Here is a 225,166-nt window from a genome sequence, read left to right on the forward strand (position 1 = left end):
CGGGACTCAACTCAGACCATGACCACTAGTGATGAAAACCTGACGCTTGGTACCCGGCGCAGAAGGCGGCTCCAACCGGTCGTTCAGCGCCCCATGCGAGCACGAAATTCGGCAGTCGAATTGGTGCGGGGAAAGGGTTCCGAAGGCAATTGTACACCGAGAAAGGCACAAAGCGGCCCCCACCCTTCGGAGACCTGATAAGTAAGAAGGCGCTCGGGCGGCAGCGTTGCTCTCACCGTAGCGTTATGTCCTTCATAGACGGCGATTGCATGATGACGGTCATTAAAGCGACCTCCAAAGACACCATTGCCAACTACTGCCACACCAAAGGACTGTGGGTCATTGCTGGCAGCGTCCATCGAAAGTCCTATTGTTTGCGCCACGCTGTCATACCAGGCTTCGGGGTCACGAACTGTGAGAACAACTTTTGCATCAGGGTAGTGATCGCTCACTTCGCGCCAGAAATGCGCCGTTGGCCAATCGACAGCGGAACGATAGCCGGCATATGCCAGATCCCAGTTCGGGAGTTGTCCCTGGCCAGCGGCGCGCCACAGCTTTTTCTGTTCGGGGTTGGCATTCACGTCTGCCATATGATGGCAAGGCCCGAACCCAAGATGCTCCAATGCCAGTTTCAGCGAATACGTGCCGGTGCGACCCATGCCCGCGCCAATGACATCTAGAGACATCAGCATCCTCCAAGGTGACTTCAATCGCTCAAAATACCGCCCTTCCTTCTATTTCGCTACATGAAGGTCTCCGGGTCGATTCCTGCCATACCCTGCGGGTACCGAGCGTCAGGTTTTCACCACTAGTGTGCTCATTCCGATGGCTCCGAAGAGATGAAGCGGGTCAGAACTGACAACCTTGGGACCGGCCACAGAGGCAAGCCGCACGCTGGCACCGTGGACGATGAATCGAAACATTTCATCTACTGCCCGGTCTGCGGACAGACTTTCGACGCGCGCGATTTCGGGCAGGTGTTTCATCATGCCCAGCCGGAACACCAGCCGCTTCCGGTAGAACAATGAAAGCGCTGATGATCCCTTACCAGAAAGACGAAAGATGAGTTTTGACGGCATCGTAAGATGAGAAAGCTCTTAGCGCTAGCTCTCCTGATCGTTTTGCCGCCGCTCGCTTTTTACGGCTGGTTCGAAGTGAGCGTCCGCCGGATCGTGACTGAGCAAGGCCTTGACGGGAGCTATCGCAACGCCCTCAAGCATGCTTCGGCGTCTTCCTATCTCTATTCCGGACTGAGGCTTCTCGGGCTTTCGGAGGCAATAGCCGAAGAGATGGTCGTCCGGTGTGGAANCCTATCTCTATTCCGGACTGAGGCTTCTCGGGCTTTCGGAGGCAATAGCCGAAGAGATGGTCGTCCGGTGTGGAATGGTCAATGAATTTGCTGAACTCTATGTGAAACGCGGAAAGCCTGACACGACTTTGGAAATCATGAAGGACCTACAGAACAATATGGTCGGTATCGGGGTCGCCAAATGGCTTGAGAACAATTCCGCCGAAACACGTGTCACTCTTTTCGTTGTATTGGGGCAGCAAGGTATCCTTGCCTTGTCCCAAAATACGCTAGGTTTTTCAGAGCCCAGGGAATCGGCGGCTGACTATCCAGGCGCTAAGAATTGGTTCATGGCGCGGCGGGAGCAGATCGACCGGGATGTGCAATCCGCATTGGACATAGTCGCTCGGCGCAAAGCAAACATCATTCGTCGCTGAAACCCAGCAGTGACGCGTGGCGTATGTGGGCGTGGTCGCCGCGAAGATGTTTGACACGCAGCTTTATGCCGGCTTGACCCACTCCGCCTCCGGCTTCTCCTTCATCACCTCCGGCCTCGGCCCAGCATGATCCTGGACACGCTTCCAAAGCCGATCGAACAGGTGCATGAGATCCGCCGCATCATCCTTCGCGCTCCGAATCCTGCAAGCTTGGTTAAGACTCCTGCCGGCTCACCACCAGCAAACCTTCCCGTCACCCTCCGGGACGCGGACCGGGCCGAATGAGCCCCGATATCGAAGCTCCTCAGGAAAACCGGCCACTGAGCTCCAGGGTGGAGGCGCTGGCCGGCTTCGGGCTTAGCACGGCCGACATCGCCTGCGTGCTCGCCACAGACGAGCAGGACCTCAAGGCGACCTACGCCCATGAGCTCGAGAGCGGCGCCATCAAGGCCAACGCACGGGTCGCCGAAAGCCTCTACCGCAAGGCGNCCGCAAGGCGACCGGTGAAGGTCGGGAGGCCGTCACTGCAGCAATTTTCTGGCTGAAGACCAGGGCGCGCTGGAAGGAGACCTCCATCCATGAGCTAGAGGGAAAACTGGACACGTCAGTGACCTTCGTGACCACCTACGAAGATATGAAGCTCCTGTAGGTGGCACGCCCGGCTCGTCGGACGGCTGGTCAGCTCATTTCCCAGCTCGGATCATTTTTCGTCGGCGAGGGTATTCTCAATGGCAGCGATATTGAGCTCAAGCATGGCCACTCGTTGAATCGTGCTGGCGCTCGGTAATGTGTTCTGCTCGGCGGCGGCGAGAAGTAGATCGCGCTGCTCGTCCTTGAGACGTTTTGAGAGTGTTGTCAGTTTTTCGTTCATGGTAAAATCCCAATGACCCAGAGTGGCCTATAGGACACCGGCTAACCATGCTCAAGACCGCGCGTCAGCAGACCTGAACGGAGCGCAGGTTATTCCCCGGTAGGCCACACATGAGTTGCTGATGTGCGCCGCCTACCAGGCACCCGATGCCGATGACGACGAAGACGATCAGGATACCTTGCTCACTAAGGCCTGAACTTCAAGAAACCACTCCAAGCCCTCTTCAGTGTAAGGTGGTCGTCGCACATTCCAAAGTAGCGTCAGTTGAGACGATCGATTTCCCAGTTCAATGCTGCCGCGAAGCTGACCCACAACAGGTAAGGCCAAAGTAGCATCGAGGCCGTCGGATCGATCTGCCAGAACGCCAGGATGGTCAGGACGATCGCAAGCCAGAGAAGCGTGATGACCACGAGGCCACCTCGCGGGCTGTGGAATGAAAAGAACACCCACGACCAGGCCGCGTTGAGCGTGATCTGAATTAGAAAGATCGCCACCGCAAAGCTGATCCAGTCGGCGTTAGCTTTCAGCACGCGATAGAAAGCATAGGCCATCATCAGGTACAGCGTCGTCCACACCGGGGCAAATACCCAATTCGGTGGGTTGAAAGAGGGTTTGATCAGGTGGGCGTACCATGTCGGTACGTTGGGAATGGTAGCGAGATTGCCGGCAATTGCCGCCGCCGCGACCGGCACGATAGCCGCCAGAATGAGAAGAAGCGTGCTCGTCCCCGGATTGATCATGATGCCTCTTGTGTTGAACAGAGACGCAGTAACGCTGGAGGGGTCGGCGAAGTTTCACCGCCGCAGTCGCAAACCCATATGTTGCGCGGCGACAAAGCCTACCCGGCTAAGACCAGAAAGAACTTGCCTAGATGGGGCCGGCGAGCACACTGCAAACGGTGGTTTGCAGTTTGAACACCCCGGGGATTAGCAACATGCCGCGCGCGGTCGCCTACTATCGAGTCTCGACACAGCGGCAAGGACGTTCTGGGTTGGGCATCGAGGCCCAGCGCGTCGCGGTCGCCCGCTTTGCCGAGGCCGAGGGAATGATCATCCTCCAGGAGTTCACCGAGATCGAAACCGGAAAGGGCGCGGATGCACTTGATCGACGTCCGCAACTGACCGCTGCCCTCGCCCTTGCCCGGCAGGTCAAATGCCCAGTCGTTGTGGCGAAGCTTGACCGCCTGTCGCGCGATGTTGCCTTCATTGCCGGCCTGATGGTTCAGCGGGTCCCGTTTATCGTCGCCGAACTTGGCGCCGACGCCGATCCATTCATGCTGCACCTTTACGCCGCGTTGGCAGAGAAAGAACGGCGGTTGATCTCGGAACGGACCAAGGCCGCCCTCGCCTCTCGCAAGACCACTGGAATGAAGCTCGGCAATCCGACCAACACAGCGGAAGCTGCAGCGAGAGGTCGGAAGATCTCGATCCGGGAGGCTGACAGATTTGCCCAAACCGTGCTGCCGATCATCGCCTCCATCCAGCAGTCCGGCATCACTAGCCTACGTGGACTGGCAATCGCTCTAAACAACCGCGGCGTTCGCACAGCGCGCAATGGCCAATGGCAGGTGTCGAACGTGCGCAACGTTCTCGCGCGGCAAGCCCCTACTCTTTTATAAGCGGGAAATACCCACCGGCGCGGCCGGAACAAACGGGATCGACGCCGGTTAAATACTATCGAAGGGACCGCAACCGCAAAGGACGCGGGAAAAATGTTTGAATTTTATCGCCTCGAAGTGGCCAAGGCCAGACAGGGTGTAAAACCAGCCGAGAACTCTCTGAAGCGCGCGAATGAGTTGCTGGACGAGGACGGTGGCGTCGCCCTGAATCTCGCGTTGTGCGGCCGAATAAGGGCCGAGCAAAGGCGCGTGATCGATGCCAGAGAGCGACTGACGAAGATCGATCCGAACAGCACGGATAACGTGGGCTGAGCCTTTCGGCCCGTTGGGAAGGCATGATCCCCGTCGGCGCACTATCCCGATTTCTACAATGGGGCGATGACGGCGAAGAATTGCCCGGCGGTGTCCGGCGCTATAATCAGCGATCGCTAAATTGGGACGGAGCAGTCGTAAAGCAGAAAAGCGTCCGTTTTTGGGCCGGGGCCAACCATGGGAGGCCAACATGCTCCCTGTTCTGATAAGGCTGGTCGAGGTAAGTCGGCGTAACCCTTGCCGCAGTTCGCCTGCCGAAAGGGACTTTGTCCGGGGCGGTGAGAGTCATGTCAAACCGTGCCGCGTGGGTATGAGGCGGTCTGCAAAGACTGGGTGAACCACCCCGGAACGGCCACCAAACCAGCCCGCAATCGCGCCAAGCACAAGGGAAGCGAATGCTAGGAGTGCGCCGGACGATACGACCGAAGCAGCGATATCTGCGGCTTCCGCCGCTTGTTGCTTCGCCCGCTCGACGGCTTGGTGATATTGTTGTTCCATCTGCGTCACCTGCTGCGTGGCTTGTTCGAGAGGGATGCCGCGCGCCGTCGCCAGTGCTTGTGCCGCGTTTTGACGCGCTGCGTTCGCATCCGCCTCGTTGCCCATGATGAGAGCGCGCATCGCGTTAATGGCCGCATTGTTAAGGGCTTCTGGATCTGTTCCGGTCGAGCGCACCTGAGCTTCAATAGCTTCGAGAGGATTGGCCTCTGCGACGATCGGGGCCGCAGTCTGCGCAACAGTCTCGCTCAAGCCGCCGACGGCACGTGCGATGCCATTGAAAGCTCCGCCAACAATCATGCCGACGGTGCTGGTGAGGAAATATAAGACCAGCAAGGTTGTGAGTGCCCACGTTGTCAGACCATGGAAGGCGCCCGTGGTCGGGAGCGTCTTGCCGGACATCCGAGCAGCGATGTAGCCGCCAACAAACGCAGCAACAATGCCGGACAGGACATACCAGATACCGGCTACAATCGAGAAGGTCGATGCTTCGGGATTGTCACCGGTCCCGGGATCGAGCGTGGCGATGCCGATACCCGCACCCAGCAAAGTCAGCAGGACTTGGACCACGAGAGCGACGACCACCCCGGCGAAAATGGCGCCCCAGCTAACTTTGTTCAGCAAGATCGTGTGAGCGTCATCACTGGCGGTCGTGTAAGCCAAGTTTTCGTCCTGGCGGGAGTGGGGAAATGCGTCGCTCATCAGTTTTATCCTTAATTATTGCGGCGAGTTACTGGGGGACCAGCGCTGCGAATGATTTGCCTCGGCTTGCTGGTGACTGCATCGAAAGGGTCACTCCTAAACGCGCGCCTCGTCGAACTGGAGGGCGGCGGCGGAGATGGCCGAGGTGGTTACGGCATCGCCCGAACCCTTTTCGCCAAACGTTCCTAGGAGCCGGTGGCGCGCGCGGCTCAAGCGGCTCTTGATCGTTCCGATGGCGCAGCCGCATATGCTTGCCGCATCGTCGTAACTGGTCCCGAGAACGCCTATCAAAACAACAACCTGGCGCTGATCGTCGGGCAAAGCTTCGATGGCCCGCGCCATCTCCTGGCTGCGTAGCGACCATTCCTGGCTCGCCGCGATCGCGGGCCGGCTCGAAGCGCAATCGAGCAGACCGGGTCCCTCGCGATTCGCCATTTTGATGCGCGTATAGAAAGTGTTGCGCATTATGGTGAAAAGCCAGGATTTCATATTGGTCCCGGGCTGGAAGCGGTTGATGTTTGCGATACCTTTCATCAGCGTCTCCTGGACCAGGTCGTCGGCATCGTAGGCATCCCTAGAGAGCGTGCGGGCGAAGGCCCGCAAGGCAGGGATGAGGGTCACAAACTCGCTCCGCTCTGTTGGCATGTTTATCTCCGAGTTCGAATAAGCTTGGTCGGTCTGATAAGCCCACGCTAACCCGTCGAAAGAAGGTCGGTTCCACATTGGCGTCGCGGTTTTGGAATTACTTACGTGCAGACTAACAAATGCTAATTTTCCGGCATCGTGCGGGTCGGGACGACAGCTTCGAATCTTATTGGCGGTCGTCTTCGCGAGCGAGACGACACGCCCTCATCAAGCATTTAGCTGTCCGTGAGGGTTACCTCCGTTCCGCACATTCGGACCTGATGGGCGCGGCGCGTGGGACGAAACGGAGCCCCGGACCGACAAAGGGGATTGGCCAGCAAACCGCAATCGCTTAAAAAGGGGTTGGTCTGATCATCGGTGTTTCCTCGCCCGATGAGCGACCATAAGCACCAGAAGGAGAAGGCTGTGCCACAACGCGACCAACCACCTCCCTGGGGCGTCGGTGCCCCCGGCATATTATGACTGGCACTTTCACAGCGCTGATCCTGGCTCTCGAGCGCCGAGACCACATCAGCGAGGAAGAGAAGAGGTTATTGGAGCAGCTGCCGTTCCGAATCCGGACGTTTGCTGCTGGCGAGAAACTTGTGGTGGATAGCTCCCGTCCAACCGAAAGCTGTCTTGTCCTGAACGGCTTTGCGGCCCGCCAGCAATACGTCTCCGAGGGCAAGCGCCAACTTACGGCAGTTCATATAGCGGGCGACTTCGTTGACCTGCACTCGATGCTGCTAACGGTCATGGACCACAGCGTCGTGTCGCTTGGGGATTGCATCGCTGCGTTCGTGCCCCATACCAGTCTCCAAGCCATAATCGCTGCGTCGCCACATCTCGGTCGTCTGCTGTGGCTCTCTACTGTGATAGATGCCGCCATAGAGCGGAACTGGGTCACCTGCCTTGGCCGCCGGCCGTCCAATACTCACCTTGCTCACTTGATCTGCGAGCTCTACGCACGTCTGGAAACTGTGGGGCTTGTCCGTGGCCAAAGCTTCCAACTACCCGTTACGCAGTCCGATATTGCCGATATCGTTGGTTTATCAGTCGTACACGTTAACCGGATGATCCAGGAGTTGCGCGCATCTGGGCTGATCAGATGGGATCGCAAAATGGTGACCGTTCTCGATATCGATCGCCTTCACGAGTTGGCGGATTTTGACCCGACTTACTTGAACTTGATACGAGAGCCTCGGTAATGGTGAGTGCAGTTTTCGCCACGACCACTAGATCGATTGCTTTTAGCTTCGCATAGCTGAACATGATCTATGAGCGGCTTCCGCAACATGTGACCAGGCGCTGCCGATCGCCGAGAAGCCGATGGGCCGACGCACCGCAGTGGTTGCGGACACACGCTTGGGAGACCCCGGAGGAACTGTAGTCCGGCGTTGCGCCTACAAACGTTCTCGCCGCCGCTCTGCGATTCTTGTTGTGGATGGCGGTGGCGGCGATGGCCGCGTGCCCCACGGCCACGGTAATCTGATTTAGTTCGTCAACAATGTCGCCCGCTGAATAAAGGCCGGGCGCCGTGGTTTCCTGATGCGCATCGACGAGGAGGCAGTCGGCCATGTTGACTTCGGCCCCCAGTGCCACGGCAAGTCCGGCCCTGGGCGTAGAACCCATGGCCAGGTAGATCCCTTCGAAGCGCCGCGTCCGGCCATCCGTCTGGACTAGGGCAATTCCGTCCTCGCGCTCCTCTAGTCGCACTACCGGAATTTCGAGGGTTTCGACGCCGGCGGCAGCGAGGCGCTCTCGATCGGATGCGCCTATATTTCCCGAGGCCACCAGAACGGTGATCGCATCGCAATAGGTGCGCAGGAACAGGGCCTCCTTCACGGAACGCTCGCCCTCACCCCAAACTGCTATTCGCCGGCCATAGAACTCGAACGCGTCGCAGACCGGACAAAGCCTGATCTTGTCGCGGACGATCAACTCTACGCTGAAGCCGGGCACATCAGGCAGATTGTCCTCGACGCCGGCGGCGATGAGAAGGGTGGCCGCCCTGAACATCCGGTCGCTGGCCGTGACCAGAAAGCCGTCTTCTGAACGCTCGATGGCCGAAACAGTCCCGCTCTCGATCCTGGCGCCGAAACGCTTTGCCTGAGCGTGCATATCGCCAAGCAATTGGAGGCCGGAGATGCCGCCGGGAAAACCGGGATAGTTGCGTATGGAACTGATCCAGTTGGCGCGGCTGCGGCCTGCGTCAATCACCAGCGCCCTGCGCCGAAACCTGGCCAGATAGGTCGCGGCCGCCAGGCCCGCAGGTCCGCCTCCAATGATCAGGCAGTCCAACTGCAAGTTGTTCATGTTGCGTCGATCATGAAGCGCCGACGAGATGACTACACTGGGGCCGCAGAAACCACATCGGCCTTAGCAATTTTCCGGCTTTAGCGACCGAACCATCCGCGTGACCACGGGATCGTAGTCAAGCTTTTGTTCCTTGCTGTAGTCCAAAAGGAAGACCGCGGCACGGTGCGCACCCTCTGCCTCTTGCAATTGTGCCAAGCCATGAGCGCTCCATCAACACACCTGTTGTCATAGATCGTCGTGCCATTGTCGAGCAGGCGACGTCTATGTTGCCATGGTGGCTGAAGCAGCCGCCATGCTCGCCGCTTCTCAAGGAGGACCGGCATCTGTCGATCCCGTCGATGGCTCGAAGATGTGGCGCATGACGCCTCTGCCGTGCTCTCGATAAAGCAAAGCTGACCTCTCTGCCAGCCCAGCCGCATAGATGGCCAAGCAAAGGATTAGCGAGCCGAATGCCAGCTCACGAATTGTCTCAGCCGCCGCGTCCACCAACGCTCAGACACCGCAAGATGACCGTCGCCACGATGATCGGCCGGCTTTTGTTCCTCCTCGTCGTGGTGCGCCCCAGCTACATCCGCTGCGGAGCACGATACTCAAATCAGCGAGTACACCCCTTGAAGTGAACGCTGAGCGAGTTACCGAAGCTGACATATCAGGCGGGCGCCCGTGGACACCCCACTACTCCGGCAATCCCGGATCGAAATGCACAATGGCATTAACGATGGTGCGGTAGAGACTGTCGACTTCCTCGTCGATCTCTTCACGCCTGATGCCCACTGACTTTGCGTCGGCAAAGAGCTTGTGCGTCAGCTCACCGATCGAAATCACATCCGGCCGAGCCGTTTCAGGAACGTTGTTCGCAATCCACTTGTGCAGAAAGGTGATGCCGCGTGCGCTCATCTGGGCATAAGCTGCCGAACGGACATTAGTTCCAGCTTGAACACGAACAACAGAGCGGATGAACGAATTTCGGAACAAAGAGGAATAAGGCGCTATGTCGCAAGTTGGGTTCCGTAGTGGGAAGGAACATCTCACCATGGGCGAAGATAGAAAAAGTGAACCCGAGCGGCAAAAAGAACTCCAGGCGCAGGCGCTCGCACGTGAAACCGGGATCACCCGGGATCAGGCTCTCACGCTCATAGAATTGCTAGGAACGGATCGATCATCACTGCTGCGCGAGGCCAACATACTGAAGAATCGAAAGCCCAGCAGTGCACCATGAGGAACCACAAGACGGGCAGCTATCACTGCCACTGACTATGCGGCCCTCTGAATGACCCGCCTATCTGAAAGCGCCGCCGACCGCATCGCCGATATGTCGCGCGCGGATCTCCGGGTCGTCCTGCGTCGCGCTGCATTGATGCTTAGAAACGTCTCCGGCGTGCCGCTGGAGCCAGTCACCGCAGACACGCTCGATTCCATCGCTGCCGAGATGGGAATCGGCCGATCCGAGCTCATCCAGATCGTGTTGCGCGAATGGCTGGAAACCAACGCCTATCTGCCGGTCCGGGCGATCGACGAGGAAAGCGAGACGGACGGCAGCGCGTAGGCGGGGCGCGACCCGTATGCAGAAGACCCGCCGCTACATTTGCGAAGCGACGGGCCTCCACCCCACCCCACCCCATACCTGACCATGCAAGTACGGTGCCAGACTTATTGACTCATTGCGGGGCACCTTAGGGCTTCTACACAGCGGAATTACCGATTCATGCATCCAGTCATCGCCTTGGGGCGGCTTGGCGACCAAGGTAGGCATCATTGGCGGAATGAACTCAAGCCGGCCGAGTCCGGCACGCACTGGTTTACGCACGGGGCCACAATCACAGAGCCAGGCTGTCACCCCTTACGCCCTGCTCCGCAATTTCAAAATGACCCACTACCGCAGCTTCTGGACTCTCGCCCGGAATGGCGTCATTCTCTCTTCGGGGAGAGCGGGCGTGGGCAAAGGCCTCCGCAGGGCGGGTGGCGCGGCTTCGCAAAGCGCACATGATTTCGTCACGAGAGATGCCGATGTCGCCAAGGACGCCATCGGGTAAACGGCTCAACTGGTCCGTTGCCGATAACAGAGCCTTTCGCTCGGCGTGCGTGCCCGCACGGCGGGCGGTGGCTGGCCCCGGGCCACGCATATAATAAAGCTCCGGCCGGTAGCGCCGCGCGGCGAATTTGCGAAACGCCGCAGCAAGTTTTGTGAAGGGAGCCAAGAATTTCATGACCGTTCCCTTTCCCTTCGCCTGCTTGAACACGAGCCGGCGGGCCTGGATGTTGCAAACAAGGATATGCCAGTCGGACCAGGCTCGGCTGTGGGAATTCCCACACCGGGAAAACATTGGAAAAATCCGCTCCCAGTTTTGCTTTCCGGAAAGCGGGGCCTGCGGCCATCAAATTTCCTTGGATAGGGAGTAAGACATCTGATTGAACCTGATTGAACAAGAGACTGTTGTGACAGGCTCTCCGGCCTTCATCTCAAGACTTTGCGATGCCGACCTCGCCGCGCTGACCAAACGGTGGCTCGAGCGCANAATCCGCTCCCAGTTTTGCTTTCCGGAAAGCGGGGCCTGCGGCCATCAAATTTCCTTGGATAGGGAGTAAGATGAAGTACACCTGATTGAACAAGAGACTCAAGAGACTGTTGTGACAGGCTCTCCGGCCTTCATCTCACGACTTTGCGATGCCGACCTCGCCGCGCTGACCAAACGGTGGCGCGAGCGCAGCTATCGACACAACGAGCTGATCATTTCCCACGGCGACACTGGTCGCGAAGTCTTCTTCCTGCTGGAAGGACGGGCTCGCGTGACACTGGTTTCAGCGGACGGCAAAGAGATAGCGTATCGCGATGTCGAACCGGGTGACATTTTCGGGGAGCTCGGAGGCATTGACGGGATTGCACGCTCTGCCAGCGTAGTCGCGCTGGAGGCAACCCGCGCTGCACGGCTGTCCGGCACAGCATTCCGGGATATCGTGATGACCCACCCGACTTTTGCCTGGATGCTGCTTGAGCATCTGTCTGCCCAGCTCCGGCGCATGACCGAGCGGGTATTCGAATACAGCACTCTGNGCCTGGATGCTGCTTGAGCATCTGTCTGCCCAGCTCCGGCGCATGACCGAGCGGGTATTCGAATACAGCACTCTGGTCGTGCGAAAACGGCTGATCGTCGAACTCCTGCATCGGGCGGAGAAAGCCGCACCCGTGGACGGCGAGGTGTCCATAAGCCCGGCACCGACGCATTCCGAGCTGGCGGCAACGATGAGCACGCACAGGGAAGCGGTCTCGCGCGAAATCAGCGACCTCGCCAAGAGAGGCCTGATCGAAAAGCGCGGCAGCAGGTTATTGCTGCATGACGTCTCGGCACTACGGGCGCTGGTCGACAAGAAGGAATAGCGAAGGCTGTCGCTGCGGCGGGGGGCACCGCACGTTTCATACTCCTCGGCCGCAAGTAATTATTCCTTCCGGCAAACCGGGCAACCTAGCGTGCCAGCGCGCAGGTCGGGCTTTGATCGCTTCACCCCTTGCAAGAATCATGACTGGGCTTCTTGATGCGGGCACGGAACGTTATCCCCAGCCTGCTTGCAGACTTACAAGGGCGGATCGAAGGGTGAAGCCGCATGGACGTTAAATACCAAATCTTCGTCAGCTCGACCTACGCCGATTTGGTGGACGAAAAACGGTCGGTCATCGAGGCCGTTCTTAACCTCGGGCATATTCCTGTGGGGATGGCGGCATTCCAAGCCAGCGACGACACTCAATGGGATTACATTAAGCGGCGCATCGATGACAGCGACCCTTCGAGCCCGCCCAGTTAAAGGTGCAGTTCTCGATCCCGAAGCGGTCCTTGGATCGGGAGGCGGGGCCACATCACCATTCGTTCGTGCAGTCGACCTCTGTCGCAGATCTCTCAGAGGCTCTGGCGGAGCGTCTCGCTTTTCCCTACAACCCCAGGGTGGGCGGCCCGATGATAAATCCATAGATCCTACCGCGGGCGGTTTGTGCCAGTAATGGCGATTCCGGTCGAGCCGGCTCCATGATCTATTCAGCCGGCGATCGCAGCCGACCGATTGAAGATGATGGTCACCTTGGTTCCTTCACCGACGGCCGAGGTGACGTCGAACTGCGCCTTGGCATTTTCGGTCAGCGACCGCGCGATGAGGGCTCCGAGTTTACCGGGTGCAGGCCATGTCACACCCTCAGGCAGACCGATACCGTCGTCAGCGACCACGACCCGGCAACCATTGCCGTCCACTATGCTCCGCAGCGTGATTGTCCCTCCCTCCCGACCTCTGAAGGCATGCTTCAGCGCGTTTGTAAGAAGCTCGTTCACAACCAGTCCCGTCGGCATGGCGACATTTATCGAAACCGGATAGGTGTCGACCTTCATGTCGAGGCGGATACCCTCCACCGCGTGAGAGGTCATCACGGCGGAGGCTATCTGGCTCAGATAGACGCCCAAATCGATCTCGTCCTTGTCATCCTCACCAGACAGCGCTTGATACAGGATCGCGAGTGCGTCAACGCGCCCAGCCAGCCGCTCAAATCGCTTCTTGTCTGGCTCGACTGCGTTCCGAGTTTCCATTCGGATGAGCGCAGTGATCATTTGCAGGTTGTTCTTGACCCTGTGCTGCAGCTCGCGGAGGAGCGTATCTTTCTCCCGGATCCGCTCCTCAATGGACAGTTTGTCCGCATCGCTATGGGCAGACACATCCACCAGGGCGACAAGCCGAAAGCAGAGCTTGCCGTCGTCGTCCTCGATGACATTCGAATAGACGTCTACGATCGCTGAACCTGAGCCTTTGCGCTCGAGGCGGAAGGTTCCAATGAAGTCCGTTTGTGTGACAATCGCTTCATCGATCCGCTGATCGAAGGGCGCTTTCACCGCACTCCCCGAAAGCCCCTTCCAATTCTCCTGCTCAAGGCGAGCGGCGGCAAGCCCGGAAAGCTTCTCGAATTCTGGATTGGCGTAGACCACCGTCTCGCCATCCCTCAGATCCGATACCGCAATGGCGATAGGAACTTGGTCGAGGAACTTCTTGAACTGTTCACTTTCGAGCGCAGTCGCAAGTTCGGGAGTGTCGAGCAATTGTTCGACAGGCTCGTGCCTATTATCGTCGGATGTCATCCGTTGAGCCCGCTCCTTTTCGCCGTGTAGCAACAGCCATACCCGTGAAGTTAGCTATACGCCTGACATCAGATCAAGGCTACAACACCTAGGCTGTGGTTTGGTGCTGAACGCATTTGATCGTTTCACGATTGTTGGTGAAACCGCGAACGGTATCGTCAACGATGACGCGAGTGCTCCTAGGTCCGGATGAGCCCACTCGGCTGGTATCCAACGCATCTTTATAAGTCGTCGCCAGAGATCGGTACGGGAGGAGGTGTGATTTCCTCGCCGTCTCCGGACGAAGCGTGCCGAGGCCTCACGTAATCGCGGTCGATCTTGCCTTCCTCAGCCTTGTAGAAATACTGGCTCGCGATGAGCCAACCTTTGAGAGGCCGAAGCGGGGGGATGCAAGTGATGAGCATGAAGGGCAGCGTGGTCAGCAGATGGACCCAGTATGGTGTGTCAAAAGCGACCTGCTGCCATACGCCAAGAAGAACGCTCGGCACACATGCAAAGCAGATTACGAAGAACGCGGGACCATCAGCGGGATCTGCAAACGAGTAGAGATCGCACACTTCGCATTTAGGCTTAAGCGTCAGGAACCCGTTGAAAAGATGCCCTTTCCCACAACGGGGGCACAAACCGCGTACACCAGTGAGAACCGGTTGAAGTGGAGGCCATTCGTCAGTCATAATTGGTCCTCAAGATTGCCGTATTGAACGAGCATGGGCGTCGGCCTGAATCGTGCTCGATCACCAGTGATTGTCCCTTCACAGGTTTGCCCGGAAAGACTGGCCAGAACCACTTCCCCGTTGGATGTTTCACGCGCCGTTGGCGAGCAGGGATCTCTTTGACGTCGCGCGCCGTGCCTTCGCGTCTTCCTCCTGCTGCCGGGGAAAAATGCGATCATCGCGTCCGGTGGTAGGCGCGAGCTCGGTCGACAGCCGTGCCTTGGCATCGAGCTTGAAGCCTGCCATGGCGGTAACCTCCTTGATCCGGGTCTCGCTTAAAAGCCGAAGTCGCTCAAGCCTGGGTGATCGTCCGGTCGGCGGCCGAGCGGCCAGCGGAACTTGCGGTCCGCTTCCGTGATCGGATGCTCGTTGATGCTGGCATGGCGCGCGCGCATTAGCCCGTCTTCGGCGAACTCCCAGTTCTCGTTGCCATAGGCACGAAACCACTGACCGCTGTCGTCGTGGTATTCATAGGCATAGCGAACGGCAATGCGGTTACCCTGAAAGGCCCAAAGCTCTTTGATCAGGCGATAATCGAGCTCGCGGTTCCATTTGCGCGTCAGGAAGGCCTCAGCCTAGGCACGGTTGGTTACGAACTCGGCGCGATTGCGCCAGCGCGTGTCGACTGTATAGGCAAGCGCCACTTTGGCGGCATCGCGGCTGTTCCAGCCATCTTCGGCAAGGCGGACCTTCTCGATGGCGGACTGTTCATTGAAAGGGGGAAGCGGCGGACGGGACATTGATAAGTTCCTTGGTTGTGTAGCGCTGAAAGGATGGGAGGGTGGGTGCAGGAAACGACCACCCTTCATTGGTCATGCGGCAAGGCGATCGATACGTGGAAAATCGATCTCGGTGCCCAGAGCTTCGTTGACGTAGTTGGTGAAGGTGTTCAGCGCGACATGCGCGATGATCTCGAGAATTTCGGCATCGCCGTAACCGGCGGCGCGGACCTTTTCGATTTCGTCCGGCGCCACCGAGCCGGGCGCGTCGACAAGGGCGCGGGCGAATTCGACAGCGGCGGCGGCCATTGGATCTTTCGAGGTGCCGCGGCGGATCGCTTCGATTTCGCTCTCGTCCAGCCTGGCGAATTTTGCGCCAGTATAGGTATACGCGGACAGGCAGTAATCGCAACCATTGACCTCGGCCATGGTCAGGGCGATCCGCTCGCGGGTGGCCGGAGCCAGCTGTCCCTTGCCGAGAGCGCCCTGCAGCGCCGTCAGACCGTTCAGAGCGGCCGGGCTGTTCGACACCAGGCGAAAGATGTTCGGCACGGGGCCGATCTGCTTCTGGACGGCTTCAAGCACAGGGCGGGACGCTTTCGGTGCATCGTTGATTGTGGCGGGCGTGGGAATGCGGGACATGTCTATCTCCTTGATTTGGTTTTGAAAGGCTGTCCCTTTCGTCCCGGATAAGATGCTCCGGCTCTGGACGATGATGAACGTCGAAAAGGCGGAAGATACTCTTGCGTCAGACGCATCAATGACGAGTATCAGAGTTCGAGTTGGATCTGGTTTCCCCCGTCGGTTTCTTGGGCGGGGACTGCGCAGCACAGCAGCACTTCGCACCTTTGGTGAGCTTGGTGCGGCATGGTTTGCTCCAAGGCAGGCGGTCGGGCTCATTCCTGATGAGCCCACTCGGCTGGTATCCAACGCATCTTTCCGCCGTCGGCCACGATTCGTCCCAAGCCTGGGAAAGGCATGTGGGTGGCTGCGACCAGGGCTTTTTCCTCGGCCGCACGCGGAAAAAATCGTTCGCGCATGATCTGCGCGGCCGGTCGGTCCTGCTCGAACAGGAAGCCGACCTCCGGATTCGAGGGATGGACAACTGGGAAGAGCATGTCCGAAACCATCAGCAGACTTTGTCCGCCATCCTCGATGCGGACTCCGATGTGCCCGGGCGTGTGGCCGGTCAGGTCGATGATCGAGACGCCCGGTGTGATCTGACGTTCGCCATCCATTGCCTGCAGGTTTGGATAGAGGCGGACCAGTTCCAAAGATGCATCGAAGCTGGGTTTCAGGAACTCCGGAGCTGAAATTCTCTTCGCGGGATCAGTCCAGTACGCGACGTCACGGCGATCGACGTACACGTCAGAATTCGGGAAGTTCCGGCTTCCACCGGCCACCAGGCCGCCGAGGTGATCGACATGCATATGCGTGACGATGACCGCCCCGATATCTTCTCTCGTGATTCCCATTGTTTTGAGCGCACCAGGGAGCTGTCCCGTTTTGCCCATCGCGCCGGCGGGGCCGGTGTCGATCAGGATCAGGCGCTCGCCGTCATCGACGAGATACTGGTTAAATACGAAGCGGATGCCTCCGGGCTTGGCCGCCGATATCGCCTGCGCTCGTTCCTCAACTTGTTCGGGCGTGCTCCCGGGGAAATAGCCGAAGGGCATATCCGCAAACCCGTCCACTAGCGCGGTTACGGTGAAGCGGCCGATCCTGATTTGTGCTGAGGGCACGAGCGCTTTGGGATCGCCAGTCCGCGCTTTCGCGGTATTCACGCTGGCGGCCAAAGCGGAGCCTAGTGCAACTGGGACCGCAGGGATTGCGAAGGCAAAGGCTCTGCGCGAAAGATTTGTCATGAGTTTCTCCTGCTGAACGAAAGTTCTCTTCGGCACTGGGTATCGGGGTTGATTTTGGCGTGCGGGCGCATCAACCCGGCGCTTACGCTCTCCAGACGCGCTGGACAGATAGACTTTCACCGGCGCGTCGTCGGTGGCCACCCATAGATGCCCAATTACTATCTGGGTTCTTGAGCAGAATATCTGGCTGCTCGCAGCACAAAGTCGGGCTTTAGGTCATTCCATTACCTTGTGTAGTACCAGTTAAAATAATAGCCGGGCCCGCATCTTGGACGCTCATACTTGCGCCATACCGCCGTCGACAAAGAATTCGACGCCATTTACAAAGCTGCTTTCTTCCGACGCCAAGAAAAGCGCCGCTGCTGCGATTTCGTCCGGACGTCCCATGCGTCCCAGAGGAGTCTGGGCGATTAAAAACTCCGTCATCTGACGACCTTGTTCGAGATCAGGCGTTAAGCCGTGCAAACCCGGCGTCGAAGTCGCGCCCGGCGACAGGACGTTCACCCGGATCCCGGAACCTTTCAGATCGAGAATCCAGCTCCGGGCGAAGCTGCGAATCGCTGCTTTGCTCGCGCCGTAGACGCTGAAAGCAGGGGATCCGTGGCTTCCAGTAGTGGAACCGGTCAAAATAATTGAGCCATCGCCCTGCATCAGCGGCAATGCCTTCTGGACGGTAAACAGCGTGCCTTTAACGTTGACGCCGAAGGTTGTGTCGAAATGCGTCTCCGTAATCTCGCCCAGCGGCATGAACTCGCCAAGCCCGGCATTTGCGAAGAGGATGTCGATGCGGCCCTTCTGGGCCGTGATGGTCTCATACAGTCGGTCGAGGTCCTGAGCACTAGAAACATCGCTGCGAACGCCAGTGACGTTGTCACCTAACGACGCGACGGCTTTATCCAGCTCGGGCTGGCGCCGTCCCGTTATGAACACGTACGCGCCCTCCGCCATAAAGCGCTTTGCACTTGCTAGGCCGATACCGCTATTTCCGCCGGTAACGAGAGCGATTTTTCCGTCTAATTTTCCCATGATCGGTTCCAGTGCGCATGGCTGCAGAGGCAGCGGTTTAAAGTCTTAACTGAAAAGCTGCAGTGATTCTCAGCCGGCTGGTCATACACCCGCGTAAGCGAGCCTGGTGAAGAAGGCGGGATTCATGATGAACTGTCTCGGCGCCAGCCAACCTCCCGCCTCGGCGAAAATAGCCGAGGCTAGGCAGCACAGGCAGAAGCCGCGGCGAGACAAATTGATTGTAGCGCATTGGGCATCGTGCTCTCCTACGCCATGTAGTGTCAGGCTAGAGGGCCTCGCCGGGAGCCTCACCCTTTGATGAAATCCAGGATGTCCTGGTTCAGCCGGTCCTTGTGGGTCGTCGGTTCCAAGGTCGAAGAGTATCATGTCCTTCTCGGTCCGGATCAGCGGAACGTTGCATTTCGCATCGATGGCGCCGCTGCTCCCGCCAAGCCGTTTCTCGATGTCGACCCATTCGGCAGGCATCGCGTCCGGTGCGACGACCTCCGCCGGCAGCATAAAATGGCCGTCGCTCAGCACCGTGATGTTGAAGGAGCCGTGGCGGAAGCGGTGGGGCGAGCGCCATGGCCGCACTGACGAGCAGCCGACAAACCCGGCGGCGCCGGCAAGGAAGGTGCGTCGATCAAGTCTCATGGCCCAATCTCCTGATCTCGAATTGTCTGGTGGCTGCAGCCAACAGCGCAGCGACGGCGGCAGACGGCGGCCAGGCCCCGTCGCCGAGGATGAGCAGGCCATCTCCCGCGCCCTTGGGGAGGATATCCAGCAGGCTCGGTAGAAGGGCGATCGGCTTGCCTGCCTGCAGGAACTGAGCGATCAGCGCCGCGGCCGAGTTGCGATCAGCGTCGCGCCAGAGCGCGCCCGGCTCGCCGACGCAGAAACCTCCGTGAAAATCCTCCTCGAACAGCTCGCCGAATCTGAGCGTGTTGGCGAGATCGTCGCGGGCGCGGCGGTCGGCCTGGAACCGCCTTGCAAGCTCGTCGGCTTCCGCTCCCAGTCGCGTGAAACGCGTGGGCCAGGGGTAGCCGCCGCACATCGACGCTACAAGCACCTCGGCGCCCGCATCCTGAAGCGCGTAGTAGACCCCCAGGAACTGCTCGAGCCCGACGTTGCCGGCTTCCGAGGACCGACTGAGCATGACGGCTATGCGAAGCGGCGCGCCCGTGGACGTCATCTCGGCCCCCTGACAATCACTCGACTCCGGCCAATGCCAACCGCACCGGCACGCGCGCGGCGATCCATCGCAGCACGTGGGCGATCACCTCCTTGCGGCCGAGATCGTTGAGCAGGTCGTGGAAGTGGCCCGGGTAGAGCTTCAGCGTCTTGTCGGCGGAGCCGGCGGTGTCGAAGAACAGCTGGCTGCCGGCAGGCTTGGTTGCCTTGTCTGCCGTGCCGTGCAAGATCAAGACCGGCAGCGTGATCAGCGGAAAGTCGCGCTTCAGCCGCTCGTTTGCGCGAATCAGTGCTGCGACTGTGCTCGTCGGCTGGACCTCCTTATCGATCAACGGATCGTCGTTCATCGATGTCACAATCGCCGGATCGCGCGAAAAATCCTCGTTGTTCAGCCGCAGGACGTGAAAATGCGGCGCGACGTGGCTGAGCCCCTTGACGACCACGAGAGCGAAATCCGGCGCGTACACCTGGAACGCAAAGCTCTCGCATATGAATCCGGCGAGCTCGGCCTGATGGTCCAGCGCACAGGTGGTCGAGACCACGCCGCCTGCACTGTGGCCCAGCAGGAAGACAGGCAATCCGGGCTCCCGCTGCTTGGCGAGCTGGATCAGCATCGATAGATCGTCGACATACTCAGTGACGTTCTCGACGAAAAACCGCTCGCCGTCGGGCTTCCCGCGACCGCGCAAGTCGAGGGCGTAGACGGCGTGGCCGGCGGCGGCCATCTGCTCGGCGGCCCAGAAGTACTGGCCGCTATGTGAGTTAACGCCGTGGCAAATCGCCACGACCGCGCTCGGTCTGGACGCAGGGTGCCAAGAGCGCACGAAGATCCTTGGGCCGTCCGCGCGCTCCAGGTATTCCTCCGCCATAGCGGTCGTGGTCGAGGTCAAGGCAAGTCTCCTCTTTCGCTTGCGGTCAGCTCTTGATGAAGGCGAGCAGGTCCGCGTTGACGATGTCGGGATGCGTCGTGCACAGGCCATGCGGAAGACCGGCATAGGTCTTCAGCGTTCCGTTCCTGAGAAGCTTGGCGGACAGCGGAGCGGAGTCGGCGTACGGCACGATCTGATCGTCGTCGCCGTGCATGACGAGCACCGGAACATCGATCTTCTCCAGGTCGTCGGTGAAGTCGGTTTCCGAGAACGCCTTGATGCAATCGTAGTGCGCTTTGGCGCCGCCCATCATGCCCTGCCGCCACCAATTGTCGATGATGCCCTGCGAAACCTTCGCGCCCGGCCGGTTGAAACCGTAGAAGGGACCGGAGGGCACGTCGTAGTAGAATTGCGCCCGGTTCGCGACCAGCGCCGCGCGAAACCCGTCGAACACCTCGATCGGCAGGCCGCCCGGGTTCTTGGCGGATTTCACCATGATCGGCGGCACTGCGCCTATCAGCACCGCTTTGGCGACGCGACCCGGTTTTGCGCGAGCTACGTAATGCGCGACCTCGCCGCCGCCGGTCGAATGGCCGATATGGACGGCATTCTTCAGGTCGAGCGCCTCGGCCAGTTCGGCAACGTCGGCCGCGTAGGTGTCCATCTCGTTGCCGGTGTCGGACTGTGTTGAGCGGCCGTGGCCGCGGCGATCATGCGCGATGACCCGGTAGCCGTTGTGCAGGAAGAACAGCATCTGGTTGTCCCAGTCGTCGGCGCTGAGCGGCCAGCCGTGATGGAAGACGATCGGCTGTGCGTCCTTCGAACCCCAGTCCTTATAGAAAATCTCGGTGCCGTCCTTCGTGGTGATGAAGCCCATGTTCTGTCGTCCTTCGCTGGGTTGAGTGGTGGATTCAGCGGAAATCGCCTGCGTAGCGTATGCCGGCAGAAGGGTCGCCGCTCCGGCGGTGATGCCTGCTGCGAGCATCTCGCGGCGGGTGAGTTGGATCGGATGCAGGGTGGCGCTCACGGCTGTGACTCCTCGCCGAGGAAGCGAATGACCTCGTCGCCGAACTCGCGCGGGTACTGGAACAGGAAGGCGTGGCCGGAGTCCGGGTAGACGATCAGCCGCGCGTTCGGGATCGCCTGCGCCAGGGCGTAAGACTGGAGCGTCGGGATCATGACGTCTTCGTTCCCGTTCGCCACCAGCACCGGCTGGCGGATCGCCCCGACACGATTGAGAAGCGATGTTTCCGGCGTCCCTAGATCCCCTGCGGCGGCAAGCATCGCCTTCCAGGTTTTTTCGCTCACTAGCCTCGCAAATGAATCCTTGCGCTCCCGTAGCCGAGCGAGGTGCGCACGTCCGGCCGCCTGGCTGGTTTGCGTGTCCTTGAAAAAGAGGAAGAGGAAGTCGTCGTCTGTGTTTGTCGGCTTGGTGGCGACCTCAATCGCCATGGGATTCAGGTTTGCGCCCTCGACATAGCCCGCGCCGCTACCGGCGATGACCAGCCTGCGCACGAGGCCGGGCCGCTGGAGCGTCAGTTCCTGCGCGACGAGGCCGCCGAAGGAGAAGCCCAGCAGATCGACCTGCTTGAAACCCAGGCCGTCGATGAAGGCGCCGGCGTTCCTCGCCCAATCGGCCATGCGGAGAGGGGCCTCGCCGCCGGAGCGGGCCACGCCGATATTGTCGAATATGACGACGTATCGGCTTGCCGCGACATGATCGAGGAATGCCGGGTCCCATTCGTCCATCGTCCCGCGAAAGCGGTTGAGGAGAACCAGAGGCGTTCCGGACGGCGTCCCGAGCGTCCGGTAGGCGTAGGCGACGCCGTCGACATCGAACGTTTTCGTCTCCACGCAGGCGGCGTCGCAGAACCCAGTCTGGCTGGGTTCTGCCGAGGTGGTCGGGTTGGCCGTGGTCGAGGTGATCAGGACGGCGAGCAGTGCAGTACCGGCCAGACCGGCGACGACCGCTTGACGTAAGGATGTACTGCGGGTTGAAGTCATCGCTCTTTCCCTCTGCGCGCTTCGTTCGATGACGAGACAGTTGCGCAGTGGAGCGGCGTGAACCAGTTAATCGTTGCTAAACGGCGCTAACCAGCTTGTTTAGCGTTACCAGACTGGCCACCGAACGCGCCTCCAGGGCCAACGCGCCTTGATCTCGCGCCATTTCGATCGCGCGCTGGAGGAGCAGCCGGGCCTCAGTCGGGCGCGAGGCCTGTTCGGCAAGTATCTTGCCTTTCTGGTGCAGCAGTTCCGGGCAGTACCAAGCCTCGCCACTCGACCTGCAGCGCGCCAGAGCGTCGTCGAGCAGCGCCACGGCTTCCAGCTCCTGGCCAATCCTCGCCAGCCCGGAGGCGAGTATCGATTGGAAGACAGTGTGGTAAAGATAGAATCCCGCACGATCCAGCCGGTCGAGAGCTTCGCCGACGAGTGTGACGCCCGTTGCGGCGTCTCCGGTTCGAATCAGGATATCGCCCTCGAAACATTCGGCATAGGCATGCCAAACGTCGAGCGCGTGGTCGTGCGTGCGCCGATGCAGCATGTCCGTATAGCGCTCGGCGCGTGCGAGGTCACCGGCCATCAGCGACACCGGACAGGCGGCGTCCGACAGGGCGTGGCACAATGTGAGATTGTGGCCCGCGGCAAGAGCGGCGCTGACCATATCGTCGATCTCACGCAGGGCCTCTTCAGCTTTGCCGCGCAGCCACAGCACGCGCGCCAGCGTGATCCGCGCGGTGATGCGCTGATCATATTGAAAGCGCGCCAGATCCGATCCGTTCGACGGCGGGCGATAGGCATCCAGCATGCGCCGCACATGTCTTTCCGCGGCTGGCTGATCGCCAAGCAGATGCAGCGCCCTTGCCTTCATCCTCTCGCCGATCAGCCGGTCCGAGTCGTCGGCCGAACGCTCAGACAGCGCGCAGAAGGCCTCGGCCTTCTCGAGCGCGCCACGCGGTTCGCCACCATTCGTCCGATCTACCCACAGCGCCCAAAGCGCGCGCAGCTGGAAGTCGACATCATCGACCTTCTGGGCGATCTCGAACGAACGTGTCCAAGCTTCCGCGCCACCTGGACGGCCCGAAATCGCGCGCATGTGCGGAAAGCCAAGCGCCGCATGAAGCCGCATCAGGCTTTGCTGATCGGCGTCGGGCTGTTGTTCGAGCCAACCCAGCGCCTGCCTCACCCGCAGCAGGCATTCGTCGACCAGCGAAAGATGGTACCACAACGGAATTGCCGCGACTGTCATCGCGACGCCGGCCGCCGCGTCACCGCCCGGCGAGAAGCACCAGTCGACTGCGGCCCGCAGATTGCTGATGTCGCGACCGCAGGCGTCCAGCCAGTCGGCGTCCTGCTCATGCGGCGCGCCGCATTCCACTATTGTCCGATAGTGGACAGCGTGGCGGCGCGAAGCGTCTTCCCGCGACACGGCGACCGAAAATTTCTCGGCTGCGTAGGCGCGAGTCATGTCAAGCAGGCGATAGCGCACCGGATAGGCATTGCGATCAACGACCACGAGCGACTTCGCAGCAAGGTCGATGATGCACTCTTCGACGTCGCCGCCACTTTCACCCGACACCACTGCGCGCGCCGCCGCCAGCGTAAAATCCTGATTGAACACCGAAAGCTGCGCGAGAGCGGCCTGCTGTACCGGCGAAAGCAGGGAAAAGCTCCACTCCATCGTCGCGCGAAGCGTCTGGTGGCGTGGCAGAGCCGTGCGTCGTCCACGCGTCAGGATGTCGAAATTAGACCGCAGCGATTCCGCAACGCCGGCAATGCCGAACGTATCAACGCGCCCCGCAGCCAGTTCGATAGCGAGCACGATGCCATCGAGGCGGCGGCAGATATCGGCCACCACCGGGGCGTCGGCGTCGCTCAAAGAATAACCTCCAAGGCTTGCCGAAGCGCGCTCGACGAACAGCTGGACCGCAGCAAAATCCAGTGCCCTTGCCGCATCCAGCTTCTCGTCCGGTCCCGGGAAGTCCAGCGGCGGCAAGCGCAGAACCCATTCGGGCGCGACCCGAAGCGGCTCCCTGCTGGTCGCCAGGATCGTCACGTGCCGCGTCCTGGTGATCAGTTCCTCGGCGATCGCCGCGACTTCGTCGATGAGGTGCTCGCAGCAGTCGAGGACGAGGAGCATCGAGCGATGACTAAGCTTGTTCGCCAGCTCAGCGAGCGGATCGGTCGAGGCGAGCACTAAGCCCGCTGCGGTGGCGATCAGCTCGGTGATCAGCGCTCCATTGGCAATCCCGGAGAAATCGACGAACGCCGTGCCGTCCGAATAACCATCATCCACGCGTTGAGCAAGGGCGAGCGCTACTGTCGTCTTTCCAATGCCTCCCGGATCGACGAGGGTGAGCAGCCTTTGCTCGGGCAGCTGCCCCTCGAGCTGATCGAGAACCGCCTCTCTCCCGATGATGCGGTTAGCCAGCCGGGGTAGCGGCAGTCGGGCTATCGTGGGTTGCTGGCCATCGGCCCGCGTCGGCGACTCCTTGCGCGTGACCGGCGCCACGAAGCTGTAGCCGCGATTTGGAATGTTCGAGATATATTGCTGCGCCTCGGGGCCCTCGCCGAGAATCTTGCGCAGCGACGTGATGTGGACGCGCAGGTTGTTTTCCTCGACGAACATGTTTCGCCAGACCTGGGAGACGAGCTCGTCTTTGGAAACGATATCTCCGGCGCGCGACACCAGGACGATGAGGATATCCAAAGCGCGGCTGCCAATCCTCAGCCTTTCGTCGCCCCGCATAAGCAGGCGCTCGGCCGGCACCAGCGTAAACGAACCAAAGGAGAGTGCGGCGCCCGGTGTCACATTCCAAACCTAGTGGGTGCAACGAAGTTTCAGATTTCCACGAGAAGCAGGTCTGTGTGAAGCTATACCTTGGATTCATGACTTGCACGCCTCGGTTCCAACGTTCGCTTCGGCCCCGACTCTGACGGTCGGCAACGCGCCTGATTCCCGCCATTTGCCCACTTGTGGCGGCTTCCTGAAAGCGGACGTTCAAATTAGTTCACGGCTACGTCTAAATCCCTCCGTCCTCGCGGCAGAACGCGACAGTTGGGGCGCATGTCGATCCCCTACACGACCCTTTTCGGTCGAATTCTAGGGGAGCTGCGCGTCCATGAGGTTCAGGCGGTCGAAGAAGACGCGGTTGCGACGCTTGGCATCGGCAAGAAGCCGGCCGTAGTCGATGACCTCGAATAGATCCCGAAGGTCCAGTGATAGCCGTAATAGGAGCGCTGGTCCAGCGTTGGCATCGCGTCCGACATCTTCAGCTCGGCGTGCATGCTCGGCGTGATGTCGCAGACGACGTAAGCGAAAGCGGGTATCTTGTCCCCCGCAACCGACAACTCGTGAGATGTGCCTTAAGTTAACTGTGTCGGCGCCAGGACGAATAGAACGAAAGCGCCGAGTTGGAACACAGCGGACATGATGGTTTCCGCTGAACGGTTTGCATGACCGGGCCCTGCTCGAAGCGTGCCGACACAATTAGGCCGAGGCCCATGAGCACGACGACGCGCGCCGTTTACGTGGAACCCTTCTTTGCGAGGCGGCAGCGGCTCGACGTCTATGAGCACCTTCGTGTTCGCTCGTTGGGCGGGAACGATATGGCCGCTTGCCAAGTTCGCCGAGACCAGCCCGGCCTAGGTTTGACCTTGCCGCATGCGCGCGCCGAGACCTTTCTCGCTAGCATTTTTGTCGGGGGCTGGAGCGACGGCGATCTTTGGTGCGATGAGCGGCATTTGATACGGACAAGCACACCGTCGGGTGGTTTGGGGATTTTTGATCTAAGGCAATCGTGGGTGGCTGATCTCGCAGAGCCGTTTGCGGCGCTGCACGTTTATATGCCAATGCGAGCCCTCAATGAACTCACCGACGAACTTCGCGTGCCGGCCATCGAGCAGCTAGTCTGTACGTTACAGCCTCCGCCGCGCGACGAGGTACTGCTTCATTTGGTCAGTGCTCTGCTACCCGCAATTTCAAAACCCTGGGAAGCGAATGCCCTGTTCGCAGATTACGTCTTCGTTGCGATCCGGATGCATCTCGCTCGAACCTATGGCGGCCTGAAAACGCCTTCAGAGAAGGCTACCAGAGGTTTAGCTCCATGGCGGGAAGGCGAACAAAGGAACTACTCTTGGACAGCATCCAGTCCGATCGGTCTCTGGCGGATTTGGCCGATGCATGCGGTTTGCCAGCAAGGCATTTTACGCGGGCGTTCAAGGCAACAACTGGGCAACCGCCCCATCGTTGGTTGTTGAAACGGCGCGTGGAGCTCGCCAAGGATCTTCAACGGATGAGAGTATCGCAATGATCGGACTTGCCTGCGGGTTCGCTGACCAGAGCCATCTGACCCGTGTTTTTCGAGCGAATGTAGGAACCACCCCGAGTGCCTGGCGACGTAAACGCCGGCACTAAACAGGGTGATTTTGTCCGCCACCACGACTCAGCGAGGTGGACTACTAGCTGTCGTTGCTATGGAGGCTGTCGGTCCGAGGTGGATGAGAGATTGTGTTGGGACATACCAACCCTTCTCCAGTAGTGGCGGATGCCTTCGGATGCAGCGGTCAACGATCACGGTCATTGCCATTGAAAGGGCGAAATTCGGCCTGTCGCATAAATTCTGTCCACACTTTGTGACTTGGAAGCCGGCAAAGGTCACCTGCGATAGTAAAAAAGCGGGGGTAAGCCGTGCAACTTTTGCCGATGCTGGGATTGGCTCTGCTTGGCGCCGGAGCAGGGTTAGCGTGGTTGTTCAGCAAGTTCTTGTCGCAAGTCTCAGGGCCAGCCTGGGATCGGCGCCATGAGCAGCACTGATCAGCTATGTCGGCGGAACGCTGACGATGATCCTCGTCATCTTACTGATGCAAGAGCCTTGGACATTGACAAGCGGCGTCGCGAAAAGCTCGTGGCCTCGTTGGCGCCGGCGTGTTCGGGGTCATCTACATCGTTCTGGCGATTATCCTGATACCGAAGCTAGGGCCGCGACCGTTGTGGCGCTGATCGTCGCCGGACAGTTGCTGGCGTACTTGGCATCGTTTGCCTGTTCGCTAACCCAGTGTCCGGTTTCGGGGGGAGCGTCACCGCTCTGGACGACCGACATGGAGCGAGCGCAAAGCTGCCATCCCCAACGCCGGTAATGAAGGTCTCGAATGGGTCAGTTCACGTCGATGCATGGGGGGCGCCTGAATGTCCGCTTCTCACATTCCAGGCCTCGAAGCCGCAAGTCCGCTTCCGGCCCCATCGTGTTCTCACCGAGCCACTGGCGCTGGTAGCGAGCCGCGAATGAAGGTATAGTTCAGGTATTGGATTACGGGTGGGCGGTAACCTGGACAATGGCTGGATTGCGTGAACAGATTGCGCGTGAGCAACGCACCATGGGACCGCTCCTGGTTGCGGCAGTGGTCGTCGGCCTTATAGGTCTGCCCGTCGCAGCCTGGCTCGACCTCCGAGATCTGTCGGAACGCATGCTGCGCACGCAAGCCAGCGAAATCAGCCGGATCATCGACGACATGCGCGGATTCTACGGCAGCGACGTCGTGGGACGGGTCCTGAAAGCAGACGGCGCCGTAACCGCGACGCACAATTACAGGGACGTGCCAGGTGCGATCCCTATCCCAGCAACCCTCTCAATCGAACTCGGCAAGCGCATCAGCGCTCACGACGGGTCCGTCAAATATCGCTTCGTCTCGGACCTACCTTTCAAAGGCCGCGAGCCCCACCAGCTAGACACATTCGAGCGCAACGCAATCTCTGCCTTTCGCGCCAATCCAAGTGAGCCCATCATCGAAGCCTCGGGTTCGCTGCTTGACCGGCACGTTCGCGCGGCGGCTCCCGTAGTAATGGGACAAGTCTGCGTCAACTGCCATAACTCGCACCCGGACAGCCCCAAGACAGACTGGAAGGTGGGGGATGTCCGAGGTATCCAGGAGATATCGGTCGCCCAGCCGATCGGGGCCAACGTCCTCTCTTTCAAGTATCTGCTTCTGTATTTCGGCTTCGCAGCTGCGGCGGGTCTAACGTTCATTTTCCTGCAGCGTCGGCAGTCCGCCTTGGTTCACGGCATGAACACGGAACTCGCCGAGGCAAACGACTTTCTCGCCGCAATTTCATTGAAGATCGCCAAATATCTCTCGCCTCAAATTTATAAAAGCATCTTCAGCGGCCAAAAGGACGTGACTATCGCGACCGAGCGCAAGAAGCTCACAATCTTTTTCTCAGATATCAAAGATTTCACCGCGATCGCGGAACGGCTCCAGCCTGAGGACCTCACGGCACTCCTCAACGAGTACTTCACCGAGATGTCAATGATCGCGCTCAAGCACGAGGCTACGGTCGACAAGTTCATCGGCGACGCACTTCTTGTGTTCTTCGGAGACCCCGAGACAAAGGGTGTCGAGGAGGACGCGAGGGCCTGCTTGCGCATGGCTGTCGACATGCAGCGCCGGCTAGAGCAGCTGAACAGGTTGTGGCGTGATCGAGGAATTGAGCAGCCGTTCCGAGCTCGCATGGGCATCAACACGGGCTATTGCAATGTCGGCAACTTCGGCTCCGATGATCGCATGGACTACACGATCATCGGGGCCGAAGCCAACCTAGCGGCCCGCCTGCAATCGATTGCCGAACCTGGCGGCATCTGCCTTAGCTATGAGACCTATGCGCTCGTGCGCGACCTTGTCCGAGCGCGTCCGTTGGCGCCGATCGCCATGAAGGGGATCAGTCGGGAGGTTGTCCCCTATGAAGTCGAGGGCCTCCTTGGTGAACTGGCACAGCGCCCTCAGGTCATCAGCGAGCACGCGACTGGCCTCGACCTGTTCCTCGATGTCGAAGCGATCGACGAGAACGGGGTCGAACGGGCAAAGAAACGTCTTTCGGAGGCGCTCCTGGCCTTAACCGCCCGAAGCAAGCCCGCTACTTTTTAGCAGGGTCCTTGAACGTCCGGTTCTGCCGCTACAGAGCCGTTTCGGAAACGCACCCTCGACCCGAAGCAGACTCCCGTAGTGGAGCCATGGATGACCGCTTCGCGCCTAATTTCGGCCGTAGAGTGCGACTTTGCCACTGCCCATAAGCAGACATCGGCGGGGAACACGCTGCAGGCCGCGGTTGCGCCAATTGGCGGCGTTTTGCGGGGTTCTCACCGAATGTCAGGCCTTCGACACACGAACTCGCGTGTTATCGCGATGCCTTTGTGATATGTTTCCTGCCCCACCGAAGCGAGGCCAAATGGCTGCGGAGGGAGCCCAATGAATATCGCAGTTTGGCTCAGAGGTTTAGGCCTGGAGCAGTACATTTTGGCTTTCGACGAAAACGCGATTGATGCCGAAATACTGCCGCGCCTCACCGCCGAGGACTTGAAAGAAATCGGGGTTGCCGCGCTTGCCCACCGCAAGCGCATCCTGGAGGCAATTGCCGCGATGCAAGGAGAGCCGGCGTTAGAGCCGGCGAAACCAGCTTCAGCCTCACCAATCCGAACGTCGGCTTCGGTTGACCGCTCCGGCGAACCTGGACGGCCTCGCGAGGCAGAACGGCGTCAATTGACGGTCATGTTCGTGGATCTCGTCGGTTCTACCGCGCTTGCGACGCGGCTTGACCCTGAGGAGATGCGCGACCTCTTAAGGAAGTTTCAGAATACTGTCGCTGGCGAAGTCGTTCGCTACGAGGGGCACGTCGCCAAGCTTATGGGCGACGGAGTATTGGCCTATTTCGGTTGGCCGCAGGCACACGAGGACGAGGCCGAGCGCGCTGTTCGCGCGGCGCTTGCGGTGGTCGCTGCCGTAGCCGACTTGTCTTTGGATGACGGGCAGCAACTTTCGGTCCGGGTCGGCATTGCAACTGGCGTCGTAGTCGTGGGCGACCTGATTGGTGTAGGTGCCGCGCAAGAGAATGCAGTCGTGGGCGAGACCCCTAATCTTGCAGCTCGGCTCCAAACTTTGGCCGAGCCGGGAACGGTAGTCATCTCGGAGCTTACCTATAGACTTATCGGAAAGCTGTTCGAGGTGACCAGAATCCGGCCGCAGCGGTTGCCAGGCTTCGACGCGCCCATAAACGCATTCAAGGTGATTGGAGAGGGACGCGCCGAGAGTCGTTTCGAAGCACTTCACGCAGCCGAAGCTGCGCCGCTTACAGGGCGGGAACATGACATCGCCCTGCTCCTCGATCGGTGGCGGCTTGCCGCTTCCGGGGAAGGCCAAGTTGTCGAGCTATTCGGCGAGGCTGGCATAGGCAAGTCCCGCATTCTGCAAGAACTGCTGGAGCGCCTAAAAGACGAGGCACACACGCGACTGCGGTATTACTGCTCGCCTTATCACCTCGAAACCGCCCTCTATCCTGTGACGGATCAGTTGCTCCGGGCCGGGAACATCAAGCGGACGGACCCGCCCGAGCGTCAGCTTGATTTTCTTGAGCAACTGCTCGCCGGTTCGACAAAGAACCCCAATGAGGCGATACCACTAATCGCGGCATTGCTGTCGATCCCGACCGAGGGACACTATCCCAAGCTCGACCTGATGGCGCAAAAACAGAAGTCTCGCACATTCGAGGTGCTGATCGAGCAGGTGGAGGCACTGGCCCGCAGCAAGCCGGTCCTGATGCAGCTTGAGGATGCGCATTATCTTGATCCGATGTCCGCCGAGCTCTTCGACCAAATCGCGGGCCGGATTCAACACTTGCCTATAATGCTGATTGCAACTTCGCGACCGGAAGGCGCAGTGCGCTGGGCTGGTCTTCCGCACGCGACTTTTTTGACCCTGAATCGGCTCAGCCGTTCCCAAGCGGCCTCTATCATTGCAGCGATGACGGGGGGCAAGCAGTTGCCAGCAACAGTGCTGGATCAGGTTCTGTCGAAGACCGAGGGCGTGCCGCTTTTCGTGGAAGAGTTGACGAAGGTGGTGCTTGAATCGGGCCTGCTTGAAGAGCGTGACGGCGAACTCGTGCTGGCGGGCCCACTGCCTCCGTTTGCCGTCCCGGCCACTCTGCACGACTCGCTGATGGCCCGGCTCGATCGGTTGGCTTCGGTCCGGGAGGTCGCGCAGATCGGGGCAGTGATCGGTCGCGAGTTCAAGCACGAGTTGCTTGCCGCAGCCGCTGGACTTCCTGATTTTGAGCTTGAGCGGGCAACGAACGAGCTAGTAGCGGCCGGCCTTGTTTTCCGCCGCGGCAGTAACAGCCAAGTAACTTACGTCTTCAAGCATGCGCTCGTGCGGGATGCGGCCTACAGCAGCCTCCTGCACAGCCGCCGCCAGCAGCTTCATGCCCGGATTGCGTCCATTCTCGAGGAACGCTTCCCCGAAATCGTAACCACAGAGCCCGAACTGCTTGCCCACCACTTTGGTCAGGCGGGCCTTGTGAAAAAGGCTGTCGAGTACAATGAACTCGCTGGTCGTCGGGCGCTTTCTCGCTCTGTCCTGACTGAGGCGCTCGCCAGATTCGACAACGCCCTAACCGGGCTTTCGGCGATGCCACCATCCGAAGAGCGTTCGCGGCGCGAACTTGCAACTCAGTTGGCGCTCGGCAGTACCCACGTTGCTGCGCACGGCTTCGCCGCACCTTCGACAGCGACCGCTTATGGTCGCGCGCGAGAGCTCTGTGAAGAGCTGAGCGATACACGTCAGCTCTTTCCGGTTCTTTACGGTCTATGTCTTTACCACCTCTATGCTGCCGAGTTGGCGGAGGCCCGCAGCGCAGCGGACCGCCTGCTTGAATTGGCGGAAGCGAGCAAAGACTGTGGACTGTCGTTCTTTGCTCATCGGGCAGCTGGAGTCAGCGCGCTGCCTGCCGGCGAATTCGCCCGCGCCCGGGCACATCTCGAGCAGGCCTTGGCTCTCTACGATCCCCAGGAGCACAGATCGCCGGCGTTTGTTTACGCCTTCGACCCACGGGTCGTGTGCCTGGACTATCTCGCCCGCACATTGCTGCCGCTTGGGTTTCCTGATCAGGCTCTGGCGGCCAACAACGAGGCGGTTGCTGAAGCGCATCGTGTGGGTCATCGCAACAGCCTTGCTCTGCCATTATTCTTCGGCGGCGTCATTCGCCAGATCCTTGGCGATCGCGAAAGTGTCCGGGAATGCTGCGCAGAGTTGACCCGCATTGCCAGCGAAGCTGGATTCCGCTTTTGGCTTGCCGGCGCCACAATCTTGAGTGCTTGGACACTCGCTGAGGCGGGCGATGCCGATCGGGGTCGCCTGGAACTCCAACGAGGCCTTGTTGAGTGGCGTGCGACCGGCGCGGAATTCATGGTTCCTTATTTCATCGCTCTTCAGGCGCAGATCGAGGTCAGAGCCGGCGACCACAATGTTGCACTCCGTTTGCTTGAAGAAGCACATGCCAGGATCGAACGCACCGATGAACGATGGTTTGCAGCCGAGGTGCTACGCCTACAGGGCGAGGTGCTCCTGCAATCGGGGGAAGACGGAGTTGCACTCGCCGAAAATCGCCTTTCTGACGCGTTGGCGATTGCCCAGGCCCAGGGCGCGCGATTCTGGGAGCTGCGTGCTGCACTGAGCCTCGCGCGGGCCGACTGTCCCATTTCTGGTGCTCGCGAGCGGCTCGCACTCATCATTTCCGGGTTTACCGAGGGACAAACGTTGCCTGACCTGCAAGCCGCACGAGCACTCGCAACACCGGCTGAAAACCTTCGGGCGGCCAATTAATAGAAATTGGCGACAGACAACGGAGGAACGCCATGGCACAACCGACCGAGAATATCCGCGACGTGCTTCAGAAGGCGAATGATGGCTGGAATTCGGCCTTCAATAGCGGCAATGCTGACGCAGTCGCCGCTCATTACACACCCGACGCGGTTGTATTGCCGTCCACCCTTGCCTTCATAAGGGGGACGAGCGCTATCAAAGACTTCTGGAAGGAATTGATCTCGGCTGGTGTGGGGAACCATGGCATCGAACTGGTAGATGCAGTGGCCGCCGGTGACATTGCCTACGCGACCGGGAAATGGTCGGCCGAAGGCGGCGAAACGCAGCGCTACGAAGGATCCATAGTCACAATCTTCCGACGCGAAACTGATGGATCGTGGAGAGTATGCCTCCACACTTGGAACTGATGCGCCGCTTCCTGGGGTTTACGAATGGACGATCTCGCCGACCGAGGCGGCAAGGATCCGTGGCATATTCACCTGCCGGACCACCAGCCGTTCTCGTTCGCCGGCCTCTGAGCGCATAACAAGAAACTCGGCATCACCAACTGCACGATCATCACGGCGCCGGCAGTCGAACCGGTGAGCCAGATTCACTTGCACAGGAGCGCCCGCGATACCCATCAACGCTCCGTCTTTCTGCAACTTAGCGTCGTGCGCGTGGGCTGCATCTCGAACGGCCACTGCGGGTCGTATCCCTCACGGTCTCCATATCCAATCGTCACGAATTTTTGCACAGTCGTTCCCTTCAGGTTCTTGGTGAACCGCGGAGCCTTGCTCGCAAGGCATGCATCTTGGTGGCATGAAGCGCAACTCAGATCGGCACTCTCCGGGCGGCCTTCACTTGGCCCTGAGAGAGCTGCCACCCGTCTTTGCAGCTTGCGACGACGCGTTTGAAACAGAGTTACCAATTGGGTTTCAGCAGCGTCCGCGGTAGCGAATGGCCGATTCTCCCATCCTCGATCTGAAACCGGACCGACTGGATTCGGCCCCCAAGCTGCCGGCCGGCAAACGGCCCAAGCGAGCCGTAGAGTAGTCGGACTGCATCGCGCCCGAAATCGGACATTGAGATCAGCATTGCCCCTTCCTGAAAGCCGACATCCCAAGAAGGGTCGTGGTTGCGCCACTACCGGTCATTCGCAGCGCGCCTCGTTAGCTGACCTTCAGCCACCGGCCGGAGTCGACCCCCTTTTGCGGACACTGGTTGTCATCCGGACGGACATCACCGCGTCCATCTTGCCCACCTGGACCGGGGCCTGAGCTTGGCGGCATGGCGGAGTTGCTCCCAATTGATCGCATTTTCGACTATCCGGCCATCTTGGCATTCCGTCGAACGCGTTCATCGACGCACCCATTTTCCTTCGTTCACGCGTGAGATGTGCGATCGATTTCATTTCGGAGCCGGCCATGCTTATTTTCCTTGGCTACTGGAACTTTCAGTGAGAGCGCATGTTGGTTTCCCAGCTATGGGAGAGAAACCATGAACAAGGATGAAGTGAAGCGCTCTGCGAAAAGCGGCGAAGTGAAGGCAAAGCCTGGCAAACCGGCTGGTGACAAGAAAATGAGTGCCGGCGGAACTGCCGGCAAGCTTGACGAAAGCACCAAGAAGGGCCTTGGGAAGACCGAGGACAAGATCAAGGATCGTCTCAAGGGTTGATCAGACGTCAGGGCCGCAACCGTATCGCGGCCCTGCTGCCTAGACCGTTACATTCGGATCGTTGACGGTCACCGACCGCAGCACCTACACAGCCTGTTCTCACCCGCATCAGTGACTTCAGGCTTGTCGGTCATTTGCCGCTTGCCAAGTTCACGGAACTCGCGACCTTGTTCGGCGGCGATGCCGGTTTCCCGCACCAAGCCTTGGATATGCATTAAGGTCGGACTTAGAGCGCTAAACAACTCTGCCGGTTGGGACGTCAACGGCCGATTCTGCACAACCGATCTGTCTGAAACTGCCGTTTAGAACTTCACCTGGCGGCATCGATTTCGCGACCTCTTCCGGTCGCGACGTGCAACTCTACCAACCTCCGGCGACAGTGAAAATCGTCTCCTGTGCGGCTACTGAAGAGGCGATTCTTCAAAACGGAACATCCCTACATTGTCGCAGTTTACATTAGTGTAAGGTAAACAAGAGAACCGGGCCATGGGGCCGAACCCTGCTGGTTTTCTCTCCTTCAGGCGGGGGCGCAGGAATGGCAGCAGTTCGGCATCGAAAGGTTTGGGTTTGTTTTCGACGTGCCGCCCGAGTTCGAACTGTTGCATCGTTCAAAGGACGGCGATGGCGCGGCCTTCCAATCCCCCGACGGAGCCCTCCTCGCCGTCTGGGGCACCGACGTCGCCGAAAGCGATTTCCTGCCTCAGGTCAAGAAACAGATCAGTCAGGACGAAAAAGAAGGCTGGAAATTCATCTATCGGCGGCTGACGCGTGAATGGGCAAGTTACTCGGGGATCAAAGACGACCAGATCCGATATGTCAGAGGCATAACGGTTGCGGCGATCGCGCCGCCATGTTTCTGATGGACTACAGCATGGAGCAAAAAGTTGCCTACGATCCGGTCGTCACCCGGATGGTTCGCTCGCTCAAGCCAGAAGATTGCTGACGGCTGGTCCGCACAATCCTTGGAACTTCGAGGGCACGGACCCGTTTTTGCTCCATACCGACGGGAAGGAGCAAATCATGACAAACCAGGACCCCGACATTCGTGAGACCCACGATCTTATCGCCAGCGACATGGTCGTCGGCACCAACGTCTATGACATCCAGGGAAATCACATCGGGCAGGTCGAAAGGCTGATCCTCGAGAAGAGGGGCGGCAGGGTATCCTATGCCGTTCTCAGCTTTGGTGGTTTTCTTGGAATTGGCGACGACTACTATCCGCTGCCGTGGCAGAAGCTCGACTATGACGAGAGCCTTGCAGGCTTCCGCATTGACATCACGAAGGAGCAAGTTGAAGGCGCTCCGCGCTATGCTCGCGACCAGGATTTCGACTGGAATGCCGAGAGTGGCCGCCGCGTTTACGACTACTACGGCGTCCGACCGTATTGGGTGTAGCGAAGCCTCTATGGCGCGTTCGTGCCGGCAAGGCGAGTTGGACCGACGGGCCCTTCGCAGAGACCAAGGAGCATCTGGGTGGCTTCCTGCTCATCGAGCGAAGAACGTTGCGGAGGCGATGGAGATCGCGGAGCGGGACTCGCTCGCTCCGATGGGGGCGATCGAGGTGCGCGAGACCGCCGGTTTTTTAGCTTCGAAATGCCCCGGCTACTTCCACCAGCCGCAAACGTCCGCTTCCGTGACGCCAATAGGCGGCCGGAATGGCCGATTCGGGTCATGCGCGCTGGTTGGGCCCGAATGTCCGGTTTCTGAAAGTAAAATCGGTCCCGGAAGGTCCGGTCAGGGTCAGGTCACGACGATGCCCACACCAACCTGAATGTCCGATCTTGAATATTCGCAGCCCAAAGCTGCCGGTCTGCTCTCGGCCCATAGCAGTCGGTCCGCAATGCGCCTCATGTCGGCCGTTGAGGTGATCTCTACTGTTGCCCAATAGCAGACGTTGCCGGAGACTATCCTGGAAATCGTGCTTGCGGACATTCCGGCCGTTCAGCTTCAGTCGACGGCCAAAGGAGGCTTTTCCCGACGGCGGAATGACAATGCGCGCGGCCATACGGCCGCGCGCTTCAGTTGTCGGGGGTCCGACTGATCAGATCGCCTGACCACCCGAAACCTCGATCCGCTGTGCCGTAACCCAACGGTTATCCTCGCCCAGAAGGCTTGCCACCATTGGCCCGATGTCATCGGGCAGCCCTACGCGGCCAAGCGCGGTCATCCCTGCGAACTGCGCGTTGACTTCGGCATTGTCGCGCACCAGCCCGCCACCGAAATCGGTCTCGATCGCTCCGGGCGCGACCGTGTTCACTGTGATCCCGCGTGCACCCAACTCTTTCGCCATATAGACGGTCAAGATTTCGACCGCCCCCTTGGCGGCCGCATAGGCCGAGAAGCCCGGATAGGACACGCGGGTCAGGCCCGAAGAAAAGTTCACGGTCCGCCCGCCATCTGCGATGAGCGGCAGAAGCGCCTGAACGAGGAAGAAGACGCCCTTCACATGGACGTCGAACAGACCGTCGAACTGCGCCTCGGTCGTATCGCCGATCATGGCGAATTCGCCGTGGCCGGCATTGTTGATCAGGTAATCGAAGCGGTCGCGGCCCCAGGTCTCTTTCAGCGCCGCGCGCAGGGTCTCGGCAAAGGCCGCGAAGCTGGCGACCACGCCGAGATCGAGCTGCAGAGCAACCGCCTTACGGCCCAGGGCTTCAATCTCGGCCACAACCTCGCGGGCCTGAGATGCGTTGCCGCGATAGGTGACGATAACGTCGCGGCCATGCCGCGCGATGCTGACAGCGATGTTGCGGCCGAGGCCGCGGTTGGCGCCGGTGACGAGTGCGATCTTGGTCATGCGGGAAGTCCTTTCATCCGAAGTGATGGGGACAACATGCGGCAAGAGCGTCTCCAGTTGTTGCCGATTCCTCGCGTAGTCTTGCCTGTTCCTGCAAATCTGGATCGGCCTTGCCATACAGGGTTTGCCAGAATGTTCGGATTTCTTGCCTGATCCTTCTTCAGGTCTTGCCTGAAGCGCCACCACCCTTCATCTTGCTCATATGAGCCGAACGCTTCTCGACCTTGTGCGCAGCTTTGCCGACACTCATGCCGACCGTTTCGGGGCAGCGTCGACGCCTATTCCCGGCCTGACCGCGATCCGCGCCACGGAGCCCGGCGAATTGCAGGTAGCTGTCAATCGGCCGCTGGTGGCCATGCTGTTACAAGGTGCCAAGCGGGTCACGATAGGGGCCGAGACATTGGAATTCGGTCCGGGCGAGTCGCTGCTGATCTCGGCCGATGTGCCCACGGTCAGCCAGATCACGCAGGCAACCCTCGGCACGCCCTACTATTCGCTGGCGCTGGAACTCGACCCCGTCCTTATGCGGGAACTCGCGGTCGAGATAGCGGCGGTCCCGGGCGATCCGCGCAAGCCTGTCCGAGTGGAGCCGACCGACGCAGATGTCGCCGATGTGGCGCGGCGTCTGATGCGGCTTCTGGACCGTCCCTTTGCCCTCCCGGTCCTGCAAGGGCCGTTGCTGCGCGAGATTCATTTCTGGCTTCTGGCGGGACAGCACGGATCGGCCCTCCGCAGCCTCGGCGGGGCCGATGGCCATGCACAACGCATCGCCCGTGCGGTCGCCATGATCCGCGAAAGCTATGCACGGCCGATCCGCATCGAGGAACTGGCCGAGGCCGCGGGGATGAGCACCTCGTCCTTCCACCAGCATTTCCGCCAGACCACCACGCTGTCTCCCTTGCAATTCCAGAAGCAGTTGCGCCTGATCGAGGCTCGGCGCCAGATGCTGGCCGATGGCACGAGCGTGAGTTCGGCGGCATATGCGGTGGGCTATGAGAGCGTGCCTCAGTTCACCCGCGAATATGGCCGTCTGTTCGGCAAACCACCGGCCCGCGACATACGGCGGGCACAGATGGCTGCGTAGTCTGACTCTGCTTCAGAAGAAAGCGAGAGTCCGCTGTGGGTCACATCCAGACCACCCTTTGAGCGCTGCGTACGTCCGCTTCTGCACCTCGATGGCCGAAAACTGACAGTCCGCAGTCGGCCCCCAAGCCCTTTCTTGGATACCCGTTTCCCTCTCGGCCGATGATAGCCGGAAGGAGATACACGATTGGACATTCTCAATATGATCCTGTGCTGCAGGAGCGACGGGCTTGGAATGCTGGGAGCGCTGAAGCCTCGGCAGATATGGACGATCCGGTTTTTCTTGGATCGGGAGGCCCGATTGCGCGATCGAGCGTTGTTCGACCTCGCGATCGACAGCAAGTTGCGCGGCTGCGATCTCGTGAAAATCAAGATCGGCACCCTAGTGGTCGGTCACGAGATTCGGACGCGTGCGATGGTGATGGCTGACGCGCGGTCGAGCCTGCTTGCTTGGCTGGAAAGGCGAGGCGGAAGCGTCGACGATTATGCCTTCCCGAGCAGAATTGACCATTCGGCCCACATCAGTAGGAGGCAGTATGCCCGTCTGGTCGATGAATGGGTCGGAGCGATCGGTCTGCGTCCCGAGGAATACGGCACGCATTCGCTTCGCCGCACCAAGGCATCGATCATCTACAAGGCTACCGGCAATCTCCGAGCGGTGCAGATACTCCTTGGTCACACCAAGATCGAAAACACCGTAAGATATCTTGGAGTGGACATGGAAGACGCGCTCGCTCTTGCAGAGGGAACTGAGATCTGACCGCAGGACGGCGGCCACTGGCTCTGCTACCGGGCTGCCGCTCGTAATCTTGGCAGCAACTTGTCACCCCAACGTCGCCTTGCCGCTCACGCCAAATTCTGTCGAGCGGCAGGGCGACGATGTCGGACATTGAGATCAGCATTGCCGCTTCCTGAAAGCCGACATCCCAAGAACCTCGCTGAGGGTCGTGGTTGCGCCATTTCTTGACATTCCGAGCGCTTCTGCGAACCGGACCTTCGCGCCAAGCCCCGGAATCGATCCCTTGCGGATTTTCCCTCGAAGAAGCCGAAAGGCAAGCACTCGTCGCAAGTCAGCGGGGGAAAGAACAGTTCCTAATCCGACATTTTCGCCACCTCAACCAATATTGGCAATTTGCAGCGCATCGACACGGAGAGTCTTGCTGCGTCGTGTAAAATGGCTGCGTTGCTTCCGCTGCTTCGTGGGGACGGGGGCGCCCGGTTCCGTTGACCGGCCTGCGATTGGTCTGCAGCGCGATCAACTTGGCAATCGCGCCCAGCGCTCCGTGATCCGTATCATCGAACCGGAGGTGGTGCAGATGACACGGTTTGTCCCTAATTTTCAGGACACGAAGCGCCCGCGATCGGCAGTGGTACCAATGACGTATTCGGGCTATGCTTAACGCTGTGTCTGGGACCATTCCGATGAAGGAACTGGGTGTGCCGGGCTCGCTCATCGAGCTCGAGCAGAAGGTTGCGCTCCTCACCCAGGAGTTGGACGAGACTCGCGAGCAACAGGCAGCCGCTGCCGACGTCCTGAGGGTGATCAGCCGTTCGGCTTTTGACCTCGACGCGGTGCTCACTGCTTTGACGCAGACGGCCATCCGCCTGTGTGAGGCATCGCGCGGCGTCATATGGCTGAGCCGCAACGGGCAGCTATTCTTAGCAGCGCACGTCAATTATCCGGACGAATGGGTCGCCTATGTGCGAGCCAATCCGATCACGCCCGCAGCGGACGCAGTTACCACCTCGGGCCGTGCCGCGTTTGCTGGCGAGGTGTTCAACATTGAGGATGTGCAGAGCGACTCGCGCTGCAGCTCGCTTGCTGGCCATAAGCTCGCCGACTATGGTGCCGCGCTCGCAGTCCCGCTGAAGCGAGATGGCGAGGTGGTCGGTGTGATTTCGCTGTCGCGAACCGAAGCGCGACTCTTCAGCGACCGCCAGATTGCGGTCGTGCAGACATTCGCCGACCAGGCCGTTATCGCTATGGAGAACGTACGTCTCGTCACCAGCCTCGACGCCAGGAACCGCGAGGCGGCCGAAGCGTTCAGACAGCAGACCGCCACCGCCGATGTGCTCAGGGTCATCAGCCGGTCAGCATTCGACCTCCAGACCGTTCTCGATACCTTGACAGAGTCTGCAGCCCGTCTCTGTCAAGCGGACATGTCCGGCATCTGCCGTAGCGAAGGCCCCGGCTTCTACTATGCCAGCAGCTTCGGATTTCCGCCCGACTGGCTCGTCTACAACAAGGACCGTCGGCTCGACACGGGGCGTGGCTCGATTGTCGGCCGTGTGCTCCTCGACGGGGCCCTGGTGCAGGTCGCCGACGTACTCGCCGATCCGGATTATACCTATTTCGAACCGCAGGCGAAGGCCGGCTACCGAACACTGCTCGGCGTCCCCTTGATGCGCGAAGGCAAGGCGATCGGCGTGCTGGTGCTCGCCCGCCGGACGGTAGCGCCCTTCACCGACAAGCAGATCGAGCTCCTCGGAACCTTCGCAGACCAGGCCGTCATCGCCATCGAAAATGTGCGCCTGTTCGAAGAGGTCGAGGCACGCACGCGCGATCTCGGCGAAGCGCTTGAGCAGCAGACTGCGACCAGCGAGGTGCTGGGCGTCATCGCCGCTTCACCCACCGACATCCAACCCGTCCTGAAGACGGTCGTGGAAAACGCAGCAAGGCTCTGCGCGGCCTATGACGCCGCGGTTCTGCTGAAGGAGCAGGATTCGCTGGTCATCGCCGCGCATTTCGGCCCGATCCCGATCGACTTTACGAAATTTCCACTCAGACGCGATTGGGTGGCCGGTCGGTCGGTTGTCGATGCCAGGACTATCCAGGTGCCCGATCTCATGTCGGCAGGCGACGAGTTCGCGGCGGGGCGCGCGATGGCTGAGCGGCTCGGCCATCGCACCATACTGGGGACTCCCCTTCTGCGCGACGGAGAGGCCATCGGAACGATCCTGCTGCGCCGGACCGAGGTCGCACCCTTTACTGCGAAGCAGGTCAACCTGGTCGAAACCTTCGCCGACCAGGCTGTCATTGCTATCCAGAACGTCAGGCTATTCGAAGAGGTGCAGGCGCGGAACCGTGCGCTAACAGCGTCGCTGGAGCAGCAGACGGCGACCAACGACATTCTCAGCGTCATCTCGAGTTCGCCGACCGACGTACAACCAGTGTTCGACATGATCGCCGAGGCGTCGGCGCGGCTGTGCGAGGCGGAGTTTTCAGCAGTCTTTAGATACGACGGCGCGCTCATCCATTTCGTGGCTCAACATGGGCTCTCTCCGGCTGGTTATCAGGCGATGAGCGGCGCCTATCCCCTTTCGCCTGGCCGCTCTGGGGCTACGGCCCGCGCGGTACTGAGTGGCAATGTCGAGCAGATACCCGACGTGTATGAGGATCCCGACTACGCGCTTGGCGATGTGGTGACGGCTGTCACCGCTCGCAGCATCGCCGCAGTGCCTATGTTGAAGAACGGCCAAGCGATCGGCGCGATTGCGGTTGCGGGATCGGAGCCAGGACTCTTTCCGGCCCAGCAGATTGCGCTCCTGCAAACCTTCGCAGATCAGGCGGTCATCGCTGTCGAAAACGTGCGCCTGTTTGACGAGGTGCAGGCGCGCACCGCCGAGCTCGGCGAAACCCTGCGGCAGCAGACCGCAATCGCCGACGTGCTGAAGGTCATCAGTCGCTCGACCTTTGACCTCCAGGCGGTGCTTGGCGCTCTTGCCGCGACGGCTACGCGCGTATGCGAAGCCGATATGGGCTCTATCATGCGCCGCGATGGCGAAACCTATCAATTTGCCGCGAATGCAGGATTCCCGCAGGAACTGGTGGACTATGCGAAAGAAAACCCTCTGACGATCGGCCAAGGCAGCGCCACTTCGCGTGCGGTGCTGGACCGGCACACCGTGCACCTGCCGGACGTGCTCGCCGACCCCAGCTACACCTTGACCGACTTTCAGAGCCTCGGCGGCTACCGCTCGTTGCTCGCCGTGCCGCTGGTCCGTGAGGGATCGGCAGTAGGCGTCTTCATCCTGACCCGCTCGACTGTGCGGCCGTTCACTGAAAAGCAGATCGAACTCGTTGAAACGTTTGCCGATCAGGCCGTTATCGCTATCGAGAACGTGCGCCTGTTCGAGGAAGTGCAGAAGCGCACCAGCGAATTGTCGAGCTCCCTGGAGGAACTTCGGGCCGCTCAGGATCGGCTTATCCAAACCGAGAAGCTCGCTTCGCTTGGCCAGCTCACCGCGGGCATCGCGCATGAGATCAAGAACCCGCTCAACTTCGTCAACAATTTCTCTGCCGTCTCCCTGGAACTTGTCGAAGAGCTGCGGCAAGCGCTGGACAGTGCCCCTTTGGACGGACCAATTCGCAAAGAGGTCGACGAACTGACTGGACTGCTCAAGGGCGACCTCGAAAAGATCGTGCAGCACGGCAGGCGAGCCGACTCGATCGTCAAGAACATGCTGCTCCATTCGCGACAAGGATCCGGAGAGCACCGGCCGACCAGCATCAACGCCATCGTCGAGGAGAGCCTCAATCTCGCTTATCATGGGGCCCGCGCCGAACGGAGGGATTTCAACATCACAGTCGAGAAGTCCCTCGATCCCGACGCCGGCGATGTCGACTTGTATCCTCAGGAGATCACGCGCGTGCTGCTCAACCTGATCTCCAATAGCTTTCATGCGACAACGCATCGCGGCCAGGGCGATGGCAACGCCTATTCGCCGGTGCTGTGCGCCTCGACGAAGAGCCTTGGCGACAAGGTCGAGATCAGGCTGCGCGACAACGGCACTGGCATCCCGCCGGAGGTGGTCGAGAAGATGTTCAACCCGTTCTTTACCACGAAACCAGCTGGCGAAGGGACTGGGCTCGGCCTGTCGCTCAGCCACGACATCATCGTGAAACAGCACGCGGGCACGCTCGAAGTGGACACAAAGCCGGGCGAGTTCACCGAGTTCCGCATCCTGTTGCCACGCGGCGCTGCATCGGTCGGCAAGAAGGCAGCCGCCCAATGAACCCGCTCATACTGGTGGTCGACGACGAACCAGACGTCGAGGTCCTGTTCCGCCAGCGATTCCGCCGGGACCTGCGTTCTGGCCGCTTCGCTATGGAATTCGCGCTCTCTGCACACGCGGCTCTTCGCGTGATCGGGGAGGTGGAGGGCACGACGTTGATCCTTATTCTCTCCGACATCAACATGCCTGGCATGAGCGGGCTCGAATTCTTACCGAAGGCGAGAGAGGCCCGTCCCGATGTACCGGTGATCATGATCACCGCCTATGGCGACTCCGAGACCAGGCGTACTGCGATGGAGGAAGGCGCCGCGGCGTTTCTGACCAAGCCGATCGACTTCTCCGCTTTGCGAGCGGAAATCGAAACCAGGCTACGGTGGGTCGCGTGACTGCGCACATCCTGGTGGTCGACGACGAGCCGGACCTGGAGGATCTGGTCAGGCAGAAATTCCGCTGTCATATCCGCGACGGCGCGATCAGCTTCATGTTCGCCCGCGATGGTGTGGAGGCCCTGGCGATACTCGATGGAAACCACGACATAGACATGGTGGTGAGCGACATCAACATGCCGCGCATGGACGGCCTTTCGCTCCTGCAACGGCTGCAAGAGGCCGAGGCTCAGCTGTCGACCATCATCGTCTCGGCGTACGGCGACATGACCAACATCCGCACGGCGATGAACCGCGGCGCCTTCGACTTTCTCACCAAACCGATCGACTTTCCCGACCTTGAGGCTACGATCGCCAAGACGCTGCGCCACATCGAGATCCTGCGCGAAGCGCGGCGCCGTCAGGCCGCCGCCGAGCGGGCGCATGCGGCTTTGTCGCGCTACTTCTCTCCTAACCTTGCGGAGCGGCTCGCGGGCGCCCAAGACAGCATCGATCTCGCTGGGCAGCGGCGCGATGTGGCGGCGCTGTTCACCGACATTGCCGACTTCACGATGCTGGCCGAAACGATCGAGCCGAGCGTGCTCGGTGACCTGCTCAACGACTATCTCGCTGGCATGAGCGACATTGTCTTTGGGCATGAGGGGACGTTAGCCAAGATCGTCGGTGACGCGCTTCACGTATTGTTCGGTGCGCCCGGCGACCAGCCGGATCATGCGGTACGCGCGATCGCGTGCGCGCTCGACCTCGACGCCTTCTCTCAAGCCTTCCGGGAGACCTGGCACCAACGCGGCATCGCGCTCGGCGTGACACGCATCGGCGTCAATGCAGGGCCTGCAATCGTCGGCAATTTCGGCCGCGGACGTTTCTTCGACTACACCGCCTACGGCGACTCCATCAACATAGCGGCGCGGCTGGAGGCGGCAAACAAGCAGCTCGGCACGCGCATCTGCGTCAGCGAGGCTGCCGCCAAGCAAGTGCCCGATTTTCGCGGCTTGCCGGTCGGAGACCTGGTGCTGAGGGGTAGGTCCGAACCGCTGCGCGCCTTCGAGCCACTCAGGCGGGAGCAATACGACGAGCCAGCAACGGCCGCCTATCTACAGGCATTTGCGAAGCTGGAAACTGGCGATCCGGGCGCGCTTGCCGCGTTCGCCGCTGAAGTCGGACAGTGGCCTGAAGATCATTTGGCCAGTTTCCATCTCAGACGCCTCTTGAACGGCGCGGTGGGCGCCAGGATTTCGATCGATTGAGGCGCCCCGCTTGAAGGTTGGGGGAAGGAAAGGCGGACCCCAACATGCTCCCACGTGATCACCTACATCTTCGTGCGGCGACGCTATCGTTACGGAGACGTCCGAACGCGTCCTATCGGGCTCGCGGGACGCTATCAGCCGAATCAACGACGACTGCTCGTTGATCTCAGAGCCGATCATAAGAATCTCCGTTTCTGGTCATGGGCGCTGCTTGCGGTGAAAGTCGGCTTTCGCGCGACGAAGTCGGCCGATGAAGGGCAGCTCAGGGTCAGGTCACGACGATGCCCACACCAACTTGAATGTCCGCTGTTGAATATTCGCCGCCCGAAGCTGCCAGTCCGCTGCCCGCCCCGCCCCAGTCATCAGCGTGCCGCACAGCGGTCGTGCTGTTCCTTCGAAGCAGTGGCTGCAGGAGGTTCAATACCGGACCTCGCCCGGTCAGGTGCTCATACGAGGCCGGCTTTGCGAAGGCCATCCACGATCCGCTCGAAATCGTTGGGATCCTTGTAGGGCAATACTTTGCGGCGATGTTCCAGTGAATATTGGGGGTTGACGCGAAACACTTCCTGCCACTCGCGACGGGCTTCTTCGAACCGACCCAGATGGCCGTAGCTCGCCGCCAGGAGCACGCGTGAGACGTCGGTGGAAGGGTTACGAACAAGTCGCCGCCTCAGGATCCCAATTGCCTCTTCGTACCTGCGCAACTGGAACATCGCTTGCGCCTGGAAGTGAAGGTACACGTCCGGATAATACGGGTTCAAGGCCATTGCCCTGTCGAAACACCGGAGTGCGTCCTCAGGCTTGCCGGAATAATGCAGTGCGTAACCGAGATTTTCGTGCCCCTCGGCAAGATTTGGCGCAAGAGCGATCAAGCGTTTAGCCGAGCAGATGGCCGCCTCATGCCGTCGCGAATACAATTCGACGATGCCCAGCGCCCAATGTGCGTAAGGATATCGATCGTCGAGCGCCACTGCCCGTGCCGCGAACATTTCCGCTTGTGCCATTGCGTTCGACCACGACGAGCTCCACTGGTTTGCATAGTCCAGTATGTTTGCGAACGCGAGGAACGCGTAGGCGGGAGCGAATTTCGGGTCGAATTCGACGGCGCGCTGCAACAGCTCCCGGCCCTTGATGTTTTCCGCTTTCGTGAACCGCCATAGCTGCTCTCGGCCATGAAGAAAGCAGTCATATGCGTCCAGGTTGCCGGTTTGCTCGGTCGCGAGCCGCTGCTGGTCGCCCTTTGTCAGGTTGAGCGCCAGCGCGTCGACAATTTGCTGCGTAACTTCGTCCTGTACGGCAAAGATATCGGTCAGGTTGCGATCGAAGCGCTCCGCCCACAGATGTCCGCCTGTGGTCGCGTCAATAAGCTGCGCGGTGATACGTACCCTGTTGCCGGATTTGCGGACGCTGCCCTCCAGCACGTAATGCACGCCGAGGTTCCGGCCCACCTTCTGAACGTTCACGTTCCTGCCCTTGAAAGTGAAGGACGAATTGCGAGCGATCACAAACAGCTGCGACAGCTTTGAGAGAGCTGTGATGATGTCTTCGGAGATTCCGTCGGCGAAATATTCCTGCTCGGCATCACCGCTCATGTTGGCGAAGGGCAGCACGGCAATCGATAACTGAGGCGGTGCCGCTGTGGAAAGCAGAGCTTCCGAAAGTTCGTGGGTCACAGGCGCCTTTGCGTGAGCCGCGGTGCCGACTCGGAGTGAATAAACCCGGATCGGTTCGGCAATATTCTTGAGCTGGGTGTCGCCGAGATCACTGACCGAAACGTCTAGTCTCGTCTTGACTTGCCGATAGGCGTCTTCGGACAGGCAGATGGTGCCCGGGGCCGCGACACCCTCCAGACGCGAGGCGATGTTGACGCCGTCGCCCATCAGGTCGCCGTCGCTTTCTTCGACCACGTCGCCCAAATGTATCCCAATCCGAAACTCGATGCGGCGGTCCTCGGGCACGCCGGCGTTGCGCTCGACCATGCCATTCTGCACTTCTATGGCGCAGCGCACGGCGTCTACCACACTGCGGAATTCGACCAACGCACCATCGCCTGTGCGCTTGACCATACGACCGTTGTACACGGCGATGGTCGGGTCGATCAGGTCGCTTCGAAGTGCCCGCAACCGGGCCAACGTACGATCTTCATCCGTGCTCGCCAGCCGGCTGTACCCGACCACATCAGCGGCAAGGATCGCGGCTAGCTTGCGGCTCTCGCTCACGGGCCAATCTCCTCGTATCCACAATAACACGAAGAGGCAGGGAAACATGAAAGTTCGCTGTCCCCAGAGCGGTATCCTGCACTCGCTAGAATTCTACACCCTACGCCGAAGTAAGGGGTCATCCGGCGCGGCTGCCTGGCAAGGGACGGCCATCAACGCCCCACTCAATGCCTCTTGAAATACTGCACCTCGCGTTCGTGCTTCTGCGCAGCCTCGCGGCTGTCAAACGTCCCGAGATTGCGGCGCTTGCCGGTCTTTTCGTCGTTCTTGCGCGAATAGAGGCGGTATTTTCCGTCTTTGAGTTTTCTGATCATCTGCCACTCCCCAGCCGCTGCTTCCCCTTGAGGTTGCGCGCGGCTTGTTCGATCGCCGCCCGGTCGTTGCCCAGCCTGTCGATCAGTTCCTGCGCCTGTTCGCCCGATATGCCGGTGCGCACAGCCAGGGCCTCCACCGTCAAGACGTCGGAGCTCGCGACCTCGCGGGTTTCCGGCAGGGCATCGCCTGCGGTCAGCGGCAGGGCTGCCTCCCTGTCGATCTCGGCCTCGGCCCGGTGCCAGTGCCGCTCGGGATCGCCGTGGATCCCGCCTTCGCGTTCCCAGATCTGGTATGCGCGCTCACGGATCTTGTCTTCCCGGTCGTCGCTCATGCTGATTCCTCCTGTGGGTATTCGGATGAACGCCGCGCCAACACGAACGATCCAAGAAATCTGCGTGATCGGCGGTCGCACAGGCGCCATGCACTGCGGCCGCCAGTTCGCCGCTCAGCACCCACCTACTCGCACTGCCGGCGCGGGCCGCCGGAATAGGGCTGGTAGGTGTTGTCTTCCGCCCGATAGGAGCGGTAGCGGCTGAAGCAATATTGCACGTGGTCGGGCGGAAGCCAGGCGCCGCCGGTTTCATCCGCCGGAACATCGCCATCCATCGACCACGTGTCGGTCGCCTCGACATAGCTGGCGCCATCGTCGGCAGGCTGTGCGGCGCGGTCGGCCGCACCGGCATCGAGATAGGGCGAGATGCAGGGACGCTGCTCCCCGCTGTAGGAGATGTAGTGGTCGTCGCTTGGCCTGTAGGAGCGGTAGCGGCTCGCGCACCATTCCACATGGGCGGCGGGCATGGCCTGCTGCTCGTCGGTTGCCGGCGTTGCCGGCTTGATGGAGGCGGTGGTGTCGGGCGCCGAAGCTGCGGCATCGGCAGGTTTCGCGGTGCGATCAACTGGGGCCTGATCAAATGGGGCCTGATCAGCCGGGACTTCTGCAACCTCTGGGACCGCTGGGAGCTCTGCGACTTCTGCGACCTCTGGAACCGCGCGGGCGGGAAGGCGCTCAAGCTGCTGCGAAGCGGGGTTGACCTTCCGCGGCTCCCTCGGCCACAGTTCGGCAACGCTGGAAGTCGGAGCGACCGGCCGCACCGGCTCGGCGGAGAGAATCCACAGGGCGAAAGCCAATCCGCTGGCGAAAACCGCCAGCGTCAGCACGAAGCCGCCAAGTACCGCCGATAAAGCTTTCACCTTGCGCTCCTTTGCCCCGTCATCTGTTAAAATGCGAGGCATTGGATCCGGTTCCAACTAGCGCGGCAGCATGAACTTCCGTGCGCAAAGGAAGCCCCCTCCCCGTCTCGGCTTCGCCGAGCCACCTCCCCGCTTCGCTGGGCGAGGAACCAAGCTTTCAAGGGTCGCCGACAAGCTCCGTATAGGTCCTCAGCTCACCATCCTGCCCACGAATCCGCCACGTCTCCCCGTCCCGCGCCTCGACATGGCACGGGCCGAGCGGCACTTTGCCGCCGCCATCGGGCAGATCTAGCACGTAGACGGGGTTGCAGATGCCCGACAGGCGCGCCCGCAAGGCGCTGACCAGCGCCCGTCCCTCGGCAATCGTGGTGCGCCGATGCGCCATGCCGCGCGCGAGGTCGCCGTGGTGCAGGTAATAGGGTTTTATGCCGAGGCGGTACATCAGCTCGCGGCACAGTTCCTCCAGCACCTCGACGGTGTCGTTGACGCCTTTCAGCAGGACGCTCTGATTGAGCAGCACGAAGCCGCCCTGCCGCAACGCGCGGCAGGCTTCTTCGGTGGCCGGCGTGATCTCCCGCGCGTGGTTGAAATGGGTGACGACTGTGACCATCAGCCGGCCCTGCAGCGAGCGAACCAGCCCTGACGTGACGCGCGAGGGCAGCGCTACGGGCACGCGGGTGTGGATGCGCAAGAGCCGCACATGCGCAACCGCCTCGATGCGGGCGCGGATTTCTGCCAGCGCCTTGTCCGGCAGCGACAGCGGGTCGCCGCCGGTCAGGATCACCTCGCGGATTTCGGGGTGGGCCTCGATATAGGCGAAGGCCGGCTCCAGCGCCTCGCGCGAAAAACCCCGGCCGATCGAGGTCAGCGACTCCTTGCGAAAGCAGAACCGGCAATAGACCGCGCACTGGTAGGTCGCAAACAGCAGAACCCGGTCGGCATGGCGATGCGTCAATCGCGGCACCGGGCTGAAGGCGTGGTCGGCGATCGGATCGTCGAGCTCGCCTTCCTGCTCGGCCAGCTCTTCGGGCGACGGGATGACCTGAAGCCGGATCGGATCGGCGGGGTCGCTCCAGTCGATCAGCTCGAGATAGGCTTTTGGGATGCGAACCTTGTGGCGCGTGGCCGCGGCTTGAGCCGCCGCGCGCTCGGCTGGCGACAGCGGCAGGGAGTCGAGATCGCGCACCTGCCGCACGCCGGCGCGAACATCGTCCTGCCACGCGGCGTCGTAGGCGTGCTCGTCGTCGGCCGCCATGCTGCTGGCGTCGGGGATGTCGAGGTGTGAGGTCATCGCAGGCTCCTTGAATTCGGGCTGGATACAGCATTGGAGCCGAGGTGCGAACCCTTGCCGGATGCACTCGCGAACGCGCTCGGCGCCGAAGCTGCCAATCTCCCCCCTCGTGGGGGAGATGCCCGGCAGGGCAGAGGGGGGCGCGAAGGATCGCCAACCTTGTTCGTTCTGAACGCGCAAAGGACGTTCTAAGCGAATGCGCGTGAGAGCGGATCGGTGAGAGAAGTCGGCGGGACAGCGCCCCCCTCTGTCCTGCCGGACATCTCCCCCACAAGGGGGGAGATTGGCAGCTTCAGCGCCCGCCTGGTTTCTCAGCACGCCCGTCCGGCTTCATGATGATCTCGCGATGCGGATAGGGGATGTCTATGCCGTTTTCCCTAAAAGTGTCCCACAGCGCCAGCAGCACCCTGCCGCGCACATTGGTCAGGCCTTGCTGAGGGTCGTGGATCCAGAAGCGCAGGACGAAGTTGAGCGAGGATTCGCCGAAGTCGGTGAGCCAGCAGACCGGCCGTCGGTCCGCTTCGACCCGGCCGACGCTCATGGCGGCCTTGATCGCCAGTTCACTGACCTTGTGCGGGTCGGCGTCGTAAGAGACCCCGAAATTCACGTCGAGTCGCACGAGGTTGTCGCTGAACGACCAGTTGATGACCCTTTGGGTGATGAAGTCCTCGTTCGGGATCAGGTACTCGCGGCCGTCGCGCGTTACCACCGAGACAAACCGCGCCCGCAATTCGCGTACCCAGCCAAAAGTGCCTTCGAGCGAAATGGTGTCGCCCGGCTTGATCGACTTGTCGAGCAGGATGATCATGCCGGAGACGAAATTTGAAACGACCTTTTGCAGCCCGAAAGCCAGGCCGACGCCGACGGCACCGGAGAATATCGTCAGAGCGGTCAGGTCGAGACCGACGGAAGACAGGGCGATGGCACCCGCCACCAGCACAAGGCCGACCTTTGCGACCTTGCCGACGAGGACGCGGATCGAGGGTGTCAGCTCTTCGGAGATGCGGACGCGCTCGTCGATATACTTGCCGACGACCACCGCAAGCCAAACCGTGGCGATCAGCAGCAGCGCCGCTTTCAGCACCATGAGCGCCGAAAGGCGCACCGCGCCCAAAGGTATTGCGAGGCCTTCCATGAAAGTCGCGGCGTCGTCATCGATGCCCAGGATGATGAGGGCCGCATAGATCCAGGTCAGCCAGGAGAGAGCCCGCGCGACAAAGCGATTGCGGACGATGCGCGACAGCACCGACGCAAACAGCCACGCAAGCGATAGCGAGAGCGCGATATAGATGAAATGGGTCCGGCTTGGCCAGGTGACGGCGCGCATGAGAACGAGCGCTGCAAGCAGGAAGACCGTGAACAGAATCCAGTCGGTGCGCCGCAACAGGGCAACGACGACCCTCAACAGTCCGGGATGCCCCTTGATCTGGCGTGCCCGGTTCTCCATGAGCGGTTCGATGCGCTGCGCTGCGAGCTTCGCGACGAGGAAGAGCACGACGATGATGGCAGCCTGATAGAAAAACCACGGCGTGACGGCGTAGTCGAACCATCGGCTGGCCCAGGCCAGCGATTCATCGATGGCGTTACGAAAATCCATTCCCACACGACCGTTATGGACTGGCGACCAGCACAATGTCGCCGGCCTGGTGCAGGGTCAAGCCGGCGCTCTGCGCTTCAGCCCCGCCCCCGGCGCCTCTTGGCCGGTGCGCTCAACATGCCAGGTATAGCCGCCGCCATAGGAGTGACGCGCGCGGCCAGGAAGCGGCCGCCAGAAACAACAACTGATTGGAGACAACCGCTGGAGAATCGCCAACGCGCAACATTGAATCACTGTTACATTAGCTTGCTCTTAAATTAGATTTAGCGTATGTATGCAGGTGGCCGGTGATCTACCCCCCAACCGGTTAGGCTCGGCGCCAGTCCCGCCCCCCTCAGGCCAACGACGCCGGGCCGCTCGGGGTCTATTTCCGCTTTAAGTATCCCCTACTGTTCCTGTCGCGCAGTTGAGAAGTCGACCGATCGTCGGCCTCTTCGATAATCGATCAAGGGGCGTTCACCACCGGCGGTGAAAACATCGACGACGTCCGCGATCCCCTCAGGTGTCGGCCTTCCCGTCGCCAGCCATGGTCGCTAATCTCGGCTCACGGAAAGAGCTGGAGAAGCGGAATGGCGAACAACTTGTCGCCAAGGCTTTTGGCGATCGTCGATGCGCTGCCTTTGCGGCACGGCATGCGGGTTCTGGAGATCGGCTGCGGACCGGGTGCTGCGGCGCGCGAGATCGCGCGCCGGATTGGCGACGGCCACGTGCTGGCGATCGACCGCTCGGCCAAGGCCATCACGCAGGCCAGGGCCGCCTCGCGCGCCGAGATTGCAGCGGGCCGGCTGAGCCTGCGTCAGGTCGCCATCGAGGATTTCCAGTTGGAGGCGGACGAGAAGCATTTCGACATTGCCGTTGCGGTGCGCGTCGGCGCGTTGGACGGGCGTCATCCCGAGGCAAGGAAAATCGCCCTGCAACGGCTCAAGGCCGCGTTGACGGCGCAAGGCCGACTGTTCATCGACGGCGGCGATCCGCTGCGCGAAATTGTGATACACGGCTGAGCAGCCCGTGCTTCCTTCCGGAATCGAGCGTTTGGGTCATGGTGAGCGGCAACGCCGCTCTGCGCCTCAGCTCCGCAGCCCCGGCGCCTCCTGCCCCGTTCGCTCGACATACTCCGTATAGCCCCCGCCGTAGGTATGAATCCCCTCGGGCGTCAGTTCCAGGACCCGGTTCGACAGTGCCGCCAGAAAATGCCGATCATGCGAGACGAACAGCATGGTGCCCTCATACTGCGAAAGCGCCGTGATCAGCATCTCTTTGGTGGCGATGTCGAGGTGGTTGGTCGGCTCGTCCAGCACCAGCAGGTTGGGCGGGTCGAACAGCATCAGCGCCATCACCAGCCGCGCCTTCTCGCCGCCCGACAGCACCCGGCATTTCTTGTCGATCTCGTCGCCGGAAAAGCCGAAGCAGCCGGCCAGCGCGCGCAATGGCGCCTGGCCGGCGTGCGGAAAGGCGCCCTCAAGCGTCTGGAACACGGTGCGTTCGCCCTCCAGAACTTCCATGGCGTGCTGGGCGAAATAGCCCATCTTGACGCTGGGCCCGCGTGCCACCGTGCCATTGTCCGGCGCGGAAGCGCCGGCGACCAGCTTCAGCAGCGTCGACTTGCCGGCGCCGTTGATGCCCATCACGCACCAGCGCTCGCGGCGGCGCACCTGGAAATCCAGCCCCTGATAGATCGGGCGGCTGCCATAGCCCTTGTGGACGTTCTTCAGCGTCACCACGTCCTCGCCGCAGCGCGGCGCCGGCTGGAAATCGAACGACACTTTCTGGCGGCGTTTTGGCGGCTCGACGCGGTCGATCTTCTCCAGCTTCTTCACCCGGCTCTGCACCTGGGCAGCGTGCGAGGCGCGCGCCTTGAAGCGCTCGATGAAGGCGATCTCCTTGGCCAGCATCGCCTGCTGGCGTTCGAACTGCGCCAGCTGCTGCCGGTCGGCGATCGCCCGCTGCTGCTGGTAGAATTCATAGTTGCCGGAGTAAGCGGTCAGCGAGCCGCCATCGATCTCGACCACCTTGTCGACGATGCGGTTCATGAACTCGCGGTCGTGCGAGGTCATCAGCAGCGCGCCGTCATAATTCTTCAGGAACTGTTCCAGCCAGATCAGGCTTTCCAGGTCGAGATGGTTGCTCGGCTCGTCGAGCAGCATGGCGTCGGGCCGCATCAGCAGGATCCTGGCCAGCGCCACGCGCATCTTCCAGCCGCCGGAAAGTTTTCCGACGTCGCCGTCCATCATCTCCTGGCTGAAGCCGAGGCCGTCCAGCACCTCGCGGGCGCGGCCATCCAGCGCACGTCGAGCTCCTCGAAACGCGCCTGCAGGTCGCCGTAGCGGGCGATGATGGCGTCCATCTCGTCGGCGCGATCGGGATCGCCCATGGCCGCTTCGAGCGCGCCCATCTCGGCCGCCACTTCGCTCACCGGCCCGGCGCCGTCCATCACTTCGGCAACCGCGCTGCGGCCCGCCATGTCGCCGACTTCCTGGCTGAAATAGCCGATGGTGACGCCGCGATCGACCGAGACCTGGCCCTCGTCGGGCTGCTCCTCGCCGTTGATCATGCGAAACAGCGTCGTCTTGCCGGCGCCGTTCGGGCCGACCAGGCCGACCTTCTCGCCCTTCTGCAAGGAGGCGGAGGCCTCGATGAAGACGATCTGCCGGCCGTTCTGCTTGCTGATGCTTTCCAGTCGAATCATGCTTTTCACGCGCGCCCAAGGGAGTTTCCCCGCGCCAATACGCGATAGGCGGCGCCTGCGGAAGCCCGCAAATCAATCGGAATACGACGCCACATTCGAAGTTCGAACTGAATTGGCGGAACCTCAGATAGGGCCGGCAGTTTAGAAAGATGACCTCAAACAGCGAAGGAGGACGAGATGAAGACCCTAACCGCTATTTTGCTCGCCACCTCAATGATCGGGCTGACGGCCGGCACGGCAAGCGCTACCTGCCACGACACGACCGCATCGATCGAAGCTCAATCAGGCGTTGCAAAAGACGCAACGCGCGCGCCCCTCGAAACCGACGCGAATACCGGTAACAGGGTAAAGGGCGGCCCGGCCAACAAGACCGGCAACACCATGCCGCTTGCCAACCAGGAAGCCGGCGGCGATAAAAACCTTGCCACCTCGCAGCAGGATGTCGAGGCGCAGCAGGAGGGCGAGAAGACAGCAGCGGCCAAGGCCGACCCCTGCAAGCCGGACTGACGCGAATTGAAAAGCCGTTTGCAGACGGCGCGCCGCAGCACAAGGCGAAGCGCGATGGTCACCCGATCCCGCCGGTCACCATATAGGCGCCGGCGGCGCGTCCGTCTTCAAGATGCACGACAGCGGTGACGATGGAGCCGTACGAGCCGCGCCAGACGCTGTGAATTCTCTCATGCTCTTTGGCCGGTACGACTGCACGCCCGGTGAAGCGCGCGCCGGTCCGTTGCATGCGAATGGGCTCGCCGTTGACATCGGACTTTCACGCTGGTCTCGATTCCCGTTCCGGCCACATCTAGCGTGACTGTTATCTCGTCCTGATCACCGGCATGGCGCGTCTCGGCGGCAAGCGCCACGGTCAGCGGCGGTGTCTCGCCGCGCATGCTCGCGTTGTGTCGGGCGAAAAAAACATCGTCGGGAAGTTCCGGCGTGCGCGGCGGGCGGCTGCGGCGCTGGCCAAAACGCTCGAAGTCGCCGGCCAGCCGCAGCAGCCGGGTGTCGTCATAGGCCTTGCCAGCGAAGGTTAGGCCGACCGGCATGCCGATATCGGCCATCGCGCCCATCGGCACGGTGACGGTCGGAATGCCGAGATGGCGCGGCACCAGATTGCCATTGGCGACCCAGGTGCCGTTGCGCCAGGCCAGTGCTGCGGAGGCCTCGTTGACATCCGCATCGGCCGGCCCGACATCGGCGACGGCGGGAAACACCACCGCGTCGAGCCGTTGCGCGGCGAGCCAATCCTCGAAATCGATGCGCCGCGTCGCCTCCAGGCCTTTCAGGCCGGCCTGCAACTCGGGAATGGCCAGGAATGGCGTGACGCCGCGCTTGGCCCGCTCGACATATTCCGCCACATCAAAACTGTCCTCATAACGGTCCGGCAGCGTGCCCGGCGGCTGCGGAAAGATCTTTGGGCCGTCGACCGACGCGAGATCGGCGATGGCAGGGTCGGCATTGGCGCGCAGGAAATCGTCCCAGGCGAAGACGCACAGGTCCCAGATCTCGCGCTCGGCGAATCCTTTGGGAATCAGCCCGCGATCGACCATGTTTTTTGCTCCCGGCCGGTCGCGCTCGTAGTTGGAGACGACGGGAAAATCGACCTCGACCACATCAGCGCCGAGCCGCCGCAGATCGGCCGCCGCCTGCTGCCACAGCTCCAGCACCGAGGCGCGGGTCTGGATCGCAACGTCCGTATCGCGGCCGATATACATGCGGGGCACGCCGAGCCGCATGCCTCGGAGCGCTCCCTCCAGCTCGAGGCCGGTGTAGCTTGGCGGCCGTACATCCGAGCTCTTCGGCAGCGCCACCCAGGGCTGCGCACGCCAGAAATCGCCCCTTGTGTTCGGATCGTCGGCGACGATCACGTCGAGCAGTTCGAGCATGTCGGGCACGCTGCGCGTATGCCGCACCACCACGTCCATCGTCGGCACCAGCGGCCAGTTGCCGCGCACGGAAATGACGCCGCGCGACGGCGTGTAGGCGACCAGCGCGTTGTTCGACGCCGGCGCGCGGCCCGACGACCATGTCTCCTCGCCAAGCCCGAAGGCGGCGAAGCTGGCGGCGGTCGCGGTGCCGGAGCCACTCGACGAGCCCGACGCGAAGGCGGCGGTCAGGTAATCGGCATTGTAGGGGCTTTCCGCCCGGCCGTAGACGCCGCGCTGCATGCCGCCATTGGCCATTGGCGGCATATTGGTCAGTCCGATCAGCACCGCGCCGCCGGCCCGCAGCCGCCCGATGGTGAAGGCGTCCTCGTTGGCGATGAGATGCTCGAAGGCCGGCGAGCCGGCGGCGACTGTCAGGCCTGATACCTTGTAGCTGTCCTTGGCGGTGTAGGGGATGCCGTCCAGCGGCCCGAGCGCAGCACCATTCCTGCGGCGCCAGTCGGACGCGGCCGCCTCCTCGAACATTTTGGGATTGAGCAAGGGAACGGCATTGAGGGCGATGCCATGGCGGTCGTAATGCGCAATCCTGCGCAGGCAGGCGCCGACCAGCTCGACGCTGGTGACAGTGCCGGCCTCCAGCGCCTGCCGCAGCTCTGCGATCGACGCTTCGACGATGTGGAGATCGGTCACTTTGGGAAAGCCAAACGTCTGTTATCCGCAACAAGGTCAAATATGATCTTCGCCTACAATGTCTTGGTGTCCAACAGACCTTCCTCCTTCATCATATCCAGATAAATCTGGACACCGGGATGGCCATGGGAAGAAGCCTTGAGCAACCATTTAGCGGCTTCCTTGTAGTCCGGTTGTCCATCGATACCGCGATAATACAGCATCCCAAGACTGGCTTCGGCATCGACATTTCCCGTTTTCGCGGCAGCCAGCCACCAGAACTCAGCAGATTTGTGGTCTCTGGCGATGCCTTCACCATTGGCATAGGCGTATGCCACGAGGAGCTGGGCCTGGGTATCTCCCTGCTTTGCGGCCTTGAGCCACCACGAAACCGCGTCCGCCTTGCTTTGGCTAACACCGGCGCCTTTCGAATAGGCGACCCCCAGGTTCAGTTGCGAACTGACGTCTCCCTGATTGGCCGCCTTGAGCCACCAAGACGCTGCGTCCGCATCGCTTTGGGTAACACCGTTGCCGATTGAATATGCATAGCCAAGCGCGGCTTGTGCCTGGGCGTTGGCGTGTTCGGACGCTTTACGCCACCAGACGGCAGCCTGAGCATGATCATGTTGAACCCCCCAACCCTGTGAATAGGCTTGGCCAACAGCGAATTGAGCGTTGGGATATCCCTGATCGGCCGCCTTACTGAACCAGGAAAATGCCTTTGCGTCATCCTTGCCCACGCCTTTTCCCAACGCATATGCAGTTCCAACGGCATATTGCGCATCGGCGAGGCCACTGGCCGCGGCTTTCATCCACCATTCGAACGCCCTGCGGTCATCCTTCGCCACCGCCCGGCCTTCTGAATAGAGAACGCCAAGGAAGTGTTGACCATTTGCGTGCCCATTGTCCGCAGCCTTCCGCGCCCACATTAAGGCCAACTGATCGTCTTTTCCGATACCTCTGCCATCATAATAAGCTTGGCTGAGGCCGGACGCACCATCTAGGTTTCCTGCCTCGGCGGTCTTGCGCCAAAAGTTCACTGCCATCGCGTCATTCCGAGCAACGCCCTGACCTGACCAATACATCAAACCAATATTGTTCTGCGCATCGGGGTTGCCGGCGTCGGCCACTATCTTCCACTGGCGGAATGCCTCGGCGTAGTCCTTGGCGAGGAATGCCGCTTGCGCCTTCTGGATGGCCGACCACTGAGCGTAATAATTGCGAGCTGGCCAAAACAGCACGACAGCAGCCAACATAAGCAAGACGATGGGAAAGATTCTTCGGCGATGTGGCACGGGCAAAATGGACACAGTTGTGTTCGCCTCAAGCGGCCAGTCTTCACTGCTCACGTTCGCCAATCCATTTGTCGATAGCGGTAATCATTAGCGCACGCCGCCTCTTTCCGAAATATTCGCACCTTGAAAATCTAATCAATCTGGCGCTCCGGCGAAAAGCACCACCCCGTCTCCGCCGCCTGCCGGCCAGTCCCGGATGGTGCGGTCGTAGCCGCCGGTCAGCACTGTGCCGTCAGCGGCGAACGCCACGGCGTAGATCGGTCCGGACCGGCTGTCGAACAGCGCGGTCTCGCTGCCGGTTTCCATGTCCCACAGCCGTGCCGTGCCGTCGAGCGAACCGGACAGCAGCCGCTTGCCGTCGGTCGACAGCGCCAGCGCATAGACCGTGCCCGAATGGCCCTCGAGGCGGCGGACTTCGCGGCCGCTGTCGAGATCCCAGAGCTTGATCGTGTAATCGCCGCTGCCGGTGATCAGATGGCGCCCGTCGGCCGTGAACACCACGCCATAGGGGCCGCGCTCATGCCCGTGCCAGCTGCGCAGCTGCTTGCCGGTGCCGATGTCCCATAGTTTTAGCGTGCCCTCGATGCTGCCGCTGATCGCACGCGTGCCGTCGGGCGAGACGGCGACCGCGCTGATCGACCAGTCGTGCCCCGGCATCACATGCAGCACCGAGCCTTTCTCGATATCCCAGACAATGACCCTGCCGGTGTCGTGCCCGCTGACGGCACGTTTGCCGTCGGGGCTGATCGCCAGCTTGTTGACGCCGCCGTTCTGGCCTGACGAGAAGACGTGCAGCACCGCGCCATCGGCGAGCTGGCGCAGCACGATCTCGCCGTCGTCGCCCGCCGTCAGCGCCCGCCTCCCATCGGGCAGGAAAAGCGCGGTACGCGCCATGTCCTTGTGGACGCCAAGCGTGTGGATCAGGCGCTTGCCGTCGATATCCCAGAGCTTGATCGTGCGGTCTGTGCTGGCGCTCATGATCGAGTGACCGTCGGCGCCACCGCCAGCCAGACCACGGGCTCGCGGTGGCCGTCGGGCTGCGTCGGCTGCGGCGGCGGAGCCTGTGGCAGCGGCGCGACGGTCTGCGGTGGCGCAGCCGGGGCTGGAGCAGGCTCCGGCGGTGAAACAGGTGGAGCCAGCGCGACCTCGGATGGCGAGGCAGGAGCCGCTTCCGGTTCCGGGGCCGGCGCGCCGGTGACCTCTTGGCCTTCCGGCGCGCTCGGCGCGGGTTGCTCGGCGGTCAGGCTTTTGCCGGCGTCCTGTGGGTGCCGCGACCAGGGGCCGAGTTGGTCGGCCATCAGAGCGAGCACGGCGAGGAACGGAACGACGGCAAAGAGCCGCCGCAGGCGTGGTCGTCCGCCGGGTTGCGTTTCCGCACCCCTGCCGAACAGCGGCACCTTCGGATCGTGCGTTGACCGGCCCGGCAACAGGCCGGCCCAGAACAGCAGGGCTGCAAGGGCTGAGACAACGCCCGTCGCTGCGAAAAAAGCAAGGCGCGCGGACGCGAAGCCTTCGCCGGCGCCCCCCAGCGCGAAATACACGCGTGTGAAGCAGAGCATGCCGATCGCCAGCAGCAGCGCCGCGAGCAGCCTGTCGACAAACCTGTTCATCGGGGCTCCCCTCGCGCCGCTGTTCGCTTCGTCCGCAATGATGCAGGTCGGCGCCGGGCTTGTCGATGCCCGGTCAATTCCGAAGAGCGAAACAGCGAGCGCAAAACGCTCGCCTGCGCCAAAGCGCTCGATATGGCCTGGCGACACTCTTGGTCGCCGCAATGTTGCCCGGTCGCGCGCTAGAATCGCCTGCTAGGGGCCAAGTGATGGACGATTGGAAACTACCCTGGGACGGCGGCTGCCTGTGCGGTGGGATACGCTTTCGCATAAGTGCGCCGCCCTTGCTGACCATGGCCTGTCATTGCACCGGCTGTCAGAAACTGAGCGCGAGTGCGTATTCCCTGACCATGGCGGTGCCAAGCAGCGGCTTCAGCGTTACGCAAGGCGAGCCGGTGGTCGGCGGTATGCATGGGCCGCACCGGCAACTCTACTGCCCGCATTGCAAGAACTGGATGTTCACCCATCCGCACGGCCTGGACTTCTTCGTCAATGTTCGCGCGACCATGCTGGACGAGCATCATTGGTATGTGCCCTTCGTCGAGGTTTTCACGTCGGAAAGGCTGCCCTGGGCCACGACCGCCGCCAGCCACAGCTTCGCCACCCAACCCGACCCTGAGGGGTATACGCCATTGATCGAGGCCTTCGCCCGCGAAGGCGCGCGACCGGGCTGACCGGTTGCGCATGAAGGATTAAGATTGGCGAAACCGCCAATGACGGCCAATCTCCGCCCTCACCGCAACTCCACCCACACCGGGGCGTGGTCGCTGGCGCCGGGCTCGCCGCGGACGAAGCGGTCGATGCCTGCCCCGGCCAGCCGGCGCGTCAGTTTCTTGGACAGCAAGATATGGTCGAGCCGCAGGCCGGCGTTGCGCGGCCAGCGATTGCGGCGATAATCCCAGAATGTGTAGAGCGTCTCCTTCGGGTGTTTTTTGCGCAGCGCATCGGTCCAGCCCTGGTCGAGCAGCGCTGCGAAGGATTCCCGGCTTTCCGGCTGCACCAGCGCATTGTCGTCATAGGAGCGGGTCGGATAGATGTCGCGCGGCTCGGGCACGATGTTGTAGTCGCCGGCCAGCACCACCGGCAGGCCGGTGTCGAACAGTTCTTCCGCATGCGCGTTCAGGCGCTGGTGCCATGCCAGCTTGTAGGTGAATTTCGGGCCGGGCTGCGGGTTGCCGTTCGGCGCATAGAGGCAGGCGACGACGATGCCGCTGACCGCCGCCTCGATGTAGCGGGCCTGGTTATCGCTGTCGTCGCCGGGCAGCGCCTCGCGGGTCAGAACGGGTTCTGAACCCCGCGCCAGTATGGCGACGCCGTTCCAGGTCGGCTGTCCCACCCAAACCGCGCCATAGCCGGCCGCGGCGAGTGCTGTGCGCGGAAACTGCGTCTGCCTTGCCTTCAGCTCCTGCAGGCAGACGATGTCGGGCTTGGCGACAGTCAGCCAGGCGAGCAGGTTCTGCAGCCGGCCGTTGATGTTGTTGACGTTGAAGGTGGCGATCTTCATTGGCCTGCTTCAGCGCACGATGCGCTCGGTCCACGCCTTCACCGCATCGGCTAGTGTCTTCAGATGATCGGCGGCCGAAAAACCGGAGATGCTCTTGCGCGGCTTCAAATCGTGGTCTCCATCTTCCAGCCACCGCATTTCGATGGTGTCGGAAAGGTCATAGGTCGCGACCTCGTCCCTGGTCCCGAATTCGTCGCGTGTGCCCTGAAAAATCAATGTCGGCGTCTTGAGACCGGCGAGGTGTTTTGTCCGAAGCTGCGTCGGTTTCCCCGGCGGATGGAAGGGATAGCCGAGGCAAAGCAGCCCTGAAATGTCGCCCTTCGAAAACACCTCGTCGGCGATCATCGAAGCGACGCGGCCGCCCATCGACTTGCCGCCGATGATGAGCGGCCCGTTCACGCCCTTCACCCTGAGGTCGGCGATCGCCTTGATGTATTCCGGGTTCACCGTCTCGGCGCGCGGCGGCGGCTTGCGGTGGCCGTAGCGGCGGGCCGCCATGTAGTGGAATTCAAAGCGCGCAACGCGGAACCCGGCTTCGGCCAGCGCTTTTGCCGTGGCATTCATCGAGGCAGAATCCATCGGCGCGCCGGCGCCATGGGCGAGCAGGATGGTGATGGGAGCGGTGTCTGGGCCGTCGTAGAGGAAGGTGGTCATGGGGCGGCCCACTTATCCCACTTATAGAGGCCGCGTTCCGTCCCACCCCCCTCTGGCCTGCCGGCCATCTCCCCCTCAAGGGGGGAGATTAGCAGCTTCGTCTCCCCGCCCACTCCCCAACGGTGGTAGTTGGCGAAACCGTCGGTGACAGCCAATCTCCCCCCTTGAGGGGGAGATGTCCGGCAGGACAGAGGGGGGTGTTCAAGCGCGACCAAACGAGCCCTCACCCCGCCGATTTGTGCGCCAGCTGCAAATCGATGAACTGAATACCCTTGGCCGCCATCCGCGCCCATTCGGAGCCGGCGTCGAGCTCGAGATAGCGCGCCCAGTTCCGCCGCGCCTCGGCGAGGTTGCCGGCGTCGAACTCCAGCCTTGCCAGGTTGAACACCGCATCGGCATAGTTTTGGTCGAGCGCTATCGCCTTCTGCAGATGCCGGCGCGCCGAGGCCTCGCGACCCTCATCGCTCATCAGCCCGGCCAGATTGAACCAGGCCTCGACAAAGCCGGGGTCACACTTGATGGCGCGGGCATAGTCGTGCGCCGCCTCGGGCGCGCGTCCAGCGGCGCGCAGGCAGTTGGCGCGGTTGAAGGCGGCGATCGCATCGCCCGGATCGATGGAAAGGCAGCGCTGGTAGAGTGCAGCCGCCTGTTCGTGGTCTTCAGCCTCTTCCGCGGCTTCAGCATCGGCGAACAGTTCTTCCAGCGTGTCATCGTCAGGCGTTCCCAGATCGAACAGCAGCTGGCCGTCGAGTTCGCTCTGGCCGCCCTCGAGATAGATCTGATCGGCGCGCCCGTGCTGCGAGCCGACATTCAGCGACTTGGCGGTCAGCGAAGCGACCGGACCGCAGCGGTGCACCGAGCGCGCGATCGCCCCCCACGAGGCGCCGCCGGCGACCAGCCCGGCATATTTGCGGGCCAGGATCAAATCGCGAAACGAATAGGGTTCGCAATCATGCTCAAAGGCATCGAAAAGCGACAACAGGTCGAGGTCGGATGCGGCCAATCGCGATTGATCGAGAAGCGACTGCCGCGACAACGCCGAGGCCTCTGGCGCCTTGATCAGCCCGAGCAGGCGCAAAAAACCGTTTTCGCTGATCAGCTTGCGCCCGGCCGCACGCTCGGCGGCGACGCGGCGCTCGATCTCGGCATCCCCGGCCTTGGCCAGAAGTTTGCGGCCGAACACGACATGGCTGGTGCGCCTGTTGACGCCGCGTCGCAACTGGCCCTGCCGGCGCTCGACTTCACGCGCCGCCAGCCTCAGCGGGAACGCCGCCAGCGCGCCGATCGCGCCGAAGACGCTGCCGGAAATCATACCGGTGGGCGCTGTCACCCTTTGCTCTTGCCGACGGCCTTGAGCAGATTGGCCTTGAGCGGATTTTCCTTGGCCGCGCCGGCGCCGCCCCTGGCGGATTTCGTTGCCGGTTTCGCCGCTTCATCGGCCTTGCTCTTGCTCTTGGCCGGCGGCTTGGCCGATTGCGACAGGCTGGCCTTCAGCGCATCCATCAGGTTGATCACGTTGCCGCGCTCGGGCGCGGCCGCAATGATCGGCTTGTGACCCTTGAGCTTCTCGCGGATCATCGCCATCAGCGCGATCTCATAGCGATCCTCATAGTTCTTCGGATCGAAGGTGGTTTCCTTCTGCTTGATCAGCGCTTCGGCAAGCTGCAGCATTTCCGGGTCGGGCTTGCCGGCCGGGATATTGCCGAAATATTCAGCCGTGCCGCGCACTTCGTTCGGGTTCCTCAAGGTGCAGACGAACATGCCGTTCTCGCGCGCCCCGATCGTCACCACGCGCTCGCGGCTGGACAGCACCAGCCGTGCGATCGCCAGCTTGCCGGATTTGCGCATGGCTTCGCGCAGCACCGCGAAAGTTTCCTCGGCCATCGCGCCATCCGGCGCCAGATAGTAGGGGGCGTCCTGGTAGATGACGTCGACCGAATGCTCGTCGACAAAAGCCTCGATGTTCATCGTGTGGTTGGATTCGATGCGCACCGCCTCGAGGTCGGCATCTTCGATGATAATATACTGCTTGTCCTCGTATTCGTAGCCCTTGACCAGATCCGAGCGCTCGACCAGTCCGAGCTCGGGGTCGACCGGCTTCATGTTGATGCGGTTGTGGGTGTCCTTGTGCAGCTGGTTGAAACTGATGCGCTCACTGGCACTCGTCGCCGGATACAGCCGGACCGGACAGCTGACGAGACTGAGCTTGAGGTAACCTTTCCAACTTGCCCTGGGCGCCATGAAACTCTCCTACGCGGCCGTGCACTGTCGAACTGTTCGCAGCGCTTCGTCCAAAGGACGAACGACGCTGCGCAAAACCTACATCGCCCTCACAATACCGGCAAATCCCTAGCGAAATCTTCCATGTCGGCCCAGGGGTCGCCGGAGGTGGCCAGAAGGCCCGGCAGTGAAGAATAATTCAAATCTTCCGGAGCGTCGATGGATTCCAGATCGGACCAGCTCACCGGCGTCGAGGCCGGCAGGTTTGTGCGGGCGCGCAGCGAGTAAGGTGCCGCCGATGTGTGGCCGCGCGCGTTGCGATGAAAGTCGATGAAGATGCGCCGCTTGCGGTTGTCCTTGCCCATCGTGGTGGTGAAGGTGTCGGGCGCCGTGGCGGCCAATGCCGAGGAGATGGCGCTGGTCGCCTGGTGCAGCTTTTTCCAGTTCTGTTTTTGCGTCACCGGCACTGAGATGTGGATGCCCTTGCCGCCCGAGGTTTTGGCAAACGGCACCAGCCCCATCGCCTCCAGTTCGGCGCGGATATGCACCGCCGCCTCGACCACCTCGCGCCAGCTAACCCCCTCGCCGGGATCGAGGTCGAAGACGATCAGGTCGGGTTTGTCGAGCCGAGTGCGATGGGTGCCCCAGGTGTGGAACTCGACGACGCCGAACTGCGCCAGCGCCAGATAGCCCTTGGCGTCCTCGACCGACAGGTAGGATTTGGTCTCGCCCTCGGAATTGGTCGCCTCGAAAGTCGCCACCGATTTCGGCATGCCGGTGAAGGCATGGCGCTGGAAGAAACAGTCCTGCGGCTTGCCGGTCGGGCAGCGCACCAGCGACACCGGGCGGCCCAAAATATGCGGCAGCATGAAGTCGCCGACCAGCGCGTAATAGACGGCGATATCGAGCTTGGTCGGTCCGGTTCTGCCGAACAGCCGCCGCGTCGGGTTGGTCACCCATATCGTGGCGAGGTCGGCCTCGGCGATCAGCCGCTTGCGCCTGGCCGATACAGGCGTCGACAGGCCGACGTCGCGCAGTCCGCGGAACACGGCATGGCGCAGCGCATTGTCGGTGGTCCGGTTGGCATAGTGGATATGGGCCGAAAGCAGCGGCCGCACCCAGTTCATCTCGCGCATGATCTCGCGTGGAACGCCTTCGGGTGCAGACGCGCCGGCGCGCAGCGGCTCCAGCCGGGCCAGCAACGCGGTGGCGGTGGCGGCGTCGAAGCCGGTGCCGACCTTGCCGCGATAGTGCAGCTCGCCATCCTCGAATTCGCCGAGCCCGAGTGCGGCCAGCCCCTCGGCTGCAGCGGAGGTGGTGTAGCCGGCGATGACGAAATCGCCGGTCTTCAGCGCCTTGGTCTTGGTCCACGTCTTGGTGCGGCCGCTCTGGTAGATCGCCGTGGCGCGCTTGGAGACGATGCCTTCCAGCCCCATCTCGGAGGCCTGGTCGTAGAGCGCCTGGCCATCGCCTTCGACATGGTCCGAGAACTGGATGGCGGAGTTGGCGCCCAGGCCGGACAGCAATTGCGACAGCAGCGCCTTGCGCCGGCCGAGCGGCGCTTTTGTCAGGTCCCAGCCGTCGAGATACAACAGGTCGAAGGCATAGAAGTGGAGCTTGTTGCCGGCGCCTTGCGCCAATGCCTCCTGCAGCAGCGCGAAGCGGCTGACGCCCCTGGCGTCGAGCGCAACGACCTCGCCGTCGATGATTGCATCGCGGCAGGGCAGCCTGGCAAAGGCGAGCGGCAGGTCGCCATAGCGCCTGGTCCAGTCGAGGCCGGCGCGGGTGATCAATTTGACCGCGCCGTCGGCCAGATGTGCCATGGTGCGGTAGCCGTCGAATTTTATTTCGTGCAGCCAGATTTCGCGCGTTTTTTCGGCAGGGCTTTCGCCGCCCGGCGGCTTCGGAACCTGCGTGGCCAGCTGCGGCTCGATCCGGGAAGGCAGCGGCGCCTTGACCGCACCCGGCAGCGCACCGGGTTTCAATGCCACCGGTTTCGCAGGCCTTGCGGCAGGCTTTGCCACCAACTCCTCGATGCGACGGCCGGATTTGACGCTTTCCGGCCGGGCTTCCAGTATGTCGAGCCTGGCGTCGGCGGCGAGGTCGCGCTCCTTGAACAGCAGCCAGTTCTTTTTGCCCTCATCCTCGCCGGGCTTCGGTTTCAGCCTGGTCAGCATCCAGCCGCCATTCAGCTTCTCGCCGGCGAGACGAAATTTGAACGAGCCGGTGCGCAAGCTCTTTTCGACATCGTCCATCGGCGCCCAGACACCGGTGTCCCAGACGATCATCGGCCCGCCGCCATATTCGCCCTCGGGAATGACGCCTTCGAAGTCGATATATTCAAGCGGATGGTCCTCGGTCTCGACCGCCAGCCGCTTGTCGGCCGGATTGAGCGACGGGCCGCGAGGCACCGCCCAGCTCTTCAGCACATCGCCGACCTGCAGGCGAAGATCGTAATGGTCGGCAGTAGCATGATGCTTGTGGACGACGAAGCGATTGCCTTCTGCGGCAACCGGCCCGCCGGCGGGCTCCGGCGTCTTGCTGAATTCGCGCTTGGCGCGATAGGCCTTGAGTTTTGAAGGAGCTGGCATGTCAAAGATCGAAGCGCGCGGCAGTCAGCAACCAGCGTCTCATTCCTTCGCGCCCCCCTCTGTCCTGCCGGACATCTCCCCCACGAGGGGGGAGATTGGATGTCACGAATGCTTTCGCCAATCTCCGACGTCGCAAAGAGGGCGCCAACAGTGACGCTGCCGATCTCCCCCCGTGTGGGGGAGATGTCCGGCAGGACAGAGGGGGGCGCTGTCCCGCCAGCATCAAAATTCCACCGCAGCGGCGCTCACGCAGCTCAATCGTCGGTGGCCGGCGTCAATTCGAGCTCGGCAGGCGACAGACCCTGCTGGAGCTGGCTCAGCCGGAATTCGTCGACCCAATAAGCCTCGCCGTCGACGAGGACACGCGCCTTGTAGGCGCCGGCGGAAAAGCTCTGTGCGGTGATGTAGACCTTGTGGCGGCCGAGCGCCCTGCGCACTGCAGCGCGCTTGGAATTCTGGCTGGTGACGGAACTGGCCATGGACTGCTCATACACACGCCGCCGCAGGAGAAGACGGCTGGCATAAGGATGGCCGAGACAGACGGTTGTGTCAATTTTTCAACTTGCCTACGGCAGCTTCGCCAGNAAGACGGCTGGCATAAGGATGGCCGAGACAGACGGTTGTGTCAATTTTTCAACTTGCCTACGGCAGCTTCGCCAGCTCGGCAGCGTGGCGGATGGCAAGCAAGGCGTCCCGGTTGGCCACCGGATAGCCTGCGATGAAGCGTTCGACCGAAAAGCCTGGAAATTCGGCTCTCAAGCGGGCCGCGGCGCGCGCCGCCTCGCCGGTCTCGCCCATGGCCGCATGCGAAAGCGCCAGGAACATCAGCACGTCCGGCGACTCCGGCGAACTCCTGCGGAGCGCCGCGACAGCTTCCCGATGCCTGCCGGCGGCAAACAGGATGCGGCCTTGCATGCCGAAATACCAGGGCGGGGCCAATGGATTGAGGCGCATGGCACGCTCGATGAGCGGGATCGCCTCGGCTGGATCACCGGCGACAAGAGCTTTGCTGCCGGCCAGCAGCGCCAGTATGCCGGCGTGGTTGGAGCCGTATTCGAGAGCGCGCCGGTGCGCGCGCTCCGCTCCTTCGAGATCGCCAAGGCATGCCCTGACATTGCCAAGGCATGCGTGAGCGCAGCTGTCCGTCGGGTCGAGACGCAAGGCGTTTTCGGCCGTGATCCACCCGTTCTCGATCGACGTCAGCACGTCGTCGCCAAAGCCGTTACAGGCCTCGATCGAATAGGCGTAGGCGAGTTCGGCCCAGCAGTTTGCGAAGGTAGGATCAAGCTCCAGCGCGCGGGAAAACAAGCGGATCGCCTCGGCATTGCTGGCGCGGCTGAACATGGTGTGCTGTTCGAGGGCAAGCAGATAAAAATCGTAGGCCCGCAAGCTGGCCAGCGGCTTGCGGCGAACCGCGTTGCGGCCGACCGTGGCCAGCGTTCCATAACTGCCGGCGAACACATTGATGATGCTTTCGGTCAGGCTGTCCTGCAGCGCGAAAATGTCCTCGGCCGGGCGATCGTAGCGCTCCCTCCACAGGTCGACGCCGCTACGGGCATCGGCAAGCTCTATCGTCAAGCGAATCCTCTGGTCGTCCGCACGCAACTGGCCCGATACGAAATAGGTGGCGCCGAGCGCCTTGCCGTCCGCCGCGAAATCGGCCGGCTTGCTGCCCAGCGATTTCATCGTGTGGAAGGCGATGACAGGCAGGCCCGCGTATCGCGCCAGGTTGATGGTGATGTCTGACGACAGGCCGTCGGCAAAGCGGTTCCAGCGCTCTTCGGAATTCAGGCATTCAATCGGAAATATGGCGAGCACCGGCGGAGCGTCCGACGGGGGTGACTGCCCGCCCGGCCGAGCGCCGGAAGCGCCGGCAAAATACGCCGCGAGTCCGATCTTGGTGCGCACGCCAAGTTTTTCGTAGATGGCCGCAAGGTGGGTGCGAACAGTGGTCGGGGCAATGAAAAGTGCATTGCCGATTTCGCGATAGGTCATGCCGGTTGCGAATTTTTCCGCGACCGCGCGCTCGCGACCCGACAAGGCATCGAGCGTCTGCGCTTTCGAAGCGTCATTGACCGTCATGGTGGAACCCGTCCCAGGACAGAATACTACAAATGCAGGAGGCCGAATACTGCATCTGCCCGATCCCGTCGCAGGCGCACAAATTGCAAGGTCGTTTGCCGCAAAAAGCGGCAATCCGGGGGAGGTTTCCATGCGTCCTGTTTCGATAATGCTGGCATGCACGATCTTGAGTTTTTCCGCCGCCCAGTCGCCGTCGTTCGCAAGAGGATGCAGGCAGGTGCTGGAATCGGATGTGAAAATCACGAGCATGCGCCTCTATGCCGACATCCTGGCCAATGCCGCCCGCAACGGCTGGGACTACACGCCTGAATCGATCGTCAGCGGCTCAAAGCGGCATTTCGAGGAGATGAAGCTCCAGTTGAATGACGCCGGCTATGAGATCATGCCCGTCGGCGTCCGCCTGTATTGCAAGCGGTGGGACAAGCTCGCCGCCCGCTAGCAACCAGCGATCCGCCCTTTGCGGCGCAAGCTTTGCCGAGACATCGATATGTCGAAGGTGCAGGCCAACTGTCTGCTTCTGCTTGCCGCTGCCTTTTGGGGCTTCGGCAATGTTGCGCAGAAGACTGTGCTGGATCATCTCGATCCGCTCAGCGCCGTGGGCATGCGCTGCCTGATCGCGGGGCTCATGGTCGCGCCGCTGACGGGGCTCGAATGGGGAACGAAATCCGGGCCAGGCTACTGGATCAGCCTCGCCAAAGTCAGCGCTCTGTTCTCGATATCCATCATCATCCAGCAGGTCTCCTATCTCGACACGTCGGTTACCAATGCGAGTTTCCTGGTGAGCACCGCAACGGTGATGACACCGCTTGCGGCCTGGTTGCTGATTGGCGAGCGCCCGACTGCTGTCGGCGGGCTTGCGGCTGCCATGACATTGGCCGGTGTCCTGCTGCTGTCCGGAGGCTTGATCACCAGCTTCAGCCAGGGCGATCTCGCTGCGACACTTTCGGCCGCGTGCTACGCGCTGTGGATGGTGGAGCTTGGTCGCCACATGCAGACCCACGGCGCGCCGATCGCAGCGGCTGCCGCGCAATTTCTCGGCGCCGCCGTGATCACGCTGCCGCTCGGCGCCCTTTTGGGTAATCTGTCGCTGGCCGCCATCAGCGATGCCGCCCCGGAACTCGCCGTGCTCGGCATCTTCTCGACAGGGGCCGCCTTCGGCATGCAGACGATCGCTCAACGCTTCACCTCGGCCAGCCATGCCGCGGTGATCGTCAGCGCAGAGAGCGTGTTCGGAGCGGTTGGCGCCGCCATATTTCTGGGCGAGCGTCTGTCGCCGACCGGAGCAGCCGGTGCTGCGGTCATATTTGGATCAATCACGTTGCTGTCGCTGACAACCGATAAAATCAGCAAGCCGGCGGTGGCAGACTGAGAGATTGTGAGACCAGGCGCTGCGGCTCCATTCGATTTCAGCACAATATCAGCATCCGTTCAGGACGCGGATGCCTTGTCGCGGCGATGCTCCCGGGAGACAAACCCGATGAGCGACCATGACAATCGCCCTGACAGAAGACCTCCTCGCCAGGATCGATCGCAAGATCGAAGACGCCGGCCCGGCGCCTGGACTGCGCAATCTGGAGGATCGCGACTATGTCGGCATTCGCAAGCAACTGCTTGCGGGACGCCCGCGTGACGTCTGGGTTTTCGCCTACGGCTCCCTGCTGTGGAACCCTTGCTTCGAATTCGTCGAGGAGCGACCGGCAACCGTGCATGGCTGGCATCGGCGATTTTCGCTGTGGCTGACCCGCTGGCGCGGCACGCGCGAGCGGCCCGGGCTGATGCTTGCGCTCGACCGCGGCGGCAGCTGCCGCGGTGTCGTCTATCGTCTCCCCGACCTTGATATCGACGCGGCAATCGACCGGCTGCTGCGCCGGGAGATGAGCGCCAACCCGCCGACCAACATTCCGCGCTGGGTTTCGGTTCGAGGCGCGGCTGGGAATTTGCGGGCCATCGCCTTCGTCGCCGACCGGAGTGGCCCCGCCTATGCAGCAGACCTGCCCGAGCAGACCACAGTGGAAATCCTGTCGCTCGCCGCGGGCCACATCGGAAGTTGCGCCGACTATCTGCGCCGGACCGTCGTTCAGCTTGAAGCCCGCAACATCCGCGACGCCACGCTATGGCGGCTGCAAGGCAAGGTCGCCGCCTACCTCGGATCATTGCAATCCGGCACGCCCTTGCCGGCACCAACCGTGGAGATCGATTATGCATGCGAAGGCTGAAGGACCATTCTCCCCGTCGGTTCTGGCACGGGAAGCCGTGCACCGGATCCTGTCGACGGGCAACGTTGAATTCTGTGGCGGCGAAACGGCCCAGATGCTGCACTATCTCGACCGACTGATGCCGAGTGAGACAGCCAGGATTCCTGCCGAAACGATTCCTGCTGAAACGAGGCCGCGCCTGTGGCAGCGCCTTTCCCGCATCTTTCGGGCTTGACCTTACCGGCTTATGCGGCTCCGATGATCGTTGCGCAATCAGGCGCAGCGGTGGTGCAGGAGCTTGGCACACCAGGTCGGCAGCTCGGTTCTCGATCTCGACCGCGGCACATTGCGGCGTGACGGCGAGATCGTGCCGGTGCGGCCAAAGACCTTCGAGCTGCTGGCCTTCCTGGTGCGCAATCCCGGCCGTGTGCTGAGCAAGGACGAACTGTTCCAAGCGGTCTGGCCCAACACCATCGTGACAGAGGATTCGCTCACGCAATGCATTCGCGATGTGCGCAAATGCATAGGCGACGAGACGCAGTCGCTGGTTCGCACCGTGCCCCGGCGCGGCTACATGTTCCAGGCTGCCGACGATCTGTCCGCTTCGCTGCCGCCGGCCAGCGCTGCGGTTCAGATTGAACGAGCGCCCGAGCCGATGGTCGCCATCCTGCCGTTTCGCGTTAACATTGACGATGCGACGGCAAAGCCGCTCTTCGACGGCGCGGTCGAGGAGATTATCAACGCGCTTTCCTACTTCAAGACCATCGCGGTGCTGGCGCGCCATTCGGCCTTCGCGCTTGCCGAACATTCCGACCAGGACATCTGGGCGACTGCTGAGCGTCTCGGCGCCGACTATGTTGCGGAAGGCAGCGTCGAGAGCGCTGAGGATGGTTACAGCACGCATGTCGTGCTGTCCGAGACATCGTCCGGCCGGCGCATCTGGGCGCAGGCATTTTCGTTCAGGACCAGCGATATCTTCGTCTTTCAAAGGATGGTGGCGCAACGGATCGCGACCGCGCTGGTTGCCAACATCGAGAGCGCGGCGATGCGGCGCATGTCCCCCGCGCCCGCCGCCAACATTGAGGCCTACGTCCATATCCTGCGCGGCATGGCACTGCTGCGCAGCTATGGCGAGGGTGTCAACCAGCAGGCCCGCGAACATTTGCTGAAGGCGCTCGAACGCGATCCGGATTCGGGGCTCGCTCACGCCTATCTCGCCTTGGCGGACACAATCATAGGCGGCTATGGCGGTGCGCCCCGCGCCTTGCTCGATCAGGCTCGGGACCGGGCCTTGCACGCCACTGCACTCAGCCCGGACGAGGCACGCTGCCATCGCATCCTGGCGTTGATCCTCCTCTACCTGGCCGAATTCGACGCCGCCGCACGCCATTTCGCGCGCGCGTTGGATCTGAACCCCTATGATGCCGACACGTTGGCCCAGACGGGCTTCTTCGAGGTCATACGCGGCCATGGCGAGGCCGGCCTGGTGCTGCTGGACCAGGCGATCCAACTCAATCCGATGCATCCCGCCTGGTATTATTACGACCGGGGTGAGGCCCTGCTTGTCGTTGGCCGCTACCCGGAAGCGGCCGCGTCTTTTTCCTGCCTTCCGCGAAAAAGTGCCTGGCAATGGTCGCGGCTGGCGGCTTGTCACGCGCTTGACGGCAATATCGACAAGGCAAGGGCCTGCACCAGGGAGGGCCGTCGCCTAAACCCCGGGCTGACCGTGCAGGAAATCATGGCGGACCTTCATATGATGCGCTCGGAAGATCGGGAGCGGATACGATCCGGTCTCGAGTTGGCCGGATGGGATGAAGCGCAATTGCCGACAACACCATGAGCAGCATCGGAGCGTTGGGCGCGTGACGCGGCCCTGTGTCGGATCCGCGCGTTCTTGCGCAAATCTCCGGCCTTGGCTAGCATCCGCCCGCCGGCGCCGAGCGGAGGAGAACGTCGCGGTGGACCGGCTGGAGCGCCGTTGCGTCCCCTTGGGCGCTCAAAGGACACTCCATTTCTGGATCGACGCAGGAATTTTCGGAAAACCGGAACCGGTTTTCGGGTTCATGCGCTCATGTGGGAGGAGACTAAATTGATCAACAGACGTGAATTCCTGCTGTCGTCCGTGGCGATGGGCACGATGGCGCTGGCCGCTCCGCAACTGGCTTTCGCCCAGGACAAGCTGACCATCCTTGGTTCGGTGCCGAGCCTCGGCTTTCCGTTCTTCGTGCACATGCTGAACCAGATCAAGGCGGAAGCGCAGGCGCAGGGCGTCAATCTTGTCGAAAGCGACGGCCAGAACTCGGCGCCCAAGCAGACCGCCGATATCGAGGCAGCGCTCGTGCAGAAGGTCAACGCCATCGTCATCTCGCCACTCGACGTCAACGCGCTGGCCCCGGCCATCGAGCAAGCGATCCAGGCCGGCGTCCCCGTCGTCACCATCGACCGCCGCGTCGACGGGGTCGAAGGCATCCTCGCCCATGTCGGCGCCGACAACGTCAAGGGCGGCGAGGCCGAAGCGCAGGCCATGGTGGCGGCTTTCCCGAACGGCGCCAAGATCTTCCATCTGCAGGGCCAGCCCGGTGCCGGGCCGGCGATCGACCGCAACAAGGGCGTGCACAACGTCCTCGATCCGATGAAGGACAAGTACCAGATCATCTTCGAGCAGACCGCCAATTTCGCCCGCGCCGAGGCGCTCTCGGTCACCGAGGCCGGCCTTGCCGCCAACGGCAAGCCCGACGCGATCATCTGCGCCAATGACGACATGGCGCTGGGCGCGGTTGAAGCCTGCGCGGCGCGCAACTTCACCGACGTCAAGATCTACGGCTTCGATGCACTTCCCGAAGCGCTGGTCGCCGTGCGCGACGGCAAGCTGGCCGGCACGGTCGAACAGTTCCCCGGCGAGCAGTCGCGCACCGCGGTGCAGATCGCCGTCGCCTATGCCAGGGACAAGACCGAGCCGAAGGAAAAGCTCGTGCTGCTGACGCCGATCGTCATCGGCAAGGACAATCTCGACAAGGCGGAAAGGCTGGGCGAGACGAAGTAGGCCAATTGGCGAGGCCGGTGGGACAGCACCCCCCCTCTGGCCGGCAGGACAGAGGGGGGTGTTCAAGCGCGGCGTGAACAACTGCATCGAGGGAAAAGCTTTGCCAGCCGAAGCCACTGCGTCGCCCAATACCCCCCTCCTCGCCGTCGAGGGCGTGACCAAGCGCTTTGCCGGCGTCACCGCGCTGAGCGATGTCTCGCTCGAGGTTCGGCCCGGCGAAATCCTCGGCCTGCTCGGCGAGAACGGCGCCGGCAAGTCGACGCTGCTCAAGATCCTGTCCGGCGTGATGCCGCCGTCCAGCGGCCGCATCGTCTTCGACGGCGTCGAATTCAATCCGCACAATCCGCAGGATGCCAAGCGCCTCGGCATCGTCACCATCTACCAGGAACTGAGCCTGATCCCGACGCTGACCGTGGCGGAGAATATTTTTATCGGCCGCGCGCCGCTCGGGCGCTTCGGCCTGGTCAGCTGGCGGAAGATGGAGGTAGACTCGCGCGCGATCATCGCCCGCGTCGGCCTCGACCTCGACCCGGCGACGCCGGTGTCGGCGCTGTCGGTGGCGGAGCAGCAGCTGGTCGAGATCGCCCGCGCGCTGTCGCTGAAGAGCCGGCTCATCATCATGGACGAGCCGACCTCGGCGCTGACCGAAACCGAAGTGCAAAAACTGATGTCGATCATGGGCCGGCTGCGCAAGGACGGCGTCGCCATCATGTTCGTCACCCACAGGCTGGAAGAGGCCTCTGCGATCTGCGACCGCATGACGGTGCTGCGCGACGGCAGGCTGGCCGGCCATCTCGACCGCGATGGCGGGCCGATCAAGCTGCCGAAAATCATCGAAAAAATGGTCGGCCGCGCCGCGTCCGAGCTTTATGCCAGGCCGACGCTGCGCGACGTCGCCGGCGACGTCAGGCTTTCCGTGCGCGGCCTGCGCACGGTGCGCGATCCGCAGGCGCCGCACGCCATCGTGCTCGAAGGTATCGATCTCGACCTCAAGGCGGGCGAGATCCTCGGCGTCGCCGGCCTCGTCGGCTCCGGCCGCACCGAGCTTGCCCGCGCCATCTTCGGCGCCGACCGCATCGCCGCCGGCACCATCACCCTCGACGGCAAGACGATCGCGCCTGAAACACCCGCCGACGCCATCGCCCTCGGCATCGGCCTGGTGCCGGAAGACCGCAAGCATCAGGCGATCTTCGCCGCGCTCGGCATCCTCACCAACTTTTCCGTCGCAGCGCTCGGCCGCTACTCCAACGCTCTCGGCTTCATGGCCGAGCGCCGCGAGCGCCAGGCGCTGGCGAGCTACAGAAAAACGTTGTCGATCCGCATGGCCTCGCCCGAGCAGCCCATCGAAGGGCTGTCCGGCGGCAACCAGCAGAAGGTCATCCTCGCCCGCTGGCTGGCGCGCGACCCCAAGGTGCTGATCGTCGACGAGCCGACGCGCGGCGTCGATGTCGGCGCCAAGGCCGAGGTGCACCAGATCCTGGTGCAGCTCGCCGGGCGCGGCATCGCCATCATGATGATCTCGTCGGAATTGCCCGAAGTGCTTGCGGTGTCGGACAGGATCGTCACCATGCGGCGCGGCCGCATCACCGGCGAGATGCCAGGCATCGAGGCGACCGAGGAAAAACTGATGGAACTGATGGCGCTCGATCAAACGCAGGAAGCGACGCAATGACCAGCACGACCGAACAGAGCCAGCGCGGCGGCATCAATGTCGCGCGCCTGCTGATGAGCTTCGGCCCGCTGATGTTCCTGGCGCTGCTGATCGTCGTCTTCACCGTGCTGAAGCCGAGCTTCATCGACCCGATCAACATCTTCAACATCATGCGGCAGATCTCGATCACCGGGCTGATCGCGCTCGGCATGACCTTCGTCATCCTCACCGCCGGCATTGACCTGTCGGTCGGCTCGCTGCTGGCTTTCTGCGGCATGGTCGCGGCGGTGGTGGCCAAGGGCGGCACCGCCAACACGCTGTCGCTGTCGACGTCCGGCGCACAAGGCTATGGCTGGTTCGCAGCCCTTCTGGCCGCCGTCGTCGTCGGCGCCCTGGCCGGCGGCGTCCAGGGCTTTGCCATCACCCGGCTGAAAGTGCCACCCTTCGTCGTTACGCTCGGCGGCCTCACCGTGTTTCGCGGCCTGACGCTGACGATCTCCAATGGCGGCCCGATCTCCGGCTTCGACGCTTCGATGCGCTGGTTCGGCACCGGGCTAATCGGCCCGGTGCCGGTGCCGGCGATCATTTTCGCTGCGGCGGCCATCCTCTGCCACATTGTCCTGCGCTACACGCGCTACGGCCGCGCCGTCTACGCCGTCGGTGGCAATGCCGAGGCGGCGCGGCTGTCCGGCCTGCGCGTCGACCGCATCCTGATCTCGGTCTACATCATCGTCGGCTTCTTCGCCGGCCTTGCCGCCTTCGTGCTGTCGGCCAGGCTCAATTCCTCGGAAGCCGTCGCCGGCATCGGCTACGAGCTGACCGTGATCTCGGCGGTGGTCATCGGCGGCACCTCGCTGTTCGGCGGCATTGGCTCGGTCGGCGGCACGGTGGTGGGTGCAGCACTGATCGGCGTGCTGCAGAACGGGCTGCAGTTCAACAACGTCTCGTCCTACACGCAAAGCATCGTCATCGGCCTGATCCTGATCCTCGCCGTGGCCTTTGACCGCTGGCTGAAATCACGGGTAAGGCGGTAGTCCGAGGGGCAATACAGACCTAGGTAGGTGGGACAGTACCCCCTCTGTCCTACCGGACATTTCCCCCCTCAAGGGGGGAGATTGGATGTCGCTTCGCCTTTCGCCAATCTCAGAAGAAGCGCTACCGGCGAAGCTGCCAATCTCCCCCTTTGAGGGGGAGATGTCCGGCAGGACAGAGGGGGGTGTTCAAGCGCGGCGCATAGGGATAGGCAAGTTTCGCGCGGAGGGAATAGAAGCAGTGAACCACTATCACGTACCTCCGAACAACCGCGGCAATGCGCGCAAGATGCGCAAGACCATGACGGACGCCGAGCTGAAGCTCTGGAACGAGATCAGGGCGCACCGTCTCATGGGATTGGCGTTTCGGCGACAGATGCCGATAGCCGGCTACATTGTCGATTTTGCCTGTCCGGACAAAAAGCTGATCGTCGAACTCGACGGCTCCCAGCACGCTCAGGCCGAAGCCTCGGCATCGGATGCTTACAGAAGCTCGAGGTTGGAGGCGACTGGCTGGACCATCCTGCGTTTCTGGAACGACGACGTCATTCGCGACATCGACAATGTCTGCCAGCACATCGTGATCGTGGCCGGCCTGGCAGGCGCAGAGATGCGTTGAGTGTTGCTCGCGGAGCTGATCGCGCAACGCTGGCGGGGCAGTACCCCCTCAAGGGGGAGATTGGATGTCGCTTCGGCTTTCGCCAATGTCAGAAGAAGCGCTACCGGCGAAGCTGCCAATCTCCCCCCTTGAGGGGGAGATGTCCGGCAGGACAGAGGGGGGTCCTCGACCGTAGGGCGGAGAGATCAAAGGCAGCGCACCACTATCCGTACCTCCCCGTAACCGCGGCACATGCGCCAGATGCGCGAGGTCGTGATCGTAGCCGGCTTGGCAGGCGCGGAGATGCGCAACGTTGGCGCGAGGCACCCCCCTCTGTCCTGCCGGACATCTCCCCCTCAAGGGGGGAGATTGGATGTTGCTGCGGCTTTCGCCATTCTCCAACTTGGGGAAAAGCCGCGTTCATGCCGGTGCGTTNGGGGGGAGATTGGATGTTGCTGCGGCTTTCGCCATTCTCCAACTTGGGGAAAAGCCGCGTTCATGCCGGTGCGTTGAGACGCTGCGAACGCGTTGCCCAATCGATGACTGTCCCGCCGGCAACGGTAGGACTCGTCAGCGGCGCGAGAAGATCGTTGCGGCGGGCGAACGCCACGAAGGTCGCCCGCGCCGTCTCGGCGTCGATCTCTCCGTCCATCGCCGCCCGGCAGGCTTTGGCGGCGATGTCATGCGCGGCCGGCCGGCTCGCCCGCGGCCAGTCGGCAAGCAGCGCATGGGCCTCAGCCGCGCTTTCTATCCTGGTCGGCGTGCCGAGGCCGGTAAGGATGGTGACCGGCTTTTCAAAAGAAGAACGGTCCATGACACTCTCCTTTCCGGTTCAACTGTCTCCATTCCAACGCAACAGGCGCAGGCATGCGCGCGGCAATCATTTATGCTCCTCCTGGCCGGCCCCGACGCGTTGGGCCGACAGGAACATCAGCGTATAGGCCGCCTTGCGGCGATCCCAGCCGGCCTGCTCGGCCATGTCCAGCAAGCCGTCGACCAGGGGCGCCAGCGCCGCCCTGCAATCGGTTTCGTAGTTGAAATCGTTCTTCGGGCGGGTCGGCGCCGCGATCTTTCCAAAACTGTCCATCACATCCATCGCAACACCTGCTCCGCATTAATCCCGGACCGGCAAAACCGTGCCCGCTTTGGCGGACACGGTCCATCTGCCGTTCAGAAGCCTCGCTTTGGAGGCCTGACCTTAGTAGTCCATGCCGCCACCGCCGGGCATTGCCGGTGCGGCAGCTTCCTTCTTCGGCTTCTCGGCCACCATCGCCTCGGTGGTTACCAGCAGGCCGGCGACCGACGCGGCGTCCTGCAGAGCGGCGCGCACCACCTTGGCCGGGTCGATCACGCCCTGCGCGTAGAGATCGCCGAACTCATTGGTCTGGGCGTTCCAGCCATAGCCGAATTCGGTCTTCTCGCGCAGCTTGCCGACGATGATCGAGCCTTCCGCACCGGCATTCTCGGCGATCTGGCGCACCGGCTGCTCGATGGCCCGACGCACGATCTCGACGCCGGTCCTCTGGTCGGGGTTGTCGACGGCGACATTGTCGAGCGCCTTCGCTGCCCTGAGCAGCGCCACGCCGCCGCCAGGCAGTATGCCTTCCTCGACCGCAGCGCGGGTGGCGTGCATGGCGTCGTCGACGCGGTCCTTGCGCTCCTTGACCTCGACCTCGGTCGAGCCGCCGACGCGGATGACGGCGACGCCGCCGGCGAGCTTGGCCAGCCGCTCCTGCAGCTTCTCGCGGTCATAGTCGGAGGTGGTCTCCTCGATCTGCGCCTTGATCTGGCTGATGCGCGCCTGGATCTCGTCCTTGCGGCCGGCACCGTCGACGATCGTGGTGTTCTCCTTCTCGATCAGCACCTTCTTGGCGCGGCCGAGCATCTCCAGCGTGACGTTTTCGAGCTTGATGCCGAGATCCTCGCTGATGGCCGTGCCGCCGGTCAGGATGGCAATGTCTTCCAGCATCGCCTTGCGGCGGTCACCAAAACCCGGCGCCTTGACGGCGGCAACCTTCAGGCCGCCGCGCAGCTTGTTGACGACCAGCGTCGCCAGCGCCTCGCCTTCGACATCCTCGGCGATGATCAGCAGCGGCTTGCTCGATTGCACTGCGGCTTCGAGCACCGGCAGCATGGCCTGCAGGTTGGACAGCTTCTTCTCGTGGATCAGCACATAGGGCTCTTCGAGCTCGACGCGCATCTTGTCCTGGTTGGTGATGAAATAAGGGCTGAGATAGCCGCGATCGAATTGCATGCCCTCGACCACTTCGAGTTCAGTCTCGGCGGTCTTGGCCTCCTCGACCGTGATGACGCCCTCATTGCCGACCTTTTCCATCGCTTCGGCGAGGAAGCGGCCAATCTCGGCATCGCCATTGGCCGAGATGGCGCCGACCTGGGCGATTTCGTCGTTCCTTGTCACCTTGCGGGCATTGGCCTTGAGTTCAGCGACGATGGCGTCGACCGCCTTGTCGATGCCGCGCTTCAGGTCCATCGGGTTCATGCCGGCGGCAACCGCCTTGGCGCCTTCCTGGACGATCGACTGCGCCAGAACGGTCGCGGTCGTGGTGCCGTCGCCGGCGACGTCGCTGGTCTTCGAGGCGACCTCGCGCACCATCTGCGCGCCCATGTTCTCGAACTTGTCCTCAAGCTCGATTTCCTTGGCGACGGTAACGCCGTCCTTGGTGATGCGCGGGGCGCCGAATGACTTGTCGAGGATGACATTGCGGCCCTTGGGACCGAGCGTCACCTTCACCGCGTCGGCGAGGATGTTGACACCGCGCAACATCTTCTCGCGGGCTTCGGTATGGAATTTCACATCCTTGGCAGCCATTGGATAACTCCTTCAAATAGGCAGCTTACGTTGACTGATGGCTTGTTCAGGCCCCGCTCAGGCGGCCTTCTTTTTTATCTGGTCGGTCATTTCAATCACGCCCAGCACATCGCTTTCCTTCATGATGAGCAGGTCCTCGCCATTGAGCTTGATCTCGGTGCCCGACCATTTGCCGAACAGGATGCGGTCGCCGACCTTGACGTCCAGCGGCTGCAACTGTCCGCTATCGTCGCGCGCGCCGGGGCCGGCGGCGATGACCTCGCCTTCCTGCGGCTTCTCCTTGGCTGTGTCAGGAATGATGATGCCGCCCGCGGTCTTCTCGTCGACCTCGATGCGGCGGACCAGGATACGGTCATGCAATGGACGGAACGCCATGTCGTTCTCCTCATAGGACAAACAGATTTTCTTGGACCTCCCTTCGCAGCCGACCAGTGGGTCGGTGCGACGGTGCGCGACCCCTGCTCAGGCATCACGCGCCTATCGAATTAGTCTGCCTATCCAGCCTTTCAAGAGGACGCCGAAAAAATTTTAGCACTCGCCGTTGTCGAGTGCCAACACACCGTAATAACGCACTGTAATAATAGCGCTATTCCAGGATTTGAAACGACGGATGCGGCTTGAAATCGGGGCGCAACCTTCCGACATCATCGTCGATCCCGGCACCGTCTGCCGGCGGCCGGAACCGATGAGGAAGTGGAAGCGTTTTCCTCCGCGGAGGATGGACGCCTGATCGTTCGGAAAGGAGACGGGCATGGTCGGTAATGAGTTCCAGGTCAGCAACGAGTTCCGGCTCCAGATGCAGGGTTTTGGCCTGACGACGGCAGAGATCCATTCTCGTCTTCCCGACTATCGGGACCTGCTCCAGCTCTTCATCTGGCAGCAATACGACATCGCCCCGGATTTCCCGACGCTGAAGCATTTCCTCGAATTTTGGGAACGTGAGATCGAGGGCCCGCTGCATTCTGTGCGCGTCGCCCATCACCGTCTGATTCAGCCCTCCGAATGGCGGGCGGTGGACGGCGTCATTACGCTGCAGTGAAATAGAAAAAAGGCGGCGCTTTTCATAAAAGGCGTCGCCTCTGCAGCACGGCGCTTCCGCCCCGGCTTCAGTTTCATTGGCGTTCAGGTGGATTGATATTCAGGTGGATTAACGTCCCGTGACCAGCAGTCCGGCGGTGCGCGCCGCCTTGACGAAGGCGGTGCGCGCCTCGCGGGCGGTGCGCCAACCGTCGAGCGCGTCGCGGCAGGCGCGATAGGCTGCGCGCCAGTTGCGGCCGCGCGCCCGGTCCGGCCATTGCTGCATGCATTCGATGGCTTCCCAGCTGCTGGCGACCTTGCGCTCTCCGACGGATTGGAGCTTCAGCGTGATCGGCCCGGAAAATGAGACGTCGTTCATCACTTCCTCCTTTTCTTTTTGAGAATAACCAGGAAGGCAGCCCGATCGGCGCCCGACTGACGAGATGGTTCGTATGGCTGCACGCTTCAAGACCTCCCCCATCTCCCAGTCTGCTTGCCAAAACCCGGCGCTATATGTCGTCGTCCGGCGGTTCGAGAAGTCCGATCAGCGTCGCCACCCTTGCCGACGGCAGCGGGCGGCCCTCGTTGACCAGCGCCTCATCGGCGCCGACCCAGGCAAAGGCCTCGCGCAACTCTTCGATCGTCGCGCCGGTCGAGGCGATGTCGGCGATCACGGCGTCGTCGACCGGGCCCAGCACCGAAATGATGTCGTCGCGTGTCATGGTCATGATGTCCTCCATGCGGCGTGCCGGCGCGACCCTCAAACGACGGTTGAAACCGGCATTGCCAGCACAATCGGGGCCAGTACAATCCGGCAACAAAAATTCTGGCAGCGGGACAGAATCTGGGTCTTGATTTCGGCCTGACAATAACCAAATGAAAATTGCCGGTTGCCGAATGGGACCGGCAGAACCCAGGGAGCGCCAAGCTCTTTGGCGTCCCTCGTACTATGTTGCTCCATAGAGGATGTAGCTATGAGAACCGCATTCGACTTTTCCCCGCTCTATCGGTCGAGCATCGGTTTCGACCGCATCTTCAACCTGCTGGAAAACGCGCCGCAGGCAGTCGAAACCTGGCCGCCCTATGACATCGAGCGAAGCGACGAGAACACCTATCGGGTGAGGATCGCCGTCGCCGGCTTTTCCGAGAACGATCTCGACATCAGCCACGAGCCGAACCTTCTCATCGTCTCTGGCGAGCGCAAGGAACACGACGAGGTGGAATATCTCCATCGCGGCCTTCCGGTGCGACCGTTCGCACGGCGCTTCGAGCTTGCCGATCACATGACGGTCACCGGCGCCTCGCTCAACAACGGCCTGCTGACGATCGACCTCGTGCGCCAAGTGCCCGAAGAGATGAAGCCGCGTCGCATCACGATCGCCAAGCAAGACGCCGCGCCGAAGGCCGGACAGGTCGAGAAGCCGAAGCAGGCCGCCTGAGCGAAGGCGATCTCTGGCGTTCGCCTTTGACACAACCAGTCGAGAAAGGAGAACAGCAATGGCTATTCGTGATCTCATTCCCTGGGGCCGGGAGAACAGTCCGGTTCCCAGCTTCTATCGTGACGAGGACCGCGACCCGTTCATGGCGTTGCATCGCGAGATGAACCGCCTGATCGACGACGCCTTCCGCGGCTTCGAAACGCGCATGCCGATGCTCAGCGGATTTTCGTCGGCGCGCGGCAGCTGGCCGAGCGTCGAAATCGCCGACGGCGAGAAGGAGATCCGCGTGACCGCGGAAATTCCCGGCATGGACGAAAAGGACGTCGAGGTGATGCTCGATGACGGCGTGCTGACGCTGCGTGGCGAGAAGCGCTCCGAGACCGAAGACAAGGACAGGCAGTTCTCCGAGCGGTTCTACGGCCGCTTCGAGCGCCGCATCCCGCTCGGCTACGAGGTCGAGGAGGACAAGGTGAACGCCGCCTTCCATAACGGCGTGCTCACCGTGACGCTGCCCAAGACGGAGCGCGCACGGACGAAAGCCAAGCGCATCGCCATCAGTGGCAGTGCCGCCAGCCCCGGCAAGAGCAAGCACTGACGACATCGGCAGCCGGACGCGCCAGCCGCGCCCGGCTGCAGATCGGGCTGCATCCCGATCGGCCCGCGCGCTCCGCCCAAAGGCACGGGCTTCATTTGTTCGGCCGATGCGCCTGACGGTGCGAAGGCCGCATAGTGAGTATCTACGGAGCATTGAGTAGCAGCGTCGCTACCGTGGCGTTCCTGGCGCACAGGCTACGGAGCCCGTCATCCCTTGGGGTGGCGGGCTTTCGTATTAATTGTCGGCTTTATCGGCCTGTGAAAAGTCCTCGCCATCCGCTTCGTGTCACGATCGCGGGCGGAGGCAGCCACCCGTCTCAGATCGCCTCGCGCTGCCGTTCCGGCGTGGCGACCAGCAAGGCCGCGGCGGCGTTGGCGGCAGCAAGTGCGGCCTCGACCCGATGCCCGCGGGCAAGGCCTGCCGCGAACGCGCCGACGAACTCGTCGCCGGCGCCATGGGTGCTGACCACCTTCACCGGAAGGGCGGCCCGCGCGAACGCCTGGCCGTCGCGGCCGCAATAGGCAACGCCCTCCCCGCCTGCCGTGACGATCGCGGCCGGGTAGAAATCGACCAGCATGCGTGCCGCCTCGGCAGCACCCTCGAGCGTATCGACGACCGCAACGCCGGCCAAGAATTCCGCCTCGATGGCGTTGACGATGACGATATCGGTGAGTGCGATCAATTCGCCGGACAGTTTTCGCGCGGGGGCGGCGTTGAGCACGACGCGGCCGCCATGCGCCTTCACCGCCCGCGCTGCGGCAATGTTGGCGGCTTCCGGCACCTCGTTCTGCAGCAGCAGCACCGCCGTTTGCGCAACCATCTCGGTCGCGGCCACGATGTCCTTCTCGCCCAAGGTGAGATTGCTGCCCGAGACGATCACCGCGCCATAATCGCCGCCGGCGTCGAAGATCGCCACGCTCATGCCCGAGCCGGCGCCAGGTGCGACCCGCACGAAGCGGCTGTCGACGCCGCGGCGCGCGAGATTGCCGACAAGCGCGCGGCCGAAATCGTCATCGCCGACGGCGCCGATCATTGCCGAGCGCACGCCGGCCCGCGCCGCCGAGACCGCCTGGTTGCCGCCCTTGCCGCCGCATTTCGGCTGCCAGGCATGGCCGGTTACGGTTTCGCCCTTGCGCGGGCGGTCAGGCGCTTCGACCATGATGTCGTAATGCAGGCTGCCGAACACGGTGACCAGCGGAGCCGTCATGTGCCCCGATCTTTCATGAGCCGCCCCAATCTTTCATGAACCGCCCTTGTCCCGGCGTTTCGACGTCACCGCCGACATCGTGCGGCCGAGATTGCGCTCCGCCGCCTGGTAGTCGCGCTGCGCCACCGCGACGAACAGCGCGTCGAGAATGTTGAGCTGGGCGATGCGCGCCGCCGCGTTCTCGCCCATCAATGGCGAGCCCTGCGCGGTCGAGCACAGCACGATGTCGGCGACGGCGGCCAGCGGCGAGTTGTCGTAGTTGGTGATCGCCAGCGTCCGCGCGCCGCTCTTGCGGGCGAGATGGATGGCATCGATGACGGCGCTGGTGTTGCCGGAATGCGAGAAGCCGACGGCGACGTCGTCGGCGCCGAGCAGCGAGGCCGACATCAGCATCATGTGCGAATCGTCGTAGACGGATGCCCGGATGCCGATGCGCAGGAATTTGTGCGAGACGTCGCGCGCGATCTGCGCCGAACCGCCGACGCCATAGAAATCGCGGTTCCTGGCGCGGTACAGAAGATCGGCGGCGCGGTCGAAATCGTCCATGTCGAGGATCGCCAGCGTCTCCTCCAGCGCCTGGATCGAGGTGCGGAAGACTTTTTGGACGATCTCGGCCGAACTGTCGTCGACCGACAGCTCCTGGTGCATTTCTGCGGTCGGCAGGCGGCTGTATTCATAGACTGCGGTGCGGAAGTCGCGATAGCCGGAAAAGCCCAGTTTCTTGGCGATTTTGACCACCATCGCTTCCGACACGCCGGCCTCCTCGGCGATCTGCTTGAGCGGAATGGTCTCGTCGAAGCCGCGCCGTCCGAACACGGTTTCCACCACCTTCGCCTCAAGCGGTGTCAAATGCGGCATCATCATGCGGATCCGCGGTCCTACTGCTTTCAGATCCAGGCTGGTCAAGGTCATCCACGTCCCCTCGTCACGCGATCGATGAGCATCGCGGCGAGGATTATAAGGCCAGTTGCCAGCAGCTGATAGAAGGACTGGACATTCATCAGCGTCAGGCCGTTGCGCATGGTGCCGAGGATGACGGCGCCCAGAATGGTGCCGACGACGCTGCCCTTGCCGCCCATCAGCGAGGCGCCGCCGATGGCCGCCGCGGCAATCGCATCGAGCTCCCAGAGATTGCCGAGAATAGGCTCGGCGGCACCCAGCCGGCCGATCAGGATCTGCGCGGCAAGGGCCGCCAGCAGGCCCGAGATCATGTAGGCGGCGATCTTGGTGCGGGCGATCGGCACGCCGGCTATGTAGGCCGCCTCCTCATTGCCGCCGACGGCGAGCAGATATTCGCCGAAAGGCGTTTTCTTGAGGATGATCCAGGCGATCAGCGCGACCACGGCCACGATGATGACCGCCAATGGCAATCCGAACAGCGAGCCGTTGAAGATGGCGCGGAAGCCGGCTGGCAGGCCGAGCACCGGATTGCCGCCTGTATAGATCAGCGCCAGCGCCCGGTAGGTGCTGAGCGTTCCCAGCGTGACGATGAAAGGCTGCAGCCCGACATAGGCGACCAGCACGCCGTTGAGCAGGCCGCAGACGAGGCCGATAGCGAAGCCGGCGGCGATGGCCAGCGGAAACGGCACGCCGGCAACCAGCATCGAGGCCGAGATGACGGCCGAAAGGGCTGCCGTCGGCCCGACCGACAGATCGATGCCGCCCGAGATGATCACCAGCGTCATGCCCAACGCCAGGCAGGCGTTGATGCTCGACTGCTGCAGGATGTTGATCAAATTGCGCTCGGCAAAGAAGCCCGGGACCAGCGCGCCGAAGACGGCGAGGATCACCACCAGGCCGATCAGCGTGCCGGCGTCGCGCAGCGAAAACCGGTGCAGGAATTCAGCCCGTGGGCGCGCTGCTGTGTGTTCGGTTACATCAGTCATCCGCTCCTCCTGTCCGTTATGCACCGGCCGATGGCCCTGCGCCTTGCCGGCCTTGCGTCTCCGATTGGGGTATGGCGTGCGCCGCGATCGCCTGTTCGCTGAGATCAGCCCGGTCGAGTTCGGCGGCGACCGTGCCGTCGCGCATGACCAGCACGCGGTCGGCGAGCCGGATCACCTCGGGAAGCTCGGACGACACGACGACGACCGAATGACCTTCGGCGGCGAGCTCCTCGATCAAATGGTAGATCTCCGCCTTGGCGCCGACATCGATGCCGCGCGTCGGCTCGTCGAACAAAAGGATGCGCGTTCCCGCCGCCAGCCAGCGGCCGATGATCGCCTTTTGCTGGTTGCCGCCGCTGAACAGCCGGATCGGCCGGTCGAGCAGGAACGGGCGCAAATTGACCCGCTTCATCTTCTCGGCCGCGACCCGTTTCAGCCTGGTGTGATCGATGACGCCGCGCGGTGCGAACACGCCCATCGACGCCAACGCCATATTGCTGGAGATCGACCGCAGCGGCACGATGCCTTCGCGCTTGCGCTCCTCCGGCACCAGGCCGATGCCAGCGGCGATGGCGTCGCGCGGACTGGAAAGTTTTATCGCCTTGCCGTCGATCTCGACCCTGCCCGACGAGGCGCGGTCGGCGCCGGCCAGCAGCCGCAGCAGTTCGGTGCGGCCCGAGCCGACCAGGCCGGCAACGCCCAGCACCTCGCCGCGATGCAGGTCGAACGAGACGTCACGGACCTTGGTCGCCGAGGCGAGGCCACGCACGCTCAGCCTGACCTCGCTCGAGGTGTGGGAGCGGTGCTGTTCCTGGGCGAGCTCGCGGCCGACCATCATCGAAACGACGGCTTTTTCCGACACTTGCGCCAGATCAATGGTTTCGACCACGACGCCGTCGCGCATGATGGTGGCGCGCTGGCAGATGCCGAACACCTCGTCCAGCTTGTGCGAGACATAGACGACCGCGACGCCGTCGCGCGCCAGTCCGGCAATGACTTCGGCCAGCCGCTCGAACTCGCTCGGCGTCAGGCTCGATGTCGGCTCGTCCATCGCCACGATGCGCGCCCGATCGAGAAGCGCCCGGGCGATCTCGACGATCTGCCGCTGCGCGACCTTCAGGCTGCCGAGCGGGACTGCCGGATCGATCGTCGGATCGAGGGCGGCGAGGGCTTCGGCAGCGCGACGCTCCTGCTCGCGGCGGGCGACGAAGATGCCGCCGCGCGTCAGCGGATGGCCGAGGAACATGTTCTGGGCGACGCTGAGATGCGGCACCTGCTGCAATTCCTGATGGATCATGGCGACGCCCGCGGCGCGCGCCGCGACCGGATTGTTCAGCGCCACCGGTCTGCCGTCGATCAGCACGCTTCCGGCGGTCGGCCTGTAGACCCCCGACAGGATGCGCAGCAGCGTCGATTTGCCGGCGCCGTTCTCACCGAGCAGGCCATGGATTTCGCCGGCGCCGACGGAAAAGGACACATCGCTCAGCGCTCGCACCGCCGGAAACACCTTGGAAATGCCCTCGAATTGCAGCCGCGGGACAGACATTGGTTCTATTCTCCAGGCAAAGGGCGCCAGCCCGGCCGGCACCCGCAGTCCTGCCCTTAATTGCCCGCTGCCGCGTCCTCGAGCAGCGCCTTGCGCACGGCGTCGCCGGCGCCGGAATAGCGGTCGGCATTGTCCTTGGTGATAAGCGCCTGCGGCGTGGCGACGACGCGCGGCAGCTTCTGCCCGGCCACCAGCCGCAGCGCCGATTCCAGCGCCACCTCGCCGGTCAGCACCGGGAAGCTGTCGACGGTGCCGGTCAGTTCGCCGGCGCGGATCGAGGCATAGGCGTCGGAGATGCCGTCGGTGCCGAAGACGGCGACCTTGTCCTGCAGGCCGGCGGCCTTGACCGCCTCGACGATGCCCAGCGCCATGCCGTCATTGTTGGCATAGAAGCCGATCAGGTCGGGGTGCTGCTGCAGGATGTTGCTGGCCGCGTCGAAGGAGGTCTGGCGGTCCCAGTTGCCAGGCACGCTGGCGACGACCTCGAACTTGCCGGCTTCGGTGATCGTGGTCTTGAAGCCATCGGTGCGCTGGACGGCGGCATAGACGCCGGCCTGGCCTTCGACGATGGCGACCTTGCCGCCATCCGGCCGGTTCTTGATGAACCATTTGGCGACGCGCACCCCATTGTCGCGCTGGACATTGCCGACATAGTGCTCGGCCTGCGGGATGACCGCGTCGTTGACGTTGACCACCGGCACGTTGGCGGCCCTGGCCTGTTCCATGATCGGCTGCAGGTTGGAGTCGGTCTGCGGCGAGACCAGCAGCACGTTGTAGCCCTGCGTGACCAGGCCTTCGGCGATTGTCAGCTGGCCGAGCTGGTCGCCCTCGCTCTGCGCCGCCTGGTAGACGACCGGCACGCCGACGCGATCGCCGAACGACTTGTAGCCCTCACCCAGCGAGCGCCAGTATTCGTTGGTCAGCGTCTTGGAGACGGCGCCCGCCCTGGTGCCGTCGGGCAGCTTGGGCAACGCGCCGAACTTGGCCTCGAGCTGCGACCAGTCGATGCGGTCCTTCTCGGTATCGGAATTGAGCGGCGCGAGGTCCGCGGAAAAGGCCGAGCCGATGGACAGCGCCATCAGCGCAGCGGTGGCGGTGGCAAGCAGAAATTTCATGGTCTTTCCTCCCTTGTTGAAAACGGCGCCGGCCTCAGTTCTCCGGCCCGAGCATGGCTTCCTGGATGATGGCTTGCGACGCGACCGCGTCCTGGCGGTCGATGGCGGTGGACAGGCGATTGTCCTTCTCCAGCCGGTCGACGACGCGCAGCATGCGCTTGACGGTGGCGATGTTGACTTCGCATTCGTGGACCGGATCGAGGCCGGTCATGTCGGGGAAGGTGTCGAAGTAGATGGCGCCGGCGTAGCCGTCGCGGCGGATCTGGCGGAGCAGCTCGATCGTCTGCAGCGTGTGCACTGCGCCGACCATCAGGCCGTCGTCGCGCTTAGCATAGCCGTCGTTGAGATGCACGCCCAAGAGTTTGCTGTGGCGCGCCACAAGTGCTGCGGCAAAGGCCGGCTGCTCGTCGGCATAGAGCACATGGGCGAAATCGAGCGTCACGCCGAGATTGGGCAGGCCGATCTCGCGGATCGCCAGCAATGTCGTCGCCGCGTCGGGCATCAGGCTGTAGGAACGCGGCTCGTTGGGCTTGTACTCCAGGCTGATCAGGCAGTCGGGATCATGCGCTGCCACTTCACGAATACCATCAATTTCGTGTTGCCATAGCGTCGCGTAATCGGCCTGGAAGGCATAGTCGAAGCCATCCTGGCCGAGCCACAGCGTCATCAGATTGGCGCCCGCCTCACGCACGGCGTCGATGCCGGCCTTGGTCAGGTCAATGGCTTCGCGGCGAACTGCCGGATCCGGATTGGTGAAGGCGCCGAGCTTGAAGGCGGGATTGGAGTAGTAGCGCATGGCAAAACCATTGATGGAAAGCCCGAGATCGCCGAGTTTTTGTGCCATTTCCGCAGGTTTTTCATCGACATGATCGGGAAAGTTGAGGTCGAGGTCGGTCAGCCCCGCAACCTTCGCCGCTCGCGCCGCCATCTGCAGCATGGACGGCTTGCCGACAAGATCCGGCCATTCGGCCTGCGGCCGCGAGGCAAAGGAATTGAGGCGTGTGGCGAAACGACTGGCTGTCATGGATGACCCTTTTGGTGGACATAACTTCACATATTTTTGAGTATTTGTAAAGTTCTCATTTGAGGGCTCTAGGGAATTCGACCTTGAGGCGGCGCCGCCAAACCGTAAGGCCTGCGCATGGTAAGGTTCCGGGCGGGCGCTGCTGATCGTAACCCTGTACAACCGCTCGTCGCCCTTGCGTCTTGCGCGCCAATTGATCATTTTCGCCGCAGTTGCACCGCGGCCGGGGGGTTCGCACATGCCGACGCTTTATGCGCTGAAACCGGCCTTCCAGGCCAGACTGCGGCCGCTCGCCGACCGGCTGGCCGGGGCCTGCGTCACCGCCAACCAGATCACGCTGCTGGCTGCCGCCCTGTCGGTTGCCACCGGCGTTGTGGTCGCGGCCCTTGCCGGCCATCGCGCGGTCTTCCTGCTGATGCCGGTGGTGCTGTTTGCGCGCATGGCGCTCAACGCCATCGACGGCATGCTTGCGCGCGAACATGGCCAGGCCTCAAAACTCGGCATGTATCTCAACGAGCTCTGCGACGCCGTCTCCGACCTGGCGCTGATCCTGGCCTTTGCCGCTCTCTTCCCTGCCTGGGGCGTCGTCGCCTTTGCCGTCACAGCAGTGCTTGTGGAGTTCGCCGGCGTGCTTGGCATCGCGGCAGGCAGCGGGCGCAATTATGCCGGGCCGTTCGGCAAGAGCGATCGGGCGCTGGCGCTCGGCATCGTCGCCGTCCTCGTCGCCTGCGGCCTGTGGGTGGACGCGATCACGCCGTTCGTGTTTCCGGCAATGGCTACACTCTCGCTGGTGACCGCCATCAACCGGATACGCAGCGGCCTTAACGGGAGCGGCGACTGAAATTCCGGACGCATCCGCCTGGGGAAAAACATGCTTCATGAACCGACGATTGCTGCTTCCGCAGTTGAGCAGCGGGTGGCGCAGGAGCGCACCTTCCGCAGCCATGACGGCACCGAGATCTTCTACCGCTACTGGCCGGCGGTCGGGCAACCCGCCAAGGGCGCGGTTGTGCTGTTCCACCGCGGCCACGAGCACGGCGGCCGCATGGCTCATCTGGTCGACGAACTCGATATGCCCGGCCATGCCTTCTACGCCTGGGACGCGCGCGGCAATGGCCGCTCGGCCGGCGAGCGCGGCTATGCGCCGTCTTTTGCCGCACTTGTGCGCGACATCGATTGTTTGGTGCGCGAGATTGGCAGAGACGGTTTTTCCCAGCGCGACATCGCGCTGATCGCGCAATCTTTCGGCGCGGTGCTCGCGGCCGCCTGGGTGCATGATTATGCACCGCAGATTCGCGCCTTGGTACTGGCCTCGCCGGCCTTCTCGGTCAAGCTCTACGTGCCTTTCGCCAAGCAAGGCATTGCGCTGTGGCAGAAGATCAAGGGCCGCTTCTTCGTCAATTCCTACGTCAAGGCCAAGTTCCTGACGCATGACCCCGAGCGCATCGCCTCCTTCGAGGCCGATCCGCTGATCACGCGGCCGATCTCTTCCAACATCCTGGTCGAGCTCTACGACCACGCCGCCCGCATCGTCTCGGATGCCCGCGCCATCACCGTGCCGACGCAATTGCTGATCTCCGGCAGCGACTGGGTTGTGCGGCATGGACCGCAGCACGAATTCTTCGTCAATCTCGCCAGCCCGGCCAAGCAGCGGCATGTGCTGCCCGGCTTCTTCCACGACACGCTGGGCGAACGCGACCGCCGCAAGGCACTCGACCTGATCAAGCCGTTCCTCGAAAGGCAGTTCTCGACGCCACAGAAGTCCGTCGACCTGACCGCGGCCGACCGCGTTGGCTACACACGCGACGAGGCCGACTGGCTGGCCTCGCCGCTCGCTTTGCTGTCACCGAAAGGCCTCTATTGGGCAATGAGCCGCGCCTCGATCCGCGCGGGCGCCTGGCTGTCGTCAGGCATGAAGACCGGGATCGCCACCGGCTTCGATTCCGGCTCGACCCTCGACTACGTCTATGAGAACCAGGCGCGGGGCGCCGGTCCGCTCGGCCGCATGATCGACCGCACCTTTCTCGACGCCATCGGCTGGCGCGGCATCCGCCAGCGCAAGCTGCATCTCGAAGAGCTGATCGGCAGCGCCACTCGCACGCTGAAGGCCGCCGGCCGCACGGTCCATATCGTCGATATCGCTGCCGGCCACGGCCGCTACGTGCTCGACGCCGTCGCCAAATGCACCGAGCCGCCGGCCAGCGTTCGGTTGCAGGATTTTTCCGAGCTCAACGTTTCGCTCGGCTGCAAGCTGATCGCCGAGCGGCCCCTGCCGACCGATGTCTCGTTCCACCAGGCCGACGCCTTCGACGCCGAGATGCTTGCCGGGCTCGATCCGGCGCCGGACCTGGCCATCGTCTCCGGGCTTTACGAATTGTTTGCCGACAACGCCATGATCATCCGCTCGCTCGGCGGGCTGGCCAGGGCGATGCAGCCCGGCAGCCTGCTTGTCTACACCAACCAGCCCTGGCATCCGCAGCTCGAAATGATCGCCCGCAGCCTGACCTCGCATCGCGGCGGCCAGGCCTGGGTGATGCGCCGGCGCACGCAAGGCGAGATGGACCAGCTGGTGGCGGCGGCCGGCTTCGAGAAGCTCGACCAGCGCATCGACCAGTGGGGGATCTTCACCGTATCGGTCGCGCGGCGCGTCTGAGCATGGTCTTGCCTGTCCTTGGCCCTGCCGCCCCTTCTGCCCCTGCGCGCGAGCCGTACGCTGGAATCGCGCTGCGGGCGGCGCTGTGGCTGGTCTTTCTGGCGCCGTTCTTCTACGCGAGCTACGGCTTCGCCAACTGGCTGGCGTCGCAGCGCGACGATGTCGGCAGCATCGTCTTCGCCTGGGAGCACAACATCCCGTTCATCGCCTGGACGATCGTGCCCTACTGGTCGATCAATCTGTTCTACGGCCTGTCGCTGCTGCTCAACGATACCAAGCGCGGCGTCGATCGGCTTGCCGGCCGCTATCTGACGGCGCAGATCGTCGCCGTCGCCTGTTTCATCCTGTTCCCGCTGACGGCGACCTTCGTGCGGCCGCAGACATCGGGCCTGCCAGGCTTCATGTTCGCGGTCCTCGGCGGCTTCGACAAGCCGTTCAACCAGGCGCCGTCGCTGCACATCGCGCTGCTGGTCATCATCTGGGATCATTGGCGCTATCGGCTGAAAGGCATGGCCGGCGTCGTCTGGCATGCCTGGTGTTTGCTGATCGGCGCCTCGGTGCTGACGACGTGGCAGCACCATGTCATCGATATCCCGACCGGCGCTTTGCTCGGCTTCTTCGCCCTGTGGCTGTTTCCGCGCCACGGCGAATTGCCGTTCGCCGGCTTCCGGCTGACCGCTGATGCCGGCGCGCGGCGGCTGGCGCTGTTCTACGCGCTGGTTGCAGCGCTGGCGCTTGCCGGCGCCGCTGCCGGCGCCTTCGTTTTGGCGCTGTGGCTCATCTTGCTGTGGCCGGCGCTGGCGCTGGCCATCGTTGCCTTCGCCTATGCCGGAGCCGGCGCCAAAGTGTTCCAGAAAACGGCCGACGGCAGCGTCTCGCTGGCCAGCCGTGTCTTGCTGCTGCCCCACCGGCTTGGCGCCACGATCAATGCATGGATATGGACGCGCAAGCTGCCGCCGCATGTCGCCATTGCCGACGGTGTCTTCCTCGGCCGCTTTCCCACCGTCGCCGAGGCTGGCGCATTCGGCACGGTGATCGACCTTGCCGGCGAGTTGGAGCGGCCGCGCGGCGTCGCCTGCCGCTGGACGGCTGTCGCCATGGTCGATCTTTTGCCGCCCTCGCCCGAGGCGCAGGCGCAAGCGGTGGCGGCGATCGAGGACGCGCGCAGCTACGGCACGGTGCTTGTCTGCTGCGCGCTCGGCTTCCAGCGCAGCGCCGGCGCCGTCGCCGCCTGGCTGGTTGCCACCGGCCGCGCCGACACGCTGGCGCAAGCGCGAACCAAGCTCGCAGCATCGGGCCGGCCGGTGCATCTTCGGATCGCGATGGACGAGCCGGCATGAACAGTTCGAGCAATAGACGAAGCCACTTGCCAAAGTCGGCGCTGCCCCTCACCTGCCTGCCGGCATCCTCTCCCCGCATAGTGACGGGGAGAGGGGCGCCGTCATCAGCGGTTTCGCCAATCACCAGCGTTTTAGAAATGGCGCCGACACCGCGGCCAGCCTCTTCTCCCCGTCACTATACGGGGAGAAGTGCCCGGCAGGGCGATGAGGGGCGGCGCAGGCGCTTGGAAAAGGGCGGCACCAAACCTGAAGCGATTATTCCGGCATGAGTGCCCATCGAGACCAAGCCGAAGCGTTCGCCGCCGGGCTGATGACGCAGGCGGTGTGGCCGCTGTTTTTGGTGCTGGCCGCTTTGGCGGCCGCGCCTGTCATTGCCGTGGCAGCGCAGCCACAGGCGACCACGCTGGCGGCAGCGGCCTGGCTGGTCGCGGCAGCGAGCGGCGTCGTCACTCTCGCCGTCTCGGCCCTGCTTGTCTTCGACGCGTTGCTGTTCCGGCTGATGGCGAGCCACATCAGCGAGGCCGCCGGCGGTGCCTCGGTCGACGACGTGCTGGCGCGCATGCGCGTCAAACCGGCCGCTGCCGGCATCCGCTCGCTCGACCGGCGCATCGCGGGCACGCAACGTCTGCTGATGAAGCAGCGCATCGCGGTCGGCCTGGTCGTGGCGGCGTCCCTCATCGCCGTGTCTTTCTGAGCCCGACGATGAGCAAGCTCGGCACAAGCACCTTCACCCTGCTGCAGACCGTGACCTCGGTCGGCCTGTCGGCGCTGGCCTGGGCGGTGACCGGCGTCCGGCCGATCTGGAACGGCAGCCAGCCGTCGGACCGGCAGCGCATCTACTTCGCCAATCATGCCAGCCACGGCGATTTCATCCTGCTGTCGGCCTGCCTCAGCGAGAAGCAGCGCGCCCGCACCCATGCGGTCGCTGCCGCCGACTATTGGGGAAAATCGCGGCTGCGCCGGTTCATCGCGCAGGACATGCTGTCCTCCGTGCTGATCCACCGGCAGTGGACCGATGAGGCGCAGAACCCGATCTCGGTCATGCTGTCGGTGCTCGATGAGGGCCATTCGCTGATCATCTTCCCCGAGGGCACGCGCAACATGACCGACCAGCCGCTGCTGCCGTTCCGCTCCGGCCTCTACAATCTGTCGATGGCGCGGCCCGACGTCGAACTCATCCCGTGCTGGATCGAAAACATGTCGCGGGTGCTGCCCAAGGGCCAGTTCGTGCCGGTGCCACTGCTCTGCCGGGTGGTCTTCGGCGCGCCGATCGCCATTGCGCCCGGCGAGGAACGCCGAACCTTTCTCGAGCGCGCCCGCCAAGCACTGCTGGCGCTGAACCCCCGCCCGCCAACGCATGATGCGGAAAAGTGGAATCCGGTTTACCGAAAAACATCATGCGACCAAAACAGCGTCGAGCCCAAAGAGCGTAGAGCCCAAAGAGCTGGAGATCGTGCCGGATCCGGTATCCGGCACGATGCTCCCGGACACGATCCTCCAATACACGATGCTCCCAGACACGATGTTCCAAGAGACGACTAGAACAACATGCCAATGCACGAGACGCTTATCATGGTTGTCGGCCTCACTGCGGTGCTGACCACGGCAAGCCTGGTCGCCGGCATCCTGTCGTGGCGCGCGCCGAAGCCGCTGTCCTCGACGCTGGTCAATCTCAACCAGCGCATCAACGCCTGGTGGGTGATGGTGGTGGCGATCACCGTCGCCTTCTTTTTCGGCCGCGCCGGCATGACCATCCTGTTCGCGCTGATCTCGTTTGCCGCCTTGCGCGAATTCGTGACGCTGACGCACAGCCGCCGCAGCGACCATTGGGTGCTGCTCGGCATGTTCGGCATCATCATCCCGTTCCAGTACTGGCTGGTGTGGACCGCCTGGTACGGCCTCTTCACCATCTTTATCCCGGTCTACTGCTTCCTGCTGATGCCGGCGATCACCGCGCTGCACGGCGACACCGAGCGCTTTCTCGAGCGCGTCTCGGCGCAGCAATGGGCGGTCATGATCTCGGTCTATTGCGTCAGCCACGTGCCGGCGCTGCTGACGCTCGATGTGCCCGGCTTCGAAGGCCGCAACTTGTTGCTGGTCGCTTTCCTGATCATCACCGTGCAAGGCAGCGACGTTCTGCAATACATCTTCGGCAAGCTGTTCGGCAGGCATCTGATGTCGCCGAAGGTTTCGCCGTCGAAGACCTGGGAAGGGCTGGTCGGCGGGCTGGCGACGTCGAGCCTGCTTGGCGCGCTGCTGTCGTTCCTGACGCCGTTTTCGCCGCTGCAGGCGGCGGGCGTCGCCTTCATCGCCTGCCTGATGGGCTTCCTCGGCGGGCTGGNGTTTTCGCCGCTGCAGGCGGCGGGCGTCGCCTTCATCGCCTGCCTGATGGGCTTCCTCGGCGGGCTGGTCGCCTCCGCCATCAAGCGCGACCAGGGGGTGAAGGACTGGGGCCATCTGATCGAGGGCCATGGCGGCATGATGGACCGCGCCGACAGCCTGGTCTTCGCCGCCCCGGTTTTCTTTCACACGGTGCGCTATTTCTGGACGTGAGGGCGAGCTACGACCTCAGAGGCTGTTTCGAAAGTCGCTCCGGCGAATCATATGGTGGTGGTTTCGAGAACCGGAGCGCAGCGGACATTTGGGTCCGTGAGCACCGGAAGCGCAGAAAACNATCATATGGTGGTGGTTTCGAGAACCGGAGCGCAGCGGACATTTGGGTCCGTGAGCACCGGAAGCGCAGAAAACGCCATCAGATGGCCGCCGGAGTAGAGTTTCCAAACAGTCTCTTACTTTGCAGCCGCAAGCGGCGCCTTCCTGGCCGGGCGCGGCCGGCGGCGGATGCGGCGCTTGGCAGCGACCTTCAGCGCAACCGGCGGATCGCTCGACAATGCGCCCAGAACGGCTTCGACCATGCCAAACGCCACAAAATCGGCGTTGATGTCATTGGTCCATTCGACTTCTGTCTTTTTGTCGTCGCCGTCCTTCGACCAGAACACGATCCCTACCCGCAGCGCCGACCTGGCACGTTTCAGCCGACGAACAAGAAAACGGGCGTGCTTGACCGAGTCGCGGTTCAGGAATCCGACCACAACGGTGTCGACAGCGTCGAGCTCGAGCCGGCGAATGCCAGTCGGATCCATATCGGCAAAGCTCGCCTTCGAGACCGTCGCCCCCTGGACTTCGAGCACCTGCGCCAGCATGGCGGCGGCGGCATCGTCGAGTTCGCCGCGGCCGCCGGCACACAGCACCGACATCTCCGTGCCATCCGGCAGCTCAGTGTCGTCCTCGCCCTCCGCTTGAGCCTGCTTGTCCTTGTCCGCCGGCGCAGGTTCGGCTGTGGCCGGATCATCGTCCTCCTCCGCTTCCTCCCGTGCGCTGTCGTCGAGGTTCGCCACCAGCATCTGCGCGCTGGCCGCCACCCGCCGTCTTTGCTCATCGCCCATGACGCCGCGCACCCGATCCTGCTCGCCGAGCAGCAGTGCGGCAATGGCGACCTTGTCATAGAATTCGAACAGATATTTTTCCTCCAGCATCTCCTCGGCGTGATCCGTGGCTTCCTCTGGATCGCCGGCCAGCAGCCGTTGGTAGAGCCGGGCGTGGGGTTCGAGCACCGGTTCGTTGCCGAACAGGACGTCGAGGAATTCGAATTGCGGCACGTGCCTGCCGAGCACGACGAGGCAGACCGTGAGCGGCGTCGACAGGACCAGGCCCAGCGGGCCCCAGAGCCAGGTCCAGAAGATCGCCGCAACGATGATGGCCAATGGCGAAAGCCCCGTTCGTGAACCGTAGAGCCACGGTTCGACGACATTGCCGGTGATCATTTCCATGACCACGAACAGACCGGCGGTCCACAGCACGAGCGACCAGCCAGGCGCCACGGCAAGCGCCAGGAACAGCGGCAGCAGCGCACCAATGATCGGGCCGATATAGGGAACAAAGCGCAGCGCCAGCGCCAGCAAGCCCCACAGCAGCGCATTGGGTATCCCCAGAATCCAAAGCCCTGCTGTAACCGGTATGGCATAGACGATATTCACGACCAACTGCATGAGCAGATACCGGCCGACCCGCTTGCCGGCATCCTGGAGCGCCTCGGTAGTTCGATGAAGGTCGCCGTAGCCGACGAGGCGTATGAAACGGTCGCGCAGGTCCTCGCGCTCAAGCAGCATGAATATGACGACGACGACGATCAGGCCTGCCGACGCCAGCGGGCTGATCAGCGGGCCGATCAGGTTCTGCAGAACCTGCAGCGGCCTTTCGCGTGCGATGATCTCGACAGGCACCGGATCGCGCCGTGGCTGATCCGCAGCGGGCGGTGAGGTTTCCTGCCTGTCGAGTTCCTGGCCAACGCGTTCGATCGCCTCGCTCAGCCTGGCGATGACGCCGCCGCCGACGCCGGTCTCCTTCAGGGATCGGACTTTGGTCAGGATATTTGACTGGTAAAGCGGGATGTTCTGCGCCAGTTCGCTGACCTGCGTGGCGACAATGAAGGAGAACAGCGCAAGGACGGTGAATGCGCCTAGCACACTGGCGATGACCGCAGGAAGACGGGGAATGCCGACCCGTTTGAGTGCCGAAACCAAGGGTGCAAGCGCAAAGGTCAGCAGCAGCGCGATTGCGATCGGCAGGAAAACCTCGCGCCCGAAATACAGGGCCGCAACCGCCGCCACGACGGTCGCGACGGTGGGCAGCGACATGCGCGGCAGGGCCATGGCAGCCGAAACAACGCCCACCAGCCCGGGCTCCGACGGATGCATGCCGTTTCGCCGATTGGCCGCCACTTGATGCCTCCACCCTGCCATGACCATGATCGGGCATATTGAGCCGGCATGCAACGTCCCCACCTTGGTGCCAGCGAGCCCCGCGCGAGCGACAAGCGGTCTTCGTCTCTCGCTCAGCCCGGGGTCAGACGGCCCGGTGTCAGGCGGAATGGCTCAGCCAATGACGGTCGAACACGTCGACGATGGCGCGGAACTCGGCCGGCGGGATCTGGCTGGCGCCGCCGTCGCTGTCTCCGACGAGGAATTGCGCCAGCTGCCGGTCAACCGCTTCCGTCTGCTCGACGGACAGGCCAAGCGATGCCAGATCGGCGGCGATCGATCCGTCGGGCGGCAGATATCCGCCCCATGCCTGGGGCGCCGGATTGCGCAAGCGGACCATCAGGATCCGGGTCAGCGACGGCTGCGGCTCCGGGCCGATGATGGTGGTGCCGCACAAATAGCCGCCAAGCACGCTTCCCGGCCGCGAGTGCGGAAACAGGCACAAGAAGAATTGCGCTTCGCCGCTGGCTTCCTTCAGATGCGCATAAAGCCCGCGTTTTGCCGACGTCATCTGCCCACCGAGCAGCAGCTGCCCGGTCGGCAAGGCCTCGCGATAGGCGGCGGTCAGGCCGTTCGCCCCCGGCCCGACCTCAATCGACAGGCTGCCCCTGATCAGCTGGCCGCGATAGTAGGGCGACAAGGCGCTCGAATAACAGGCGTAGGTTCCGGCAAGGGCCAATCCAGGGCTCCGCTCCTCATGCCCGGCAGCGGTTTCGAAATGCGCATTGGCGCGGCGCTCCAGTTCGGCCCTGTCGATGCCGTGGCGGGCACAGATCGCCGCGGTAAAACCTGGCAGGTCGCTCTCGGCGATCCAGGCGCCGGGCTGCTCCAGCTTGAGCAGCTTCGTCCAGTCGTCGTAGACGCTGAGCTCGCGTGGCTGGGAGCGCCCCTGCAGCCATTTATCGGCGCGGCCGAGGTCGAACGCCGTCTTCGGGTTGACGCCCCGGAACGCCGCCGCAAGGTCCTTGCGGGTGACGGTCCCCAGCACGGCCGCGGTCAGCCGCAATTTCTGCGCGATATGCTGTGCCATCCTACCCGCCCCTTTATGCCGCCGCGAGGATAGCACGCGCCGGCTATACTTTTCCACAAGCTAATATTCCAGAAATTCCGGAGAATTCCACGCCCCTCCACTCGCCTGCGCTTTTCGCCCCGCCGGGCCGCGCTAAGGTCGCGCAGGGCAGGGGCAAGTTATGAAACTCACGCTATTTAGGCCTGAATACCAACACCCTTCCTCAGTCATTTGAACGACGGCGAAGCCGAGCTCTCGGCACCGGCACAAACCAGCGTAGATGCCGCCTCAACAAGGAAGGAATAATTCGATGTCCTGGATTGCCTCCCCCAAAATCCCTTTCACCGCGGTTGCGGCTGGATCCGCTGCACTGCTGCTGCTGACCTTCGGGCCGGATGGACCGTCGCGTGCCGCTGCCGGCTCGCGCGCGGCAGCGACATATGGCAAGGCGGCTCCTGCGGCGCCGGTCATCGATCCGACGCGCATCGAAGTCGACGGCGGCGCGCACGTGATACGCTTTTTCATCGACGGCAAGCAGGTCGCCCTGCTCGACTCGAACGGCTTCAGGGATTGATCTTAACACCAGCGTTGGCCGCGACATTGAGCGGCCAAGCGCAAACTGGATGTCTGGGTTCTGTCGCGGCCGCTCCAAGCTTCGGCCTGATGCGGCTGCAAGCCTACACGTGCCGGCAACTGCTCACATTGTACTTTTCCACAAGCTAATATTCCAGAAATTCCGGAGAATTCCACGTCTTCCACACAGCGGCCGTGTCCGGGCCGGCGGCCGCGGTTAACCTTACGTTAACCATGGAGGGACCTCGTCATGAAACTTGCCCTGTCTGCACTTCTCACCGTGCTCGCACTTTCGCAAGCCGTGGAGGCCAAGACGAAAGCCGTTGCCACCGATGCCAAAGCGTCCTCAGCCGAGAAAAACCGGCCGCCGCTCGACAACAAGTCCACCAGCGGGATCACGTCGTCTGATGCGACGGCGGCGCCAGCCGACAACAATAGATCCAGTCTGTATCCGCCGGCGATCTATTTCAATTTCTAGAGTCCCTCCATCCGTTGTGGGGCTCAATCTTTAACCGCCGTACGCCGCTTGCGGTGTCCGCGATCGACGGGTCCGCATTTCGACAGGTCACCTGTTCGACAAGTCATTTGTTCGACAGGCCACTTGATCGACAGGCTTAGCCGGCGGCGCGCCAGGCTGTGATCCTCCACCTTCCGGTGAAATCGGCTTCAACCACGAGGCATCGCCGACTTCGACGGGCGATACGGCCTCCTGACATGAGCAACAAGGGTGCCCTGCCCGCTTCACGCGCCAGCGATGGCACAGTTGCCACCACGCTTGACCTTGCCGCCGTCCGCCGGATAATCCGCTATCCCCTTCGATGAAAGACCCTGATATGACAGACGCGATCGCAAGAGACAGCAACGGCGCCCAGTTGAACGAGGGCGATTCCGTCACCCTGATCAAGGATTTGAAGGTCAAGGGCACGTCGGAGACGATCAAGCGCGGCACGCTGGTGAAGAACATCCGCCTCACCGCCAATCCCGGCGAGATCGAGTGCAGCACCAAGCAGGTCAAGGGCCTGGTGCTGAAGACCGAGTTCCTGAAAAAGGCGTGATCGCGCCCGGCACTCAGGTGCGTAACCGGCCGCCCCCGGCGCCACTCCTTGAAAGCGCGCGAAACTGCGATATATCAATGACTAAGCGTGCGTTGCACGCGACGTAGTGCTTTGGTCAAGCTTCATCTGTGGAGGTTGTCATGGCAAACGATCTGATGGAAGGAAAGAAGGCCCAGGATTGGATCAACCTGATCCTTGCGGCATGCCTGTTCATCTCACCCTGGGTTATCGGCTTCGCTGCTGAAACCGCTGCTGCCTGGAACGCCTGGATTGCCGCGGTCGTGCTCGGCGCCTTGGCGCTCGCGGCGCTTTCAGTATTCGCCGAATGGGAAGAGTGGGTGAACCTTGTCGTCGGGCTCTGGCTGATCGCGTCGCCCTGGCTGCTCGGCTTCGTGGCAAACGCCAACGCAATGGCGACCCACGTTGTCCTCGGCGTGCTGGTGGTTGCGGCATCGGCCTGGGCAGTCTGGGACTCCCGTCATCATCCGCCAGCGCATGCGTGATCGGTGACGACTGATGCTTGTCGCCCAAAACCATGCCCTCGGGCCTAACCCGAGGGGGCGCAGCGGTTTTGGGGGTAACGACAGGCACAGAAACAAAGACTTAAAGCGCGTCGATTTCCTTTCGAACGCGAGGCGCTTTAAGGGAGGAGCGCGGCGCGCGAGCGGCGGGCTCCTTCTAAAGCCTGAGATCGGGCCCGCTAGAGTGTTTTTGCAGCCAGGAGGAATCTGGCGTTGCAGAAATGCGGCTAAAACGAACAGATAGAGCGGACGCCAGTCAAATTCGCACGCCTCCCGCCCGCCGTATCCCGGCCAAATTGTCTTTTTGTGCTCCAAAATCCCGCCGCCCAAAGTCCGCCGCCGCGGATGCGGATGGCAGCGCTGGCGCGGCGTTCGCTGAGGACGCGCCGACGAGCATGCCGCACTGCACCCGGCAAACTTCCACTTATGTTGCACTGCGTTAGATTTGTTGCATTGCAATATCAATGCATTGCGTCGAGTCTTCGCACGGGTGGCTTTTCAACGACTTCGCGAGGTTTTGCCGTGTCAGCATCGTTTCGGCCTGATATCGAAGGGCTGCGTGCGTTGGCGGTGTCCGGCGTCGTCGCGTTCCATTTTGGTCTGTCGGACCTGCCTGGCGGCTTCACCGGCGTCGACATCTTCTTCGTCATCTCCGGCTACCTGATCACCGGCCAGCTGCTGCGGGAAATCGCCGAGGACGGCAGGCTGGACCTGTGGCGATTCTATGCAAGGCGCGCCCGGCGCCTGCTGCCGGCCTCGCTGTTCGTCATCTTCGCCACGCTGGTCGCCGGCTACTTCATCCTGTCGCCGGACGAACAGTCGCTCTATTCGAAAGGCGCCATGTTCGCCTCGGCCTATGCGATCAATTTCTGGCTGATACGCTGGTCGTTCGACTATTTCGCCCCCGACGCGGCGAACAACCCCTTCATCCACTTCTGGTCGCTCTCTGTCGAGGAGCAGTTCTATTTCGTATGGCCGGGGCTGCTTCTGCTGGCGGCATGGCTGCGCCCGGGCAAGCGCACGGCGATCCTGGTGATCGGCCTCACCGGCGCGGTGTCGTTCGCCGTCTGCGCCTGGCTCACCACCGTGGCGCAGCCCTGGGCCTTCTATTTCTCGCCGCTCAGGGCCTGGGAGTTCGCCGCCGGCGGCCTGGCGACGATGGCGCCGGCAAAATTCTGGCGAGAGCGCCCGCAACTGGGCGCAGCACTGGCATGGCTTGGCCTGGCGCTGATCGCCGGTGCCTATCTGACCTTCAGCGAGCAGGACACCCCCTTCCCCGGCTTCGCGGCGGTGGTGCCGGTGGCCGGCACCGTGCTCCTTTTGCTCAGCGGCTCCGGCAATGTCCAAAGAGGGCCGAGCGCCATGCTGGCGCTGCCGCCCATGCAATGGGTGGGGAAACTTTCCTACTCGCTCTATCTCTGGCACTGGCCGGTCATCGTCTATGCGACGATGATGGTGCCCGACCTGTCCTGGCCCGGGCGGCTTGCCTGCGCGGCATTGACGCTGGCGCTGTCGCTCTTCACCTACAATTTCATCGAAAACCCGATCCGTCGCAATGGCTGGCTGATGGCGAACGCGGCGCGCGCACTAATCCCCGCCGCAATGCTGACCGGCGCCGGCGTCGTGGCGACTTACGCCAATGCGCGCCTTGCCGTGGACGGCCTCGACCCCTCGCAACGCATCATTGCCGAAACTGCCGCGCAGCCCTCCACCGCGCGCGCCAAGGTAGGCTGCGTTGTCGACTACGAGACCGTGACGCCGAAGGCCTGCGAGTTCGGCGCCAAGAATGCCGAGCGCTCGATCGCGCTGTTCGGCGATTCGCATGCCGATCACTGGTCGACGCCGCTGATCGAGGCGGCGAAGAGAAACGACTACAAGGTCGTCACCTGGCTCAAAGCCGCCTGCCGGGCGTCGCGGCTGACGGTCTGGAGCTCGAAGCTGAAGCGCGACTACACCGAGTGCGATCAATGGCGCGAGCAATCGATCAAGGAGATCATCGCCCTGCGCCCGAGCTTGGTGGTGATCTCGGAGATCTCGCTGACCAGTTCGCGCAAACTGTCGCCCGACGCCCGGCAATCCGAAAGCCTCGATCAGGACTGGCGGGGCGGCCTGCGCGCAACGCTGGAGGCGTTCAGCCAGGCCGGGCTGAAAGTCGCCTTCATCCGCGATGTGCCGTTCAACACCCTTTTTGTCGACACCTGCGTGGCCCGCGCGCTGTGGCGTGGACAGACGCCATCGGTATGTGACGCGCCGCGAACCGACGCCGCCAACGACGCCATGGCCGCGGTGGAGCGTGACATCGTGCGCTCCGTCCCCAACGCGACCTACATCGACATGACCGACCGGTTCTGCGACGCCAAGATCTGCCATGTCTTCATCGACGGCAAGCTGGCCTATCGCGACCGCCACCACATGGCGACGCCCTTTGCGCAAACGCTGGAGCCGACGGTCGAGCGCGCGCTGTTCTCGACCGGGGCGGCCGGGAAGTAAGGCGGGAGGCAACCGCCGACGTCAGGTCTTGCTCCGGCCCCATGCAGTTCGATCAGCCTCGCTCGTTCTCCAGCGCTTCGTCGGCGGTCACGCGTTGATGATCGCATCCAGACTGGTGTAGTGGCTTTGCAGCCGATATTCGCGCTCGTCCGAGTGATTGCGAATTCGCCAGCATTGCCATCGCCCCGGAGGATTCGCATGAAAACAGCCGTTCTGACCTACCTGCTCCTGGCCATTTTGCTGGCGTCGCCGGCGCAGGCGGGCTGGAAGCCGGTCGAGAAGGTTGAGACCTACGCCGTTTCAGGGCAGACCGGTCCCCAGCTCCATGCCTCGATGGGCGAACGCGGGCCGACGATCGGCAAAAGCAGGGTCCGCGCCATGGCCTATACCAATTTCAAGCTGACCTGGGTCAGGGACTATCAGCGGCAAGGCAATGCCTGTGTGCTGGTGTCGGCGCGCCCAAAACTCATCATAACCTATACCTTGCCCAAAGCGTCCGGGCCGGTGCCGGCCGCCGTGCAGAAGAGCTGGGACGTTTTCGCCGCTGGCCTCGCCGCCCACGAAAAGGTGCATGGCGACATCATCGTCGACATGGTCCGCAAGATCGAGACGGCGACCATCGGCCTGTCCGTCGCCGACGATCCCGGCTGCAAAAAGATCAGGACCGAAATGACCACGCGGCTTGCCGAACTCTCCCAGGCGCAGCGGCAGGCAAGCCGCGATTTCGACCGGGTAGAATTCGCCCCGCGCGGCAATCTGCAGCGGCTGATCGTCGCTTTGCTGATGGGGCGGTAGTATTGTGACGCCTGAGCGAGGCACCCCCCTCTGCCCTGCCGGGCATCTCCCCCTCAAGGGGGGAGATTGCGCCTTCGCGTCGCTCCGGCCTCAATCGCCGATGTTGAAGGACGAGGTGCGGCGTTGCGGTCAGCCAATCTCCCCCTTTGAGGGGAAGATGCCCGGCAGGACAGAGGGGGCGCCGTAGAGTGCAGGCCTCGCCTCACCCCGTCACCGGCGTCCACATCACATCCTCGACCCGCATCGCCCCCGTCGCCAGCATCACCAGCCGGTCGAAGCCGAGTGCGGCGCCGCTTGCCTGCGGCATGATGGCCAGTGCGGCGAGGAAATCCTCGTCGATCGGATAGCGTTCGCCGTAGATGCGCTGCTTCTCGTCCATTTCGAGGATGAAGCGCCGGCGCTGCTCGTCGGCGTCGGTCAGCTCGCCGAACGCATTGGCCAGCTCGACGCCGCAGCAATAGAGCTCGAAGCGCTCGGCGGTCCTCGGGTCATCGGCGCTCGGCCGGGCAAGGGCGGCCTCCGAGATCGGATAGCCGTAAAGAATGGTGGCGCGCCCCTGCCCCAGCGCCGGCTCGATCTTTTCCACCAGCACCCGACTGAACAGATCGGCCCAATTGTCGTCGGGCGCGGTGCGCAAGCCCGCCTGGACCAGAGCCGCATGCAGCGCCTCGCGATCGGTGCTGCCGTCGGCGGCGACCGTGACCAACAGATCGATACCGGCATAGCGGATAAAAGCCTCGGCGACGTTCAACCGTTCCGGCTCGGCGAACGGATCGGCCTCGCGGCCGCGAAAGGCGAAGCTTTTCGTGCCGGCGCGCTCGGCGGCCAGCGCGACAAGCCCGGCGCAATCCTGCATCAGGCTGTCGTAGGTCTCATCGGCCCGGTACCATTCGAGCATGGTGAAGGACGGATGGTGCAATGGGCCGCGCTCGCGGTTGCGATAGACGGCACTCAGGCTGAAGATGCGTTTCTCGCCGGCGGCGAGCAGCTTCTTGCAGGCGAATTCCGGCGAGGTGTGCAAATAGAGCGGCTGGTGCCGCCCATCTGGGCCGAGCGCCTCGGTGGCGAAGGCCGACAGATGCGCCTCGTTGCCGGGCGAGACCTGCAGCGCCGCGGTCTCGACTTCGACGAAGTCGCGGCGGGCAAACCAGTCGCGCACGGCCGCGGTGATGGCGTTGCGCAGGATCAACCGCGGCCGCCGGTCCGCGTGAACATCAGGCGTCCACCAGGGCGAGGCGGCGGTCATGGCGACAGGATTTGCATCGAGGACTGGCGATTGCCGCCAAGATGCGCTAGGCCGCACCGAACGGCTCCCGCAGCCGATTTGCGCCATTCGGCGCTCCCAGGCCAGTCAACGCTGTTAGGAATAAAGCCCGTGAAGGTCATCGCCAGTTCCCTACGCAAAGGCAATGTCGTCGAAAAGGACGGCAAGCTCTATGTGATCCTCTTTGCCGAAAACATCCATCCGGGCAAGGGCACGCCGGTGACCCAGCTCGACATGCGCCGCATCTCCGACGGGGTGAAGGTTTCGGAGCGCTACCGCACCACCGAGCAGGTCGAGCGCGCCTATGTCGAGGAGCGCGAGCATACCTTCCTCTACCACGACGCCGAAGGCTATCATTTCATGAACCCGGAAAGCTATGACCAGGTCGCGGTGCCGGAAAGCGTGGTCGGCGAGATGGCGCCCTATCTCAAGGAAGGCATGGCGGTGCAGATTTCACAGTACAACGGCATCGCCATCTCGCTGGTGCTGCCGCAGCGCGCCACCTTCGAGGTGGTCGAGACCGAGCCGGTGACCAAGGGCCAGACGGCGTCCTCATCCTACAAGCCGGCGACGCTGTCCAACGGCGTGCGCACGCTGGTTCCGCCGCACATCACCGCCGGCACCCGCGTGGTGGTGATGACGGCTGATGCCGCCTATGTGGAGCGCGCCAAGGACTGAGAGGCAGGATCATTTTTGTCGTCGCTGAAGGTCTCGCGCGCGATGAATGCCAGGGCGCAACTCACGCCGGTGCCGCCATGCGTGCCGTCTCCTTCACTGAACAGTGCAGATTCAGCCAAGGATGAAACCCGCCACCAGAACCGTAAGGATCATCGACAGCGGGACGGCAAGCAGGCAGCAGGCCTCCAAGGTGTTGATTTGCCAAGAGTTCATCGGGCGCTTCCCAGTTGGTTTCCTGTCTAAACGGTCAGACCGGGATGGCAGTTCCACGAAAAATCTCCCGCGTCATTCCGTGCCACGATCATGCCGATCGACACGAACCTCGGTCATCCAGCGGGCACGCGCCAGATGCGTCGCCCAGGCGCGGAATGCCCGTTCTGGCTCCTGCTCCGGGTCAATGTGCAGGACGGTGTGGGCGACCTCACGCCAATCGGCGCTGTCCGCCGAAGCATCGAGCAGCCGGATGTAAGTCAGCATGCAGTGCTCGTCATACGCGGTCAGCGCCGAAGACGTCGGCGCCGTATCTGCGAAATGAGCGTTTTGCGGCATCTTTGGCATTGTGATTTACCAGCAATGGCGCAGCGTAACAGGCCGTCGGGAAACCCGCGCCCTTCAATTGGAGGACGCTGGCCAAAACGCATTGCCAAACGCCCCGTTTGCCCCTTCACCGCGGCCGCCGCATCAGCATCATGCCGTAATGCACCGCCAGCAAGTCCAGCCCGATTTTGAGCAGTTTCGACAGCACATCCCGCGGCTCGCCGGTCTGTTCGGCCAGGCTCTTCACCGTTTCGCCGGCGCAGCAGACTTTTTGCACCACGACCGACACCTCCCAATGCGCAAGCGCCCTGGTGGCGTCGGCATAGGCGCGGCCGGCGGACAGGATGCGGTCGGCAACGCCGCCGCCGATGGGTCCGCCGTCGACGCGCTCGATCAGCGCCATCGGCTTGACGCCGTCCTGTGCCGAGACGCGAAAATCCTCGCGGTAGCGCATGCCCGCCTCGCGCTGCTGGCGCGACAGCGAGGTGATGCCGGTCAGCGGGTCGACATTGCGCACCCGCACAATCCCGCCGGTCGCGGTGTGGCCGTTATTGGACACCTCATAGACGCGCCTCGCCTCCAGCGTGCCGGTCGCCAGCCGCTTGCGACCAAAGGCATCGTCCTTCAGCGCGAAATCATGACCGACCTGCTTGCGGATGCGCACCTGCTCGGCCTCGCCCGTGGGTAATTTGGGCGGTTTGGCCTTTTGGGCGGTCTTCTTGCTCATCTGTGGCTCCTCGTTTCATTGCTGTCTTCGCAGAACCTGGGCTCCTCCGCGCAGCGGGGGCGAGGAACCGGGCCGCCGTGCTTGGCGAGAAGACTCTCGACCGATGCCGCTCACGCTGCGTCCGCGAGAGCCGTACGGCGATGGTCGCAGAACCGCGCCGCGTGATAGGCGCAGTAGCTTTTCAGCGGCCGCGTGCGCAAGCCGCAGCACAGCATCGCCAGTGCCGGCCGGCTGCCGGGCGCGTCGTTTTCGGGATTTTGCTCGAGCGTCAGGTCGAGCGGTGCGCGGCAGCGGTTGAACAGGCAGTCGATGAAGCGCATGGCCGCGACATGCGGCTGGCGCCCGACGGCGGCAGCGGGGCGCGGCGACGGCAGCTTGAGGGCCTCGCCGTCGGGCCCTTGGATCTCGCGCACCAACGGGCGCTGCGGCAGCCAGACCGGCGGCGCCAGCCTGGCCGGCGTGCGGGCGATGCTTTGCAATTTTGTGTCGGTATAGGCGGGCATGATGTTCTTCCATCGAGATCGAAAGGGTTGCGTAGATGCCGAAGCGGCATCCTCTCCCCGTTCACGGGGAGAGGATGCCGGCAGGCAGGTGAGGGGCGGCGCGGCGTCGCCGATTACCTCTCCCAGGGGAAACCGCCCTGCCCGTGCGCCGGGCGAAGACGATGACCGTGCCGTCCTCGGTGCGGCTGCACGAAAGGCCCGCATTGCACGCGCCGAAATTCGGGGCCGGAGCCGTGAGGGGACGGCTCCGGCCGTTCCGGTCGCCGCCGCTGACGGCAGGGCCACCGGATCCGAGGCGCGAGCCTCGGGCTTCGTCCCGGCCGGGGAGGAGGACAGCCGGGACGGATGGGAAAGCGAGATGGAGCGTGGCTTGTGCATGGCTATATACAAGCATAACTCAAAAAATTATGCAAGCCATTCTTTCATGGACGAAACCGATTCTTATGTTTCAGATGGCGCCATGGCGAAAACCTCATTGTCGATCAAGGTCGGGGCGGCGATCCGCAAGGCGCGCAAGCAGCGCGGCCTGGTGATGCGCCATATTGCCGAGCACAACGACACCGACGTCGCCGCTGTCGGCAATTGGGAAACCGGCCGCAACCTGCCGAAAACCGAGAACCTTTTGAAGACCGCCGCCTTCCTGCGCGTCGACCCGGTGGCGCTCGGCAAGGGCGAGGTCGTCTTCCTCGACGACGCCGACAATGTCGCCGACGCCGAGATCGTCACCGACGCCGCCCCCCTGCCCGCCGGCCCGATGGACATCGAGCTTCTGGGTGCCGCGGTCGGCGGCGACGACGGTGACTTCACCTTCAACGGCGAGGTCGCCGGCTATGTCCAGCGCCCGCCCGGCATCGCCCATCTGCGCAAGGTGTTCGCGCTGCACGTGCTCTCCGACTCGATGGTGCCGCGCTACGAGCCCGGCGAGATGCTCTATTGCGGCGGCCGCGACGCTGTGCCCGGCGACCACGTGGTGATCGAGATGTTTCCCGAGGAAAACGAGCGCAACGGCAAGGCCTTCATCAAAAAGCTTGTCAAGCGGACCGCCGCCGAGTTGGTCGTCGAGCAGTACAATCCGCCGAAGTCGCTGACCTTCAACCGCTACGCGATAAAACACGTCTGGCGCGTCATCCCGCTCAAGGAACTGCTGGGGTACTAGGGCGGCGGCGGAGCGCGCCCTTCTCCCCTTGTGGGAGAAGGTGGATCGGCGCGTAGCGCCGAGNACACCCCTCATCCGACCTCGCTTCGCGAGGCCACCTTTTCCCACAAGGGGAGAAGGAATCGCCACTCCCCATCAAGCCCGCCTGGATCTCTCCAGCGGAACCTCGCGCTCGCCAAGCATCCGCGCCTCGGCGCGGCGCTGCTGCCGCTCGTCGATGAACGCCGCCTGGATCGAGACGGCCGCGCCCGGCAGGCCATCGGCGCGACAGGCCGAGCAGCGAAGCCGCCCCGACAGCGCCGCCAGCGGCGTCTGCGCGGTCACCCCGAATCGCCTCAGCTCCGCCGGCTTCCACCATCTGTTTCGACCGCAATCGATACACTCGACCGCGATCGAGACGACCTCGGCGATCGTTGCTTCCTTGCCCGGCAATGCCATCGTCCCTGATGCCTCAGTTCCTGTTTTGTTCACAACATTAGGGGTTTTTCCCGAAGAGTCGAGTCGGTTCCGCTCAACCCATGCAAAAGTTTAACTTGTTCCATTTTTTGAGTTATGCTTCCATGTGATATCCCAGATGAATGGGCGACGGGACCGGGTCTCCGTCGCGCCGCCGCCAGCCAAGGAGACGAAGATGGACGCCCTCTCCGCCCAGTTCGCCCGCGATTGCGGCTATACCAGCGACAGCCCGGCCATGCTCGCCGCCCTCGCGGCTATCCGCCTCGACGGCATAGGCCGGGCGCGCCTCGGCCATGGCCATCGCAAGGCGCTGGTCGACCGGCTGAAGCTCGGCGAGGCCTTGTTCCTGGCGGCGATCCGCCCGGCGCAGTCGGCTGAAGAGGCGCTCGAGGACGCCGCCCGCTTCATTGCCTGTTATCGCAACATGCCACGCTGGCGCCAGGAAAGGCGCGGCGCCGATCTCGCCCGCGCCAGGCAGCAGCTTCTGCTGGCGCGCTTCTTCCGCCGCTACGGCCACCGCCTCTGGTCACGGCAGGCGGCGTAAGCTGGAGGTCCGCGAGGCCATCAACCGCGAATGCCTGGCGCCGGTCGCCCAACGCGACGCGCCTGTCGCGCATGGCTGGACCGCACTTGCCGTCGCCAACACGTCTCCCCTCGATGAGCGAACTCGAGTTCCGTCGCGCACAAGCGCCCGATCTGCCGGCAATTGTCGCACTGCTCGCCGACGATGCGCTCGGCGCGAGCCGGGAGGACCCGTCGACGCCGCTTGCGCCGTCCTATTTCGATGCCTTCCGGGCAATCGATGCCGATCCCAACCAACTGCTGGCCGTGGCCGTGGAAGCCGGACAGGTGGTCGGAACCCTGCAGCTCAGCTTCATTCCAGGTATTTCCAGGAAAGGCGCCTGGCGCGGGCAGATCGAAAGCGTTCGCATCGCGCGGCAATGGCGGTCTCGCGGCATCGGCAAGCTGATGATCGAATGGGCGGTTGAAGAATGCCGTTCGCGCAACTGCAGCTTCGTTCAGCTCACGACCGACAAGAGCCGACGGAAGGCGCACGCTTTCTACGAGGGCCTCGGTTTCACCGCCAGCCATCTCGGCTACAAGATGGCGCTGTGGCGCTCGATCGGCTGATTGCCGAAGTCGGCGCCGCCCCTCATCCTCCTGCCGGCACCTTCTTCCCGCATAGTGACGGGGCGAAGGGGCTGGCCGCAACCTCGGCACCTTTTCTGCATCGCTGGAGGTTGGCGAAACCCTTTACGAAGACTGTCCTTCTCCCCGTCCCTATACGTCCCTATACGGGGAGAAGTGCCCGGCAGGGCGATGAGGGGCAGCGCAAACCTGAAGCGACTACCCTCCACCTCCTTGACAATCCGCCCTGTTTGTTCTCTTTATGTTCCACAAAAACCCACCCTCAAGGCAATGCGGCGTTCGAACCGCCGCGGGCGGACGGGCCGGATGGAAGCCAACATCCTCCACGCTGATCTGGACGCTTTCTATGCCTCGGTCGAACAGTTGCTCGACCCCGCCCTGCGCGGCAAGCCGATCGCCGTCGGCGGCGGCGTCGTCTTGGCCGCGTCCTACGAGGCCAGGGCTTTTGGCGTGCGTGGCGGCATGCCGGGGCGGCGCGCGCGTGAGCTCTGCCCCGGGCTGATTTTCGTCGGCGGCCATTTCAAGGATTATCAGCGGCTCGGCGATGCGGCTATTCAAGTGCTCGGCGATTTCACGCCGGTGGTCGAGCGGATTTCCATCGACGAGGCCTTTGCCGACGTAGCCGGCTGCACCCATCTGTTCGGCCCGCCGACCGAGATCGCGACAACCATCCGCCGCCGCGTGCGGGCTGAGCTTGGCTTGCCGATCTCGGTCGGCGTGGCGCGCACCAAGCATCTGGCCAAGATCGCTTCGCAGGTGGCCAAGCCCGACGGGCTGGTGGTGGTCGATCCGCGCCACGAGATGGAGTTTCTTCACGAGTTGCCGGTCGAGCTGATGTGGGGCGTCGGTCCGGTCGCCAGGGAGCGGCTGGCCGGCATTGGCGTGCGCACCATAGGCGAGTTGGCGAAGTTTAACGCCAAATCGCTGGAGCGCCTGCTCGGGCCGGCGGCGGGCGAAAAGCTCAACGCGCTGGCCTGGAACCGCGATCCACGAAAACTCGAGACGCAGCGTCGGGCACGATCGGCTGGCGCGCAATCGGCGCTCGGCAGGAAACCGGCCGAGGCAAAAATCTTCGTGCCCACCCTGCTGCATCTGGCCGACAGGGTCGCCACCAGGCTGCGGGCGAAATCCCGGCCCGGCCGCACGGTGACGGTCCGCGTCCGCTTTGCCGATCTGCGCTCGGTGACGCGTTCGATCACGCTCGACCAGCCGATTTCGGCAACCGCGATGCTGGCCGAGATCGCCGAGACGCTGGTGCGCAAGGTGCTTGTCGACCATCCGCACGAAAAGACCATTTCGCTGCTGGCGATCGCCGTGTCGCATCTGGAGAAGCAACCGGCCCTGCAGTTGGAACTGCCGCTCGGCCTCGATGACGACAGCCGCCGCCCCGGCACCAGCAAGGGCGCGGCGCGCTGGATCGCCGACCGCGCCGTCGACAAGATCCGCGACCGTTTTGGCTGGGAGGCGGTCGGCTACGCCTCGGTCACGCTCGGGCAGTCGCGATCGGTTCCTGACGCGTTTCGCGAGTTGGCCGAGAAGGAACTGTAGGGGAGTAGGGGAATAGGGGAATAGGGGAATGGCCCTTGGAATGGCCCCTTCTTGCCCACTGCCCACTGCCCACTGCCCACTGCCCACTGCCCACTGCCCACTGCCCACTGCCCACTGCCCACTGCCCACTGCCCACTGCCCGCTGCCCGCTGCCCACTGCCCTACTCCCCTACCCCCTACTCCCTACTCCCCTACTCCCCTCCCAGTGGCGCCACGGCCGGTCCGTTCAAGGCCGTGCCATCGATAGCAAAATGCGAGCCGTGGCAGGGGCAGTCCCAGCAGCGCTCGAGCGAGTTCCAGTGGACATGGCAGCCGATATGCGTGCATGCGGCCGAGCGCTTGTAGAGCGTGCCGTCGTCATCGCGAAACGCGGCGATCTTGCTGAACCCTTCGCGGACGATGGCACCTTCTCCCGGTCGCAGCTTGTCGACGGAATCGATCTCGCCGGGCGCGATATATTCGGCAAAGCTCTTGATCGCCGTCGCATTCTCCGACAGGTAATCGCCGATCGCGCCTGCCGTCTTGCGCGACGGCTCGTAGAGTTCGCGCCAGGGACTTTCCTCCTTCAGAATCAGGTCCGAAATCAACAGGCCGGCGACGACGCCATGGGTAATGCCCTGGCCGGAATCCCCGGTCGCCACAAAGACGCGGCTGTCGCCAGGATTGCGGCCGATGAACCCCGCATAATCGACGGGCTCCATCACCTGCCCCGACCACCGGTTGGTCTCCACGCCGACATCGGGCACCAGCCTTTTGGTCCAGGCCGCCAGGGCCGCGAAACGGTCGCCGGCATCGTCGGCCTGCCCTGTCTTGTGGTCCTCACCTCCGACGATCAGGAAGTCGGTCCGACCTTCGCCAGGCTGAAGCCGAACGTAGTGATAAGGGTCTTCAGTATCCCAATACAGCGCATCCGGAATGGTGTCGCCCGCGATCTCGAACGACATCGCGTAGGTTCGATACGGCGCTTGCTTGGTGTGGAGCGCGACCCGATCGTTGATCGGCGAGTTGGTGGCGACAACGGCCGATCTGGCAGACACGGTAAAGCCTGAAACCGTGGTTACACGCACGCCGCCATCAGTCTCCTCGACCTTTTCGACGATGGTATCAGCATAAAGCACACCGCCGCGCGCGCGGATGGCCGCGGCTAGCCCGCGGAGATATTTGAGCGGGTGGAAGGTCGCCTGATTGGCGTATCGAAGGACCTGCGCATCCGAAAAGCCTGCAAACGGCACGCCCTTGATCTTCTCGACGTCGACCCCGATTTTCAGAGCGGCGTCCAGTTCGCGCGTGATATCGGATTCCTGGCTGCCGGAAGCCGGAAAGAGAAAGCCGTCGAGGCGCCGGAAATCGCAGGCGATACGTTCCGTCTCCTGGATGGATTGGATACGGTCGATAGCGGCCGATTGGCTTTGGTAAAAGATCTGCGCCAGGTCCTCGCCGCGCAATTTGGTCAGCTCCGAAAAATAGTCATCGCAGATGGATGAAAGGTGCGCAGTGGTGCGAGCCGTTATACCGCTTCCGATCCGGCCGCGATCGAGGACAGCCACCTTCCGGCCGGCGACGGCCAGTTCGTAGGCCACCGACAGTCCGGCAATCCCAGAGCCGACGACCACGGCATCGACCTGTTCGCTTTGCCCGAGCGGCACCGCATCGGGCACGACTTCGGTCGCCGCCCAGAGCGATACAGTCCTTTCGTCGCTGACATTCATCGGCGGAACCTCCCATCCACGATATTCGGTAACGGATGCGAGAATTCAAAGTTCCTCGACGCTTTGAATGCCGACAGAGGCGGCCCTGGTCGTCAGACCAAAAGCGTTGCGCCGCCCCATGCGATCAGGGCGATGCCAGCTGCCCGGCCAACCCACGGGCCGGCAGGAAACGCCTTTTCAACCAGCACCAGAATGGCGAGCGCGGCAATCCACACCAGGTTCATGATGCCACCCACGAACAACAGCGCCATCAGCATCCAGCAGCATCCGACACAAAACGCTCCGTGCAATGCGCCGAGACGCAGCGCGCCAAGGGCGTGGGGACGCCAGTGGCGGGCAAGGAACGCCGTCGGTGCCCGGCAATGCGACAGGCAGGCGTTCTTGAAGGGCGAGAGCTGATAGATCCCCGCGCCGATCAGGACGATGGCTGAAAGCCAGCGGCTCTGCGAACTCATCATCGTCGCGGAAACGAAGGCTTCGCGTTCGAGCAGCCAATGCAATGCGGTTGCCGCGACGGAGAACCCCAGCCAGGCCAGGAGGTAGCCTGCCATGAACACGCCGGTCGGCGCGAGCTTGTCCTGGATCTCACCCTGAGCCAGCGCATGGCGATGCACGCGCGCATAGAGCAGGATGGTCGGCGCCGCACTCGGCGACATCATGGCGATCATCATGACCCACCACATGGCGATCATCAGCGCCCAGTTCGCGGCCTCCCAGGCCCGCGGCTCCGTCGCCATCGCGCTCATGTCCATGCCGGACATGTCCATGCCAGACATGTCCATGCCGGGCATGTCAGAAGACATATCGGAGGTGACGTCGGTTTGCAGGTGGGGAAATAGCGCGAGCCTCGACATCTCCCACGCATTCATGCCGATCCCTGCGCCGGCGGCGATGTAAAGCCAGGCCAGCAGGCACAGCGCCACCACGCCCGCAATCGTGATGACGCGGTCGCGCCTGAGCAGCCGTTCCAGTGGCGACGCGCCGTTCATGCGCCGCGTCAGGCTCGCACCACCCCGTGATTGTTGAGATGCAGCCGCGCGAACTGGCCGTAACTGTCCTTGGTGGTCACCTGAACCGGCCCGCTGGTTGTGCTCGAAGCGCTGCCGATCTCGGCGACCGCATATTCGAAGCCGTTCGGCAACACGATCTGGGCGCGCGAGTCCGCGCCCGTCACCTTGTTGCGGATTGGTTCGCCGACCGTTTCGATGTAGTCCTTGACGAAGATGCGGCCCCTGCGGCCGTCGACATCGAGGTCGAGATCGATCCTGGTGAAGACCGGCTCATTCATTTTTATCACGGTCGAGGCGTAGACGGCGAACATCGTCGCGAACGGATCGGTGTCCTGGCCGGTCATGATGCGCAGCAGCGCGTCACGCTGCTGGTCGGTTGCCTTCTCGTCGACGAAAGCGATGGCTTCGCCGTTGCCCTCGTGGATCGCCCCGGGCCATTTGAAGATCGCGGCGATGCGCAGGCCGTCGAGAACGGTCTCGCCATGATGACCTTCGTCGATCTGGATACCGGCCACGGCATGGCAATGGCCCTTGTCGGGCAGCGCATTGAATTGACAGTTGCAGCCATATTCGCAGGTGCAATTGACGAGTTCGCGTCCCTTGATTTCCCAAGACGTCATGCTGTCCCCCTGATCCAGAAATATTAGACGATCATCATACACCTGGACTCTTCCCTCTCAAAGGCGCACCCTTAAAACGGCGAAACCCAAGCGAGAGTTTCGTCCAAGGCTTCACATGTTTGAGATGCGCCGCTGATTTCTTGACCTGTCCGGATAATCTTCGGGTGGGGCAAACGCTCATTGCGCCTATCCGTGTTCAGGCTGCGGCCCAAGGCACGTGCAGCCTGTTTCGGGATCAACTGGGAGGAAACAACATGCCTGATATTCAACGCAGAGAACTTCTCGTTCAGGGAAGTGCTGCCCTTGCCGCAATTGCTGCTCTCTATACCTCGCGTCGGGCTTACGCTTTTCCAACACGGGCGAGCGAGGAGGTTATTCGGTGGCTGGACCAGCCGACCGAAAATCCCGATCCGGTCGGCATCCAGAAGCAGCTTGTCTGGGAGGATCTGGATAGCTGGATAACGCCAAACGACAAGTTCTTCAGCATCTCGCATTTCAATCGACCAACGATCGACGAGAAGACATGGTCGATGGAGATCGGCGGCCTGGTCAAGAAGCCCTTGAAACTGACTCTCGCCGACATCAAGGCGCGGCCGCGCCAGGAGGTCGTTTTCACAGTGGAATGCTCGGGCAACCACGGTTTTCCGTTTTTCACCGGCGGCATCGGCAATGCCCGCTGGGCAGGGACGCCGCTCGCCCCGATCCTCGAGGAAGCCGGCGTTCTGGAAGATGGGATAGAGGTCGTCTTTTTCGGCACTGACACCGGCGAGGTCGCCATCCGCGACGTCAAGATGCAGCAGAACTTCGCGCGCAGCATGTCGCTTGCCGAAGCGACGAACCCAGACAATCTGCTCTGCTACGAAATGAACGGAGCCGCCTTGCCGGCGGCCAATGGTTTTCCGCTGCGGCTGATTGCTCCGGGCTGGTATGGCATCGCCAACGTCAAGTGGCTGGAGCGCATCGAGGTGCGCGACACCCGCTTCATGAGCCTTCTGATGGCGCGTGACTATGTCACCATCCGGGAGGAAGAGCGCAATGGCGAGACCGTGTGGACCGAGGACTCAGTCGGACGAGCGCTGATAAAGTCCGCGCCCGCGAAGGTCACCCGCAAGGACTCGGACTACCGCATCGTTGGGGCAGCCTGGGGGGCACCGATCGATCGGGTCGAAGTGCAAATCGATCAAGCGCCATGGGCACCGGCGACCATCGACCGCAGCGAGGAGGCCGAACACGCCTGGAAGATCTGGTCCCTGGATTGGCCAAATCCGTCGCCTGGAGAACACACGGTGACCTCGCGCGCGGTCAGCACCACGGGACAGGTTCAACCGGCAATGGACGATCCCTTGATTGCCAAGAAACACACATACTGGGAAAGCAATGGCCAGGTGACGCGCCGCGTGCGTGTCGTTTGATAGACTTTGCGGGAAGGTGAAGCAGGCAGCGCCTGATCGCAGACTGGTTGCCAGCGTCAGTCCTTGGATGCCGTGATGACGAGCGCCGGCATGTCGAAAGCGACGGCGCCGGCTGCTGTCACGTAAGGCATAAGTGCCCGCTCGGCCTCCTCCAGGAGCCGCTTGAACTGCTCGTTGTCCAAAAGCCCGCCCAACGTCCAGATGCAGGCTCTTTCAGTCGAGATCAGCGACTCGATCGAGGCAAAACGGACCGTTCCGCGGTGACGCTTCACCTCGGCACGCTCTATGCCTGCCTTCGCGCAGAGCGAGCGCAGTAACTCCGCATTGCCGAGCACAAAGGGCGCGCGGAACGCGTTCGCAACGTCGGCTCCAAACAGCCGTTCAAGCATATCCGCCACTGCGGCATAGCCGGGCGACTGGTCGAGCGGTCCGCAGACCGCGACGGCGAGCCGGCCGCCGGACTTAAGCACGCGCATCATTTCCCGCAGTCCGGCTGCTCGATCGTCGAAGAACATCAGGCCGAACTGGCTGACCGCGGCGTCGAAGCTTTCATCCGGGAAAGGGATCTGCTCGGCGCGCCCTTCTCGCCAATCGATGCGAGTGCTTTTGCGGCGGGCAACGCAAAGCGTATCGGGATTGGGATCAAGCCCGACCACCTTGCCCTCCGCGCCAACGCGGTCGAGGGCCGCGAGCGCCAGCACACCCGTACCGCAGGCAATGTCGATCACGCAGTCGCCCCTCCCTATTCGCGCCTCGGCGGCGACGATAGGCCCCCATTGTCGGAACAGCGCTGGAACGAACAGTGAGTCGTAGATTTCAGCCGGAGTTTTCGATATCTTGCCCCGGCGGGTCTGGGCCGCCGCTTGCTCCGGTCCCTGCGTTGCACCTTCAAGGAACACTGCGTTGGATCGGGTTCCGGCGACGCGTAGCGCCTTCAGCGGCTCGTATTCGGGCGATGAATACCAGCGCCGGGCATGCTCGCCATCGGCAAATTCGACGATGACCGGATAGACCGGCTGCCAGTCTCCTTCGACAAGGTCGGATTTCCCGCCCAGCACCAGATAGCGCCCTCCATACTGTTCAACCGTTGCAAAGACCCCTGCCAGATACTGCTCGACCTTGGCCTGGTCGGTGATTTCACGCACGTCGAAGAAGCAATAGGTAGACATGGCCGACCTCCGTTGATCGCATGGACTCCACGGGATGCGCGGTGGATATACTGTTCGGCGCATAGTAGACTTGGCCATGGGCACGCTCCATGACCCAGCGTCTCGATCGCTTGCTGCAGCGTCCGTTCTGGCGCGATCGCCTGGGCGGCCACCGGAAGAGGTCGTTGCCGATGCCGCACCTTCGGCCGCGCCGGACAAGGATGTGCTTTCGGATGTGCTGCGCGTGGTAAAGCTCACCGGCGCGCTTTTCTTCTGGGTCGATGCCTCTTCGCCCTGGAGCGTGGAAGTGCCGCGGGCGGGTTCATTTGCCCATCTTATCCTGCCGCGCGCCCAACATGTGATTTCCTACCACATCATCACCCAAGGATCGGGCTCGGTCAGCATCGGTGACGATCCGCCGATGGAGTTTGCCGAAGGCGACATACTTGTGATCCCGCATGAGGATTCGTACGCGATGTGCAGTGCGCCCGGAGTGCGGTCAGGTTTGAGCCAGGAAGATTCGCTCGACTTCTTTCGCGCCATGGCGGCCGGACAACTGCCCTTCGTGGTCAACGAAGGCGGCGACGGCCCCCTTCTGGCTAGATATGTCTGCGGTTTCCTTGGCTGCGATGCACGGCCGTTCAATCCTCTGCTTGGGGCCCTGCCTCCGCTGATACGCATCCGGCGCGCGGCCGGCACACCGAGCGATCTGCTCGACCGGCTGATCGAGCTAACGCTGGCAGAGGTGTCCGTTCAACGGCCAGGCGCTGAATGCATCCGCCTGCGTCTCAGCGAGCTGATGTTCGTTGAGGTCGTTCGCCGCTATCTTGAGGCACTGCCGCCGGAGCAGACCGGCTGGCTGGCCGGCTTGCGCGACCCCGCCGTCGGCCGGGCTGTTGCGCTTGTCCACGAGAATCCGGCGCGTGGCTGGACAATTGAAGAACTCGCACGCGAAACCGGCGTCTCGCGGTCCGTCCTCGCGGCCCGCTTCACGCGTCTCGTCGGCTGCCCACCGATGCAGTATCTCACGCGATGGCGCGTACAACTGGCCGCACGACTGCTCACTGATGGGCTGGCCAAAGTCTCGGCGGTCGGGCGTGATGTCGGCTACGAGTCCGAAGCGGCCTTCAGCCGGAGCTTCAAGAAGCTCGCGGGCGTCTCGCCGGCTGGCTGGCGCGACGGCCGGCGCGGATAGCGGGCGGCCGGAGGCCGACCCTCCCCTACCCCTCCATCGTGCTGATCTCGGCATCGATCAGGCACCAGGGCGCATAACGAAAATCGCGGATCTGGACGACCCGCTCCTCCCGCCATTCGACCAGCATGAAGCCGCGCACCGCGCCGTCCGGCTCCTGCGGGTTGCGGATCAGGATCGCCGGCCGGCCGTCGACAAAACCCAGCGACAGCGCCCAGTCGCTGATGCGCTCGTAATTGCCGAAATAGGTCGACACTTCAGCCTTGCCGCGCATGCGGAGCCGGCTGACCAATTCGAGCTGGACATCCTCGGCGATCAGCGCCCTGACCGCGTCGAAGTCGCGCGCGTTGAACAGATCGACATAGCGGCGCAGCCGCCGCTCGTCATCGGCGTCGAGCCTGGGCGCGACGACGTGCTCAGGCTGCGACGCCAGCAGGCGCAACTGCGCCCGCCCGCGATGCGGCGCCGCCTTGGTGGCGGCCAGCGTCGCGCCGGTCACCTCGCAGGTCTCATGCAGCGAAAGGCCGAGCACGTCGACCAGGATCACGGCGCTGCGCTGCGCCACCGAGAGCTGCATGAAGCTGCGCAGGCCGGCCGCCGCGGCGAGCCTTGAGTCGGCGCTGCCGGAAGGATCCTCGATCGTGGTCATGTCGGTCTCGGTCATGCGCGACCTTTCCCGATGGCGCCGGCGCAGATGGTCCTGCGCGGCATTATGGGCGATGCGAAACAGCCATTGCTCGGGCCGCTCGACGGTCATGCTGCCGTCGACCGCCTGCAGCGCCTTGATCAGCGTCTCCTGCACGATGTCTTCGCCGTCGATCACCGAGCCGGCCATGCGGGCGCAGTAGCGGTGCAGCTTTGGGCGGAACCCGGAGAGCATCGACTCCAGCGCAGGCCGATCGAATTTCGGTTGGATCACGGCGTCCATTCTATCCGGCCTTGCTCTCCTCAAGCACACGGTAGTTGCCGATAATTTTGGCAGGCGACCGCTTGACCGGCGTCGAGCGCCGTTCCGCATGGTTTTGCGTGAACGCCTCGAAGGCCGCAAGCCCGGTCAGCGCGGATGTGTCATTTCCCTCGCCGACGACATGGACGAACTCGCCGTCGTCGAGTTCGAGCACGAGATAGCGCACGCTCTGCGGCGCCGTTTCATCCAGCGTCTCGAACACTTTTGCCACCAGCGCGCGGTTCTCTTCCAGCCCGGTGTCTTTCACGCTGTAGCGAATGAGTTTGTAGCCCATGGTTCGTCTCCTGAATGGTTGGTCTGAGCAGAAGACGTTTCGCGTTCCCGAAAAGATTCTCGCACGCTATAAATTTTTTCGGCCGCCCGGATCGACTTCCACCTGCGGACGGCTAGGCGGCAGCCATCGAGGAGCAGGAGCGACGACCATGCACATCCAGTTTGCCGAACTGCCGGTATTCGACCAGGACCGCGCCAAGGCGTTCTACACCAGGCATTTCGCCTGCAAGGTGACGGCCGACGAGAAGATGGGCGATAGCGGCTGGCGCTGGATCGAGCTGAAATTTCCCGACGCCGTGACGAACCTGCATTTCGTGAGGCGCGCCGACGACACGCCAGGCGCGGAGCCGGTGCTGGTGCTGGTCGACGACGATGTCGAGGCGACGATCGCGGCGTTGAAGGCGGGCGGCGTCGAGATCATCACCGAACCGCAGGAGGCGCCCTGGCAGCCAGGCCGCACGGTGGCGGAATTTCGCGACAGAGAGGGCAACCGCATGGTGATCGGCAGCCAATGAGCGGGTGCAGCCGGAAAACGGCCACTTAAGCAGCCCCGGCTTTGTGCGCCAAAGCATGCCTCGGCTGGTAAAGGCCAAGCGAGCCGCCACTGGGAAGCGAGACATGCGTGAGCAGGCCCCAGCCTTCATCGGTGACCGAAGTGCATTCAACATCGTGCGATTTCAGCTCTTGGATTGTGGCATTGATGTCTTCGCACATGAGATAGACTTCGTGGCTGTCGACTTCGGCGGCCGGGTGAACGGCAATCTCGGCCGGCGGCAATGCGAAGATCAACCAGCCTTCGCCAGCATCGACTGCTGGAAAACGTAGGACATTGCGAAAAAATGCGCGGTCTGCCTCGGCATCCGTGCTGTAGATGATCATGTGTGCGCCGGAAATCATGGCTCCTTATCTCCCTGAAAGTGATGCGAACAAACAAGCTATTGCCGTTGCAAACGACGTTTCCGCCGTCGACACAGCCGCTCGATATCGGCCAGCTTCAGTTGGATATAGGTCGGCCGGCCGTGATTGCAGGTGCCGGAACCCGGCGTTGCTTCAAAGACCGACGCCTGCCAGACCTCACGCTATCAGCGGAAGAAGCTGGAGATGCTGTTGGCGCAGCTGCCGCCATTACCCGGCCATCGGCTTTGGGTCGACCTGGCGCGCGTTTTGGCTCTGGTCGGCGACGGGGGCGGCTGGGGCATCGATCCGGCTCAGAATGTGATCCGAGATGCCGCGCGCGATCTCCCGCTCGCCCATGATGATCAGGTCGGCGCCGAACTTCTTCAGGTAATCCACTTCGGCATCGGAATGCGCACGGGCGATGATCTCGAGCCTTGGATTGATGGCATGGGCTTGCTCGATGAGATTGCCGCTCTCGAACGGATTGGGAATGGCGCTGATCAACCACCGGGCCGAGGCAACGTTGGCCGCCTCAAGCAGGCCCGGCTGGGCGGCATTTCCCGCAATGACATCAACGCCGCGGGCGCGCAGCTGTTCTACTATCACTTGCCGTTCCTCGATCACCAGGTAAGGCTGCCTTGCCTTTTGCAACGTCTCCGCGACCAGGCTTCCGACCCGTCCATGGCCGACAAGCACCGCGTGGTCTGTCAGGCTGGTAGCCGCGAGTTCGGGCGGTTCGGATTTGCCTTCTTGCGTGGCGATGGTTCGCTCTCGTGCTTTCAGCCACGGCGTCAGCCGATCCAACGCCGCAAACAGCAGCGGGTTGACGAGGATCGAAAGGATGGCTCCGGCAAGCACCAGGTCACGTCCAGCCTCTGGAAGAAGCGCGAGGTCGACACCCAGTCCCGCCAGGATGAAGGAGAACTCGCCGATTTGCGCCAGGCTTAGGCCGAGTGTCAGGGCCACGTGGGACGGATAGCCGAACATCAATGCGATGGCCGATGCGGCCGTGGCATTGCCGATGACGATGATCAAAAATGTCACGCCGACGAGCAGCGGCTGCTCGACCAGGATCATCGGGTTGAACAGCATGCCGACGGAGACGAAGAAAAGCACGGCGAATGCGTCGCGCAGCGGCAGCGTTTCCTGAGCGGCCCTTTGGCTCAACTGGGATTCGGCAAGGATCATTCCTGCGAAAAACGCCCCAAGAGCGAACGAGACGCCGAACAGCTCGGCTGCCCCGAAAGCGACACCAAGGGCGATCGCCAGCACGGCCAAACGGAAAAGCTCTCGCGAGCCAGTGTGAGCAACGTAGTGAAGGATCGGCGGAATGACACGTCGCCCGACGACAACCATGATCGCGAAGAAAGCCGCCAATTTGCCCAGCGTCAGCCCGAGCGCGCTCCAGATGGTCTGCGGCTCAAACAATGTGAACAGGTCATTGCCGTTAAGGTTTGGCCCGTTGAAATTGCCACCGAGCACACCGGCGAAGGCCGGCAACAGCACGAGCGCGAGGATCATGGCGAGGTCCTCTACGACCAGCCAGCCGACTGCGATGCGTCCGCCATCGGTTTCGAGCTGCCTCATTTCCTGCAGCGCCCGTAGGACCACGACTGTGCTTGCAACCGACAGGGCCAGCCCAAACACCACTCCGGCTCCGATCGGCCAGCCGATCGCCTGCGTCACGAGGAGCCCGAGCATGGTCACCAGAGCCATTTGACCGATAGCGCCGGGAATCGCGATCTTTCTTGCCGACAGCAGATCGTTCAGCGAAAAATGCAGCCCTATGCCAAACATCAGCAGGATCACGCCGAGCTCGGCGAGTTGGCGCGCCAGCGCCTGGTCGGCAACGAAGCCGGGCGTGAACGGGCCAATCAAGACACCAGCCACGAGGTAGCCGACCAGTGGCGACAGGCGAAGTCGGTTCGCCAACGTGCCGAGGATGAAGGCGAGTCCGAGGCCGGCGACAAGGGTTGCGATAAGTGGCGCCTGAGGCATCTTCTCAATCCGGTTTCCGGCCACGTTTGGCGCTCGGGTCAAGCCTTGCACGAGCCAGAGATAATGGACCCGGGGATAATGGACTAAGACGCGGCGGTCTCAACATCTTTCGCGCGGCGAACGGAAACGCGCCGGTCGGAGCGACCGTTAGTGGCTGTCGTGCTCGCCGTGGGGATGTCCATGGCGATGATCGGCAACCGCGTTCGCCAATCTAATATTCGCCGCCGCAAGCGCCGGCATGTGCTCGAACAGCTGGTGCTCCAGCGCTGCAATGATCGTCTTCGCTTCGCAGACGGGCAGGCTTTCTTCCACGGCGATGGCAATGTCGGCGTGCAGCCTGTGACCGATCCACCGCGCCTTGGCCTCGACAATGCGCGCTGCCGGCACATGCGCGGCGGCATGGTGGATGTCGCCGATGACATCAGGATCTATACCGTCGAGCATGCGGGTCAGCACCGAGCGCGCCGACTGCCAGACGATGCCGAAGATCGCAAGCGTGATGAGCAGGCCGACGATCGGGTCGGCCAGCGCAAAACCGAGCCAGACGCCGAACGCTCCGAGGACCACGGCAAGGCTGGTCAGGCCGTCGGTGCGAGCGTGGTAGCCGTCGGCAATGAGTGCGGCGCTGTTGATTTCGCGGCCGACGCGGATGCGGAACACCGCGACGGCCTCGTTGCCGAGAAAGCCGACAATGCCCGCCGCCGCCAGCCAGCCCAGATGCGTCACCACGCGTGGATTGATCAAACGGTCGATGGCCTGGTAACCGGCGACGATGGCGCTGAACAGGATGATCGCGACGATGATGATCCCAGCCAGGTCCTCGACCCGGCCCAGGCCGTAGGTGAAGGTCGGCGACGGCTTGCGCCGGGCCAGCAGGAAGGCGATCCACAGTGGAATGGCGGTGGTGGCATCGCCGATGTTGTGGACCGTGTCGGCCAGCAGCGCCACGCTGCCCGACAGCGCGACCACGACCATCTGCATCGCCGCGGTGATTGCCAGGATGACGAACGACCATTTTATCGCCCAAATGCCTCGGTCGGTCGTCGCAATGGTCGCATCGATGACCCCGTGGCTATGCGACCCGCTCACATGATCGTGATGGCCATGACCATGCGCGGCGTGATCGCGCGGCCCGAACCCGAACCAGTCGAGGATGCGCGCGCCGAGCACAGGCATTTGACGGCTCACAAATATTTCGCCAGTTGCTTGAGTTCCGCCAGCGAGTTGCCGCCCGCTTCCGCGGTGTCCGCCAGGCAATGCTCGATATGATCGTGGATCAGTTCGCGCTTTGCGCTGCTGATGGCGCTCTCCACGGCGTGGAGTTGTTGCGCCAGATCAACGCAAGGACGATGCGCCTCGAACATCGACAGCACCGCCGCAAGGTGGCCCTGCGCGCGCTTCAGGCGCTTCACGATAGCCGGATGCGAACGATGGATGCCTTCGGACATGCCTGTTTTGTATCCTCCCCGGGAGGATCCAGTCAAATCTTCTTTTGAGCTCACCTTGCCGGCGAGTCCGTCACAAATCGAAGAATGACGGCTAGCCATCTCCTGCGGGTAACCCGCCGGCGGCGGCGGCCCGTATTATTTCGTGACCATGTTGCGCCGGAACCTTCCCCTCGCACCAGCGTTCGGGGCGCTGTATTCGCGATGCCTTATTTTTGGGCAAACATGATAGGCGACGGGCGAATAGCGGTGGGGAGGCAAAAAGCATGGGTCGGGGAGGAGCATGTTGTCATGTCGAACCGTGAAATTGGAACGTCCCACACATTGGGGCTGCGCATCGCTGATCTCAAAGCCAGGATGCGGAGCGCCCGGATTACCGAGCACGAGATGAAAATTTTTCAGAAGGTAGCCGCTGTCATGGGAGCAGGTGAAGGCTCCCTGCGGATCGATGCCGACGACCTGATTGCCGCATCTTTCGTTGTCGAGGACGAGCCCAGGGCAAACTGACGATCGTGGCGCCCCCGGCGATCAGCGTCGGGGCGCGTGCGAGGCTCGAAATGTTGGCGCTCTACGGCGCCCCCTCTGTCCTGCCGGACATCTCCCCCACAAGGAGGGAGATCGGCAGCTTTGCCAACCGCGCCTCTTTTTCAAAGTTGGGCGATTGGCGGAACCAGTGATAACGGCCGATCTCCCCCCTTGTGGGGGAGATGTCCGGCAGGACAGAGGGGGGCGCTGTCCCGCCAACTTTGCCATGATGTCCGGAGGCGACCTGTCGCAACGGAGGGCCGCAGCTCACACGTCCGGATACTCCTATCGAGAAATCCAGATATCCACCCCGGCGGCTTTCTGTTAGCAAATATTCACCTCAGGTGGCGGGGAAGACCTGACTTGCCGGAACGATCACGCAAAACTATGGCGCCACGGCCGAACGCCGGCTGGCCACGCCCCTCGCCTAGCGCCGGAGCCAGTCCGCCAGGCGTCAGCCTTTGCCGTGCGCTGTCAAAGCTCGGCCTGTGCTCGCGCAAGCAGGCGGAAATTCTGGTCGCCGAAGGGCGCGTCCGGGTCGCCGGCAAAATCGTGCGCAACGGCTCGCTGCGCGTCGATCCCGGCCGCGACCGCATCGAGGTCGACGGCAGCCGCGTCGTCGCCGAGCGCAAGGTCTATCTGATGATCAACAAGCCGCGCGGCCTGGTCACCACCCGCAACGACCCGCAGGACCGCGGCACCGTCTACGACTGCCTGGCAGAGCTCGACCTGCCCTTCGTGTCGCCGGTCGGCCGCCTCGACAAGGCCAGCGAGGGCCTGCTCTTGATGACCAACGACACGCGTTTCGCCCAGCGCCTGCTCGACCCCGCCTCGCACGTCGCCAAGATCTATCACGTCCAGATCGGCGCCCTGCCCGACGCGGCCCTGCTGGCGCGGTTGCGCGCCGGCGCCACGGTCGATGGCGAAGATTTGACGGCGCGGTCGATCGACATCCTGCGCAGCGGCGCCAGCACCGCCTGGCTGGAAATCACACTCGACGAGGGCCGCAACCGCCACATCCGCCGGCTGCTCGGCGCGCATGAGGTCGAGGTGCTTCGCCTGGTGCGGGTGGCGATCGGCCGCTTGCAGCTCGGCGACCTCGCCAGGGGCAAGGCCCGCCACCTCACGGCCGAAGAACTGGCGCTGTTTCAAGGCTGAGCGAAGGCGCCGAAGCGACCCGGCAAAGCGGAACGGCACCCCATCGCTTCAGGTTGGCGCTGCCCCTCACCTGCCTGCCGGCATCCTCTCCCCGTATAGTGACGGGGAGAGGGCACTCTCTTCGCCGGTTTCGCCAATCACCAGCGTTGCAGAATATTCACCTAGGTCGCCGCCAGCCACTTCTCCCCGTCACTATACGGGGAGAAGTGCCCGGCAGGGCGATGAGGGGCGGCGCCGACTTCGATAATTCGTCGCCTCTAATGCGAACGCGCTATGTCCCGCCCCGCTACTCGGCCGGGACCGGGCTGAGGCCGGGATCGCCCATCGCGTGCGGCCTGGTTTCCTTGCGTGCCGACGCCCGGGCGAGCACGCTTTGCCGGTTGACCGATTTGCGCTCGGCATCGATGCGTTGGATCAGGATTTCCGCGCGTTCGATCGACCCGAGCAGGGCCAGGATCGTGCCGCGTTCGGCGGCGCCTGCATTGGGTCCGAGCGCCAGCGTGCGGGCACGCAGTTCCTCGACCTCCGGCAGATTGACATGTCCGGCCGGCACCTTCGGGTCGGAGATGCCGTAAGTCGGCAAGATCTGTCGCAGCGAGGCATCGAGCTTGCTCAGCCCGACGTCGACGATGGCCTGCGCCGGACCGCTGAACTTCTCGCGCCTGACGCGGCGCGCCACCTGATGCATCGATTCCGTCAGGGCGGCGGTGAAGTCGGCTTCCTCGATCAGGCTGGCGATCAGGTCGAGCTGGTCGTAGGGCAGGTCTTCCTTCATCAATTCGGCGGTGTAGGCGCGGATGTCGCGGCTGAGGATATCGGTTGCGAGGTAGTGCTCGCCCGGATCCGACGGCGCCTTCTTCGACGAGCGGGCGATGTCGAGGAACATGGCGCCGGCTTGCAGATGGCGGGCCGTCTCCTGCTGGACAGCGGGAACGGCCTTGGCGAAATCGCCGGCCAGCTTGCGGTCGAGGAATCGCGGCGTCGAGAAATCTTCCGTGTCCTCGGCATCGGTGTGACCGACACGCGACAGGACCCGCTCGAACACCCCGATGAACGGAAACAGCAACAACGTGTTGAAGACGTTGAAGAAGGTCGAGTAGAGGCCGACCGCGACCGGCACCAGGGGAAAGGTCTCCTTGCCGTCGACGATCACCGGAATGGCGGGATCGCCGCCGAAGAACTGCATGGCCCATTCCAGGACCTGCATGGAGACGAAGAACAGCGGGATGGTGATGCACACGCCGATGATGTTGAAGGAGATGTGGGCGTAAGCGGTGCGCTTGGCGTTTTTCGAAAGATTGAGCGAAGCCATCCACGAGGTGATCGTGGTGCCGAGATCGGCGCCGAGCGAGAAGGCGACGGCCGTCGTCCAGTCGAGAATGCCGGCGGCGCCAAGGCCCATGACAATGCCGATCGTCGCCGAGGACGAATGGATCATGGCGGTCACGCCGGCGGCGATGAACACGCATTTGAGCAGGTTGAGGTAGGAGTCGGCCGTCAGCGTTTGCAGCAGGGCCATGACTTCGGGCAGGTTGCGCAACGGGCGCAGGCCGCCGGTCATCAGGTTGAGGCCATAGAAGATCAGCGCGAAGCCCATGCCGGCAAGCGCTATGTTCTTGACCTTCTCGCTTTTGGCAAAGCAGTAGATCAGCGAGAACACGCCGGCCAGGATCAGCCCGAGCGGACCGAGCGGCAGGGCGATGAGCCCGTTGCCGAGCGTGGTGCCGATATTGGCGCCCATGATCACGCTGATCGCCGGTCGAAGCGCGATGACGCCGGCATTGACCAGGCCGACGACCATGACGCTCATCGCCGTCGACGACTGGATGACGCCGGTGATCAGCGTTCCCGCCAGCACGCCCTTGATCGGCGTTCCGGCGGCCTTGGCGAGAAAGGCGCGCATCCGGTTGACCGACAGCGCCTGGATGCCGTTGGCCATGAAGTCGAGGCCGAGCATAAAAATGCCCAACCCGCCGATCACCGGCACGAGGATGTCCTTGAAGATATCGATGTCCATGTCACGCAGTCCCCAACAAGCCGCCATCACGGCGCGATATGAATTTCAGTTCAGGCGCTGCGCGAAGCAGCGGCCTGGCTCTTCCGCTCAGTTTCCGACCGGCTCCAGCCTTGCCCAGTATTGCTCGATCCGGGCGACGAGCGCCTTCGGCAGCGGCACGTAGCCGAGCGCGGCGGCGTCATCAGCGCCGTGGGCGAAGGCGAGCCGGAAAAGGTCGTGCACGCGGCGATAGCGATGTTCCGAACGGCCCGAGACCTGAACGACCGCGAACACCGCCGTGCTGATCGGATAGGCGGCATCGCCGTCTCGATCGGTCAGCGAGGCGAAGAAGTCGGTCGTTTGCGCCCAGTCGATGGATGTCGCGGCAGCTTGCACGCCCTGCGGCTCCGGCTTGACGAACTTGCCGGCTCTGTTCTGGATCAGCGCGTAGGCAAGGCTGGCGCGCTGGGCCTGGCCGGATTCGGCATAGGCGATCGCGCCCTTCGTGTCGTGCACGGCTTGGATGAGGTTCTGTGTGCCTTCCGCGTCAGTGCCGAGCGGCCACGAGATCAGTGTATTTGCGCCGTATTTGGCCTTCCATTCATCGCTGACCGCCGACAGATACTGCGTGAAGACAAAGGTCGAGCCGGAGCCATCCTTGCGGTGAACGACGCTGATCCTGAGATCGGGCAGCGTCACATCCGGATTCACCGCCTTGATCGCGGGATCGGACCATGACTGGATCTTGCCCAGATAGATGTCGGCCAGCAGCGGCCCGGTCAGGCGAAGGCTTCCCGGGCCGATGCCGTCGAGATTGACGACGACGGCGATGGCGCCCATCACGATCGGAAACTGCTGTCGGCCGGCCTTCTTGAGTTCGGCGCCATTGATCGGCGCATCCGTCACGGCAAAGTCGATATCCGGCTGATCGAGACGCAGGACGCCGGCGAGCGAGCCGACGATTTCATAGTCCACCTTCCAATCGGGCGAGACATAGTCGCCGCCGTCGGCGCGGGCGTTCTCGTAGGCCGTTGCCCATTTGCCGATGATCGGGGCGGCCAGTGTCGATCCGGCGCCGCGGATAGGCTCGGCCTGTGCAGCGGCCCCGATCATCAAGGCAACAGCCAGCGTGATGGCGCCGCTTAACTTCGCCGATTTGCGCCGTAGTGACGCAAAGCTTGCTGGAAACATCATGGCGATCCCCGACGCGCGAACAAATAGCTAGTTTTCAGTCTTGGCAGATATCAACAGTCATCCGCCCGGCGAACGAACGCCGGCAGAGAAACAACCCGCTCACCGTATGAACCTTGGTTAACGATTGGATGACAAAGATCTTTGCGGGTGAGATTTTTATTTTTCCGCGATTGCCGCGGTTGCCTGAAGAATTGTTCGGCAGCCAATCGCTTCAGCTTTGCGCTGCCCCTCACCTGCCTGCCGGCACCCTCTCCCCGTATAGTGACGGGGAGAGGGGCGCTCTCATCGATGGTTTCGCCAATCACCAGCGTTGCAGAATATCCGCCACGGTGCGACCAGTCCCTTCTCCCCGTCACACGGGGAGAAGTGCCCGGCAGGGCGATGAGGGGCGGCGCCGACTCCGACAACAGATCCCCTTGGCACGAAGTTGCTGGTCGCCTCCACGCAGGGACAGCCCTATTTCGCGTCGTGGAAGATAATGCCGACGGTATGGCGCATGCCGGAGCGAAGCCGGCTGACGCCGTGCCTGAGATTGACGCGGTAGCTGCCTTTGCTGCCCTGCACCGGACGATTGTGGACCGCGAAGGCGACTGCATCGCCCTGGCGCAGCGGCACCACCTCGGCGCGGCTCTGCATGCGCGGACGCTGTTCCGTCAGCACGAACTCGCCGCCGGTGAAGTCCTTGTCCGGTTCCGACAGCAGGATTGCCACCTGCAGCGGGAAGGCAAGCTCGCCGTAGAGATCCTGATGCAGGCAGTTGAAGTCGCCGGGACCATATTGCAGCAGGAGCGGCGTCGGCCGCGTCTGGCCCTGCTCGTGGCATTGCTTGAGGAACGCGGCGTGTTCGTCCGGGTAGCGCTGCGCGACGCCCATGCGTTCGTTCCAGTCGTTGGCGACGGCGGCAAGGCGCGGATAGAGCGCGGTGCGCAAGCCGCCGATCAGCTCGGGCAAGGGATAGCGGAAATAGTGGTACTCGCCCTTGCCGAAGCCGTGCCGCGCCATGTGGACATGGCTGCGGAAATGGCTTTCGTCGGGATACAGCCCGGCGATCTCCCGGCATTCTTCTGGTGTCAGCAGCTTTTCCATCACCGCGCAGCCATAGAAGCTCATCTCCTCGGCCAGTGCCTGCCAGTCATATCCGGCGACGCGCGCTTCCGCCGATCGGACCGCTGCTGCTGGAACCGTGTGCATGGTCATAGCTCTGCTCCTCTGGCTTCATCGGCTTCTGCCATCAGATGGGTGAAGCAGCGCACACAAACCACCCGTTTCCTGCCAACCGGTTTAGGCACAACGCAAGGTTGCCATGGATCAGCTTCACCGCCGCGACGCAGCATGGATTTTAGCAAAATCGAGCCCATATCCCTGATAGGGAGCTTTGAGCGTGAAACTCGCGCGTGTAGCCCTGATTGCCGCGGCTTTTGTAGCCGCTGTGGCTGTTTGTTCTTCTTCCGCAGCAACAGGAGAAGCAAACGGCCAGGGGAGGACTGCGCTGCGCATCGAGATAGACGGCGCCATCGGTCCGGCGAGCGCCATGCAGTTCGAGGAAGCGCTGGCGGTGGCCGCAGAACGGAACGCCGAGGTTTTCATCTTGCAGATGAACACGCCGGGCGGGTTGGTCACCAGCATGCGTGAGATCATCGCCGACATCCTCGCCTCCCCGGTTCCCGTCATCGGCTATGTCGCGCCCGCCGGCGGGCATGCGGCGAGCGCCGGAACCTACATCCTCTACGCAACCCATGTGGCGGCGATGGCGCCCGGCACCAATCTGGGCGCGGCAACGCCCATCGAGATGGGCGGGCCGATGCCATCCTTTCCCGGCGACGACAAGAACAATGGCCCGGAAGCCGGCAAGGACCCGAAGAATCCACCGGCGGGCAATGCGATGATCGCCAAGGCGACGAACGACGCGGTTGCCTTGATCCGCAGCCTGGCCGAACTGCGCGGGCGCAATGCCGATTGGGGTGAAAAGGCGGTGCGCGAGGCGGCCAGCCTGTCGGCCAGCGCCGCACTGCAGGAAAATGTGATCGACTTTGTCGCCCGCGACACGACCGAACTGCTTCAGCTGGCCGACGGCCGGACGGTCGAGATCGCCGGCAGGAAAAAGGTGCTGGCGACCAAAAGGCTGCCGGTTGAAACGCTCGAGCCTGGCTGGCTCATCCGGCTTCTCGCCGTCATCACCGACCCGAACATCGCCGTCATCCTGATGCTGATCGGCGTTTATGGCCTCGTCTTCGAGTTCACCAGCCCGGGCGCGGTCGCGCCAGGCGTGATCGGCACGATCTGCCTGCTGCTCGGGCTCTATGCGCTCAATCTCCTGCCGATCAGCTATGCCGGCCTTGCCCTGATGCTGCTTGGCATCATCTTCCTCGTCGTCGAGGTCTTTAATCCCACAGTGGTGCTTGGGCTGGGAGGCGTGGCTGCGTTTCTGCTGGGCGCTGCCATGCTGCTCAGGATCGAAGGTCCCGGCTTCGAGATGTCGTGGGCCGTCATCGGCACCGCCGCCATCCTGACGCTCGGCCTGGCGCTGCTGACCGGCAGCTATCTGTGGGCGGCCCGCAAGAACGTTCCGCGTGTTGGCGCCCAGGCCATGCAAGGGCTGCCGGCCAAGGTCCTCGACTGGCAGGGCAGCGAGGGACACGTGCTGGCCCGGGGTGAGCGCTGGCGGGCGAAAGCCGACGAACCCATTGCGGTGGGCGACAGCGTCGAGGTGGCTGATGTCAGGGGTCTCGTGCTGACGATACGGCGCCGCAATGTGCGAAGCGATGGAGCAAGGCAATGATGCTCGGATATGTGGCCTATCTGGTGGCAGCGCTCGTCGTGGTCATGTTCCTGTCCGCGGCCATTCGCATCCTGAGGGAATATCAGCGCGGCGTGGTCTTCACGCTCGGCCGCTTCACCGGGGTCAAGGGGCCCGGCCTGATCATCCTCATCCCCTTCGTGCAGCAGATGGTGAAGGTCGACCTGAGGGTGGTGGTCCAGGACGTGCCGCCGCAGGACGTGATCTCGCGCGACAACGTCTCGGTGAAGGTCAACGCAGTGCTGTATTTTCGTATCGTCGACGCCGAGCGGGCGGTGATCCAGGTCGAGGACTTCATGACCGCCACCAACCAGCTGGCACAGACCACGTTGCGCTCGGTGCTCGGCAAGCATGAACTCGATGAAATGCTGGCCGAACGCGACAAGCTCAACAGCGACATCCAGGAGATCCTCGATCAGCGGACCGATGCCTGGGGCATCAAGGTCTCCGATGTCGAGATCAAGCATGTCGACCTCAACGAGAACATGGTCCGCGCCATCGCCAAGCAGGCCGAGGCCGAACGGCTGCGGCGTGCGAAAGTGATCAATGCCGACGGCGAACAGCAGGCGGCGGCAAAACTCGTCGAGGCCGGCAAGATGCTGTCCGAGACCCCCCAGGCCATGCAGCTGCGCTATTTCGAGGCGCTCCATGACATCGCCGGTGAACGCTCGTCGACGGTGGTGTTTCCGGTGCCGATGGATTTGCTCGGCCATTTCATCAGGCCGACCGGCGAGAAGACGTGAGCTCGAAGGCCGGCGATCCTTCAACCCCCTCTGCCCTGGCAGGCATCTCGCCCCACAACAATGGACCACTTCGTGGGGGCGAGGAACCCAAGCTGGAATGAGGCCGCGATCCTTCATGCCGGCCATCTCCGCCACGAGCGGGGAGATCGGCAGTTTCGCCGTTGCGCGTCTCTTCCCGGCCGAACAGGGCTAACGGAAAAATCAGACATTCATGGCAATGTTAAACCCGCCTGCCCGAATGAAGGTCAGGCGACGGCTGGGTGCTGGCCCATCGAGAAGAAAAGGATTGCGCATGTCATCCTTGCTCAACACAGGACGTTCATCGCTCAAGCGCAGTCTGATCATGCTGGCAGTCCTGGCCTTTTGCATCTTGCCGGCCGGGGCGTTGGAGCCCGTTGATCTCCCGGAATCGCCAGACACTGTGGCCTTCAATGTTCAGAACAACGGCAAGTCGGTCCCAGTCACGTTGCGACAGCTGGAAAAGCTCGGTCTCTACCGGGTCACCACCGCAAGTCCATTTGAAAAGGGGCAGCTTACATTTGAAGGCGTCCTGTTCCGCGATGTGCTCAAGCTCGTTGGATTGGAAGGCGAGGATTCCGTTGTTCTGCGGGCGGTGGACGAATATGTGCAGATAATTCCGCGCCAAGATTGGACGGAAGGTCCTCTCCTGCTTGCCACCCGCCAGAACGGAAAATTGCTGACCCGGCGCACGCAAGGTCCGACCCGGCTGGTCTATCCGCTCAACGACCACCCGGCCTTCGATACGCCAATCCACAAACCACGGTGGGTCTGGCTGATCAAGACGCTCGAGCCTGGCGGCTGATCGAGCTCCGGCGTGGCTCGAATGGCACGCTTTGAAGGCTGGCGCGTTCCCGTCACCTACGGGACCGCCATCGCGGCTGCAGCAGCCAGCTCTGCGGTCCTGATCACCGTACTGTTTCTCAGCCTCAGCAAGATCGAATATTCGCTGCCGCGGTTCGGCTTTTTCGCCATCCGCGAATTCCATATTGCAATACGCGATGTAACTCACCTCAAGGACATGACATCGCTCGCCAAGGCCGCCCCCGGCTCTGCAGACAGCCTTGAGCAGTTATCAGCGGCGAACGACCTGGTCTACATCCGCTTCAAGCGGATCGACGGCACCGGGACGGCAAGCGAGATTCCCGCCTACGCAAGTATCGTTCCGCGTATCGTTGACGCGGTGACACGGCTTGATGCCATGATTGCGGCCGGGCTGCCTCTCGACGAAAAGATTTTGAAGGAAATGGGGTTGGAGCTCGAGCATCTCGTAGCGAGGATGAACGACGAATATTACAAATATGGAGATGAGATCAACGTGGATCTCTATTCGGCGGAAAAAAGCCTGAAGAGATTCAACTACCAGATTGCATTCGCTCTGGCGGTCTTGTCGCTGCTGGCGATCGGAACTGCCGTATTGCTTATCGGCCGTCGGGAAACGATAAGGAAACTGGAGTTTCTGGCCTGGCGCGACGCGACGACGGAACTGAAGAACCGTGCCTGGATGTCAGCCAACAGGGACGTGATGCTGGACCGGGCAAGGCTGGCCGGCAAGCAACTCCGGCTTTTCCTGATAGATTTGGATCATTTCAAGAGCGTGAACGATACGTTCGGTCATCACATCGGTGATCTCTTGCTGAAAGCCGTCGCCGAAATCCTGCAATCGGTCGAACGGCCCGACGAAGTTACCGCCATCCGTCTGGGCGGTGACGAGTTCGCCGTCATGGCGATCGGGGACCGGCACGCGGCAGCCGATGCTCTCGGAAATCGGCTTCGCGAGCAATTGAACCGGTTTGCCGAACTCGCGGGCCACCACGTGCGGATGGGAGCCAGTATCGGCATGGCGTGTTTCCCCGAACATGGTTCGGATATTTCCACCCTGTTGCGCAACGCGGACAGCGCTCTTTATGTCGCCAAAGCCGAAGGACGCTCTGGCTTCGTGACGTTCTCGCCTGCAATCCTCAATCAGTTCGATATGCAGCTCGGCCAAGAAGCTGGGATTAAGCGTGCGCTTAACTGCGACGAGTTCTTTCTGGTTTGGCAACCGCAGTTCGAGCTGGCAACCGGCCGCATGATCGGCGCCGAGGCGCTGGTGCGCTGGCGCGATCCCGCTTCGGGCGCGATTCGTCTGCCGATGTCATTCATTCCAATTGCCGAACGAAGCGACCTGATACTGGAAGTCGACAAGGTCGTGCTGAGCAAGGCTTGCCTGCAGGCAGCTCGATGGGCGCCTGTTTCTGCCGATGATTTCGTTTGCTCGGTCAATCTGTCGGGCAAAAGCCTTCAGAACGATGCGTACTTTGTCCACCTTGTTCTGGTGCTGCAACAAACAGGACTGCCGCCGTCGCGCCTGCAACTGGAAATAACGGAAGGGGTGCTTATCCAGAACAGCCGAAACGCCTTGAACATGCTGACGGAAATTCGAAATATCGGCGTCGGTCTGGCACTCGACGATTTTGGCTCCGGCTATTCAAGTTTCGGCTACCTTGCCGACTTCAACCTCGATCGGCTGAAGATCGACCGATCGTTCTTGAGCGGTCTGGAAGCGTCGAAGAAAAAACAGAACGTCGTTCGAGGCATTATAGCGCTGGCCAATTCGCTCGGCTTGACCGTTCTGGCAGAGGGGGTGGAAAACGAAGCGCAGCTCGATTTCCTGATCGCCGAGCATTGTCACAGCGCTCAAGGGTTTTTCCTGTCACAGCCGATCGAAGAAAATCTGCTGACGAACCACCTGGCCGCGAGGCAAGGCAGGATGAGAGATACGGACAAGTTCAGGCTGGGTATTTCTGCGTAAGGGTCGCTGCCGACCCAACCCAGAATGGTTCGAGCTTTTTCGCGGAACGGGGTGGTAGCGTTCGGGTCTGGGGCGTAGCATTCTTCGGCTGAGGTAACGGCATGGATCCCAGGGTCTGCGCCGCGCCGCTTCGCTCCTTGCTTCGCCTAGGATGACGAAGTGGAGGGGTGTTTCGGCCAATCTCCAACGTTTGCGATCTGCCAGTGAGATTTGCCACCGACGGTTCGCAGCAGATGGCAGACTTGCGGCTCGAAGGACATGAGAAGGTAGGCCGCAGCGACTGACGAGATCGACGTGCGCAACGAAATGTCGAACGAGCAACACCGCCCTGAAGTGCGTCAGCTGCGAAGTCCTATGCGAACAGGCCGACTGCTCGATCGTAAAAATGGTCGAGGGCGCAGCGCCTGGCGGCAATCCGGGCGGCTTCAAGCAATTCCTCGCGGCCCGAGGCGCCGTCCTTGTAGGTTGCGATGACCACACGCGCGATCCTTTCGGCGTCCTCGTTGTCGAGCTCCGCTTCGCCGGACCGCAAAGTTTCCCGCACCACACCCCTCAAAAGATCCAGTTCAATGGTTGAAAAGACGCCCATATAGGGCGCGGATTTGCACTCCACGGCCATCTGAATTCCTCCCACTGTCACGATATCAAACACGCGGCAGATTACAACTAAAGTATTAGGCGAGCGCACGCTTTTGGGGGCGCCCGTAGGCGTTGAAACGGAATGGGATTAGTCTGCGCGGTCTCGGGCTTCAGGACGCGGCAAAAGAATGGATTTCAGTTCAGGGCAAGGCTATTTCCTCATCGGCGGCCTCATCCTGGTCGGTGCCGGGCTGCTGATCCTTTCGCTGATCGTCAATGCTCGTGTGGCGCACAGCGTGCGCCACGACATGCGCCATCGTGAAAAGCTGCTGGAGTATTATCGCAACATCTTTTCCCAACTCGGCGTGATCCTGATCGGAATTGGCGTTTCCCTGTTCATCTTCTTTTTTCAGCAGAATTATCAGGAGCAGCGCAAACGCGAAACCGAGCTCCAGCTGGTTCTCGCCAAACTGGCCGCGCGCATTGCTCGCGGGGCGGCCGTCGTCGAATACCTCAGCGAATTCGATGCGCTGCTGGATGATGGCGGACCCTATATCAGTCCGGAACTCGGTGGAACCAACGCCGCGATCAGCGCGCACGGGGCGGAAGTCGGCAAGCAGGTCGCCGAGATCCTTTTGGTTGAGCGCGATGTTGAGGTTCAAGGGTTCGAGATCCTGAACCTATCGCGCGACTTCGAGGCATCGTTCGTCGTCAACGAGCTCGATCCCGCGCTGTGGTTCAACATCGTCCGGGATGAGAGCGAGATCAAATATGCCACCACTCAGCTCGCCCTCGACTACAAGGACCTGCAGGATGCGATCGGCGGAGACTCGATCGCGGTTGCGATCGCAAATCCTGAAAAACAGGCAAAAATCAAGCAGGAGGTGCTCGACATATTTTATGATGCCGACCTCTTGCGCCAGCGCAGCCGAAGACTTCTCGGCCGTGCGTGCTGGCTTTTCAGCAAGGGGCGCAGCTTCGTCAAGCTTGGACCGGTCGACGAGATCGAGGCCGAAGCCAGGTCGCACCAGGAATGGATCGATCGGTCGAAACGTTTCCTGACGCAGTTGAAGTCGGGAAGCGGCGATTGTTTCAAATTGCTCCAGTTCAACCCGGCGCCCTGAACGCGGACGCGCCTGGCCTAATCGCTGCTCATGCAGAACCGGATGACCATTCCAATCCAAGGCTCTATAACAGGCCGACAGAATTGCGATGATCAAGGGGAGACGATGCGCTACATACGTCCGCTTTCAATGGAAGATGCCGTTGGCCAGTTGGCCGGCTCGCCCGGCACCGCCGCCATTCTCGCCGGAGGCAGCGACCTCCTGGTGAGAATGAAAGGCGGCTTTATCGAGCCCGACCTTATCGTCGACATCAAGTCGATCGACGGACTGGGCGAGATCGGGGAAACGGCGGAGGGCTTCAGCATCGGTGCCGCGGTCCCCTGCGCCCTGATGGGAGAGAGCGCGGCCTTGAACAGGGAATGGCCGGGCGTCGTCGAAGCGGCCAAGCTGATCGGCTCCAAACAGGTGCAGGGACGCTGCACGATCGTCGGCAATCTTTGCAACGCCTCGCCGGCCGCCGACAGCGTCCCGGCGCTGGTGGCCGCCGGCGCCAGGGCATCGATTGTCGGGCCAGGAGGCAGGCGCACGGTCGCGGTGGAGGCAGTCCCCACCGGGCCTGGCAAGACGTCNGCGGTGGAGGCAGTCCCCCCCGGGCCTGGCAAGACGTCGCTCGCCAAGGGAGAAATCATCGAGGCGATCCTGCTCGACAGGCGGGCGCCGCGCTCCGGCGATGCCTATCTGCGTTTCATTCCACGCACGGAGATGGACATCGCCGTGGTCAGCGCCGGGGTGAACCTGACGCTCGATGAGCAAGGCGTCGTCAAATCGGCCCGCGTGGCGCTGGGCGCAGCGGCACCGACGGTGCTGCTGGTGGAAGAGGCGGCCGAGGCCCTCATCGGCAGGAAGCTGGACGAAGCAGCACTTGAGCGGCTCGCCAAGGTCTGCTCGGGGGCCTGCCGCCCCATCGACGACAAGCGGGGCACCGTCGAGTTCAGAAGAAAAGTTGCGGGTGTGCTGGCCAGGCGGGCCGCCACGACCGCCTATGCGCGTGCAGGAGGCAAGTGATGGCTGGTGTAGCAGTTTCAACGACAATCAACGGCGACAATGTCGAGTACCTTTGCCAGCCGGACGAGACGCTGCTCGACGTGCTGCGCGACCGCCTCGGGCTGACCGGCGCCAAGGAAGGCTGCGGCACTGGCGACTGCGGCGCCTGCAGCATCATCCTCGACGACCGGCTGGTGTGCTCGTGCCTGGTGCTTGGCGCGGAGGCCGAAGGCCGGCGCGTCGAGACCATCGAGGGCATGGCGCATGGCGACAGCCTGCACCCGCTGCAGCAGAAATTCCTCGAGCACGCAGCGCTGCAATGCGGCGTCTGCACGCCGGGCTTCCTGATCGCGGCGAAAGACCTGTTGGCCAAGAACCCCGACCCGACCGAAGAGGAAATCCGCTTCGGCCTGGCCGGGAACCTCTGCCGCTGCACCGGCTATGACAAGATCGTGCGCGCCGTCCAGGACGCGGCAAGCGTAATGAAGGGAGCCTGACGATGAACTTCGATCCGCGCTATTCCGGACGCAATTTCGCCTCCGTCGGCACGCGTCCCATCCGCCCCGACGGCGTTGACAAGGTAACGGGCCGCGCGCGCTATGGCGCGGATTTCAACATGGCCGGCCAGTTGGTCGGGCGTGTCCTGAGAAGCCCGCACGCGCACGCCACGATCAGGAAGATCGACACCTCGAAGGCGGAGAAGCTCAACGGCGTGAAGGCGGTGATCACCGCGGCCGACCTGCCCGACCTCACCGACGGCGATGCCGCCATGTACGACATCCTCGACAACTGCATGGCGCGCAAGAAGGCGCTCTATGACGGCCATGCGGTGGCCGCGGTCGCCGCGGTCGACGCCCGCACGGCAAGGCAGGCGCTGAAGCTGATCGAGGTCGACTATGAAGTGCTGCCGCACGTGACCGATGTCGACGAGGCGATGAAGCACTCGGCGCCCGTGCTCGACGACACCATCTTCACCGAGGGCCTTGAGCAAAAGCCCGTCAAGCCGTCCAACGTCACCAAACGCAGCCAGTACGGCCATGGCGACATCCATGAGGGATTTGGCCAGGCCGATTACGTCGTCGAACGCTCCTTCAAGACCGAGCAGACGCACCAGGGCTATATCGAGCCGCATGCCTGCGTGGCGAGCGTCAGTCCCGACGGCACCGCCGACCTCTGGGTCTGCACGCAAGGCCATTTCGTCTACCGCCAGCACTGCGCTCAGCTGCTTGGCATGGAAGCCTCCAAGCTGCGCGTCACCTCGTCGGAAATCGGCGGCGGTTTCGGCGGCAAGACCCACGTCTGGGCCGAGCCGGTGGCGCTGGCGCTCTCGCGCAAGGCCGGCCGGCCGGTCAAGCTGGTGATGACGCGCGACGAGGTGTTCCGCGCCTCCGGGCCGACCAGTGCCACCTCGATCGACGTCAGGATCGGCGCCCGCAAGGACGGCACGATCACCGCGGCCGAGGCGACGCTGCGCTATTCCTGCGGCCCCTATGCCGGCATGTGGGCCGAGCTCGGCGCCATGACCGCGTTCGCCTGCTACAATCTCGCTAACGTCAGGACGGTCGGCTACGAAGTGCTGGTCAACCGGCCAAAGACGGCGGCCTATCGCGCGCCATCGGCGCCGATGGCGGCGTTTGCAGTGGAAAGTGCCGTCGACGAGCTGGCCAAGGAGATCGGCATGGATCCGGTCGAGTTCCGGATCAGGAACGCCGCCCAGGAAGGCACCCGATCGTCCTACGGCCCGGTTTACGGCCCGATCGGCATCGGCCCGACGCTGGAGGCGGCGAAGAACCATCCGCACATGCAGGCGCCGCTGGGCAAGAACCAGGGCCGCGGCATGGCTTGCGGCTTCTGGTTCAACTTCGGCGGCCAGACCTGCACCGACCTCAACATCGGCATGGACGGCTCGGTCTCGCTTGCCGTCGGCACGGTCGATGTGGGTGGTTCCCGCGCGTCGCTGTCGCTGGTGGCGGCGGAGGAACTCGGCATCGCCTATGAGCAGATCAAGGCGGTGGTCGCCGACACCTCCAGCCTCGGCTACAACGACATGACGGACGGCAGCCGCGGTACCTTCTCCTCCTCGATGGCGACGATCTCGGCCGCCCGCAACGCCATCAAGATCCTGCGGGAACGCGCCGCGCAGATGTGGGATGTTCCCGTCGACGACGTGCTCTGGGAAAACGGCCACGCCATCGCCAAAGGCGAGAAGTACGGCAACCTTGCGGCGCTGTCTCTGAAGGAGATCGCGGCCGGGTCAGGAAAGACCGGCGGGCCGATCGCCGGCCACAGCGAGCTCGTCGCCGATGGCGCCGGCGTCTCCTTCGCCACCCATATCTGCGATATCGAGGTCGATCCGGAGACCGGCGCCACGAGGGTGCTGCGCTACACGGTCGTGCAGGATGCCGGCAAGGCGGTGCACCCGACCTATGTCGAGGGGCAGTACCAGGGGGGTGCCGCGCAAGGCATCGGCTGGGCGCTCAACGAAGAGTACGTCTACGGCAAGGACGGGCGGCTGCAGAACCCCGGCTTTCTCGACTACCGCATCCCGGTCTGCTCCGACCTGCCGATGATCGACACGCAGATCCTCGAGATCCCCAATCCCAACCACCCTTACGGGGTGCGGGGCGTCGGCGAAACCTCGATCGTGCCGCCGCTGGCGGCGATCGCCAATGCGGTGTCGAACGCCGCGGGCGTGCGGATGACGCATATCCCGATGTCGCCGCCGCGGATTCTCGCGGCGATCGAGGCGGAACGGGGAGGCCGATGGTCGAAGTAACGCTCTGGGGATCCCTCGGCGCAATCGCCGGAGGCAAGAGCAAGGTCGAGATCGAGGCGAAGGATATTCGGGAGCTGTTCAGGAAGCTGGCTGAGCAGTATCCCGGCTTCGAGCCCTACATCGACCGCGGCATCGCAGTCGCCATAGACGGGGTTATCTATCGCGACACCTGGTCGAAGGAATTGCCGCAGGGCGCTGAGATATTCCTGCTGCCGAGACTGGCGGGAGGATAGTTGGCACCATCTTACCTCGGAGCGCTGCTGCGGTGCAGAACCTTTGATCGCGGAGGAACAGCGCGAGGGGGCGCGAAAGATCGCTACAGAGCGCTTTTATTCTGAGCCGCAGCATTCTTCGGCTTATGTAACGGAATGGATCCCAGGGTCTGCGCCGCGTCGCTTCGCTCCTTGCTCCGCCCCAGGATGACGAAGGCGCAGAGGAACTCTAATCTCCGACGCGCTGCAGCGTGCCGAGATTGTTATCGTTGAGAAACTCTATGGTCATGGCCGACGCCTTGCCGTCGGGGCCGATGTCAAAGCCTACGCCCGATGGCCTGTCCGGCGTCTCGGCGTCCGGGAAGGTCAGGAAGAGGTCGCCGTCGAAATCCTTCAACGAATATGACCGGGCGCCGGCCGGCCCGACCTTGAGCACAAGAGTGTCTCCCGCAGTCGACACGACCGCATCGCCGATGAAGTCGTTGGAGTAACGGCCTGCATAGGCGCTGGCTGGCCGGGCCGGACTTGCCGGAGACGGTGGCGCGGCATAGGTGGCCTTGGCCGCCGCGATTGCCGGGCCGAACAGACCCGCATAGGTATCGTCCCATGCCTTGATCCAATCCTTCTCGACCGTTCCGTCGAAGACGAGATCGGCGAAACTGTCGGACAGCCCCTCCGGCACCCCTGTCGAAAAGGCGTTGGCGACGATGACGATGCCAAGCTTCTCCTCAGGAAAAACTGTCACCAGGGTACGGGCGCCGACGCTGAAGGCGCCGGCATGGCCCCAGCTCAGGCCGTGCCGGCCGAATTCGACATTCCAGCCGAGGCCGTAGAAGGACGTGCCGCCCGAGACGGGGTTCCTGCCGCGCGCCATCAGCGGAACATGCGTCTGGTCCAGTGCATCTGCCTTAATGAGCGTCTCGCCGCCATAGACCCCGTTGCCGAGCACGAGGCGCACCCATTGCGAGAGATCGCGCGCCGTGGAGCTGACGCCGCCCGCGGGCGCCTGCGCATCCGGATCGCGCTTTACCTTCGCGGCCCAGACGCCGTCGATCTTGACGTGGAGCGCGGCGCGATTGGCCTGCTTGATGAAGTCCGCATGACGGGAGCTGGTCGAGGTCATTCCAAGCGGCCGGTAGAGCTTCTCCTCGGCGACCTCCTCCCACGATTTGCCTGTCGGCTTCGCGGCCGCGGTGGCACCCTCGGTCAGTCCGAAATTGCTGTAGGAGTAGCCGGCGCGAAAGCTCGACGATGGGGACACGAAGCGCAGACGACGCAGGATCTCCGCGCGATCGTAGCCAATGTCCTCAAGATCGTCTCCGGCGGTGCCGGGAAGCCCGCTGCGGTGCGAAAACAGGTCGCGGACCGTGAGTTCACTGGTCGGATAGGGCTCGGCGAGCCGGAAGGCGGGATCGAGATCGACGATTTTCGCATCCCAGGATACGATGCCCTCGCTGACCAGCGCCGCCACTATCGTTGCCGAGACTGGCTTGGAGAGGGAGGCGATCTGGAACACCGTGTCGGCGTCGACGGTCTCCGGCTTGCCGGCCTCGCGACGCCCGAACCCTCTGAGAAAGACCACCCTGTCGTCATGCACGACGCCGATGGCGAGACCAGGTACGGCACCGTCCGCGACGACACCTTCGGCGAGCAGTTCGAGCTTCGACAGGGCGGCAGTGATCCGGTCGGGCGTAAGGCTGTCGGCCGACGCCGCCTGCGGCGAAAGCACCATGACGGCGATGAAGGCCAACGTCCCCCAACGGCGGAAATTCCGACCCAACCCCACGCTCGAGCTCCTCCCCTGCAAGCACTGTCATACTACAGGCCGACGCAGGGAAGGCCAGCCCTCGCCTGCGCGATACAGCAAAGTCCGCTGCGCGACGCCAAGCGGCCATCCCCGGTAGCCAACCGGTCAAAAATATCGAACGGACCATCGCTCGGCGGCGACGACAGTCATGAAGAACCCGAACGACAACAGCGATGAGAGCACGATAGCGACGTCGAGCCGGTCGGACCAATAGTTGAAGGTCGCGTCGACGATCGTCGCCAAGACCTTGTCGGACCGGATCCATTCGCCAACGATCGCGCCGATCACCGCGGTCGCATCGCGGCGGTAAGCGCCGGAGGCGGCGCCTAGTGGTGAAAGCCTGACGCTTGCTACCCGACGCGTAGGGCAGCTCAGGGTGGAAACTTGCCGTATGCGCGCCTGTCGGAACGACGTGATTGCGGCAAGGAGCGGACGTCGCCCCGCCTATGCGGCTTGCTCACTCTAGCGTCGGGGCGGTCCGCAGACCGTTGAATCGAAATCGCTACGAAGCCCACGGGCAGACCTTAGCCTCCTGCGCTGAGCATTTCGATGATTGTTAAATCCAAAGAATCACCACAGGACGGTGGCCGTCGAGCGAGTTTTCAGCAGCCCATTTCCGCAGCCTATTAATGTGCAACTTGGGAAGCTGCCGACATCAATTCCTCGGGATTCAGCGCTCTGAAGGTGTTGAGGCCATCCTCCAGAACTTCAGTGAAGTTCCAGCGTACGATGCCCGCCCGGTCGATTAGGAACTGACCGACAAGCTGCGCCTGGCTGGAAGCCATCGCCTGCTGATCGACTTCCGTAATCTCATATCCTTCCTTCTTGTTAAGAAATTCATTCATTGCCATGACGTTCATAGGCTCGGGCAACTCACCCGGGAGATGGAACGGTATCGCCATGACCGTGTCCATCCCGACCTCGCGCAAGCCGAAAGCACGGTGCGAGGCTCGCTCCGGGTCGGATGCGGCGAGAAGATCGGGTGCCGGGTGGTAACGGAAATAGAGCCGCGCCCGCTCGACCGGCGTATTGACCACAGCCAGGCATTCGACGCCTTTCTCACGCAGGGCCGGCTTGAGTTGCGCCATCGCCGCGACATGGCGCCGGCAGAACGGACAGTGCAGGCCTCGGAACAAACCGATCAACAACGGGCTAAGGCCTCGAAAATCATCGAGCGCGATCTTGCCTTCGCGTGAGATCGCATTGAGCACAACATTCGGTGCCCGGTCGCCCGGCTGCAGCGGGCGGTCAACACTACTCGTGGACATGGACAACCTCCTCGCCCCGGGGTCAGTCAGGGAAAGCAGCACACCCAGCGTTTCGGAGGCGATCAAGTGCTGGGGCGAAAGCTTCCTGTGCCAAGGCAATAGCTTTCGACCTCTGCCATATTGCCGAGGTCGAGATTACGCGCGCTGCAAGCCCATCATAACACGAAAAAGCATCTGCGGGTGCCGCCAAATGTGGTGAATTACCTTACGCGAGCGCACTCCCGAATGCTCTTGCGCTGAAGGTCAGGTTCCCGACCTCGATTTGGAGGTTCAAGTCTGCAACGCCCAAGGTCGTCAACGGGTCGGTTCTTGCCGTCCACCGGCACCAAGCGTCAGACTTTCACCACTAGGTTCTGTTGACAAAGTGCATCGGAAGACAGGCCATAGTTCCAGCACATTTTGCTAAGCAGGCTGGCATGGGACGTGAGTTCATCCATGACGCTGGCAAAGCGCTTCTCAGTTTTCGTTTTTTTTGTTGCATAGGACTTTCTACGCCCGAACGCGGGTTCGGTCATCACCTGCCAATATAGGCGGCTAGTTCGTCCGGCGTCCCATTTGGGAAGGCCTGTTTTAGAAAATTCAAGAACGCCGACACTCGCGCGCTGAGTAGCCGCCGAGATGGGTAGAGCGCCCATAGAGCGATCTCGGGGCCGTCGATATCCCCCCATAGTACCAGCGTGCCGTCAGCCAAGTCGTGGGCCACCAACGAAATGGGAAGACGTGCTGCACCGACGCCGGCTCGCACCGCATCCCGGACCATGACGAGCATCGACAAAGCGAGGACAGGCTCGATTGCAATTGTTGACCGGCCACCTTGTGTCTTCACGTGCCATGTTTGCCGATCGCCCGCCCAGCGCGCGACGCCAGGAGCGGCGAGTCCACCACTCGCGCGAGGAAGGTCAGGGCTCGCCACTACGACCAGGCGGTCGCGGAGAAACGCCCGTCCAACCAGGCTTTCGTCGGGATCTGGATTGACTCGGATTACCAGATCGTAGCCTTCCTCGATCATGTCAACAGGCCGATCCTCAGTCGTAACCTCCAGCCTCACCTCCGGATATTTAAGGGCAAACCCCGCAGCAATCCTCCCCATTGCGGTCTGAGAAAAAAGCAAAGGTGCGCTAATCCGTAATCTGCCCTTGAGTCTCTGACCGCCCGAGGCAATCGCCGAAGCCGTCTCGTCCAGTTCGGCAAGCAGCGCCCCTGTCCGCTCGAAGAGCGCCCGTCCTTCTTCAGTGAGCTTCAGGCTACGCGCACCCCGTTCAAACAGGCGCAGATCAAGGCTGCTTTCCAATTCTCCAACGCGCCGGGACAGGGTCGCCTTAGGCCGGCCGGTGGCCCTTGCCGCTTTGCCGAAACCACCGTGGCGGGCAACGAGATTAAAATCGGCGAGGGCAAGAAGATCCATGTGTGTTCCACCAGCGAGACGGTGCGTCTAAAATTTCCGCCTGTTGGACGCTCAGTGAGCCACACATATTGGCCGTGTCAAGCAACCCAACAGGAGAAATTTCATGACCATTCTCGTTACCGGGGCCACAGGCAATATTGGCCGCCAAGTCGTCGAACACCTCGTCAAGCGCGGCGCTGATGTACGTGCTCTCGTCCGCGATCAGTCGAAAGCCAACTTCCCGGCAGGCGTATCCGTCGTGCAAGGCGACTTTCTCGATGTCGATTCGCTGCGCAAAGCCATGTCTGGAGTTTCCACTCTGTTCCTTTTGAACGCCGTAGTTCCGGACGAATTCACCCAAGCTTTGGTCGCGCTGAACGTCGCCCGATCGGCCGGTATCGAGCGGATCGTATATCTGTCGGTGATCCACGCTGACGGCTACGTGAACGTGCCCCATTTCGCTGGCAAGTTCGGCGTCGAGCGAATGATCGAGCAGATGGACTTCAAGGCTACGATCTTGCGCCCAGCTTACTTCATCCAGAACGATCTGATGATCAAAGACGTCATCACCGGCTATGGCACCTACACAATGCCGATCGGCGACAAGGGTCTCGCCATGATCGACGTCCGTGATATCGCCGAGATCGCCGCCCTTGAGCTGCTGCGCCGTGAACAGGCCGCAGAGCCGCTTGCGATCGACTGGATCAACCTCGTCGGTCCAGAGACACTGACTGGGGCGGATATCGCCGCCATCTGGTCAGACGTGCTCGCCCGCCCGATCAACTACGGCGGCGACAATACCGAGGATTTTGAGCAAAATCTCAAGCAGTTCGTGCCCGCCTGGATGGCCTACGACATGCGTCTGATGGGCGAGCGCTTCTTCACCGACGGGATGCTGCCTGGGGCCGGCGACGTCGAGCGCCTGACTGCCCTGCTCGGACGTCCACTGCGCCCATATCGAGCCTTCGCCTCGGAAACCGCTGCCTCCGCCTGACGGAAGCGCAGCCCCTGTCTGATCACAAGGACTGTCATCATGATTTATTCAACTGCCACAGTTCCGGTGAACCCGGAAGGCGAAGTCGCATTGACGCGCGCTCAAGTGTGGAAGGGTCTCGAGCTGAAAGCACGCGACGCCCGCTTGTTCCTTGTCACGGGTCTCTGCACCCGTTGCGACGTTGTGGAGGAAAGCGCTACCCACTTCGTGCGTGAGGCCACGATCGGTGGCCACGACCTGCGCGAAATCGTCACACTCGAGCCGGAAAGCAAGGTCACCTTCTTCCAGGCATCCGGTCCGCGCGAGGGAGCGATTGTCAACGAACTGTTCGAAGATGGAGAAGGCGCACTGCAGCTTCGCTTCTACTGCTACATTGGCCTGCGCGGCAAAGAGCCAAACGGTCGCGAGGAGCAGGCCGAGCAGGCTCAGTTCGCCAGCGAAAACGGCTACAAGGCCGCCCTGCTGTCGACGCTGAAGCGGGCCCGCGAACTGCTCGCAGCGGGAAAGCTCTAATCACCGCCAGAAACACAAGCAACAGGGCGGCTCTCAAGGAGGCGCCCTGCCTTCGCGGGAACAAATGATGCTACGTCCGTCGCCGACGCGTTCAGCCGCCTCTAACGGTATCGAACCGACCACCGCTCAGTGGCAACGACGGTCATGAAGAACCCGATCGACAACAGCGATGAGAGCACGATGGCGGCGTAGAGCCGGTCGGACTGGTAGTTGAAGGTCGCCTGGATGATCAGCGCGCCGAGACCTTTGTCGGAGCCGATCCATTCGCCGACGATCGCGCCGATCACCGCGGTTGCCGAGGCGATCCGCAGCGAAGCGAAAAGCATTGGCAGCGCGCGCGGCAAGCGCAGGCGCCAGAATACTTCCCAGCGCGTCGCCGACAGCACGCGGAACAGCTCGTGCTCGCTGGGGCTCGCCGATTCCAGACCCCGGATCATGTTGATGAGCGTTGGGAAGAAACAGATCACCGCCGCGATCACGATCTTGGGCAGCATGCCGAGGCCGAAGATGAGGATGACGACCGGGGCCAGCGCCAGCACCGGGATCGTATTGAAGAACAGCACGACCGGAAAATAGGCCGCCTGCAGCGTACGGCTGTGAACGAAGACGACCGCCAGCAGCACTGCGGCGAGGTTGCCGAGCACGAAGCCGGAGAGCGCCTCGATGGCCGTCGGCCAGAGGTTCGACAGGAGAAGCGATCCGTTCCCGGCAAACACGCCCGCTATCGCGGTCGGCGTCGGAACGATGTAAGCGGGCACGCCGGCGAGCGGCAGCAGGAATTGCCATGCGAGAATAAGCGAGCCGGCGCCGAGGATCGGCAGCGCAGCCTGTGCGAATGGCGAAAGCGCGCCCTGGTTCACGACGCCGCTCCGAGGGCGGAGCGCATCCTGGCCATTGCCGCGACGATCGCCGGATCCTCGCGCGAGCATCTGTTGTCCGGCCCCTTCAGCGGACGAAGGTCGTGGTCGGCGACGATCCGTCCGGGATGGGCGGCAAGCACGATCACGCGCTGCCCGAGATAGACGGCTTCGGCAATGGAATGCGTGACGAACAGCACGGTCGTTCCGGTCCGCCGCCAAAGGTTCAGCAGTTCGTCGTTGAGGCGATCGCGGGTGATCTCGTCAAGCGCGCCAAACGGCTCGTCCATCAGAAGCAGGCGTGGCTCGCCAAGCAGCGCCCGGGCGATAGCCAGCCTTTGGCGTTGTCCGCCGGAAAGCTGATGCGGCAGGCGCTCACCAAGCGCCGACAGCCCGACGAGTTCGAGCAGCTCGTCGGCGCGGTCGTCTATCATGCGCGACAGGCTGCGGCGGCCCACCTGGATCGGCAGCCGCACATTCTCGCGCGCCGTGCGCCACGGCAAAAGGGTCGAGTCCTGGAAGACAAAACCCACACCGCGGCCGGAGCGCACCGCCGACGGCGTTTCGCCCATCACGCGTATCGTGCCCGCGAGCGGCGCCAGAAGATCGGCGACAACCCGCAGAAACGTCGACTTTCCGCACCCCGAAGGCCCGAGGATCGACAGGAATGTCCCGGCCTCGACTGTCAGTTCGAGACCGGAGATCACCGTCACGGGCGAGCGCCGGCCGGGATAGCCGACGTCGAGCCCGGAAGTTTCGATGGCCGGCGCGGCCATCAAGAGGCGGGCGCGCCGAGCTTCGGCCGATCAGCCGCACTGAGTTCGAGCACCTTCGTCGTATAGACGTCCTCGGCCTTCGGCCTGCCGTTTGGATACTGGCCAATCTGGTCAAGCAGCGCGATCTGGCTCTCGATCGAGGCAGGATCGAAGGTGCCCCATCCATCCTTTTTCGTGTTGTCGTCGAACGACAGTTTCAGCACCAGGGAAATCGTCTTCTTTTCCCAGCCTGCGTCGATCTCGGGATAGGCCGCGACGAGCTTGTCGACCGCCTGCTCGGGATTGGCGTGGACCCAGCCCCACCCCTTGGCGACCGCGCCGATGAATTTCGCCAGGGTCGCGGAATCGGATTCGATGGCGCTGTCGGTCGCGAAGTAGACGTTGGCATAGGACGCCAGGCCGAGCTCCGACAACAGCAGATCGATGCGATCGTCACCGACGACGCTGAGCGCCTGCGTGTTGGTGATCCAGCCGCCGATCGCATCGACGTCGCCACGAACCAACGGCGCCTTGTCGAACCCGACATTGACGATGGTGACCTCGGAAGGGTCGATCTTGTTCTTCGCGAGCATCGCGTCGATGGCGAAGCGCGCGGTCGGCTGCGTGCCGATCCGCATCCCCTTCAGATCCGCCACCGACCGGATCGGCTTCTCCGGTTTCGACGTCAGCGCATAGGGTCCGGTGCGATAGCCGCAGGCGATTATCCTCACCGGAACGCCGCTCGCCCGCGCGGCATAGAGTTGAGGCGATTCCGAGAATTGGCCGAGCTGGGCGGCACCGGACACCACCGGCGGCACGGTGGCGGCGTTCGGCCCGCCGGGGCTGAACTCCACTTCAAGCCCGGCTTCGCTGAAGTAGCCATTGGCGACGGCTGCGACGTCGCCGATCTGGCCGTTCGACATCAGCCAGTCATACTGGACCACGAGCTTGGCGGCTGCCGAGGCGCTGGCGCCAAACAGCTGAAGTCCCGGCCCGAAAGCCGCCAGGCCGGCGGCGCCGGCCTTCAGGATCGATCTGCGATTCCACTGCGATGCGTTCCCACTCATCTTCTTGCTCCTTTGTTGGACTGCTTGCATGCGGCGCGGCCCTTTCTTGCGAGGCCGTCGCGATCCAATCACACTTGCGTGTCGTGATAGTCGCCCGGTCCCGCGCCGGTCCAGGCATAGAGTTCCCACAGCGTCCCGTCCGGATCGTGGAAGTAGGCGCAGCGCGCGTTCCAGACATAGTCGCCGGGCGGCCCGACGAACGGCACGCCCTTGTCCGACAGTTCGGCGTAGAGCCGGTCGACCTCGCCGGCGCTTTCGAGTTCCATGGCGACGCACGCCTTGTGCGCCTGCTTCGGTGAGCGGACATTCGAGACGCCGCAGTGGCGATTGATGTGGTCCAACTGCCATGCGGCGAGCGTCACGCGCTCGGAATGAAAATCGACAAAGCCCTCGGCGCGGCGTCTGATCCGGTAGCCAAGCTTCTGCGTGTAGAAGTCGATGGTGCGGTCGATATCCTCTACAAGCAGGCAGATATCGGTGATTGCCTTGGTCTGTCCGAGCGACATGGTCATTTGCCTCGATTGATCGCGGTGAGCTCGACGCCTACGCGCGATGCGGCGCCTTCGATGTGCCGGCGCATCGCCTCGCCGGCAGCTTGTGGATCACGCGCGGCGAGCGCGTCGTAAATCTGCACGTGTTCGGCGACGTTGACCTCGACCAGGTCGTGGAGCGGATTGGTGAGGCGGGCATAGTGGATCGACTGGCGGATCTGCTCGCAGACGAAGGAAATGAAGGTGTAGATGTAACTATTGCCGGTCGCCCGGGCGATCGCCCGATGGAAAAGCAGATCGGCCTCGATGCTGCCATCCTCCCAGCGCTCCTCGCCGCCCATGCGGTCCAGCGCAGCCTTGATTGCGTCAAGATCATCGGATGTACAGCGCGCCGCGGCCAGCGTGGCGGACTCGGTCTCCAGGATGCTGCGCAGCTCGAAGAGCTGCTCCATGTTGCGCTGGTCTTTCAGCGCCTCACGGTCGATCCGGATGGCGGTCCGCTGTTCCGGCGCCATGACGAATGCGCCTACGCCCTGACGCGCCTCGATCATGCCATCGGCGCGAAGCTGCGCGATCGCTTCCCTGACAACATTGCGGCTGACGCCGAACTTGTCGGCGAGCTGGCTTTCGGTGGGGAGCCGGGCTCCCGGGATGATGTCGCCGCCCTCGATCTCGCGGCTCAGATGCGAGGCGACGCGATGCGGAAGCGCCTCCACGCTGCCTATGATGGACGAACGCTGCTTCATGCGGCTTCCCCTACAAATCGCCCCGATCAGGCATGAGACATCCGGGATTGAACAGGCCTGCCGGATCGAAGGCTGCCTTGATCGCGGTATGTAGCTGCCGCTCGCGCTTCGACAGGCCGGCCCAGAACACATGGCTGCGGCTGCGACCGACGCCATGCTCGGCGCTGAACGAGCCGCCGAGCGCTCCGACCAGTTCATAAAGTCGGGTCAAGACCGCCTGGCCCACGGTCCTCGCTTCGCCGGGCTCGCAATCGATGGGAGGCAGCACGTTGAAATGGATGTTCCCATCGCCCGCGTGACCATAGGTCAGGGATGTCCAGCCTGGCCACTCGCGCACGATACACGCGCGTGCTTGCTCAATCAGCTTCGGCACCTGGCTGAGGCGAACCGAGAGGTCGGTGCGGACATGAAAGCCACGCCGCGCCTGACCCTCAACCAGGCCCTCCCGGATGGCCCAGAATGCGGCGGCCTGCGAGCGGCTTTGCGCGACGACGCCGTCCCTGATCAGGTCGGTCTCGAGGGCGCGCGCCAGCATCGTTTCAAGAAGTCCGCCGGCATCTATCCCTGGCCCGCAGGCGAGTTCGACGATCGCATGAACCGGACACGGTTGCGTCAACGGCGAACGCAGCTTCGGATCGATGAGATGGGCCAGCGGCAGGCACTCCTCGCCGATGACCTCAAACGCGCTGAGAAGGTCAGAGCAGAGATGCCTTGCCGTCCGGAACAGCTCGCACGCCTGGCGGAAGCTGCCCAGGCCGACATAGGCGGTCTCGACCTGCGTCGGCCGGGGCGAGAGCCTTACCTCGACGCCGGTGACGACTCCCAGCGTCCCTTCCGAGCCGATCATCAATTGCTTCAGGCTGTAGCCGCGATTGTCCTTGCGCAGCCCGTTCATGCCGCTCCACAGTGTCCCGTCCGGCAGGACCGTCTCAAGCCCGAGCACCAGATCACGCGTCATGCCGTAGCGCAGCACATTGATGCCGCCGGCATTGGTCGCGACATTGCCGCCGATCGTGCACGATCCCTGCGCGCCAAGCGCGAGCGGGAAGGTCATCTCGGATGCTTCAGCGGCGTCCTTGACGTCCTGCAGCACGGCCCCGGCATCCGCTTGCAGCGTGAAGTCGAGCGGGTCGACGCGGCGTATCCGATTGAGACGCTCAAGCGACAGCACTGCGTAGTCCGAATTGTCTGGAATGGCGCCACCGGCAAGTCCGGTATTGCCACCCTGCACGACGATGGCGATACCGCTCTGCGAGCACCATCTCACAAACGCCTGGACGTCTTCCACCGATCCTGGACGCACGATGAAGCGGGAACTTCCGCGCCTGTCGCGGCCCCAATCGATGAGGTAGCGCTCCGCCTGGGGCGACTGGCCGTCTATCAGCGCATCACCCGCCAACTGCGCAGGCAGCTCAGCAATTGCGCCGGAAGCTTCGCGTTGAGAGGGGCGATCCGTGATCATTGGGTCAGATCATACGGTCATCCTACAACTTCGCAAGTCCTATTCTTCTCGATGCTCCAGGGGCCACCTGCCCCCCTCCAACAACGGATGCCGGTCTCCTTCGAATAAGGATTGTGTCGAATACATTTCGCTGATTAGCTATCTTGCATAAGTCCGGGACAAGATTGGCAAATGTTGTCCGGGGAGGACCGCGATGCCGGTGCTTGAGGTTCGCCACGTTTCGAAGAATTTCGGGGCCATCCAGGCCCTGAGCGACGTCAGCTTCCAGGTGGAGCGAGGCGAAGTCGTGGGTCTGATGGGGGACAACGGCGCCGGCAAGTCCACCGTGGTCAAGACCGTGGCTGGCAACTTCCCGCCGAGCGACGGCGAAATTGTCGTGGACGGCGAGGTTTGCCATTTCCATAAACCTGTCCAGGCCCGCGCCAAGGGGATCGAAGTCGTCTATCAGGACCTGGCGCTCGCCGACAATCTGACGGCGGCGCAGAACGTCTTCCTGGGCCGCGAGATCAAGAAAGGTTTCTGGCCGATCAGAGTGCTTGACAAGCAGGCGATGATCGACCGCTCGGCAGCGCTGTTCAGGGAACTCAAATCGGAAACCAGGCCGCGCGATCTGGTCAAGAAGATGTCCGGCGGGCAGCGCCAGGCGGTAGCCATTGCGCGAACCCGGCTTTCAAACGCCAAGCTGGTGTTGATGGACGAGCCGACCGCTGCCATCTCGGTGCGCCAGGTGGCGGAAGTGCTCGAATTGATCCGGCGCCTGAAAGCGCAGGGCGTCGGCGTCATGCTGATCAGCCACCGCATGCCTGACGTTTTTGCCGTCGCAGATCGCATCATCGTGCTCAGGCGAGGTTCCAAGGTTGCCGACAAGGACACCGGCAACACATCACCCGAGGAAATCACAGGACTGATAACGGGGGCCATCCGTGGCGAATAGTGTTCAGGAGCCGGTTATGGTTCAGGAGTCAGCCGAGAAAGCCGGCCAGCCGGCCATGTCGGACTTTGTCGCGACCAAGGAACAGACAGCGTTCCAACGCGTGATCTCAAGTCAGCCCTTCTGGGTGACGATCGCCCTGATCGCACTGGTCATCTTGATGACGGCGATGGAGCCGAGCTTCGGCACCTCCGAAAACGTCGCCAATGTGACGCGCAATCTTGCGCCTTTCGGCATCATGGCGCTCGGCATGACGGTCGTCATCATCACCGGTGGCATCGATCTGTCGGTCGGCTCGATCATGGGCCTCGTGGTCATCGTCGCCGGCCTGTTCCTCACCTGGCATTATCCCTGGTATGTCGCCTTCGCCATGGGCCTCTTTTCCGGCTTGGCCTGCGGCGCGGTCAACGGATTTTTTGTCGCCTATGTCGGGATGCCGTCCTTTGTCGTCACGCTCGGCATGCTGTCCGTCGCGCGCTCGCTGGCGGTGGTGTTCTCGGCCAACCAGATGCTCTATCAGTTCGGCCCCGATGCTCCGATCGTGAAGGCGATCGGCCAGGCGAAATGGCCGCGGCATGGACCCGAGGACTGGGCGCCGCACTGGATACCGGAACTGTCGTCGCAGTTCTGGACCATGGTGATCCTGGCGCTGATTGTCGGCTTCGTGTTCAATTTCACTGCCTGGGCCCGGCATCTGTTCGCCATCGGCGGCAATGAGGAGGCGGCGCGGCTCACCGGCGTTCCGGTCGACTGGATTAAGTTCCAGGCCTACCTTTTCTCGGCCTTCACCGCCTCGATCGCCTCGCTCCTGCTGCTCGGCTACAACGGCTCGGCCATCAATGCGATGGGCCAAGGCTATGAGCTGCGCGTCATTGCGGCGACAGTGATTGGCGGCGCCAACCTGATGGGCGGCGCCGGCACGGCCTTCGGTGCGGTCATCGGCTCGGCGTTCCTCGAAGTGATCAGGAATGCGCTGCTGATGGCCGGCATCGATTCAAACTGGCAGGGTGCCTTCGTCGGCGCCTTCATCGTTCTTGCGGTTCTTTTGGGCATGCAAACCGGCGGCAAGTCGATCCTCGCCGCGTCGCTGGCAGTCCTGATGCCCAAAAAGCACCGCTAGAAACCCGCCGGCGGGAGACCTGCGGGACGTCACACCAAGGAGGAGAACTTCACATGAAGAAACATCTGCTGACGGCGGCTGTCGCGCTTGGCGCCATGGTGCTTGCCGTTTCCGGTGCCGAGGCGAAATACACCTTCGCCCTGGTGCCGAAGAACATGAACAATCCTTTCTTCGACCAGGCACGCGACGGCTGCAAGAAAGCCGAAGCCGAATCGAATGGTGCCCTGGAGTGCATGTATATCGGCCCCGGCGAGCATGGCGGCGGCGACGAGCAGGTACAGATCGTGCAGGATCTCGTGGCCAAGAGGGTGGACGGCATCGCCGTATCGCCATCGAACGCTGCGGCGATGGCGGTTGCGCTGCAGGCCGCCAAGGACGCGGGCATTCCGGTCCTCACCTGGGACTCCGATCTGCTGCCCGAGAACAAGGACCTGCGCGTCGCCTATATCGGCACGCACAATTATGAGATCGGCACGAACCTCGCCAAGCTCGCCATGCAGATCAAGCCCAAGGGCGGCACGATCTGTATCCAGTCGGGCGGCGCGGCGGCGGCCAACCACAATGAGCGCATGCAGGGCATTCGCGACACGCTTTCGGGGACCAAATCGGCGGCCTCACCCGGCGACCGCCTGACCGGACAGAACGGCTGGACCGAAATCGAGGGCTGCCCACTCTACACCGACGACGACTTCCCGCGCTCGGTGCAGCAGTTCGAGGACATCATGGCGAAAAACCCGAACCTCGATGCGTTCATCCCAACCGGCGGCTTCCCGCAGTTCATCCCCGATGCCAACCGCGCCGCGGTCGCGCCGTACAAGGAAAAGATAGCCTCGAAGGCCCTGGCCTTGGTCGTCGCCGATACGCTTCCGGTGCAGATCGACCAGATGAACGAAGGTTTCTCGCTTGGCCAGGTCGGCCAGCGGCCTTTCGAAATGGGCTACAAGACGATGATGGCGCTGAAGGACATGAAGGACGGCAAGGCTCCGCCGGCCGACCCGACCTACACCGGCCTTGACATTTGCACCCCGGAGACAGCGGATACCTGCATCGCCAAATAGTGCTCCAAATAGCGTTAATTGGGCGGGAGCAAACTCCCGCCCTTTTCATAGCCCGCCCTTTTCTTGGGGGATATCAATGTCGGAATTGTTCTCGCTCAACGGCCGTGTCGCGCTGGTCACCGGTGCTTCGCGTGGCCTCGGCTTCGCCATGGCCAAGGCACTTGCGGAAAACGGCGCGACGGTGATCGTCAATGCCCGCGATCCGGCGGCGCTGTCCGCGGCGGCCGAAAGGATCGGTGCCGAAGCCCTGCCGTTCGATGTCACCGACGCGGCGATCTCGAGGGCGTCGCTCGAAGGGATTGTCGAACGCCACGGCCGCCTCGATATTCTGGTCAACAACGCCGGCATCCAGCATCGAAGTCCGTTGGTCGAATGGCAGGACGAGGATTTCGACCATGTGATTGCCGTCAATCTTTCGGCCTGCTTCCGTCTGATGCGCGACGCGGTGCGCCTGATGCTGCCAAACAAGTTCGGGCGCATAGTAAACACCGGATCGGTTGCGGCGATCCTTGGCCGTCCCACCATTCACGCCTATGTGGCGGCAAAGGCGGGCCTGCACGGGCTGACACGCTCGACCGCCGCTGAACTGGGCCGTCACGGCATCACCGTCAACGCGATCGCCCCCGGCTATTTCGCCACCGAGCTCAACACCGCACTTATGAGCGACGAGGCCTTCACCAAATGGGTCGAGGCACGAACCCCGGCGGGCCGCTGGGCCCAGCCTGAGGAACTCGGCGGAGCCGTGGTGTTTCTCGCCTCAGACGCTGCCGCCTACGTCAACGGCCATGTGCTGGCCGTCGACGGTGGGCTGTCGGTTTCCCTCTGACCGGCGACGTGCCTTTCAGGAATAAATTTCAGCCGGGCAGCGCTGCGAAATCTGCGAAGACCGGCTGAGTTAGCCAATTCCAAAGACCAGGCTCACGCGCCCATCTGTGAGCTGCTGAACCTTCCGCAGTTCAAGCCCGCGACGATTTTGCGTTGCTCCAAACAGCGCCTTCCCTTCGCCGACGAGCAGTGGATAGAGGATAAGCCGTAGTTCATCCACCAGCCCGGCATCGATGAGGCTCGCGGTCATTCGCGCACCGCCCATGAGATAGATATCCTTGCCTGGCTGCTGCTTCAGGGCAGCGATGTCTTCGAGGCTCCGGACGAAGCACGTCTTTGGCCAGGCCGCCGAAGTCATCGTGTTCGACAGCACATAGTGCGGGGTCTGTTCGGCAAAGCGGGCCCATTCGAGCTCCGCCGGCGTCGGCAATTTGCCGGTCATCGGCAACGGCTTGTCCGGCTCATTCTGGATCGCGCTCCAGTAGCGCTCGTAGCCGGCGTACATGATGCTCCCGAGCAGGCAGGCATCGATTTGCGGCATCAGCCCATACTCCTCCGACCACGCGTCGACCCATTCCGCGTAACCCTCGGGTCCCTCCATCTTGCCGTCGACGGAAATCTTCATTCCGGCGATCAATTTGCGCATGACTTCCTCCATCAGGCTTGCCCAATGCAAGCACGTTTCATCGTTTCATCGTTGCTGGTGTGCGAGCCTCCACGGGCGAATGCCGGTGGAGGCTGGGCGGTGACTTCAGCCGACGCGGTCGTGTCAGGCCGGCAAGCGGCGGTCGTATTCTGCCCGCAGGCGGCTCCAGCCATCCCAGAACGAGGTCGGCGTCTTTCCGGCGAGGCGGGCGGCCAGCATGTCGAGGTGCATGTGCCAGCCGGCGGTGACGTTGAGCTGGATTGCGCGTTCCGGCAGCCGGCGATGGATGACGGTGAGCAGCACATCATTGCCCTTCGGCTCCAGCAAGAAGGAAACCCCGCCGGTGTTTCCCCAGGTAATGGCGAGCTTGTAAGGTTGATCGAGCTCGGTGATCCGGCCCTCCATCCGATGCTCTTCGGGAAAGCCCGCGGGGCGCTGGCCGGGCGGATCGGTCAGCTCGTCGTTACGCCAGATCAACTCGAACGACGTGCCGGCCTTCATTTCCATCTGGCCAGCAGCCATCCACTGCCGGCGCAGGTCGCTCTCGGTGAGATAGGCCCAGACCCGCTCGATCGGGCCGGGCAAAAGCCGCAGGATGGTGAACGTCGCGGGCTCGGTCAGCTCGCCATAGGCTTCGATGGTTTTCATCTGGTTCATTGGTCGTCTCCTTCTTTTGAGGCGGGCGATTTCCTGGAATCATCCTGGGCCCAGGAATCACCCGGGGCTTTGCGTGCGTCCTGCTCGCGAAGCAGACGCTCGAGGACGTCGAGACGGTTGGTCCAGAAGCGCTCGTAGAAGCCGAGCCATTGGTGGGCGCTGGCCAGCGGTCCGGGTTCGAGGCGGCACAGATGTGTGCGGCCCCTCACCTCGCGACGAATAAGCCCTGCATTCTCCAGCGTCTTGATGTGCTTGGAGGCGGCCGCCAACGACATGGCGAAGGGTTCCGCCAACTGGCTCACCGTTCGCTCGCCGCCGGCGAGGTCGCGAAGCATGTGCCGGCGGGTGGCGTCGCCAAGCGCGTGAAAAACCGCGTCGATCTGGGGTGTCTCTAATTCAACCATGTAGTTGAATATAGAGGCACGCTTTCGAATTGTCAACCGATTGGTTGAATGATCTTGGAAGGGAGTTCCACAGGCGGTCTGCGGCGATCGAAGACATTCGGCAAGTGCAAGGCCGCGGACATGGTCACCGCGGCGGAAGCGGGACCTTCACTTGCCTTCGAAGAAAGTATGAATCGAGACTTCCAGCTTTTCGATGAGTTGAGGGTTATGGCAGCTTCCAGCCCAGATCAGGGCGTTCAGTCTCATATCCTTGTTGAGAAAGTTCATTTTCCGAGAATCAAGCAGGTATCCCGCGACCTCGTAGTGCCGTCCCTTGATAGCCTCGATAAGCGCGTTGTTTCTTCCGGTCTTGTCAGTAAAATTCACGTCGGCGCCATTCTCGACAAGCAACTTAACGACATCCAGATGCCCGTTCTTTGCTGCTTCAATAAGGGCCGTTCTGCCGTAGTAGTCGGCTCTTGCATCGATCTCTATTTCCGGATGTTTCACCAGGGCTAAAATAGAGGCGTAGTGGCCCTTGGCCGAAGCAAGGCTCAAAGGCGTGCTCTTCCATTTGTTTCTGGAATTCACATCGATTGCTGGGTGTTGGATCAGCGCCTCGACCGCCGCGGTACGGGCATTGAGGGCTGCGAGATGAAGGGCTGACCAGCCGCCGCCGTCCGCCTCGTTGATATTGGCGCCGGCCGCCAATTCCGCGCGAACGGCCCCCGCATCGCCGCTTTCTGCCGCGAGCAGCAGATTCGACCAACCTCTCGCCTCTGCGGCTTCCAAGCTCTCGGTCAATGCAGTCGCCTCCCCGAATACTCCCCGCAGGATACCATTGTTCCGGTTCGGCCGACATCCACCGGATGACCGGCTTCCGCCGAAAAGCCTTACTCATTCGACGGTGTCCGCAAATACAATCCGAGAGGGGAAGGGCCCCAGCGCGTTGGGGTTAAAAGCGGGAGCGATGTCGGCTTATGACCCGAAGTGGCATCGGGATCAGCGCTTCACATTCTCCTGATATCTCGCCCGTTCGTCGCATGATGCCTGTGACTGCCTGACTTAAGAGCACGACGGCGTCCGACTGACTTCACTCGCAAGCAGGGTGGCGAGGACACCGAAGTCGGACTGGCTGGTTGGTAATCGGCATGGAAGTTGGACCGCTCGGACTGAAGTCAGGCCCCTGATCAAAGCGGAGCTGGCCGATATCCTCCGGCAGCGGAGGCCGATAGAGACGAACCGTAAGCGCGCACTCTATCGAGACAGATCATGCAGTCCTTCAGTACGTTCGTCGTCAACAATGTCCGCTGGCTCTCGGGCGCCTTTTTGCTGACCCTCGTCTCGTCCTTCGGGCAGACCTTCTTCATCGCCTTGTCGAACGGGGGTATCCGCGAGACGTTCGGGTTGAGTCATGGCGAGTTCGGCGGGCTTTACATGCTGGCAACGCTCCTCAGCGCGGCGACTCTGCCGTTCCTGGGTCGGCCGCTGGACCGGTATTCGACAGTGACCATGGCGATCGCGACGATGCTCATGCTCGCCTGCGCCAGCATCGCGATGGGGTTCGCCGGTTCGCTGCCAACCCTGCTCCTCGCGCTCTACCTGCTGCGCCTTTTCGGGCAGGGCATGATGACCCAGACCGCTTTGACGGCGACAGGCCGCTGGTTCGCCGCGAACCGGGGCCGCGCCGTCTCGGTCGTCACGCTTGGCTTTCATGTGGGCGGCGCTCTGCTGCCCTTCCTGTTCGTCCTCGTGGCCGGCCTCGTCGGCTGGAGGGGAAGTTGGTTCGTCTGCGCAGCCTTCATCCTCGTCGTGGCGTTGCCTGTGGTTTGTGCGCTGGTCTGGAAGGAACGCAATCCGCAGAGCGAGGCCCAGCCGAGGGCGCAACGCGCAGTGAAGCACTGGACGCGGGCGGAAGTCCTGCTCGATCCGACGTTCTACGCCATCTGCCTGGGTGTCCTGGCTCCCGCCTTCGTCGGCACGACTATCTTCTTTCATCAGGTCTACCTAACCGAGCTCCGAAGCTGGCCGCTGCAACTCTTCGCCAGCGGCTTCGCCGTCCTGTCCGCCACGACGATGGGTTTTGCGCTTCTGGCCGGGTGGCTGGTCGACCGCTTCTCGGCGGTCCAACTTCTCCCTCTATTCCTTCTGCCGCTGGCGCTGGCATGCTTCGCGGCTGCCTATCTGACGGCGCCTTTCGCCATCTTCGTCTTCATGGCGCTGCTTGGCATCAGCTACGGCTTCTCCTCGACCTTGGAGGGCGCCATGTGGCCGGAGATCTACGGCACCGCGCATCTCGGCGCGATCCGCTCGGTTGTGGTGGCCGTGATGGTTCTCGCGTCGGCGATGGGTCCCGGCATCACAGGATACCTGATCGACGCCGGCGTCGACTACTCGCTGCAACTGGCCTTGATGGGCGTATACAGTCTTGCCGCCGCCTTCCTGATGTGGAGGGTATCGCGGAGGCTGACGAGAGGCTTGTCTCGCGGCTGGAATCTTTCCAGCTCCTGATCGGTCCTGAAATCGTCGACACCAACCGTTATGTCGCTACTTACGGAATGACGTGCTGGTCCGCGTCAGGCTGCCAATCGGATAAGGTGAGAAGCAAGATGCGAATTGGACGTCGGCAATTTCTCATCCTTTCGCTCGGAGCGGCTGCCTTCGGCACAGCCCAAGCCTCCGGGCCACTCTGGTCAGCCCTGCGATCCGGAGAAGCCATTGCCGTGCTGCGCCATGCCGCGGCCCCAGGCTCCGGCGATCCCCCTGGCTTCAGGCTCGGTGATTGCAGCACGCAGCGGAATCTGTCGAAAGAAGGTCGTGCGCAGTCCCGCGCAATCGGCGACCTGTTCCGTGCGAATGGCATCTCGTCGGCAGCCGTCTATTCGAGCCAGTGGTGTCGTTGCCTCGACACCGCTCGCCTGCTCGGGATCGGCGACGTTGTGCCTCTTGAGCTGCTCAATTCGTTCTTTGGCGACAGTTCGGCCGCAGAGCAGCCCACCGCCGCTCTTTTGGCCTGGCTTCGCGGGCAGCGTTTCGACGGACCTGCCGTCTTTGTCACGCATCAGGTCAACATCACCGGCTTGACCGGCGAGGTGCCGGATAGCGGCGAAATGATCATCGCCCGTATTCATGAGGCTGACCCCGTGCAGGTCATCGGGCGTGTTGCCACGCCGGCTTGAGCAACTAGGCCTTCGACCCCATCTCGTGCAGCATCGCTTCAGTCGTGGAACAACGACGTGCGAGGAGAGATCAAAGGGAGTGATCGCATGGCTATCGATTTCAACCACACAATACTGCCGGCCCGCAACAGCGAGGCGTCGGCAAAATTCTTGGCGGAAATGCTTGGCCTTCCAGCCCCGAGGCGCTGGGGACCTTTCCAGATGGTTACGACCGAAAACGGTGCCAATCTCGACTATATGGATACCGACGGCGAAATCACGCCGCAGCATTACGCCTTCCTGGTCAGCGAAGCCGAGTTCGACGAGATCTTCGGTAGGATTCGTGAACGGGATCTCCCGTACTGGGCCGACCCTGGCCGGACGCAGCCGGGCGAGATCAATCACCACGACGGCGGCCGCGGCGTTTATTTCGAGGACCCGAACGGTCATCTTCTCGAAATCATCACCCGTCAATACGGCAGCGGCGGATGGAACCCGTGATTGCTCGGTGACGTAGCCAGGTGGCGGACGCGCTGCGAGCCTTTTCACGGTGTTCTTCCGCAGCCAGCTGATCAGTCTGCTGAAATCGCGTCCGAAACTCGTCGCGGTCGTGACCCGCTCGGTCGAAGCGGTCGCCGGCGCAGTCCTTGTCGCCGTTGCCCTCCATGAAATCCTGTGAAGTAACGGTGTCGCCCTGGTTTGCGCAGTCGTCAGCGATGGAACTCGCCACCATCAATCCGCCCCCTGACGGCGAAGCCGGGAACTTCAAATTGACGAATTGCTCGCGCCCCCCGGCGATCAGTATGTAGAGCCTGGAAATCCCACCCATTTCGTTTTTCGTCGATCTTCTCAGCATCGGACCGGGTGAAAAAGCTCTTCAGGAAAGTCTCGTGATCGACATTGGTCACGGCGACGGTGCATGTCTACACCGCCTTATCGTCCAACCTGGCTTTTGTTACCCCGACGATGGCCCCTTCGACATGGTATCGTCCGCCGCAGTCGTCCACGTCTTTGCCTCATTTACATTCGCGATGGGGGAAAAGTTCGAAAAAGCATCGTAGGAAACCGGGGTCCATCGAAGCCTCCCCGCCGCTGCTGCTGTCCGGTCGAAATCGGGACCGTGTGCCAGGCAGGTGCTGTGGAAGGCTTCCAGTGCGCGCTCGACATCGACACCGGCGTGCACCGATGATGCCGGATAACATTCACGCTCCGAGCCAGCTCAAAACGGTCGACACCTTTCAAACGCTTTGCCGCCGCGATCGATCCCTCCTGGCTAAACGCCCCAAACCGACAAGGCTGGCCTCACCGCTCCTCTGGAGGCTTCAAGTGGCGGAACTGCAGCAGCAGCAGCAGGTCATAAATGATCTTCAATGCACCGCAGATGAGGAGGGGCCAAGCTCGGAAAGAGGCAGCAAGCAGAGCGCCCGCCAGCGCCGGACTGGCTGCCGCGGCCAGACTGCGCGGGACAGATGTGAAGCTCGCGGCCGCCGCCCGCTCCGCTTCCGTGACAACGGCCATGACGTAAGATGAGCGCGTCGGGACGTCCATCTGCGAAAGCGCAGCGCGGACCAGCAGCAGGGCCAGTGTCAGAGGTAGCGTCGGCGCAAGCGCCGCCAGCATCAGGGCGATGCTGGACGGAATGTGTGTGAACACCATCGTGTTGATGAGTCCGATGTGCCGGGACAGCCAAGCTGCAACGGGGAATGAGAACGCCGAAAGCACGCCGGACCAGAAGAAGAAAAATCCCGCTTCCGAAAGCGACAGGTCGAATTTTTCGAACAGCCATAGGGCAAGCAGCGACTGGACGACAAAGCCGCCGGCGAAAGCATCAAGGCTAAAAAGAGCCGCAAGCTTGAGAACGATATTGCGCGAGGGGCCGAGCGCGGACGCGGTACCTGTGTCCGACGTGGGACGGCGCTGCGGGATCCGCGCGTAGAAGAGGCCGCCGAGCAGGCCGAGCAACGCGTAGAGCACGAACATGGCCTTGATGCCGGTGAGTTGGTCGAGGCCGGATGGAGCAACAAGATCAGGGGTCGCCGAAGCGAGTGCGCCAACGGCGCCTGCAAGCGCGCCCACCAAGCTGTAACGCGCGAACATCTTGGTCCGGGCTGCATCAGTGACTTCGCGTGTGAGCACGGCATGCTCTAATGGCACGAACACGCTGACGCTGCCGGCCGACGGGTTGATGGTGCCTGCGAAAGCGATCACCAAAAGCAGCGCGTAGTCATGAACCAGGGCAAAGGCCACACCCGTGGCGACCATCAGACTGGTGGCGGCAAGCAGGAGACGGCGGTGATCGTGTCGGGCACCAAGGACTCCGACGGCGATGGTCAAGAGCGCTGAACCGAGTAGCGATGCGGTCGCGATGATGCCGACCTGCAGAGGCGTGAAACCCAATGAGAGCAGGTAGACTGGCAACAGAACGGCCACGAACCCATCGCCCATATCGCGCAGGGCTCGGGCCGCAAAAAGAAAGGTCGTCGGGTGGATCCGCTGCACTGGCCTAGCCTACTCTCATGACCTGCGTCGGCGTCACCGCGCTCGGCAGCGACGCTCGGCAAGGCGGAAAGATCATGACGGAGTCGCGTTAGATATTCCAGCGAGGCGAGTATCGGTTTTGTTGGACTGGAACAGAGAGAACCTGTTCCGGGTAGAATGGACGGGCGTTTGAGGTACGGATGGATGGATGAAGGAACTTGTTAGGGCCCGTGAGCTCGCGCGGTCACTTCATCGAACGGCCGATGCCGAGCGCGTCCGTTTCGCGTGGGCACCTTCTCGCTCGCTCCACGCCTGCGAAATCCGCGGCGAAAATGGTATCAGACCGATTGGTGCTCCAATATGGACATGTAGAGTTGTTGTCTTCGAGCGTTCCGTGAGAATGGCATCCAGGCAATGACAGACTGCCTGAGGGGGGAATAAATGCGTCGCATCGCTCGGATTTCGCTTGCCATCATCCTTTCGCTAGCCGTCGCAATCCTGACTGCCTGGGCCGGACTTGCCATGTGGTATCGTCTGCCTGTGGCTGAGCTTGGACGGGCTCAGGCCGGCGTCCTGTTCATCTTGTTCGGCCTCGCCACTATCATCGCCCTCTTCAGCCGGTTTCGCATCAGGGCGCTTGTCCTGTTTGCAGCTGCGTTAGCTGTGGTTCTGGTTTGGTGGAGCACCATCAGGCCTTTCGATCACGCAGACTGGGCGCCCGACGTCGCCCGTCAGGTGACCGGCACCCGCGACGGGAACCTGTTGACGCTGACTGATGTGCGCGCCTTCGAATGGCGTAGCGCTACTGATTTCACCGAACGCTGGACAACGCGGACCTACGACCTCTCCACCGTTCAGACGGTCGACCTCTTCATGTCTTATTGGTCCGGGACCAAAATCGCCCATGTCATCATAAGCTTCGGCTTTGCAGGAGGTGACTATCTTGCCTGGTCGATTGAGGTGCGACGCCATGGAGGCGGCAAGTTTTCTCCCATGGCAGACCTGTTCAAGAGCAATCCCCTGGTAATTATTGCGGCTGACGAGCGAGACGTCGTCGGCGTCAGGTCAAACGTTCGCGGAGAGGATGTCCAAATCTATCGGCTAAAAGTGTCACCGGAAGCGGCCCGGGCGCTCTTGCTGGAATACGTCTTGGACGCAAATGCACTTTCCACGACTCCAGAATTCTATAATTCCATCACGACGAACTGCACGACCACGATCGTCAAGATGATGCGAGCCGTCGGTGACGTGGTCCCCCTTGACCGGCGCCTCATCGTTAACGGCTATCTTCCCGAATATGCGTATGCACGGGGTGCGCTCGATGTCAGCTTGCCGATGTCGGTTTTGAGGGAGGCAGCCCACATCGACGGCCCTGCGCGGGAGTCAGGCCTTTCGCCTGATTTTTCGAGATCGATCCGGATTGGCGTGCCATCCCCCGGTCCAATTTATTGATCTCTGGAATCGTGTTTGGAAACGCTGGCGGTTCGAACCGGACCTCATCCCGGCTTCACGGCGCACTTCTACTTTCTCCACCTGTCGACTCGCATTGGCGGACGCCGCGCCTAGATAAGCACTGCGCCGGGGCGGAGCGATGCAGAAGGACCTGAGCATGCCTGAACAAATTACCCTGACTAAAGTTGAGCAGATCACATTGAATGATGGCTCAGCCATTCCCCAGATCGGCCTTGGCGTTTGGCAGGTCGATCCAGCCATTACGGCCCAAGTCGTGAGTTGGGGAATCGAGGCCGGCTACAGATTGATCGACACCGCCGAAGGCTACCAGAACGAGGAAGGCGTTGGGCAGGCGATCCGCACGGCTGGCGTACCGAGGAGCGAACTGTTCATCACCTCGAAACTGCGCAACGGCGCGCAGCAGCGTGACGCCGCCCTGCGGGCTTTCGACGAGACGATGAACAAGCTCGGCATCGAGCAGATCGACCTGTTCCTGATCCACTGGCCGGTGCCCAGCCAGGGCAAATATGTCGAGGCGTGGAAGACGCTGATCGAACTCAGGCAATCCGGCCGGATCAAGTCGATTGGCGTTTCGAATTTCAACCAGGACCATCTGGAGCGAATCATCGGCGAGACTGGTGTCACACCCTCAGTCAACCAGATCGAACTCCATCCCCGGTTTCAACAGCGCCAGACCAGAGAATTTCCAGCACGCACAACATCCGCATCGAAAGCTGGAGCCCGCTGGGCAGCGGCCGGCTGTTGAGCGACCAGACCCTCGAAAAGATCGCCGGAAAACACCGCAAGTCTGTGGCGCAGGTGATCATCCGCTGGCATCTTCAGAAAGGGCTGATCGTCATTCCAAAGTCGATCCATCAGGACCGGATTGCCGCCAATTTCGACGTCTTCGATTTCGAGCTGGATTCAAAGGACCTCGAGCTCATTCGAGGTATGGATTCATCAAACGGCCGTACGGGCGCGAACCCGGCCACGGCTGCGTTCCTGTTCTAACCAGCGACGGGACTCGGCCAGATCAGCGAAGGCGGATGGCGTGAGGGTAGCGGCCGCTTGGCGACGGTCGACTGCCCGATGCTGAGCCTGCACGCCGCGATTTGTTGCCGGCCAATGTCAGACAGCCGGTTTACTGACGGAAAAAAGCTGCAGGCTGCCTGGCAGCCCGCTCGCTTCCAGTTCGCCATGCTCTTCGAAAGTCAGGCCGGAGCCGACTACCAGATCGCGCACCGTCCGCGACGCGATGATCTCGCCCGGCCGCGCGTGATCGAGCAGCCGCGATGACAGCTCGATTGCAACGCCAGTGAAGTCATCGCCGCGCACTTGGCATTCGCCGGTATGGACTGCCGAGCGGACATCGAGACCGGAATGCCTCAGGCGATGACGGATTGCGATCGCGCACTGGATCGACCGCGTCGGCCGTTGGAACACGGCGAAAAATCCGCTTGCGGAGCGCCTGATCTGTCTGCCTTCGGCAGCGAGCAGTTCGCCGCGGATCTCTTCGGCGTATCGCTCGATCAGATCTGCGCCGACACCAGAAGGGGGGCCGGCTATCTCCAGGGACAGCACCGACACCAGAACCCCTTCGCCCGGCGCTGCCGGCAAGGCGCCGGTGACGAAGGTCTGGATCTCGTCGACCAGGCGATCGGAATTCTCGCCCCAGATTACGTGATCACGGCCGGCAAGCTCGATGTATCTGGCGCCCTCGATATGCGTTGCCAGATAGCGCCCCTCTTCCGGTTTCACCCAGCGGTCCCCTGCCGCCTGGACGATCAGTGTCGGGACGTGAATGGCTGGGAGAAGGGCGCGAACATCGATTTCGGTGCCCCAGCGCCACAGCGCGATCGCGTCGGCAGGCGAGGCCGAATTCCTGAGATACGCGGCGAACCATTCTCTCTCGAAACTATCATTCATGAGGCTGGGCGCGGCGTTGCTCATATCTGCCGGCTCCCCCCATTGTCTCTCGACGGCGGCCAGATCTTCTTCCACCTGCTCGCTTGTCCTTGCCCAGGGATAATCCTTCGACCATCGGCCGCTGGCGTAGGTTCCGTTGAGGACGAGAGCCGCTGTCCGCTCGGGATAGGTCGCCGCGAACAGCATGCACATGGGGCCGCCTTCGGAACCGCCGAACAGAACCGTGTGCTTTGAGCCGACCGCATTCAGCACCGCCCGCATGTCTTCCATTCGCTCTTCCAGCGTTGGCAAACCGACATTTCGATCGGACAGCCCCGTGCCGCGCTTATCCATGCGGATCAGGCGCGAGAAGGCGCCGAGGCGATGGAGCACATGCGAAAGCCGCGGCGACGACCAGGCAAGATCAAGGTTGGAGACCCATCCAGGCACGTAGATCAGGTCGACCGGGCCGTCGCCGGTCACCTGATAGGCGATGTTGATCCCGGCCGATTTGACGTAATGGGTCGCGGGGCGCATCGGCTCGGCCCGGAACGCCGGCCGCTCGCCGGTTCGGGCTGGCGACGGTGGCGGTGTCTGGGAAGACGACACCGAGGCAGCTGCCCGGGAGGCGGCTTGCGGTGTCATGCGGCGCGTCCGCAGGTCTTCATAGAGATGTCGGGTTTCCGGCTCGGGCTGCAGGTTCAGTTCCCGCTGCAGCGCACCGCGGCAATTTTCATATTGCTTCAGCGCGAGAGTGAGCCGGCCCTGAGCCGCATAGGCTCGCATCAGGGCGCGGTGGATATCCTCCCTCAGCGGCTCCATGGCGAGCAGGCGTGTTGCCGCGCGCACGCATGAGGCAGGTTCGTTCGTGGTGCAGTAATGCGCGACGAGCTTGTCCAGTGCCGCGACGGCCATCGCCCTCAGGCGCTCGCGCTCGACCCGCAGCCAATCCTCGAACGGCTCCTCCTTCAGGCCGAAGCCGTCGAGCAGGTCGCCGCGATAGACGACAAGCGCCTGTTCGAGTTGCTCCGGTTCGGAACCGGCGGCCAGCGCCTCGAACCGCACGACATCGAAATCAAGATCGTCGAGATTGAGGGTAATGCTGTCGCCGTCGGTGAGGAACGTTCGGCCATCGGATCCGTCCAACCCTTTCCTGATAGCCGATAGGGCCTGCCGGAGGTTCATCCGCGCCTGGGCCTCACCGTTGCCGCCCCACAAAAGCGCTGCGAGCTTCTCGCGTGACTGCGAGTGTCCGGATTGCAGGGCGAGATAAGCCAACATAGCGCGCGCCTTGCGGCTGAAAACCGGGACCGCCGCTGCGCCTCCGGCGAAGTCGAAACCGCCTAGCAGACAGAGATGAGGGTGCGACATCGGGTCCGCCCACGGCCACAACTTTGGTTGCGATCCTTTCCTGTAGTTGCCCCTAATTCAACCTTCATTTTCATCGGCCTGGCGTTTTCACGAATCCTTCACGCTGGCTCCAACGCGCCTCTCACGGCCGTGGTGGAGATTGTCCGGACGAGCAGCCCTTATTTCAGGAGGACACTATGCTACGCCCGAGTTCGTCCGAATGGCCTATCTGGCATAATGATCCCGGTCAAACTGAGCAGCCGCGCGGCGGCCCGTTACGCCACGATATTGCACTTACGCATTATCTCAAGAAGCAGCGGGCCCGCCGGGTATCAACGGTCCGCTCGTTCAATTTCCGGACCACCGCGATCCGCGCATGCGCGCTGATCGCGCGACTTGGGCGTGATTTTTTCCGGCGACTGCATCCATTCAAACCGCGCATCGCTATGAAAAATGCACTTAACTTGACCGACGATATCGGCTTGAGGCTGGCGCAGATCGAAGCAGAGATAAGCAACTCGTTCTGGCGCCGGTGAGCACGACAGCGGGTTTCGGCTCGATCCCAATGGCCTTTTTACGGTGAAAACTCCCCTTCGCGCTCAGCCTCATATCCCCGACCCATCCAGCAGCGGGACATCTTCTTCGTCCCAGGGGCTCGGCAATGAACCCTTGCTCAGATTGGCTGTCGGCAGTGGCATCCAGCATTTCAGCTCGGGCTCGGCGTATTCAACCACGCGTCCGGGCGACGAGTCGGAAGCGCGCCAGCCTTCGCTGCCGAACTGGTCGGCTCGAGACCAGTAAGCCAGGTCGACTTCCGCCGGCCCCTGCTCCGACGGCCGAACCGTGACAAGGATTCGGCTGCCATCCCTTGGCGCGCTCGACATGTGACGCCAGCGATCGGGCTCGTCCATCGTAATCTCCTCGTGCAATCTGCATCTCGGCTGTCCAGACGAATAGTCGCTTCGCGCACAAGGCCGGTCAACCCGAACTTTGCGCCGGCAGTCTATGATTGGCCGCCTGCCGGTCTGGCGCGGACATGGGCTGCCGGTCATCAGCGCACCTTCGCCTTGACTGCCCAGGCTCTCGTTTTCAGGGGAATGGACCCGCCCTCGCCGCGCGGCAGACTGTCGCGGAGCCTCTCCATCAATCTCTGGCGAGCTGCGGGGTCGAGACTCATGCAGTAGCCGGGCGCTGGTCCCGCACCCAGGGTGAAGGGACGCCAGTAGTCCTCAAAGTCCTTGAACACGGCCGGCATTTCAATCCGGGTGGAGTCGATGGAGCCCAGGCCTGCCTTCTCCGCGAGATCGGTCAATCCATCTTGTGTGCAAAATGGAAAACGCCTGTCCTCGGTAAGGTCGATGGCACCGGGGTCAAGCGCCGTCGCAGCGGTCCAGAAGGCCCGCATGAATTCCACCCCGCCGCCAGGATAATCCCACACATAGAATCCAATCGTCGCTCCAGGGCGGGCCACCCGCCGCATCTCGGCGAGCGCCTTTTGCCTGTCGGGGACGAAGTTGAGAACAAGCGCCGACACGACCATGTCCTTGCTGCCCGATTCGACTGCCAAGGCCTGCGCATCGCCTGCGAGAAACGCGACACGCTTGTCCGGCACGTTTGCCCGCGCCTTGGCGAGAAAACCCTCCGACGGATCTATGGACACCAGGCTCCTGGGATTGCAACGGGCCAGGATGGCTGCCGACAGCGCCCCGGTTCCGCAACCCACCTCCAGCCAGTCCAGATCCTCCGCCGGATCGAGCCAATCCAGAAAAGGTGGAGCGATCTGACGGCTCCATCGCCCCATATAGAGGTCGTAACTATCCCCGGCCTGCCAAGCGTCGTGGCGCGTTGCCTCAGCCATCGCAATCTCCTCCCCTGATGATTTTCGACCCGTCGGACCGCGAGAATACGCCCGCCGCGCTCGCGGGAACAGGGGCCAGGAAGGTCTGCCCGGGGGATCGTAATCGGATGCCGACACGCGCACGCCCCGGGCCGGCAAGGCAGACGATCCGCGTTCTTGCTCAGCCTGCCCGGAAGGCGAGGCTCCGCCTCATCAGTTGGATGCTGAGCGCCAGGTCTCCGCTTCCGATGAACCAGGGCGACAGTATCCGGGACGATCTCAGTCCGCGATAGAGCAGATAGGGAAATCCGAGCGACAGGGCGATCAGCGCCAACTCGGAAGACATTCCGAAGTCCCGCAGCGTGAAATGAACGAACTGATGGACGAACATGATCACCAGGGAGGCTGCGCCGATTTCCGCCAGCGGAGCGATGCGCAAGCTCGGCATCGCCATGAAGCGGACGAGGCCGAGGATAAAGGTCGAGATCGCCAATGCAACGAGCAGGCCGAGAAGCGGCGGGCCGAAAATGGCGTTCTTCATGCTGAAGGTAAAGTCGGACCCTGTCCGCGCCGCCGCGAGCGCGACCCCGGCAACCGCCACGACAAACACCGCCGACCACAGCGCGCTCATGCCGCGTTCGCGCAGGAAATGTCCGAACCAGAATGCGCCGATGGCGAGCGGCACGTTCGTCAGTGCCAGCGGCGCGCGCACGTCCTGCCAATAGGCCTGGATTGAATAGGCGAGGCCGACGGATGCGCCGACGAAGATCAGCATGCCGGGATCGGTCGGCCCGCTGGTCCTGATCGCGACCTCGTTATAGACAAGTTGCGTGGCGACGAGGCAGGTGACGAACCAGAACACGCCGAGTTCGCGCGTCAGGTGCCGTCCGCCCAGCAGCGCGTCGGTGATGAGTTCCCTGATCTGCCAGGGCGCGGGTGTGTCGCCGCGCAAAAAGTCCACAACGAGCACGCTCGCCATGATCGCGCCGAGAAACATCACATAGGGAATGAGCAGGCCCTGGACGCGCTTCCGGAAAAGCGCCTTCCTCTCCGTGACGGCAAAAAGGTAGCCGGATATGATGAAGAAGAACGGCATGAAGAACAGCGATGCCGTAAAGTAAATCGGGTGCGCCCAGCGCCAGGTGCTGTGGTCGAGGACGTGGGCCATGACGACGAGGGTGATTCCCAAGCCCTTGGCAGTGTCCAGCCAGGTCTCACGTATGGGCAGGTTCAACTTCAGCGTTTCCTGGATACGGCTTATCGGCCGGCCCGGTCCTTCGGTTTCGATGGCGATTGTGCACCGCATCATACTTTGTGGCAAGTGCGAACTGGCTTGGAGGTCCGCATTGCCGGTTGCCGCCGACGCAATGTCGCAAAAGTCGGCGAAATTCAGCATTCCGCTTGATTTTCCGCCGATCTTCACCCATTGTTGCGTTGCACAATAACAGGCTGGTGCTGACTATGGCAGTTCAAGCGATAGGAAACCTTGGCCGGCACGGGCTGCCGTTCTTGCAACCAGCCCGCTGTTGAAATCGATCGCGCTTTGACCTCGGATCGACCAGGTCCGATTCAAGCAGCAAAGGACCAAGATGCTTCGCGACTTGTCCGCCTATAAGAAAATGTTGATGCTCGGCATTGTCGGGCTGGTGCTCGTCGCCATCGTCGACGCCTTCAGCAATCTGCCCGTCGTCTCCGGCTGCGCATTCTACGGCAATTGCGCGATCGATAGCTCCGTAGAAGCACCGATCGGGCACAGTCAGGATCCGACGCTGCAATGAAGCCACCCGGGAAGACGGCGCTTATCGTCTATGATGGCGACTGCATCTTCTGCCAGAGCTATGTCCGCTTTGCCCGGCTGCGCGACGCGGTCGGTCCTGTCGAGCTGCTCGACGCGCGCTCCGGCGACCCGCGCGTTGTCGGGTTTCAGCGCCAGGGCTTCGACCTGAACGAGGGCATGCTCTTCGTTTTAGAGGATCGCGTCTACCACGGCGAGGAAGCCATCAATCTCCTGGCGATCCTCAGTTCCTCTTCGACGCTTTTCGGCTGGCTCAACCGCAGGATTCTCTCAAACAGGACGGCCGCGCGGCTGATCTATCCGGCGCTCAAGCTCGGACGCCGGGCCACCCTGAGGCTTCGCGGCCGCTCGCTGATCCCTGCCGACCTCGAACGGCGCTAAAGCATGCCCTCAGGCCCTGACCGAGGATGCGCAGCGGTTTTGCGATAGCGACCATGAACTTAAAGCGACTCGTGACTCTTAACAATCGCGACGCGATTGGGCATTGGATGGCTTAAGTCGACTGTCCGGCGACATCTGCCAATTTCCGTGAAAGCGGCGTTCAGTGGGTGCAGGCCTTCGGCCGCGAGAAATCCACCAGCTTGAACATAAGCAACTTGCGTTCGAGGAGGCTGGGCATTTCGCCTGCGAAGGTCGAGGCGTTGGCGCCGGTAATCGTCTCGCCATCCTTCACGTAAGTCACCCAAGCCTCGGGCTTCCGGCGCAGTTGTTTCTTCACATCGAGGAGCACGTGGTAATTGCCCGCCCGCGACTGCCGGACGAGATGGGGCTCGGAGGAATCAACGATCTTCACCACCTCGTTCTGATAGTTGAACATGTATGGTGGCTTGGGAAAGAGCAGATGGTTGGTCTGGCCGGCTTCCGTGTGCAGATTGCTGAACATGTTGATGGAACTCTCCGTCTTGAGCCCGACATAGGGTGACAGGCAGGAGAGGAAGAACAAGCCCGGCACCAAATAGACCCAGAGCGGCTGGCGCGGCGAGGAGACGGTCCGGCAAGGCAGGTTCTGCAGGGCCACATGGGACAGCACGACCATCGCCGCGCCGCTCACTACCGCCCAAATAAGGATCCAGACGGAGTGGACCATCATGTCGAAGGAGCGCCCGGGAAAAGCATAAGTGAGCACAATGACGAGAGTGACCGCGACCAGCATCACGGCCGCGCCCGGCAGCAAGATCCCGATCCGGCCGAACGTCTCGCGCAGCGGATTGGTAAACTCCAGCGAGGTGCGATAGAGCGCCTCGCTGGCGGGCGTGGGGATGCTCAGCACATACAGCGCGAACACCAGGCTGGAAAAGTCCATGTACCAGGAATAGGCCGAGATCGGGATCACGTAATGGAAGACGAGTGCGAGGATGAACCCCACGGCGAAATAGCGCTTCCAGTAGAGAGACACGATCGCGATCGCCTCAATGACGAAGGTGGCGAAGATCGCAAGATACCGGCCAAACAGATTGTCCTCGAGGCCGAACGGACGAGCCAGCGGAGCGTAGAGGCCCACCGCGCAACTCACGGAAGGATCGAGGAAATCGGTGTTGATCTTGTGGAAGATGCCGTAGAAATACATGATGGCGAGCAGCGCCCGGGCGACGATCCGGATCTGTTGATAAAGCTCCATCCGGGCCAGCGCGGCGCCGCGGCCGGCGGCCCGCAGATAGAGCACTGCCGCACTGAGCAGGATAGCCCCGTTCATCACCGCCGTGATCGTCTTGTTGTTCGAAGCGACCGGCATGCGCAGCGCGTACAGCACAAGCGATACCATCACGAGCCCGATCAAGAACTCGGTTCGCCGCGGGTACAGCAGGAGTAGCAGGCTGAACAGGACGACCGACCAGCTCAGAGCGGCAAACAGCGGCCCCTTGTCGCCAAGCATGGAGTAGATATCACCGGCGATACTGAAGATCGCCGCCATTGCCCAGAACGGGGCAAATGCGGTCAACCCGTCAAATGTATCGTCCCGTCCTCTGACTTTCGTGATCTTGCTGCGACCAACGTTCCATATCGGTGTCGCGCTTGAATACTGCTGCTGCCCAATAAACACCAGTTAAGCCCCCTCAAGTTCCCCTGCAGGTTCTTTTGGCGCCCAACTGGGGACGACTTGGCGCGCCTTCGGAACCGTTCTATGTTGCACTGCAACATCAGCACGAGCGCAGAGTAAGAGTCAATCCGCCGTCGTCGGTAGCTCCTGCTGCCGAGCATCAGCCATTGGGAGAGGTGCGGCGGACCCAAAGCGGGATGCGTTTAATTTGAACTGGCCATCCCGCTCCATTTGTTTCGCCCGCGACTGCATGTCGCCCAAGGCATGCCCTCGGGCCTGACCCGAGGGCGCGCAGCAGTATCAGGACAACGACATGTCAAGACGACGACATGTATGAAAACAAGAACTTGAAGCGGCGCATTAATCCTGCGGATGCGCCGCTCTTCGCCGACTAACGCTGCTTTGCCGTTCTGGGAAATTCCACCACGTCAGCGGGCGGACGCTTGTACTGGGCTGCGACAATTGCATCGATCAGGATGTCCAGGGCGGCGCGCGCCGCGCTGCTCGTCTCGTCATCGCCGCGCAAATAGTGACAGGCTCGTTCAAGATGGAGGTGGGCTGCGGCAAAGTCACTGGTCATGGATTCTCCTTTTGCCCGCCGCTGGACAACGATGGCCCATTTCGATTTACCCAAAGGCGAACATCCACAGCTGGATTTGAATCAAATATGGCCGGTTAACCAGATCTTCAGCATCGCGAGGCGACCTTGCGGCTGCGGACATGTGTTGAGTTCCGCCTCAGGCAACAGACCCGCTCCGGAGACCGGGGCGGGTTTTTGCTTGAATGTCGCCGGGGCAGAACTTGATATGGCTCGACGGGCGGGAGTCCGCCTTGCGTCCAGATTGGGCCAACCGACTCTAGCATGCCTGACGTGAAAACCAGCCGGGGATGGAGCTACGCGCGCGCTCTCGTTTGCCCGCCACCAGCAGATCGACGAGGGCGCACCCGGTCGACCTAAAGCGCGCCGCGAGCCAGCCCGACGCAGCATCAGCCATGGTATCGATGCTACACGTGCGTGCCAGGCTAGGGCAGCCGGTGCCCGGCATGGCCCTAGCCTGGGCTACTGTTATAGCTGCAGGTATATTAGCGATTTCTTGACAAACGCTCGGAGCTCTGCTTTCCTTGGTTCATTGATAATTAAGTAAGTCGTGCGTTTTTTGGGGACGATGTTCGCATGTCAACCTTGGTTGTCGCGGACCCGCGGGGGGTATATCTCGCCGGTCTGGAGTGGGTTCTGCGGAAGGCTGGCCACAGCGTTGTGGCAAACTGCCATCGCATAATTGACGTTGTCCCGCATGTAGAGCGTCATCGGCCTGATATTGTCGTCATAGGCGTGGACATTGCCAGTCAGCAGACGGCCAGTCTCTCCTCTCGACTCAGAACTATGAACAGCGCGCTGGGCATAATTTTCATCCTGCAACCAAACGGCGGGTTCGGCGTCAAGGACATACAGGAGCTCGACGCCGACGGTTTGCTGCTGGACGGCATCAGCCATAGCTATCTTGTCGAATGCGTAAATGTCGTAGCGGCCGGTCGAAAATGGGTCGACAACAACATCCTCCAGCATCTTCTAATACCGCGATCGCTGCACCAGGCCGAACACAAGCTCACCGAGCGCGAGAAGGAAGTCGCCGACCTGGTTTCGCGCGGCTTGCGGAACAAGACCATCGCGCAGCGGCTGCATGTTTCCGAAGGCACGGTGAAGATGCACTTGCATCACGTCTACGAGAAGCTCCACCTCGGCAGCAGGGCAGAGCTGGCCTGGGCGGCACATGGCGAAGGCGCCGACCATCGGGGAACAGGCAACAAAGGCCTGCTGTAATATTGCTTTCGACCCGGCGGCGAGGCCGCCGGCGTCGGCAAGCGCCGACAATGGACAGCAAACCGCGTGGCTACCGGGCCCGTCATGCCACAGTGGCAAATTCTCAAGTCGAATCGTGTCGCCGATCTGTCTCTTTTGTTTGAGCATTGGATTTTCCCAAAGCGGTTTCCGCCTTTGGATCATCCAATGCTTTAGCGCGGCTAGCGCAAGCGCCTGTCGCACCCTGATAATCGAAGGATCTATATCGTTCGATCAGGTGCGGGCATTCACCACAATACTATCGAACCGAGAATGGACGCGTCCTCTCCATCGGCGAACAATAACAATTGAGGGCCGCCAATCAGTACGCGATCGGGGTGCACCCATGCAGGTGCATTCCGGCGTCATCGGATGTCTCAGGTGACTTTGGCCGGATAGTTCCGGGCACCTGGGGGTGGATCCCTTTTCTTGAAGCGTTTTAACCAAGGAGAATCTCCATGGCACTCGACATCGAGACCCAAGACATCATCATCGACGAGACCACCGGTCTTCAGGACGATGATATTGACCCGTCCGTTTCGCCGCACAGCACCAACGCCACGCTGCTATATCTCCTAAGTCTCGACGATGCGGGCGGGCTGACCTCACCGGAGGTCGCCTTCCAGACCGACTTCGTGGTGGCCTCGGCGAGCGCAGGGGAAACCATCACCTCGGTCGTTCTCGCCCAGAACTCCGACGGGGACCCGTTTTCCACCACCGACGGCGTGAACAGCGGCATTCGGACGGTCGATGGCAATTATGTCTGGCTGTTCCAAGACCCAACTGATCCAAACGTCGTGATCGGCGTCATTGGTACCTCTGATCCGCTCGTCGAGCCCGCTGAGACCGGGCCGCTCGCCTTCTCGTTTGCGCTGATCCCCACCAGCGCCACCAATGCGGACCTGTACACGGTCGAGTATGTGCCGTTGCTCCATCTGGACCCCACCTTGCCGGACGACCAAATCGATCTGACTGATAAGGTGTTCGCCTCGGTCACGGGGACCTCCGTGGTTAATTTCAGCCAGCTTGGTGACGCCCCTCCTGGACACAACAATTGGTATATCCTCGACGCCGACGTAGCGAGCCCGCAGAAGATTCTTGTCACGGCTCACGACAATGGCGTGCAAACTGAAGTCAACATCAGCACGCAAGGCTTCGGTGTCGCATCTCAAGACGTGCGCTTTGGCCGTGAGCTTCAGATCGACCTGATCAACGGCGGCACCCAGAGCGCGGGTAAGAACTTTACCAACGCGCCAATCGCGCCTGACTACATCGACCACATCGAGAACGTCTCCAGCGCGGGTTTTTCAGTCTCGCAGTCCACGCCGACCAACACCGTGGCTGACATCGAGATCCACGCCTATAATAATGACGACAACGCGGAAGGCGCTGCGCTCCCCGGTGATGACAACGATGCGGAGATCAATATCACCGGAGTGACTTTCAAACTGAACGGCGTCGCAACAACAGCCGCGGCCCTGGGCATCACGGTTGATCTCACCGGCACTGGACTGATCCTTCTCGATGTCGGCGAGGGCGTGACGGTCGATTCACGACCGCAGGCGGGGCTGGCGGAACCTTTGACCGCTTCACCATCAAGAATATCGACTCGGAGCATGACTTTTTCGATGTCAAGGAGTTGCACTTTGGCGGTGAAGTAGCCAACGCTCACAACGAAGAGGTCGGCTCCTTCATCAAATTTGACGATGACGGGCCGAGCATCACGGCAACCGGTGTCCCGCCGACGCTCACGGTTGATGAGTCCAACTTTCTGGTCGACGCCAGCGCGGATTTNATACACTCGCCCGACACCGGCCCGGATCAGGAAACGACGTTGGCGTCCAATGATCTCGTCACTTTGACGGCGACCATCACCGACGGTGACGGCGATCAGGACGACGACACTGTCAACATCGGCACAAGCCTCGTCTTCAAGGACGATGCTCCGACGATCACGGCAACCGGTGTCCCGCCGACGCTCACGGTTGATGAGTCCAACTTTCTGGTCGACGCCAGCGCGGATTTCTCGACCGCCTTTACCTCGAATGCCGGTGCGGATGGTGACGCCATCAGCTATGCGCTTGGCATCAGTCAGGTCACAAACGACAGCGGCCTCACCGACACCTTAACCGGCCAGTCCGTCCTGCTTTTCGTCGAAGGCGACGACGTGGTCGGTCGCGCCGGTTCAGCCGCCGGCGATATCGTCTTCACGGTCAGCGTGGCTGCTGACGGTACTGTGACACTCGATCAGGCGCGTGCTGTNTCGACCGCCTTTACCTCGAATGCCGGTGCGGATGGTGACGCCATCAGCTATGCGCTTGGCATCAGTCAGGTCACGAACGACAGCGGCCTCACCGACACCTTAACCGGCCAGTCCGTCCTGCTTTTCGTCGAAGGCGACGACGTGGTCGGTCGCGCCGGTTCAGCCGCCGGCGATATCGTCTTCACGGTCAGCGTAGCTGCTGACGGTACTGTGACACTCGATCAGGCGCGTGCTGTTATACACTCGCCCGACACCGGCCCGGATCAGGAAACGACGTTGGCGTCCAATGATCTCGTCACTTTGACGGCGACNATACACTCGCCCGACACCGGCCCGGATCAGGAAACGACGTTGGCGTCCAATGATCTCGTCACTTTGACGGCGACCATCACCGACGGTGACGGCGATCAGGACGACGACACTATCAACATCGGCACAAGCCTCGTCTTCAAGGACGATGCTCCGACGATCACGGTGCCGTTCGACGGTGACCCCGGTACCGCAGGTATCCAGCACGAGACTCTGGCTAACACGCTCAACGCGTCGGACACCGGAGACTTCGGGTACGACATCGGCGCGGATGCTCACACGGCCCTGTTCTACACGAACGGCGGTTCTGACTTTGTCGACCAGGATAACGTGCTTGCTGGCGTCCAGATCGGACTCAGCGGCACGATCACCGGCGGCGGCGGAGGTAATGTCCTCACCCCGAACGTGACGCTCGCGTCGGAGAGTCTCACCTCCGCGACGTTCAACTTCACCTTCACCTACGACAAGGACCCAGCGGCTGGCCTCCAGGAGGGCACGGCGGGCGGCACCCTCGTCTTCGACAAGGTTGCCGACACTTATACCATCAAGCTGACCGACCCGCTCGAAGGCTTCAGCTTCGACGTTATCCACACCAGTGAGCTCTTATCCAAGGAGCCCACGAGCAACACGGGCCACCCGCCGATCGTGGTGGCACGGTTGCAGGCGGATGACCCGAACACGCCGGATGACGAAGACTTCTACGTGCAGTTCACGGGCAACGCGATCAACAACGCCAACCCGTCGTTCAGCTTGACGAACAATGGCGAAGGGTCATCCGCTGACTCCACGTTCAACGGCGTTCCTCCTCACGAGATGGTGAGTAACAACAATGAAACGTGGGTGTCTGCGACGCAGAGCACCAACGGCGTCGCCGGTGACACGATCCAGAAAGGCGAACTGCTCACGTTGCGGTTCTTCAACAGCAACGTCGGTATCGCGGCCGAGCCTACCACCCCGACGGCGACCGCCGGCACCATGGCCATCAAGTTCGACGGCATCGGCAACAGCGAGGACCTGATGCTGATCCTCGACCTGATCGACAAGAACGGTGCCGACAACATCGCCGGCACCGCGGACGACAACTCCACGATCACGCGGGCTGTGTACGTGTCGAACGCCGACATCTTCAAGACGGGTCAGGTCCCGGCCCCGTACAGTAGCGAGTTCACGCTCGACAATAACGACGGCCTCGTGATCATCGAGCAGAACGACTACAACGCAGCCGGCGAAGACTATGTGATGCAGGGTGCCCAGATCATGCAGTCGGGCAACGGGATCACCGGCACTGCGATCGACCTGACTAGGGCGACCGGCGCTGGCGGCGGCAGCAATGCGACCACCAACCTTGTGGCCTTCGACGCCACCGATAACGACGTGCTGAAGATCACGGACATCGGCTTCACCACGACCGTGACCCAGACGCCGGATGCCAACCTCGACTTCGCCTTCCAAGTGGAGGACGCGGACGCGGACCAGACAGCGATACAGCACATACTTGTTGACGTCGCCTGACATTTGTCCAACGGGGGCAGCTAATGCTGCCCCCGTACTGCCACCCGCGATCTGTTGCACGAGATGTCATCCAAATGATGAAAGCCAACCAACAACAGCCCCCTGCCCTGCAGGTGGTGATGAAAGAGGCCAGACGCGCGATCCGGCCGCTTATCTGGTTCAGCGGCGGCATCAACGTGCTGATGCTGACCGGGGCGCTTTATATGCTCCAAGTCTATCAGCGCGTGTTGTCCAGCCACAGCCTGGAGACGTTGGTGATGCTGTCGCTGATGGCGGCAGGGGCACTCGCGACAATGGCGGCGCTTGAGGTGGTGCGCGGGCGTCTTCTGGCTACCGTCGGATCGTGGATGAACGCGCGGTTGGCACCAGTTCTCCTGACCGCCTCGGTCGAATATGCCGCCTCGGCGCCCGGTCAGGCCAACGCCCGTCCGCTGCGCGACCTGGATCAAGTACGGAATTTCTTCACCAGCCCGAGCATCTTCCCGATCCTTGACGCGCCTTGGGCACCACTATTTTTCATCGCCATATTCTTTATGCACCCTTGGCTGGGTTGGTTGGCGCTGGTCGGCGGGATCGTACTATTTGCGTTGGCGTTGCTCAACGAACACCTCACACGCAAGCCGCTGACCGAGGCCGCAAGCGCACAGTCGCGGGCATACGTGCAGGCTGAGGCGGCGATCCGCAACGCCGAGGTCGTACAGGCGATGGGCATGTTAAAGCCGCTGCTGGAGGGCTGGAAGGCGCAGCAGGACGAGGCAAACAAAGGACAAGTTCTTGCTGCCAACCGTGGCGGCGTCATCGCGGCCATCGCGCGTTGTCACCGGCTGGCCCTGCAAATGGCCATACTGGGCCTTGGTGCTTATCTAGTACTTCGGAACGAGGCTTCACCCGCTATCATGATCTCCGCCGCAATCCTGATGGGTCGCGCGTTGTCTCCGGTCGAGCAAGCGATCGGCACATGGAAGGCGACGGTCGGCGCGCGTGCCGCTTACCGGCGTCTCACCGCAGTCGCCGGACAGCACCCGGAGGCCACACCGGTTCTGCCACTACCACGTCCGAAAGGTAAGTTTGAGGTCGAGAACATCGTACTCGCCCGACAGGGCGGCGAGCCCATCCTGAAAGGGATTAACTTCCAGCTCAAGCCGGGTGAAGCAATGGCGTTGATCGGCCCGAGCGCGGCCGGCAAGACGAGTCTGGCGCGAATACTGGCCGGTGCTTGGCGTCCATCCGGGGGGCGTGCTCTACTGGACGGCATGGACGTTGCCCAATGGGCGGCGGAGGACCGTGGTCATTATGTCGGTTACTTGCCGCAGGACATCGAGCTCTTCACCGGTACCGTCTCCGAAAACATCTGCCGCTTCGTGCAGCTCAGTCCAGCGGTCTTCAACAACGTGGTCAAGGCCGCGCAGTTGGCGGGAGTTCACGAACTGATCAAAGGACTGCCGAAGGGTTACGCCACCGAGATCGGCGAATCCGGCGCGGTGCTGTCAGGCGGGCAGCGCCAACGCATCGGGTTGGCGCGGGCACTCTACGGCGACCCGGCACTCATTATCTTGGACGAGCCCAATTCCAACCTCGACCGCGAGGGTGAGGACGCATTGATCGCAGCCCTCAGCACGGTCAAGGCGGCGGGCACGACCATTGTCCTGATCGCGCACCGACCGAACATCATGGAGAAGGTTGACAAGATATTGGTCCTCAATCGGGGCCAACAAGACCTCTTCGGTCCACGTGACTATGTCTTCAACGAACTCGCCGCGCGCATCCGCAAGGTGAGTCAGACGCCAACTATAGTGGCGAACCAGGCATGAAAACGAGAACAGATATGAACGTCGTGCCGTTACCTGTCCCGCCACCCTCCGTACTGGAACCGGTACCCCTGCGTCTCACGGGCGTGACGCGCACCGGGTTCGCGATCATGTTCCTGTTCTTCGGCGTGGCCGGGGGTTGGGCGGCGCTGGCACCGTTGGACAGCGCCGCAGTGGCACCGGGCGTTATCAAGGTCGCCGGCGACCGCAAGCTCATCCAGCACCTCGAGGGCGGCATCATCGCGGAGTTGAACGCCGCCAACGGTGATATCGTCAAGGCGGGCAAGGTCCTCATCCGACTCGACGACACACAGGCAAAGACGCAGCTTGACCTGCTCCAGAACCGGATAGCAACGCGTGAGGCGCTGGCCGCGCGTCTCAGGACTGAGCGTGACGGCAAGGCCGAGATCGAGTTTGATCCGGCGTTGCTCGCAAACCCCGCCACTGCCGCAAAGGATGCGGTGGCCGCACAGCGTGACGTGTTCGCGGCGAAGCACCACAACTTGAAGGACGAGCGGGAAATGCTCAGTCAGCGCCGTCACCAGACCGAGGAAGAGATAACGGGACTGGAGCAGCTTATCGTCACCGAGGACAAGCAGATCGAGGCGATCGAGGGTGAAAGCAAGGATCTTGAGAGTCTGCTCAAGAGGGGGCTGACCACCCGCGAGCGGAACCTGTTGCTCAGACGACAACAGCGGGAGATCGAGGGGGAGCGCGCTACCAACGTTGCGGCAATCGCTCGTGCCAGAAGCGCCATGGCCGAGATTGGCATGCAAATCTTGAACCTCGACACAGTGCGGCTGAACGAGGCCGTCGAGGAGTTGAGCAAGGTCGAGGCGGAGTTGTTTGACCTCAGACAGGAGGAGCGTTCCGCCAAAGACGTGCTTGCCCGTACCAATGTCGTCGCACCAGTTGACGGCATCGTCATGGAGCTGAAGGTCCACACTGCGGGCGGTGTCGTGAAACCCGGTGAGACGTTGATGACAATCGTGCCGCTCGGACAGCAACTCGTGGTCGAGGCTATGGTCAAACCAGAGGATGTCGAGACGATCGCCCCCGGACAGCGCGCGCGCGTCAGCTTCCCGGCCTTCGCCCGCTACAACCTGCCGCCACTCGACGGCGTCGTGGGGATCGTGTCGGCTGACCGCATGGTGGAGGAGCGCAGCGGGGCACCGTATTTCGCCGCGACCGTGTTGATCGACAAGAGCGAACTGGCCAAGCTGGAGGGCCGTAAGCTGCTGCCCGGCATGTCGAGCGAGGCGATGATCCGGACGGGTGCTCGCACCGTGCTTTCTTACCTCGCCGAGCCGATCACGCAGAATTTCCGCCGAGCCATGCGGGAAAAATAGTCACCTTTACTATCCGAGCCGAAGACAGAACTCGCCGGCCTTTGCCGTGCTGGTCGAAGCGCTGCGCTATCGCGGCCGAGCCAAAGTAACTTCATGCGTCGAAGCGGTTCGCTGCAAAAGGCGCGAGGCGGTCAGGATCGCCGCGTCCGGCAATCAGGTCGGCGACCATGCAGGCCGTGATCGGCGCCAGAGTGAGGCCGAGATGACCATGACCGAAGGCGTGGATCACCCTATGGCTGCCACGCGACGGACCAATGACCGGCCGGGAATCGGGCAGCGACGGCCGGAACCCGAGCCATTCGGATGAAGACCGGCCGAGTTGGGGAAAGAAGTGCCTGACACCGCGATCGAGCAGCGCCAGCCGGCGCGGATTTGCCGGCGCTGCAAGCCCGCCGAGCTCGACGGTTCCGGCGGCACGCAGCCGGCCAGTCATCGGCGTCATGTAGAAGCCGAGATCGACAGGACAGACCGGACGATTGAGCAGAGGCGCTTCGGTCGGGAATTCGAGATGATAACCGCGTTCGGTCTCGAGCGGGACCCTGTCGCCGGCCTGCATGGCCAACGCCCGCGATTGCGCGCCCGCGGCGATCACCACCGTGTTCGCCTTGACGCGAAGACCGGATCCGCTGAGCCTGACACCGTCCGCCTCGACCCGCAGCCCGGTTACACCAGCCTGCGCCACCGACACGCCGCGGCCGGTCCCGGCATCGAGCAGCCGCCGCATCAGCGTCTTTGGATCGGTGACGTTCATCGAATCCGGAAAATACAGTCCGCGGGCCCCGGCCGATGGCAGGCTCGGCTCCAGCGCTGCCACCTCTCCCGGCATCAGAACCTCCTGATGCACGCCAAACCCGGCGCGCAGCGCCCTGCCCCCAGCCGCCTTGGCGAAATCGCTCTCGCGACGATATAGGTAAAGGCAGCCGTTGCGGCGCAGCAGATCGGCCATATCGGCCTCTTTTGCCATCTCCTCCCAGGCCGGCAGGGCCTCAGCCAGAAGCCCGGCGAGCGCCAGCGCATTGGCACGGGTGGCCGCCGGAAGCGACTCTCTGACAAAACTGACCAGCCACGGCGCCAACTGGAACAGAGCCGGCCAGCGCAGCGAAAAAGGGCTGTCTGGATCGAGCAGCAGTTTTGGCAGCGAGCGCAGAACGGCCGGATTGCCGACCGGCATACAGGCATATTCGGCGATCGTTCCGGCATTGCCGAACGAAGCGCCGGAGCCCGGCTCATTGGGGTCGACAAGCAAGACTTCGCGGCCCTCGGCGGCAAGGCGGAGCGCCGTCGCAAGCCCGATAACGCCAGCGCCGACAATGGCGATTTCAACGGTTTCCGCTGCTGCCATGACTAAACCCCTAGACGAAGCCAGGCAGTTGCAGATGCCCGGCCGCGAGCAGTTCCGCCATGGTGTTCAGTGCCGTGCGCAGATCGTCGAGCGAGCGCGCGGCGCCGACATTGATGCGCACCCCGTGCTGTACCGGTTCGCGCCCGACCGCGAAGGCATCGCCGGGAAGAACGGCAACGCCACGTTCCAGGCAGGTGCGAGCGAAACCCGCGCCCCGCCACGGCTCCGGCAGGCGCAGCCAGGCATGGGTCGAGGTGGCGTGGCTCTGGAAATCGTAGCGGCCGAGGATTTCGGTGAGGATGGCCTGGCGCTGGCGAAGCTCCTGCTTCTGGGCTTCGATGATACGCGCCGCCGAGCCCTCTTCTATCAGCCGTGCGCCGATCAGCGCGGTCAGAGGGCTGATGCTCCAGCAGTTTATGCGCAAAGCCGCGGCGACCTGCCCGGCTATGGCGCGTGGCGCGATCACAAAACCGAGGCGCAGTCCCGGGGCAAGGCATTTCGACAAGGCGCCGATGTGAACCGTCAATTCGGGCTCGAGGCTGGCAAGCGACGGCGGCGGATTGTCCGCCAGCGGCCGATAGACGTCATCCTCGATGATGAGGACGTTATGGCGACGGGCGACAGTCACCAATTCGTGCCGGCGCTCCTCGCCCAGCGTGATGGTGGTCGGGTTGTGCAGGGTCGGCACCAGGAAGACCGCGCGCGGGCGCAGCTGCGCGCAGGCCGCCTCGAAGGCGTCGGCCCGCATGCCGCCACGGTCCATGGCGATGCCTCTGAGATCGAGCCCATGCACCCGGCATAGCGCATTGATGCCCTGATAGGTCACTTCGTCGGCGAGCACGACCTCGCCCTGCCTGGTCACCGCGCCAAGCACGCAATCCAGCCCATGCTGGGCACCCGCCGCCAGCACCACCCGGCCGGGATCGCCGTCGCCGGCGACCGGCTGCATCCACTCGGCAATCGCCGCCCTCGCCCACAGCGGCCCCTCGGGCGGGTGATAGTCCTGAAGCGTGGCGTAGTGCCGGTCCTTAGCCAAGCGCGGCAGCAGCAGGGCCAGGGCTTCGAGATAGGCCGAGGTTGCCGGCCGGTTGACGGAAAGGTCGATGACGCCGCTGTCGTCGCTTGGTGCCGACACGAAACCGGGTCCTTCGCCGCCGTTGCGGGCAGCCACCGTCGTGCCGCGTCCAGGCCGCGCTTCGAGCAGGCCGCGCTGCTGCAGCGTCGACAGCGCCCGCGTCACCGTGGTGACGTTGATGCCCAGTGCGCGGGCAATCTCGCGCTGCGGCGGCAGCCTGTCTCCAACGGCAAGCGTGCCGGCTGTAATCCGTTCGGCAATAGCGTCAGCAAGGCGCCGGTAGACCGGGCCTTCTTCCGAGGCGAGTTGCAGGTCCTGAAGCATGCGGATTGGCGGTTTCGGTGTGTTGACACTCTGGCTACCGGCGCATCTAGCATAAGACAATGTTCCGGACAATAGCGCTTGTCCGGTGCCTAATTCCAAAATCCGGGCTGAAAATCTCATACAACACCGAAGAAAGCCGCTTGACGGGCAAACTTGTCTGCATCTATGGTTCTTTGGCGATTGATTGTGTGAGCATACAAGTTTGGTTTGCCGCCTTGCGCGGCCAGCGTCAAGCGAGACCGGCACATGGACGGCAAGCACCATTTCGTTTCGACAAGCGGCCATTGCGGGCGCTCAACGGAATTCCGTCCGTGATCGCCGAAGCGACAGGCCTGTCTGACAGCGCGGGTCCGGCACCGGAGGTCAACGTCGGCAGCCCCAATGCCGGTGGCCGGGGATTTGTCGAGTTCGTCGATGTCGAGAAATCCTATGACGGCCGCACTTTCGCGGTGACACGGCTGAACCTCAGCGTGGCGCGCGGCGAGTTCCTCACCCTTCTCGGCCCCTCAGGTTCGGGCAAGACGACGACGCTCAACATGCTTGCCGGCTTCGAACGGCCGACCAGCGGCGTCATCACGCTTGAAGGCCGGTCGGTCGACAGGCTGCCGCCCTACGAACGCAACATCGGCATGGTATTCCAGAACTACGCGCTGTTTCCGCACATGAGCGTCGAGGAGAACGTCGCCTTCCCGCTCTCGGTCCGCAAGACCACCAGAGCGGACGTGGCATCCCGCGTCGGCCGCGCGCTCGACATGGTGCGGCTGCGGCAGTTCGGCGACCGGCGGCCGGCACAGCTTTCCGGCGGCCAGCAGCAGCGTGTCGCGCTTGCCCGCGCGCTGGTGTTCGAGCCAAGCCTGGTGCTGATGGACGAGCCGCTCGGCGCGCTCGACAAGAAGCTGCGCGAGCACATGCAGATCGAGATCAAGCAGCTGCACACCATGCTCGGCGTCACCATCGTCTATGTGACGCACGACCAGAGCGAGGCGCTGACCATGTCGGACCGCGTTGCCGTGTTCAACAATGGCGGGATTGCCCAGCTCGGTTCGCCTGACGATCTCTACAACACGCCGGAGAGCTCGTTCGTCGCCAGCTTCATCGGCGAGAACAACACGCTGGAAGGCAAGGTCGAGCGCGTCTCCGGCAAGGAGTGCCGCGTCGCGCTGTACGGCGGCGGTTCGGTCGCCGCGCTGGCCATCGGCGTCGCCGAAGGCGCGGCCTGCCATGTCGCCATCCGCCCGGAACGGTTGAAGCTCGCGCCCGCTTCGAACGGTGCAAATGCGTTAGCCGCCACGGTCGAAGGCCGCATCTATCTCGGGGACCACCAGCGTCTTCTGGCCAGGCTGGAAAGCGGCCAGGTGCTGACCGTCAAGGTCGGCCCCGAAGCGACCATGGGCAACGGGGAGCCGGTCACGGTTTCCTGCGCGCCCACCGACTGCCGTGCCCTTCCGGCCGATGCCGGAACGGGCGGTTCCATCTCGAAAACAGGGGAATAAGAACAATGAAGATCACAAAAGCCCGGCTGTTCGCCTTCGCGGCAGCCACAGCATTCATCACCATGGGAAATGCCGCCTTCGCCGACGAACTTTCGATCATGGCCAGCGGCGGCGCCTGGCAGGATGCCCAGCGCAAGGCATGGTTCGAGCCGTTCAGCAAGGAAACCGGGATCAAGATCGTCGAGCAGGAATATCTTGGCGATCTTGGCAAGGTCAAAGCGATGGTCGATACCGGCAACGTGCCGATCGATCTGGTGACTGTCGAGACGGCGACTGTGCTGCAGGGTTGCGACGCCGGCATTCTCGAGCGGCTCGACTATTCCAGGATCGCCCCCCGTGAAAAGTTCATCGAAGGTTCGGCGCTCGACTGCGGCGTCGGTCTCGACGCCTATGGCGATGTCCTTGCCTATGACCCTAACGTGCTGAAGGAGGCGCCAACCTCGGTCCTCGACATCTTCGACACGACGAAGTTTCCGGGCAAGCGCGCGATGCGCAAGTTTCCGGCACAGAACCTCGAATGGGCACTGATGGCCGACGGGGTCGCGGCGGCCGATGTCTACGAGGTGCTGGCAACCCCCGAAGGCGTCAACCGCGCTTTCAAGAAGCTCGACACCATCAAGCAGGACATCGTCTGGTGGGATGCCGGCGCACAGCCGCCGCAGCTCCTCGCATCCAGGGAAGTGGTAATGACCACCGCCTGGAACGGCCGTATCCAGAACGCCATCGACAAGGACGGGGCGCCGTTCAAGATCGTCTGGAACAACCAAATCCTCGAATATGACATGATCGCCATTCCGAAGGGCGCCAAGAACCCGGATCTGGCCTACAAATACCTTGCCTATATCAGCCAGCCGGAAATCAACGCCAAGCTCGCCAGCTACATCACCTACGGGCCGGTGCGCATCGATGCGGCCTCCTTCGTCGCGCCGGACGCCCTGCCGAAATTGCCGAACGCACCCGACCACATGAGCGCTTACCTGGTCGCCGATACCGAATTCTGGGGCGACTATGGCGAGGACCTGGTCAAGCGCTTCAACGCCTGGCTCGCGCAGTAGGGAAATGTCGGCGCTCGAGCCCACGAAACTGGACCGGCCGCGGGCAAGCCGCGACTGGTCGGCCGCCGATTCCGGCGCAGCAAAGTCGGTTGCGGCTGCACTTCGCCGCGCCGATCTCGGCGACCGCCTGCGATCGCTGACGCTGGCGGCACCTTTGCTGGTGCTGCTGGCATTGAGCTTCGGCATCCCGATTGTCCTGTTGCTGTCGCGCGCCGTTTATGATCCGACGATTGCCGACGCCTTGCCGCAGACCAGCCAGGCATTGCGCGGCTGGAACGGCACCGGACTGCCCGACGATGCTGCGTTCCTGGCCCTTGCCGCCGATCTCCGCAGCAATCAGGCCAAGGGCACCGCCTACGAACTCGCCAAGAGCCTCAACGCCCGCCTCCCCGGCGCGCGCAGCCAGGTGCTCAAGACGGTGCGCCAACTGGATTCTGCCGACCGGCCGCCGCTGGAGGTGATGAAAGCGGTGCCGTTCTGGTCGGCGCCGGGCACATGGCCGGTCATCGAGAGCGGCACCCATAGCGTGACGTCGTTCTATCTGCTGAGCGCGCTTGACCTGCGCTGGAATGCCGATGGCGGCATCGAAAGAGTGCCACCCGAACAGGCGATCTTCGTGCAGGTGTTCATGCGCACATTTTTGGTCGCCGCAGCCGTGACCCTGGCCACGCTGGTCCTGGGCTTCCCCCTCGCCTATCTCATCGCCTCCGTGCCCAAGGGCCTCGCCGCAATCCTCATCGTTGCGGTGCTGCTGCCGTTCTGGACGTCGATCCTGGTGCGAACCGCGGCCTGGACGGTGCTCCTGCAGAAATTCGGCCTGGTCAACGACCTGCTGCTGTGGCTCGGCGTCGCCGACGACCGGTTCGATTTGATGTACAGCCGCATCGGCCTGATCATCGCCATGACCCACATCCAGCTGCCGTTCACCCTGCTGCCGATCTACAGCGTCATGCGCACCATCCAGCCCTCGCAGATGAAGGCTGCCTATTCGCTCGGCGCAAAACCTCTCACCGCGTTCCGCCGCGTCTACCTTCCACAGGTCTTTCCGGGCATCATGGCCGGCTGCCTGCTCACCTTCATCCTCTGCCTCGGCTACTACATAACGCCGGCGCTGATCGGCGGCGCCAGCGACCAGCTGATCAGCAATTTCATCGCCAGCTATGTCAATGTCGAACTGAATTGGGAGATGGCGGCAGCGCTCAGCTTCATCCTGCTCGTCTTTACCCTGGCGCTGTTCGGCATCTTCGCCCGCATCCTCGGCCTCGACCGCCTCAAGCTGGTATAGCCATGTTGCTGTCTCCCTATCCAACGACAGGCGAAAGAATCCGCATCGCCCTGCTCTGGCTGTGGTGTGGCACGGTGATCCTGTTCCTCCTCGTGCCGATTCTCATTCCCGTTCCCTTGTCGTTCAACAGCGGCGCCTTCTTCATCTTTCCGCTGGAGGGAATTTCGACCCGCTGGTACGAGGTCGTGCTCGGAACCCAGCGCTGGCAGGCAGCCATCGGCAACAGCCTGATCGTTGCCTTCGGGACGACGCTGATCGCAACGATATTAGGCACGTTGACGGCGATCGCACTTTCAGACGAAAAAATTCCCGGCCGCCGCATCGTCATGCCGCTGCTGTTGTCGCCGCTGATCGTGCCGGTGGTGATCACCGCCGTCGGCTCGTATCTGTTCTACGCGCGCGTCGGCCTCGCCAGCACCTATGCCGGGATCATCCTGGCGCATACCGCGCTCGCCAGCCCGTTCGTCGTCGTCACGGTGGGGGCGAGCCTCTCCGGCTTCGACCGCAATCTGATGCGCGCCGCCGCCATCTCCGGAGCAAGGCCGATCACATCGTTCTTCAGGGTGATGCTGCCGCTGATCCTGCCCGGCGTGCTGTCAGGGGCGGCCTTTGCGTTCGTCACCTCGTTCGACGAGGTCGTCGTGGCGCAGTTCCTGGCCAGCGCCAATCAGCGCACCATGCCGCTCGAGATGTTCATCGGCCTGCGCGAGAAGCTGAGCCCGGCAATCACCGCCGCCGCGTCGCTGATGATGGCATTGTCGATCGTGCTGCTCGTCGTCGCCAATCTTCTGGCCCGCCGTGGCAAGCAGCGACCGCGCATCGAGTAGGAATGTCGTGCGGCGGTCGGCCAAAGCCTCTATAGGCCTGCCGACGTCAGGCTGCTTTACGCTGCGATTTCCATGTCTCGTGGTGCTTGCCCCACGCCGACATGACTGTCACCGCATCGTTCAGACTAAAGCCGAGCGGCGTGATCGAGTATTCCACGCGAGGCGGCACCTCGTCATAAGCGCGCCGGCTGACTAGTCCGTCGGCTTCCATCTGCCGTAATTGCTGCGTGAGCACCTTCTCGCTGACGCCAGGCAACAAGCGGCGCAGTTCGGCAAAGCGGTATGGCCGCAGGTGCAGTTCCCATAGCAGCGAGGTTTTCCACTTTCCGCCGATGGCCTGCAGCGCGGCAGCAAAACCGCAGCTGTCTGGTTCCTTGCGCCTCATTTGGCAGCTCCTGTCATGATGGCCATAGCTTACCTCAAGGTGCGTACTTCTCAACACAGCAAGAATTTATATCTTCGGACTGAGCGCGCCAAACATGAAAACGGACCCTCGTCGAGAGGGCCATCAGTCTATCGGAGAAGTTACTATGGCATCAAATGTCTGCGTGCTCGGCGCGGGCCGAATGGGCTCGTCCATTGCTCGAACGCTGCTCGACCGCGGCTATCCAACCTGGGTCTGGAACCGGACCGCGGCAAAATGCGAGCCATTGGCGGCCCTCGGCGCGAAGGTGGCATCTTCCGTGCAGGAGGGAATCCAGGCGGCCGAGGTCGTGATCATCAATGTTCTCGACTATGCCGCCAGTGACGCTTTGCTGAAGCGGGACGGCATCGCCTCGGCATTGGCCGGCAAAGCCGTCGTGCAACTCACCTCCGGCTCGCCGCGTCTGGCACGGGAAGAAGCGCGCTGGGTGGAGGCGCATGGTGCCGGCTATCTGGACGGGGCGATCATGGCCACTCCGGATTTTATCGGCAAACCAGAGACCGCAATGCTTTATTCGGGTTCCCGCGACGTTTACGAGAAGCACAAGCCCCTGCTGTTCGCGCTCGGCGGCGGCACGAACTATGTCGGCGAGTTGCCGGGCCAGGCCTCTGCACTTGATACCGCTCTGCTCACCCAGATGTGGGGCGGGCTCTTCGGAGCACTCCAGGGCATGGCCGTCGCCGAGGCCGAAGGTCTCGACCTGGAGACGTTCAGGAACCATCTTTCCGCATTCAAGCCGGTCGTCGATGCCTCTCTGTTCGACCTGGTGGATAGAACGAATGCGCGCCGTTTTGCCGGCGACGACGCAACGCTGGCGTCATTGGGCGCCCATTACAGCGCCTTCCAGCACCTGCTTGAGGCGTGCGAGGAGCGAGGCCTCGACGCGGCCATGCCGCGCGCCATGGATATGATTTTTCGGCAGGCGCTTTCGCTGGGGAGCATGGAAGATGATCTTGCATCTCTCGCGCTGCTGTTTCGAAATGGCTCGCCGCGTCAGAGCCGGGAGCCAGCGAATGCATAGCGGCAATACGAAACGAACCGCGACCTGCTCATGCCGGGGCGTGGAACTTGTCCTCGCCGGAGAGCCGCGACGCGTCTATGCGTGCAGTTGCATGGAGTGCCAGCGCTGCACCGGAACGGCGTTCTCATACCGGGCCATCTACGCCGGTTCCGCCCTCGTCGGCCAGAAGGGCGAGACCAGGTCCTGGCGCAGAACCGGCTCGTCGGGACAATGGTTGGAGCAGACATTCTGCACTACATGCGGCTCGGTCGTCTTCATGCGGGCAGAAGGGCTGAAGGATGCGCTGTCGGTATCAGTCGGCTGCCTGGAGGACCCGGAATTCCCACCCCCGATAATGCTCCATTGGCGTCACAGAAAGCATAAATGGCTTTGCTTGGAGGGCCTGCCCGAAGCAGCCGCCTCTTGAGGGCGGATCACCAAGCGCGATGTCTGGCTTGCAATAGGCTCGGCATCGTGAGTCCGGCAACGTCTCCTTCGGCAATCGATTTCCGTTCAAGAAGGTCCCGATTGGAAGGATAGCTGTCGCCCTCACAGCACTCCTTGCAACACTTTGCGCTCCCCGACGTTCTCCCAAGGCACGCTCCGAAGCCGATTGTCGCGGCTCCAATGGCAAATCCAATTGCTGGGGAGCTATGACGGCTTCGCCGGGCTGGTCACGGCACCCAGTATGACGCGGCGGTTCGGCGATCTGCATCAATGTGACGCTGGAGGAGACGCCATGGACATGGGCAACAGGAAGACGCAGTTCAATATCTGGTACTGGATCGTCGCCTTCGTCGGGCTGATGATCTTCCAATACGTCTACACCGCCACCCAGCACGTCGCGCAGATTCCCTATAGCCAGTTTGAAACCCTGCTGCGCGACGGCAACATCGCCGACGTGCAGGTTTCCGATCGCTTCATCCAGGGCCGCTTCAAGCAGCCGCAGGACGGCAAGCCGCTATTCATTACCACGCGAGTCGAACCCAACCTCGCGCGGCAGCTGCAGGAACACGGCGTCACCGTCACTGGCCAGATCGAAAGCACCTTCCTGAGCGACCTGCTCTCCTGGGTGGTCCCGATCCTCGTCTTCTTTGGCTTGTGGATGCTGCTGATGAGACGAATGGCTGGTGGCATGGGCGGTTTGATGCAAATCGGCAGGAGCAAGGCCAGGGTCTATGTCGAGGCCAATACCGGCGTCGGCTTCGACGACGTGGCGGGTGTCGATGAGGCCAAGGCCGAGTTGCAGGAAATCGTGGATTTCCTGAAAAGCCCGCAGGAATACGGCCGTCTTGGAGGGCGCATGCCCAAGGGCGTGCTGCTGGTCGGACCGCCCGGCACCGGCAAGACACTGCTCGCGAAAGCCGTTGCCGGCGAGGCAAAAGTTCCGTTCTTCTCGATCTCGGGCTCGGAATTCGTCGAGATGTTCGTCGGCGTCGGCGCCGCCCGTGTGCGCGACCTGTTCGAGCAGGCACGCGCCAAGGCCCCAGCGATCATCTTCATCGACGAGCTTGACGCGCTGGGCCGCGCCCGCGGTGCAGGCCCGATGATGGGCGGACACGACGAAAAGGAGCAGACGCTCAATCAACTCCTGGTCGAGCTCGACGGTTTCGACCCGAAAATCGGCGTCGTGCTGCTCGCCGCGACGAACCGCCCGGAAATCCTTGACCCGGCACTTCTTCGCGCCGGCCGTTTCGATCGGCAGGTGCTGGTCGATCGCCCGGACAAGCAAGGTCGCGTCCAGATCCTTAAAGTCCACATGAAGAAGGCCAAGCTGGCGGCGGATGTCGATGCCGAAAAAGTCGCCGCGCTGACGCCGGGTTTTACCGGCGCCGATCTCGCCAACCTGGTCAATGAGGCAACCCTGCTCGCCACGCGCCGGAGGGCGGATGTCGTCACGATGGACGATTTCAACAATGCGGTCGAGCGCATCGTGGCCGGGCTCGAGAAGCGCAACCGGCTGTTGAACCCGAGGGAACGCGAGGTCGTCGCCTATCACGAAATGGGCCATGCGTTGGTAGCCATGGCGCTGCCCGGCGTCGACCCCGTGCACAAGGTATCGATCATCCCGCGCGGCGTCGGCGCCTTGGGCTACACGATCCAGCGGCCGACCGAGGACCGCTTCCTCATGACCCGCGAGGAACTGGAGAACAAGATGGCGGTGCTGCTCGGCGGCAGGGCGGCCGAGTGGATCGTGTTCGGGCATCTGTCGACGGGGGCCGCCGACGACCTGGCCAAAGTGACCGATATCGCCCGCGCCATGGTGACGCGTTACGGCATGTCGGAAAAGCTCGGCCATGTGGCGCTGGAAAAGGACCAGCGCTCCTTCCTGAGCCCCAACCCACTTGCCGGCGGTCCGCGCGAGCACGATTACGGCGAGGCCACCGCCGAGGCTATCGACGAGGAGGTTCGCGGCATCGTCGACACAGCTTTTTCGCGAACCGTCGGGCTCCTCACCGAGCGACGGGACCTGCTGGAAAAGACGGCGCGCAAGCTGCTCGAGATCGAGACGCTCAGCGAGGCCGAGCTCGCATCGCTCGTCGGAAACGTCGCGACACCGGATCGCACAGCGGCATCCGAACCGCAATCAGGGAAGCGACCGATACGACGAGGCAAGGCTGCGGCGACAAATTTTTCGCGCCGGGCTGAGTGACGGCCTTCCTGTCCCGACCTGGTCCGGGTCGACTGCCGAAAGCCGCAGCCCCACATGAGAGATACTGCCTGCGGCGGGAAGGCGACCGCGGCAAGCAGAATCGCAATCCCTCATCAATCCATTGATTCATGCTGGTAAAGCTCATCCATGCTGAGCGTCGCCAGAGCGGCGAAAGGCGCCTGCTTTTTCACGCGACCGCCGCTGAGGATCACCACGTCGTCGCAGAATGAGATGGTGCTGTGATGATGACTGATCACTATGGTCGTGCGGCGGCCTGCTCTCGACTTCAAGGTCTCGACGATTGCCGCTTCCGACAGTCCGTCCACCGCATTGGTGGCTTCGTCCAGGATGAGGATATCGGGATCGCGCACCAACGCTCTCGCCAGTGCGATCCGCTGCCGCTGTCCGGCTGAAAGATTGACGCCCCGGTAGCCGACGACCGTCTGGTAGCCTTGCGGCAGATGTTCAATGAATTCATGCGCTTCGGCCAGCTTTGCAGCACGCTGGGCGTCGCCGGCCGAGGCTGCGTCCTGCCCGTAGATTATGTTCTCAAAAATGGTGCCATCCACCAGTTCCAAATCCTGGCTGGCAAGTGCGACATGCCTTCGCCATTGGCTGGGATCGATCTGGTCGAGGGGTGATCCATCGACGAGAATTCTACCGGCATCAGGCTCGACGAAGCGGCACAGGAGATTGACGATCGTCGTCTTGCCTGCGCCTGAACGGCCGATGAGCGCCGTCGAGCGGCCGCTGCGGATCTCGAATGCCGCCGAATGCAGCACCACGGCACGCTGGTCCTTGCCGGAATAGGTAAAGGTCACGTCATCGAACTTGATCCCTTGCGCCAAGCCCTGGAACGGTCGGTGTCCTCGCGGAGGTTCGGGCTTGTCGGTCGGGTCCAGCATCCAGACCACCTCTTCAAGCGATCCGCTCAAGCCTTGCAACTGGCTCCAGGCCATTTGCAGGGCCCGCATATACGGCTGCAGCCTGTAGAGCAGGATGACGAACGCGACGATCATCGGGAAACTCACGCCCACGAACCAGGCGCCGATCACCACCGCCAGAAACAGCATCGCGTGGAGAACCTCGGTCAGCGGCGGCAACGCGCCCTGACGCGTAAGCAGGACGAAAGCTGCCCGGCGAACCGCGTCCGACGCCTGATCGAATGTCGCCTTCTCGCGGCTCTCCTGTCCGAAAATGCGGATCAGACGCCCGGCATGCACGAGGTGGAGCATCTGCGATGCAAGATCGCTGTTGCGCGAGGCGACGCTGCGGCTCGGCGCCTTCAAATTGGCTGACAGCACCGCGTGCGCGATCTGAACGACGACCAACCCCAGCGTGACCAACAGTGTCATCTGCCATGAAAGCAGGAGCAGAAAAGCCAGCAGAATGATTGCGGCCGATGCGCTGACGATGGCCGTCAGCATGATCTGGATCGCATCCGATGCCCGCCAGGATTCGTTGGAGATGATGTTGAGCAGCCGTCCGGGACTTTGCTGCAGGAAGAATGGATATCCGACCCGTAGCAACTGCTCCGACAGTGCGCTGCGGATCGAATGGCTGGCCTTGCCATAGATGAAGGTCGTCAGCAGCGTGTTTGCGAAGGCGAAGACGTTCTTCAGGACGATCGAGCCGAGAATGGCGACCGAAATGACGATCAGCCGGTCGCGCTCGCTGAGGTCAGATCCGAAATGCTGGAACACGGCAGAAAAGCCGGCCATTCCGGTTTGATCCCCCTGCCCCATGATGATGCCCAGCAAGGGGATGATCAGCCCTATGCCGAAGCCTTCAAGGGCCGCGCTGGCAAGACCCAGCATCACCACGGCAGGAAGCAGCCGCAGTTGCTTCCGTCCAAGCGCGCGGCGCAGCATCGGCAGGCTCGGCGGTACCAGTCGCATTATGGCGTATTCACCCTCGCCTCGGCATTTGCCTGTTGATCCTGTGCTTGTTGATCCTGCCGCACTTGCGGCGCCTGAGGCCGTCTCGCCAACGAAAGAACCGCGAACTTGGCCGCGCCGAGCAGATTCATGATGACGATCGGCCAGTGCGACAGCTTGAGTTCGCAATCGAACCGAGGCCCCTTCACCAATTCCCGGAAAGCCGATCGGACGGCCCAGTAGAAATGGCGAAGCAGCCAAGGCGCATGGCGAACATGTTTCAGGCACAGCCCGCCATTGCCCAGGCAGTAGTCGCGGTGGAGCTTTTCGATGGCCTTGCGATCTCGCCGGCCGTGATGGTGGAAAATCGTCATGTCGGGCACATATTCGACTGGTATTCCGAGCAGCACCGCTCGCACAAGATAGTCCGTATCTTCCGCGGAGCGCAGCGGGCCGCCTGCGCCGAACCGCTCGTCGAAAAGGCCGATGTGAGCAGCAGCATCGCGGTGCATCGTCATGTTGCAGCCGAGCACAAAACCGCCGGGATGAACATCCGATGTAAGCCGCTCGCGGACCAGCGATCGCTTGATCGTGAACGGCAAATCCCTGGCATCGCCGATCTCGACGCGGCCTCCCCGGACGACCCGTTCCCCGGTCCCATAATGTCGCTGCAAATCACTGAGGTAGTCGCCATGGACCTGGCAATCATCATCGACGAAGACCAGCACACGGCCCCGTGCGCGCGCCAGACCGGCGTTGCGAGCCGCCGCCAATCCGCGTCGTGGCTCGCAAACAGCCGTCAATGGGATGTCCGACAGTTCGGCGATGCTGGCCAGGCGTTCTGCCGTGCGGTCGGTCGAGCCGTTGTCGACAACCACGAGTTCGGCCGCGAAGGCAGGATGGGCACGGCACGCGGCTTGGATCGACTTGATGCAAGGCTCGAGAACCGCAACGCGGTTGCGCGTGCAGACGATGAAGCTGACCTCCGGTGCGGGGCCGTGCTGCGGCCGGGGATCGGCCGAAATGGGCGCAAGCATACTCGAGCGACTGTGCTGCAGAGGCTGGTGGGATTTGACTGTCATTCTAGCGCAACCCAAGGGAAGGCAGAACCGCCGCGGCCGGCACGGATTGCAAGTACCGCGACAAGGCGTCTACCTGCCTGGTCGCCGACATCGAGACGAGACTGAACCGCGGCGCGTAGGCGCCGGCACGCAATGCGTACCGCTCGCGACGCCGAATGCGGTCCCATTTGGCAGTCCGCGTCAGGAACTCATGCGTCAACAGCGGTTGCATCTCATCGCCTATGAGTTGGTAGAGGAAATAAAACAGGTTCAGCGTGCCGGCCTCATAGCTCGGCCTCGTTTCCGCCGGCAGTCCGGAAATCCTCTCCTGCAGAGCAAGCATCCAATCGGCGGCACGGCGGACCGTGTCCATTGAGGCAGCATCACCGATGTCGCGGAGGTCCCGCGCGTTTGGCGCGAGGCCTTCCCGCTCAAGGGCTTCGGCCACGATCTTCAAATGCGTCCTCCGCATCTCCCGCTTGTGCCGGTTCGTCACGCTGTCGCCATGGATACGATAGGCGATCAGGTTTTCGGGGATCATAGCGGCCGGGTAACGGTCGGTAAGCCGTCTGAAGAGATCGAAATCTTCGGCATGGGTATAGCTCTCGTCGTAATATAGATCGCCGTCCTTTATGGCGTTCCTATTAAAAACTACTGTAGGATGCATGAATATCGTGAAGAACATTGACAATATGCCCAGGATATTTTCCTGAAGAGCTGGATCAGGCAGGCCTTTGACGATGCGGTTGCCAAGCAGGAAATCGACACCTGCGCCGCACAGGGCGAGGTCGGGCCGCCGGTTGAAGAGTGCGACCTGACGCGACAGGCGCCAGGGATAGGCGATATCGTCGGCGTCCATCCTGGCGACCAGATCACCGCGAGCCACCGCCAGCCCTTCATTCAGGGTTGCGATGAGGCCCCGGTTTTCGCGTGAGACGATGGAGATGCGGTTGTCAGATTTGCGGAAATTCTGCAGGATCTGCAGGGAATTATCCGTCGATCCGTCATCGGTCGCGATGATCTCCAGGCGATCGTAATCCTGCCGCAGGATGCTGGCGAGCGCGGCTGCCAGATAAGGTCCGGCATTATAGATCGGCAGCAGAACGGACACCAAGGGAGCAGCCAAGGTCAACTCCGATCCGTTCGCGGGAGGTCGCGTGCCAGGGACGCTCTGCGGCCATCGAGCGGGCCGCTGAAATAAGCTCCTGTTGTCCTTCCAAGCCACCCGGCGTCATTCGATTTGACACCTGTCAGGATGACGGCGCCAGTTCCTGGAGCAACATAGGGGAAGTAGCGCTTGAGGCTGTTGAGCGGCTTTTCGAAAAGCAGCCATGAGACCGAAGCCACAATGATGGTCGCCGCTCCCGCAACCAGGAATCGCCCCGGCCCTTGCTCAGAGACGTTGAGCGGGATCCAGGGCTGGGACATGACCGCGAGCGACAGGACGATGGGATGGTAGAGATAAACCCCGTAGCTGATGCGGCCGAGCGCCAGCAGCGGTGGCAGGTTGAGAAACTTCCCCCGATAACCGTCAATGCCGGAGGAACAGCTCGCAACGACCACGACCAGCGGCGCGAGAGGCAGGACTTCCAAGAGCAGCCAGCGGCCCCATTCCTGCACGGAATTTGCCGGCGTCGGAGCAAACCACTGCAGGACGAAAAAGGCGGCCGCGAGCGCCGGCCAGCCAAATCGCAGCCACTGAGGCAAGACAGCGGTTCTGGTTCGGTAGACTGCAAGCAGCGCACCTGACGCCAGCGCGTCCATCGATGCTGGCGGAAGCAGGTCGCGCGCGAGGTCGGGACTTCCGGTGATCGGCCAATAAAAGCGATACGACAACGACAGCAGGATGACCCCGATACAGATCGACTGAAGACGCCGGAGCGGCGCCAGCAAGACGATCAATGGCCAGACGATATAGAACTGCTCCTCGATGCTCAGGCTCCAAAGATGGGCGAGCACCCAGGGCGTCCATTCGTTGCGCAGTGCGAACCAGAAATTCGACAGATAAAGCGCATGCCAGACCAGCGATCCCCTCGACTGCTCCAGGTCGACCAGCCAAACGAGAGCCAACACGGCAAAGTAGGGAGGGAATATACGCAGCGCCCGCCTGATGTAGAAGGATTTGAGTGCGGGCGCGGTTTCGAATTCAGCGGACGCGCGCGCGTCCAGAAGAAGCCGCGTGATCAGAAAGCCGCTCAGCACGAAGAACAATCGCACGCCGATGTGGCCCCAGAAGGAGGACCCTCCCGCCGCAAAGAAATGCGAATACATCACCATCGTCACGGCGATGGCCCTCAGCGCGTCCAATTGCGTGTCGCGTCTCATCAGCGGCTTCCGCCAGTTAGATGTCTCCGATGACATCGTTGCCGCGGGTCGCCGCAGCTCACTCTGCGGACAGCGGCGCCTGCGCAATGCGGCTGATCGTTTTCGCTCAAAGCGCTGCGTCTCGCGCGGGCTGCGGAGGTTCGGGCGGAGCGACCAAATGGCTCGGCGCCATCCGCCGCCAATGGGTCCACCAGATTGCAGATTGCCTCAACACCACGCTTCTCCAAGCCTCCAGGGAGAGTTGCCAAGGAGAGTCTTTTCACGCCATCGAATGCCCCGGGGCGACGATAGGAAAAAAATGCTGCGCCGCAACACAAAATGTTAACGTGGCTGAAATAATCGCGTGAGGCGCGGCTTGCGAAACGCGCGAGAACCGCCTGAATTTGCCTATTTTGGCAGTTTTGCGTCCGAATCCCGGACTTATCCACACGTCGTATTGGCGCGAGCGCGCTGCGCTGCAGCATGACCGATCGCTAATCAAGAAAGAAATCGGGCCCACAGACCTGACCTAACAGAGCGCAAAGCTCCTGTCGTTGCCGATGGGGTCTCGTGGTTGGGGGTCAAAAGCCGGCATAGTTCATGTCCACTTTCGACCCCCTGCGTCCTCTCTCCGCTACGCCGGTTGCAACTCCCTGCGCGGCAGCCGCGGGAAGGCGATCGCCACCGCCACCGCGCCGAGCCCGACAAGGGCCGAGCCGATGAACAGCCAGGAATAGCTGGCATAGGCATCGAACACCATGCCGCCGGCGAGCGGGCCGAAGGCCATGCCGATGCTGGACAGCATGGTGACGGCACCAAACACCGTGCCGAGGATGCGCTGGCCGAAATATTCGCGCGCCAGCACCGCATAGAGCGGCATCACGCCGCCATAGGTGGCGCCGAAGATGACGGCGAGCGTGTAGAATTGACCAAGCTCGCTGACCGCAAGATAGGCTGCGATGACCACGGACTGTATCGCCAGACCGGTAATCAGCACCGGCTTGACCCCCAGCCGGTCGGCAAGCACGCCGTATAGAAGCCTGCCGCCTAAGCCCGCCAGGCCCTCGATGCTGTAGATGCTGACCGCCGCCATCGGCGCTATGCCGCACAGCATGGCATAGCTGACCATGTGAAAGATCGGTCCGGAATGCGCCGCGCAGCAGGCAAAGAAGGTCAGTGCCAAAACGATGAATTGCGGCGAGCGCAGCGCCTGTGGAACCGACATGCCGGTATCGTTGGCGGCAATATCGGCGGCGGCGTCTTCAGCGGCAGGCTTGGGCGGCTGGCGCACCAGCAATGCGGCCGGCACCAGCAGCGCCCATGCCGCGACGCCGATGACGAACATGGCGGTGCGCCAGTCATAGGCCGTGATCAGCCATTGCGCGAAGGGCGAGATCGTCATCGGCGCCACGCCCATGCCCGCCGAGACCAGGGAAACGGCCAAGCTGCGATTGGTGTCGAACCAAGCGGCGGTCAGCGCGATCATCGGCGCGAAGAAGGCGCTTGCCGCGAGGCCGACGAGCACGCCATAGATGATCTGGAAGGCAAGCAGCGAGCCGGTGCGGCTGGCCAGCACCAGCGCCAGCCCGAGCAGCAACGCACCTGTCATCACCACGATGCGGGCGCCGTAGCGATCGTAAATGGCGCCCCAGGCGAAGCCGCCGAGGCCCATTACCAGGAAGTTCAGCGTCATAGCGCTCGATATGCCGGCGCGCGACCAATCTGTGTCGAGCGCCATCGGTTCGAGGAAGATCGCCAGCGAGAACATCGCCCCGAGGGCGACACAGGTCATCACAGCACCTGCCGCGACGATGACCCAACGATAGGAAAGGCTCATACTTTTCTCCCGAGATCGTTTGGACACGGCGCGACTTCTTTCAAGCTTCGTCACACCGCTTGCGTCCGAAGGACGATGACGACATTTCGAATCCTACAATCCGGTTGCATTTTTTATCCAGTCAGGAAATCGCGCCATTCAATTGCTCCATTGCATTGACCGTGCACCGTCCTGAGCTAGATTTCCAACCTGGCGATCAGGAGCTGTCAGGCATGGAACTTCATCGCGGCCGTCTCATCGACCACGTCCAGCTGGTGGTCAGGGATCTCAAGGCCAGCCGCCGCTTCTACGAGGCGGTTTTCAAGGTGCTCGATATTCCGATCGGCGGCAGCGCCGAGGATTATTTCTGGGCCGACGAGCTGTTCGTCTCCAGCATCGACAGCCGGGCGGCCAGCGGGCAACTGACGGGGCGCCACCACCTTGCCTTCCAGGCCAGTGACCGCGCGATGGTCGACGCCTTCTACAGAGCCGGCCTCGACGCCGGCGGCGCGGACAACGGCGCGCCGGGTGAGCGGCAGCACTACCATCCCGGCTACTATGCCGCCTTCCTGCTCGATCCCGACGGCAACAACATAGAGGCCGTCTTTCACGGGCCGGCCAACCGCAGCGCCGCTTCGGTGAAGATTACGTTCTAGCTCGCTGACAGGTATTCTCGTTACGTCGCGCCGCGCCAGCACTTGATATTCAACTTCAACGCAGCGACGCTCAAAGGCTACCGCATGGCCATCGACGAAGCGCCGCTGTCTTTGCCACAGAGCGCCCGCCCTATCGCGTCAGCGCCGCCATCTGGTTCGCCAGGAAGTCGGCGAACAGCCGGGCGCGGACCGGTAGCTGTCGCCCATACGCATGGACAATGTGCACCGGCATGGTCGGCATCGCCACCGCGGGCAGAATGCGGACCAGACGGCTGGCGTCGAGATCGTCCTGCACGGCAAACTGCATCAGATGCGCGATGCCGGCTCCGGCAAGCGCCGCTTGCCGGATGGCGCCGCCGTCGTCGGTATCGAGCCGCCCATTCGGCACGATTACCGTGCCGTCGACCAATGTGACGGGATAAGGTCGGCCGGCCATCTGGTAACGGACGAAGTCGTGGCTCTGCAAATCCTCGATCGAGGCCGGCCGGCCGCGCCGTTCGACGTAGGTCGGCGATGCCACCAGCACGATCGGCAGATTGGCGATCTTGCGCGCGATGAGCCCGGTGTCCGAGAGCGCCCCCATGCGCACCGCAACGTCATAGCCTTCGCGGATCAGGTCGGCGTGGCGGTCGGTGACGCTGAGCTCGAGCTTCACCTCGTCGTGTTGAGCCAGGAACGCTTGCGCCCATGCGGCGATCAGGCCGCGCCCAAGTTCGACGGATGCCGTGACGCGCAGCAGGCCGCGTGCCGTATCGGCCATCTGGACGGTGTCCTCGGCATCATCGAGCGCTCTCAGCAAAGGCGCGACTCGCTCGTAATAGGCGAGGCCTTCGCTGGTCAGTGCCAGCCGGCGCGTCGAGCGCTGGATCAGCCGCACGCCCAGGCGCCGCTCGAGCCGCGCCACGCTCTTCGACACCGCCGACGGGCTGGAGCCGACCAGCCGGCTGGCGGCATGGAACGAGCCGGCATCGACCGTGCGCACGAAGGCGACGAGACCGGCGGTCTTTTCGAGGATGGTGGTCATTCAAGAATTCCAGGCACGAAAGAACCGATCGAGGTAATCCTAATACGCTATCCGATCACCATTAAATACCGCTCATCATCGACAAAGGAGAGATTTGACGAGCAAGCTGAACGGTAAGGTCGCCATCGTCACCGGCGCCTTCAAGGGTATCGGCGCCGGCATCGCCAAGGGTCTTGCGGCGGCCGGTGCCGCGGTGGTCGTCAACTATGCATCGTCCCGGGAAGGTGCGGACCGCGTCGTTGCCGAGATCAAGGACGCAGGCGGCCGGGCCGTTGCTGTCCACGGCGACGTGTCGCAAGCGGCCGACGTGCGCCGCCTGTTCGAGGCCGCCAAATCGTCGTTCGGCGCGGTGGACATCCTGGTTAACAACGCCGGCGTCTTCGCATTCGAGCCGCTGGAAGCGGTGACTGAGGCCGAATTCCACCGTGAGTTCGACACCAATGTGCTGGGCACCATCCTGACATCCGGGAAGCGGTGAACCATTTCGGCGCCGGAGGCGGCAGCGTCATCAACATAAGCTCGGTCGCCAGCCTCAACCCGCAGCCGAACTCACTGGTCTACGCCGCCACCAAGGGGGCAGTGGATTCGATCACGCTCTCCATGTCGAGAGAACTGGGCGCCCGCAACATCCGCGTCAACGCCATCGCGCCCGGCGGCGTCGACACCGAAGGCCTGCAGCGGATCGGCATCGTCGGCAGCGAGTTCGAGAAGCAGGTCATCGCCATGACCCCGCTCGGCCGCTTCGGCCAGCCCGACGACATTGCCCGCATCGCGGTGTTCCTCGCCTCCGACGAGGCGTCCTGGCTGACCGGCGAACGCATTACCGCCTCGGGGGGCTGGCGGTAGGCATCTGATCACACCGGCAAGAGGGCGTTCGGCTTGACGTCGGCGATGGAGGCGAAAGTGTGCGTTTCGCGCACGCCGGGCAGAGGCAGGATGACCCGCTGCAGGAAATCCTGGAACACCGCCATATCAGCGATCCGCGCCTTGACCAGATAATCGAAACCGCCAACCACCATATGGCACTCCAGAACCTCCGGAGCTTTCGCCACGGCTTCGGCGAAGCGGTCAAAGACATGCGGCGCCGTGTGGTCAAGCCGGACCTCGATGAACACCAGCGTTCCCCGGCCGACCTTGCGCGGATCAAGCATGGCCCTGACCGCGATGATGAACCCGTCGCGGAAAAGGCGCTTCACCCGCTGGCTCGTTCCGGTCGGCGACAGCCCGATACGCCCGGCAAGATCAAGCGTCGTCCGGCGCCCGTCTTCCTGCAGCAGCCGGAGCAGGCTGCGGTCTATCTGGTCGAGGTCGTCCATTTTCACAATCCACTCTATCTCAGGGATTTGTGTGCTGATTTCACGCAGAGATGTCAAAATCAGCGTATTTCATCACATAAAACCTCGCAATAGCCTGCGCTTCCCTCACCCACTCAAAGCAAACGTGGTGAGCCGATTTCGACAAACAAAAGGAGTGCAAGATGACCAAGGAAGCGTTCAGCCCAGCCGGCAGGAGTGCGGCGGAAATCAGCAAGGGAGCGACCGAGATCCTGGTGCTGAGCGAAGTCGACGTGATGGCGTGCATCGATCTCAGCCAGCTTCTCGATGTTCTGGAAGACGGCTTCAAGGCGCTGTCACAAGGCAAGGTCGTCAATCCACCCCGACCACAGCTCAACATCCCAGGGGCCGGCTACAGCCTCGCCATGCCGGCCTGGATGGAGGGCATGAACCTGACCGTCAAGATCGTCAACGTCTTCGAAGGCAATTTGGCCAAGACCCTGCCCAGCCACCTCGCCACCATCAGCCTGTTCGATCCGCAGTCCGGCCTGCCGGTCTGCATCATGGACGGCACCTTCATAACCGCGGTGCGAACCTCCGGCTCCGCCGTGCTGTCGGTGCGCGCGCTCGCGCGCCAGGACGCCAGGATAGCGACAGTGGTCGGCGCCGGCGTGCAGGCCAACCAGCACCTGCATCTGTTGCCGCTGGTGCGCGACTTTGCCGAAATCCGGATCGCTTCGAAGAGCTTCGACGATGCGGCAGCGCTTGCCCGGCTGCATCCGTCGGTGGTGGCGGTCGCCGACCTCGAGGCGGCGGTGCGCAGTTCCGACGTGGTGTGCCTGGCGACGCATTCCTACGAGCCGGTGATCGACGCAGGCTGGGTCCAGCCCGGCACGCATGTCTCGTCGGTCGGGGTGGCGCCGCCCGGCGGTGAAATGCCGATCGAGCTCATCGGCAGATCCAGCCTTTATGTCGAGACCAGGGATGCGTTCAAACCGACCCCGGTCGGTTCCAGCGAGCTTGCCGGTTTCGACCCGGATTTCGGCACCGAGCTTGGCGCCATGCTGCTCGACCGCGCGCCGGGTCGCGTTTCGGATCAACAGATCACCACCTACAAGGCAATGGGCATTGCCATGGAAGATATGGTCGCCGCCGACCTCGCCTACCGTTGCGCCCGGCGTGTACGCAAGGGAAAGCTCGTCGTGCTGTAGGCGCGTGCCGCGAGCCAGGTTGGGATCGACGTTGCTGACAAGGGCGCTTTCGCAGAGGCAGCCGGGCTAAAGGCCGGCCCCTCAGGCCGGCACACGCTTCAGCGCCTGCGCCATGCAGTGAATACCGCCGCCGGTCTTCGATATCTCGCTCATGTCGATCGCCGCCACTTCGAAGCCGCGCGCCTTGAGCTGACCGATCAGCGTCTGGCTCGAGGTCGGCGCGATCACCCGGTCCTTGCCCAGCGACATGAAATTGCAGCCGAGCGCCATCGTGTCCTGGAACGGCACGTCGATGATCTCGTGGCCCATGCCCTTCAGCCAGTCGACGATGCCCGGCTCGGTGCAGGCGAGGCAGACGGCGGTCAGTTTCTCGGCGATCGGCACCACCATCAGATCGATATGGACATAATACTCGTCGATGAAGGCGATGCGGGTTTCCCAGCCCTCCTTGTCGAACCAGGCCTGGACCTGGCGCGCGCCCTCCTCCTGGGTGCGGGCGCCGCCACAGCCGATCAGCACCACGCCGTCCTCGATGACGTTGAAGTCGCCGCCCTCGAAAGTGCCCGCGGTGACCATGTCGTAGATCGGGATGCCGAGCTTCTCATAGGTGCGGATCGCCGCATAGTTCTCGCCGCGCCGCCACCATTGGGACATCGCGGTGATGATGGCGCCATACGGCGTCATGACGCTGGAATCGCGCGAATAGACCTGCATCGGCAGCTCCGGCGTCGGCTCGTGCCAGTGGATGTTGACGCCGAAATGCTCATAAGCGGCAACCAGGTCCTTGTGCTGCGCCTGCGCGATCTGGACGTTGCACGGCGCCTCACGCAGATGCTTGCGCGACAGCGAGCTGGTCGAGAGATGGCGCAGGAAATTCGGCGAACCGAGCAGCACGTCGGTCAGGACATCGGTCTCGTTGGCAAAGCCCCAGGCGGTCAATGGCTTGGTGCCGCCGGCAGGGTTGCGGCGCTGCAATGAAAACGGTTCTGCTACGATGCGGTCATGAACGGTCATGGCATTCTCCTGGCTTCGAGTGATCACGCGGCTTGCGGGTTGCTTGTTATCCACCAGTCCCGTCCGCGCGGGGTGGTGACATATTCCGGCCAGCGGAAATGGATCGGCGGTTCGTAGTCGCAAAGCGGCGCCAGCCAAGTGCTGCCACCAATGCCGCCGCCCGTGCGGGCGACGAATTCGTCCATCGCCGCATCGCGGGCCGCCTTGTCTTCCAGCAGGCGAAGGGCTGCCAACGCAATCGTTTTCGACGCGCAGGCAACCATCGGATCGATGGTGGCGGAAATGCCGCCCAGCGCATTCATCGCCCAGGACGGATACGCCTGGCCGTTTTGCGAACGCAGCGCCGGCCGGGCGACATAGAACCGCGCCGTCGGCGTCTGCCACGACATGTCGGTGTAATCGTCGGAGGTGGAATTGAGCTGCGACGGCGGCAAGTCGCGGCGCAGCAACGCCTCCGCCTCGTCAGGCGCAATCAGCTGCTCCAACTCGGCGATGAACGGCTCGCCGCTCGCCGCGCCGCCGGCATTGACCTGGATTTCGCGGGCAATCGCCTTGGCCGCCTCGTCCCAGCGCGGCGCCCTGACCGTCGACAGCGCGTTGTAGGCAATACCCGCCATGGCATGGTTGGCAAGCCCCGGCCGCGACTTCGACACCCAGTGCCGCTCATGGCGGCAGCCGCTCATCTTCGCGGCGGCCTCCGCGTTGCGGTCGAGCACGGCGGTGACCTGCTCGGCCATGGCAAGCGTCGGCACGCGGATCATGTACTGGATCTCGGCCAGACCCGCCGGCAGATTGTCAGCGGTCGCCTGCCCCGCGGTCAGGATCGCCTCGCTGATCGACCAGCCGCCCTGATGCGGCAGCATGGAATCACGCAGCGCCTTGGACGCCATGTACATCATGACAAGCGCGTCGTTGGCGCCGGGCGCCCGCACCGCCGAATGCGCCTGCGGAATCGGTGCACCATCGCTTGCGCGAACCCAATTTTCGGGTTCGTCGCAGACAAAGCGATAGATCATCGCATAGGCCGCGCCGCAATGCGTGTCCCAGCGCGCCGTGTTGCAGAGCGGCAGCATGTAAAAGGGATGGAAGGAGATCATGCCGGCGAGGCCATCGTAGTAGCCTTTTGCGGCATGGATCGGCTTCGACCCCCGCACCTTCTCCGCCGGCTCGCCGGTGAAGCGCAGCGTGCCCGATATGCCGTGGCGCTGCATCGCCGCCTTGGTCGCCAAAAGCCCGCCCATGCTGGCAACGCCGAGACCGGAATGCGGATCGGTGTGGCCGCCGGCCTCAGCGCCGAGCCCCGGGCGCGGTCGCTTGACGGTCGCCGCGTCCTGGCAATTGCCCGGCACCGCGTCATACTCGGCATACATGCCGATCGTCGGCCCAGCGCCGTTGGTCCAGTGGGCGCAAAAGGCGGTCGGCATCCCGCCGGAGCCTTCCTCGACCGAAAAGCCCTCGTGCTTCAGACGCTCGACATACCAGGCGGCCGACCGGTATTCGCGCCAGGCGGTCTCGCCGAAATCGAAGATCGTCCGCGTCCATGCCGACAGCAACGGCTGGATGTCGTCCAGACAGGCAAGCGCGGTTGCTTGGGCAGAGGTGATCACCGGTTCCTCCATGGGATGAGAAGAAAGCAGTGAAGCGCGTCGCCAAAAAGTGATATGTTTTCCCGGCTCATGCAAATTCGGTTCACCTCTTGAGAATTCCCTCGACTCAGGCGCTACGCGCCCTCGACAGTTTCGCCCGCCACGGCAGCGTCTGGCGCGCCGCCGACGAACTGCATCTGACCCGCAGCGCGGTCAGCCACCAATTGCGGCTACTCGAACGCGATCTCGGCTTCGACCTGCTCGAGCGCATCGGCAAGGGCGTGGCGCTGACGCCGCGCGGCCAGCGTTACGCCAGTGACGTGCGCAAGGCGCTGACGGTGCTCGGCGATGCGGTAACGCGCCATGCCGGCACCGGCGTCGGCGGCTCGTTCAGCGTCAGCTGCACGCCGGGCTTCGCCTCGCTGTTCCTGTGCACGCACATCGGCGAATTCCGGCAGATGTACCCCGATGTCGCGCTGCGCATCCTGACGCCGCGGCGGCTGGACGACGTCAGCAATGCCGACGCCGACGCCTTCATCGCCTTCGGCGTCGGCAACTGGCCGAACCGGGCGGTCGAGCTGTTGTGCGAGATCTCGTTCACGCCGCTGTGCAGCCCGACGCTGCTCAACAAGATCGGCGGGTTTTCCAGGCCGGCCGACGTGCTGCGCGCCAATCTCCTGCATCTCGGCGACACCGAGGACTGGGCGCGCTGGCTGGCGCTGTCGAAGGTCGAGAATCCCGACACCGAGGGCGGCATTTTCTTTTCCGACATGAACCTGGTCTTTTCGGCCGCCATCGCCGGCCAGGGCATCGCCATGGGCGACGAACTGACCAGCCGCCGGGCGCTGAGCGAAGGCCGGCTGGTGCGCCCCTTCGACATCGCAATCAGTTCGCCGCGGTCGTATTTTCTCGTTTCCGAGCATGCCAAGGCGGCGCATCCGGTGCTGGAGGCGTTCGGGAGGTGGCTGAGGTCGAAACTGTTGGAGATTAGCTAATCTCCCCCCTCGAGGGGGAGATGTCGCCGAAGGCGACAGAGGGGTCGCCGCGCGTGAAGCCCCAGCCTCCATCTGCAGCAGCAGGCCGAGCCCAGTCGGACCGACCCCTCTGGCCGCTTTGCGGCCATCTCCCCCTCAAGGGGGGAGATTGGCGCCATAGATGAATCAAATTTGCCGGTCAGGCGAAAACTATTCGGTTGCGGTGAGCCGCCGCCCTGCCTACGATTTCAATCAGCATTGAGGACAAGGCAGGATGCAGCAACCCGGCCGTGCCGCAGAGATCAAGGCAATCGGGATCGGCAAGAGCTTCGGCTCGTTCCGTGCGCTGGACGATCTGACGCTCGATATCGGCCGCGGTGAGTTCCTGACCCTGCTCGGGCCGTCGGGTTCGGGCAAGACCACCTTCCTGATGATCCTTGCCGGTTTCGTGCAGCCGACCGACGGCCGCCTTTACAGCGACGGCGTCGATACCACCGAGCGGCCGGCCGAGCAGCGCGCCGCCGGCATGGTGTTCCAAGGCTATGCCCTGTTCCCGCATATGAGCGTCGAGGCCAACATCGCCTTCCCGCTCAAAGTGCGCAAGAAGTCGGCGGCCGAGATCAAGCGTCGCGTCGGTGAGATGATCGAGCGCGTCGGGCTGAAGGGCCACGAGAAGAAATTGCCGTCGCAATTGTCCGGCGGCCAGCAGCAGCGCGTGGCGCTGGCCCGCGCACTGGTGTTCGAGCCGGGTGTGCTTTTGCTCGACGAGCCGTTCTCGGCGCTCGACAAGGGCTTGCGCGGCCAGATGCAGGCCGAGATGAAGCGGCTGCACCAGGAAACCGGCACCACCTTCGTCTTCGTCACCCATGATCAGAGCGAGGCGCTGGCACTGTCGTCGCGCGTCGCCATCTTCAACCACGGCAAGTTGCTGCAGGTCGGCGCGCCTGACGAGGTCTACGACCGGCCGGCCAACCGCTTCGTCGCCGAGTTCCTCGGCGAGATCAACATGCTGCCGCTGAAGGGCGTGCGCAACGCCGACAACGGCGCCACCGGCCTGTGCGAAGACCGCACCATCACCCTGCGCGGCAATGCAAGCGCCGTCGGCAGCAACGCCATCCTGGCGATCCGGCCCGAATACATGTCGATCGCCCCCGAAGCGACAGCCGGCGAGAACGGCATCGCCGCGACTGCGGTCGCCTCGACCTATCTCGGCGCTGCGACGCGGCTCGATCTCACGACGCGCCAGGGTGCCAAGGTGACGGTCTCGGTGCCGAACGAGGTCGCCGCTTCGGCACTCAGCAAGGGAAATTCCGTATGGCTGACATGGCCGGCGGAAAAAGGCTTCCTCCTTCCGGACGGAGGATGACGACCGGAGTGACGAGTGCAAAATTCTCACCGACTACCGGGATAAAAACAACGACAAAAAAGGGGAACTGACATGACAAACAATTCAGAGATGAGCGAAACCAGGAAACACTCCATCGAGACGCTGTCCGCCAGGGCGGTGCGCGGCGAGATCTCGCGCCGGCAGTTCACGCAGCTGGCCGCACTCGTGCTGGCCGGCACGCCGATGCTGCTGCGCTCGACCGGCGCCTTCGCGCAAGCCAAGGAACTGGTGCTGGTCAACTGGGGCGGCGACGCCATCACCGCCTATGACGCGGCCTATGGCCAGGCCTTCACCAAGGAGACCGGCATCACCGTCAAGATGGACGGCTCCGGTCCGACCGAGGGTGCGATCGCCGCACAGTTCAAGAGCGGCGCTCCGACCTGGGACCTCGTCGACGTCGATCCGTTCTCGGCGATTACGCTCGGCGCCCAGGGCATGCTCGAGCCGATCGACTATTCGATCGTCGACAAGAAGAAGATGCGCGAGGGCTTCGGCTGGGAGCACGCCGCCTCGACCTATTTCTTCTCCTATGTCATCGCCTATGATTCCGAAAAATTCGGCAGCCAGGCACCGACCGGCATGGCCGACTTTTTCGACGTGGCGAAATTCCCCGGCAAGCGCTCGCTCTACAAATGGGGCGTGTCGAGCTGGGAAGCGGCACTGCTCGCTGACGGCATTGCGCCGGCCTCGCTCTACCCGCTCGATCTCAAGCGTGCGCACGACAAGATCGCCGCCTTCAAGGAGAACGTCGTTGCCTACTGGGGCGGCGGCGCCGAAAGCCAGAGCGTGCTGCTCGACGGCGAGGCCTCGATGGCCATCGTCTGGTCGACCCGAGCCTCGCTGATCGAGCAGGATTCCGGCGGCAAGATCAAGTTCATCTGGGACCAGGGCCTGATCTCGCCCGGCGCGCTCGCCGTGCTCAAGGGCAATCCCGGCGGCAAGGACGCTGCGATGAAGTTCATCGCCAGCGCCCAGGATCCGGAGAAGCAGCTGATCATGTTCGACAAGCTCGGCCAGGGTCCGGCCAATCCGGCCACCGACGCGCTGATCCCCGCCGACAAGAAGCGCATCAACCCGGTCGACCCCGAAAACATGAAGAAGCAGATCCCGCTCGACATGGAGTGGTACGCCAAGAATTACGGGGCCGCACTCGACGAATACACGAAGATCATCTCCGCCTGATAGACCGGGATAACCGGAGCCGAGATGAAAGCATATCTCTCCGACAGGATGGGCGCGGCGCTGTTGATGGCGCCGCTGCTGCTGTTCCTTGGCGCCGCCTATGCCTGGCCATTCTTCGGCGTCGTCAATTGGAGCTTCACCCTGCCCGAGCCGGGGCTCGGGCAATATGGCACACTGCTTAGCGACCCGCTGGTGCAGTCGGTGTTTGTCCGCACGCTGCGCATCGCTGCGATCGTCACGATCGTTTCGGTTGCCGCCGCCTACGCCATCACCGTGGTGTGGGTGCGCGGCACGCCGGCGCAGCGGGTGATCGCCGAGTTCTGCATCCTGGTGCCGTTCTGGATCTCGGTGCTGACGCGCGCCTTCGGCTGGGTGGCGCTGCTTTCCAATCGCGGCCTGTTCAACACCTGGCTGCAAGCGATCGGCTTCATCTCGGAACCGCTGACGCTGGTGCGCAACGAATTCGGCGTCATCGTCGGCATGACGCATTTCCTCATTCCCTTCGCCGTGTTCCCGCTGGCGTCTTCGATGCGCAGCCTCGACGACCGCGTGCTGCTGGCGGCGCGCGGGCTCGGCTCCAGCCGCATGCGCACCTTCTGGTCGGTGTTCGTGCCGATGACCCGCTCCGGCATCATCGGCTCGGCGCTCATCGTCTTCGTGTTTTCGCTCGGCTTCTTCGTGACGCCGGCGATCCTTGGCGGCGGCCGCAGCGTGATGGTCGCCGAGCTGATCTATCTGCGCATCTTCCAGAGCCCGGATTGGGGGCTGGGGGCGGCGATCAGCGTCGTGCTGGTGCTGTTCGTCGGTACGCTGATGGCGCTGCTGTTCCGCTATGTCAGACCGAAGCAGCTGATCTGATGCCGACCTACCGCCCCGGCCCCGTCTCGCTGATCCTCGCTGCACTGGTGGCGCTGTTCCTGCTGTTGCCGCTGCTCGCCGTCATCCCGGTGTCGCTGACGCCGACCCGCATGCTGGCGATGCCGTCCGGCGAATTGTCGCTGCGCCACTACCGGGCGCTGATCGAGGATCCGCGCTGGATCAATTCGATCCTGCTCTCGATCAGGATCGGCGTCGTCAGCAGCGCCTTTTCCACCGTGCTGGCCCTGTGCTTCAGCCTCGGTGTGTGGATGTTCCAGCCGCGCTTCACCGCCGCGCTGGTCGGCTTCGTGCTGCTGCCGATGGTGGTGCCGCCGGTGGTCTCGGCGATCACGCTCTACTTCCTGCTGACCTCGATCTCCGGCGTCTCTTCGTTCTTCGGCTACGACACCTGGCTCGGTGTCGCCATGGCGCATGCGGTGATGACGGTGCCCTTCGCCACGGTGCTGATCCTGGTGTCGCTCAGCCAGCTCGACCGGCGCATCGACCTTGCCGCGCGCGGTCTCGGCGCCACCGTGTGGGAACGCGCCACCCGCATCATCATGCCCAACATCAAATTCGGCATCGTCACTGCCGCCCTGCTGTCCTTCGTGCTGTCCTGGGAAGAGATCGGCGTCACCCTGTTCATCACCTCGGTCAACGCGATCACGCTGCCCAGGCTGATGTGGATGGGCCTGCGCGACAACATCGACCCGGCGATCGCCGCCCTCTCGGTGATCCTGATCATCATCACGGTGCTGGTGCTGGCGGCGCGCAGTGCCGTGGTCAGGCTGCGCGCGGGGCAGTGAGGCGCGAAGCGGAAAACAGATCAAGTCAAAGGTGGGCAATCCTTCGCGCCCCCCTCTGTCCTACCGGACATCTCCCCCACTTGGGGAGAAATTGGCCGTCATCTCCGCTTTCGCCAATCACTACCGCCGAAGAAAGGAGCCGTCGCCGAAGCTGCCGATCTCCCCCCAAGTGGGGGAGATGGCCGGCAGGCCAGAGGGGGGCGCTGTCCCGCCAACTGTCGAGCGGATACGCGCTCCGCTTCGGGCGACGGTCTTCTACCCCATTGCGTGGCGAATGGTCTTGGACAGACGGCTCAGGAATGCCGGTCTAGACGATGCGTCGAGCTTCCACGACAGCACCGCCGTCGCCAGTTTCCGCGGCAGCACCCCGACCGACAGGAACCAGGCGGCAAGGACGGCGCGCCGGCGCAGCGACGCGGTCATTTCGAGGCTGGCGACGACGCCCGCCGCCCCAAGCGCCAGTCGGGAATCATTGGCCACGGGGTGCCGGCGCCTGTCCGCGCACAGCGACGCCAGCCGCTCTTCCAGGTGGACCGGATCGTGGCGGACAGCCTCCGACGGGACGATGGTCAGGCCGATCCCGGAGGCTTGGTCCGACAGCGCCTGCATGCGGCGGAAGTCGTGGGTTACCCGCCAGCGTGCCCGCTCGGCGAGCTTTTCACCGAACACCGAATGGTTGGCGCCGTGGATCCGGTAGGCGCCGACGCATTCGTCGATGGACTGGACGTGTCCGTACATGGGCGCCAGCGTTACAAGGTAGCCATCGGCGCCCTGGCGGAACTCCGCCTCCGGTATAGGCATGATCGATTCGAGGGTTGTGCGATCAAAGGCCAGCCCGCTGGTCACAGTCGTCTGATAGCGGCCCTTGTGCAGGAGTTTCGGCATGACGTCACCGCTGTCAAAGGGCAGTTCGGGCGGCGGAAAGACGTCCTTGATGCGTTGTCGTTCGTCGACGATATGCAGCCTTGACTGCACCTGGGCAGTTGCCGCATCCCAGGTGTCGACGATCCTGGAAACGGCGGTCGGATAAAGAAAATCGTCGGCGTCGAGGAACAGGACGATCTTGCCCGAGCTTGCCGCGAACCCGGTGTTGAACGCCGCCGCATGCCCGCCATTTTGCGCGCGCGGGCAGGCGAGGATCCTGTCCCCATACGATTTCATGATTGTCGTGGAATTGTCCTGCGAGGCATCATCGACGACGATGACTTCGACATCCGCGTAGTCCTGCTCGAGGGCGCTATCGATGCTGCGTTTGAGGAAACGCGCGTAATTGTAGTTCGGAATGATGATAGATACCGGAATCCTCGGGACAGACTGCATCGCATTTGACCTCGCATCTTGCTTTGGTTTCAGCAAACCCGCGCGCGGGCCTGGTTCCTCCTCAAGCGCGTCCCACGAATTCCTGGGAGAAGGCTCGTGCCTTTCGTCAGGACGGGTCACGTCTCTTGCTTTGCGACTTCATGCTGAGGCCGCCATTGCCTTCAAGAGCTGCCGCCGAGATCATGGTCGACGGCAGCAAGGGCTCCGACGGTTCGGCTCGGATGACACGACAACCGAGCCTGACGGAAAGGCTTGGGTCGCGATCAGGTCGGGACCGCAGCGGACAGGCACCTTGAAGGCATGGCGGATACTGGCCTTCAAATGCGGCTGGAGCAAGCCCCACGCCAAGACCAAAGGCTCACAAGCCTGTTACGTCTCAGGCGGCATGCAGCGTTGGAATGGCGCTGACATCCACTTCGCGCTCCGCGTGCCAGGCATCATACGCGGCCTGCATCCTGAGCCAGATCGCGGCGCCGTCGCCGAACATCTTCCCAAGGCGGGCGGCGACGGCCGGCGACACCGGCTTCTTCTCGCGGATGATGTCGTAAAGCTGCTGGCGCGAGATTCCGAGCAGATTGGCGATTTCCACCTTGGTCTTTCCGGTTGCCGGGATAATGTCGTCAAGCAGCGCTCCAGGGTGGGTTGGGCAGCGCTCCATCGGACGAATCGGCTCATACACGCTCATATCCAACTTCTCCAATCTGACCGCCTCAATGGTATTGTTCGAAATCGACGCGGGCGACATCAGTGCCGTCGAACTCGAATGTGATGCAACACGGCCCGTTGACATGCACCGTGTAGCGGGTCGGGCTGAAACCTTTCAAAGCGTGGAAGTCGAAGCCCGGCATGTTCATGTCTTCCGGCCTTTCCGCGACTTCCAGACGGTCAAGCCGGACAAGGATGCGCTTGTGCATCTTGGCGTCGATCTTTCCGGTTCCTCCGGTTTGAAAGAGGTCCGCCAGCGCCTTGTGTTTGAACGATTTGATCATGCAAAACGTAAGCACATTGCTTACGCAAGTCAACTGAGTGTAAGCAAATGATTTACGGGATGGTCTGCTATCAGCCGCTATTGCGCGGCAACGGGCAGGAGACGACCTGCGACCATCGGCTTACAAGGCCGGTGGTCTTTCCCGGAGCCGGCGAACCGGCTCCGGGCCGTATGGTGGCAGGCCTGAACAGTCACGCAGCCTGCAGCCCCGGTAGCGACAGATCGGCTTCCTCAGGCAAGTCGCCGGCCATCGCGGCAGCGAGCCTGGTCTGGTCGAGTTCCCCTTCCCAGCGCGCCACGACCACGGTCGCCACCGCATTGCCGATGAAGTTGGTCAGCGCCCGGCATTCCGACATGAAGCGGTCGACGCCGAGGATCAGCGCCATGCCGGCGACCGGCACTGCGGGCACGACCGAGAGCGTCGCGGCCAGCGTGATGAAGCCGGCGCCGGTGATGCCGGCGGCGCCCTTGGAGCTCAGCATGGCGACGGCGAGCAGCAGGATCTGGTCGCCGAGGGTGAGCGGCGTGTCGGTCGCCTGGGCGATGAACAGCGCGGCCAGCGTCATGTAGATGTTGGTGCCGTCGAGGTTGAAGGAATAGCCGGTTGGAACGACCAGCCCGACCACCGAGCGGTTGCAGCCGGCGCGCTCCATCTTGGCCATCAGGCCCGGCAGTGCCGCTTCCGAGGACGAGGTGCCGAGCACCAGCAGCAGCTCTTCCTTGACGTAGCGGATCAGCGCCAGGATCGAGAAGCCGTTGTAGCGGGCGACCGCGCCCAGCACCACCAGCACGAACAGCAGCGATGTCAGGTAGAATGTGCCGATCAGCATGGCGAGGTTGGCGATCGAGCCGATGCCGTATTTGCCGATGGTGAAGGCCATGGCGCCGAAAGCGCCGATCGGCGCGGCCTTCATCAGGATGGCGACGAGGCGGAAGATCGGCGTGGTCAATGCCTGCAGGAAATCGACGACCGGGCGGCCGCGATCGCCGACCGCCGCAAGAGCGAGCCCGAACAGCACCGAAAAGAACAGCACCTGCAGGATGTCGCCCTTTGCGAAAGCGCCGATGATCGTGTCGGGGATGATATTCATCAGGAAGCCGACGATGCTGGTGTCGTGCGCTTTTTCGGTGTAGGTCGCCACTTTTGTGGCATCGAGCGTGGCCGGATCGATATGCATGCCGGCGCCCGGCTGGACGACGTTCGAGACGACGAGGCCGACGACCAGCGCCAGCGTCGAGAATGCCAGGAAGTAGATCATCGCCTTGCCGGCGACGCGGCCCACCTTCTGCAGGTCGGAAACGCCGGCGATGCCGGTCGCCACCGTCAGGAAGATCACCGGCGCGATCACCATCTTCACCAGCTTGATGAAAGCGTCGCCGAACGGCTTCATCGCCTCACCGATTTCGGGATAGAAGTGGCCGAGCAGCACGCCGGCGGCGATCGCCGCCAGCACCTGCACATAGAGATGCCGGTAGAACGGAAGTTTGCCGCGCGGCGCGGCGGCAGCGAATGCTGTCTGCATGACGTCCTCCATTGTGCTCCGATCGAAAGCTCGACCTCCCGGAGCGTTTGCATTTGACCCCCAGCAGCCTCACGACCACTGAAGTCGTGTTTGCAACTGCCGTGCCAGACTGCGCTTAAGAGGCTATCGATTTGATTTTGTTGGGTATCCTCGAACTCAAGCTTTTGGCTTTGCCCACACAAAGTGCGGATGTTCGCATGGTCGAATTGTGCTTTGTGCGAAATCATGCACAAATGGGCGATGCTGCAACGACCCGCCGCTGCCTTGCCGTCGACGCCCGAGCAACTCGGCAGGCGAGCGCGCCGTGCCTGGCTGCTGTTTGCGGTAATCGCCCTTGCGACGGCCACGGCCGCACTTTACGGCGCCGGTCTCTATGGCCGCATCACGGAGCTCGGGACACTGACGGCGCAGGGCCGCACCGACGCCAATCTGAAGGTCGCGCTATTGCGCGCCGTTCTGGAAAGCCCGCGCGCCCTGCCCCTGCTTTTGTCGGAAGACCAGCAGGTGCGCGACGCGCTGGCGCAGAAAAGTGCTGCTGCAATCGATGTGCTGAATCGCAAGCTTGAAGGGCTGGTCTCCGGCACCAAGGCCTCGGTACTCTATGTCATCGGCAGCGACGGACTGGCGATCGCCTCCAGCAACTGGCGCGACCCGATCAGCTTTGTCGGCAACGACTACCGGTTCCGCGACTATTTCTCCGCAGCGATGCAATCCGGAACCGCCGAATATTTCGCGCTCGGCAATGTCAGCAAACGCCCAGGCCTCTACATCTCGCGACGCGTCGGCGATGCTGCCGCACCGCTCGGCGTCGTCGTCGTCAAGGCGGAGTTCGATCAGCTCGAAGCCGACTGGCACGAGGTGAACCGCCCGGCCTATGTCAGCGACGAGCGTGGTATCGTCCTGATCACCAGCGTGCGGTCCTGGCGCTTCATGACGACGGCGCCGCTTGCCGCGTCTGATCGTGCCGCCATCCAGAACAGCCAGCAGTTCGGCGACGCACCGCTGATGCCGTTGCCGATCACGCGCCCGCAGGCGCTCAGCCCGGACACATCCATCGTCCACGCGGTGACGCCCGGCGGCAGCGACGCGGAATATCTCCGGCTTTCAGCCCCGGTTGCTTCGACCCCCTGGCGGCTCGACTATCTCGTCCCGGCCGAGGCGCCGATCGCCGCCGCGGCCCGTGAAATGCGGCTCCTTGCGCTCGGCGTCTTGGTCCCGTTGCTCGGCCTTGCTGCGTATCTGTTGTGGCGCCGGCAGTCGGGACAAATGCGGATCGCCGCCGAACAGGCGGCGCGCACCGAACTCGAGCGCCGCGTCGTCGAACGAACCGAGGATCTGAGCCGTGCCCGCGATCGGCTGCAGGCGGAGATATCAGACCATCGCAGCACGGAAGCCAAGCTGCAGGTGGTGCAGCAGGATCTGGTCCAGGCCAACCGCCTCGCCATCCTCGGCCAGGTCGCCGCCGGCGTCGCCCATGAGATCAACCAGCCGGTTGCCACCATACGCGCCTATGCCGACAACGCCCGCGTCTTCCTCGACAGGAAGCAGACCGGGCCCGCCGAGGAAAACCTCGGCGCCATCGCAGCATTGACCGAGCGCATCGGCACCATCACCGAAGAATTGAAGGCCTTTGCCCGCAAGGGCCGCACCGCCGCCGAGCCTGTCGCATTGCGCGGTGTCATCGAGGGCGCCGTCGTGCTGTTGAGAAGCCGCTTTGCCGGCCGGCTCGACGCACTGGCGATCGACCTGCCACCGCCGAGCCTCAAGGTCATGGGCAACCGGGTCCGGCTCGAACAGGTGCTGATCAACCTCTTCCAGAACGCGCTTGAAGCGCTGGACGGCCGCAACGACGCTCATGTGCGGGTTTCGGTCGAGGAGACCGCGGACGGCGTGATGGTCGGCGTGTCCGATAACGGACCTGGCATTCCGCCAGGGATTCTCAAATCGCTGTTCACGCCGTTCAATACATCCAAGGAAAAAGGCCTCGGTCTTGGCCTTGTCATCTCGAAGGATATCGTCGCCGACTACGGCGGACGCATCGAGGTTTCGAGCGACGGCAGCGGCACCCGCTTCGCCATCCATCTCTTGAAAGCAGCATAGTGGCCAAGGCAGCATGACGAACGACGACGCAGCGCCGGTCATCTTGGTCGATGACGACAGCGATCTCCTCAAGGCCACCGCGCAGACGCTCGAGCTTGCCGGCTTTTCGGTCTCGGCTTTTTCGGTGGCGGCCGAGGCGCTGGCCAGGCTCGACACCGGTTTTGCCGGCGTGGTGGTGTCGGATATCCGCATGCCTGAGATTGACGGCTTGCAGCTTTTCAACCGCATCCTGCGGCTGGACCCGGACATCCCGGTCATCCTCGTCACCGGGCATGGCGACATCGCGGTTGCCGTCAAGGCGATCAAGGACGGCGCCTACGACTTCATCACAAAACCCTTCGCCGCCGACCGGCTGGTGCAGAGCGTGCGCCGCGCCGCGGAAAAGCGCCGCCTGGTGATGGAGAACCGCGCCTTGCGCGAGGCGGCCGGAGAGGCGCAGGACGGCCTGCCGCTGATCGGCCAGACGCCGGCGATGGAAAGGCTGCGCCGCACGCTGCGCCAGATCGCCGACACCGATGTCGACGTGCTGGTGACAGGCGAAACCGGTTCCGGCAAGGAAGTGGTGGCCAGCCTTTTGCATCGCTGGAGTCGCCGCGCCAAGGGCAATTTCGTCGCGCTGAATTGCGGCACGCTGCCCGAGACGGTCATCGAGAGCGAATTGTTCGGCCACGAGGCCGGCGCCTTCACCGGGGCGCAGAAGAAGCGGATCGGCCGTATCGAGCATGCCAGCGGCGGCACGCTGTTCCTCGACGAGATCGAAAGCATGCCGGTCTCGACACAGGTGCAGATGCTGCGCGTGCTGGAAATGCGCGAGGTCACCCCGCTTGGCACCAACGAAATGCGGCCGGTCGACCTGCGCGTCGTTGCGGCCGCCAAGGTCGATCTCGGCGATCCGCGCCAGCGCGGCGCTTTCCGCGAGGATCTTTATTACCGGCTCAACGTGGTGACGATCTCCATTCCGCCGCTGCGCGAGCGCCGCGACGACGTCGCACTGCTGTTCTTCTACTTCGCCGAGCGCGCCGCCGCCCGCTTCCGGCGTCCGCTGCCGGCGGTGCCGGCCGCGGTGCACCGCCATCTCAGGGAGCATGACTGGCCTGGCAATGTACGCGAGCTCGCGCATTTCGCCGAACGCTTCGTGCTTGGACTGGAGGAAGACGCAGGAGTGGCATCCCCTGCCCCAGCCCCGCCGGATGCCGCCATGAAACTGCCGGAACGGCTGGAGCGCTACGAGGCCGACATCATCCGCGAGACGCTTAACCGCACCGAGGGCGACGTCAGGCGCACCATCGAAGCGCTGGGGATTCCGCGCAAGACCTTTTATGACAAGCTGCAGCGCCACGGCATCGTGCGCAGCGAGTTTTCGAGGTAGAGGGGCCAATGTCGGCGCTGCCCCTCATTGCCCTGCCAGGCATTTCTCCCCGTAGAACCGGGAGAAAGAAGCCTTCGCCGAAGATTTCGCCAAAAACCAACGTTGCAGAAAGAGCGCCCGAGGTTGCAGCCAGCCCCTTCTCCCCGTTCTACGGGGAGAAGGTCCCGGCAGGGGGATGAGGGGCAGCGGCAACGTCTGCAAACGTCCCTCCCGCAGCAACTCTCCTGACGCGAACCGATTCCGGTTTTCGCCATCCTGCGCTACACTTGGTCCACTTCAACCGGACCACTCTCATGATTGTCCAGACCTGCATCAATGGCGCGCGCAGCGCCGATTTCCATCCGCAGCTGCCGCTTGACGCGGACGCCATGGCGCGTGACGGCGCGTCCTGCGTGGCCGCCGGTGCGGCCGAGCTGCATGTCCATGCACGCGGGCTCGACGGCCGCGAAAGCCTTGCCCCGGCGACAATGGACCGTACCGTGTTGGCGCTGCGCCGCGCCTGCCCGGGAACGCTGATTGGCGTGTCGACCGGCGCGTGGATCGAGAATGATGACGAGCGCACACTTGCGGCGATCGCCGGCTGGAGCGAATTGCCCGACTATGCGTCGGTCAATCTGAGCGAGAAGGCCGCGCCCGAGATCATGCAAAGCCTGCGGCAGCGCGGCATCGGCATCGAGGCCGGGCTCGCCTCGGTCGCTGATGCCGAGCGCCTGGTCCGCCTCGACAATGGCAACCAGGTGCTGCGCATCCTGATCGAGATTTCCGAGCAGGAATTGGACGAGGCGCTGGAAGCCTGCGACGGCATCGTGGCGGTGCTCGACCACGCAGGGGTGCGTCGCGCCATCCTGCTGCACGGTGCCGACGCCACGGTGTGGCCGTTCGTGCACCGAGCGGCGGAGCGGCGTTGGTCGACGCGTGTCGGGCTGGAGGACGGCAAGGCGCTTCCGGACGGCACTACGGCATCCGGCAATGCCGCACTGACGGCCGCTGCGGTTGCGATCTTCCGGGCCGGTCGTTGATTCATCCCGTAGGCTTCGGGCGCCTTGCCGATCTTCTCGGGATGCTGCGTCAGGCCACGTCCCGCAAAGTCGAACGCGGCGTAGCCGATTTCGCGGTTGCGCGATCCTCGTGAAGCGCAAACCCTGCTGCGCCCGGGTCGCCCAGCTCAGAGCGGAGCTGCATGCTCGGGATGTGGTAGTCGCCGCCATTCTGCTGCCGGTAGGGAATGGGCCGGGTTGTCTCGAGCGTCCGCATCCTTTCGCGCAGCCGCTCCGCGACAGGCTCGAAATCGGCCTCGCCAAAACGATCCACTCTGTAGACGACGAACGGCGGAAGCACGTCGTAGCCCGGATAGTAAAGGATCCCGTGATTGATCGGGAACAGCAGGTCGTCGATCGGGCCGTTGACGCCGCGGGCGGAATAATGCTCCTCCCAGCCGCCGGCGGTCACGATCAGCATCGCGCGCTTGCCGGCGAGCGTTCCCTCGCCAAAGCGGTCACCCCACCGCTTGTCGCTGTGCTCGCCGACACCATAGGCGAAGCCGTAGGCGTACACCCGGTCGACCCAGCCCTTGAGGATTGCCGGCATGGCATACCACCACAGCGGGAACTGAAGGATCAGCGTGTCGGCCCACAGCAGCTTGTCGATCTCTGCTTTAACATCTTCGGTTAGCGTGTTGCTCGCAAAAGCCTTTTTGGATGCCCCAGCCGGCAGGAATCGTTGCTCGGGCGGCCACGACGGAAAGTCGGCACGGTCCACCTCGGCTTTCCAGCCATCGGCATAGAGGTCCGATATCAGCACCTCGTGGCCCTGGGCCTCGAGTTCCCTGATGGCGGCGTCGCGCAGTGCGCCGTTGAGCGAACGCGGTTCAGGATGAGCAAAAACAAGCAGGACTTTCATGGATCAACTCCGAAGAAGGACAATGAACGTTGAAGGTAGCCAGCCCCTGGGTGATCCGCTACATCTGAGCAATGCATAAGATTATGCCGAATAATGGATAGATCAGATGTGACCCTCGAGCGCATGCGCACCTTCGTTCGCGTCGCCGAGCGCGGCAGCCTCTCGGCGGTGGCGCGCGAGCTCGGTGTTGGGCAGTCGACGGTTACACGGCATTTGCGCGAGCTCGAAGACGCCGTCGGGGTGCCCTTGCTCAGCAGGACCACCCGGCGTGTCACGATGACCGATGAAGGCAGCCGTTACTATGCCGATAGCGTCCAGATCCTGCGCCTCGTCGAGCAGGCCGGCGACGAGGCGCGGGGCACGCGCGGCGCGTCGGCCGGCACGATCCGGATATCCTGCACGGCGGCGCTCGGGGTCTTGCACATCAGCCGGCTGATCTTCGCCTTTCAGGACCGCTACCCCGACATCGGTGTCGATCTCAGCCTCACCGACGAGCGCATCGACCTTGTGCGGGAGGGCGTCGACATCGCGCTTCGCCTCGGTCCGCTCACCGACAGCTCGATGAAACTGCGGGCGCTCGGCCAGTCCCGGCGTCTGCTGGTGGCAGCA

216 protein-coding genes and 7 pseudogenes (1 of these 223 cut by a window edge) are annotated in these 225,166 nt (G+C 62.7%); 106 read left to right on the plus strand and 117 right to left on the minus strand.

Annotation, left to right across the window (positions count from 1 at the left end):
- Positions 1 to 83 precede the first annotated feature (83 nt).
- Together X738_RS82560 and X738_RS0141420 are read right to left on the minus strand one after the other, a co-directional pair.
- A complete protein-coding gene (locus X738_RS82560) occupies positions 84 to 686 on the minus strand; it encodes a sulfotransferase family protein (protein ID WP_084833713.1) in 603 nt (200 codons plus the stop codon).
- Between the two features lie 108 nt (positions 687 to 794).
- On the minus strand, positions 795 to 1,079 hold the full coding sequence (locus X738_RS0141420) for a hypothetical protein (RefSeq protein WP_156942581.1): 285 nt from the start codon (positions 1,077 to 1,079) through the stop codon (positions 795 to 797).
- 304 nt (positions 1,080 to 1,383) lie between these two features.
- Here X738_RS0141420 and X738_RS56635 point away from each other — a divergent pair, with 304 nt between their 5' ends.
- Entirely contained in the window at positions 1,384 to 1,725 is a 342-nt protein-coding gene (locus tag X738_RS56635) for a hypothetical protein (protein ID WP_156942582.1), read from the plus strand.
- A gap of 700 nt (positions 1,726 to 2,425) precedes the next feature.
- Here X738_RS56635 and X738_RS86030 read toward each other — a convergent pair.
- Complete coding sequence (locus X738_RS86030; protein WP_023798972.1) at positions 2,426 to 2,596, minus strand: hypothetical protein; 171 nt, start codon at positions 2,594 to 2,596, stop codon at positions 2,426 to 2,428.
- Between the two features lie 260 nt (positions 2,597 to 2,856).
- Positions 2,857 to 3,336: a TspO/MBR family protein gene (locus X738_RS56645; RefSeq protein WP_023798973.1), complete on the minus strand. Its 480-nt coding sequence runs from the start codon at positions 3,334 to 3,336 to the stop codon at positions 2,857 to 2,859.
- 194 nt (positions 3,337 to 3,530) lie between these two features.
- Between X738_RS56645 and X738_RS56650 the strand changes: the two genes are divergently transcribed.
- Both X738_RS56650 and X738_RS56655 read left to right on the plus strand, forming a co-directional pair.
- Positions 3,531 to 4,214, plus strand: a complete 684-nt coding sequence (locus X738_RS56650; protein ID WP_023798974.1) for a recombinase family protein — start codon at positions 3,531 to 3,533, stop codon at positions 4,212 to 4,214.
- A 93-nt stretch (positions 4,215 to 4,307) separates the two neighbouring features.
- Positions 4,308 to 4,526 carry a hypothetical protein gene (locus X738_RS56655; RefSeq protein ID WP_023798975.1) on the plus strand — a complete coding sequence of 73 codons (219 nt, stop codon included), beginning with the start codon at positions 4,308 to 4,310 and terminating at the stop codon, positions 4,524 to 4,526.
- A 285-nt stretch (positions 4,527 to 4,811) separates the two neighbouring features.
- Here X738_RS56655 and X738_RS56660 read toward each other — a convergent pair whose 3' ends face one another.
- Complete coding sequence (locus tag X738_RS56660; protein ID WP_023798976.1) at positions 4,812 to 5,723, minus strand: hypothetical protein; 912 nt, start codon at positions 5,721 to 5,723, stop codon at positions 4,812 to 4,814.
- Between the two features lie 96 nt (positions 5,724 to 5,819).
- Positions 5,820 to 6,368 carry a sigma-70 family RNA polymerase sigma factor gene (locus X738_RS56665; protein ID WP_031254816.1) on the minus strand — a complete coding sequence of 183 codons (549 nt, stop codon included), beginning with the start codon at positions 6,366 to 6,368 and terminating at the stop codon, positions 5,820 to 5,822.
- A 458-nt stretch (positions 6,369 to 6,826) separates the two neighbouring features.
- Between X738_RS56665 and X738_RS56670 the strand changes: the two genes are divergently transcribed.
- Positions 6,827 to 7,555 carry a Crp/Fnr family transcriptional regulator gene (locus tag X738_RS56670; RefSeq protein ID WP_031254818.1) on the plus strand — a complete coding sequence of 243 codons (729 nt, stop codon included), beginning with the start codon at positions 6,827 to 6,829 and terminating at the stop codon, positions 7,553 to 7,555.
- A gap of 67 nt (positions 7,556 to 7,622) precedes the next feature.
- On the opposite strand, the gene X738_RS56675 is transcribed toward X738_RS56670, so the two are convergent.
- On the minus strand, positions 7,623 to 8,663 hold the full coding sequence (locus X738_RS56675; RefSeq protein ID WP_023798979.1) for an NAD(P)/FAD-dependent oxidoreductase: 1,041 nt from the start codon (positions 8,661 to 8,663) through the stop codon (positions 7,623 to 7,625).
- A 678-nt stretch (positions 8,664 to 9,341) separates the two neighbouring features.
- A complete protein-coding gene (locus tag X738_RS56680; protein ID WP_023798980.1) occupies positions 9,342 to 9,563 on the minus strand; it encodes a DUF768 domain-containing protein in 222 nt (73 codons plus the stop codon).
- Positions 9,564 to 9,699: 136 nt separating this feature from the next.
- Between X738_RS56680 and X738_RS0141440 the strand changes: the two genes are divergently transcribed.
- Positions 9,700 to 9,885 (plus strand): hypothetical protein, encoded by a 186-nt coding sequence (locus X738_RS0141440; protein WP_031254822.1) that lies wholly within the window; start codon positions 9,700 to 9,702, stop codon positions 9,883 to 9,885.
- A 51-nt stretch (positions 9,886 to 9,936) separates the two neighbouring features.
- Positions 9,937 to 10,212, plus strand: coding sequence for a ribbon-helix-helix protein, CopG family (locus X738_RS56685; protein ID WP_023798981.1), 276 nt, complete (start codon positions 9,937 to 9,939; stop codon positions 10,210 to 10,212).
- A gap of 271 nt (positions 10,213 to 10,483) precedes the next feature.
- On the opposite strand, the gene X738_RS56690 is transcribed toward X738_RS56685, so the two are convergent.
- Positions 10,484 to 10,873, minus strand: a complete 390-nt coding sequence (locus tag X738_RS56690) for a DUF1127 domain-containing protein (RefSeq protein ID WP_023798982.1) — start codon at positions 10,871 to 10,873, stop codon at positions 10,484 to 10,486.
- A 421-nt stretch (positions 10,874 to 11,294) separates the two neighbouring features.
- Here X738_RS56690 and X738_RS84705 point away from each other — a divergent pair, with 421 nt between their 5' ends.
- The 3 genes from X738_RS84705 (at position 11,295) to X738_RS56700 (ending at position 12,464) form a co-directional block, all read left to right on the plus strand.
- On the plus strand, positions 11,295 to 11,735 hold the full coding sequence (locus X738_RS84705; RefSeq protein ID WP_051407805.1) for a Crp/Fnr family transcriptional regulator: 441 nt from the start codon (positions 11,295 to 11,297) through the stop codon (positions 11,733 to 11,735).
- Positions 11,725 to 12,042 carry a Crp/Fnr family transcriptional regulator gene (locus X738_RS84710; protein ID WP_051407808.1) on the plus strand — a complete coding sequence of 106 codons (318 nt, stop codon included), beginning with the start codon at positions 11,725 to 11,727 and terminating at the stop codon, positions 12,040 to 12,042. Before X738_RS84705 ends, X738_RS84710 begins: the two co-directional genes overlap by 11 nt.
- 224 nt (positions 12,043 to 12,266) lie before the next feature.
- On the plus strand, positions 12,267 to 12,464 hold the full coding sequence (locus tag X738_RS56700) for a DUF4062 domain-containing protein (RefSeq protein ID WP_023798983.1): 198 nt from the start codon (positions 12,267 to 12,269) through the stop codon (positions 12,462 to 12,464).
- 227 nt (positions 12,465 to 12,691) lie between these two features.
- Here X738_RS56700 and X738_RS56705 read toward each other — a convergent pair whose 3' ends face one another.
- The 14 genes and pseudogenes from X738_RS56705 to X738_RS84720 all read right to left on the minus strand — a co-directional run bounded on the left by X738_RS56705 (position 12,692) and on the right by X738_RS84720 (position 25,485).
- Entirely contained in the window at positions 12,692 to 13,774 is a 1,083-nt protein-coding gene (locus X738_RS56705; protein WP_023798984.1) for a sensor histidine kinase, read from the minus strand.
- Positions 13,775 to 13,995: 221 nt separating this feature from the next.
- Positions 13,996 to 14,448 (minus strand): DUF983 domain-containing protein, encoded by a 453-nt coding sequence (locus tag X738_RS56710; RefSeq protein WP_023798985.1) that lies wholly within the window; start codon positions 14,446 to 14,448, stop codon positions 13,996 to 13,998.
- Between the two features lie 129 nt (positions 14,449 to 14,577).
- Positions 14,578 to 14,733 (minus strand): hypothetical protein, encoded by a 156-nt coding sequence (locus X738_RS84715; protein ID WP_023798986.1) that lies wholly within the window; start codon positions 14,731 to 14,733, stop codon positions 14,578 to 14,580.
- A gap of 29 nt (positions 14,734 to 14,762) precedes the next feature.
- Positions 14,763 to 15,227: pseudogene (locus tag X738_RS56715) on the minus strand (nuclear transport factor 2 family protein).
- Between the two features lie 72 nt (positions 15,228 to 15,299).
- Positions 15,300 to 15,848: a carboxymuconolactone decarboxylase family protein gene (locus X738_RS56720; RefSeq protein ID WP_023798987.1), complete on the minus strand. Its 549-nt coding sequence runs from the start codon at positions 15,846 to 15,848 to the stop codon at positions 15,300 to 15,302.
- A gap of 254 nt (positions 15,849 to 16,102) precedes the next feature.
- A complete protein-coding gene (locus X738_RS56725) occupies positions 16,103 to 17,071 on the minus strand; it encodes an MBL fold metallo-hydrolase (RefSeq protein WP_023798988.1) in 969 nt (322 codons plus the stop codon).
- Between the two features lie 276 nt (positions 17,072 to 17,347).
- On the minus strand, positions 17,348 to 18,097 hold the full coding sequence (locus tag X738_RS56730; protein ID WP_023798989.1) for an SDR family NAD(P)-dependent oxidoreductase: 750 nt from the start codon (positions 18,095 to 18,097) through the stop codon (positions 17,348 to 17,350).
- 81 nt (positions 18,098 to 18,178) lie between these two features.
- Positions 18,179 to 18,730, minus strand: a complete 552-nt coding sequence (locus X738_RS56735) for a hypothetical protein (protein ID WP_023798990.1) — start codon at positions 18,728 to 18,730, stop codon at positions 18,179 to 18,181.
- Positions 18,720 to 19,268, minus strand: coding sequence for a transporter (locus X738_RS56740; RefSeq protein WP_023798991.1), 549 nt, complete (start codon positions 19,266 to 19,268; stop codon positions 18,720 to 18,722). Before X738_RS56740 ends, X738_RS56735 begins: the two co-directional genes overlap by 11 nt.
- A gap of 16 nt (positions 19,269 to 19,284) precedes the next feature.
- Entirely contained in the window at positions 19,285 to 20,157 is an 873-nt protein-coding gene (locus tag X738_RS56745) for an alpha/beta hydrolase (protein WP_198032809.1), read from the minus strand.
- A 25-nt stretch (positions 20,158 to 20,182) separates the two neighbouring features.
- Complete coding sequence (locus tag X738_RS56750) at positions 20,183 to 21,013, minus strand: alpha/beta fold hydrolase (RefSeq protein ID WP_051407818.1); 831 nt, start codon at positions 21,011 to 21,013, stop codon at positions 20,183 to 20,185.
- A 146-nt stretch (positions 21,014 to 21,159) separates the two neighbouring features.
- Positions 21,160 to 22,140, minus strand: coding sequence for an alpha/beta fold hydrolase (locus X738_RS56755; protein ID WP_023798994.1), 981 nt, complete (start codon positions 22,138 to 22,140; stop codon positions 21,160 to 21,162).
- A gap of 76 nt (positions 22,141 to 22,216) precedes the next feature.
- Positions 22,217 to 24,946: an ATP-binding protein gene (locus tag X738_RS56760; protein WP_023798995.1), complete on the minus strand. Its 2,730-nt coding sequence runs from the start codon at positions 24,944 to 24,946 to the stop codon at positions 22,217 to 22,219.
- Between the two features lie 317 nt (positions 24,947 to 25,263).
- A complete protein-coding gene (locus X738_RS84720) occupies positions 25,264 to 25,485 on the minus strand; it encodes a hypothetical protein (RefSeq protein WP_023798996.1) in 222 nt (73 codons plus the stop codon).
- 755 nt (positions 25,486 to 26,240) lie between these two features.
- On the opposite strand from X738_RS84720, the gene X738_RS89040 reads away from it, so the two are divergent.
- From X738_RS89040 to X738_RS56780, 5 genes are all read left to right on the plus strand, one after another.
- The gene (locus X738_RS89040) at positions 26,241 to 26,447 is read left to right on the plus strand and encodes an AraC family transcriptional regulator (RefSeq protein ID WP_084833697.1); all 207 of its coding nucleotides are present in this window, start codon (positions 26,241 to 26,243) and stop codon (positions 26,445 to 26,447) included.
- Positions 26,384 to 26,551: an AraC family transcriptional regulator gene (locus tag X738_RS89045; RefSeq protein WP_373420409.1), complete on the plus strand. Its 168-nt coding sequence runs from the start codon at positions 26,384 to 26,386 to the stop codon at positions 26,549 to 26,551. The genes X738_RS89040 and X738_RS89045 overlap by 64 nt, the downstream gene beginning before the upstream one ends.
- Before the next feature lie 917 nt (positions 26,552 to 27,468).
- On the plus strand, positions 27,469 to 29,055 hold the full coding sequence (locus X738_RS56770; RefSeq protein ID WP_023798997.1) for an adenylate/guanylate cyclase domain-containing protein: 1,587 nt from the start codon (positions 27,469 to 27,471) through the stop codon (positions 29,053 to 29,055).
- Positions 29,056 to 29,376: 321 nt separating this feature from the next.
- Positions 29,377 to 32,781, plus strand: a complete 3,405-nt coding sequence (locus X738_RS56775; RefSeq protein WP_023798998.1) for an adenylate/guanylate cyclase domain-containing protein — start codon at positions 29,377 to 29,379, stop codon at positions 32,779 to 32,781.
- Positions 32,782 to 32,813: 32 nt separating this feature from the next.
- Entirely contained in the window at positions 32,814 to 33,188 is a 375-nt protein-coding gene (locus X738_RS56780; protein ID WP_023798999.1) for a YybH family protein, read from the plus strand.
- Positions 33,189 to 33,206: 18 nt separating this feature from the next.
- Here the strand turns inward: X738_RS56780 and X738_RS86045 are convergent, their stop codons facing one another.
- Positions 33,207 to 33,404 (minus strand): hypothetical protein, encoded by a 198-nt coding sequence (locus X738_RS86045; RefSeq protein ID WP_023799000.1) that lies wholly within the window; start codon positions 33,402 to 33,404, stop codon positions 33,207 to 33,209.
- Positions 33,405 to 34,260: 856 nt separating this feature from the next.
- Between X738_RS86045 and X738_RS84725 the strand changes: the two genes are divergently transcribed.
- From X738_RS84725 to X738_RS82580, 4 genes and pseudogenes are all read left to right on the plus strand, one after another.
- Positions 34,261 to 34,437, plus strand: coding sequence for a hypothetical protein (locus tag X738_RS84725; RefSeq protein ID WP_023799002.1), 177 nt, complete (start codon positions 34,261 to 34,263; stop codon positions 34,435 to 34,437).
- Between the two features lie 599 nt (positions 34,438 to 35,036).
- Positions 35,037 to 35,297: a hypothetical protein gene (locus X738_RS86965; protein WP_245277647.1), complete on the plus strand. Its 261-nt coding sequence runs from the start codon at positions 35,037 to 35,039 to the stop codon at positions 35,295 to 35,297.
- A gap of 160 nt (positions 35,298 to 35,457) precedes the next feature.
- Positions 35,458 to 35,832, plus strand: a complete 375-nt coding sequence (locus X738_RS56790; RefSeq protein ID WP_023799003.1) for a PRC-barrel domain-containing protein — start codon at positions 35,458 to 35,460, stop codon at positions 35,830 to 35,832.
- A 14-nt stretch (positions 35,833 to 35,846) separates the two neighbouring features.
- A pseudogene (locus X738_RS82580) lies at positions 35,847 to 36,004 on the plus strand (YciI family protein); the annotation flags it as partial.
- A 474-nt stretch (positions 36,005 to 36,478) separates the two neighbouring features.
- Here the strand turns inward: X738_RS82580 and X738_RS56795 are convergent.
- The gene (locus X738_RS56795) at positions 36,479 to 37,234 is read right to left on the minus strand and encodes an SDR family NAD(P)-dependent oxidoreductase (RefSeq protein ID WP_023799004.1); all 756 of its coding nucleotides are present in this window, start codon (positions 37,232 to 37,234) and stop codon (positions 36,479 to 36,481) included.
- Between the two features lie 202 nt (positions 37,235 to 37,436).
- Between X738_RS56795 and X738_RS56800 the strand changes: the two genes are divergently transcribed.
- From X738_RS56800 to X738_RS56820, 5 genes are all read left to right on the plus strand, one after another.
- Positions 37,437 to 38,318: an AraC family transcriptional regulator gene (locus X738_RS56800; protein ID WP_023799005.1), complete on the plus strand. Its 882-nt coding sequence runs from the start codon at positions 37,437 to 37,439 to the stop codon at positions 38,316 to 38,318.
- A gap of 300 nt (positions 38,319 to 38,618) precedes the next feature.
- Positions 38,619 to 39,077, plus strand: coding sequence for a tyrosine-type recombinase/integrase (locus tag X738_RS56805; RefSeq protein ID WP_373420410.1), 459 nt, complete (start codon positions 38,619 to 38,621; stop codon positions 39,075 to 39,077).
- Between the two features lie 662 nt (positions 39,078 to 39,739).
- A complete protein-coding gene (locus X738_RS56810; protein WP_023799006.1) occupies positions 39,740 to 43,333 on the plus strand; it encodes a GAF domain-containing protein in 3,594 nt (1,197 codons plus the stop codon).
- A complete protein-coding gene (locus tag X738_RS56815) occupies positions 43,330 to 43,719 on the plus strand; it encodes a response regulator (RefSeq protein WP_023799007.1) in 390 nt (129 codons plus the stop codon). Before X738_RS56810 ends, X738_RS56815 begins: the two co-directional genes overlap by 4 nt.
- The gene (locus X738_RS56820; RefSeq protein ID WP_023799008.1) at positions 43,716 to 44,966 is read left to right on the plus strand and encodes an adenylate/guanylate cyclase domain-containing protein; all 1,251 of its coding nucleotides are present in this window, start codon (positions 43,716 to 43,718) and stop codon (positions 44,964 to 44,966) included. Before X738_RS56815 ends, X738_RS56820 begins: the two co-directional genes overlap by 4 nt.
- A gap of 446 nt (positions 44,967 to 45,412) precedes the next feature.
- Here the strand turns inward: X738_RS56820 and X738_RS56825 are convergent, their stop codons facing one another.
- From X738_RS56825 to X738_RS56845, 6 genes are all read right to left on the minus strand, one after another.
- Positions 45,413 to 47,185 carry an adenylate/guanylate cyclase domain-containing protein gene (locus X738_RS56825; RefSeq protein WP_023799009.1) on the minus strand — a complete coding sequence of 591 codons (1,773 nt, stop codon included), beginning with the start codon at positions 47,183 to 47,185 and terminating at the stop codon, positions 45,413 to 45,415.
- A 164-nt stretch (positions 47,186 to 47,349) separates the two neighbouring features.
- On the minus strand, positions 47,350 to 47,499 hold the full coding sequence (locus X738_RS84730) for a hypothetical protein (RefSeq protein ID WP_023799010.1): 150 nt from the start codon (positions 47,497 to 47,499) through the stop codon (positions 47,350 to 47,352).
- On the minus strand, positions 47,496 to 47,831 hold the full coding sequence (locus X738_RS56830) for a DUF2934 domain-containing protein (RefSeq protein WP_023799011.1): 336 nt from the start codon (positions 47,829 to 47,831) through the stop codon (positions 47,496 to 47,498). The genes X738_RS84730 and X738_RS56830 overlap by 4 nt, the downstream gene beginning before the upstream one ends.
- A 125-nt stretch (positions 47,832 to 47,956) precedes the next feature.
- Positions 47,957 to 48,691 (minus strand): BA14K family protein, encoded by a 735-nt coding sequence (locus X738_RS56835; RefSeq protein ID WP_023799012.1) that lies wholly within the window; start codon positions 48,689 to 48,691, stop codon positions 47,957 to 47,959.
- Positions 48,692 to 48,848: 157 nt separating this feature from the next.
- The gene (locus tag X738_RS56840) at positions 48,849 to 49,982 is read right to left on the minus strand and encodes a KamA family radical SAM protein (protein ID WP_031254832.1); all 1,134 of its coding nucleotides are present in this window, start codon (positions 49,980 to 49,982) and stop codon (positions 48,849 to 48,851) included.
- A 292-nt stretch (positions 49,983 to 50,274) separates the two neighbouring features.
- Positions 50,275 to 51,579: a mechanosensitive ion channel family protein gene (locus X738_RS56845; protein ID WP_023799014.1), complete on the minus strand. Its 1,305-nt coding sequence runs from the start codon at positions 51,577 to 51,579 to the stop codon at positions 50,275 to 50,277.
- A gap of 569 nt (positions 51,580 to 52,148) precedes the next feature.
- On the opposite strand from X738_RS56845, the gene X738_RS56850 reads away from it, so the two are divergent.
- Entirely contained in the window at positions 52,149 to 52,580 is a 432-nt protein-coding gene (locus tag X738_RS56850; RefSeq protein ID WP_023799015.1) for an SAM-dependent methyltransferase, read from the plus strand.
- 66 nt (positions 52,581 to 52,646) lie between these two features.
- Here the strand turns inward: X738_RS56850 and X738_RS56855 are convergent.
- Positions 52,647 to 54,265: pseudogene (locus tag X738_RS56855) on the minus strand (ABC-F family ATP-binding cassette domain-containing protein).
- Between the two features lie 177 nt (positions 54,266 to 54,442).
- On the opposite strand from X738_RS56855, the gene X738_RS56860 reads away from it, so the two are divergent.
- A complete protein-coding gene (locus tag X738_RS56860; RefSeq protein ID WP_023799016.1) occupies positions 54,443 to 54,772 on the plus strand; it encodes a hypothetical protein in 330 nt (109 codons plus the stop codon).
- Positions 54,773 to 54,942: 170 nt separating this feature from the next.
- Here the strand turns inward: X738_RS56860 and X738_RS56865 are convergent, their stop codons facing one another.
- The 4 genes from X738_RS56865 to X738_RS86975 form a co-directional block, all read right to left on the minus strand.
- Positions 54,943 to 56,838, minus strand: coding sequence for an amidase (locus tag X738_RS56865; RefSeq protein ID WP_245277648.1), 1,896 nt, complete (start codon positions 56,836 to 56,838; stop codon positions 54,943 to 54,945).
- 53 nt (positions 56,839 to 56,891) lie between these two features.
- Positions 56,892 to 58,166, minus strand: a complete 1,275-nt coding sequence (locus tag X738_RS56870; protein ID WP_156942583.1) for a tetratricopeptide repeat protein — start codon at positions 58,164 to 58,166, stop codon at positions 56,892 to 56,894.
- Between the two features lie 81 nt (positions 58,167 to 58,247).
- Entirely contained in the window at positions 58,248 to 59,090 is an 843-nt protein-coding gene (locus X738_RS86970) for a WD40 repeat domain-containing protein (protein WP_245277649.1), read from the minus strand.
- Positions 59,087 to 59,722: a hypothetical protein gene (locus tag X738_RS86975; protein WP_245277650.1), complete on the minus strand. Its 636-nt coding sequence runs from the start codon at positions 59,720 to 59,722 to the stop codon at positions 59,087 to 59,089. Before X738_RS86975 ends, X738_RS86970 begins: the two co-directional genes overlap by 4 nt.
- 206 nt (positions 59,723 to 59,928) lie before the next feature.
- Between X738_RS86975 and X738_RS56880 the strand changes: the two genes are divergently transcribed.
- The gene (locus X738_RS56880; RefSeq protein ID WP_023799018.1) at positions 59,929 to 60,393 is read left to right on the plus strand and encodes a GFA family protein; all 465 of its coding nucleotides are present in this window, start codon (positions 59,929 to 59,931) and stop codon (positions 60,391 to 60,393) included.
- 59 nt (positions 60,394 to 60,452) lie between these two features.
- On the opposite strand, the gene X738_RS56885 is transcribed toward X738_RS56880, so the two are convergent.
- The 7 genes from X738_RS56885 to X738_RS56915 form a co-directional block, all read right to left on the minus strand.
- Positions 60,453 to 61,223: an exodeoxyribonuclease III gene (locus X738_RS56885; protein WP_023799019.1), complete on the minus strand. Its 771-nt coding sequence runs from the start codon at positions 61,221 to 61,223 to the stop codon at positions 60,453 to 60,455.
- Between the two features lie 9 nt (positions 61,224 to 61,232).
- Entirely contained in the window at positions 61,233 to 61,877 is a 645-nt protein-coding gene (locus X738_RS56890) for an alpha/beta hydrolase family protein (protein WP_023799020.1), read from the minus strand.
- Positions 61,878 to 62,100: 223 nt separating this feature from the next.
- Entirely contained in the window at positions 62,101 to 63,189 is a 1,089-nt protein-coding gene (locus X738_RS56895) for a tetratricopeptide repeat protein (RefSeq protein ID WP_031254836.1), read from the minus strand.
- A gap of 14 nt (positions 63,190 to 63,203) precedes the next feature.
- Complete coding sequence (gene ku / locus X738_RS56900; protein WP_023799023.1) at positions 63,204 to 64,118, minus strand: non-homologous end joining protein Ku; 915 nt, start codon at positions 64,116 to 64,118, stop codon at positions 63,204 to 63,206.
- A gap of 89 nt (positions 64,119 to 64,207) precedes the next feature.
- On the minus strand, positions 64,208 to 66,688 hold the full coding sequence (gene ligD / locus X738_RS56905; protein ID WP_023799024.1) for a DNA ligase D: 2,481 nt from the start codon (positions 66,686 to 66,688) through the stop codon (positions 64,208 to 64,210).
- 254 nt (positions 66,689 to 66,942) lie between these two features.
- Entirely contained in the window at positions 66,943 to 67,167 is a 225-nt protein-coding gene (locus X738_RS56910) for a hypothetical protein (protein WP_023799025.1), read from the minus strand.
- Positions 67,168 to 67,330: 163 nt separating this feature from the next.
- Complete coding sequence (locus tag X738_RS56915; RefSeq protein WP_023799026.1) at positions 67,331 to 68,770, minus strand: tetratricopeptide repeat protein; 1,440 nt, start codon at positions 68,768 to 68,770, stop codon at positions 67,331 to 67,333.
- On the opposite strand from X738_RS56915, the gene X738_RS84735 reads away from it, so the two are divergent.
- From X738_RS84735 to X738_RS56955, 9 genes are all read left to right on the plus strand, one after another.
- On the plus strand, positions 68,760 to 69,209 hold the full coding sequence (locus X738_RS84735; RefSeq protein WP_156942584.1) for a hypothetical protein: 450 nt from the start codon (positions 68,760 to 68,762) through the stop codon (positions 69,207 to 69,209). The genes X738_RS56915 and X738_RS84735 overlap by 11 nt on opposite strands.
- 48 nt (positions 69,210 to 69,257) lie before the next feature.
- On the plus strand, positions 69,258 to 70,139 hold the full coding sequence (locus tag X738_RS56925) for a DMT family transporter (RefSeq protein WP_023799028.1): 882 nt from the start codon (positions 69,258 to 69,260) through the stop codon (positions 70,137 to 70,139).
- A 118-nt stretch (positions 70,140 to 70,257) separates the two neighbouring features.
- Positions 70,258 to 70,986 (plus strand): gamma-glutamylcyclotransferase, encoded by a 729-nt coding sequence (locus X738_RS0141525; RefSeq protein WP_051407813.1) that lies wholly within the window; start codon positions 70,258 to 70,260, stop codon positions 70,984 to 70,986.
- The gene (locus tag X738_RS56930; RefSeq protein WP_023799029.1) at positions 70,970 to 71,200 is read left to right on the plus strand and encodes a hypothetical protein; all 231 of its coding nucleotides are present in this window, start codon (positions 70,970 to 70,972) and stop codon (positions 71,198 to 71,200) included. Before X738_RS0141525 ends, X738_RS56930 begins: the two co-directional genes overlap by 17 nt.
- 63 nt (positions 71,201 to 71,263) lie before the next feature.
- Positions 71,264 to 72,805 (plus strand): winged helix-turn-helix domain-containing protein, encoded by a 1,542-nt coding sequence (locus tag X738_RS56935; protein ID WP_023799030.1) that lies wholly within the window; start codon positions 71,264 to 71,266, stop codon positions 72,803 to 72,805.
- Positions 72,806 to 73,057: 252 nt separating this feature from the next.
- Positions 73,058 to 74,008 carry a substrate-binding domain-containing protein gene (locus X738_RS56940; protein ID WP_023799031.1) on the plus strand — a complete coding sequence of 317 codons (951 nt, stop codon included), beginning with the start codon at positions 73,058 to 73,060 and terminating at the stop codon, positions 74,006 to 74,008.
- A 100-nt stretch (positions 74,009 to 74,108) separates the two neighbouring features.
- On the plus strand, positions 74,109 to 75,680 hold the full coding sequence (locus tag X738_RS56945) for a sugar ABC transporter ATP-binding protein (protein ID WP_023799032.1): 1,572 nt from the start codon (positions 74,109 to 74,111) through the stop codon (positions 75,678 to 75,680).
- Entirely contained in the window at positions 75,677 to 76,693 is a 1,017-nt protein-coding gene (locus X738_RS56950; RefSeq protein WP_023799033.1) for an ABC transporter permease, read from the plus strand. Before X738_RS56945 ends, X738_RS56950 begins: the two co-directional genes overlap by 4 nt.
- Before the next feature lie 238 nt (positions 76,694 to 76,931).
- Positions 76,932 to 77,309, plus strand: a complete 378-nt coding sequence (locus X738_RS56955; protein WP_023799034.1) for an endonuclease domain-containing protein — start codon at positions 76,932 to 76,934, stop codon at positions 77,307 to 77,309.
- Between the two features lie 475 nt (positions 77,310 to 77,784).
- Here the strand turns inward: X738_RS56955 and X738_RS56960 are convergent, their stop codons facing one another.
- The 4 genes from X738_RS56960 to X738_RS56975 all read right to left on the minus strand — a co-directional run bounded on the left by X738_RS56960 (position 77,785) and on the right by X738_RS56975 (position 80,493).
- Positions 77,785 to 78,102 carry a DUF982 domain-containing protein gene (locus X738_RS56960; protein ID WP_023799035.1) on the minus strand — a complete coding sequence of 106 codons (318 nt, stop codon included), beginning with the start codon at positions 78,100 to 78,102 and terminating at the stop codon, positions 77,785 to 77,787.
- Between the two features lie 66 nt (positions 78,103 to 78,168).
- Complete coding sequence (locus X738_RS56965; protein ID WP_245277651.1) at positions 78,169 to 78,375, minus strand: hypothetical protein; 207 nt, start codon at positions 78,373 to 78,375, stop codon at positions 78,169 to 78,171.
- Positions 78,376 to 78,486: 111 nt separating this feature from the next.
- Positions 78,487 to 80,118: a chaperonin GroEL gene (gene groL, locus X738_RS56970; protein ID WP_023799037.1), complete on the minus strand. Its 1,632-nt coding sequence runs from the start codon at positions 80,116 to 80,118 to the stop codon at positions 78,487 to 78,489.
- A 57-nt stretch (positions 80,119 to 80,175) separates the two neighbouring features.
- A complete protein-coding gene (locus X738_RS56975; RefSeq protein WP_023799038.1) occupies positions 80,176 to 80,493 on the minus strand; it encodes a co-chaperone GroES in 318 nt (105 codons plus the stop codon).
- Positions 80,494 to 80,869: 376 nt separating this feature from the next.
- On the opposite strand from X738_RS56975, the gene X738_RS56980 reads away from it, so the two are divergent.
- Positions 80,870 to 81,157: an usg protein gene (locus X738_RS56980; protein WP_023799040.1), complete on the plus strand. Its 288-nt coding sequence runs from the start codon at positions 80,870 to 80,872 to the stop codon at positions 81,155 to 81,157.
- A 108-nt stretch (positions 81,158 to 81,265) separates the two neighbouring features.
- Here the strand turns inward: X738_RS56980 and X738_RS56985 are convergent, their stop codons facing one another.
- Together X738_RS56985 and X738_RS56990 are read right to left on the minus strand one after the other, a co-directional pair.
- Positions 81,266 to 81,514, minus strand: coding sequence for a DUF982 domain-containing protein (locus tag X738_RS56985; protein ID WP_023799041.1), 249 nt, complete (start codon positions 81,512 to 81,514; stop codon positions 81,266 to 81,268).
- 130 nt (positions 81,515 to 81,644) lie between these two features.
- Positions 81,645 to 81,863 (minus strand): hypothetical protein, encoded by a 219-nt coding sequence (locus X738_RS56990; protein ID WP_023799042.1) that lies wholly within the window; start codon positions 81,861 to 81,863, stop codon positions 81,645 to 81,647.
- A gap of 246 nt (positions 81,864 to 82,109) precedes the next feature.
- Here X738_RS56990 and X738_RS56995 point away from each other — a divergent pair, with 246 nt between their 5' ends.
- A complete protein-coding gene (locus X738_RS56995; RefSeq protein ID WP_023799043.1) occupies positions 82,110 to 82,574 on the plus strand; it encodes an Hsp20 family protein in 465 nt (154 codons plus the stop codon).
- 58 nt (positions 82,575 to 82,632) lie between these two features.
- The gene (locus X738_RS57000; protein ID WP_023799044.1) at positions 82,633 to 83,169 is read left to right on the plus strand and encodes an Hsp20/alpha crystallin family protein; all 537 of its coding nucleotides are present in this window, start codon (positions 82,633 to 82,635) and stop codon (positions 83,167 to 83,169) included.
- Between the two features lie 316 nt (positions 83,170 to 83,485).
- Here the strand turns inward: X738_RS57000 and X738_RS57005 are convergent, their stop codons facing one another.
- From X738_RS57005 to X738_RS57030, 6 genes are read right to left on the minus strand one after another with little or no spacing between them, the layout of a single operon-like run.
- Entirely contained in the window at positions 83,486 to 84,376 is an 891-nt protein-coding gene (locus X738_RS57005) for a ribokinase (RefSeq protein WP_023799045.1), read from the minus strand.
- A 33-nt stretch (positions 84,377 to 84,409) separates the two neighbouring features.
- Positions 84,410 to 85,288 (minus strand): MurR/RpiR family transcriptional regulator, encoded by an 879-nt coding sequence (locus X738_RS57010; RefSeq protein ID WP_023799046.1) that lies wholly within the window; start codon positions 85,286 to 85,288, stop codon positions 84,410 to 84,412.
- Positions 85,285 to 86,262 carry an ABC transporter permease gene (locus X738_RS57015; RefSeq protein WP_023799047.1) on the minus strand — a complete coding sequence of 326 codons (978 nt, stop codon included), beginning with the start codon at positions 86,260 to 86,262 and terminating at the stop codon, positions 85,285 to 85,287. The genes X738_RS57010 and X738_RS57015 overlap by 4 nt, the downstream gene beginning before the upstream one ends.
- Before the next feature lie 16 nt (positions 86,263 to 86,278).
- Positions 86,279 to 87,808 carry a sugar ABC transporter ATP-binding protein gene (locus X738_RS57020; RefSeq protein ID WP_023799048.1) on the minus strand — a complete coding sequence of 510 codons (1,530 nt, stop codon included), beginning with the start codon at positions 87,806 to 87,808 and terminating at the stop codon, positions 86,279 to 86,281.
- Positions 87,809 to 87,864: 56 nt separating this feature from the next.
- Entirely contained in the window at positions 87,865 to 88,923 is a 1,059-nt protein-coding gene (locus X738_RS57025; protein WP_023799049.1) for a sugar ABC transporter substrate-binding protein, read from the minus strand.
- Positions 88,924 to 88,957: 34 nt separating this feature from the next.
- Positions 88,958 to 89,947: a TIM barrel protein gene (locus tag X738_RS57030; RefSeq protein ID WP_023799050.1), complete on the minus strand. Its 990-nt coding sequence runs from the start codon at positions 89,945 to 89,947 to the stop codon at positions 88,958 to 88,960.
- Positions 89,948 to 90,185: 238 nt separating this feature from the next.
- On the opposite strand from X738_RS57030, the gene X738_RS57035 reads away from it, so the two are divergent.
- From X738_RS57035 to X738_RS57055, 6 genes and pseudogenes are all read left to right on the plus strand, one after another.
- Positions 90,186 to 90,788 carry a CDP-alcohol phosphatidyltransferase family protein gene (locus X738_RS57035; protein ID WP_023799051.1) on the plus strand — a complete coding sequence of 201 codons (603 nt, stop codon included), beginning with the start codon at positions 90,186 to 90,188 and terminating at the stop codon, positions 90,786 to 90,788.
- 30 nt (positions 90,789 to 90,818) lie between these two features.
- Positions 90,819 to 92,600 (plus strand): bifunctional alpha/beta hydrolase/class I SAM-dependent methyltransferase, encoded by a 1,782-nt coding sequence (locus X738_RS57040; RefSeq protein WP_023799052.1) that lies wholly within the window; start codon positions 90,819 to 90,821, stop codon positions 92,598 to 92,600.
- Between the two features lie 2 nt (positions 92,601 to 92,602).
- Positions 92,603 to 93,940 carry a phosphatase PAP2/dual specificity phosphatase family protein gene (locus tag X738_RS57045; RefSeq protein ID WP_023799053.1) on the plus strand — a complete coding sequence of 446 codons (1,338 nt, stop codon included), beginning with the start codon at positions 92,603 to 92,605 and terminating at the stop codon, positions 93,938 to 93,940.
- Between the two features lie 265 nt (positions 93,941 to 94,205).
- Positions 94,206 to 94,634, plus strand: a complete 429-nt coding sequence (locus X738_RS57050) for a hypothetical protein (protein WP_023799054.1) — start codon at positions 94,206 to 94,208, stop codon at positions 94,632 to 94,634.
- An 8-nt stretch (positions 94,635 to 94,642) separates the two neighbouring features.
- Positions 94,643 to 95,302: pseudogene (locus X738_RS0141530) on the plus strand (lysophospholipid acyltransferase family protein); the annotation flags it as partial.
- Positions 95,303 to 95,494: 192 nt separating this feature from the next.
- Entirely contained in the window at positions 95,495 to 96,493 is a 999-nt protein-coding gene (locus X738_RS57055) for a phosphatidate cytidylyltransferase (protein ID WP_023799056.1), read from the plus strand.
- 236 nt (positions 96,494 to 96,729) lie between these two features.
- Here the strand turns inward: X738_RS57055 and X738_RS57060 are convergent, their stop codons facing one another.
- Together X738_RS57060 and X738_RS57065 are read right to left on the minus strand one after the other, a co-directional pair.
- Positions 96,730 to 98,721, minus strand: a complete 1,992-nt coding sequence (locus X738_RS57060) for an AI-2E family transporter (protein WP_023799057.1) — start codon at positions 98,719 to 98,721, stop codon at positions 96,730 to 96,732.
- 139 nt (positions 98,722 to 98,860) lie between these two features.
- Positions 98,861 to 99,790, minus strand: coding sequence for a hypothetical protein (locus X738_RS57065; protein WP_023799058.1), 930 nt, complete (start codon positions 99,788 to 99,790; stop codon positions 98,861 to 98,863).
- A gap of 289 nt (positions 99,791 to 100,079) precedes the next feature.
- Here X738_RS57065 and X738_RS57070 point away from each other — a divergent pair, with 289 nt between their 5' ends.
- The 6 genes from X738_RS57070 (at position 100,080) to X738_RS57095 (ending at position 105,203) form a co-directional block, all read left to right on the plus strand.
- Complete coding sequence (locus tag X738_RS57070; protein WP_023799059.1) at positions 100,080 to 100,343, plus strand: hypothetical protein; 264 nt, start codon at positions 100,080 to 100,082, stop codon at positions 100,341 to 100,343.
- Positions 100,344 to 100,592: 249 nt separating this feature from the next.
- Positions 100,593 to 100,820 (plus strand): hypothetical protein, encoded by a 228-nt coding sequence (locus X738_RS57075; RefSeq protein WP_023799060.1) that lies wholly within the window; start codon positions 100,593 to 100,595, stop codon positions 100,818 to 100,820.
- 355 nt (positions 100,821 to 101,175) lie between these two features.
- Positions 101,176 to 101,397, plus strand: coding sequence for an alkylphosphonate utilization protein (locus X738_RS57080; RefSeq protein WP_023799061.1), 222 nt, complete (start codon positions 101,176 to 101,178; stop codon positions 101,395 to 101,397).
- A 140-nt stretch (positions 101,398 to 101,537) separates the two neighbouring features.
- On the plus strand, positions 101,538 to 101,900 hold the full coding sequence (locus tag X738_RS57085; protein WP_023799062.1) for an SPW repeat protein: 363 nt from the start codon (positions 101,538 to 101,540) through the stop codon (positions 101,898 to 101,900).
- A gap of 540 nt (positions 101,901 to 102,440) precedes the next feature.
- Complete coding sequence (locus tag X738_RS57090; protein ID WP_023799063.1) at positions 102,441 to 104,408, plus strand: acyltransferase family protein; 1,968 nt, start codon at positions 102,441 to 102,443, stop codon at positions 104,406 to 104,408.
- A 198-nt stretch (positions 104,409 to 104,606) separates the two neighbouring features.
- Positions 104,607 to 105,203, plus strand: a complete 597-nt coding sequence (locus X738_RS57095; RefSeq protein ID WP_023799064.1) for a DUF922 domain-containing Zn-dependent protease — start codon at positions 104,607 to 104,609, stop codon at positions 105,201 to 105,203.
- Between the two features lie 202 nt (positions 105,204 to 105,405).
- Here X738_RS57095 and epmA read toward each other — a convergent pair whose 3' ends face one another.
- Positions 105,406 to 106,449, minus strand: coding sequence for an EF-P lysine aminoacylase EpmA (gene epmA, locus X738_RS57100; protein ID WP_023799065.1), 1,044 nt, complete (start codon positions 106,447 to 106,449; stop codon positions 105,406 to 105,408).
- A 129-nt stretch (positions 106,450 to 106,578) separates the two neighbouring features.
- On the opposite strand from epmA, the gene efp reads away from it, so the two are divergent.
- Entirely contained in the window at positions 106,579 to 107,145 is a 567-nt protein-coding gene (gene efp, locus X738_RS57105; protein ID WP_023799066.1) for an elongation factor P, read from the plus strand.
- A gap of 285 nt (positions 107,146 to 107,430) precedes the next feature.
- Here the strand turns inward: efp and X738_RS57110 are convergent, their stop codons facing one another.
- From X738_RS57110 to X738_RS0141535, 3 genes are all read right to left on the minus strand, one after another.
- A complete protein-coding gene (locus X738_RS57110; RefSeq protein WP_023799068.1) occupies positions 107,431 to 107,703 on the minus strand; it encodes a hypothetical protein in 273 nt (90 codons plus the stop codon).
- A gap of 106 nt (positions 107,704 to 107,809) precedes the next feature.
- Positions 107,810 to 108,409, minus strand: coding sequence for a DUF6456 domain-containing protein (locus tag X738_RS57115; RefSeq protein ID WP_023799069.1), 600 nt, complete (start codon positions 108,407 to 108,409; stop codon positions 107,810 to 107,812).
- Positions 108,410 to 108,519: 110 nt separating this feature from the next.
- Complete coding sequence (locus tag X738_RS0141535) at positions 108,520 to 108,912, minus strand: hypothetical protein (protein WP_051407815.1); 393 nt, start codon at positions 108,910 to 108,912, stop codon at positions 108,520 to 108,522.
- A gap of 460 nt (positions 108,913 to 109,372) precedes the next feature.
- On the opposite strand from X738_RS0141535, the gene X738_RS57120 reads away from it, so the two are divergent.
- Positions 109,373 to 110,068 (plus strand): XRE family transcriptional regulator, encoded by a 696-nt coding sequence (locus tag X738_RS57120; RefSeq protein WP_023799071.1) that lies wholly within the window; start codon positions 109,373 to 109,375, stop codon positions 110,066 to 110,068.
- Between the two features lie 135 nt (positions 110,069 to 110,203).
- Here X738_RS57120 and X738_RS57125 read toward each other — a convergent pair whose 3' ends face one another.
- Positions 110,204 to 110,506 (minus strand): hypothetical protein, encoded by a 303-nt coding sequence (locus X738_RS57125; protein ID WP_023799072.1) that lies wholly within the window; start codon positions 110,504 to 110,506, stop codon positions 110,204 to 110,206.
- A gap of 193 nt (positions 110,507 to 110,699) precedes the next feature.
- Between X738_RS57125 and X738_RS57130 the strand changes: the two genes are divergently transcribed.
- From X738_RS57130 to dinB, 3 genes are all read left to right on the plus strand, one after another.
- On the plus strand, positions 110,700 to 111,068 hold the full coding sequence (locus X738_RS57130; RefSeq protein ID WP_023799073.1) for a hypothetical protein: 369 nt from the start codon (positions 110,700 to 110,702) through the stop codon (positions 111,066 to 111,068).
- Between the two features lie 113 nt (positions 111,069 to 111,181).
- Positions 111,182 to 111,655: a GNAT family N-acetyltransferase gene (locus tag X738_RS57135; RefSeq protein ID WP_023799074.1), complete on the plus strand. Its 474-nt coding sequence runs from the start codon at positions 111,182 to 111,184 to the stop codon at positions 111,653 to 111,655.
- Positions 111,656 to 111,979: 324 nt separating this feature from the next.
- On the plus strand, positions 111,980 to 113,221 hold the full coding sequence (gene dinB, locus X738_RS57140; RefSeq protein ID WP_023799075.1) for a DNA polymerase IV: 1,242 nt from the start codon (positions 111,980 to 111,982) through the stop codon (positions 113,219 to 113,221).
- A 191-nt stretch (positions 113,222 to 113,412) separates the two neighbouring features.
- Here the strand turns inward: dinB and X738_RS57145 are convergent, their stop codons facing one another.
- The 3 genes from X738_RS57145 to X738_RS57155 all read right to left on the minus strand — a co-directional run bounded on the left by X738_RS57145 (position 113,413) and on the right by X738_RS57155 (position 116,560).
- Entirely contained in the window at positions 113,413 to 114,930 is a 1,518-nt protein-coding gene (locus tag X738_RS57145) for an FAD-dependent oxidoreductase (protein ID WP_023799076.1), read from the minus strand.
- 92 nt (positions 114,931 to 115,022) lie between these two features.
- Positions 115,023 to 115,919: a DUF2182 domain-containing protein gene (locus tag X738_RS57150; RefSeq protein ID WP_023799077.1), complete on the minus strand. Its 897-nt coding sequence runs from the start codon at positions 115,917 to 115,919 to the stop codon at positions 115,023 to 115,025.
- Positions 115,920 to 115,927: 8 nt separating this feature from the next.
- Positions 115,928 to 116,560, minus strand: coding sequence for a DUF1326 domain-containing protein (locus X738_RS57155; RefSeq protein WP_023799078.1), 633 nt, complete (start codon positions 116,558 to 116,560; stop codon positions 115,928 to 115,930).
- A 254-nt stretch (positions 116,561 to 116,814) separates the two neighbouring features.
- On the opposite strand from X738_RS57155, the gene X738_RS57160 reads away from it, so the two are divergent.
- On the plus strand, positions 116,815 to 117,972 hold the full coding sequence (locus X738_RS57160) for a sulfite oxidase (RefSeq protein ID WP_023799079.1): 1,158 nt from the start codon (positions 116,815 to 116,817) through the stop codon (positions 117,970 to 117,972).
- Between the two features lie 56 nt (positions 117,973 to 118,028).
- On the opposite strand, the gene X738_RS0141540 is transcribed toward X738_RS57160, so the two are convergent.
- Entirely contained in the window at positions 118,029 to 119,141 is a 1,113-nt protein-coding gene (locus X738_RS0141540) for a DUF1330 domain-containing protein (RefSeq protein WP_198032812.1), read from the minus strand.
- A gap of 76 nt (positions 119,142 to 119,217) precedes the next feature.
- Here X738_RS0141540 and X738_RS57165 point away from each other — a divergent pair, with 76 nt between their 5' ends.
- A complete protein-coding gene (locus X738_RS57165) occupies positions 119,218 to 120,315 on the plus strand; it encodes an AraC family transcriptional regulator (protein WP_023799080.1) in 1,098 nt (365 codons plus the stop codon).
- A gap of 25 nt (positions 120,316 to 120,340) precedes the next feature.
- Here X738_RS57165 and X738_RS57170 read toward each other — a convergent pair whose 3' ends face one another.
- Both X738_RS57170 and X738_RS57175 read right to left on the minus strand, forming a co-directional pair.
- Positions 120,341 to 121,240 (minus strand): sigma-70 family RNA polymerase sigma factor, encoded by a 900-nt coding sequence (locus tag X738_RS57170; RefSeq protein ID WP_023799081.1) that lies wholly within the window; start codon positions 121,238 to 121,240, stop codon positions 120,341 to 120,343.
- A 1-nt stretch (position 121,241) separates the two neighbouring features.
- Positions 121,242 to 121,553 (minus strand): hypothetical protein, encoded by a 312-nt coding sequence (locus X738_RS57175; RefSeq protein ID WP_023799082.1) that lies wholly within the window; start codon positions 121,551 to 121,553, stop codon positions 121,242 to 121,244.
- A 148-nt stretch (positions 121,554 to 121,701) separates the two neighbouring features.
- Between X738_RS57175 and X738_RS57180 the strand changes: the two genes are divergently transcribed.
- Positions 121,702 to 122,067 (plus strand): VOC family protein, encoded by a 366-nt coding sequence (locus tag X738_RS57180; protein WP_023799083.1) that lies wholly within the window; start codon positions 121,702 to 121,704, stop codon positions 122,065 to 122,067.
- 25 nt (positions 122,068 to 122,092) lie between these two features.
- Here the strand turns inward: X738_RS57180 and X738_RS57185 are convergent, their stop codons facing one another.
- The 4 genes from X738_RS57185 to X738_RS57200 all read right to left on the minus strand — a co-directional run bounded on the left by X738_RS57185 (position 122,093) and on the right by X738_RS57200 (position 125,895).
- A complete protein-coding gene (locus X738_RS57185) occupies positions 122,093 to 122,449 on the minus strand; it encodes a VOC family protein (protein WP_023799084.1) in 357 nt (118 codons plus the stop codon).
- A gap of 228 nt (positions 122,450 to 122,677) precedes the next feature.
- Positions 122,678 to 124,447, minus strand: coding sequence for a YbaL family putative K(+) efflux transporter (gene ybaL, locus X738_RS57190; RefSeq protein WP_023799085.1), 1,770 nt, complete (start codon positions 124,445 to 124,447; stop codon positions 122,678 to 122,680).
- A 147-nt stretch (positions 124,448 to 124,594) separates the two neighbouring features.
- On the minus strand, positions 124,595 to 125,623 hold the full coding sequence (locus tag X738_RS57195; protein WP_023799086.1) for a cation diffusion facilitator family transporter: 1,029 nt from the start codon (positions 125,621 to 125,623) through the stop codon (positions 124,595 to 124,597).
- An 8-nt stretch (positions 125,624 to 125,631) separates the two neighbouring features.
- Positions 125,632 to 125,895 carry a metal-sensing transcriptional repressor gene (locus tag X738_RS57200; protein ID WP_023799087.1) on the minus strand — a complete coding sequence of 88 codons (264 nt, stop codon included), beginning with the start codon at positions 125,893 to 125,895 and terminating at the stop codon, positions 125,632 to 125,634.
- Between the two features lie 288 nt (positions 125,896 to 126,183).
- On the opposite strand from X738_RS57200, the gene X738_RS57205 reads away from it, so the two are divergent.
- Both X738_RS57205 and X738_RS57210 read left to right on the plus strand, forming a co-directional pair.
- Entirely contained in the window at positions 126,184 to 126,399 is a 216-nt protein-coding gene (locus tag X738_RS57205) for a hypothetical protein (protein WP_023799088.1), read from the plus strand.
- Between the two features lie 405 nt (positions 126,400 to 126,804).
- Positions 126,805 to 127,575 (plus strand): pseudouridine synthase, encoded by a 771-nt coding sequence (locus tag X738_RS57210; protein ID WP_023799090.1) that lies wholly within the window; start codon positions 126,805 to 126,807, stop codon positions 127,573 to 127,575.
- 286 nt (positions 127,576 to 127,861) lie between these two features.
- On the opposite strand, the gene X738_RS57215 is transcribed toward X738_RS57210, so the two are convergent.
- From X738_RS57215 to X738_RS57225, 3 genes are all read right to left on the minus strand, one after another.
- Entirely contained in the window at positions 127,862 to 129,592 is a 1,731-nt protein-coding gene (locus tag X738_RS57215) for a Na/Pi cotransporter family protein (protein ID WP_023799091.1), read from the minus strand.
- A gap of 87 nt (positions 129,593 to 129,679) precedes the next feature.
- A complete protein-coding gene (gene pstS / locus X738_RS57220; protein ID WP_023799092.1) occupies positions 129,680 to 130,765 on the minus strand; it encodes a phosphate ABC transporter substrate-binding protein PstS in 1,086 nt (361 codons plus the stop codon).
- 456 nt (positions 130,766 to 131,221) lie between these two features.
- Positions 131,222 to 131,962: a 2OG-Fe(II) oxygenase gene (locus X738_RS57225; RefSeq protein WP_023799093.1), complete on the minus strand. Its 741-nt coding sequence runs from the start codon at positions 131,960 to 131,962 to the stop codon at positions 131,222 to 131,224.
- Between the two features lie 184 nt (positions 131,963 to 132,146).
- On the opposite strand from X738_RS57225, the gene X738_RS57230 reads away from it, so the two are divergent.
- Positions 132,147 to 133,544, plus strand: a complete 1,398-nt coding sequence (locus tag X738_RS57230; RefSeq protein ID WP_023799094.1) for an NfeD family protein — start codon at positions 132,147 to 132,149, stop codon at positions 133,542 to 133,544.
- Positions 133,541 to 134,305, plus strand: coding sequence for a slipin family protein (locus X738_RS57235; protein WP_023799095.1), 765 nt, complete (start codon positions 133,541 to 133,543; stop codon positions 134,303 to 134,305). The genes X738_RS57230 and X738_RS57235 overlap by 4 nt, the downstream gene beginning before the upstream one ends.
- A gap of 201 nt (positions 134,306 to 134,506) precedes the next feature.
- Here the strand turns inward: X738_RS57235 and X738_RS86050 are convergent, their stop codons facing one another.
- Entirely contained in the window at positions 134,507 to 134,650 is a 144-nt protein-coding gene (locus X738_RS86050) for a hypothetical protein (protein WP_198032813.1), read from the minus strand.
- Positions 134,651 to 134,675: 25 nt separating this feature from the next.
- On the opposite strand from X738_RS86050, the gene X738_RS80835 reads away from it, so the two are divergent.
- Positions 134,676 to 135,128 carry a molybdopterin-dependent oxidoreductase gene (locus X738_RS80835; RefSeq protein WP_198032814.1) on the plus strand — a complete coding sequence of 151 codons (453 nt, stop codon included), beginning with the start codon at positions 134,676 to 134,678 and terminating at the stop codon, positions 135,126 to 135,128.
- A gap of 21 nt (positions 135,129 to 135,149) precedes the next feature.
- Positions 135,150 to 137,117, plus strand: coding sequence for a putative bifunctional diguanylate cyclase/phosphodiesterase (locus X738_RS0141550; RefSeq protein ID WP_023799098.1), 1,968 nt, complete (start codon positions 135,150 to 135,152; stop codon positions 137,115 to 137,117).
- Between the two features lie 352 nt (positions 137,118 to 137,469).
- On the opposite strand, the gene X738_RS57240 is transcribed toward X738_RS0141550, so the two are convergent.
- A complete protein-coding gene (locus X738_RS57240) occupies positions 137,470 to 137,736 on the minus strand; it encodes a hypothetical protein (protein ID WP_023799099.1) in 267 nt (88 codons plus the stop codon).
- A 148-nt stretch (positions 137,737 to 137,884) separates the two neighbouring features.
- Here X738_RS57240 and X738_RS57245 point away from each other — a divergent pair, with 148 nt between their 5' ends.
- From X738_RS57245 to X738_RS57265, 5 genes are all read left to right on the plus strand, one after another.
- The gene (locus X738_RS57245) at positions 137,885 to 138,820 is read left to right on the plus strand and encodes a hypothetical protein (protein ID WP_023799100.1); all 936 of its coding nucleotides are present in this window, start codon (positions 137,885 to 137,887) and stop codon (positions 138,818 to 138,820) included.
- 105 nt (positions 138,821 to 138,925) lie between these two features.
- Positions 138,926 to 139,825, plus strand: coding sequence for an FAD binding domain-containing protein (locus X738_RS57250; RefSeq protein ID WP_023799101.1), 900 nt, complete (start codon positions 138,926 to 138,928; stop codon positions 139,823 to 139,825).
- Positions 139,825 to 140,301: a (2Fe-2S)-binding protein gene (locus X738_RS57255; RefSeq protein ID WP_023799102.1), complete on the plus strand. Its 477-nt coding sequence runs from the start codon at positions 139,825 to 139,827 to the stop codon at positions 140,299 to 140,301. Before X738_RS57250 ends, X738_RS57255 begins: the two co-directional genes overlap by 1 nt.
- A gap of 2 nt (positions 140,302 to 140,303) precedes the next feature.
- On the plus strand, positions 140,304 to 142,580 hold the full coding sequence (locus X738_RS57260) for a xanthine dehydrogenase family protein molybdopterin-binding subunit (protein ID WP_023799103.1): 2,277 nt from the start codon (positions 140,304 to 140,306) through the stop codon (positions 142,578 to 142,580).
- Complete coding sequence (locus X738_RS57265; RefSeq protein ID WP_023799104.1) at positions 142,568 to 142,813, plus strand: MoaD/ThiS family protein; 246 nt, start codon at positions 142,568 to 142,570, stop codon at positions 142,811 to 142,813. Before X738_RS57260 ends, X738_RS57265 begins: the two co-directional genes overlap by 13 nt.
- Positions 142,814 to 143,021: 208 nt before the next feature.
- Here the strand turns inward: X738_RS57265 and X738_RS57270 are convergent, their stop codons facing one another.
- From X738_RS57270 to X738_RS57285, 4 genes are all read right to left on the minus strand, one after another.
- Positions 143,022 to 144,578 carry a serine hydrolase gene (locus X738_RS57270; protein WP_023799105.1) on the minus strand — a complete coding sequence of 519 codons (1,557 nt, stop codon included), beginning with the start codon at positions 144,576 to 144,578 and terminating at the stop codon, positions 143,022 to 143,024.
- A gap of 126 nt (positions 144,579 to 144,704) precedes the next feature.
- Positions 144,705 to 144,887, minus strand: coding sequence for a hypothetical protein (locus X738_RS57275; protein ID WP_023799106.1), 183 nt, complete (start codon positions 144,885 to 144,887; stop codon positions 144,705 to 144,707).
- 338 nt (positions 144,888 to 145,225) lie between these two features.
- Complete coding sequence (locus X738_RS57280) at positions 145,226 to 145,867, minus strand: peroxiredoxin-like family protein (protein ID WP_023799107.1); 642 nt, start codon at positions 145,865 to 145,867, stop codon at positions 145,226 to 145,228.
- A gap of 514 nt (positions 145,868 to 146,381) precedes the next feature.
- A complete protein-coding gene (locus X738_RS57285) occupies positions 146,382 to 147,272 on the minus strand; it encodes a LysR family transcriptional regulator (RefSeq protein WP_023799108.1) in 891 nt (296 codons plus the stop codon).
- Positions 147,273 to 147,375: 103 nt separating this feature from the next.
- Here X738_RS57285 and X738_RS57290 point away from each other — a divergent pair, with 103 nt between their 5' ends.
- Both X738_RS57290 and X738_RS57295 read left to right on the plus strand, forming a co-directional pair.
- A complete protein-coding gene (locus tag X738_RS57290) occupies positions 147,376 to 148,245 on the plus strand; it encodes an SDR family oxidoreductase (protein ID WP_023799109.1) in 870 nt (289 codons plus the stop codon).
- Between the two features lie 39 nt (positions 148,246 to 148,284).
- Positions 148,285 to 148,758 (plus strand): AtaL-like protein, encoded by a 474-nt coding sequence (locus X738_RS57295; protein ID WP_023799110.1) that lies wholly within the window; start codon positions 148,285 to 148,287, stop codon positions 148,756 to 148,758.
- Positions 148,759 to 148,859: 101 nt separating this feature from the next.
- Here the strand turns inward: X738_RS57295 and X738_RS57300 are convergent, their stop codons facing one another.
- The 6 genes from X738_RS57300 to X738_RS57325 all read right to left on the minus strand — a co-directional run bounded on the left by X738_RS57300 (position 148,860) and on the right by X738_RS57325 (position 154,136).
- Positions 148,860 to 149,618 carry an ABC transporter permease gene (locus tag X738_RS57300; RefSeq protein ID WP_031254864.1) on the minus strand — a complete coding sequence of 253 codons (759 nt, stop codon included), beginning with the start codon at positions 149,616 to 149,618 and terminating at the stop codon, positions 148,860 to 148,862.
- Positions 149,615 to 150,391, minus strand: coding sequence for an ABC transporter ATP-binding protein (locus tag X738_RS57305; protein WP_031254866.1), 777 nt, complete (start codon positions 150,389 to 150,391; stop codon positions 149,615 to 149,617). Before X738_RS57305 ends, X738_RS57300 begins: the two co-directional genes overlap by 4 nt.
- Positions 150,391 to 151,437: an ABC transporter substrate-binding protein gene (locus X738_RS57310; protein WP_023799113.1), complete on the minus strand. Its 1,047-nt coding sequence runs from the start codon at positions 151,435 to 151,437 to the stop codon at positions 150,391 to 150,393. The genes X738_RS57305 and X738_RS57310 overlap by 1 nt, the downstream gene beginning before the upstream one ends.
- 68 nt (positions 151,438 to 151,505) lie before the next feature.
- The gene (locus X738_RS57315) at positions 151,506 to 151,943 is read right to left on the minus strand and encodes a VOC family protein (RefSeq protein WP_023799114.1); all 438 of its coding nucleotides are present in this window, start codon (positions 151,941 to 151,943) and stop codon (positions 151,506 to 151,508) included.
- A gap of 2 nt (positions 151,944 to 151,945) precedes the next feature.
- On the minus strand, positions 151,946 to 152,674 hold the full coding sequence (locus X738_RS57320) for a FadR/GntR family transcriptional regulator (RefSeq protein ID WP_023799115.1): 729 nt from the start codon (positions 152,672 to 152,674) through the stop codon (positions 151,946 to 151,948).
- 10 nt (positions 152,675 to 152,684) lie between these two features.
- A complete protein-coding gene (locus X738_RS57325; protein ID WP_063830539.1) occupies positions 152,685 to 154,136 on the minus strand; it encodes an FAD-binding oxidoreductase in 1,452 nt (483 codons plus the stop codon).
- Positions 154,137 to 154,329: 193 nt separating this feature from the next.
- On the opposite strand from X738_RS57325, the gene X738_RS57330 reads away from it, so the two are divergent.
- The 4 genes from X738_RS57330 to X738_RS57345 all read left to right on the plus strand — a co-directional run bounded on the left by X738_RS57330 (position 154,330) and on the right by X738_RS57345 (position 158,071).
- Positions 154,330 to 155,070, plus strand: a complete 741-nt coding sequence (locus tag X738_RS57330; RefSeq protein ID WP_023799117.1) for an ATP-binding cassette domain-containing protein — start codon at positions 154,330 to 154,332, stop codon at positions 155,068 to 155,070.
- Between the two features lie 16 nt (positions 155,071 to 155,086).
- Positions 155,087 to 156,187: an ABC transporter permease gene (locus X738_RS57335; RefSeq protein WP_031254870.1), complete on the plus strand. Its 1,101-nt coding sequence runs from the start codon at positions 155,087 to 155,089 to the stop codon at positions 156,185 to 156,187.
- A gap of 53 nt (positions 156,188 to 156,240) precedes the next feature.
- The gene (locus X738_RS57340) at positions 156,241 to 157,245 is read left to right on the plus strand and encodes a sugar-binding protein (protein ID WP_023799119.1); all 1,005 of its coding nucleotides are present in this window, start codon (positions 156,241 to 156,243) and stop codon (positions 157,243 to 157,245) included.
- Positions 157,246 to 157,321: 76 nt separating this feature from the next.
- Positions 157,322 to 158,071 (plus strand): glucose 1-dehydrogenase, encoded by a 750-nt coding sequence (locus X738_RS57345; protein WP_023799120.1) that lies wholly within the window; start codon positions 157,322 to 157,324, stop codon positions 158,069 to 158,071.
- A 69-nt stretch (positions 158,072 to 158,140) separates the two neighbouring features.
- Here the strand turns inward: X738_RS57345 and X738_RS57350 are convergent, their stop codons facing one another.
- The 4 genes from X738_RS57350 to X738_RS57365 all read right to left on the minus strand — a co-directional run bounded on the left by X738_RS57350 (position 158,141) and on the right by X738_RS57365 (position 160,560).
- Positions 158,141 to 158,716, minus strand: a complete 576-nt coding sequence (locus X738_RS57350) for a dihydrofolate reductase family protein (RefSeq protein WP_031254871.1) — start codon at positions 158,714 to 158,716, stop codon at positions 158,141 to 158,143.
- A gap of 123 nt (positions 158,717 to 158,839) precedes the next feature.
- A complete protein-coding gene (locus tag X738_RS57355; RefSeq protein WP_023799122.1) occupies positions 158,840 to 159,373 on the minus strand; it encodes an SRPBCC family protein in 534 nt (177 codons plus the stop codon).
- Positions 159,370 to 159,777: an ArsR/SmtB family transcription factor gene (locus X738_RS57360; protein WP_023799123.1), complete on the minus strand. Its 408-nt coding sequence runs from the start codon at positions 159,775 to 159,777 to the stop codon at positions 159,370 to 159,372. Before X738_RS57360 ends, X738_RS57355 begins: the two co-directional genes overlap by 4 nt.
- A 147-nt stretch (positions 159,778 to 159,924) precedes the next feature.
- Entirely contained in the window at positions 159,925 to 160,560 is a 636-nt protein-coding gene (locus tag X738_RS57365; protein ID WP_023799124.1) for an ankyrin repeat domain-containing protein, read from the minus strand.
- Between the two features lie 468 nt (positions 160,561 to 161,028).
- Here X738_RS57365 and X738_RS57370 point away from each other — a divergent pair, with 468 nt between their 5' ends.
- The 3 genes from X738_RS57370 to X738_RS57380 all read left to right on the plus strand — a co-directional run bounded on the left by X738_RS57370 (position 161,029) and on the right by X738_RS57380 (position 163,415).
- A complete protein-coding gene (locus X738_RS57370) occupies positions 161,029 to 162,267 on the plus strand; it encodes an MFS transporter (RefSeq protein ID WP_023799125.1) in 1,239 nt (412 codons plus the stop codon).
- Between the two features lie 212 nt (positions 162,268 to 162,479).
- Positions 162,480 to 162,935, plus strand: coding sequence for a histidine phosphatase family protein (locus tag X738_RS57375; protein WP_245277652.1), 456 nt, complete (start codon positions 162,480 to 162,482; stop codon positions 162,933 to 162,935).
- A gap of 87 nt (positions 162,936 to 163,022) precedes the next feature.
- Positions 163,023 to 163,415 carry a VOC family protein gene (locus X738_RS57380; protein WP_023799127.1) on the plus strand — a complete coding sequence of 131 codons (393 nt, stop codon included), beginning with the start codon at positions 163,023 to 163,025 and terminating at the stop codon, positions 163,413 to 163,415.
- Here X738_RS57380 and X738_RS84740 read toward each other — a convergent pair.
- Both X738_RS84740 and X738_RS57385 read right to left on the minus strand, forming a co-directional pair.
- Positions 163,378 to 163,743: a hypothetical protein gene (locus tag X738_RS84740; protein WP_156942586.1), complete on the minus strand. Its 366-nt coding sequence runs from the start codon at positions 163,741 to 163,743 to the stop codon at positions 163,378 to 163,380. The two genes, X738_RS57380 and X738_RS84740, sit on opposite strands and share 38 nt — an antisense overlap.
- A gap of 473 nt (positions 163,744 to 164,216) precedes the next feature.
- The gene (locus tag X738_RS57385) at positions 164,217 to 165,359 is read right to left on the minus strand and encodes an MFS transporter (protein WP_245277661.1); all 1,143 of its coding nucleotides are present in this window, start codon (positions 165,357 to 165,359) and stop codon (positions 164,217 to 164,219) included.
- Positions 165,360 to 165,833: 474 nt separating this feature from the next.
- On the opposite strand from X738_RS57385, the gene X738_RS57390 reads away from it, so the two are divergent.
- Positions 165,834 to 166,844: an Lnb N-terminal periplasmic domain-containing protein gene (locus X738_RS57390; RefSeq protein WP_023799131.1), complete on the plus strand. Its 1,011-nt coding sequence runs from the start codon at positions 165,834 to 165,836 to the stop codon at positions 166,842 to 166,844.
- A gap of 157 nt (positions 166,845 to 167,001) precedes the next feature.
- Positions 167,002 to 167,855, plus strand: a pseudogene (locus X738_RS57395) (aldo/keto reductase).
- 117 nt (positions 167,856 to 167,972) lie between these two features.
- Here X738_RS57395 and X738_RS57400 read toward each other — a convergent pair.
- Positions 167,973 to 170,120, minus strand: a complete 2,148-nt coding sequence (locus X738_RS57400; RefSeq protein WP_036269686.1) for an alpha/beta fold hydrolase — start codon at positions 170,118 to 170,120, stop codon at positions 167,973 to 167,975.
- Between the two features lie 176 nt (positions 170,121 to 170,296).
- Between X738_RS57400 and X738_RS57405 the strand changes: the two genes are divergently transcribed.
- Positions 170,297 to 170,635 carry a hypothetical protein gene (locus X738_RS57405; protein WP_023799133.1) on the plus strand — a complete coding sequence of 113 codons (339 nt, stop codon included), beginning with the start codon at positions 170,297 to 170,299 and terminating at the stop codon, positions 170,633 to 170,635.
- Between the two features lie 69 nt (positions 170,636 to 170,704).
- On the opposite strand, the gene X738_RS57410 is transcribed toward X738_RS57405, so the two are convergent.
- The 3 genes from X738_RS57410 to X738_RS57420 form a co-directional block, all read right to left on the minus strand.
- Positions 170,705 to 171,010 (minus strand): hypothetical protein, encoded by a 306-nt coding sequence (locus X738_RS57410; protein ID WP_023799134.1) that lies wholly within the window; start codon positions 171,008 to 171,010, stop codon positions 170,705 to 170,707.
- A 140-nt stretch (positions 171,011 to 171,150) separates the two neighbouring features.
- A complete protein-coding gene (locus tag X738_RS57415; protein ID WP_023799135.1) occupies positions 171,151 to 171,957 on the minus strand; it encodes a class I SAM-dependent methyltransferase in 807 nt (268 codons plus the stop codon).
- 160 nt (positions 171,958 to 172,117) lie between these two features.
- Positions 172,118 to 173,170 (minus strand): acyltransferase family protein, encoded by a 1,053-nt coding sequence (locus tag X738_RS57420; protein WP_198032815.1) that lies wholly within the window; start codon positions 173,168 to 173,170, stop codon positions 172,118 to 172,120.
- A gap of 391 nt (positions 173,171 to 173,561) precedes the next feature.
- Here X738_RS57420 and X738_RS57425 point away from each other — a divergent pair, with 391 nt between their 5' ends.
- Positions 173,562 to 173,714, plus strand: coding sequence for a hypothetical protein (locus tag X738_RS57425; RefSeq protein ID WP_156942587.1), 153 nt, complete (start codon positions 173,562 to 173,564; stop codon positions 173,712 to 173,714).
- Positions 173,711 to 174,112, plus strand: a complete 402-nt coding sequence (locus tag X738_RS57430) for a DCC1-like thiol-disulfide oxidoreductase family protein (protein WP_023799138.1) — start codon at positions 173,711 to 173,713, stop codon at positions 174,110 to 174,112. The genes X738_RS57425 and X738_RS57430 overlap by 4 nt, the downstream gene beginning before the upstream one ends.
- A gap of 160 nt (positions 174,113 to 174,272) precedes the next feature.
- Here X738_RS57430 and X738_RS57435 read toward each other — a convergent pair whose 3' ends face one another.
- From X738_RS57435 to X738_RS86980, 3 genes are all read right to left on the minus strand, one after another.
- Positions 174,273 to 175,670, minus strand: coding sequence for a thiol-disulfide oxidoreductase (locus X738_RS57435; RefSeq protein ID WP_210163890.1), 1,398 nt, complete (start codon positions 175,668 to 175,670; stop codon positions 174,273 to 174,275).
- 490 nt (positions 175,671 to 176,160) lie between these two features.
- Entirely contained in the window at positions 176,161 to 176,349 is a 189-nt protein-coding gene (locus X738_RS57440; protein WP_023799140.1) for a hypothetical protein, read from the minus strand.
- Between the two features lie 597 nt (positions 176,350 to 176,946).
- Positions 176,947 to 177,336, minus strand: a complete 390-nt coding sequence (locus tag X738_RS86980; RefSeq protein ID WP_245277663.1) for a hypothetical protein — start codon at positions 177,334 to 177,336, stop codon at positions 176,947 to 176,949.
- An 84-nt stretch (positions 177,337 to 177,420) separates the two neighbouring features.
- On the opposite strand from X738_RS86980, the gene X738_RS86985 reads away from it, so the two are divergent.
- The 4 genes and pseudogenes from X738_RS86985 (at position 177,421) to X738_RS57455 (ending at position 184,850) form a co-directional block, all read left to right on the plus strand.
- A complete protein-coding gene (locus X738_RS86985; protein WP_245277662.1) occupies positions 177,421 to 177,591 on the plus strand; it encodes a response regulator transcription factor in 171 nt (56 codons plus the stop codon).
- 476 nt (positions 177,592 to 178,067) lie between these two features.
- A pseudogene (locus X738_RS57445) lies at positions 178,068 to 181,693 on the plus strand (DUF5801 repeats-in-toxin domain-containing protein).
- Between the two features lie 77 nt (positions 181,694 to 181,770).
- On the plus strand, positions 181,771 to 183,504 hold the full coding sequence (locus X738_RS57450) for a type I secretion system permease/ATPase (protein ID WP_023799142.1): 1,734 nt from the start codon (positions 181,771 to 181,773) through the stop codon (positions 183,502 to 183,504).
- A 14-nt stretch (positions 183,505 to 183,518) separates the two neighbouring features.
- Positions 183,519 to 184,850, plus strand: coding sequence for an HlyD family type I secretion periplasmic adaptor subunit (locus tag X738_RS57455; protein WP_245277655.1), 1,332 nt, complete (start codon positions 183,519 to 183,521; stop codon positions 184,848 to 184,850).
- 91 nt (positions 184,851 to 184,941) lie between these two features.
- Here the strand turns inward: X738_RS57455 and X738_RS57460 are convergent, their stop codons facing one another.
- Both X738_RS57460 and X738_RS57465 read right to left on the minus strand, forming a co-directional pair.
- Positions 184,942 to 186,192: an NAD(P)/FAD-dependent oxidoreductase gene (locus X738_RS57460; RefSeq protein ID WP_023799144.1), complete on the minus strand. Its 1,251-nt coding sequence runs from the start codon at positions 186,190 to 186,192 to the stop codon at positions 184,942 to 184,944.
- Positions 186,193 to 186,202: 10 nt separating this feature from the next.
- Positions 186,203 to 187,591, minus strand: a complete 1,389-nt coding sequence (locus X738_RS57465) for an aminotransferase-like domain-containing protein (RefSeq protein ID WP_023799145.1) — start codon at positions 187,589 to 187,591, stop codon at positions 186,203 to 186,205.
- Positions 187,592 to 187,923: 332 nt separating this feature from the next.
- On the opposite strand from X738_RS57465, the gene X738_RS57470 reads away from it, so the two are divergent.
- The 4 genes from X738_RS57470 to X738_RS57485 are packed head-to-tail and all read left to right on the plus strand — an operon-like array spanning position 187,924 to position 192,251.
- Positions 187,924 to 189,084: an ABC transporter ATP-binding protein gene (locus X738_RS57470; protein ID WP_051407825.1), complete on the plus strand. Its 1,161-nt coding sequence runs from the start codon at positions 187,924 to 187,926 to the stop codon at positions 189,082 to 189,084.
- Positions 189,085 to 189,089: 5 nt separating this feature from the next.
- Positions 189,090 to 190,139 (plus strand): ABC transporter substrate-binding protein, encoded by a 1,050-nt coding sequence (locus tag X738_RS57475; RefSeq protein ID WP_023799147.1) that lies wholly within the window; start codon positions 189,090 to 189,092, stop codon positions 190,137 to 190,139.
- Positions 190,140 to 190,143: 4 nt separating this feature from the next.
- On the plus strand, positions 190,144 to 191,424 hold the full coding sequence (locus X738_RS57480; protein ID WP_023799148.1) for an ABC transporter permease: 1,281 nt from the start codon (positions 190,144 to 190,146) through the stop codon (positions 191,422 to 191,424).
- Between the two features lie 2 nt (positions 191,425 to 191,426).
- On the plus strand, positions 191,427 to 192,251 hold the full coding sequence (locus X738_RS57485; RefSeq protein ID WP_031254888.1) for an ABC transporter permease: 825 nt from the start codon (positions 191,427 to 191,429) through the stop codon (positions 192,249 to 192,251).
- A 46-nt stretch (positions 192,252 to 192,297) separates the two neighbouring features.
- Here the strand turns inward: X738_RS57485 and X738_RS57490 are convergent, their stop codons facing one another.
- Complete coding sequence (locus tag X738_RS57490; RefSeq protein WP_023799150.1) at positions 192,298 to 192,636, minus strand: winged helix-turn-helix transcriptional regulator; 339 nt, start codon at positions 192,634 to 192,636, stop codon at positions 192,298 to 192,300.
- Positions 192,637 to 192,781: 145 nt separating this feature from the next.
- Between X738_RS57490 and X738_RS57495 the strand changes: the two genes are divergently transcribed.
- From X738_RS57495 to ftsH, 3 genes are all read left to right on the plus strand, one after another.
- Entirely contained in the window at positions 192,782 to 193,696 is a 915-nt protein-coding gene (locus X738_RS57495) for an NAD(P)-dependent oxidoreductase (RefSeq protein ID WP_023799151.1), read from the plus strand.
- Entirely contained in the window at positions 193,689 to 194,102 is a 414-nt protein-coding gene (locus X738_RS82620) for a GFA family protein (protein WP_084833706.1), read from the plus strand. The genes X738_RS57495 and X738_RS82620 overlap by 8 nt, the downstream gene beginning before the upstream one ends.
- 312 nt (positions 194,103 to 194,414) lie before the next feature.
- Positions 194,415 to 196,328 (plus strand): ATP-dependent zinc metalloprotease FtsH, encoded by a 1,914-nt coding sequence (gene ftsH, locus X738_RS57500; protein WP_023799153.1) that lies wholly within the window; start codon positions 194,415 to 194,417, stop codon positions 196,326 to 196,328.
- 113 nt (positions 196,329 to 196,441) lie between these two features.
- On the opposite strand, the gene X738_RS57505 is transcribed toward ftsH, so the two are convergent.
- From X738_RS57505 to X738_RS57525, 5 genes are all read right to left on the minus strand, one after another.
- Complete coding sequence (locus X738_RS57505; protein ID WP_084833707.1) at positions 196,442 to 198,226, minus strand: ABC transporter ATP-binding protein; 1,785 nt, start codon at positions 198,224 to 198,226, stop codon at positions 196,442 to 196,444.
- Positions 198,226 to 199,242: a glycosyltransferase family 2 protein gene (locus X738_RS57510; protein ID WP_051407816.1), complete on the minus strand. Its 1,017-nt coding sequence runs from the start codon at positions 199,240 to 199,242 to the stop codon at positions 198,226 to 198,228. The genes X738_RS57505 and X738_RS57510 overlap by 1 nt, the downstream gene beginning before the upstream one ends.
- 46 nt (positions 199,243 to 199,288) lie before the next feature.
- Positions 199,289 to 200,392: a glycosyltransferase family 2 protein gene (locus X738_RS57515; RefSeq protein ID WP_031254894.1), complete on the minus strand. Its 1,104-nt coding sequence runs from the start codon at positions 200,390 to 200,392 to the stop codon at positions 199,289 to 199,291.
- A gap of 2 nt (positions 200,393 to 200,394) precedes the next feature.
- A complete protein-coding gene (locus X738_RS57520) occupies positions 200,395 to 201,591 on the minus strand; it encodes an acyltransferase family protein (RefSeq protein WP_031254896.1) in 1,197 nt (398 codons plus the stop codon).
- 613 nt (positions 201,592 to 202,204) lie between these two features.
- The gene (locus X738_RS57525) at positions 202,205 to 203,407 is read right to left on the minus strand and encodes an MFS transporter (protein WP_023799158.1); all 1,203 of its coding nucleotides are present in this window, start codon (positions 203,405 to 203,407) and stop codon (positions 202,205 to 202,207) included.
- A 203-nt stretch (positions 203,408 to 203,610) separates the two neighbouring features.
- Here X738_RS57525 and X738_RS57530 point away from each other — a divergent pair, with 203 nt between their 5' ends.
- A complete protein-coding gene (locus X738_RS57530) occupies positions 203,611 to 204,042 on the plus strand; it encodes a VOC family protein (RefSeq protein ID WP_091599415.1) in 432 nt (143 codons plus the stop codon).
- Between the two features lie 130 nt (positions 204,043 to 204,172).
- On the opposite strand, the gene X738_RS57535 is transcribed toward X738_RS57530, so the two are convergent.
- Complete coding sequence (locus tag X738_RS57535; protein ID WP_023799160.1) at positions 204,173 to 205,066, minus strand: LysR family transcriptional regulator; 894 nt, start codon at positions 205,064 to 205,066, stop codon at positions 204,173 to 204,175.
- Positions 205,067 to 205,160: 94 nt separating this feature from the next.
- On the opposite strand from X738_RS57535, the pseudogene X738_RS57540 reads away from it, so the two are divergent.
- Positions 205,161 to 205,912 (plus strand): annotated as a pseudogene (locus X738_RS57540) (SDR family NAD(P)-dependent oxidoreductase).
- A gap of 8 nt (positions 205,913 to 205,920) precedes the next feature.
- Here X738_RS57540 and X738_RS57545 read toward each other — a convergent pair.
- Positions 205,921 to 206,382 carry an Lrp/AsnC family transcriptional regulator gene (locus X738_RS57545; protein WP_023799161.1) on the minus strand — a complete coding sequence of 154 codons (462 nt, stop codon included), beginning with the start codon at positions 206,380 to 206,382 and terminating at the stop codon, positions 205,921 to 205,923.
- Positions 206,383 to 206,543: 161 nt separating this feature from the next.
- On the opposite strand from X738_RS57545, the gene X738_RS57550 reads away from it, so the two are divergent.
- The gene (locus X738_RS57550; RefSeq protein WP_031254898.1) at positions 206,544 to 207,551 is read left to right on the plus strand and encodes an ornithine cyclodeaminase family protein; all 1,008 of its coding nucleotides are present in this window, start codon (positions 206,544 to 206,546) and stop codon (positions 207,549 to 207,551) included.
- Positions 207,552 to 207,632: 81 nt separating this feature from the next.
- Here X738_RS57550 and X738_RS57555 read toward each other — a convergent pair whose 3' ends face one another.
- Both X738_RS57555 and X738_RS57560 read right to left on the minus strand, forming a co-directional pair.
- Positions 207,633 to 208,565: a dimethylarginine dimethylaminohydrolase family protein gene (locus X738_RS57555; protein WP_023799163.1), complete on the minus strand. Its 933-nt coding sequence runs from the start codon at positions 208,563 to 208,565 to the stop codon at positions 207,633 to 207,635.
- 23 nt (positions 208,566 to 208,588) lie between these two features.
- Positions 208,589 to 210,184 (minus strand): peptidase M20, encoded by a 1,596-nt coding sequence (locus X738_RS57560; RefSeq protein WP_031254900.1) that lies wholly within the window; start codon positions 210,182 to 210,184, stop codon positions 208,589 to 208,591.
- 77 nt (positions 210,185 to 210,261) lie between these two features.
- Between X738_RS57560 and X738_RS57565 the strand changes: the two genes are divergently transcribed.
- The 5 genes from X738_RS57565 (at position 210,262) to X738_RS57585 (ending at position 215,358) form a co-directional block, all read left to right on the plus strand.
- Entirely contained in the window at positions 210,262 to 211,146 is an 885-nt protein-coding gene (locus tag X738_RS57565) for a LysR substrate-binding domain-containing protein (RefSeq protein ID WP_023799165.1), read from the plus strand.
- Positions 211,147 to 211,399: 253 nt separating this feature from the next.
- Entirely contained in the window at positions 211,400 to 212,491 is a 1,092-nt protein-coding gene (locus tag X738_RS57570) for an ABC transporter ATP-binding protein (RefSeq protein ID WP_023799166.1), read from the plus strand.
- A gap of 90 nt (positions 212,492 to 212,581) precedes the next feature.
- Positions 212,582 to 213,694, plus strand: coding sequence for an ABC transporter substrate-binding protein (locus X738_RS57575; protein WP_023799167.1), 1,113 nt, complete (start codon positions 212,582 to 212,584; stop codon positions 213,692 to 213,694).
- A 24-nt stretch (positions 213,695 to 213,718) separates the two neighbouring features.
- Entirely contained in the window at positions 213,719 to 214,552 is an 834-nt protein-coding gene (locus X738_RS57580) for an ABC transporter permease (protein ID WP_023799168.1), read from the plus strand.
- Positions 214,552 to 215,358 (plus strand): ABC transporter permease, encoded by an 807-nt coding sequence (locus tag X738_RS57585; RefSeq protein WP_023799169.1) that lies wholly within the window; start codon positions 214,552 to 214,554, stop codon positions 215,356 to 215,358. The genes X738_RS57580 and X738_RS57585 overlap by 1 nt, the downstream gene beginning before the upstream one ends.
- 255 nt (positions 215,359 to 215,613) lie before the next feature.
- On the opposite strand, the gene X738_RS57590 is transcribed toward X738_RS57585, so the two are convergent.
- The 4 genes from X738_RS57590 to X738_RS57605 all read right to left on the minus strand — a co-directional run bounded on the left by X738_RS57590 (position 215,614) and on the right by X738_RS57605 (position 219,189).
- Positions 215,614 to 216,678 (minus strand): glycosyltransferase family 2 protein, encoded by a 1,065-nt coding sequence (locus X738_RS57590; protein WP_023799170.1) that lies wholly within the window; start codon positions 216,676 to 216,678, stop codon positions 215,614 to 215,616.
- A gap of 376 nt (positions 216,679 to 217,054) precedes the next feature.
- A complete protein-coding gene (locus X738_RS57595) occupies positions 217,055 to 217,363 on the minus strand; it encodes a HigA family addiction module antitoxin (protein ID WP_023799171.1) in 309 nt (102 codons plus the stop codon).
- 25 nt (positions 217,364 to 217,388) lie between these two features.
- The gene (locus X738_RS57600) at positions 217,389 to 217,667 is read right to left on the minus strand and encodes a type II toxin-antitoxin system RelE/ParE family toxin (RefSeq protein WP_023799172.1); all 279 of its coding nucleotides are present in this window, start codon (positions 217,665 to 217,667) and stop codon (positions 217,389 to 217,391) included.
- 190 nt (positions 217,668 to 217,857) lie between these two features.
- A complete protein-coding gene (locus X738_RS57605) occupies positions 217,858 to 219,189 on the minus strand; it encodes a dicarboxylate/amino acid:cation symporter (protein WP_023799173.1) in 1,332 nt (443 codons plus the stop codon).
- A 240-nt stretch (positions 219,190 to 219,429) separates the two neighbouring features.
- Here X738_RS57605 and X738_RS57610 point away from each other — a divergent pair, with 240 nt between their 5' ends.
- The 3 genes from X738_RS57610 (at position 219,430) to X738_RS57620 (ending at position 223,677) form a co-directional block, all read left to right on the plus strand.
- Positions 219,430 to 221,289 carry a sensor histidine kinase gene (locus X738_RS57610; RefSeq protein ID WP_031254902.1) on the plus strand — a complete coding sequence of 620 codons (1,860 nt, stop codon included), beginning with the start codon at positions 219,430 to 219,432 and terminating at the stop codon, positions 221,287 to 221,289.
- A gap of 13 nt (positions 221,290 to 221,302) precedes the next feature.
- A complete protein-coding gene (locus X738_RS57615) occupies positions 221,303 to 222,658 on the plus strand; it encodes a sigma-54-dependent transcriptional regulator (protein ID WP_023799175.1) in 1,356 nt (451 codons plus the stop codon).
- A 293-nt stretch (positions 222,659 to 222,951) separates the two neighbouring features.
- A complete protein-coding gene (locus X738_RS57620; protein ID WP_023799176.1) occupies positions 222,952 to 223,677 on the plus strand; it encodes a 3-keto-5-aminohexanoate cleavage protein in 726 nt (241 codons plus the stop codon).
- Between the two features lie 49 nt (positions 223,678 to 223,726).
- Here the strand turns inward: X738_RS57620 and X738_RS57625 are convergent, their stop codons facing one another.
- The gene (locus X738_RS57625) at positions 223,727 to 224,557 is read right to left on the minus strand and encodes an NAD(P)H-dependent oxidoreductase (protein ID WP_023799177.1); all 831 of its coding nucleotides are present in this window, start codon (positions 224,555 to 224,557) and stop codon (positions 223,727 to 223,729) included.
- A gap of 93 nt (positions 224,558 to 224,650) precedes the next feature.
- Here X738_RS57625 and X738_RS57630 point away from each other — a divergent pair, with 93 nt between their 5' ends.
- Positions 224,651 to 225,166 carry the 5' portion of a LysR family transcriptional regulator gene (locus X738_RS57630; protein ID WP_023799178.1) on the plus strand. Its footprint extends 408 nt past the window's final position, so only the first 516 of its 924 coding nucleotides appear in the window; it begins with the start codon at positions 224,651 to 224,653; its stop codon lies beyond the right edge, outside the window.

The organism is Mesorhizobium sp. L48C026A00, assembly GCF_000502375.1.
Classification (GTDB): domain Bacteria; phylum Pseudomonadota; class Alphaproteobacteria; order Rhizobiales; family Rhizobiaceae; genus Mesorhizobium; species Mesorhizobium muleiense.

What these genes read in the sequence shown, in the direction of transcription:
- X738_RS82560 (WP_084833713.1), bottom strand. Translation starts at nt 686, where the DNA reads ATGTCTCTAGATGTCATTGGCGCGGGCATGGGTCGCACCGGCACGTAT.
- X738_RS0141420 (WP_156942581.1), bottom strand. Translation starts at nt 1,079, where the DNA reads ATGCCGTCAAAACTCATCTTTCGTCTTTCTGGTAAGGGATCATCAGCG.
- X738_RS56635 (WP_156942582.1), top strand. Translation starts at nt 1,384, where the DNA reads ATGGTCAATGAATTTGCTGAACTCTATGTGAAACGCGGAAAGCCTGAC.
- X738_RS86030 (WP_023798972.1), bottom strand. Translation starts at nt 2,596, where the DNA reads ATGAACGAAAAACTGACAACACTCTCAAAACGTCTCAAGGACGAGCAG.
- X738_RS56645 (WP_023798973.1), bottom strand. Translation starts at nt 3,336, where the DNA reads ATGATCAATCCGGGGACGAGCACGCTTCTTCTCATTCTGGCGGCTATC.
- X738_RS56650 (WP_023798974.1), top strand. Translation starts at nt 3,531, where the DNA reads ATGCCGCGCGCGGTCGCCTACTATCGAGTCTCGACACAGCGGCAAGGA.
- X738_RS56655 (WP_023798975.1), top strand. Translation starts at nt 4,308, where the DNA reads ATGTTTGAATTTTATCGCCTCGAAGTGGCCAAGGCCAGACAGGGTGTA.
- X738_RS56660 (WP_023798976.1), bottom strand. Translation starts at nt 5,723, where the DNA reads ATGAGCGACGCATTTCCCCACTCCCGCCAGGACGAAAACTTGGCTTAC.
- X738_RS56665 (WP_031254816.1), bottom strand. Translation starts at nt 6,368, where the DNA reads ATGCCAACAGAGCGGAGCGAGTTTGTGACCCTCATCCCTGCCTTGCGG.
- X738_RS56670 (WP_031254818.1), top strand. Translation starts at nt 6,827, where the DNA reads ATGACTGGCACTTTCACAGCGCTGATCCTGGCTCTCGAGCGCCGAGAC.
- X738_RS56675 (WP_023798979.1), bottom strand. Translation starts at nt 8,663, where the DNA reads ATGAACAACTTGCAGTTGGACTGCCTGATCATTGGAGGCGGACCTGCG.
- X738_RS56680 (WP_023798980.1), bottom strand. Translation starts at nt 9,563, where the DNA reads ATGAGCGCACGCGGCATCACCTTTCTGCACAAGTGGATTGCGAACAAC.
- X738_RS0141440 (WP_031254822.1), top strand. Translation starts at nt 9,700, where the DNA reads ATGGGCGAAGATAGAAAAAGTGAACCCGAGCGGCAAAAAGAACTCCAG.
- X738_RS56685 (WP_023798981.1), top strand. Translation starts at nt 9,937, where the DNA reads ATGACCCGCCTATCTGAAAGCGCCGCCGACCGCATCGCCGATATGTCG.
- X738_RS56690 (WP_023798982.1), bottom strand. Translation starts at nt 10,873, where the DNA reads ATGAAATTCTTGGCTCCCTTCACAAAACTTGCTGCGGCGTTTCGCAAA.
- X738_RS84710 (WP_051407808.1), top strand. Translation starts at nt 11,725, where the DNA reads ATGCTGCTTGAGCATCTGTCTGCCCAGCTCCGGCGCATGACCGAGCGG.
- X738_RS56700 (WP_023798983.1), top strand. Translation starts at nt 12,267, where the DNA reads ATGGACGTTAAATACCAAATCTTCGTCAGCTCGACCTACGCCGATTTG.
- X738_RS56705 (WP_023798984.1), bottom strand. Translation starts at nt 13,774, where the DNA reads ATGACATCCGACGATAATAGGCACGAGCCTGTCGAACAATTGCTCGAC.
- X738_RS56710 (WP_023798985.1), bottom strand. Translation starts at nt 14,448, where the DNA reads ATGACTGACGAATGGCCTCCACTTCAACCGGTTCTCACTGGTGTACGC.
- X738_RS84715 (WP_023798986.1), bottom strand. Translation starts at nt 14,733, where the DNA reads ATGGCAGGCTTCAAGCTCGATGCCAAGGCACGGCTGTCGACCGAGCTC.
- X738_RS56720 (WP_023798987.1), bottom strand. Translation starts at nt 15,848, where the DNA reads ATGTCCCGCATTCCCACGCCCGCCACAATCAACGATGCACCGAAAGCG.
- X738_RS56725 (WP_023798988.1), bottom strand. Translation starts at nt 17,071, where the DNA reads ATGACAAATCTTTCGCGCAGAGCCTTTGCCTTCGCAATCCCTGCGGTC.
- X738_RS56730 (WP_023798989.1), bottom strand. Translation starts at nt 18,097, where the DNA reads ATGGGAAAATTAGACGGAAAAATCGCTCTCGTTACCGGCGGAAATAGC.
- X738_RS56735 (WP_023798990.1), bottom strand. Translation starts at nt 18,730, where the DNA reads ATGAGACTTGATCGACGCACCTTCCTTGCCGGCGCCGCCGGGTTTGTC.
- X738_RS56740 (WP_023798991.1), bottom strand. Translation starts at nt 19,268, where the DNA reads ATGACGTCCACGGGCGCGCCGCTTCGCATAGCCGTCATGCTCAGTCGG.
- X738_RS56750 (WP_051407818.1), bottom strand. Translation starts at nt 21,013, where the DNA reads ATGGGCTTCATCACCACGAAGGACGGCACCGAGATTTTCTATAAGGAC.
- X738_RS56755 (WP_023798994.1), bottom strand. Translation starts at nt 22,140, where the DNA reads ATGACTTCAACCCGCAGTACATCCTTACGTCAAGCGGTCGTCGCCGGT.
- X738_RS89040 (WP_084833697.1), top strand. Translation starts at nt 26,241, where the DNA reads ATGGCGGGAAGGCGAACAAAGGAACTACTCTTGGACAGCATCCAGTCC.
- X738_RS56770 (WP_023798997.1), top strand. Translation starts at nt 27,469, where the DNA reads ATGGCTGGATTGCGTGAACAGATTGCGCGTGAGCAACGCACCATGGGA.
- X738_RS56775 (WP_023798998.1), top strand. Translation starts at nt 29,377, where the DNA reads ATGAATATCGCAGTTTGGCTCAGAGGTTTAGGCCTGGAGCAGTACATT.
- X738_RS56780 (WP_023798999.1), top strand. Translation starts at nt 32,814, where the DNA reads ATGGCACAACCGACCGAGAATATCCGCGACGTGCTTCAGAAGGCGAAT.
- X738_RS86045 (WP_023799000.1), bottom strand. Translation starts at nt 33,404, where the DNA reads ATGGGTATCGCGGGCGCTCCTGTGCAAGTGAATCTGGCTCACCGGTTC.
- X738_RS84725 (WP_023799002.1), top strand. Translation starts at nt 34,261, where the DNA reads ATGAACAAGGATGAAGTGAAGCGCTCTGCGAAAAGCGGCGAAGTGAAG.
- X738_RS56790 (WP_023799003.1), top strand. Translation starts at nt 35,458, where the DNA reads ATGACAAACCAGGACCCCGACATTCGTGAGACCCACGATCTTATCGCC.
- X738_RS56795 (WP_023799004.1), bottom strand. Translation starts at nt 37,234, where the DNA reads ATGACCAAGATCGCACTCGTCACCGGCGCCAACCGCGGCCTCGGCCGC.
- X738_RS56800 (WP_023799005.1), top strand. Translation starts at nt 37,437, where the DNA reads ATGAGCCGAACGCTTCTCGACCTTGTGCGCAGCTTTGCCGACACTCAT.
- X738_RS56810 (WP_023799006.1), top strand. Translation starts at nt 39,740, where the DNA reads ATGAAGGAACTGGGTGTGCCGGGCTCGCTCATCGAGCTCGAGCAGAAG.
- X738_RS56815 (WP_023799007.1), top strand. Translation starts at nt 43,330, where the DNA reads ATGAACCCGCTCATACTGGTGGTCGACGACGAACCAGACGTCGAGGTC.
- X738_RS84730 (WP_023799010.1), bottom strand. Translation starts at nt 47,499, where the DNA reads ATGATCAGAAAACTCAAAGACGGAAAATACCGCCTCTATTCGCGCAAG.
- X738_RS56830 (WP_023799011.1), bottom strand. Translation starts at nt 47,831, where the DNA reads ATGAGCGACGACCGGGAAGACAAGATCCGTGAGCGCGCATACCAGATC.
- X738_RS56840 (WP_031254832.1), bottom strand. Translation starts at nt 49,982, where the DNA reads ATGACCTCACACCTCGACATCCCCGACGCCAGCAGCATGGCGGCCGAC.
- X738_RS56845 (WP_023799014.1), bottom strand. Translation starts at nt 51,579, where the DNA reads ATGGATTTTCGTAACGCCATCGATGAATCGCTGGCCTGGGCCAGCCGA.
- X738_RS56850 (WP_023799015.1), top strand. Translation starts at nt 52,149, where the DNA reads ATGGCGAACAACTTGTCGCCAAGGCTTTTGGCGATCGTCGATGCGCTG.
- X738_RS56860 (WP_023799016.1), top strand. Translation starts at nt 54,443, where the DNA reads ATGAAGACCCTAACCGCTATTTTGCTCGCCACCTCAATGATCGGGCTG.
- X738_RS86970 (WP_245277649.1), bottom strand. Translation starts at nt 59,090, where the DNA reads ATGAGCGCCAGCACAGACCGCACGATCAAGCTCTGGGATATCGACGGC.
- X738_RS86975 (WP_245277650.1), bottom strand. Translation starts at nt 59,722, where the DNA reads ATGAACAGGTTTGTCGACAGGCTGCTCGCGGCGCTGCTGCTGGCGATC.
- X738_RS56880 (WP_023799018.1), top strand. Translation starts at nt 59,929, where the DNA reads ATGGACGATTGGAAACTACCCTGGGACGGCGGCTGCCTGTGCGGTGGG.
- X738_RS56885 (WP_023799019.1), bottom strand. Translation starts at nt 61,223, where the DNA reads ATGAAGATCGCCACCTTCAACGTCAACAACATCAACGGCCGGCTGCAG.
- X738_RS56890 (WP_023799020.1), bottom strand. Translation starts at nt 61,877, where the DNA reads ATGACCACCTTCCTCTACGACGGCCCAGACACCGCTCCCATCACCATC.
- X738_RS56895 (WP_031254836.1), bottom strand. Translation starts at nt 63,189, where the DNA reads ATGATTTCCGGCAGCGTCTTCGGCGCGATCGGCGCGCTGGCGGCGTTC.
- ku (WP_023799023.1), bottom strand. Translation starts at nt 64,118, where the DNA reads ATGGCGCCCAGGGCAAGTTGGAAAGGTTACCTCAAGCTCAGTCTCGTC.
- ligD (WP_023799024.1), bottom strand. Translation starts at nt 66,688, where the DNA reads ATGCCAGCTCCTTCAAAACTCAAGGCCTATCGCGCCAAGCGCGAATTC.
- X738_RS56910 (WP_023799025.1), bottom strand. Translation starts at nt 67,167, where the DNA reads ATGGCCAGTTCCGTCACCAGCCAGAATTCCAAGCGCGCTGCAGTGCGC.
- X738_RS56915 (WP_023799026.1), bottom strand. Translation starts at nt 68,770, where the DNA reads ATGACGGTCAATGACGCTTCGAAAGCGCAGACGCTCGATGCCTTGTCG.
- X738_RS56925 (WP_023799028.1), top strand. Translation starts at nt 69,258, where the DNA reads ATGTCGAAGGTGCAGGCCAACTGTCTGCTTCTGCTTGCCGCTGCCTTT.
- X738_RS0141525 (WP_051407813.1), top strand. Translation starts at nt 70,258, where the DNA reads ATGACAATCGCCCTGACAGAAGACCTCCTCGCCAGGATCGATCGCAAG.
- X738_RS56930 (WP_023799029.1), top strand. Translation starts at nt 70,970, where the DNA reads ATGCATGCGAAGGCTGAAGGACCATTCTCCCCGTCGGTTCTGGCACGG.
- X738_RS56950 (WP_023799033.1), top strand. Translation starts at nt 75,677, where the DNA reads ATGACCAGCACGACCGAACAGAGCCAGCGCGGCGGCATCAATGTCGCG.
- X738_RS56960 (WP_023799035.1), bottom strand. Translation starts at nt 78,102, where the DNA reads ATGGACCGTTCTTCTTTTGAAAAGCCGGTCACCATCCTTACCGGCCTC.
- X738_RS56965 (WP_245277651.1), bottom strand. Translation starts at nt 78,375, where the DNA reads ATGGACAGTTTTGGAAAGATCGCGGCGCCGACCCGCCCGAAGAACGAT.
- groL (WP_023799037.1), bottom strand. Translation starts at nt 80,118, where the DNA reads ATGGCTGCCAAGGATGTGAAATTCCATACCGAAGCCCGCGAGAAGATG.
- X738_RS56975 (WP_023799038.1), bottom strand. Translation starts at nt 80,493, where the DNA reads ATGGCGTTCCGTCCATTGCATGACCGTATCCTGGTCCGCCGCATCGAG.
- X738_RS56980 (WP_023799040.1), top strand. Translation starts at nt 80,870, where the DNA reads ATGGTCGGTAATGAGTTCCAGGTCAGCAACGAGTTCCGGCTCCAGATG.
- X738_RS56985 (WP_023799041.1), bottom strand. Translation starts at nt 81,514, where the DNA reads ATGAACGACGTCTCATTTTCCGGGCCGATCACGCTGAAGCTCCAATCC.
- X738_RS56990 (WP_023799042.1), bottom strand. Translation starts at nt 81,863, where the DNA reads ATGACCATGACACGCGACGACATCATTTCGGTGCTGGGCCCGGTCGAC.
- X738_RS56995 (WP_023799043.1), top strand. Translation starts at nt 82,110, where the DNA reads ATGAGAACCGCATTCGACTTTTCCCCGCTCTATCGGTCGAGCATCGGT.
- X738_RS57000 (WP_023799044.1), top strand. Translation starts at nt 82,633, where the DNA reads ATGGCTATTCGTGATCTCATTCCCTGGGGCCGGGAGAACAGTCCGGTT.
- X738_RS57005 (WP_023799045.1), bottom strand. Translation starts at nt 84,376, where the DNA reads ATGACGGCTCCGCTGGTCACCGTGTTCGGCAGCCTGCATTACGACATC.
- X738_RS57010 (WP_023799046.1), bottom strand. Translation starts at nt 85,288, where the DNA reads ATGACCTTGACCAGCCTGGATCTGAAAGCAGTAGGACCGCGGATCCGC.
- X738_RS57015 (WP_023799047.1), bottom strand. Translation starts at nt 86,262, where the DNA reads ATGACTGATGTAACCGAACACACAGCAGCGCGCCCACGGGCTGAATTC.
- X738_RS57020 (WP_023799048.1), bottom strand. Translation starts at nt 87,808, where the DNA reads ATGTCTGTCCCGCGGCTGCAATTCGAGGGCATTTCCAAGGTGTTTCCG.
- X738_RS57025 (WP_023799049.1), bottom strand. Translation starts at nt 88,923, where the DNA reads ATGAAATTTCTGCTTGCCACCGCCACCGCTGCGCTGATGGCGCTGTCC.
- X738_RS57030 (WP_023799050.1), bottom strand. Translation starts at nt 89,947, where the DNA reads ATGACAGCCAGTCGTTTCGCCACACGCCTCAATTCCTTTGCCTCGCGG.
- X738_RS57035 (WP_023799051.1), top strand. Translation starts at nt 90,186, where the DNA reads ATGCCGACGCTTTATGCGCTGAAACCGGCCTTCCAGGCCAGACTGCGG.
- X738_RS57040 (WP_023799052.1), top strand. Translation starts at nt 90,819, where the DNA reads ATGCTTCATGAACCGACGATTGCTGCTTCCGCAGTTGAGCAGCGGGTG.
- X738_RS57045 (WP_023799053.1), top strand. Translation starts at nt 92,603, where the DNA reads ATGGTCTTGCCTGTCCTTGGCCCTGCCGCCCCTTCTGCCCCTGCGCGC.
- X738_RS57050 (WP_023799054.1), top strand. Translation starts at nt 94,206, where the DNA reads ATGAGTGCCCATCGAGACCAAGCCGAAGCGTTCGCCGCCGGGCTGATG.
- X738_RS57065 (WP_023799058.1), bottom strand. Translation starts at nt 99,790, where the DNA reads ATGGCACAGCATATCGCGCAGAAATTGCGGCTGACCGCGGCCGTGCTG.
- X738_RS57070 (WP_023799059.1), top strand. Translation starts at nt 100,080, where the DNA reads ATGTCCTGGATTGCCTCCCCCAAAATCCCTTTCACCGCGGTTGCGGCT.
- X738_RS57075 (WP_023799060.1), top strand. Translation starts at nt 100,593, where the DNA reads ATGAAACTTGCCCTGTCTGCACTTCTCACCGTGCTCGCACTTTCGCAA.
- X738_RS57080 (WP_023799061.1), top strand. Translation starts at nt 101,176, where the DNA reads ATGACAGACGCGATCGCAAGAGACAGCAACGGCGCCCAGTTGAACGAG.
- X738_RS57085 (WP_023799062.1), top strand. Translation starts at nt 101,538, where the DNA reads ATGGCAAACGATCTGATGGAAGGAAAGAAGGCCCAGGATTGGATCAAC.
- X738_RS57095 (WP_023799064.1), top strand. Translation starts at nt 104,607, where the DNA reads ATGAAAACAGCCGTTCTGACCTACCTGCTCCTGGCCATTTTGCTGGCG.
- epmA (WP_023799065.1), bottom strand. Translation starts at nt 106,449, where the DNA reads ATGACCGCCGCCTCGCCCTGGTGGACGCCTGATGTTCACGCGGACCGG.
- X738_RS57110 (WP_023799068.1), bottom strand. Translation starts at nt 107,703, where the DNA reads ATGCCAAAGATGCCGCAAAACGCTCATTTCGCAGATACGGCGCCGACG.
- X738_RS57115 (WP_023799069.1), bottom strand. Translation starts at nt 108,409, where the DNA reads ATGAGCAAGAAGACCGCCCAAAAGGCCAAACCGCCCAAATTACCCACG.
- X738_RS0141535 (WP_051407815.1), bottom strand. Translation starts at nt 108,912, where the DNA reads ATGCCCGCCTATACCGACACAAAATTGCAAAGCATCGCCCGCACGCCG.
- X738_RS57120 (WP_023799071.1), top strand. Translation starts at nt 109,373, where the DNA reads ATGGCGAAAACCTCATTGTCGATCAAGGTCGGGGCGGCGATCCGCAAG.
- X738_RS57125 (WP_023799072.1), bottom strand. Translation starts at nt 110,506, where the DNA reads ATGGCATTGCCGGGCAAGGAAGCAACGATCGCCGAGGTCGTCTCGATC.
- X738_RS57130 (WP_023799073.1), top strand. Translation starts at nt 110,700, where the DNA reads ATGGACGCCCTCTCCGCCCAGTTCGCCCGCGATTGCGGCTATACCAGC.
- X738_RS57135 (WP_023799074.1), top strand. Translation starts at nt 111,182, where the DNA reads ATGAGCGAACTCGAGTTCCGTCGCGCACAAGCGCCCGATCTGCCGGCA.
- dinB (WP_023799075.1), top strand. Translation starts at nt 111,980, where the DNA reads ATGGAAGCCAACATCCTCCACGCTGATCTGGACGCTTTCTATGCCTCG.
- X738_RS57145 (WP_023799076.1), bottom strand. Translation starts at nt 114,930, where the DNA reads ATGAATGTCAGCGACGAAAGGACTGTATCGCTCTGGGCGGCGACCGAA.
- X738_RS57150 (WP_023799077.1), bottom strand. Translation starts at nt 115,919, where the DNA reads ATGAACGGCGCGTCGCCACTGGAACGGCTGCTCAGGCGCGACCGCGTC.
- X738_RS57155 (WP_023799078.1), bottom strand. Translation starts at nt 116,560, where the DNA reads ATGACGTCTTGGGAAATCAAGGGACGCGAACTCGTCAATTGCACCTGC.
- X738_RS57160 (WP_023799079.1), top strand. Translation starts at nt 116,815, where the DNA reads ATGCCTGATATTCAACGCAGAGAACTTCTCGTTCAGGGAAGTGCTGCC.
- X738_RS0141540 (WP_198032812.1), bottom strand. Translation starts at nt 119,141, where the DNA reads ATGTCTACCTATTGCTTCTTCGACGTGCGTGAAATCACCGACCAGGCC.
- X738_RS57165 (WP_023799080.1), top strand. Translation starts at nt 119,218, where the DNA reads ATGGGCACGCTCCATGACCCAGCGTCTCGATCGCTTGCTGCAGCGTCC.
- X738_RS57170 (WP_023799081.1), bottom strand. Translation starts at nt 121,240, where the DNA reads ATGGACGCCGTGATCCAACCGAAATTCGATCGGCCTGCGCTGGAGTCG.
- X738_RS57175 (WP_023799082.1), bottom strand. Translation starts at nt 121,553, where the DNA reads ATGGGCTACAAACTCATTCGCTACAGCGTGAAAGACACCGGGCTGGAA.
- X738_RS57180 (WP_023799083.1), top strand. Translation starts at nt 121,702, where the DNA reads ATGCACATCCAGTTTGCCGAACTGCCGGTATTCGACCAGGACCGCGCC.
- X738_RS57185 (WP_023799084.1), bottom strand. Translation starts at nt 122,449, where the DNA reads ATGATTTCCGGCGCACACATGATCATCTACAGCACGGATGCCGAGGCA.
- ybaL (WP_023799085.1), bottom strand. Translation starts at nt 124,447, where the DNA reads ATGCCTCAGGCGCCACTTATCGCAACCCTTGTCGCCGGCCTCGGACTC.
- X738_RS57195 (WP_023799086.1), bottom strand. Translation starts at nt 125,623, where the DNA reads ATGCCTGTGCTCGGCGCGCGCATCCTCGACTGGTTCGGGTTCGGGCCG.
- X738_RS57200 (WP_023799087.1), bottom strand. Translation starts at nt 125,895, where the DNA reads ATGTCCGAAGGCATCCATCGTTCGCATCCGGCTATCGTGAAGCGCCTG.
- X738_RS57205 (WP_023799088.1), top strand. Translation starts at nt 126,184, where the DNA reads ATGTCGAACCGTGAAATTGGAACGTCCCACACATTGGGGCTGCGCATC.
- X738_RS57210 (WP_023799090.1), top strand. Translation starts at nt 126,805, where the DNA reads ATGGCGCCACGGCCGAACGCCGGCTGGCCACGCCCCTCGCCTAGCGCC.
- X738_RS57215 (WP_023799091.1), bottom strand. Translation starts at nt 129,592, where the DNA reads ATGGACATCGATATCTTCAAGGACATCCTCGTGCCGGTGATCGGCGGG.
- pstS (WP_023799092.1), bottom strand. Translation starts at nt 130,765, where the DNA reads ATGATGTTTCCAGCAAGCTTTGCGTCACTACGGCGCAAATCGGCGAAG.
- X738_RS57225 (WP_023799093.1), bottom strand. Translation starts at nt 131,962, where the DNA reads ATGACCATGCACACGGTTCCAGCAGCAGCGGTCCGATCGGCGGAAGCG.
- X738_RS57235 (WP_023799095.1), top strand. Translation starts at nt 133,541, where the DNA reads ATGATGCTCGGATATGTGGCCTATCTGGTGGCAGCGCTCGTCGTGGTC.
- X738_RS86050 (WP_198032813.1), bottom strand. Translation starts at nt 134,650, where the DNA reads ATGATCAGACTGCGCTTGAGCGATGAACGTCCTGTGTTGAGCAAGGAT.
- X738_RS0141550 (WP_023799098.1), top strand. Translation starts at nt 135,150, where the DNA reads ATGGCACGCTTTGAAGGCTGGCGCGTTCCCGTCACCTACGGGACCGCC.
- X738_RS57240 (WP_023799099.1), bottom strand. Translation starts at nt 137,736, where the DNA reads ATGGCCGTGGAGTGCAAATCCGCGCCCTATATGGGCGTCTTTTCAACC.
- X738_RS57245 (WP_023799100.1), top strand. Translation starts at nt 137,885, where the DNA reads ATGGATTTCAGTTCAGGGCAAGGCTATTTCCTCATCGGCGGCCTCATC.
- X738_RS57255 (WP_023799102.1), top strand. Translation starts at nt 139,825, where the DNA reads ATGGCTGGTGTAGCAGTTTCAACGACAATCAACGGCGACAATGTCGAG.
- X738_RS57260 (WP_023799103.1), top strand. Translation starts at nt 140,304, where the DNA reads ATGAACTTCGATCCGCGCTATTCCGGACGCAATTTCGCCTCCGTCGGC.
- X738_RS57265 (WP_023799104.1), top strand. Translation starts at nt 142,568, where the DNA reads ATGGTCGAAGTAACGCTCTGGGGATCCCTCGGCGCAATCGCCGGAGGC.
- X738_RS57280 (WP_023799107.1), bottom strand. Translation starts at nt 145,867, where the DNA reads ATGTCCACGAGTAGTGTTGACCGCCCGCTGCAGCCGGGCGACCGGGCA.
- X738_RS57285 (WP_023799108.1), bottom strand. Translation starts at nt 147,272, where the DNA reads ATGGATCTTCTTGCCCTCGCCGATTTTAATCTCGTTGCCCGCCACGGT.
- X738_RS57290 (WP_023799109.1), top strand. Translation starts at nt 147,376, where the DNA reads ATGACCATTCTCGTTACCGGGGCCACAGGCAATATTGGCCGCCAAGTC.
- X738_RS57295 (WP_023799110.1), top strand. Translation starts at nt 148,285, where the DNA reads ATGATTTATTCAACTGCCACAGTTCCGGTGAACCCGGAAGGCGAAGTC.
- X738_RS57305 (WP_031254866.1), bottom strand. Translation starts at nt 150,391, where the DNA reads ATGGCCGCGCCGGCCATCGAAACTTCCGGGCTCGACGTCGGCTATCCC.
- X738_RS57310 (WP_023799113.1), bottom strand. Translation starts at nt 151,437, where the DNA reads ATGAGTGGGAACGCATCGCAGTGGAATCGCAGATCGATCCTGAAGGCC.
- X738_RS57315 (WP_023799114.1), bottom strand. Translation starts at nt 151,943, where the DNA reads ATGTCGCTCGGACAGACCAAGGCAATCACCGATATCTGCCTGCTTGTA.
- X738_RS57320 (WP_023799115.1), bottom strand. Translation starts at nt 152,674, where the DNA reads ATGAAGCAGCGTTCGTCCATCATAGGCAGCGTGGAGGCGCTTCCGCAT.
- X738_RS57325 (WP_063830539.1), bottom strand. Translation starts at nt 154,136, where the DNA reads ATGATCACGGATCGCCCCTCTCAACGCGAAGCTTCCGGCGCAATTGCT.
- X738_RS57330 (WP_023799117.1), top strand. Translation starts at nt 154,330, where the DNA reads ATGCCGGTGCTTGAGGTTCGCCACGTTTCGAAGAATTTCGGGGCCATC.
- X738_RS57335 (WP_031254870.1), top strand. Translation starts at nt 155,087, where the DNA reads ATGGTTCAGGAGTCAGCCGAGAAAGCCGGCCAGCCGGCCATGTCGGAC.
- X738_RS57340 (WP_023799119.1), top strand. Translation starts at nt 156,241, where the DNA reads ATGAAGAAACATCTGCTGACGGCGGCTGTCGCGCTTGGCGCCATGGTG.
- X738_RS57345 (WP_023799120.1), top strand. Translation starts at nt 157,322, where the DNA reads ATGTCGGAATTGTTCTCGCTCAACGGCCGTGTCGCGCTGGTCACCGGT.
- X738_RS57350 (WP_031254871.1), bottom strand. Translation starts at nt 158,716, where the DNA reads ATGCGCAAATTGATCGCCGGAATGAAGATTTCCGTCGACGGCAAGATG.
- X738_RS57355 (WP_023799122.1), bottom strand. Translation starts at nt 159,373, where the DNA reads ATGAACCAGATGAAAACCATCGAAGCCTATGGCGAGCTGACCGAGCCC.
- X738_RS57360 (WP_023799123.1), bottom strand. Translation starts at nt 159,777, where the DNA reads ATGGTTGAATTAGAGACACCCCAGATCGACGCGGTTTTTCACGCGCTT.
- X738_RS57370 (WP_023799125.1), top strand. Translation starts at nt 161,029, where the DNA reads ATGCAGTCCTTCAGTACGTTCGTCGTCAACAATGTCCGCTGGCTCTCG.
- X738_RS57380 (WP_023799127.1), top strand. Translation starts at nt 163,023, where the DNA reads ATGGCTATCGATTTCAACCACACAATACTGCCGGCCCGCAACAGCGAG.
- X738_RS84740 (WP_156942586.1), bottom strand. Translation starts at nt 163,743, where the DNA reads ATGGGTGGGATTTCCAGGCTCTACATACTGATCGCCGGGGGGCGCGAG.
- X738_RS57385 (WP_245277661.1), bottom strand. Translation starts at nt 165,359, where the DNA reads ATGGGCGATGGGTTCGTGGCCGTTCTGTTGCCAGTCTACCTGCTCTCA.
- X738_RS57390 (WP_023799131.1), top strand. Translation starts at nt 165,834, where the DNA reads ATGCGTCGCATCGCTCGGATTTCGCTTGCCATCATCCTTTCGCTAGCC.
- X738_RS57400 (WP_036269686.1), bottom strand. Translation starts at nt 170,120, where the DNA reads ATGTCGCACCCTCATCTCTGTCTGCTAGGCGGTTTCGACTTCGCCGGA.
- X738_RS57405 (WP_023799133.1), top strand. Translation starts at nt 170,297, where the DNA reads ATGCTACGCCCGAGTTCGTCCGAATGGCCTATCTGGCATAATGATCCC.
- X738_RS57410 (WP_023799134.1), bottom strand. Translation starts at nt 171,010, where the DNA reads ATGGACGAGCCCGATCGCTGGCGTCACATGTCGAGCGCGCCAAGGGAT.
- X738_RS57415 (WP_023799135.1), bottom strand. Translation starts at nt 171,957, where the DNA reads ATGGCTGAGGCAACGCGCCACGACGCTTGGCAGGCCGGGGATAGTTAC.
- X738_RS57425 (WP_156942587.1), top strand. Translation starts at nt 173,562, where the DNA reads ATGCTCGGCATTGTCGGGCTGGTGCTCGTCGCCATCGTCGACGCCTTC.
- X738_RS57430 (WP_023799138.1), top strand. Translation starts at nt 173,711, where the DNA reads ATGAAGCCACCCGGGAAGACGGCGCTTATCGTCTATGATGGCGACTGC.
- X738_RS57440 (WP_023799140.1), bottom strand. Translation starts at nt 176,349, where the DNA reads ATGACCAGTGACTTTGCCGCAGCCCACCTCCATCTTGAACGAGCCTGT.
- X738_RS86980 (WP_245277663.1), bottom strand. Translation starts at nt 177,336, where the DNA reads ATGCTGGAGGATGTTGTTGTCGACCCATTTTCGACCGGCCGCTACGAC.
- X738_RS57450 (WP_023799142.1), top strand. Translation starts at nt 181,771, where the DNA reads ATGAAAGCCAACCAACAACAGCCCCCTGCCCTGCAGGTGGTGATGAAA.
- X738_RS57455 (WP_245277655.1), top strand. Translation starts at nt 183,519, where the DNA reads ATGAACGTCGTGCCGTTACCTGTCCCGCCACCCTCCGTACTGGAACCG.
- X738_RS57460 (WP_023799144.1), bottom strand. Translation starts at nt 186,192, where the DNA reads ATGGCAGCAGCGGAAACCGTTGAAATCGCCATTGTCGGCGCTGGCGTT.
- X738_RS57465 (WP_023799145.1), bottom strand. Translation starts at nt 187,591, where the DNA reads ATGCTTCAGGACCTGCAACTCGCCTCGGAAGAAGGCCCGGTCTACCGG.
- X738_RS57475 (WP_023799147.1), top strand. Translation starts at nt 189,090, where the DNA reads ATGAAGATCACAAAAGCCCGGCTGTTCGCCTTCGCGGCAGCCACAGCA.
- X738_RS57480 (WP_023799148.1), top strand. Translation starts at nt 190,144, where the DNA reads ATGTCGGCGCTCGAGCCCACGAAACTGGACCGGCCGCGGGCAAGCCGC.
- X738_RS57485 (WP_031254888.1), top strand. Translation starts at nt 191,427, where the DNA reads ATGTTGCTGTCTCCCTATCCAACGACAGGCGAAAGAATCCGCATCGCC.
- X738_RS57490 (WP_023799150.1), bottom strand. Translation starts at nt 192,636, where the DNA reads ATGAGGCGCAAGGAACCAGACAGCTGCGGTTTTGCTGCCGCGCTGCAG.
- X738_RS57495 (WP_023799151.1), top strand. Translation starts at nt 192,782, where the DNA reads ATGGCATCAAATGTCTGCGTGCTCGGCGCGGGCCGAATGGGCTCGTCC.
- X738_RS82620 (WP_084833706.1), top strand. Translation starts at nt 193,689, where the DNA reads ATGCATAGCGGCAATACGAAACGAACCGCGACCTGCTCATGCCGGGGC.
- ftsH (WP_023799153.1), top strand. Translation starts at nt 194,415, where the DNA reads ATGGACATGGGCAACAGGAAGACGCAGTTCAATATCTGGTACTGGATC.
- X738_RS57505 (WP_084833707.1), bottom strand. Translation starts at nt 198,226, where the DNA reads ATGCGACTGGTACCGCCGAGCCTGCCGATGCTGCGCCGCGCGCTTGGA.
- X738_RS57510 (WP_051407816.1), bottom strand. Translation starts at nt 199,242, where the DNA reads ATGCTTGCGCCCATTTCGGCCGATCCCCGGCCGCAGCACGGCCCCGCA.
- X738_RS57520 (WP_031254896.1), bottom strand. Translation starts at nt 201,591, where the DNA reads ATGAGACGCGACACGCAATTGGACGCGCTGAGGGCCATCGCCGTGACG.
- X738_RS57525 (WP_023799158.1), bottom strand. Translation starts at nt 203,407, where the DNA reads ATGAGCCTTTCCTATCGTTGGGTCATCGTCGCGGCAGGTGCTGTGATG.
- X738_RS57535 (WP_023799160.1), bottom strand. Translation starts at nt 205,066, where the DNA reads ATGACCACCATCCTCGAAAAGACCGCCGGTCTCGTCGCCTTCGTGCGC.
- X738_RS57545 (WP_023799161.1), bottom strand. Translation starts at nt 206,382, where the DNA reads ATGGACGACCTCGACCAGATAGACCGCAGCCTGCTCCGGCTGCTGCAG.
- X738_RS57550 (WP_031254898.1), top strand. Translation starts at nt 206,544, where the DNA reads ATGACCAAGGAAGCGTTCAGCCCAGCCGGCAGGAGTGCGGCGGAAATC.
- X738_RS57555 (WP_023799163.1), bottom strand. Translation starts at nt 208,565, where the DNA reads ATGACCGTTCATGACCGCATCGTAGCAGAACCGTTTTCATTGCAGCGC.
- X738_RS57560 (WP_031254900.1), bottom strand. Translation starts at nt 210,184, where the DNA reads ATGGAGGAACCGGTGATCACCTCTGCCCAAGCAACCGCGCTTGCCTGT.
- X738_RS57570 (WP_023799166.1), top strand. Translation starts at nt 211,400, where the DNA reads ATGCAGCAACCCGGCCGTGCCGCAGAGATCAAGGCAATCGGGATCGGC.
- X738_RS57575 (WP_023799167.1), top strand. Translation starts at nt 212,582, where the DNA reads ATGAGCGAAACCAGGAAACACTCCATCGAGACGCTGTCCGCCAGGGCG.
- X738_RS57580 (WP_023799168.1), top strand. Translation starts at nt 213,719, where the DNA reads ATGAAAGCATATCTCTCCGACAGGATGGGCGCGGCGCTGTTGATGGCG.
- X738_RS57585 (WP_023799169.1), top strand. Translation starts at nt 214,552, where the DNA reads ATGCCGACCTACCGCCCCGGCCCCGTCTCGCTGATCCTCGCTGCACTG.
- X738_RS57590 (WP_023799170.1), bottom strand. Translation starts at nt 216,678, where the DNA reads ATGCAGTCTGTCCCGAGGATTCCGGTATCTATCATCATTCCGAACTAC.
- X738_RS57595 (WP_023799171.1), bottom strand. Translation starts at nt 217,363, where the DNA reads ATGAGCGTGTATGAGCCGATTCGTCCGATGGAGCGCTGCCCAACCCAC.
- X738_RS57600 (WP_023799172.1), bottom strand. Translation starts at nt 217,667, where the DNA reads ATGATCAAATCGTTCAAACACAAGGCGCTGGCGGACCTCTTTCAAACC.
- X738_RS57605 (WP_023799173.1), bottom strand. Translation starts at nt 219,189, where the DNA reads ATGCAGACAGCATTCGCTGCCGCCGCGCCGCGCGGCAAACTTCCGTTC.
- X738_RS57610 (WP_031254902.1), top strand. Translation starts at nt 219,430, where the DNA reads ATGCTGCAACGACCCGCCGCTGCCTTGCCGTCGACGCCCGAGCAACTC.
- X738_RS57615 (WP_023799175.1), top strand. Translation starts at nt 221,303, where the DNA reads ATGACGAACGACGACGCAGCGCCGGTCATCTTGGTCGATGACGACAGC.
- X738_RS57620 (WP_023799176.1), top strand. Translation starts at nt 222,952, where the DNA reads ATGATTGTCCAGACCTGCATCAATGGCGCGCGCAGCGCCGATTTCCAT.
- X738_RS57625 (WP_023799177.1), bottom strand. Translation starts at nt 224,557, where the DNA reads ATGAAAGTCCTGCTTGTTTTTGCTCATCCTGAACCGCGTTCGCTCAAC.